General features: G+C 69.8%; 213 protein-coding genes, 5 tRNA genes and 1 riboswitch (1 of these 219 only partly in view). Of the genes, 77 read left to right on the top strand and 141 right to left on the bottom strand.

Annotated features, from left to right (window positions below; genetic code table 11):
* The 4 genes from ACIA8X_RS21625 to ACIA8X_RS21610 form a co-directional block, all read left to right on the top strand.
* Positions 1-835, top strand: the final stretch of a protein-coding gene (locus ACIA8X_RS21625) for a PQQ-binding-like beta-propeller repeat protein (RefSeq protein ID WP_399458892.1). 839 nt of this gene lie to the left of the window's left edge; only the last 835 of its 1674 coding nucleotides appear in the window; its start codon lies off the left edge, out of view; its stop codon occupies positions 833-835.
* A gap of 125 nt (positions 836-960) precedes the next feature.
* Positions 961-1275 (top strand): hypothetical protein, encoded by a 315-nt coding sequence (locus tag ACIA8X_RS21620; RefSeq protein ID WP_399458891.1) that lies wholly within the window; start codon positions 961-963, stop codon positions 1273-1275.
* Between the two features lie 527 nt (positions 1276-1802).
* Positions 1803-2540, top strand: a complete 738-nt coding sequence (locus ACIA8X_RS21615; RefSeq protein ID WP_399458890.1) for a hypothetical protein — start codon at positions 1803-1805, stop codon at positions 2538-2540.
* An 8-nt stretch (positions 2541-2548) separates the two neighbouring features.
* Positions 2549-3766, top strand: coding sequence for a S8 family serine peptidase (locus ACIA8X_RS21610; protein ID WP_393450150.1), 1218 nt, complete (start codon positions 2549-2551; stop codon positions 3764-3766).
* A gap of 130 nt (positions 3767-3896) precedes the next feature.
* Here the strand turns inward: ACIA8X_RS21610 and ACIA8X_RS21605 are convergent, their stop codons facing one another.
* The 3 genes from ACIA8X_RS21605 to ACIA8X_RS21595 form a co-directional block, all read right to left on the bottom strand.
* Positions 3897-4346 (bottom strand): hypothetical protein, encoded by a 450-nt coding sequence (locus ACIA8X_RS21605; protein ID WP_393450153.1) that lies wholly within the window; start codon positions 4344-4346, stop codon positions 3897-3899.
* Complete coding sequence (locus tag ACIA8X_RS21600) at positions 4346-5050, bottom strand: amidase domain-containing protein (protein WP_393450156.1); 705 nt, start codon at positions 5048-5050, stop codon at positions 4346-4348. Before ACIA8X_RS21600 ends, ACIA8X_RS21605 begins: the two co-directional genes overlap by 1 nt.
* A 275-nt stretch (positions 5051-5325) precedes the next feature.
* Positions 5326-5787, bottom strand: coding sequence for a hypothetical protein (locus ACIA8X_RS21595; RefSeq protein WP_393450159.1), 462 nt, complete (start codon positions 5785-5787; stop codon positions 5326-5328).
* 299 nt (positions 5788-6086) lie between these two features.
* On the opposite strand from ACIA8X_RS21595, the gene ACIA8X_RS21590 reads away from it, so the two are divergent.
* Entirely contained in the window at positions 6087-6566 is a 480-nt protein-coding gene (locus tag ACIA8X_RS21590; RefSeq protein ID WP_393450162.1) for a hypothetical protein, read from the top strand.
* 147 nt (positions 6567-6713) lie between these two features.
* Here the strand turns inward: ACIA8X_RS21590 and ACIA8X_RS21585 are convergent, their stop codons facing one another.
* The 5 genes from ACIA8X_RS21585 to ACIA8X_RS21565 form a co-directional block, all read right to left on the bottom strand.
* A complete protein-coding gene (locus ACIA8X_RS21585; RefSeq protein WP_393450165.1) occupies positions 6714-7322 on the bottom strand; it encodes a hypothetical protein in 609 nt (202 codons plus the stop codon).
* A gap of 43 nt (positions 7323-7365) precedes the next feature.
* Entirely contained in the window at positions 7366-8076 is a 711-nt protein-coding gene (locus tag ACIA8X_RS21580; RefSeq protein ID WP_393450168.1) for a hypothetical protein, read from the bottom strand.
* Positions 8073-9359: a putative T7SS-secreted protein gene (locus tag ACIA8X_RS21575; RefSeq protein WP_399458888.1), complete on the bottom strand. Its 1287-nt coding sequence runs from the start codon at positions 9357-9359 to the stop codon at positions 8073-8075. Before ACIA8X_RS21575 ends, ACIA8X_RS21580 begins: the two co-directional genes overlap by 4 nt.
* Positions 9359-9631, bottom strand: a complete 273-nt coding sequence (locus ACIA8X_RS21570; RefSeq protein WP_393450174.1) for a hypothetical protein — start codon at positions 9629-9631, stop codon at positions 9359-9361. The genes ACIA8X_RS21575 and ACIA8X_RS21570 overlap by 1 nt, the downstream gene beginning before the upstream one ends.
* Positions 9632-9952: 321 nt before the next feature.
* Complete coding sequence (locus tag ACIA8X_RS21565; protein ID WP_393450175.1) at positions 9953-10237, bottom strand: hypothetical protein; 285 nt, start codon at positions 10235-10237, stop codon at positions 9953-9955.
* 509 nt (positions 10238-10746) lie between these two features.
* Between ACIA8X_RS21565 and ACIA8X_RS21560 the strand changes: the two genes are divergently transcribed.
* A complete protein-coding gene (locus ACIA8X_RS21560) occupies positions 10747-11391 on the top strand; it encodes a hypothetical protein (RefSeq protein ID WP_393450178.1) in 645 nt (214 codons plus the stop codon).
* Between the two features lie 325 nt (positions 11392-11716).
* Positions 11717-11989, top strand: a complete 273-nt coding sequence (locus tag ACIA8X_RS21555; protein ID WP_393450181.1) for a hypothetical protein — start codon at positions 11717-11719, stop codon at positions 11987-11989.
* A 97-nt stretch (positions 11990-12086) separates the two neighbouring features.
* Here the strand turns inward: ACIA8X_RS21555 and ACIA8X_RS21550 are convergent, their stop codons facing one another.
* Positions 12087-12845 carry a hypothetical protein gene (locus ACIA8X_RS21550; RefSeq protein WP_393450184.1) on the bottom strand — a complete coding sequence of 253 codons (759 nt, stop codon included), beginning with the start codon at positions 12843-12845 and terminating at the stop codon, positions 12087-12089.
* A gap of 820 nt (positions 12846-13665) precedes the next feature.
* Between ACIA8X_RS21550 and ACIA8X_RS21545 the strand changes: the two genes are divergently transcribed.
* The gene (locus ACIA8X_RS21545) at positions 13666-14055 is read left to right on the top strand and encodes a hypothetical protein (RefSeq protein WP_399458886.1); all 390 of its coding nucleotides are present in this window, start codon (positions 13666-13668) and stop codon (positions 14053-14055) included.
* A 115-nt stretch (positions 14056-14170) separates the two neighbouring features.
* Here ACIA8X_RS21545 and ACIA8X_RS21540 read toward each other — a convergent pair whose 3' ends face one another.
* From ACIA8X_RS21540 to ACIA8X_RS21505, 8 genes are all read right to left on the bottom strand, one after another.
* Complete coding sequence (locus tag ACIA8X_RS21540; protein ID WP_393450190.1) at positions 14171-14542, bottom strand: hypothetical protein; 372 nt, start codon at positions 14540-14542, stop codon at positions 14171-14173.
* A complete protein-coding gene (locus ACIA8X_RS21535) occupies positions 14539-14802 on the bottom strand; it encodes a hypothetical protein (RefSeq protein WP_393450193.1) in 264 nt (87 codons plus the stop codon). Before ACIA8X_RS21535 ends, ACIA8X_RS21540 begins: the two co-directional genes overlap by 4 nt.
* Before the next feature lie 119 nt (positions 14803-14921).
* A complete protein-coding gene (locus tag ACIA8X_RS21530; RefSeq protein ID WP_393450196.1) occupies positions 14922-15830 on the bottom strand; it encodes a hypothetical protein in 909 nt (302 codons plus the stop codon).
* Positions 15831-16416: 586 nt separating this feature from the next.
* A complete protein-coding gene (locus tag ACIA8X_RS21525) occupies positions 16417-16884 on the bottom strand; it encodes a hypothetical protein (protein WP_393450199.1) in 468 nt (155 codons plus the stop codon).
* Positions 16885-17097: 213 nt separating this feature from the next.
* Positions 17098-19362, bottom strand: a complete 2265-nt coding sequence (locus ACIA8X_RS21520) for a hypothetical protein (RefSeq protein WP_393450202.1) — start codon at positions 19360-19362, stop codon at positions 17098-17100.
* Positions 19363-19459: 97 nt separating this feature from the next.
* Positions 19460-19855, bottom strand: a complete 396-nt coding sequence (locus ACIA8X_RS21515; RefSeq protein WP_393450205.1) for a hypothetical protein — start codon at positions 19853-19855, stop codon at positions 19460-19462.
* Positions 19856-20326: 471 nt separating this feature from the next.
* Positions 20327-20548: a DUF397 domain-containing protein gene (locus tag ACIA8X_RS21510; RefSeq protein ID WP_399458904.1), complete on the bottom strand. Its 222-nt coding sequence runs from the start codon at positions 20546-20548 to the stop codon at positions 20327-20329.
* On the bottom strand, positions 20548-21417 hold the full coding sequence (locus ACIA8X_RS21505) for a helix-turn-helix domain-containing protein (RefSeq protein ID WP_393450211.1): 870 nt from the start codon (positions 21415-21417) through the stop codon (positions 20548-20550). Before ACIA8X_RS21505 ends, ACIA8X_RS21510 begins: the two co-directional genes overlap by 1 nt.
* Before the next feature lie 211 nt (positions 21418-21628).
* On the opposite strand from ACIA8X_RS21505, the gene ACIA8X_RS21500 reads away from it, so the two are divergent.
* Genes ACIA8X_RS21500 through ACIA8X_RS21490 form a run of 3 tightly spaced genes read left to right on the top strand, consistent with a single transcriptional unit; the run spans position 21629 to position 22566 of the window.
* The gene (locus tag ACIA8X_RS21500) at positions 21629-21868 is read left to right on the top strand and encodes a hypothetical protein (RefSeq protein ID WP_393450214.1); all 240 of its coding nucleotides are present in this window, start codon (positions 21629-21631) and stop codon (positions 21866-21868) included.
* Between the two features lie 3 nt (positions 21869-21871).
* Complete coding sequence (locus ACIA8X_RS21495) at positions 21872-22162, top strand: hypothetical protein (protein WP_393450217.1); 291 nt, start codon at positions 21872-21874, stop codon at positions 22160-22162.
* The gene (locus tag ACIA8X_RS21490) at positions 22162-22566 is read left to right on the top strand and encodes a hypothetical protein (protein WP_399458885.1); all 405 of its coding nucleotides are present in this window, start codon (positions 22162-22164) and stop codon (positions 22564-22566) included. The genes ACIA8X_RS21495 and ACIA8X_RS21490 overlap by 1 nt, the downstream gene beginning before the upstream one ends.
* 172 nt (positions 22567-22738) lie before the next feature.
* Here the strand turns inward: ACIA8X_RS21490 and mycP (ACIA8X_RS21485) are convergent, their stop codons facing one another.
* The 7 genes from mycP (ACIA8X_RS21485) to eccB all read right to left on the bottom strand — a co-directional run bounded on the left by mycP (ACIA8X_RS21485) (position 22739) and on the right by eccB (position 29956).
* Positions 22739-24079 carry a type VII secretion-associated serine protease mycosin gene (mycP, locus tag ACIA8X_RS21485; protein ID WP_393450223.1) on the bottom strand — a complete coding sequence of 447 codons (1341 nt, stop codon included), beginning with the start codon at positions 24077-24079 and terminating at the stop codon, positions 22739-22741.
* Between the two features lie 86 nt (positions 24080-24165).
* Complete coding sequence (locus tag ACIA8X_RS21480; protein WP_393450226.1) at positions 24166-25602, bottom strand: WXG100 family type VII secretion target; 1437 nt, start codon at positions 25600-25602, stop codon at positions 24166-24168.
* Between the two features lie 38 nt (positions 25603-25640).
* The gene (locus ACIA8X_RS21475) at positions 25641-25955 is read right to left on the bottom strand and encodes a WXG100 family type VII secretion target (protein ID WP_393450229.1); all 315 of its coding nucleotides are present in this window, start codon (positions 25953-25955) and stop codon (positions 25641-25643) included.
* A 2-nt stretch (positions 25956-25957) separates the two neighbouring features.
* The gene (gene mycP, locus ACIA8X_RS21470) at positions 25958-27202 is read right to left on the bottom strand and encodes a type VII secretion-associated serine protease mycosin (protein ID WP_393450232.1); all 1245 of its coding nucleotides are present in this window, start codon (positions 27200-27202) and stop codon (positions 25958-25960) included.
* Positions 27203-27406: 204 nt separating this feature from the next.
* Complete coding sequence (locus tag ACIA8X_RS21465; protein WP_393450235.1) at positions 27407-27700, bottom strand: WXG100 family type VII secretion target; 294 nt, start codon at positions 27698-27700, stop codon at positions 27407-27409.
* Between the two features lie 65 nt (positions 27701-27765).
* On the bottom strand, positions 27766-28086 hold the full coding sequence (locus ACIA8X_RS21460; protein ID WP_093911577.1) for a WXG100 family type VII secretion target: 321 nt from the start codon (positions 28084-28086) through the stop codon (positions 27766-27768).
* A gap of 310 nt (positions 28087-28396) precedes the next feature.
* On the bottom strand, positions 28397-29956 hold the full coding sequence (gene eccB, locus ACIA8X_RS21455; protein ID WP_393450238.1) for a type VII secretion protein EccB: 1560 nt from the start codon (positions 29954-29956) through the stop codon (positions 28397-28399).
* A 195-nt stretch (positions 29957-30151) separates the two neighbouring features.
* Between eccB and eccE the strand changes: the two genes are divergently transcribed.
* From eccE to ACIA8X_RS21435, 4 genes are all read left to right on the top strand, one after another.
* A complete protein-coding gene (gene eccE / locus ACIA8X_RS21450; protein WP_393450241.1) occupies positions 30152-31480 on the top strand; it encodes a type VII secretion protein EccE in 1329 nt (442 codons plus the stop codon).
* Positions 31480-32307 carry a hypothetical protein gene (locus tag ACIA8X_RS21445; protein ID WP_399458884.1) on the top strand — a complete coding sequence of 276 codons (828 nt, stop codon included), beginning with the start codon at positions 31480-31482 and terminating at the stop codon, positions 32305-32307. The genes eccE and ACIA8X_RS21445 overlap by 1 nt, the downstream gene beginning before the upstream one ends.
* Positions 32308-32737: 430 nt before the next feature.
* A complete protein-coding gene (locus ACIA8X_RS21440) occupies positions 32738-33055 on the top strand; it encodes a DUF397 domain-containing protein (RefSeq protein ID WP_393450247.1) in 318 nt (105 codons plus the stop codon).
* Between the two features lie 223 nt (positions 33056-33278).
* Positions 33279-36335: an SCO5717 family growth-regulating ATPase gene (locus tag ACIA8X_RS21435; protein WP_399458883.1), complete on the top strand. Its 3057-nt coding sequence runs from the start codon at positions 33279-33281 to the stop codon at positions 36333-36335.
* Positions 36336-36470: 135 nt separating this feature from the next.
* Here ACIA8X_RS21435 and ACIA8X_RS21430 read toward each other — a convergent pair whose 3' ends face one another.
* The 9 genes from ACIA8X_RS21430 to rimP all read right to left on the bottom strand — a co-directional run bounded on the left by ACIA8X_RS21430 (position 36471) and on the right by rimP (position 48707).
* Complete coding sequence (locus tag ACIA8X_RS21430) at positions 36471-37427, bottom strand: bifunctional riboflavin kinase/FAD synthetase (protein ID WP_393450253.1); 957 nt, start codon at positions 37425-37427, stop codon at positions 36471-36473.
* 144 nt (positions 37428-37571) lie between these two features.
* Entirely contained in the window at positions 37572-41339 is a 3768-nt protein-coding gene (locus ACIA8X_RS21425; RefSeq protein ID WP_399458882.1) for a trypsin-like peptidase domain-containing protein, read from the bottom strand.
* Between the two features lie 285 nt (positions 41340-41624).
* Positions 41625-42530, bottom strand: coding sequence for a tRNA pseudouridine(55) synthase TruB (gene truB / locus ACIA8X_RS21420; protein ID WP_393450259.1), 906 nt, complete (start codon positions 42528-42530; stop codon positions 41625-41627).
* Positions 42527-42982, bottom strand: coding sequence for a 30S ribosome-binding factor RbfA (gene rbfA, locus ACIA8X_RS21415; protein ID WP_393450262.1), 456 nt, complete (start codon positions 42980-42982; stop codon positions 42527-42529). Before rbfA ends, truB begins: the two co-directional genes overlap by 4 nt.
* Positions 42983-43027: 45 nt before the next feature.
* The gene (locus tag ACIA8X_RS21410; RefSeq protein WP_393451087.1) at positions 43028-43324 is read right to left on the bottom strand and encodes a DUF503 domain-containing protein; all 297 of its coding nucleotides are present in this window, start codon (positions 43322-43324) and stop codon (positions 43028-43030) included.
* A gap of 210 nt (positions 43325-43534) precedes the next feature.
* Complete coding sequence (infB, locus tag ACIA8X_RS21405) at positions 43535-46675, bottom strand: translation initiation factor IF-2 (RefSeq protein WP_399458881.1); 3141 nt, start codon at positions 46673-46675, stop codon at positions 43535-43537.
* A gap of 146 nt (positions 46676-46821) precedes the next feature.
* A complete protein-coding gene (locus ACIA8X_RS21400; protein ID WP_393450268.1) occupies positions 46822-47118 on the bottom strand; it encodes a YlxR family protein in 297 nt (98 codons plus the stop codon).
* A 102-nt stretch (positions 47119-47220) separates the two neighbouring features.
* Complete coding sequence (nusA, locus tag ACIA8X_RS21395) at positions 47221-48207, bottom strand: transcription termination factor NusA (protein WP_062702002.1); 987 nt, start codon at positions 48205-48207, stop codon at positions 47221-47223.
* A gap of 2 nt (positions 48208-48209) precedes the next feature.
* Positions 48210-48707: a ribosome maturation factor RimP gene (rimP, locus tag ACIA8X_RS21390; protein WP_393450271.1), complete on the bottom strand. Its 498-nt coding sequence runs from the start codon at positions 48705-48707 to the stop codon at positions 48210-48212.
* A gap of 231 nt (positions 48708-48938) precedes the next feature.
* On the opposite strand from rimP, the gene ACIA8X_RS21385 reads away from it, so the two are divergent.
* From ACIA8X_RS21385 to ACIA8X_RS21375, 3 genes are read left to right on the top strand one after another with little or no spacing between them, the layout of a single operon-like run.
* Positions 48939-49523, top strand: a complete 585-nt coding sequence (locus tag ACIA8X_RS21385) for a hypothetical protein (RefSeq protein ID WP_399458880.1) — start codon at positions 48939-48941, stop codon at positions 49521-49523.
* The gene (locus tag ACIA8X_RS21380) at positions 49520-49987 is read left to right on the top strand and encodes a ferritin-like domain-containing protein (protein ID WP_393450277.1); all 468 of its coding nucleotides are present in this window, start codon (positions 49520-49522) and stop codon (positions 49985-49987) included. Before ACIA8X_RS21385 ends, ACIA8X_RS21380 begins: the two co-directional genes overlap by 4 nt.
* A gap of 52 nt (positions 49988-50039) precedes the next feature.
* On the top strand, positions 50040-50939 hold the full coding sequence (locus ACIA8X_RS21375) for an aminoglycoside phosphotransferase family protein (RefSeq protein ID WP_399458879.1): 900 nt from the start codon (positions 50040-50042) through the stop codon (positions 50937-50939).
* A 57-nt stretch (positions 50940-50996) separates the two neighbouring features.
* Here the strand turns inward: ACIA8X_RS21375 and ACIA8X_RS21370 are convergent, their stop codons facing one another.
* From ACIA8X_RS21370 to ACIA8X_RS21355, 4 genes are read right to left on the bottom strand one after another with little or no spacing between them, the layout of a single operon-like run.
* A complete protein-coding gene (locus ACIA8X_RS21370; protein ID WP_393450281.1) occupies positions 50997-51206 on the bottom strand; it encodes a ferredoxin in 210 nt (69 codons plus the stop codon).
* A gap of 1 nt (position 51207) precedes the next feature.
* Complete coding sequence (locus ACIA8X_RS21365) at positions 51208-52422, bottom strand: NADH-ubiquinone oxidoreductase-F iron-sulfur binding region domain-containing protein (RefSeq protein ID WP_399458878.1); 1215 nt, start codon at positions 52420-52422, stop codon at positions 51208-51210.
* Positions 52419-53000, bottom strand: coding sequence for a ferric reductase-like transmembrane domain-containing protein (locus tag ACIA8X_RS21360; protein ID WP_393450285.1), 582 nt, complete (start codon positions 52998-53000; stop codon positions 52419-52421). The genes ACIA8X_RS21365 and ACIA8X_RS21360 overlap by 4 nt, the downstream gene beginning before the upstream one ends.
* Positions 52997-53965 (bottom strand): FAD:protein FMN transferase, encoded by a 969-nt coding sequence (locus ACIA8X_RS21355; protein ID WP_393450288.1) that lies wholly within the window; start codon positions 53963-53965, stop codon positions 52997-52999. The genes ACIA8X_RS21360 and ACIA8X_RS21355 overlap by 4 nt, the downstream gene beginning before the upstream one ends.
* Positions 53966-54010: 45 nt before the next feature.
* On the opposite strand from ACIA8X_RS21355, the gene ACIA8X_RS21350 reads away from it, so the two are divergent.
* Positions 54011-54376 carry a hypothetical protein gene (locus ACIA8X_RS21350; RefSeq protein WP_393450291.1) on the top strand — a complete coding sequence of 122 codons (366 nt, stop codon included), beginning with the start codon at positions 54011-54013 and terminating at the stop codon, positions 54374-54376.
* 72 nt (positions 54377-54448) lie between these two features.
* Here ACIA8X_RS21350 and ACIA8X_RS21345 read toward each other — a convergent pair whose 3' ends face one another.
* The 9 genes from ACIA8X_RS21345 to ACIA8X_RS21305 all read right to left on the bottom strand — a co-directional run bounded on the left by ACIA8X_RS21345 (position 54449) and on the right by ACIA8X_RS21305 (position 64606).
* Positions 54449-56152, bottom strand: coding sequence for a proline--tRNA ligase (locus ACIA8X_RS21345; protein WP_393450294.1), 1704 nt, complete (start codon positions 56150-56152; stop codon positions 54449-54451).
* Between the two features lie 89 nt (positions 56153-56241).
* Positions 56242-56811: a GNAT family N-acetyltransferase gene (locus ACIA8X_RS21340; RefSeq protein WP_393450297.1), complete on the bottom strand. Its 570-nt coding sequence runs from the start codon at positions 56809-56811 to the stop codon at positions 56242-56244.
* Positions 56812-56936: 125 nt separating this feature from the next.
* Positions 56937-57785: a GNAT family N-acetyltransferase gene (locus ACIA8X_RS21335; protein ID WP_393450300.1), complete on the bottom strand. Its 849-nt coding sequence runs from the start codon at positions 57783-57785 to the stop codon at positions 56937-56939.
* Positions 57786-58074: 289 nt separating this feature from the next.
* Positions 58075-59232: a flavodoxin-dependent (E)-4-hydroxy-3-methylbut-2-enyl-diphosphate synthase gene (gene ispG, locus ACIA8X_RS21330; RefSeq protein ID WP_393450303.1), complete on the bottom strand. Its 1158-nt coding sequence runs from the start codon at positions 59230-59232 to the stop codon at positions 58075-58077.
* A gap of 169 nt (positions 59233-59401) precedes the next feature.
* The gene (locus ACIA8X_RS21325) at positions 59402-60694 is read right to left on the bottom strand and encodes a M50 family metallopeptidase (protein WP_399458903.1); all 1293 of its coding nucleotides are present in this window, start codon (positions 60692-60694) and stop codon (positions 59402-59404) included.
* An 8-nt stretch (positions 60695-60702) separates the two neighbouring features.
* A complete protein-coding gene (gene dxr, locus ACIA8X_RS21320; RefSeq protein WP_399458877.1) occupies positions 60703-61959 on the bottom strand; it encodes a 1-deoxy-D-xylulose-5-phosphate reductoisomerase in 1257 nt (418 codons plus the stop codon).
* A 106-nt stretch (positions 61960-62065) separates the two neighbouring features.
* Positions 62066-64000 carry an acyl-CoA dehydrogenase family protein gene (locus tag ACIA8X_RS21315; RefSeq protein ID WP_393450309.1) on the bottom strand — a complete coding sequence of 645 codons (1935 nt, stop codon included), beginning with the start codon at positions 63998-64000 and terminating at the stop codon, positions 62066-62068.
* 110 nt (positions 64001-64110) lie between these two features.
* Positions 64111-64395: a hypothetical protein gene (locus ACIA8X_RS21310; protein WP_393451093.1), complete on the bottom strand. Its 285-nt coding sequence runs from the start codon at positions 64393-64395 to the stop codon at positions 64111-64113.
* An 85-nt stretch (positions 64396-64480) separates the two neighbouring features.
* Positions 64481-64606: a hypothetical protein gene (locus ACIA8X_RS21305; RefSeq protein WP_393450312.1), complete on the bottom strand. Its 126-nt coding sequence runs from the start codon at positions 64604-64606 to the stop codon at positions 64481-64483.
* A gap of 238 nt (positions 64607-64844) precedes the next feature.
* On the opposite strand from ACIA8X_RS21305, the gene ACIA8X_RS21300 reads away from it, so the two are divergent.
* The 3 genes from ACIA8X_RS21300 (at position 64845) to ACIA8X_RS21290 (ending at position 69294) form a co-directional block, all read left to right on the top strand.
* Complete coding sequence (locus tag ACIA8X_RS21300) at positions 64845-65861, top strand: LacI family DNA-binding transcriptional regulator (RefSeq protein WP_399458876.1); 1017 nt, start codon at positions 64845-64847, stop codon at positions 65859-65861.
* A gap of 71 nt (positions 65862-65932) precedes the next feature.
* Entirely contained in the window at positions 65933-67984 is a 2052-nt protein-coding gene (locus tag ACIA8X_RS21295; protein ID WP_399458875.1) for a TIM-barrel domain-containing protein, read from the top strand.
* 128 nt (positions 67985-68112) lie between these two features.
* Positions 68113-69294 (top strand): sulfotransferase family protein, encoded by a 1182-nt coding sequence (locus tag ACIA8X_RS21290; protein WP_399458874.1) that lies wholly within the window; start codon positions 68113-68115, stop codon positions 69292-69294.
* Between the two features lie 38 nt (positions 69295-69332).
* On the opposite strand, the gene ACIA8X_RS21285 is transcribed toward ACIA8X_RS21290, so the two are convergent.
* The 7 genes from ACIA8X_RS21285 to ACIA8X_RS21255 all read right to left on the bottom strand — a co-directional run bounded on the left by ACIA8X_RS21285 (position 69333) and on the right by ACIA8X_RS21255 (position 80383).
* The gene (locus ACIA8X_RS21285; protein ID WP_393450324.1) at positions 69333-70046 is read right to left on the bottom strand and encodes a hypothetical protein; all 714 of its coding nucleotides are present in this window, start codon (positions 70044-70046) and stop codon (positions 69333-69335) included.
* 50 nt (positions 70047-70096) lie between these two features.
* Positions 70097-72328, bottom strand: coding sequence for a glycosyl hydrolase family 95 catalytic domain-containing protein (locus ACIA8X_RS21280; protein WP_399458873.1), 2232 nt, complete (start codon positions 72326-72328; stop codon positions 70097-70099).
* A complete protein-coding gene (locus ACIA8X_RS21275) occupies positions 72325-74319 on the bottom strand; it encodes a beta-galactosidase (RefSeq protein WP_399458872.1) in 1995 nt (664 codons plus the stop codon). Before ACIA8X_RS21275 ends, ACIA8X_RS21280 begins: the two co-directional genes overlap by 4 nt.
* Positions 74319-76550, bottom strand: coding sequence for a WD40/YVTN/BNR-like repeat-containing protein (locus tag ACIA8X_RS21270; protein ID WP_399458871.1), 2232 nt, complete (start codon positions 76548-76550; stop codon positions 74319-74321). Before ACIA8X_RS21270 ends, ACIA8X_RS21275 begins: the two co-directional genes overlap by 1 nt.
* Before the next feature lie 156 nt (positions 76551-76706).
* Complete coding sequence (locus ACIA8X_RS21265; RefSeq protein WP_399458870.1) at positions 76707-77636, bottom strand: carbohydrate ABC transporter permease; 930 nt, start codon at positions 77634-77636, stop codon at positions 76707-76709.
* Positions 77633-78667 (bottom strand): ABC transporter permease, encoded by a 1035-nt coding sequence (locus ACIA8X_RS21260; protein ID WP_393450338.1) that lies wholly within the window; start codon positions 78665-78667, stop codon positions 77633-77635. The genes ACIA8X_RS21265 and ACIA8X_RS21260 overlap by 4 nt, the downstream gene beginning before the upstream one ends.
* Positions 78668-78694: 27 nt before the next feature.
* Complete coding sequence (locus ACIA8X_RS21255; protein WP_393450341.1) at positions 78695-80383, bottom strand: extracellular solute-binding protein; 1689 nt, start codon at positions 80381-80383, stop codon at positions 78695-78697.
* Between the two features lie 371 nt (positions 80384-80754).
* Between ACIA8X_RS21255 and ACIA8X_RS21250 the strand changes: the two genes are divergently transcribed.
* Positions 80755-83592 carry a glycoside hydrolase family 3 C-terminal domain-containing protein gene (locus ACIA8X_RS21250; RefSeq protein ID WP_399458869.1) on the top strand — a complete coding sequence of 946 codons (2838 nt, stop codon included), beginning with the start codon at positions 80755-80757 and terminating at the stop codon, positions 83590-83592.
* A gap of 123 nt (positions 83593-83715) precedes the next feature.
* Here the strand turns inward: ACIA8X_RS21250 and ACIA8X_RS21245 are convergent, their stop codons facing one another.
* The 3 genes from ACIA8X_RS21245 to ACIA8X_RS21235 all read right to left on the bottom strand — a co-directional run bounded on the left by ACIA8X_RS21245 (position 83716) and on the right by ACIA8X_RS21235 (position 89270).
* Complete coding sequence (locus ACIA8X_RS21245) at positions 83716-85161, bottom strand: aldehyde dehydrogenase family protein (protein ID WP_393450347.1); 1446 nt, start codon at positions 85159-85161, stop codon at positions 83716-83718.
* Between the two features lie 187 nt (positions 85162-85348).
* Positions 85349-87025, bottom strand: a complete 1677-nt coding sequence (locus ACIA8X_RS21240) for a PucR family transcriptional regulator (protein WP_399458868.1) — start codon at positions 87023-87025, stop codon at positions 85349-85351.
* A gap of 124 nt (positions 87026-87149) precedes the next feature.
* Positions 87150-89270 carry an ATP-binding protein gene (locus tag ACIA8X_RS21235; RefSeq protein WP_393450353.1) on the bottom strand — a complete coding sequence of 707 codons (2121 nt, stop codon included), beginning with the start codon at positions 89268-89270 and terminating at the stop codon, positions 87150-87152.
* Between the two features lie 164 nt (positions 89271-89434).
* Here ACIA8X_RS21235 and ACIA8X_RS21230 point away from each other — a divergent pair, with 164 nt between their 5' ends.
* The 3 genes from ACIA8X_RS21230 to ACIA8X_RS21220 all read left to right on the top strand — a co-directional run bounded on the left by ACIA8X_RS21230 (position 89435) and on the right by ACIA8X_RS21220 (position 93015).
* Positions 89435-90565 carry an ABC transporter substrate-binding protein gene (locus tag ACIA8X_RS21230; RefSeq protein ID WP_399458867.1) on the top strand — a complete coding sequence of 377 codons (1131 nt, stop codon included), beginning with the start codon at positions 89435-89437 and terminating at the stop codon, positions 90563-90565.
* 93 nt (positions 90566-90658) lie between these two features.
* Positions 90659-91993, top strand: a complete 1335-nt coding sequence (gene gabT, locus ACIA8X_RS21225; protein ID WP_399458866.1) for a 4-aminobutyrate--2-oxoglutarate transaminase — start codon at positions 90659-90661, stop codon at positions 91991-91993.
* 221 nt (positions 91994-92214) lie between these two features.
* Entirely contained in the window at positions 92215-93015 is an 801-nt protein-coding gene (locus ACIA8X_RS21220) for a phosphatase PAP2 family protein (RefSeq protein ID WP_393451096.1), read from the top strand.
* Here ACIA8X_RS21220 and ACIA8X_RS21215 read toward each other — a convergent pair.
* From ACIA8X_RS21215 to ACIA8X_RS21180, 8 genes are all read right to left on the bottom strand, one after another.
* Positions 93003-94793: a chitinase gene (locus tag ACIA8X_RS21215; RefSeq protein ID WP_399458865.1), complete on the bottom strand. Its 1791-nt coding sequence runs from the start codon at positions 94791-94793 to the stop codon at positions 93003-93005. The genes ACIA8X_RS21220 and ACIA8X_RS21215 overlap by 13 nt on opposite strands.
* An 87-nt stretch (positions 94794-94880) precedes the next feature.
* Positions 94881-95333, bottom strand: coding sequence for a hypothetical protein (locus ACIA8X_RS21210; RefSeq protein WP_393450365.1), 453 nt, complete (start codon positions 95331-95333; stop codon positions 94881-94883).
* A 113-nt stretch (positions 95334-95446) separates the two neighbouring features.
* Entirely contained in the window at positions 95447-96874 is a 1428-nt protein-coding gene (locus ACIA8X_RS21205) for an NAD(P)/FAD-dependent oxidoreductase (protein WP_393450367.1), read from the bottom strand.
* 22 nt (positions 96875-96896) lie between these two features.
* Positions 96897-97697 (bottom strand): ABC transporter permease, encoded by an 801-nt coding sequence (locus tag ACIA8X_RS21200; protein ID WP_393450370.1) that lies wholly within the window; start codon positions 97695-97697, stop codon positions 96897-96899.
* Complete coding sequence (locus tag ACIA8X_RS21195; protein ID WP_393450373.1) at positions 97698-98627, bottom strand: ABC transporter permease; 930 nt, start codon at positions 98625-98627, stop codon at positions 97698-97700.
* Positions 98627-99784: an ABC transporter ATP-binding protein gene (locus ACIA8X_RS21190; protein ID WP_393450376.1), complete on the bottom strand. Its 1158-nt coding sequence runs from the start codon at positions 99782-99784 to the stop codon at positions 98627-98629. The genes ACIA8X_RS21195 and ACIA8X_RS21190 overlap by 1 nt, the downstream gene beginning before the upstream one ends.
* 5 nt (positions 99785-99789) lie before the next feature.
* Positions 99790-101037 carry a spermidine/putrescine ABC transporter substrate-binding protein gene (locus ACIA8X_RS21185; RefSeq protein WP_393450379.1) on the bottom strand — a complete coding sequence of 416 codons (1248 nt, stop codon included), beginning with the start codon at positions 101035-101037 and terminating at the stop codon, positions 99790-99792.
* A 73-nt stretch (positions 101038-101110) separates the two neighbouring features.
* Entirely contained in the window at positions 101111-102676 is a 1566-nt protein-coding gene (locus tag ACIA8X_RS21180; protein ID WP_393450382.1) for a gamma-aminobutyraldehyde dehydrogenase, read from the bottom strand.
* A gap of 170 nt (positions 102677-102846) precedes the next feature.
* Here ACIA8X_RS21180 and ACIA8X_RS21175 point away from each other — a divergent pair, with 170 nt between their 5' ends.
* Positions 102847-103431 carry an NADAR family protein gene (locus ACIA8X_RS21175; RefSeq protein ID WP_399458864.1) on the top strand — a complete coding sequence of 195 codons (585 nt, stop codon included), beginning with the start codon at positions 102847-102849 and terminating at the stop codon, positions 103429-103431.
* Positions 103432-103674: 243 nt separating this feature from the next.
* Here ACIA8X_RS21175 and ACIA8X_RS21170 read toward each other — a convergent pair whose 3' ends face one another.
* Entirely contained in the window at positions 103675-104679 is a 1005-nt protein-coding gene (locus tag ACIA8X_RS21170; RefSeq protein ID WP_399458863.1) for a hypothetical protein, read from the bottom strand.
* Positions 104680-104839: 160 nt separating this feature from the next.
* On the opposite strand from ACIA8X_RS21170, the gene ACIA8X_RS21165 reads away from it, so the two are divergent.
* Both ACIA8X_RS21165 and ACIA8X_RS21160 read left to right on the top strand, forming a co-directional pair.
* Positions 104840-105901 (top strand): adenosine deaminase, encoded by a 1062-nt coding sequence (locus tag ACIA8X_RS21165; RefSeq protein WP_399458862.1) that lies wholly within the window; start codon positions 104840-104842, stop codon positions 105899-105901.
* Positions 105902-105956: 55 nt separating this feature from the next.
* On the top strand, positions 105957-106634 hold the full coding sequence (locus ACIA8X_RS21160) for a glycerophosphodiester phosphodiesterase (RefSeq protein WP_399458861.1): 678 nt from the start codon (positions 105957-105959) through the stop codon (positions 106632-106634).
* A 144-nt stretch (positions 106635-106778) separates the two neighbouring features.
* Here ACIA8X_RS21160 and ACIA8X_RS21155 read toward each other — a convergent pair whose 3' ends face one another.
* Positions 106779-108479, bottom strand: coding sequence for a sigma-70 family RNA polymerase sigma factor (locus tag ACIA8X_RS21155; protein ID WP_399458860.1), 1701 nt, complete (start codon positions 108477-108479; stop codon positions 106779-106781).
* Between the two features lie 409 nt (positions 108480-108888).
* Here ACIA8X_RS21155 and ACIA8X_RS21150 point away from each other — a divergent pair, with 409 nt between their 5' ends.
* The gene (locus tag ACIA8X_RS21150) at positions 108889-110052 is read left to right on the top strand and encodes a serine hydrolase domain-containing protein (protein WP_393450400.1); all 1164 of its coding nucleotides are present in this window, start codon (positions 108889-108891) and stop codon (positions 110050-110052) included.
* A 97-nt stretch (positions 110053-110149) separates the two neighbouring features.
* The gene (locus ACIA8X_RS21145; RefSeq protein ID WP_393451099.1) at positions 110150-111502 is read left to right on the top strand and encodes a diacylglycerol/lipid kinase family protein; all 1353 of its coding nucleotides are present in this window, start codon (positions 110150-110152) and stop codon (positions 111500-111502) included.
* Positions 111503-111544: 42 nt separating this feature from the next.
* Here the strand turns inward: ACIA8X_RS21145 and ACIA8X_RS21140 are convergent, their stop codons facing one another.
* The 3 genes from ACIA8X_RS21140 to ACIA8X_RS21130 form a co-directional block, all read right to left on the bottom strand.
* Positions 111545-112585: a glycoside hydrolase family 5 protein gene (locus tag ACIA8X_RS21140; RefSeq protein WP_399458859.1), complete on the bottom strand. Its 1041-nt coding sequence runs from the start codon at positions 112583-112585 to the stop codon at positions 111545-111547.
* Positions 112586-112784: 199 nt separating this feature from the next.
* Positions 112785-113975 carry a spermidine/putrescine ABC transporter substrate-binding protein gene (locus ACIA8X_RS21135; protein ID WP_399458858.1) on the bottom strand — a complete coding sequence of 397 codons (1191 nt, stop codon included), beginning with the start codon at positions 113973-113975 and terminating at the stop codon, positions 112785-112787.
* A 145-nt stretch (positions 113976-114120) separates the two neighbouring features.
* On the bottom strand, positions 114121-115560 hold the full coding sequence (locus tag ACIA8X_RS21130; protein ID WP_393450409.1) for a gamma-aminobutyraldehyde dehydrogenase: 1440 nt from the start codon (positions 115558-115560) through the stop codon (positions 114121-114123).
* 179 nt (positions 115561-115739) lie between these two features.
* Between ACIA8X_RS21130 and ACIA8X_RS21125 the strand changes: the two genes are divergently transcribed.
* From ACIA8X_RS21125 to ACIA8X_RS21095, 7 genes are all read left to right on the top strand, one after another.
* Complete coding sequence (locus ACIA8X_RS21125; RefSeq protein WP_393450412.1) at positions 115740-116255, top strand: Lrp/AsnC family transcriptional regulator; 516 nt, start codon at positions 115740-115742, stop codon at positions 116253-116255.
* Between the two features lie 19 nt (positions 116256-116274).
* Positions 116275-117648, top strand: coding sequence for an aspartate aminotransferase family protein (locus ACIA8X_RS21120; RefSeq protein WP_399458857.1), 1374 nt, complete (start codon positions 116275-116277; stop codon positions 117646-117648).
* A gap of 228 nt (positions 117649-117876) precedes the next feature.
* Positions 117877-118617: an ABC transporter ATP-binding protein gene (locus ACIA8X_RS21115; RefSeq protein ID WP_393450418.1), complete on the top strand. Its 741-nt coding sequence runs from the start codon at positions 117877-117879 to the stop codon at positions 118615-118617.
* Complete coding sequence (locus ACIA8X_RS21110) at positions 118599-119957, top strand: hypothetical protein (RefSeq protein WP_399458856.1); 1359 nt, start codon at positions 118599-118601, stop codon at positions 119955-119957. The genes ACIA8X_RS21115 and ACIA8X_RS21110 overlap by 19 nt, the downstream gene beginning before the upstream one ends.
* 161 nt (positions 119958-120118) lie before the next feature.
* Positions 120119-120538: a VOC family protein gene (locus ACIA8X_RS21105; protein WP_393450424.1), complete on the top strand. Its 420-nt coding sequence runs from the start codon at positions 120119-120121 to the stop codon at positions 120536-120538.
* Positions 120539-120575: 37 nt separating this feature from the next.
* Positions 120576-121697: an LOG family protein gene (locus ACIA8X_RS21100; RefSeq protein ID WP_393450427.1), complete on the top strand. Its 1122-nt coding sequence runs from the start codon at positions 120576-120578 to the stop codon at positions 121695-121697.
* A 126-nt stretch (positions 121698-121823) separates the two neighbouring features.
* Entirely contained in the window at positions 121824-122540 is a 717-nt protein-coding gene (locus tag ACIA8X_RS21095; RefSeq protein ID WP_393451102.1) for an LAETG motif-containing sortase-dependent surface protein, read from the top strand.
* Positions 122541-122607: 67 nt separating this feature from the next.
* Here ACIA8X_RS21095 and ACIA8X_RS21090 read toward each other — a convergent pair whose 3' ends face one another.
* The 6 genes from ACIA8X_RS21090 to ACIA8X_RS21065 all read right to left on the bottom strand — a co-directional run bounded on the left by ACIA8X_RS21090 (position 122608) and on the right by ACIA8X_RS21065 (position 130055).
* Positions 122608-123441, bottom strand: a complete 834-nt coding sequence (locus ACIA8X_RS21090) for a maleylpyruvate isomerase family mycothiol-dependent enzyme (RefSeq protein WP_393450430.1) — start codon at positions 123439-123441, stop codon at positions 122608-122610.
* A gap of 25 nt (positions 123442-123466) precedes the next feature.
* The gene (locus ACIA8X_RS21085; RefSeq protein WP_399458855.1) at positions 123467-124489 is read right to left on the bottom strand and encodes an ABC transporter ATP-binding protein; all 1023 of its coding nucleotides are present in this window, start codon (positions 124487-124489) and stop codon (positions 123467-123469) included.
* On the bottom strand, positions 124490-126172 hold the full coding sequence (locus ACIA8X_RS21080; protein ID WP_393450436.1) for an ABC transporter permease: 1683 nt from the start codon (positions 126170-126172) through the stop codon (positions 124490-124492).
* On the bottom strand, positions 126148-127230 hold the full coding sequence (locus tag ACIA8X_RS21075; protein WP_393450440.1) for a thiamine ABC transporter substrate binding subunit: 1083 nt from the start codon (positions 127228-127230) through the stop codon (positions 126148-126150). Before ACIA8X_RS21075 ends, ACIA8X_RS21080 begins: the two co-directional genes overlap by 25 nt.
* An 80-nt stretch (positions 127231-127310) precedes the next feature.
* Positions 127311-127419, bottom strand: a riboswitch (TPP riboswitch).
* 31 nt (positions 127420-127450) lie between these two features.
* A complete protein-coding gene (gene rlmN / locus ACIA8X_RS21070; RefSeq protein WP_393450443.1) occupies positions 127451-128557 on the bottom strand; it encodes a 23S rRNA (adenine(2503)-C(2))-methyltransferase RlmN in 1107 nt (368 codons plus the stop codon).
* Between the two features lie 211 nt (positions 128558-128768).
* Complete coding sequence (locus tag ACIA8X_RS21065) at positions 128769-130055, bottom strand: pentapeptide repeat-containing protein (protein ID WP_393450446.1); 1287 nt, start codon at positions 130053-130055, stop codon at positions 128769-128771.
* A gap of 111 nt (positions 130056-130166) precedes the next feature.
* On the opposite strand from ACIA8X_RS21065, the gene ACIA8X_RS21060 reads away from it, so the two are divergent.
* The gene (locus ACIA8X_RS21060) at positions 130167-130628 is read left to right on the top strand and encodes a GntR family transcriptional regulator (protein ID WP_393450449.1); all 462 of its coding nucleotides are present in this window, start codon (positions 130167-130169) and stop codon (positions 130626-130628) included.
* A 2-nt stretch (positions 130629-130630) separates the two neighbouring features.
* Positions 130631-131203 carry an HD domain-containing protein gene (locus ACIA8X_RS21055; RefSeq protein WP_393450452.1) on the top strand — a complete coding sequence of 191 codons (573 nt, stop codon included), beginning with the start codon at positions 130631-130633 and terminating at the stop codon, positions 131201-131203.
* Here the strand turns inward: ACIA8X_RS21055 and ACIA8X_RS21050 are convergent.
* Both ACIA8X_RS21050 and ACIA8X_RS21045 read right to left on the bottom strand, forming a co-directional pair.
* Entirely contained in the window at positions 131191-131664 is a 474-nt protein-coding gene (locus ACIA8X_RS21050) for an NUDIX hydrolase (protein ID WP_393450455.1), read from the bottom strand. The genes ACIA8X_RS21055 and ACIA8X_RS21050 overlap by 13 nt on opposite strands.
* Before the next feature lie 2 nt (positions 131665-131666).
* Positions 131667-132425, bottom strand: a complete 759-nt coding sequence (locus ACIA8X_RS21045; protein WP_393450458.1) for a helix-turn-helix domain-containing protein — start codon at positions 132423-132425, stop codon at positions 131667-131669.
* A 680-nt stretch (positions 132426-133105) separates the two neighbouring features.
* Between ACIA8X_RS21045 and ACIA8X_RS21040 the strand changes: the two genes are divergently transcribed.
* The 20 genes from ACIA8X_RS21040 to ACIA8X_RS20945 all read left to right on the top strand — a co-directional run bounded on the left by ACIA8X_RS21040 (position 133106) and on the right by ACIA8X_RS20945 (position 147471).
* Complete coding sequence (locus ACIA8X_RS21040) at positions 133106-133336, top strand: hypothetical protein (protein WP_393450461.1); 231 nt, start codon at positions 133106-133108, stop codon at positions 133334-133336.
* Complete coding sequence (locus tag ACIA8X_RS21035; RefSeq protein WP_393450464.1) at positions 133333-133779, top strand: transcriptional regulator; 447 nt, start codon at positions 133333-133335, stop codon at positions 133777-133779. The genes ACIA8X_RS21040 and ACIA8X_RS21035 overlap by 4 nt, the downstream gene beginning before the upstream one ends.
* 168 nt (positions 133780-133947) lie before the next feature.
* Positions 133948-134235 (top strand): hypothetical protein, encoded by a 288-nt coding sequence (locus tag ACIA8X_RS21030; protein ID WP_393450467.1) that lies wholly within the window; start codon positions 133948-133950, stop codon positions 134233-134235.
* On the top strand, positions 134232-134885 hold the full coding sequence (locus tag ACIA8X_RS21025; RefSeq protein ID WP_393450470.1) for a GGDEF domain-containing protein: 654 nt from the start codon (positions 134232-134234) through the stop codon (positions 134883-134885). Before ACIA8X_RS21030 ends, ACIA8X_RS21025 begins: the two co-directional genes overlap by 4 nt.
* Positions 134882-135865, top strand: coding sequence for a DUF2637 domain-containing protein (locus ACIA8X_RS21020; RefSeq protein ID WP_393450473.1), 984 nt, complete (start codon positions 134882-134884; stop codon positions 135863-135865). Before ACIA8X_RS21025 ends, ACIA8X_RS21020 begins: the two co-directional genes overlap by 4 nt.
* Positions 135865-136272, top strand: coding sequence for an RRQRL motif-containing zinc-binding protein (locus ACIA8X_RS21015; RefSeq protein WP_393450476.1), 408 nt, complete (start codon positions 135865-135867; stop codon positions 136270-136272). Before ACIA8X_RS21020 ends, ACIA8X_RS21015 begins: the two co-directional genes overlap by 1 nt.
* A gap of 2 nt (positions 136273-136274) precedes the next feature.
* Positions 136275-136592, top strand: a complete 318-nt coding sequence (locus ACIA8X_RS21010) for a hypothetical protein (RefSeq protein ID WP_393450479.1) — start codon at positions 136275-136277, stop codon at positions 136590-136592.
* A gap of 2 nt (positions 136593-136594) precedes the next feature.
* Positions 136595-136765 carry a pRL2-8 gene (locus tag ACIA8X_RS21005; RefSeq protein ID WP_393450482.1) on the top strand — a complete coding sequence of 57 codons (171 nt, stop codon included), beginning with the start codon at positions 136595-136597 and terminating at the stop codon, positions 136763-136765.
* Between the two features lie 127 nt (positions 136766-136892).
* The gene (locus tag ACIA8X_RS21000) at positions 136893-139106 is read left to right on the top strand and encodes a cell division protein FtsK (protein WP_393450484.1); all 2214 of its coding nucleotides are present in this window, start codon (positions 136893-136895) and stop codon (positions 139104-139106) included.
* A 141-nt stretch (positions 139107-139247) separates the two neighbouring features.
* Entirely contained in the window at positions 139248-139529 is a 282-nt protein-coding gene (locus tag ACIA8X_RS20995; protein ID WP_393450487.1) for a hypothetical protein, read from the top strand.
* A gap of 3 nt (positions 139530-139532) precedes the next feature.
* Positions 139533-139721, top strand: coding sequence for a hypothetical protein (locus ACIA8X_RS20990; RefSeq protein WP_393450490.1), 189 nt, complete (start codon positions 139533-139535; stop codon positions 139719-139721).
* 10 nt (positions 139722-139731) lie between these two features.
* On the top strand, positions 139732-140325 hold the full coding sequence (locus ACIA8X_RS20985; protein ID WP_393450493.1) for a hypothetical protein: 594 nt from the start codon (positions 139732-139734) through the stop codon (positions 140323-140325).
* On the top strand, positions 140322-141116 hold the full coding sequence (locus ACIA8X_RS20980) for a hypothetical protein (protein WP_393450496.1): 795 nt from the start codon (positions 140322-140324) through the stop codon (positions 141114-141116). Before ACIA8X_RS20985 ends, ACIA8X_RS20980 begins: the two co-directional genes overlap by 4 nt.
* A 12-nt stretch (positions 141117-141128) precedes the next feature.
* Positions 141129-141593 (top strand): hypothetical protein, encoded by a 465-nt coding sequence (locus ACIA8X_RS20975; RefSeq protein ID WP_393450499.1) that lies wholly within the window; start codon positions 141129-141131, stop codon positions 141591-141593.
* A gap of 86 nt (positions 141594-141679) precedes the next feature.
* Entirely contained in the window at positions 141680-142555 is an 876-nt protein-coding gene (locus ACIA8X_RS20970) for a bifunctional DNA primase/polymerase (protein ID WP_393450502.1), read from the top strand.
* A gap of 2 nt (positions 142556-142557) precedes the next feature.
* A complete protein-coding gene (locus ACIA8X_RS20965) occupies positions 142558-144033 on the top strand; it encodes an ATP-binding protein (RefSeq protein WP_393451105.1) in 1476 nt (491 codons plus the stop codon).
* Positions 144034-144468: 435 nt separating this feature from the next.
* Positions 144469-144708 (top strand): helix-turn-helix transcriptional regulator, encoded by a 240-nt coding sequence (locus ACIA8X_RS20960; protein ID WP_393450505.1) that lies wholly within the window; start codon positions 144469-144471, stop codon positions 144706-144708.
* Between the two features lie 78 nt (positions 144709-144786).
* A complete protein-coding gene (locus tag ACIA8X_RS20955; protein WP_393450508.1) occupies positions 144787-146034 on the top strand; it encodes a tyrosine-type recombinase/integrase in 1248 nt (415 codons plus the stop codon).
* A 92-nt stretch (positions 146035-146126) separates the two neighbouring features.
* Positions 146127-146828, top strand: coding sequence for a hypothetical protein (locus tag ACIA8X_RS20950; protein ID WP_399458854.1), 702 nt, complete (start codon positions 146127-146129; stop codon positions 146826-146828).
* 301 nt (positions 146829-147129) lie between these two features.
* Positions 147130-147471, top strand: coding sequence for a hypothetical protein (locus ACIA8X_RS20945; protein WP_399458853.1), 342 nt, complete (start codon positions 147130-147132; stop codon positions 147469-147471).
* Positions 147472-147479: 8 nt separating this feature from the next.
* Here the strand turns inward: ACIA8X_RS20945 and ACIA8X_RS20940 are convergent, their stop codons facing one another.
* The 6 genes from ACIA8X_RS20940 to rpsB form a co-directional block, all read right to left on the bottom strand.
* Positions 147480-147929 carry an SRPBCC family protein gene (locus ACIA8X_RS20940; protein ID WP_399458852.1) on the bottom strand — a complete coding sequence of 150 codons (450 nt, stop codon included), beginning with the start codon at positions 147927-147929 and terminating at the stop codon, positions 147480-147482.
* A gap of 105 nt (positions 147930-148034) precedes the next feature.
* The gene (locus ACIA8X_RS20935) at positions 148035-149222 is read right to left on the bottom strand and encodes a phosphatidate cytidylyltransferase (RefSeq protein WP_399458851.1); all 1188 of its coding nucleotides are present in this window, start codon (positions 149220-149222) and stop codon (positions 148035-148037) included.
* On the bottom strand, positions 149222-149779 hold the full coding sequence (gene frr / locus ACIA8X_RS20930; RefSeq protein WP_126395378.1) for a ribosome recycling factor: 558 nt from the start codon (positions 149777-149779) through the stop codon (positions 149222-149224). Before frr ends, ACIA8X_RS20935 begins: the two co-directional genes overlap by 1 nt.
* Before the next feature lie 169 nt (positions 149780-149948).
* Positions 149949-150707: a UMP kinase gene (gene pyrH, locus ACIA8X_RS20925; RefSeq protein ID WP_393450524.1), complete on the bottom strand. Its 759-nt coding sequence runs from the start codon at positions 150705-150707 to the stop codon at positions 149949-149951.
* A 195-nt stretch (positions 150708-150902) separates the two neighbouring features.
* The gene (gene tsf, locus ACIA8X_RS20920) at positions 150903-151739 is read right to left on the bottom strand and encodes a translation elongation factor Ts (RefSeq protein ID WP_393450527.1); all 837 of its coding nucleotides are present in this window, start codon (positions 151737-151739) and stop codon (positions 150903-150905) included.
* Between the two features lie 185 nt (positions 151740-151924).
* A complete protein-coding gene (gene rpsB / locus ACIA8X_RS20915; RefSeq protein ID WP_393450530.1) occupies positions 151925-152860 on the bottom strand; it encodes a 30S ribosomal protein S2 in 936 nt (311 codons plus the stop codon).
* Between the two features lie 272 nt (positions 152861-153132).
* On the opposite strand from rpsB, the gene ACIA8X_RS20910 reads away from it, so the two are divergent.
* Positions 153133-153765, top strand: coding sequence for a murein hydrolase activator EnvC family protein (locus ACIA8X_RS20910; protein ID WP_393450533.1), 633 nt, complete (start codon positions 153133-153135; stop codon positions 153763-153765).
* A gap of 210 nt (positions 153766-153975) precedes the next feature.
* Here ACIA8X_RS20910 and ACIA8X_RS20905 read toward each other — a convergent pair whose 3' ends face one another.
* The 18 genes from ACIA8X_RS20905 to proS all read right to left on the bottom strand — a co-directional run bounded on the left by ACIA8X_RS20905 (position 153976) and on the right by proS (position 168958).
* A complete protein-coding gene (locus tag ACIA8X_RS20905; protein WP_393451108.1) occupies positions 153976-154533 on the bottom strand; it encodes a TetR/AcrR family transcriptional regulator in 558 nt (185 codons plus the stop codon).
* Positions 154534-154628: 95 nt separating this feature from the next.
* A complete protein-coding gene (whiG, locus tag ACIA8X_RS20900; RefSeq protein ID WP_393450536.1) occupies positions 154629-155471 on the bottom strand; it encodes an RNA polymerase sigma factor WhiG in 843 nt (280 codons plus the stop codon).
* Positions 155472-155767: 296 nt separating this feature from the next.
* A complete protein-coding gene (gene dprA, locus ACIA8X_RS20895) occupies positions 155768-156928 on the bottom strand; it encodes a DNA-processing protein DprA (protein WP_399458850.1) in 1161 nt (386 codons plus the stop codon).
* Entirely contained in the window at positions 156925-158550 is a 1626-nt protein-coding gene (locus ACIA8X_RS20890; RefSeq protein WP_399458849.1) for a YifB family Mg chelatase-like AAA ATPase, read from the bottom strand. The genes dprA and ACIA8X_RS20890 overlap by 4 nt, the downstream gene beginning before the upstream one ends.
* A 1-nt stretch (position 158551) precedes the next feature.
* On the bottom strand, positions 158552-158941 hold the full coding sequence (locus ACIA8X_RS20885) for a YraN family protein (RefSeq protein WP_399458848.1): 390 nt from the start codon (positions 158939-158941) through the stop codon (positions 158552-158554).
* A 119-nt stretch (positions 158942-159060) separates the two neighbouring features.
* Positions 159061-159369, bottom strand: coding sequence for a DUF2469 domain-containing protein (locus ACIA8X_RS20880; protein ID WP_003965949.1), 309 nt, complete (start codon positions 159367-159369; stop codon positions 159061-159063).
* Between the two features lie 56 nt (positions 159370-159425).
* Entirely contained in the window at positions 159426-159965 is a 540-nt protein-coding gene (locus tag ACIA8X_RS20875) for an NUDIX hydrolase (RefSeq protein WP_399458902.1), read from the bottom strand.
* Between the two features lie 10 nt (positions 159966-159975).
* The gene (gene lepB / locus ACIA8X_RS20870) at positions 159976-160752 is read right to left on the bottom strand and encodes a signal peptidase I (protein ID WP_399458847.1); all 777 of its coding nucleotides are present in this window, start codon (positions 160750-160752) and stop codon (positions 159976-159978) included.
* A 189-nt stretch (positions 160753-160941) separates the two neighbouring features.
* Positions 160942-161913 carry a signal peptidase I gene (gene lepB / locus ACIA8X_RS20865; protein ID WP_393450551.1) on the bottom strand — a complete coding sequence of 324 codons (972 nt, stop codon included), beginning with the start codon at positions 161911-161913 and terminating at the stop codon, positions 160942-160944.
* Positions 161801-162892: a signal peptidase I gene (gene lepB, locus ACIA8X_RS20860; RefSeq protein WP_393450554.1), complete on the bottom strand. Its 1092-nt coding sequence runs from the start codon at positions 162890-162892 to the stop codon at positions 161801-161803. Before lepB (ACIA8X_RS20860) ends, lepB (ACIA8X_RS20865) begins: the two co-directional genes overlap by 113 nt.
* Positions 162885-163604 (bottom strand): signal peptidase I, encoded by a 720-nt coding sequence (gene lepB / locus ACIA8X_RS20855; RefSeq protein ID WP_393450557.1) that lies wholly within the window; start codon positions 163602-163604, stop codon positions 162885-162887. Before lepB (ACIA8X_RS20855) ends, lepB (ACIA8X_RS20860) begins: the two co-directional genes overlap by 8 nt.
* Positions 163605-163664: 60 nt before the next feature.
* Entirely contained in the window at positions 163665-164015 is a 351-nt protein-coding gene (gene rplS, locus ACIA8X_RS20850) for a 50S ribosomal protein L19 (RefSeq protein ID WP_190098062.1), read from the bottom strand.
* Positions 164016-164149: 134 nt separating this feature from the next.
* Complete coding sequence (gene trmD, locus ACIA8X_RS20845; RefSeq protein ID WP_393450561.1) at positions 164150-164983, bottom strand: tRNA (guanosine(37)-N1)-methyltransferase TrmD; 834 nt, start codon at positions 164981-164983, stop codon at positions 164150-164152.
* On the bottom strand, positions 164983-165555 hold the full coding sequence (gene rimM, locus ACIA8X_RS20840; RefSeq protein ID WP_393450564.1) for a ribosome maturation factor RimM: 573 nt from the start codon (positions 165553-165555) through the stop codon (positions 164983-164985). Before rimM ends, trmD begins: the two co-directional genes overlap by 1 nt.
* Before the next feature lie 108 nt (positions 165556-165663).
* Complete coding sequence (locus ACIA8X_RS20835) at positions 165664-165903, bottom strand: RNA-binding protein (RefSeq protein WP_003973401.1); 240 nt, start codon at positions 165901-165903, stop codon at positions 165664-165666.
* Between the two features lie 2 nt (positions 165904-165905).
* The gene (rpsP, locus tag ACIA8X_RS20830; RefSeq protein ID WP_393450567.1) at positions 165906-166325 is read right to left on the bottom strand and encodes a 30S ribosomal protein S16; all 420 of its coding nucleotides are present in this window, start codon (positions 166323-166325) and stop codon (positions 165906-165908) included.
* A 359-nt stretch (positions 166326-166684) separates the two neighbouring features.
* Positions 166685-167281, bottom strand: a complete 597-nt coding sequence (locus tag ACIA8X_RS20825; RefSeq protein ID WP_393450570.1) for a hypothetical protein — start codon at positions 167279-167281, stop codon at positions 166685-166687.
* A 261-nt stretch (positions 167282-167542) separates the two neighbouring features.
* Positions 167543-168958 (bottom strand): proline--tRNA ligase, encoded by a 1416-nt coding sequence (proS, locus tag ACIA8X_RS20820; protein ID WP_393450573.1) that lies wholly within the window; start codon positions 168956-168958, stop codon positions 167543-167545.
* A gap of 198 nt (positions 168959-169156) precedes the next feature.
* On the opposite strand from proS, the gene ACIA8X_RS20815 reads away from it, so the two are divergent.
* Positions 169157-170014, top strand: a complete 858-nt coding sequence (locus tag ACIA8X_RS20815; protein WP_393450576.1) for an SAM-dependent methyltransferase — start codon at positions 169157-169159, stop codon at positions 170012-170014.
* A 20-nt stretch (positions 170015-170034) separates the two neighbouring features.
* On the opposite strand, the gene ftsH is transcribed toward ACIA8X_RS20815, so the two are convergent.
* The 6 genes from ftsH to ACIA8X_RS20785 all read right to left on the bottom strand — a co-directional run bounded on the left by ftsH (position 170035) and on the right by ACIA8X_RS20785 (position 179759).
* On the bottom strand, positions 170035-171975 hold the full coding sequence (gene ftsH, locus ACIA8X_RS20810) for an ATP-dependent zinc metalloprotease FtsH (RefSeq protein ID WP_393450579.1): 1941 nt from the start codon (positions 171973-171975) through the stop codon (positions 170035-170037).
* Between the two features lie 135 nt (positions 171976-172110).
* Positions 172111-173664 (bottom strand): signal recognition particle protein, encoded by a 1554-nt coding sequence (ffh, locus tag ACIA8X_RS20805; RefSeq protein ID WP_393450582.1) that lies wholly within the window; start codon positions 173662-173664, stop codon positions 172111-172113.
* A gap of 106 nt (positions 173665-173770) precedes the next feature.
* Complete coding sequence (locus ACIA8X_RS20800) at positions 173771-176218, bottom strand: [protein-PII] uridylyltransferase (RefSeq protein WP_393450585.1); 2448 nt, start codon at positions 176216-176218, stop codon at positions 173771-173773.
* A 24-nt stretch (positions 176219-176242) separates the two neighbouring features.
* Complete coding sequence (locus ACIA8X_RS20795) at positions 176243-176581, bottom strand: P-II family nitrogen regulator (RefSeq protein ID WP_356561985.1); 339 nt, start codon at positions 176579-176581, stop codon at positions 176243-176245.
* Positions 176578-177930, bottom strand: a complete 1353-nt coding sequence (locus ACIA8X_RS20790; RefSeq protein ID WP_393450589.1) for an ammonium transporter — start codon at positions 177928-177930, stop codon at positions 176578-176580. Before ACIA8X_RS20790 ends, ACIA8X_RS20795 begins: the two co-directional genes overlap by 4 nt.
* Positions 177931-178265: 335 nt before the next feature.
* Positions 178266-179759: a hypothetical protein gene (locus ACIA8X_RS20785; RefSeq protein WP_393450592.1), complete on the bottom strand. Its 1494-nt coding sequence runs from the start codon at positions 179757-179759 to the stop codon at positions 178266-178268.
* A gap of 458 nt (positions 179760-180217) precedes the next feature.
* On the opposite strand from ACIA8X_RS20785, the gene ACIA8X_RS20780 reads away from it, so the two are divergent.
* A complete protein-coding gene (locus ACIA8X_RS20780; RefSeq protein ID WP_393450595.1) occupies positions 180218-180874 on the top strand; it encodes a bifunctional DNA primase/polymerase in 657 nt (218 codons plus the stop codon).
* A gap of 110 nt (positions 180875-180984) precedes the next feature.
* Here the strand turns inward: ACIA8X_RS20780 and ftsY are convergent, their stop codons facing one another.
* Entirely contained in the window at positions 180985-182196 is a 1212-nt protein-coding gene (ftsY, locus tag ACIA8X_RS20775; protein ID WP_393451114.1) for a signal recognition particle-docking protein FtsY, read from the bottom strand.
* A 106-nt stretch (positions 182197-182302) separates the two neighbouring features.
* Between ftsY and ACIA8X_RS20770 the strand changes: the two genes are divergently transcribed.
* Complete coding sequence (locus ACIA8X_RS20770; RefSeq protein WP_393450597.1) at positions 182303-183274, top strand: LLM class flavin-dependent oxidoreductase; 972 nt, start codon at positions 182303-182305, stop codon at positions 183272-183274.
* Positions 183275-183421: 147 nt separating this feature from the next.
* On the opposite strand, the gene ACIA8X_RS20765 is transcribed toward ACIA8X_RS20770, so the two are convergent.
* The 4 genes from ACIA8X_RS20765 to ACIA8X_RS20750 form a co-directional block, all read right to left on the bottom strand.
* A complete protein-coding gene (locus ACIA8X_RS20765) occupies positions 183422-184837 on the bottom strand; it encodes a sugar porter family MFS transporter (protein WP_393450600.1) in 1416 nt (471 codons plus the stop codon).
* Positions 184838-185056: 219 nt separating this feature from the next.
* Positions 185057-188674, bottom strand: a complete 3618-nt coding sequence (smc, locus tag ACIA8X_RS20760; RefSeq protein ID WP_393450603.1) for a chromosome segregation protein SMC — start codon at positions 188672-188674, stop codon at positions 185057-185059.
* 262 nt (positions 188675-188936) lie between these two features.
* Positions 188937-189140, bottom strand: coding sequence for a hypothetical protein (locus ACIA8X_RS20755; RefSeq protein WP_030048901.1), 204 nt, complete (start codon positions 189138-189140; stop codon positions 188937-188939).
* A 383-nt stretch (positions 189141-189523) separates the two neighbouring features.
* A complete protein-coding gene (locus tag ACIA8X_RS20750; protein WP_393450606.1) occupies positions 189524-189805 on the bottom strand; it encodes an acylphosphatase in 282 nt (93 codons plus the stop codon).
* Between the two features lie 152 nt (positions 189806-189957).
* Here ACIA8X_RS20750 and ACIA8X_RS20745 point away from each other — a divergent pair, with 152 nt between their 5' ends.
* Positions 189958-191124 carry a CAP domain-containing protein gene (locus tag ACIA8X_RS20745; protein ID WP_393450609.1) on the top strand — a complete coding sequence of 389 codons (1167 nt, stop codon included), beginning with the start codon at positions 189958-189960 and terminating at the stop codon, positions 191122-191124.
* 66 nt (positions 191125-191190) lie between these two features.
* On the opposite strand, the gene ACIA8X_RS20740 is transcribed toward ACIA8X_RS20745, so the two are convergent.
* Positions 191191-191781 carry a flavodoxin family protein gene (locus tag ACIA8X_RS20740; RefSeq protein ID WP_393450612.1) on the bottom strand — a complete coding sequence of 197 codons (591 nt, stop codon included), beginning with the start codon at positions 191779-191781 and terminating at the stop codon, positions 191191-191193.
* Between the two features lie 107 nt (positions 191782-191888).
* Between ACIA8X_RS20740 and ACIA8X_RS20735 the strand changes: the two genes are divergently transcribed.
* A complete protein-coding gene (locus ACIA8X_RS20735) occupies positions 191889-192290 on the top strand; it encodes a winged helix-turn-helix transcriptional regulator (protein WP_393450615.1) in 402 nt (133 codons plus the stop codon).
* On the opposite strand, the gene mutM is transcribed toward ACIA8X_RS20735, so the two are convergent.
* The 8 genes from mutM to recG all read right to left on the bottom strand — a co-directional run bounded on the left by mutM (position 192263) and on the right by recG (position 199568).
* Complete coding sequence (gene mutM, locus ACIA8X_RS20730) at positions 192263-193123, bottom strand: bifunctional DNA-formamidopyrimidine glycosylase/DNA-(apurinic or apyrimidinic site) lyase (protein WP_393450618.1); 861 nt, start codon at positions 193121-193123, stop codon at positions 192263-192265. The genes ACIA8X_RS20735 and mutM overlap by 28 nt on opposite strands.
* 93 nt (positions 193124-193216) lie before the next feature.
* Positions 193217-194044: a ribonuclease III gene (rnc, locus tag ACIA8X_RS20725; RefSeq protein ID WP_393450621.1), complete on the bottom strand. Its 828-nt coding sequence runs from the start codon at positions 194042-194044 to the stop codon at positions 193217-193219.
* A 7-nt stretch (positions 194045-194051) separates the two neighbouring features.
* The gene (rpmF, locus tag ACIA8X_RS20720; protein ID WP_003951102.1) at positions 194052-194225 is read right to left on the bottom strand and encodes a 50S ribosomal protein L32; all 174 of its coding nucleotides are present in this window, start codon (positions 194223-194225) and stop codon (positions 194052-194054) included.
* A 2-nt stretch (positions 194226-194227) separates the two neighbouring features.
* Complete coding sequence (locus ACIA8X_RS20715; RefSeq protein WP_393450624.1) at positions 194228-194869, bottom strand: YceD family protein; 642 nt, start codon at positions 194867-194869, stop codon at positions 194228-194230.
* A gap of 138 nt (positions 194870-195007) precedes the next feature.
* On the bottom strand, positions 195008-196093 hold the full coding sequence (locus ACIA8X_RS20710; RefSeq protein ID WP_393450627.1) for a cell division initiation protein: 1086 nt from the start codon (positions 196091-196093) through the stop codon (positions 195008-195010).
* 57 nt (positions 196094-196150) lie between these two features.
* Positions 196151-196630: a pantetheine-phosphate adenylyltransferase gene (coaD, locus tag ACIA8X_RS20705; protein ID WP_393451117.1), complete on the bottom strand. Its 480-nt coding sequence runs from the start codon at positions 196628-196630 to the stop codon at positions 196151-196153.
* 26 nt (positions 196631-196656) lie between these two features.
* Positions 196657-197244 carry a 16S rRNA (guanine(966)-N(2))-methyltransferase RsmD gene (rsmD, locus tag ACIA8X_RS20700; RefSeq protein WP_399458845.1) on the bottom strand — a complete coding sequence of 196 codons (588 nt, stop codon included), beginning with the start codon at positions 197242-197244 and terminating at the stop codon, positions 196657-196659.
* A 107-nt stretch (positions 197245-197351) separates the two neighbouring features.
* Positions 197352-199568: an ATP-dependent DNA helicase RecG gene (gene recG / locus ACIA8X_RS20695; RefSeq protein ID WP_393450633.1), complete on the bottom strand. Its 2217-nt coding sequence runs from the start codon at positions 199566-199568 to the stop codon at positions 197352-197354.
* 190 nt (positions 199569-199758) lie between these two features.
* Between recG and ACIA8X_RS20690 the strand changes: the two genes are divergently transcribed.
* Entirely contained in the window at positions 199759-201597 is a 1839-nt protein-coding gene (locus ACIA8X_RS20690) for an HSP90 family protein (RefSeq protein ID WP_399458844.1), read from the top strand.
* Positions 201594-204560, top strand: coding sequence for a tetratricopeptide repeat protein (locus ACIA8X_RS20685; RefSeq protein WP_399458843.1), 2967 nt, complete (start codon positions 201594-201596; stop codon positions 204558-204560). The genes ACIA8X_RS20690 and ACIA8X_RS20685 overlap by 4 nt, the downstream gene beginning before the upstream one ends.
* Positions 204561-204658: 98 nt before the next feature.
* Here the strand turns inward: ACIA8X_RS20685 and ACIA8X_RS20680 are convergent, their stop codons facing one another.
* On the bottom strand, positions 204659-206410 hold the full coding sequence (locus ACIA8X_RS20680) for a DAK2 domain-containing protein (protein WP_399458842.1): 1752 nt from the start codon (positions 206408-206410) through the stop codon (positions 204659-204661).
* 462 nt (positions 206411-206872) lie between these two features.
* On the opposite strand from ACIA8X_RS20680, the gene rpmB reads away from it, so the two are divergent.
* Positions 206873-207058 (top strand): 50S ribosomal protein L28, encoded by a 186-nt coding sequence (rpmB, locus tag ACIA8X_RS20675; RefSeq protein WP_266685057.1) that lies wholly within the window; start codon positions 206873-206875, stop codon positions 207056-207058.
* A gap of 94 nt (positions 207059-207152) precedes the next feature.
* Here rpmB and thiD read toward each other — a convergent pair whose 3' ends face one another.
* Both thiD and ACIA8X_RS20665 read right to left on the bottom strand, forming a co-directional pair.
* Positions 207153-207944: a bifunctional hydroxymethylpyrimidine kinase/phosphomethylpyrimidine kinase gene (thiD, locus tag ACIA8X_RS20670; RefSeq protein ID WP_393450645.1), complete on the bottom strand. Its 792-nt coding sequence runs from the start codon at positions 207942-207944 to the stop codon at positions 207153-207155.
* Positions 207941-208909, bottom strand: a complete 969-nt coding sequence (locus ACIA8X_RS20665; protein WP_126395335.1) for a thiamine-phosphate kinase — start codon at positions 208907-208909, stop codon at positions 207941-207943. The genes thiD and ACIA8X_RS20665 overlap by 4 nt, the downstream gene beginning before the upstream one ends.
* Positions 208910-209115: 206 nt before the next feature.
* Here ACIA8X_RS20665 and ACIA8X_RS20660 point away from each other — a divergent pair, with 206 nt between their 5' ends.
* The gene (locus ACIA8X_RS20660; protein ID WP_003997603.1) at positions 209116-209349 is read left to right on the top strand and encodes an Lrp/AsnC family transcriptional regulator; all 234 of its coding nucleotides are present in this window, start codon (positions 209116-209118) and stop codon (positions 209347-209349) included.
* A gap of 19 nt (positions 209350-209368) precedes the next feature.
* The gene (locus ACIA8X_RS20655) at positions 209369-209893 is read left to right on the top strand and encodes a DUF3515 domain-containing protein (protein ID WP_393450650.1); all 525 of its coding nucleotides are present in this window, start codon (positions 209369-209371) and stop codon (positions 209891-209893) included.
* A gap of 42 nt (positions 209894-209935) precedes the next feature.
* Here ACIA8X_RS20655 and ACIA8X_RS20650 read toward each other — a convergent pair whose 3' ends face one another.
* From ACIA8X_RS20650 to ACIA8X_RS20640, 3 genes are read right to left on the bottom strand one after another with little or no spacing between them, the layout of a single operon-like run.
* Positions 209936-211093 carry a D-alanine--D-alanine ligase family protein gene (locus ACIA8X_RS20650; RefSeq protein WP_393450653.1) on the bottom strand — a complete coding sequence of 386 codons (1158 nt, stop codon included), beginning with the start codon at positions 211091-211093 and terminating at the stop codon, positions 209936-209938.
* 59 nt (positions 211094-211152) lie between these two features.
* Complete coding sequence (locus ACIA8X_RS20645; protein ID WP_393450656.1) at positions 211153-212163, bottom strand: NAD(P)H-dependent glycerol-3-phosphate dehydrogenase; 1011 nt, start codon at positions 212161-212163, stop codon at positions 211153-211155.
* The gene (locus ACIA8X_RS20640) at positions 212160-212948 is read right to left on the bottom strand and encodes a lysophospholipid acyltransferase family protein (RefSeq protein ID WP_393450659.1); all 789 of its coding nucleotides are present in this window, start codon (positions 212946-212948) and stop codon (positions 212160-212162) included. Before ACIA8X_RS20640 ends, ACIA8X_RS20645 begins: the two co-directional genes overlap by 4 nt.
* 169 nt (positions 212949-213117) lie before the next feature.
* On the opposite strand from ACIA8X_RS20640, the gene cofC reads away from it, so the two are divergent.
* Positions 213118-213756: a 2-phospho-L-lactate guanylyltransferase gene (gene cofC, locus ACIA8X_RS20635; protein ID WP_399458840.1), complete on the top strand. Its 639-nt coding sequence runs from the start codon at positions 213118-213120 to the stop codon at positions 213754-213756.
* A 136-nt stretch (positions 213757-213892) separates the two neighbouring features.
* Positions 213893-214096 (top strand): hypothetical protein, encoded by a 204-nt coding sequence (locus tag ACIA8X_RS20630; RefSeq protein ID WP_393450665.1) that lies wholly within the window; start codon positions 213893-213895, stop codon positions 214094-214096.
* 76 nt (positions 214097-214172) lie between these two features.
* Here ACIA8X_RS20630 and ACIA8X_RS20625 read toward each other — a convergent pair whose 3' ends face one another.
* From ACIA8X_RS20625 to leuC, 4 genes are all read right to left on the bottom strand, one after another.
* The gene (locus ACIA8X_RS20625) at positions 214173-214817 is read right to left on the bottom strand and encodes an HU family DNA-binding protein (RefSeq protein WP_093910057.1); all 645 of its coding nucleotides are present in this window, start codon (positions 214815-214817) and stop codon (positions 214173-214175) included.
* Between the two features lie 137 nt (positions 214818-214954).
* Entirely contained in the window at positions 214955-215185 is a 231-nt protein-coding gene (locus ACIA8X_RS20620) for a hypothetical protein (RefSeq protein WP_093910159.1), read from the bottom strand.
* Between the two features lie 266 nt (positions 215186-215451).
* Positions 215452-216045 carry a 3-isopropylmalate dehydratase small subunit gene (leuD, locus tag ACIA8X_RS20615; RefSeq protein WP_093910056.1) on the bottom strand — a complete coding sequence of 198 codons (594 nt, stop codon included), beginning with the start codon at positions 216043-216045 and terminating at the stop codon, positions 215452-215454.
* Between the two features lie 5 nt (positions 216046-216050).
* The gene (leuC, locus tag ACIA8X_RS20610) at positions 216051-217475 is read right to left on the bottom strand and encodes a 3-isopropylmalate dehydratase large subunit (RefSeq protein ID WP_393450669.1); all 1425 of its coding nucleotides are present in this window, start codon (positions 217473-217475) and stop codon (positions 216051-216053) included.
* Positions 217476-217677: 202 nt separating this feature from the next.
* Here leuC and ndgR point away from each other — a divergent pair, with 202 nt between their 5' ends.
* Positions 217678-218394 (top strand): IclR family transcriptional regulator NdgR, encoded by a 717-nt coding sequence (ndgR, locus tag ACIA8X_RS20605; RefSeq protein ID WP_093910054.1) that lies wholly within the window; start codon positions 217678-217680, stop codon positions 218392-218394.
* A gap of 158 nt (positions 218395-218552) precedes the next feature.
* On the opposite strand, the gene ACIA8X_RS20600 is transcribed toward ndgR, so the two are convergent.
* Positions 218553-219056: a DUF4188 domain-containing protein gene (locus ACIA8X_RS20600; protein WP_393450672.1), complete on the bottom strand. Its 504-nt coding sequence runs from the start codon at positions 219054-219056 to the stop codon at positions 218553-218555.
* An 89-nt stretch (positions 219057-219145) separates the two neighbouring features.
* Here ACIA8X_RS20600 and ACIA8X_RS20595 point away from each other — a divergent pair, with 89 nt between their 5' ends.
* On the top strand, positions 219146-219793 hold the full coding sequence (locus ACIA8X_RS20595; protein ID WP_393450675.1) for a MerR family transcriptional regulator: 648 nt from the start codon (positions 219146-219148) through the stop codon (positions 219791-219793).
* A 50-nt stretch (positions 219794-219843) separates the two neighbouring features.
* On the opposite strand, the gene ACIA8X_RS20590 is transcribed toward ACIA8X_RS20595, so the two are convergent.
* The 9 genes from ACIA8X_RS20590 to ACIA8X_RS20550 all read right to left on the bottom strand — a co-directional run bounded on the left by ACIA8X_RS20590 (position 219844) and on the right by ACIA8X_RS20550 (position 223850).
* Positions 219844-219919, bottom strand: a tRNA-Glu gene (locus ACIA8X_RS20590).
* A 28-nt stretch (positions 219920-219947) separates the two neighbouring features.
* Positions 219948-220019, bottom strand: a tRNA-Gln gene (locus tag ACIA8X_RS20585).
* A gap of 20 nt (positions 220020-220039) precedes the next feature.
* Positions 220040-220112, bottom strand: a tRNA-Glu gene (locus tag ACIA8X_RS20580).
* 29 nt (positions 220113-220141) lie between these two features.
* A tRNA-Glu gene (locus tag ACIA8X_RS20575) sits at positions 220142-220214 on the bottom strand.
* A 21-nt stretch (positions 220215-220235) separates the two neighbouring features.
* Positions 220236-220307: transfer RNA gene (locus ACIA8X_RS20570), tRNA-Gln, on the bottom strand.
* A gap of 92 nt (positions 220308-220399) precedes the next feature.
* Positions 220400-221131 carry an HAD family hydrolase gene (locus ACIA8X_RS20565; RefSeq protein ID WP_393450678.1) on the bottom strand — a complete coding sequence of 244 codons (732 nt, stop codon included), beginning with the start codon at positions 221129-221131 and terminating at the stop codon, positions 220400-220402.
* Between the two features lie 106 nt (positions 221132-221237).
* Positions 221238-222722 (bottom strand): glutamate--tRNA ligase, encoded by a 1485-nt coding sequence (gltX, locus tag ACIA8X_RS20560; RefSeq protein WP_393450681.1) that lies wholly within the window; start codon positions 222720-222722, stop codon positions 221238-221240.
* Positions 222715-223500: a fumarylacetoacetate hydrolase family protein gene (locus ACIA8X_RS20555; protein WP_393450684.1), complete on the bottom strand. Its 786-nt coding sequence runs from the start codon at positions 223498-223500 to the stop codon at positions 222715-222717. The genes gltX and ACIA8X_RS20555 overlap by 8 nt, the downstream gene beginning before the upstream one ends.
* Positions 223501-223664: 164 nt before the next feature.
* The gene (locus tag ACIA8X_RS20550; RefSeq protein WP_393450687.1) at positions 223665-223850 is read right to left on the bottom strand and encodes a hypothetical protein; all 186 of its coding nucleotides are present in this window, start codon (positions 223848-223850) and stop codon (positions 223665-223667) included.
* 606 nt (positions 223851-224456) lie between these two features.
* On the opposite strand from ACIA8X_RS20550, the gene ACIA8X_RS20545 reads away from it, so the two are divergent.
* Positions 224457-228221 carry a nitrate- and nitrite sensing domain-containing protein gene (locus ACIA8X_RS20545; RefSeq protein ID WP_393450690.1) on the top strand — a complete coding sequence of 1255 codons (3765 nt, stop codon included), beginning with the start codon at positions 224457-224459 and terminating at the stop codon, positions 228219-228221.
* A gap of 9 nt (positions 228222-228230) precedes the next feature.
* Positions 228231-228644: a roadblock/LC7 domain-containing protein gene (locus ACIA8X_RS20540; RefSeq protein ID WP_030051302.1), complete on the top strand. Its 414-nt coding sequence runs from the start codon at positions 228231-228233 to the stop codon at positions 228642-228644.
* Positions 228645-228673 lie beyond the last annotated feature (29 nt).

Below are 228673 nucleotides of genomic sequence, written 5' to 3'. Positions count from 1 at the left end.
CAACGGCGGAAACACGGCGCTTGCCCTGAAGGCGGCCGACGGCACACCGGCCTGGAATCCGAAGCGGTTCGCTACGACTGACTGCCCCAGCGGCGGCTTCAGCGGCGGCGAGGCGCTGCTCAGGGTCCGTCACTGCCAGATCGGCGATCCCGATGACCCGAACTGGGGCGACGGGTGGGACGAGGTCTCATTGGTCGACCCGGCCACCGGGCAGCCCCGCTGGACCTACCGTCACGAGATCCCCGAGGACAGCTTCGGCGAGCTCTCCAGCGGCAACGTTCTGTCGACCTCTCCCATCGTCATGATCCGGGAGGGCGACAACGGAGAAGCGCTCTTCTCCCTTGACGACAAAACAGGGAAGGTACGCAGCGAGTTCTCCCCCGCCAAGCCGGCCGAATACCTCCACACTTCCGGCTCGGACGGCGGTCGCTGGCCGGAGGCCGGCGTCTTCGGTGACACATTCGTCATGGGCGTGTCCGAGGAGAAGAGCAAGGGCCTCATGGTCGCGTACGACCTCGACAGCGGTAAGCAGCTGTGGAAGACGGAGGCGGTCGAGTTCAAGGAGTACTACCCGCTGCCGGCTGCCGGAAGCGATCGCATCCTGGCCTACGTGACCAACAATGACAACGACAAGGGACCCGAGCTGGTCGAATTCGGAGCCGAGGACGGTTCGATGAAGACGATCGTGGAATACCCGATCGAAGTCCGCAAGGCGATGTCCACCAGGGGCACGCCGTTCTGGCACAAGGACCGGCTCTTCATGTCCTTGGCCGACCCCCTCACCGGCCTGGGGGACCAGGCGTACACCCTGGTGGCTCTCCCCACCACCGACTAGCGACGACACAGACAACGGCTGGGTGCCCGACTCCCTCGAGGATCGGGCACCCAGCCGTATGACGGCCCCGACCCCCTGGCCGTATGACGCCCCCGCCCCCTTGCGCCTCGGAGACCACCGGCCTCATGCCACCCGACGCCCCCACCCCACCGACCCCACCCACAACCCCCGAACAGGCCCTCGCCATCGTCCGCAACCGCTACGCACAACCCAAACTGCCGGACGGCACCCCCGCTACCCTGCACGTCCACGAATTCGACATCGGCTACCTGGTGTACGCGACGTTTCCGCCCACAACCGACGCCTCGGGCCGGCCCCTGCCCGCGGCACCGGGCGGCAGCCAGGTCATCGTCGCCAAGGACACCGGCGAGACGGTCGTCGTCCCCAACTACCCGGTGGAGACGGCCATCGCCCACTACCGCGGACAAGCCCGTCAATAAGATCGTTATAGGAGCTCCACGGGACCGGACGCACCTTGCGTCTGCGAAGGTCATAAGGTGTCGGGAGACTCACGGGGGCGCCGAAAGGTGCGCGAGTGGCTCGAGTCGAGCCCCGCGGCGACCTGAGGTACGGGTCGGTGGAGATGCGGGCTCCTTTCGTGTGAGCCCGGACCACGCATCGTGCTCCCTCGCAGAAGGACGTGTGAGAGGGAACCATGACTTACCCCACGCCGCCCGGCGGCGGCAATCCGCATGGGCAGCCGCCCTCGCAGAGTGGTTGGCAACCGCAATGGCAGGGGTCGGGCCAGGGCTCGGTGCAGCCGCCCATGCCGGCGGCGCCCCCGGGGCCTCCTCCGACTGCCGCTCCGGCTCAGCCGGGGCCGTCTCCGTACGGTGGGTACGCCCCGCCCGCGAACCATCCCGGCCACGGAGGTCCCGTCCCCGGAGGTCCCGTCCCTGGCGGGCCCGTCCCTGGCGGCCCTGTTCCGGGGTACGCCGTCCCCGGCGGCCCGGTGCCCGGGGCGCCGGTGCCTCCCTCGGGCGGCGGACGGACCGGCCGTAAGGCCTTCGGCATCGTGCTGACCGTCTTCGGCGTGCTCGGCATGCTCGGCGGCGGCGCGCTGGTGGCTCACGCGTACAGCAACGCGCAGCAGGTGATACCCAACCAGGACTACACGTCGGTGGTGTGGCGCAACGAGACCACCGAAGCGCTCTTCCCGGAGACCATCGGCAACCCTCCCAACTACAAGTACGAGGCATCGGACAAGAAGATCGCGCAGTGGAACCGGATGGGCATCTCCGAGGACACCTCGTGCTCCAAGGGCCTCAGCGGAGAGACCAAGGAGAAGGCGCTGGAGCTCGGCTGCGAGGCCGTGCTGCGCGCCACGTACGTCGATCTCACCGGTGAGATGGTGGCCACGGTCGCGATCGTCGTGATGCCCAAGGACGGAGAAGCCGGGTCGGAACTGGGCCAGTACCTGGAGGATCAGTCGGGTGAGGACCACCCCGACGCCGCGGTGGTCCCGCTGAAGGTTCCCGGGACGCTCGCGGCCAAGTGGCAGGAGAGCAGGCGCAACGGCATGGGCGGGGACCCCGTCGGAACGTACGCCGTCGCCGTCACCACCGGCGCGGTCGACGGGCGCGCTTCGGCCAACCTGCCCGGCGACTTCGCCGACTACAACGAAGAGGACCGAAAGCCGTGGATGGACGAGGCCAGCGACCTCGCCGACACCTTCGGCATCCACATCATGAACCTGGCGAGGTGAACCCCACGGTGAAGTTCCGGACCATACGCACGACCTGCACCGCACTCGCCCTCACCGGCGTGCTGGCCTCCCTGGCCACCACGCCCGCGCAGGCGGCCACGCCGGTCGGCTGGGAAGGGCAGGCGCTCAGTCTGTCCGCGGCGCAGCAGCAGAGCCAGGGCGAGGGAATGACGGTCGCCGTCCTCGATTCGGGTGTGATGGAGGACCATCCCGCCCTCAAGGGCAAGGTGACCACCGGCCCCGACTTCCTCAAGGACGGGCTGGAGCCGGGGGACCCGAAGTGGGGCCAGCACGGCACCGCCATGGCCTCGGACGTCCTGAAGGTGGCCCCGAAAGCCAAGATCCTCTCTGTGCGCGTGATCAATGACGAGGACGACGACGCGCCCGACGCCAAGGACCTGGAAGACCTTCGGAACCAGGGCAAGAGCCCCATCGATCAAGGCATCCATTACGCGGTCGACCACGGGGCCGACGTGATCTCCATGTCGCTCGGCAGCAGCGACTGGTTCAACACCTACAACGCCGAGGAGTCCGCCGCCGTGGACTACGCCCTGGTGGCAGGCGTGCCGGTGCTCGCCTCGGCCGGCAACTCGGGTGACATGCTCAACTCGGTTTCCTACCCGGCCGGTTACGCCGGCGTGATCGCGGTGGCCGCCACCCAGCAGAACGGCACCCGCGCCGAGTTCTCCACGGTGCACACCAACAACGACGTGGCCGCACCGGGCGTCGCGATCAACAGCGCGACGAACACCGGCGGCTACGAGCCGGTCAACGGCACCTCACCGGCCTGCGCGCTGGCCGCCGGCGTCGTGGCGCTCATGAAGGCGAAGAACCCGAAGCTGACCCCCGCCCAGGTCAACGACGTCCTGATCGCCACCGCCAACCGCCCCGCCGGCGGCGGCAGCGCCCTGCTCGGCTACGGCCCGATCAACGCGGCCGCGGCTGTGCAGGCCTCCGCCTCACCGCCCAAGGACGAGACGGCGCCGGTGGCCTACAAGGGCAAGGAGCACCTGGCGACACCGGACGGCACGCCGAAGACCACGCACCCCGAGCTGGAGCAGTCGGTCTTCATGACGGGCGCGGTCGCCGCGGGCGTGGGGCTGGTGTTGCTGATCGGCGGTGTGCTTCTGGTGCGGTCGGGGCGGCGTAGGGTGCCGGCGCCCACGCCCGTGCCGATGGGACCGGCGGGCATGATGCCGCCGCCTCGGGGGCCGTATCCGGGCTGAGTGTCCCGGTTGCCGATGAGTGACACAGTTCCTGGCGGCTGGAAACGCATCCGGATACCGATCCATACCCGTACCTGTGTATGGATCGGTATCCGGTCTTTCAGCCGACAGGAGCTTTCGTTTTCCCCGTTCAGGCAAGTGGTGCGGCGGCAACCCGGTCATGGGCCAGTGCCAGCCCCGAGCAGTCGTGCCCACCCGAGGGATCCGGCTCGTACAGCCAGGCCAAGGCCGCCAGTTGCACCAGCAGCAGTACGGGGACGAGGCACGCGGCCACCATGGCCACGCGTCCCTGCCACGCCGCCCCCGGTCGCAGCCCCCGCCGACGCGCCCCACGGCGCAGGCCCGTCAGGAGCAGCAGGGCTGCCAGTGCACACACCGGGCCGACCCAGGCGGTGACGTACATGCGTGTGGACGGACCCAGATACCGGCAGTTCTGGAAACTGTCGCCCTCGAACGAGAAGTGCGCCGCCACCAGTCCCGCCGAAGCGACGACCAGGGCGGGTACCAGCAGAGACCAGCGGCGCCAGGAGGAGGCGGGGACGCCGGTAACAGGTGTCGGGTGCATGTCTGTGCTGCTCATCAGTACCAGTCCGGGTTGGGGCGGACGATCCGTATGTTCTGCTGTCCCTCGTGCTTCTCGGTCGCGGGGAGCCGGCCCTCCAGGCTGACGTTCTGGTACGAGTCGCTGTGCTGGGTGTACTTGATCTCGCCGTCGGGCATCACCGCCGTGACGATCGCCGCGTGATGCGTGTTGCCCTTCTCGATGGAGTCGTTGGGCCCGGCCTGCTCGTAATAGATGATGTCGCCAGGCTTCACGTCGGAGCGAGGCACCTCGGTGCCCCCATGCCGGAGCATGAAGTTCTGCTGGTTCTCAGCCGCGGCCCACGTGTCGGAGTAGGCGAGCCGCTTGTCGACCGCGTCGGCACCGGTGCGGTTTCCGATCATCCAGGAGTCGTCGTCGGACGTTCCCCAGATACTGGTCTTCTCCTTCATTCCCGCGTGCAGCAGGGCGTTGGAGACGAAGTTGGTGCAGTTGTTGCCGAAGTCGGTCGGGTCTCCCTTGTCCCAGTTGGCGAGGGCGTACTCGACCAGCTTCACGCGGTCGTACTTGCCGTTTCCGCGCAGCTCCCGCCGTACGTCGGCCGGAATGCCGTCGAGGTTGGCGATGGCGACCGGCTGGGCCAGCATCATGTCCTTGCGCTGCTGGGCGGTCAGGCCGTTCCACCACTGACGGACGGTCGTCGGATCCTCGTCGGTCGGGACGTCGGCGGCGAGCATCTGCATCTGGACGTGAGAGGCGTGGGTCTGGAGGTCGCTCAGCGCTTTGGCGGGATCGGTGACACCGGTCTCGTCGCCGAGCTTGGCGAACTCTGCGGCGGCCAGCTTGTCGGCGGTGGTTGCGGATTGACGGTCAAAGGTGCTCCAAGAGTACGGAGCAGGAACGAGGGGGACGCCTGTGGGCCCGTACCTCCCCTTCGAACCTCCACGCAGAGGCCACAAACCGGCAATCCCACCGGGTCGGCCACTGCGCGCGCAACGCCGGTCCGCCGAAGGCGCTCTCAGTCGTAGAAGAACAGCTCAAGATCTTCGATGGACCCCGGCCCGGTCAGAAAGGCCTCGGCCTGGGCGATCTCGCCTTCCGGCGGCGGCCCGCTCTCACGTAGCTGCCTCTGCCACATCTCGCCCTGTTCGCCGATCGCATAGATCCCGGACAGCAGCTCGGCCATACCCGCAGGGCGCTTCGGACTTCGCCCGACAACGGGTTGGAGTTCCCACCCGCCTGCCCGCGCGGCCAACCGGAGCACACCGGCCCAGTTCGCGATACGTCCGATCCGCACATGCCACGAGTCCTCGGTGAACGGCGCCATCCGACCACCGTGCAGGGCGTTGGTGGCAGCCCTGATGTCCGCCATCACCTGCCGTTCCAAGGCATCGCGGACCCAGTGTCCGTCCTGGGTTTCGTCGATGGCGGCGGACCACCATTGCCATGCGGCTTCCAGCCGGGTGGCGAATGCATCCATGCAGAGAATCTTCCGCTCGGGGAGGCATGCGAGCTGGTCAGCAGCGCGCGACGCCCACAGGTGTACACCCTGAATCCGTTGTACTCGGCACGGAACCCGGCGTCAGCCACGAGTAGGGTCGGACGACAACCTCCCCCCCAGCCACATGTCCGGGACCGCGCGCCATTGACGCGCTGGAGCCGCGGAAGGAAGTTATGCGAGAGCCATCCGTTCAGGGACGAGACGCTCAAGTCCCCATGGACAAGGCCGCCTTCGACCACCCAGGGACTCGGACCGCTTGGGCCAGGGCCAAACGCGCGATGATCACACGCCTGTCACTGGCGACCTTCCTCTTCGTGGCATCGTTCATCACGCTCAGGGTGCTCCAGGAGTTCGGCGTCATCACTCTTCCCGGCGGCGACAGGGAAGACGGGGGTCTGCTCGGTCTGATCCTGGCTCTGCTGCTCTTCGTCTACGTCACTTTCCTCTACGTCTACGTCAGCGCCCTGCGCTCCCTGAAGCGGATCCGACGCCTCCTGGAAGCGCACCCGTGGCGACCGATCCCCGGTGCTCACCGACACACCGCCCTCAAGGACATCAGCGGCGTACCCGTCCGGCTCCAGTTGGACGTCGAGGCAGCAAAGTCGGGCTCTTTCATGTCAGCCCGCGGTGCGGTCCACCGCCGCCGCTGGCCTGAAGCCATGGAGTACGGCGCCTGGCACGCGGGGGACGTCGAGGGCCACGGTGTCCTCGCCCTCCCGGGCGGCACCGACCTCATGGAGGTTGAGCCTCGTCGATGAGACGGGGCCAAGCCCGAGGACGGTCAGCGACCATCCACTCGGCCCCATGAACAGCAGCTCGCCAGTGCCCGGCACGATGGCCGCACCCCCGAAGGGATCGCGCAGGCGAAGCCTCAACCTGGCCTGCTTCTCCAGCCGCAAGGCCGACTACCGGTAACGCACAGCCCTCTTGATCCCGGCTTGCTTCGCCTGACCGATACGAACTTCCCCGGCGCTCTCCCGCTCCTTCGCCGACAACGCCCACTCAGTGGGCTGCATGAAGAGCAGCTCGCCACTGCCCGGCACGATGGCCGCGCCCCCGAACGGTTCATCACCGGCGAACCACACGCCGTTGGCGATGCCTTCCGGCCAGCGGGAGCGCCCCAAGGGGTCCTTCGCCAGCAATGTCACCGCCTGCCGGCCGGCCTGCGCGCCCAAGCGCAAGTGGAGCCGTAGGGGCCGCTCCAGCTTGACCTTCTCGACGGGCGCGCGGAATTCCAGAGGGTAGGTACGGAAGGCCCGCGCACATCTCCAGGTCAGGAACAGGCGGCCGTAAAAAAGGAAGAACGCGATCAGGAAGCCGACCATTCCGACGATGGAAAACGGCAAGAAGTATCCGCGGTAGTCCATCGGCCACGCGAACATCTGAACAAACAGAGCCGCACTGGGCAGGCCGAGTTTCGCGAAGCGCGTCAGCGCGGAGCGGTAGTAATAGCTCAGCGCGCCCTTGAAGTCCGTGCCGTCCGTCGCGTAAGGCGCGTGCGCGGTCTCTGACACAGCGGATCCTCCAGTCTTGCCCGTGTTCATCTCTTGCCCGTGCTCATCCGAAGGGACTCTTCTGCGCGGGTCCGGCCCCTGGGGCTCCGAACGGCCCCGATGCGCCGTTCGCTTCGGCCGGCCCTGCCGGGTCGGTGAAGGTCACCGTTCGGGCGACACCCAGCAGCACTCCACGGTAGTCGTCGGCCAGCTGCACGTTCGGGGTCACCAACTGCACGGTGATGACCGACGAGGAGCGCGTGTCCGGAATGACCACCGTGCCCTGCCAGACCGTCTCCTCCAGGGGCTCGTCCTGCCCCTCGGGCGGAGCGCCCGGAGACACGGTGCTCCGTTCCGACTCAAGGAGGAAACCCGTCCCGACGGCCAGTTCCACCGGAACGACGCCGTTGCCCACACCGGTTCCGGCGCCGGCCGCCAGCATCTGGGTGAGCGCGGCCTTGGCGTTCCCATTCGGCGTCGCGAGCGTGGAGACCGTCAGAACGGACATCAGAGGGTCGCCGTTGTCGTCGGGGTGCATTCCGAGTGCGCACCCCTGCACCTGCTGGCTCTGCAGCATGCTCACGACGACGGCATAGAGGCGGAACACCTGGTCGGCGTGATCGCGGGCCTCAGCGGGAAGCGCATTGATCTGCCGAGCCATCTCCAAAAGTCCCTCAGCCGTCGGCTGGAGGTCCAACTTGAGGTAGCCGTACGGGAGTCCGTACCAGTACTCCGGCTTCGGCTCGGGCGGCGCAACATCAAGGAAGCTGTTCACAGTCGGATGCCCCGCATCATTTCACCCATATCCGTCAGGATTCCGATGGCTCCGCCCTTGAGCCCGGTCGAGGCAGCGCCGATCTTCGTCACCTCGGCGGCATCGTGTCCATAGCCGTTCTTCGGAAGGACGCCTGCCGTCTCCAGCGACGAAGCCGTGTTCGCGAGTACGTTCGCGCCCTGGATGGAGTACTGGAGCGCTCCGACCGCCGGATCCGTCGCGGCCTCGAGCGCCTTGAACTTGAAGGCCGGCACGATCTCACTGCCGAAGTTGGCCATCTTCGACCCGAGCGACATGGCGTCCCCGCCCTCCCGGACGACCGCCGCCGCGAGCCCCGCCTCACTGCCGGCCCTGGCGAGCGCTCCGACGCCGGGCACCATGCCGAGCGTGTCACCAACCATCGCGCCCCAGGCGAATGCCCCTTCTTTCCACCCGTACTTGCCCATCAGGGAATCCCTGAAGTCCTCGCTCGAGAGGTTCTTCGTCATGGCGAGCGCGCTGGCACCCACGGCGATCGCCGCGAAGAGCGGCGCGGCCGGCGTCGGGAGGAGTGCGAGGAGACCGGCGATCGCGCCGATGGTTCCGGCGTGCTCATAGATCTGCTTGCCGACCCAGGCGATGCCCTCACCGATAGCCGAGACGGTTCTGCTGAGCCACCCCGGTTCCTTCGGAGCCAGCTTGTCGTCGGCCTCGTCGAGCTTGCCGGCGATGAACTCGGCCCGCCGGGTGTGGTCGCCCTCCAGCTCGCGCGCCTTCTTGATGACGTCGTTGTACGCGGTGGTGGCGTTGTTGAGCTGGGTGGTGGCTTCGTTCAGCGCGCTTTCGGCGGCCCGCAGCTTGGCCGTGGCGGCGTCGGCCTCCGCCTGGGAGGGGTACTCCTTCCCGCCGAGCTTGAGGTCCGGGTGCTTGCTGGCCTCGTCATGACGCGTCTGGGCCGACTCGCGGGCGGACTTCTTCTCCGCTGCGGCGTCGTCGTACTTCTTCGCCAGGTCCCGGTGGGACGCGAGGTCGCCGTCCCACGTACCCAGCCAGCCGGCGGCCTTCCCCAAGGACTGCCCGGCGTTCCTCATGTACTCCTTGAGGTCGCCGTCGAGGGAGTCACGGAATGCGTTCGCCGCGTCCCCCTGCCAGGAGGAGCTGGCCGCGAGCAGTCTGTCGATCTGGCGATGACAGTTCTCCAGCGTGTCCGCTGCGGACTTCACCTTCTTCTGCAGCGTCGAAACCGCCTCCGGCACACCGGGAACGGGATTCCAGCCGAGGTTCGGATACGGGTTGGCAGCCATCAGCGGGACCCCCCTGCGTTCGCGGCCGCCGTGTCGCCCATCTCCTTGAGGGCCTTCGACAGTTCCTCTTCGAACTTCTTGTAGCTCAGCATGGTCGTCTCGACGCCCTCGCCGACGGCCTTGATCAGTTCCTTCAGCTGGTCGGTCCCGTACGCCCACCTGTCCTGGAAGGTGTCACAGGCCTCGTCCAGCCGAGGCGTTCCGATCTGGTCGGCCCGGACATCCGCGAGCGCTTTGCGCGCCCCCTCCAGCTCCTCGACCGATCGCTTCAATGTGTCACCGAACGACTTCAAATGGTCAAGATCGACCTTGAATTCCCCAGCCACTGAGGACCCCCTTGTTGGTTACGACGAAGCGATCAGTTGGAACGCACGCATGGAACGCAGGGGGCGATAAGGCACCCCCGTGGTGATGACGCGGGCACAGACTATCGTCGAGTCTTGGAGATTTTGTGACGACTGAATCGTCACATTGAGTGAGCGGTCGATCATGAAACACGCGAGCGTACGGGGCGTGCTGATGCGCTCGCGCAGACGCGCCCAGATCGGACGCGCTCCGGCATTTCAAGATCGACCAGCGGCGGACCGACCGAGTCAGGCCCCCTCAAGAGACGCCAGCACGAACGTCAACGGCAGTGTGGCCACGGCCAGGACGAGCCCCATCGCCGCCATCCCCGCACGGATCTCCCGCTTGCCCCGGACGCCCAGGTAGGCGGCGATCAACGGGAGTACGCAGCACAGGAGAAGGCTGTAGTGCCAGCCCTCTTCCTTGATGAGGAAGACCATGAGACCGAGGCAGGCCGGTATCGACCCGACGCTCATGATCTGGCAGCGCGAGAGGAAGAGCTCCAGGCTGTCGCCCCCGCCGAGGAATGCCATGTTCCGGGCCGCCTTCTATCTGTGTCTGTACCGCACGGTGGCCCGTCGCCACGGGTGTGCCTGGGGAAACCGTCCGCCGTGCCGAACGTCCCTGGTCACGACTCAGCCGAAGCCGTTCGAGCCGGGGTGGAGCGGACGCTGATGATCTCGCGTCCGTGAGCATAGTGGTGCCGTATGCATCAAGCATCCGATCTCGAACTCCAACTGGAGTCCACGCCAGCGCATTTGCCGGCCAATACCCCATCCAACTCTTCGCGCCTTAACCCCAATCGCCTTTTGCGTCTCAGGGGGGACCGAGCGAAGCAATCGTCAAGGCGTCACGGGAGCAGAACAACCGTGGGCTCTCGCCGAGCGCTCGGCGAACGCCCTGAGCGCGGCGCGTTCGTAAGTTCAGTGGGCTGCTCGACGCAGCGAACCTGGAGAGCGGGCGAGCACGATGTGAATGCGGCTCTTCCGCGGGCTGCAAGCGCCCTCCGGCCGTGTGAAGAACTTCGCTAGGCTCACGCAGCATGTTGCCCCCGCACACCCCCTCCCCCACACCGAACGCCACGGTCATACGCACCGGCCGCTGCGGCGCCATGACCGGGCTCCCCTGTTCCGTCCTCCTCATCGCAATCGGCGCCGTCGGCATCTTCGGCGCTGTCATGATTGCTACCGGGAACCAGAAAGGGGAGTCCACAGTCGCGGGGTTCGCGGGCCTCGTCTTCATGCTGGCGCTCGGTGCGCTCGGCGTCTTCCTCTTCATCGGCCACTGGGCGAACCGCCGCAACAGGGTTCTCATGGACCACACAGGCCTGTGGGTCGACAACGGAAGGCTCCACAACGTCATCCCCTGGCAGGACCTCGCTGGAGTCGCCCTCTACTGGAGCAAGCTCGGTCGAAGCCAGAAGGTCTACTCCCTGGAGCTGCTCCCCGCCAGCCCCATCGACCGGGACGACCCGGTTCTGTGGGGCCTGGTCCGAGACGAGGAGCCGTTGCGTCCCGAACTCCCCCGCCTGCGCTACCGACTCCCCTTCCCGCCCGCTTGCCGGCAACAGATGGTCGCGGCAGTTCAGCAGTACGTCCCGCAGATCTGGCTCGGCGAATCCGAGCGCCCGACGGGCCACATCGGCCGACCCGACATCGAGGGGCACCGGAAGCGGGGACTTCGATGAAGGAGGCGGAGGAAAGGGCGGGGAAGGTCCTGCCGGCCGGTGAGCGGCTCGTTGCAGGCCAGCCGACCTGGCCTGGCGACGCGTTCCCAAGCCCCGCAGGGGCGCCGCCCTCGTGTACTTCGCGGTCTGCGGATGCCCGGCGATTGTTGGGAAGGAGTGAAGGCCCGGTTCTGGTTCTTCCTGGTGGTGACGGATCTCCCCCGGCGCCGCCTTCGAGGCCCTGTTCAACTGGGAACGCAAGAAGGGCAGGCCACTGAAAGGCGATTGGAACATCCTAGCCGGGCAGTTCGCCGCAGCGCTGCACCCCATTTCGAAGACGGCAGGCGTGGTGCAGGTGCTCCTCCTGACCGACCGGCATCTGCGGGTCACCTACGTCCAGCGGGGCCGCCGGAGTGCCAAACTGGGCCAGGCCGAGCCCGGTTGGGCCGTGGACATCCGGCAGGTCACATGGCTGCGCAACCGTGACGACGTATCCAACAAGAACTACGAGATCGGATTCACAGACGGCTCTTGGGCCTGCGTCTACTTCTCGCCGGTGAACCGGGACTTCCTCGACCGCCTTCCGTCCCAGCTCCGGCACGACGCCGCCACGCCGTGAGCGGCGGTGACGGCCGCGCCGTGACGCCGACGGACCCGAGCAAAGATCCGGCCCGGCGGGCAGCAACCCGCCGGGCCCTCGGCTGTGCAACCGGGGATTACTCCTTCGGCGCTTCCTCGACCGAGCCGGACGGGGCCTGTGCGCCCACCGGCTTGCCGAAGTCGGAGAACACCACGTCCTCCATGTCGTCACGCGTGCTGTCCTGCTTGAGGTAGTACGACTTGCCCGTGGTCGCCACGTACCAGGTAACCGATTCGCCCTTCCCGGTGACGACGAGCGGCACCGCCTGCTGCCCGTCCACCGTGGTGATCTTCCCCTTGGTGGGCTTCGTGTCGGCGCCCAGCGTGTCGGAGTCGGTGAACTGCTCGTGGTGGCACCAGCTGACGAAGCCCTTCATCAGCTGGTTGCTCGGCTCCCCGTGGATCCACGTGTCAGGGGAGAGCGACAGGCCGACCTCCGAGTTCAATCCCTTGACGAGCCTCGAGTCCAGCTTGGCCCAGACGTCGTTGTCCTTCCGGATGATTTCGAAAGTGCCCTCCGACATTTCGACGGTGCCGACGCATTCCGTGGCGGAGATCAGGAGATCGCTCTTGGCGTCCCCACGCGTCATCTTCTCCCGGAAGGAGCCGGCATCGGCGTTGGCCTTGCGGCCCGCGTTGTAGATCTCCTTGACGGAGAGCTTCTCAATTCCGTTCGGCTCGGCAGCAGGACTGGCCTCTGCACTCTTCGACGGCGAGGAGTCACCCACGGACTCCGCGTCGTCGGTGCCGTTCTCGCAGGCCGTGAGCGACACCAGTGCGGTGGCGCAGGCGAGCGCCGCGGCAGCGCGGCGGACGGACAGGAAATGCGTCTGCATGAGTACCCCGTGAGTATTCGGTTGCGGTCAAACGTGCTTGATCATTTAATCGGGGATCCGCCCTGCAACGCCAACTGGTGCCCAGGTCAGAGCGCTTGACGACGAAAACCCCGCCGGATCTTCACACCTCGACCCCGATCAGCTGTCGCAGCCGAGGCGGCCTCCGGATGCAGGGTGCCGGGAGATGTGGTTGCCGTCAGGGACAGGGCCCATACGACGCCGGGCAAAAGGTCCTCGACCTTCACCTTCACCGGCACCGGCACCGGGGAGACAAGGGCGGCAGCGCGCACCCGCACCAACCTGCGCCCCGGCCAAGCCACAACGCAGTTCACTCGGGAACGGCTCTCCTCATCGGGCTCCAATACGGTGCCGTAGCCTTGGACGCCGTCGGGCACGAGGCTGCGGAGTTCCTCGTACGGCATAGAATTCACGAGCACAGAACCCACCCGCCTACTTACGGGCCGTCTCGGGACAGTCCCCTTGTCCTCCAATCTGGCACACATCAATGCCTCAAGTTCGTTTCAGCCTCGCGCACAGTAAATCCTCTAGAGAGGCATCGAAGAAACTGCCGTACAGCGTTTGGCACGCGATTCTGCAAGAGCGAGGTCGCAAGCCCGACACGGTCGCGGCATGGGTGGCCCATGGCACCCCTGTTACTCCGTCACGGGCAGATGCCGCTCGGGCCGACACTTTCCCTGCTGATACAGACGGCGATCCTCTGACCCCGACCTTCACCATCTACTCGGAGGCCGAGCCGCTGCGACCGATGTGTGTCATCCAAGCTGACGACTCAGCAGGTGCCGGCGCAGAGTCTTACTCGGTGATCGACGATCGCGGCCAAGTTCTGGCGCGTATCTCCAAGAGCCGATCACCACTCGGCCTGCGGCGGGCGTGGCGGATCGAACCCACGGGCTCGGGGAATCCGCTCGTCGGGTATCGGGGTACCTTGCGTAGCTGGCTGCTGTTCATCGTGTTCTTGCCGCTATGGCTGCCACTGACGCTTGTGACCATCGTGGTCATCAAGCTGGATTTGGACACCGGCGACGAATTCACGTGGGAGCCTCCTCAGCGCACAGTCTGGCGTTCTCGTCCCCGTGACCTCCTGGCGTCGGCCGCCTTGGACAGTCGCCTCTCGGCATACCGTTGGACTCCCACGGAACTCGACGCACGGATCGCGTACGCACAGGCAGTTCTGCATCGGGTTTGCTGAGCGGAGAGGCGGAGCGCCGGATGGATTCCGCAGCAAGATCGCGATGACGTCGATGCACCCGGCCGGTCGCTCACTCCACCTTGATGGCGAGGCTCTCAGTCCGCGAGAACTCCGGTCAGGGCTTACCGATGTCAACGGCCCACACGCCCGTACCGTTGTATGCCTCGGGCGTGGCGGTCAGAATCTGCCCCTCGACCGCACCGGAGACGGCAGCGTGGACAGCGTGGCCGTAAGCCCACTCCAGACCGGCCTCAACCGCCTGTTCGACGGTGGCGGTGCCGGCGAAGTCAAGCGGCAGAAACTCGAGACCGGGCAATGCCCCGACATGTGCCGCCGCTCCGGGGAGTTGAAGACTCGCCGCCACCAGACAGAGCGCTGGAATGTGCGCACGCTGGTCCGGATCGTCGACCTCGACGACGGCCAGACCTGACAGCAATCGGTGACCACGGCACAGAGCAAGCACCGCCGTGTGGTCCAGGATGATCAACGGCGCTCCCCCAACTGCCCGGACGCGATGGCGGCGCGCCATTCCTGCGCTTCCCGCACATCAGCCTCGGTGAAGTCCTTGCGCAGGTTGGCCCGTACGTACGCGATGCCCCGCGCCGTCCGCTCCGCGCGCTCCGCCTCGGTGGGCGTTGTGGCGACCACGCGCTCGACGTAGGCGCGCGTACTCATGCCGCGTTCCTCGGCAAGAGTGCGGAGACGGTCCCTTATCGACTCACTGATCTTGATGGTGGTGTCAGCCATATCGGAAGAATACAACTGAATACCAACATGCGGGAGCCGAAGGCGTGCCACGCCGAGTCGTGCCAGGCACCGCCGGGATGCGCACTGGCCCGTTGGTCTTCCCTGCGCCTCGCGGCGCGCTAGGGAAGTGCGGCCGGACTGTCACATCCGTGGCGGGCTGCCGACTGCTCGGCGAAGAGCTGCAGATCCGCCCGTTCGCTCTTACTGAGGGGGTTCGATGTGAAACTGCGGTCGTTCCCCTCGACCGGTGACGCGTGGTAGTAGCCGATACCCAGGGCGCCCTGGCATGTGGCCGAGGTCCAAGCCGCGGACCTCTCGACTCCCGAGGGGGTGTCGTGGCCGCCGTACTTGCCGTTGACGACGGCGTCGGACGCGTCGCTGAACGGACCGTACTCGGCAAGAAGCCGCAGGCTACCGACGAGTACACACTCTTCCACCGGCGCCTCCCTGGCGGCTGTCTCCCGTACCGTCGGTACGGAGGCCATGCCTTTGCAGGTCCCCGTGGCGGCGTCGGCCGACACCGCCCGGGTAGCGGTTTCAGGAGCGGTGAGCTTACGCGGGTCTCCCGACCGCGTCTCGCAGCCGGTCTTTTCCGCCGCACGCTGTGCCGTCCCAGTAGCGACCTGGGCGAGCTTGAGCCGTATGGACTCAGTGACCTCGGTGTCGTACGGCGAATCGGCCGTCACGAGGATTCCGCTGCCCTCTTTCGGTGACCAGTTCTTGCAGCTGAGGAGCACCGACGCGGTCGACTCGAGGTCATCGGTGACCATGAAGCCCTGCCACCCCGCGTTCAGTGGCACGGCAGGGATCTTCTCGTCCCTTTGGAAGGCGGCGTACGCGCTGTGCGCGCCGGCCGTGGTCTCGATGGCTATCTCGATGCCGTCGACCTCACATCTCGTCGCCAGCCCGGCCGGTTCTGTCACATCGCCAGACACGTCGAACTGCCAACTGGAGACCTCGAATCCCATACCGAGCAGGGAGAGCTTCGACTTCCCCGCAAGGTCCAGTACCGAGTCGACCGGAAGCATCCCACTGCACGCTCGCCCGGTCTTGGCAGCCGGGTACTGCAGCTGAAGTCCGTAGTACCCGGCCCCCAGCACGGCGAGGACAACCGTGGAGCCGATCAGCCGACGTCGCCCTCTTCCTCGGAACAGAGCCCGAGCGTCCCACTTCATCTGCCGCAATCCCTGTCTGCGTGACGATTGACCGAACCTGCATGCACCACGTGTGACCCTCGGACCGCCCAAGGGCTTCCCGGATGCCGCTCTTGTCCTGGCCGTAGCCACCATCCAGGTTGCTCTCAGCCGATTGGAACCCCTGCTCGACCTCGGTGGCCAGGATGTTGTTGTAGTCGGCGACGTCGCCCTTGCCTTGGGCCTCCGCGGAGTTCTGGTAGGCGTCCTGGAGAACGGCCGTGGTGGAGTGCTTCGCGTTCTCCCAGCCCGCACCGCTGGAGTACACCGTGTCCCCCAGGGTGTCCCGTTGGGATCCCTGGTCCATCTGGTTGATGAGATCTCCGGTGACCGTGGTGGCCAGGCCGCCGGCTCCGGCACCGACCGCCGACGTGGCGATGAAGGAGGTGCCGACACCGATGCCGGCCGCCCCGGAGAGCCTTTATGCCCCCTCACAGGCGAGGAGGTCCTGTGCCGCATAACGGGCGGCTGCGATCGTCAAGTCCCGAAATCCAGGCTCTTGTGATCCGTTGAGGTCATCATCGGCATGTACATAACCGACAGTCACCCAGGCAAGCGAGTCACGGTCCCTCTGAGTCGGACAGGGTACGAACAAGGCGCCTCCTCTGTCGCTCACGTACCCCTTGGCCTTGCCCGACGCCAGCGAGGACCGCCCCTTCAACGCAGCCTGCTCTTCGATGTTCTCCTCGCTGAACGTGCCGCCTGCGCTCAGGTCGTATTTGATCTCCACCGAGATACCCCCAGCGCGGAGAAAGCAATACCCGGAGCTGTCACCTGGCTTGTCGAAGGCCCGGGTCTCCTCGGTATACGCCGTGCCCTGTTTGGGCAGCACGGGGGATGCCAGCCCCCCTGAAATCGACCCGTCGCAGACTCGGGACGGCACAGCCACGGCAGGCTCCTCGGTACCACGGAGCGCCCACCAGCCAGCGCCCGCCGCCAGAACCACAGCGCCTGCAACGACCGCTATCCACCGCCCTAGATGACGAGGGCGGGAATTCCCAACGTCGGCGCCCTTATTCGAACCACCCATTGCTACGCACCTCTGTTTTCTCGCCCCTGACGGGATACAACCCTGAGAAGTAGTGGAAGACGAAGCCGGGAACTACAAGCCACGGGCTCGGTCCCGGCCATCGCCATAGTCCAGGTTGGCCTGGTGATACACCGCGTCCCCGAGGTCGGTGATCTGCCTTTCGGTGAGGCCTGCCTCACGGCCGGCGACCGCGGTCGCGTCCTTGATTGCCTGAGCTCCGGTCTCCCGCTTGGATTCCAGCTCGTGCCGCGCTTCGTCGCTGGCTTCACCACTGGAGTCACGGGTGTAGTGCTCGACGACCGACGACCGGACGTCTTCCACCACCCAGCCGACCGCATCCCCCGCGATCGGGATCTTGCTCGTGCCCATTCCAATGACCCGGCCGACCCACTTGTCTCCCGTGGCCAGCCCGTCGTTGAACTCCTTGTCAGTGGCGATCTTCTCGTCGTAGACAGCCTGGGACCGGGATTCCTCCATGATGCCGCTGATGAGGGCCCCCGGAGCGACCAAGTCCTTGATCTTCTCCGTCGGTACGTCGTCACCTGTGCGGCCTTCAAGTGCCCCCGTCACCACTTGGGTAGTAACCGCCTGCTGCGCGTTACCGATCGCACCGTAGGCATCGGGGTCCTTGGACACTGCACCGAGGAAGTCGGACAGCGGACCATTATTGAGATTCCCGAGTCCGGAATCTTCCCCATATGTGGGAAAGTTGTCGCTCCCTCCGGCCATCGCCTTCTGCACGTCCCACATGTACTCGGCCGTCATGTTGCCGAGGCTGTCGGTCATCGGGGTCAGCGCGCCGCCGTCCTTCTCACTGATGAGATCCGTGTTGTTGCCGAACTTCTCGACCACGTCATGCATGAGCGCGGCCTGCTCCCCGGAGTGCTTGACCGATGCCGCGTCAGCGTCGTCGTACGCACGCCCGGAAACCGCGGCCTCAAGTGCGTGACCCAGCGCGTCGGGCCCATGCTGGGTGGCCTTGGCGCTTTCCTCAAGGTCGCGGCTGGCTGTGTCGGGCAGCCAGTCACGCTCGGAGTCGGTGAAGTAGTCCAGATAGGAGGAGACGTCCTTCTCCCCGTCGCCGTAGTCCACCTTGACGGTGCCGTTCCCGTCGACGGTGCCGTCCTCGTTGTAGGCGACCACATCGCCGGTGAAGAAGGCCTCGGCGGCGTCGGGGCTGTGGCCGAGGCCTTCCAGGATGCCTGCCATGGGATCGAAGCCGTCGCCGCCTTTCCCGGAGGGGTTGGACGTGACGTTTTCATTCAGCGAGCCGCGGGGGGAGTTCTCGATCCACATGTCCGGGTTCTTGGCCTCCAGGGAGACCGCGTGCTGGGCAATGGGGGTGAGGAAGCTCGAGTCGTACTCGCCGTACCGGAGGATGCCGCCGAGGACCTGGTACCCGTACGGCTGGTATGGGTAGCCGGTGTTGTCGCTGACCGTGATCTTCTGGGCGCCCTGGGCGCGCAGTTCCTCGTTCCACTTCTCGGACAGGTGCGGGTCCTCGCCAGGGTCGGTGGCGGTGGCCAGGGAGTAGCCCAGGTTCTTCTGCAGCTCCTGGACCTCTTTGAAGCGCCTCGAGTCCGGCTCGTCGCCTGCCTGGGCGGTGAGGTTGGCATAGAAGTCGAGAGTCTTCTTGGGGCCGAGCTTGTCGTAGAACCCGGTGGTGAAGTCGGGGTCCTTGCTGTTGGCGTGAAGGATGCGATTCAGTTTGTCGAGCTCGGCGTCCGACATGTTCTCGCCTTTGTTGGCGAGGTTCACGGCCTGGTCGACTTCGACGGCGTCGAGGCTGGTGTAGACGCTGGTGTTGAAGGAGCGGCTGTCGCCGTTGGCGTCACGCTCCAGAGCAGCGCTGGCGGCTTCGTCGGCGGCGGTGGCCTGTTCGAGGATCCGCGTCAGCCGGGATACGAGCGAGTCCAGCTTCTCCTTGCGTTCGGTGGCGAAGCCCGGGGACGCGGACGCGGTCGGACTGTCCCACCGCGAGTCGACGTCTTCGATCTTGCCGTCGTCGTGGACCTTGTACTTGTCGTTACGTGCCTCGTCGAGGAGGGTGCGGAGCTGCTTTTGGAAGGCCGCGAACTCGGTGTGGGCGTCCTGCAGCAGCTTGCCTATGCGTTCCGCCTCGGTGGCGGCGTTCTCGTACTCCGTACGGGCCTTGGCCATGGTGGCGAAGGCCGCTTCGGCTGCGTCGCCCTCCCAGTGACCCTTGAGGTGATTGATGACTCGTTGCTCGAACTCGCGCTGCAGGCCCTCGTACTTGGCCGGCAATGCCTTCCAGGAAGCGGCGGCGTCGGCCAGCGGGACGAGGTCGGCCTTGTCGAGGTAGGGGATGGACACCATGTGCGACAGCTCCTAATCCCGCCCGGGGACGGGGAATGGGGTTTCGGTCCGGCTTGTGGACTGCCCCGGACAGCGCTCCGGCCGCCCGGTGCCCGGCCTATCCGAAAGGAGAGATCGAGGTCTGGCGGGCCCGCTCCTCCTGCTCGGCACGGGTGTAGTGGCCGGAGGTGGTGTGGAGCTTGTCGCTGATGTCCTGCAGCATGCGCTTGAGGTTGAGGACCTGGTCGCCCCAGCGGACGTCCATGGTCACCAGAGAACCGGCGGTGGCCCAGGAACCCGCCTCGGCCATACCCCCGGCGCTGTGCTTGTTCAGGCCCCTGGAGGCGCTCAGGCAGTCGTCGTCCGCGGCGTTGTCGACGTTCTCGGTGTCACCGCGCAGCTCGACCAGGGCGTTAGCGGCCCCGTCCAAACGCTGGGTGTCGACCTTGGCGGTCCCGCTGGCACTCCCCCCGCCACCACCACCGCCCTCCGCAGGTAGCGAGTTCAACTGCATCCGCGCAGTTCCACTGTGCTGTGGCGCATCGAAAGGGCTACTCATCCCCGTATCCCATCCCCGTTGACAACGACGGCCGACACGCCTGCCTCGCTCACTCGCCTGCGGGTTCACATTCTTCATCCGTACGGCGTGAGTGCTCACGCCGATCAAGCGGCAGACTCGATCACTAAGCAAGGACATGCCAATCAGGCCGAACAGTACCGGATCTTCCTTTGGGCGCCTCACCGCTTGACGGCGGGCCGCTCGACAATCTGACGCGCCCCTGGTGTAACGCAAGCCGAGCAACCCGAATTCGTCACCACCGACCCCGAAAAACTACACAGTGCGGCGAGCCTGCCGTCACGCAGGCTCGCGATCATCGCCGGCCAACGCCGCAACTACACAGACCCCACCCCACGAGGTGGCACCAGTTCGCGGGAAGACCCGGGTGATTCCGCGTGCGCACCCTGCGGACCTGCACGATGCCTATCAGACCGAACAATCCAACCGACCGTGCTGGACTCCGTCGAGGAAGGCAGCGAACGCCTCGCCACTGACGGACAGGAGCGGACCCGGGACCACCTTCGAGTCACGCACGCCGACCGTCCCATCACCTCCGAAGGCCAACTCGACGCAGTCACTGCCGGCCCCACCGCTGTACGAAGACTTGCCCCAGAGACGCCCACGTATATCTCTGCCAGGTGCGGTCATCATGGCTCCCTGCCTGCGCGCTCCGTGAATTCGTTGACCAGAGTTCCGAGTAGCCGCGTGGTGTCGCTGGTGCTCAGAGCCTGCGATCGCAAGTACTCGAACACCACCTTATGCCGCTCCAACTCGACTTCCTTCTCGAGGTACAGGGCACCGCTGAGATTGCTCATGTGCACCACGTCGAGCGACGGTTCCGGCCCGCGGATGATGACGAAGCCCGTACTCTCCGCCGCGTGTGCTCCGGCGTCGAACGGGAGTACCTGCAAGGTCACATGCGGGGAACGGCTGCTCGTGCGCAGATGCTGAAGCTGCTCGGTCATCACAGCGGGTCCGCCGACGCAACGACGCACCACTGCCTCATCGACGATCGCCCAGACATGCGGTGGCGTCTCCCGCTTCAGTACCTCCTGCCGTTTCATTCGTACGTCGACCATCCGCTGAATGACTTCCTCGTCAGCCCTGGCCTCCACGGCCCGGATGACGGCCGCGGCGTACGCACGGGTCTGGAGCAGACCTGGTACGTACGCATTGGCCCAGTGGCACTCCTCCACCGCCTCATCCTCAAGGGTCAGGAACGGTGTGAGCCAGTCGTGGATCGCGTCGCCATAGCCCTTCCACCAGCCTTGCACCTTGGCTGACTTGGCCAGCGCGACGACTGCTTCACGCTCCTCGTCCGCCGCGTCATAGGCACGGCACAGGCCTTCCACCACGATCCACTTCACCGGTCCTTGGTTGGACTCGTACCGGTTCACCGTGGCACGCGAGATGCCGACGGCCTGTCCAGCGGCCTCCAGCGTCATCCCCTTGCGATCGCGCAGCCTGCGAAGCTCAGCTCCCAGTTGGCGGCGGCGAGTTGTAGGCCCCACTGTCATGCCCTTCCCTCCGTGCAGGTCGAGCCATTCTCCCGGTCGCGACGAAGGCCTTCAACGTCAGCAGAACGCGCAAGCAACCTGAGACTTTCGTCGTGAGATTCACATGGCGAGATGAACAATGCCATACTCGACAAGTGCGCTACCCACAGCAATCGCACGATGACACTGCGCGCCTAGACCCGTCCGTGCCCGGTAGCCCCTGGAGTCGAGCATGACGATCTATAAACCCTCCGACCTCCGTACCGGCACCCACGATCCCCTCCGCCTACCCCACGAGTCCTGGCGCCGCCTGTACGGCCTGGCCTGCGTCCGCTGCGGCGGAGGACGAGAGCTCAGGCCCGGCGGACACGCCTACACCCAGCACCCCGACGGAGGCCGGTTCGGCTGGGCAGTACAGATCTGCGCCGACTGCGAGACCCGCCCCAAGGCCCCCAAGAACAAGGAAAGTTGACGAATGACCAACCTGCTCCTCCGAGCCCGTGACGTGCTCACCCTCCTCTTCGCCCCGCGTGGCCGTCACCGCGCCGGACACGCGCCACCCGCTGCCGCATGCCGCCAAGAACCAAAGCCTGCGTACCGCCGAACGCCCGGCACCTACGCCACCGACACACCTCTCGACGGCGCCGCCACCTCCCCTGTGCGCCCCTACGTCCTCACCACCGAGCAACGTGCAAGGCGCCGAACCTTGTGGCTGGCGACGTACGGCATCGGTGCCCGCCACATGCACGGAATGGAGGTCGGCTGATGATCCATATCAAACCGGCAGAAACAGGAGACGGAGACGATCTCCCCGAGGCATCCGAGCCCCGAACCCGTCTCCTCCCTTGGACCGGTTCCCTCGGCCAGCGCTGCTACCTCATCGAGGACGGCACCGGTAACGGGCCTCTCTCCCGGATCGCCGACCGCGTCGAGGCCATACAACTCCGCTTCGCGGAACAGCTCCATCAGCAGGCGTGGGAGTTGCTCGCCACGCCCACCGCTCCGAACACCCAGCTACGGCACCTCGCCAAGCAACTCGCCCAGGCCCTCGGCGACGCCCTACTCATCGCCGAAAGCCGAGGCGCACGACTCCAACACGCCTCGGAACGGCCGCCTGCCTCTACCGCCGGCGCACTCGCCGACCGCGAGGCTCCGACACACTCCCCCTAGCAGCTCGGGCCTCCTGGCCCGAGGCCCTCCGGCTCCGTCGCCTTTGTGATCAACCGCGGGGTACCAGCAACAAGGCCTCCCGACGCTCGATGGATTCGACATCCATGAGCTGTTCGGGAGGCCTTGCATGCCTGCATCCATGTATCACCACATCAGCGTGCTGCTGTACGCGCTACTGCTGGGGCGGCCACTGGCCGTGCGGCGGAGTGGACTGCTGCTGGTAGGGGTTCGGCTGCTGCGGCGCACCCTGCTGCTGGTACGGGTTCTGCTGGGGCGGGAAGGGCTGCTGGCCGTACTGCGGGTAGCCGGCAGGGCCGCCGGGTCCGCCGTTGTTGTTCTTGTTGCGCCGGGACCGCTTCACGATCAGGAGGACGATCAGGCCGATCACGGCCAGGGCGATGACGCCGAGGAGGGCGAAGAACAGCATTTGCTTCTGGTCTGCCTTTTCGGTTTCTGCGGCGTAGTCGGCGTCGGACTTGCCCGTGCTTGGAGCAGCGGAGGGGCTCGCAGACGCGGACGCTGGGGCCTTGAGCGGTCCGTACTTCGAGCCCGCGGGAATGTCCTCCGTCAGTGCGGCGAGCGGGCGAATGGAGCCGTAGCCGTACTTCTCATCCGGGAGGGAAAGCCCCTTGGCGGAGTCCGGCAAGACAGCGGTCTTCACCAGTCGATTAGCGATCTGGCCCGCTGTGAGGTCGGGAAACTTCGAGCGGAGCAAGGCGGCGGCTGCAGACACGAAGGCAGTGGAGTCCGAAGTTCCGTCAGCGATGCTGAGCTTATTGCCGGGCCATGATGCACTCACAATACGCGTCGCCGGCGCGGTCAACAGAACTTCGGGACCGTAGTTAGATTTCCGCCAAACCTCACCGCTTTTGTCGACACCGCCGACTGTCAGGACCCCTGGATACTCGCCTGGGAAATAAATTTCATTGGGCCGCCCGTCATTCCCTGACGCCGCTACAATCAAAACATCGTGTTCTAGTGCGTACGCAACGGCCGCGCGGTCTGCGGGATCATCCTCACCGACGAAGCCCGCAATATTAATTACTGAAGCGCCTCGGTCTACTGCGTAGCGGATCTCATCCGCAAAACTGTAGTCAGTCTGGACGTTATCCCGAATCGGGAGAATCTTGGATTCTGGAGCCAGCCCCATTACGCCATCAGCTGCACCTTGGCCATGCCCATGCCCTGCGATGACTGCCGCAATTCCGGTGCCGTGGCCAGGCTTCTCATCCGATGCTGATGGAGAGGCATTCTCATCGCCATCAGCAAAGTCTTTACCCTGGAGGACACTGTTCTTCAGATCGATGTGATCCGCATTCACACCGGTGTCGATAACGGCAACAGTTACGCCCTTACCCTTCGAAACCTTCCAGACGGACTCGGCCTGCAGCGCATCCAGTGCCCACTGGTCACGTCTGGTCTGGTCGGCGGAGGCAGCAGGAGCCGCCGTCAGGATCAGCGCACCCGTCAGTGCAGTGGCGCCCAGAGCACGCACTGTTCGCGTGAAGGCCATTCCGTCTTCCTCTCCCATACCGAACGTGGGCGTGGCCCAGAGGCCACGCCCACGCATCCTGTCACGTGCCGGTGAGCGCCAATCGACTACTCGATGACGCGAGGCGCCGCATTGGTCTGCGGTGCCCAGGTCTCCTCGTCCTCGACCAGGTAGTCGGGACGCTCGCCCTCGCGCTGTTCCTCGTCGTTGGGGCGACCAGTCCGTGCACCGGGGGCGCCTACCATGCCGCCCCTGCGAACAGCACCTGCGCCCGCTCCTGCGGCACCACGGCTGCGGAGCAGGCCGGAACCACCGGCAGTACCCCTACCCGCGCCCGCACCGCCCTTGGGCGTGCCGCCAACTACGCCACCGCTCTGGCGAGCCATGCCTCCGGTGCGGGCGGCGGCACCGCCCTTGCCGGCACCTGCGCCAGCGGCACCGCCCAGGCCGCCGCCGGCAGCGCGACCCGCCATGCCCGCAGCACCGGCACGACCGGCCATGCCGCCGCGAGCGGCACCCGCTCCAGCCGCGCCACCAGCCACACCGCCGCCGAGGCCAGCGCCGCCATTGACCGTACCTCCGGAGCTGGCAGATCCTCCCGCGACCGGTGCAACGCCACCGCCGGTCGGGGCCACGGTGCGGCCGCCGGAGACACCGTCAATCGCGGTGCCGACTTGGGGCTGCGGCGCGGCCGGCTTGTGAGCGCCGCCCGTGATGCCCGAGGGCGGAGCCACAGGCTTCGACGGACTGATCGTGCCGACCTGGCCGCCGCGAGCAGTACCCGATGTCGCCCCCTGTGGGCTTCGAGGAGCGCTCCCCGTCGGCACCACTACGGCAGCAGGCGGAATACCGCCGGGATCGCCGGGATAGCCGTCTTCATCGTTACGGTGACCATTCGGTGGCTTCGGCTTCGGAACCCACGACCCCATCTCCGCAGCCCGGCTGTTATAAGCCGCCCCCAGAATCTCCATCTGCGCAGCCATCTTGAGCTGGCGCTCTTTCCCCTCCGACAAGCTACCCGCGTTGTCGTCGAGGGCTTGCTGAGAGCTGGCCCCGCCCCGGATGGCGTTGTCCGCAGCCGGACCGCCGTCCCGGTCGCCCAGGTTGCCGACAAAGTCCGCCCCGCTGGCGAGCTTGCTCGGCTTCTCCATCGCCATGATCGTGGGCTTGACATCCTCGAGGACCGCAGCGGCACCCTTGAGGGACTGCGCCGTGTTGGTGGCGTACTTCGCGCTGTCGGTGACCTGCTGGCTGATGAACTGCGCCCGCTGGCGGAACAGGTCCGCACTTTCCCCCTCCCAGTGGGCGAGGACGTGCTGGACAGCGGTGTCGAGGGACTCCTTGATCCCGCCACCCCCGACGAGGTCCTTGTTGAGGGCTTCCCAGGCCTCAGCCACCCTCTTCACGGCCACCGGGTCGGCGTCCTGGACCATGGCTTTCATCTGGTCCATGTCGAAATCCACCCCGAATGGCGTGGAGTGCTTTTCGGCGAAGCACTGCTGCGGGTCGACGTACCCGAAGCTGTCGGTGTCCTTGCCGCCCATGGCTACTGCCCCCTCATCTCCATGTAGCAGAACATTCGTCACTTCCCATTGAAAGCGGCGTAGTTCTGAGCCTCAGCGTCAGCGAACGCGTCATGGGTCTTCTTCGTCTTCTGCCCGAAGTCGTCCAGCACGTCTTCCAGATGCTGGACGATCTCGTAGAGGCGTTCCTTCATTGACTCGTGAGCGCTGTACAGCGCCTCAGCCTCACCAAAGCCCGTCCCAAGCGCGCCCTGCGGCAGGTACGTCTTGCCCATGCAGCTCGACTTGGACGTCGTCATGTCCTTGATGACACGATTGAGCTTCGCAATCGTGCCCTCGATCTCACTCAGATCGACCTTGTACTGCTCAGCCATCCTCAGCTCCCCGTTGACTCCACGTTGTTACCCATGCCCTGTTTGCGTCGCCAGTCACTCAAGACCCGACCACCCCCGAACAGAAGAAGCACCACGGCGAACCCGGCCGCCAGCACGTACAGCGCGTACCGCTCCGTCCGCTCCTGAGGAGACTCCCCAAGAACCAGAGTCGCGGCCTCAACGTCGGCGGAATCGCCCACGGCGCCGACCTGCTCGGGCTTCGGGCCGTCCTCGGAGGGCTCCGTCGTGTCGTCGTTGACCGCGGCAGCCGGGTCGACGACGCCCCAGCCTACGAAGTCGTCGCGGCCCGGCTTCGCGCGGTCCGCGGTCTGCTCGATCTGGGTGATGACCTGCTTGTAGGTCCAGCTGGGGTGCTTCGCGCGGATCAGGGCGGCGACGCCCGCGACGTAGGGGGCCGCGAAGCTCGTGCCCTGGTCGACGCAGTGGCCGCCCACGGGGACCGTCGAGACCATGTCGATGCCGGGTGCCGCGACGCCCACGAACTTGCCGGACTGGGAGAAGGGGGCGCGGGCGTTGTTGCGGTCCGAGGCCGCGACCGCCAAGACGCCGTCGTACGCCGCCGGGTACGTCTCCTTGATCTTGCCGTCCGCGCCGTTGTTGCCGGCCGCGGCGACGATCAGGGCGTCCTTCTCCTGGGCGTACTCGACAGCCGCCCGGAAACCGGCGTCGACCGTGGGGTCCATCTTCGACGCCGTGTCCTGCGAGATGTTGATGATGTCGGCGCCGGCGTCGGCCGCGTACTTGATGGCCTTGATCATCGTGCCGACATTGCCGCTGCCCTGATCGTCGTTCTGCCGGATCGGGATGATCGTCGCTTCCGGGGCCAGGCCGACGAAGCCGGTGTCGTCGATCGGACGGGCGGCGATGATGCCCGCCACCTTGGTCCCGTGGCCCACCTCGTCAGACTTGCCGGTGCCGCCCTTGTGCAAGTAGTCCATGCCGTTGGCGACGGCGCCGCCCTTGAGCTGCGCGTTGACGGTGTTGACGCCCGTGTCGATGACCGCGACCTTGACGCCCTTGCCCTTGGTGTCCTGCCACAGCTGGTCGAGGACGATGCGCTGCAGGGACCAGGGGGTTCCCTTGATGGGGTCCGACGGGAACGAGCAACTGGTGTCGTCGACCTGGAACCGCACGTCGCCGTCGTCGGCCAAGGTGGTCCGCACCTGTTCCGCGGCGGCAGCTGGTGCAGCGCCCGCGAAGGGCAGCCCACAGGCGAGGACCGCCATCGCGGCGGTACCTGCGGCGCTCCGACGCGCCGCGCGCGATGCCCCGGATCCCACTTCTTACGTCCTCCCGTTTTGTTCCTCTACAGGCCACGCAGACCGTACGGGCCGTGCGGATCGGCGACCGGCCGATGACCCCGCGCGACCCGTCAACCGCCAATGGGGGCGAGCACGCTGTCGCGCACTCGCCCCCATCAAGCGATCACGTCAGCCGCCCCAGATCTGGGCGTTCTTCGACTCGGTGGCCTGGTAGTTCTGGGCCGCGCTGTCGAGAGCCTTGGCGATGGCCTCCAGCGTCTGCTGCATGGAAGCGGCGCGCTGGTCCCACTCGGTCTGCTTGGCGCGGTAGGAATCCTGCGCCGCACCTTCCCAGCTGGCAGCGATCCGCTTGACGCCGGCCTCGAGTTCGTCCAGCTGACGGCGGACGTTGTTCGCCGTCGAGCGGACATCCTGAGAGGCCTGGGAGATCGTGGCAAAATTGACGAGGATTTGCCCGGACATGTCTTCTCCTCAGTTGTGTGAATGGTCGGTCACGGACGTGTGCCGCGCGCGGCACACGGGGCCGATCATCCGAACGGCGACGAGGCGGCGATGTTCTGGATGGAAGCGCGCTGCTCCTCTTCCGAAGCCGCGTAGCTCTTGGTGCTCTGGTCGATCGCTTCCTTGATGTCGTTCAAGATCTGATTGATCTTGTTGGCATCCTGGTTCACCTGCGACTGCAGGTTGTTGTACGCGGTTGCCGCCGAGCCCTTCCAGCCGCCCGTGATGGTGTCGATCACGGTCTGCAGCCGGCGAATCTCGCCCTGAATCGAGGAGTTGACCGAGGAGATCTTGCCGCTGAACGCGACCATCTCCTCCTCGGTCATGGTGAACTGCTGTCCAGCCATGTTGTGTCCCCCATGAGACGTAGGAGTTCTTGTCAGACCCGCACACGGACCGCCAACGCCCGACGGCGAGAGGCGTATCCAGTCTGGTCTGGTTCCACTCTAGTCGCATCCGACGACAGAACGAACATCGGATGGGCTCTGTAGCAGGATCGCGATGAAGCCAACTCATCTCTTTCACAAGCCAGTTCGTTGACCGTTTGATGAGTTGACCTTGTGATGGGTGTAAGGGCCCTATGCCTGTTCAGCCAGCTTGCTCAGTCAGGCTGTTCAGCCACACGGCCCCGACACGGGAAACCACGCACTGGCTCCGTTAAGAACCCTGCGCCTGCTGCGCATTGCCGCTGCTCAGTTCCGGGCCCGCGGCGAGCAGGTCCGCCCAGGCCGCAGGCACCGCGACCGGACGGATCTTGCCGTACCCGAGCCGGACCTGCGCGGTGTTGGTCTGCTGTTGGCCGTCGGACTTCTCACCGCCGGTCACCGCGCTGTCGTTACGTGCGGGAACCGAGTAGCGCAGGCCGGTGTCGGTCACCAGGAAGGTGCTGCCACCACCGGCGTCGGTTCCCGTGATCCTCTTGAACAGCAGGCCGCTGCCGGGCGAGACGTGTGTGTTGGAGCCGTTTCCGGCAAGCTCCTTCGGGTACTCCTGGCCGTTCCAGACCGTCATCTGCGGCAGGCCCGTGTACTGGTCTTTCTGGCCATGCCAGATGCTGCACGAGACCCTGTTGCCGCCCCTCTCCCAGTGGTTGGTGTTGGCCGGGATCACCGGCTCCGCGGGCCACTTCGTCTGAGACATCCACTCGCCGTCCGACGGCTGGATGTCATTGAACTTGACCTCGACCGGCGCCGGGTTCTGGCTGCCGTACACAGAGCTGATGAACGGGCTGCGCAACCACATCTGCGCCGCGAAGTCAGACACAGGCAGCACCCTGTCCTTCAACACGATGTACTTCTGCTTCCGGGTACCGGCATCGGCCTCAAGGACGAGGCCCACCTTGGAGTAGTTGGGGAGGAGGCCTTCGACACTCGCCTCCGTGCCCGCGTCCGCGAGAGTGGGGAAATCGAGGGTGCCCACCACGTTGAGCGTCTTGATGAAGTCCGCGCTGACCTTCTGCGGCCGCACGCCGTCACCGAAGATGGCTCGTTCCAGCGTCGTCATCGCCGCCTCAGACCGAAGCTTCCACTCCACGCCACCCATCAGATAGGCCAGCCCGTCACCGGTGACCATGTACCGCGGCCCGTCCGAGCCGGGCTCGGACGGGCCCTCGATGTACAGCGCCTCGCGCTGGTTCAGTTCCTTGTTGCCCTTGTGCAGCAGGCCGTTGTAGTCGCCCTGGTCCAGCACATAGGTGGCCTTGACCGGCTGCCCGTCCTCGCCCGGCGCCTCACACAACGCCCACACCTTGGCCTTCTCCGCGTCATCAGGAGAGGGCAGCCGGTCCGGCGCGAACGGAATCCCGACCGTGGCGCCCATCGAGTACTTGCTCTCGTCGAGCACCGATTCCTTGATCTTGATGACCTGCGGGTTCTCGCCGTTCAGCAGGAGCTTGGCGGACGCGAGGTTGAGGACCGGGTGCAGGCTGGCCTTGTCCTCGCCCTTGGTCTTCACCAGGACGTAACGCGTCGTCGACTCGCTGCCGACGAGGATGTTCTTGCCCTGGTCGTCCCAGCCCTTCGGCGCGGTCGGGCTGAGCATGCCCCACGCCCCGAACCCGACGAGCACCAGCACCGCCACGCCCAGACTCGGCAGGACGGTCTTGAGGGGACGCGGCGCGGCCTCCTCCGAACCGTGCGGCGATGGCTGCAAGAACGCCGCCACCGTGCGCCTGCGCGCGAAGGAGTAGGCGTTCAGCTCATCCCGACGTGTCGCCATCGATGGGTCAACTCCCCGTTTTTTCGCTTTGTTTCCGATTGCGGAATTCCCCAGGGCCGCCCGGTACTCCGTGGCGTTTGCTCCTGCAGGGGCCTCTACTATGCCGTGTGACGATCGCACCGTACGGTACGGGGTACGGTGGTGCGCCGCCAGCTCAAGTAGCGGTCAGAGAATGCAAAGGGGTTGTAGCGGGGGATGAGCACTGCGACCAGGTCCCGGCGCCGTAACGGCAGCCGTCGTACGCAGGAAAACCAAGGGCCGGAACCCGCACAGCGGTCCGCACCCCCTGGTCGTCCGAGCCCGGTTTCCCCGGTGCTCTCCAGGCGACCCGGCAGTATCGGCCCGATCCGGGTCCAGCAGTTGGTCGGCTTCGAGCTGGCCGCCGCGGTGCTGTTGATCGGGTGGCTGCTGCGGCCCATCGGTCTCACCGTGGGCATCGTGCTCGCCGTACCGCTGGTGCTGGCGGGTCTGCTCCGTCGGCGCGGTCTGCCGCTGGCCGAGGGGTTCGCCACCTCTCGTGCGCAGCGGGAGCGCCGCAAGCGCAACGCCGAGCCCGTGCCGCCCGGCACCGACCCCGGCTTCGCTCCGGCCGTCGAGTGCGACCCGGCGCTGCGGACCTATACCTTCCAGGACCGTGAGCAGCGCGAGATCGGCATGGTCGGCGACGGCACCTTCCTCACCGCACTCGTGCAGGTGCAGGCCGCGGACATCCCGCTGCGTCCGACGCAGGGTGCCCGTGACATTCCTCTCGATCTGATCCAGGGTCTGCTCGAGGTGGACGACATCCGGCTCGCCTCCGTCCAGGTCGTCCAGCACACCCAGCCCGCGCCGGCGACGCATCTGCCTCCGCAGGCCATGGCGGTCCGCTCCTACGGTCCGCTGCAGGCGCAGAGCATGACGCCGGGTCTGCGGCTCACCTGGGTTGCGCTCAAGCTCGACCCGGAGCTCTGCCCGGAGGCCGTGGCGGCCCGCGGCGGCGGTATGCAGGGGGCCCGGCGGGCTCTGCTGCGGGTCGCCGACCAGCTGGCCAGCCGCCTCATGGGCGCCGGTCTGCAGGCCAAGGTGCTGACCGAGTCGGAGATCGTCGCGGCCATCGCCACCTCCAGCTGCGTCAACCCTCTGGCCACCACCGGCGGTGCCGCGCTCGACGGCAGCCGCTCCAACCGCCGTACGGCCGAGAGCACCCGTGCCTGGCGCTGTGACGACCGTTGGCACACCACGTACTGGATCTCCAAGTGGCCGCAGCTCGGCGCCGGTACGCCCCCTCTTCCCCAGCTGATCGGCGCGGTGACCTCGTCGCCCGCACTGGCCAGCACCTTCTCGCTCACGATCAGCAAGAGGCGGGGCAACACCCTGGCGCTGTCGGGGCACGTACGGGTCACCGGTCGCGGTGAGAACGAACTGGCGCAGGCGACCCAGCATTTGGAGCGGTCCGCGTCCGCGTTCAAGATCGGTCTGCTGCGGCTCGACCGTGAGCAGCTGCCCGGAGTTCTCGCCACCCTGCCGCTGGGAGGTACTCGCTGATGTCCGCCCCCACAGTTCCCGCCTCCGGCCGTCCGGGCTTCGGATCCTCGGCATCGGGCGTGCCCGGGCAGCGTCCCGGCCATCTGCCCCGCAACGCCGAACCCACCCGGCTCGGGCCGGAGCGACGCCTGCGCTCGGCCTTCGGTCTGCTCGGCCCCCGGCGTGAGCGCCACGTCGTGGACGCCGACCTGCTGGCGCAGCTGGCCATGCCCGTCGGAGACGACGGCCTGATCCTCGGGGTCGACCCCAACAACCAGCCCGCGGTACTGGGGCTGTGCCGGCCCACACGGCTGGACATCCTGATGGTGGGCGGTACCTGGCTGGCCCAGGTCATCGCCCTGCGCGCCGCGGCGATCGGCGCCCGCGTGGCCGTCGAGACGGCGCGTCCCCAGCTGTGGTCGCCGATGGCGCAGGCAGCCGGCGGCGGCCAGCAGTGTGTGACCGTGCACCAGGTGGGGCGGATCGCTCCGCAGGGTCCGTCCCCCGCCAGCCCCGTGCTCATCATCCGCGACCTGGGCATCCGCCCGCCGAGGAGCCGACTCAGCCCGGCGCCCTGGCAGTCGGTGCTGACGCTGGTCCCCTACCTCGGCCCCACCGCGCCGCGTCTGCTGGCCAACGCCGACGTCGTCGGTCTGCAGCGGATCTCGCCGCAGGAGGCCGATGTCGTGGGCAAGGTGATGCGGCTGGGCCGGGACGACACCGCGTCGCTGCCGACCCTTGCCGACAGCGTCGCCCTGTGGTGCACGCAGAAGCACCAGCAGTACGTGATGACACAGCCCACCGACGCGGAGACCGGCCTCCTCGGAGCCGCTCGCCGTATGGACTGAGTTCTCTTGGACTGAGTTCTCTTGGACTCAGTTCTCGTGGACCGAGTCCACGGCGGGGAGAGCCTCGTTCAGGGCATGGCATGGCATGGCACGTGAGGTTCCGGGCTCGTAGGAACCTGCGCGTCATGGTTTCGTAGGAACATGCGTGTCGTGGTGGGGAGTTCGACGTACGGCGCCTCTGGCGGCCGGGGTCTCCACCTCGTCCGCCGGAGGGTGACGTCACCACTCGCCCGTAACGGCACACTCATGGATGAAAGCGACCAAGGCCCACGGGCCGGAGAGCTCGCCTTGGACGCAAACTCGCGTGGTATGTCGAACACCTCGGCACCTGGCTCCATTTCGTGACCAGATCGTTGCACCGTGCGACCCCCCGGAGTCTGAGTAAGGTGATCCTGCACGTCGTTCGCCCATCAGAAAGGGCCCTTTGACCATGGCCGACGCACGCGACAGCGCCGCGGGGACACCGGACGAGGACGTCAAGGCACGGAAGGAGAGGGAGCGGGACGAGCTCTACGCCCTGGACATTTCGGATGTCGAGTGGCATAGCGCACCCGGCACCGAAGAGCACGAGGAGCGTGTCGAGATCGCCTATCTCCCGGCCGGCGCGGTGGCCATGCGGTCCTCCCTGGATCCGGACACCGTGCTGCGCTACACCGAGGCGGAGTGGCAGGCTTTCGTACTCGGCGCACGCGACGGCGAGTTCGACCTGGAGCCCGCACCGCACAACGGAGGGCTCCCAGCGGAGTAGCCCGAAGGGGCCAGCGATGCTGCGGGTGCGAACGCACACAGGACGGGCCTGCCCTGCTGACACCTGTGGCGTTTACGCTTGATGCGGGTGCGACGTCGGAACCCCCGGGTGGGTTGTTCGCGTCCAGGGGAAACCAGCGGATCGGACGACAGGAACGGTCGCCCCCAGCCCGGCACATGAGTGCCCCAGGGCACGAGGGTGCTAGACCACACCAGGAGGAATTGTGCAGAGCGATCGGGACGGGCTGCGGGCGGGCTGGACCACGCCCAGCGATGACCAGTCCGACGCGGAGTCCGCCGTCGAGATGACGGGTGAGTTCACCATCGACTACGCCGCGCCTGCCTGGTACACCCAGGGCGCGGCGCCCACCGGAGAGGCGGCGGCTCCCCCGCCTGCGCCTCCCGCGGCTCCCGCTGCCCCTGCCCCCGCCCCTCCTGCTGCCCCTGTCCCGCCTGCCCCCGCGCCGCATCCTGGTTACGGCGATACGTCCGGTTCCAACGCGGGGACCGGTCACGGCGGACAGTACGACCCGTCGACGGGTGCGGCCGGTGCGACGCCGCCTGCTCCGTGGGCGGCGAACCCCAACGCGGCCCCGAATCAATACCTGGCCCCCAATCAGAACGTGGCGCCGAATCAGAACGTGGCGCCGCACCCACACGTGGCGCCGAACCCGCCCGCACCGAACACCCCCGCGCCGGTGGCCCCCGAGGTTCCGGGGCCGTCCGGTGTCCAGGCCGGCGGTTCCGACGGTGTCGGAGTTGTCGTCAGTGCCGCGGTTTCCGGCAGCGAGGGCACGGAGGGCGGTAACGGCGCTCCGTCTTCCGGCGCAGCCACGACCGGTGACGGCCAGGAGCCCGCCGCCGCGCCGGTCGCCCCGGCGACGAACGAGGCCTCCACCGCACACGACAGCGGCGCCACATCGGCGACTCCCGCCGAGGGCACCCAGGTGCCGACGGGAGCGGCCGCACCGGCGGATGCCTCTGCGCAGGCCGAGCCGGCCCCCAGCAGCGCCGCGCCCTCGGCCGACCCCCGCGAGGGCGGTACAGCCGGGCAGAGCGCGACCGACGGTGCTGGGGCGGCAGACGCCCAGCAAGGGTCGGGTGCCGCCAACGACATAACTGCGGGGGGTTCGGACGGCGCCGGAGGTACGGCCGCCGTCCCGACCGGCGAGGCCGAAGCAGGCCCCGCCGAACCGCAGCCGCAGCCGCAGGGCGCCGCGCCCACCGGAAGCGACTCGACCGCACCGAGCGACGCACAGCAGCAGGCCGCGGCCGCCCAGGCTGCTGCTCAACAGGCCGCAGCTGCCCAGGCTCCTCCGCAGCAGGACCCGTCGGCCGGCTGGACTCCGCCGCCGGCCCCGCAAGGGACCGTCCCTCCGCTCCCGCCCGAGTTCCCGTCGGCGGCCACGGGCGGGGCGCCCGCACCGGCGTCCGGCGCCGCACCGACCGGCGCTCCGGAGTGGTCGGCGGCGCCCGGGCAGCACCAGCAGCAGCCCGGCGTCCAGCCGGCCGCCCCGGCCCAGCCCCAGGCACCGCAGTCCGCGCCGCCCGGCTGGCCGGCCAACGCACAGCAGCCCCCGGCCCAGGCCCCCGCCCAGCCCCCGGCTGCCGCCGCCCAGCAGGGCGGCGAAGGCTTCCCGCCGCACGCCGCTGCCCAGAACCCGCAGGGCGCTTACGGCTACCCCCAGCAGCCCGCACCCCAGAACCCGCAAGGCGGCTACGGCTACCCGCAACAGCCCGCGCCCCAGCCGCCGCAGGGCGCTTACGGCTACCCGCAACAGCCCGCACCCCAGAACCCACAGGGCGGCTACGGCTACCCGCAACAGCCCGCACCTCAGCCGCCGCAGGGCGCTTACGGCTACCCGCAACAGCCCCCCGCCGCCCAGCCCCAACAGCAGCACCCGCAGCAGCCCCACCCGCAGCAGGGCCACCCACAGCAGGGTCAGCCCGTTGCGCCTCCGCCGCAGGCCCCGGCCCAGCCGCAGGCCCAGCCCGGACAGCCGCCGCAGGCCCAGCAGCCCTACGCCCAGGCCCCCGGCCACCCCGGAGTGGACCCCCGCACCGGTGCCGCCTGGCCGCAGCAGGACCAGCGCAGCCAGGTCGGCCCGGGCGCGCCGCTCGGCTACAACGCCGCCGTCGAGCTGACCTCCGACCGGCTGGTCAACAGCCGGAAGCAGAAGGCCAAGAGCAGCCGTCCCACCCCCGGCGCGGGGAAGTTCAAGATCGGCGGGAAGAAGGAGGAGCAGGAGAGGCAGCGCAAGCTCGACCTGATCCGCACTCCGGTGCTCTCCTGCTACCGCATCGCGGTCATCAGCCTCAAGGGCGGCGTGGGCAAGACGACCACGACCACCGCCCTGGGCGCGACGCTCTCCACCGAGCGGCAGGACAAGATCCTCGCCATCGACGCCAACCCGGACGCCGGCACGCTCGGCCGCCGGGTACGGCGGGAGACCGGCGCCACCATCCGCGACCTCGTCCAGGCGATCCCGTACCTCAACTCGTACATGGACATTCGCCGCTTCACGTCGCAGGCGCCGTCGGGCCTCGAAATCCTCGCCAACGACGTGGACCCGGCCGTGTCCACGACGTTCAACGACGAGGACTACCGGCGCGCGATCGACGTGCTGGGTCGGCAGTACCCGATCATCCTCACGGACTCGGGTACGGGTCTGCTCTACAGCGCCATGCGCGGAGTGCTCGACCTCGCCGACCAGTTGATCATCATCTCGACGCCGTCGGTGGACGGGGCGAGCAGCGCCAGCACGACGCTCGACTGGCTGTCGGCGCACGGGTACGCGGCCCTGGTCTCGCGGTCCATCACCGTGATCTCCGGAGTCCGCGAAACCGGCAAGATGATCAAGGTCGAGGACATCGTCAACCACTTCGAGCAGCGCTGCCGGGGTGTGATCGTCGTGCCGTTCGACGAGCATCTGGCGGCGGGTGCCGAGGTCGACCTCGACATGATGCGGCCGAAGGTGCGGGAGGCGTACTTCGAGCTGGCCACGATGGTGGCCGAGGACTTCGTGCGGGCTCAGCAGGAGCAGGGTCTGTGGACGGGGGACGGAAACAACCCGCCGCCGACCATGGCGCCCCCGATGCCCGGCCACCAGACCCAGGGCGGACAGCCGTTCCAGAGCCCTCCCGGGGTCCAGCCCGGCCAGCCCTGGCAGTCCGGCCCGCCTCAGCAGCCCGGGTTCACCCAGCAGCCGTACGACCAGACCGGCGGAGGGCAGCCGCATCCGGGGTTCCCGCCGGGACAGGCGCCGCCCCAGCAGCAGTAGCGGAGCGTCCCGAAACGGCGAAAGGGCCGGCACCTTCACGGTGCCGGCCCTTCGGCGTCAGCTACGACCGTCGCGTACGACAGTCAGGTACTACCGGCGCATACACGACAGTGGCCGCGAACGCGCCGCCCGGCGTCAGCCGCGGGCCTCCGCGGCCTCGATCAGTTCGCGGCAGCGCTTGACGTCCTCGGCCATCTGCTCCAGCAGGGCCTCCAGCGACTCGAACTTCGCCTGGCCGCGGACGTAGGCGAGGAAGTCGACGGCGACGTGCAGGCCGTACAGATCCAGCCCAACCCGGTCGATCGCGTACGCCTCCACCGTCCGCTCCGTGCCGTCGAACTGCGGGTTCGTGCCGACGGAGATCGCGGCCGGCATCGCCTCGCCCTGGGCGTGCAGCCAGCCGGCGTAGACGCCGTCGGCGGGGATGGCGGTGTGCGGCAGGGTCTCGACGTTGGCGGTCGGGAAACCGAGTTCGCGCCCCCGCTGAGCACCTCGTACCACGACGCCCTCCACGCGGTGCGGACGGCCCAGGATCTCGCCGGCGCCCTCGACGTCGCCCTCGGAGACCAGACGCCGGGTCAGGGTCGAGGAGAACGGCTCGCCGCCGCCCGCCTCACCGGTCACGTACAGGTCGACGACCTCGACCTCGAAGTCGTAGACCTTGCCCTGCTCGGCGAGGAACTCGACGTTGCCCGCCGCGCGGTGGCCGAAGCGGAAGTTCGGGCCCTCGACGACCGCCTTGGCATGCAGCTTGTCGACCAGGACCTTGACCACGAAGTCGGCCGGCGACAGCTTCGAGAACTCGGTCGTGAACGGCAGGATCAGCACCGCGTCCACGCCCAGTTCGCCCATCAGCTCGGCGCGACGGTGGTGCGGGGCGAGCAAAGGCGGGTGGCTGCCGGGGCGGACGACCTCGCTGGGGTGCGGGTCGAAGGTGACGACGACGGCGGGAACGCCCAGCTCACGGGCGCGGTCCACGGCATGCCGGATGATCAGCTGGTGTCCGCGGTGGACTCCGTCGTAGGAGCCGATGGTGACGACGCTGCGCCCCCAGTCCTGGGGGATGTCCTCCAAGCCACGCCAGCGCTGCACTGTGCCTGCTCCTTGTCGCAAACTCGTCGAACCGTGTCCGTCTTTGCCTCACACGCTCTTACGCAGGTCTAAGGGTGCCATGCCGGATGCCTCGGGCCCGCATCGGCATGGGGGTGTGACCGGGTGCACGCACGGACGCGCCGGTCAGGCGGGGACTCGTACGCCTGCCAGGTTCTCGATCATCCGGCGGCTGCTCGGCCCGACCACCGCGGACCACTCCTGCGGGGCGTCGGTCAGCCAGCCGGCGACCCGCGCGGCGAAGCCCGGGACGCGGCGGCCCAGATCGACCAGACCCCGGTCGAAGCGTGCCGCGCCGTCCGGGGTGCGGACGAGGAGCAGGCCGGTGTGATGGACCAGGCCGCGAAGGTCCTCGTCCTCGTCCACCCGCTCGTCGCCCCGCTGGACGGTGGCGTGCAGGAAGGCGTCCAGGACGGCGGGGGCGCGTTCGTGGGCGAGGAGGAGGTCGCGGAGTTCTCGGCGCAGCGGGCGGGATTCGGGGGTGCCGGACGTTGCGAGTACGGCGGCGAGGGCGGCCCGCACCTGTTCCGTACCGCCGTCCAGCAGGCCGGTGACCAGCGGGAGGAGTACGACGCGGGCGGCGGGGCCCTGGTCGAGGCGCCGGTCGACGTACGCGGCCACGTCGGCGGCGGACTCGGGGTGCCGATAGACCGCCTCCCGGACGAGGGCGGCGGCGCGTAGGGCGAGGCCGGGTGTGGTGACCTCGGCGAGGGTACGCAGCGCCTGCCCGGGGTCCGGTCGGTTCAGGCGTTCACGGAAGGCGTCCAGGACCGGTTCGGGGTGGGTGGCCAGGGCGGCGACCAGGGCGCTGGGCGGGAACTGCGGGTCGGCGTCCGCGAAGAGCGCCAGCGCCTGCGGGAGGTGACGGGCACGGGTGCGCGGATCCCGGACGAGGAGGGCGACCGCACCGCTGTGCAGGCTGCAGTCGGCGGGGCGGGCGAGCAGGGCGAGGGCGGCGTAGCGGAGCAGCTCGCGGTCGGCCTCGGTGTGGACATGGGGCGCGGCGCGCAGTCCGTACGCCACGGCCGCGACGCGCCGCGCGGGCCGCTCGTCGTGCGCCCAGCGGTCGACGGCCCGGCAGATGGCGGACGGTTCCTCTTCGGCCAGCCCGGCGAGGAGTTCGTCGGCCCTGCGGTGCGCGCTGTCGACAAGGGTCTCGGTGAGGTCGTCGAGGGCGCGGTTGCGGTGGGCGTAGAGCAGGGCCTGGGCGGCGCGGGCGACGGTCGCGTGCGGGGTGGCGGGCAGGGGCCGGTCGTCGTCGAACCAGCGGGTGAGGTGGGCCTGTACGGCGCTCGGGGTGGCGGCGAGGAGATGGGCCACGGCGTCGAGGTAGCGGGGGCTGCGGGAGGGCGTCGCGGTGGCTTCAGGCGAGAAGGGGGTGGAGACGGAGATGGTCGGCTCTTGTGCGCGGTCGCCTGTGGTGGGCGGGAGGGCGTCGCCCGGGGCGGGTTCCGTCTCGTGCGGGGGGCCGTCGGCGCGGACCAGGTCGCGGAGGAGGTCGAAGCGGTCGGTGTCCGGGAGGCGCAGGGCGGTCCAGAAGTCGGGGTGGAAGTCCCGGGGCGCGGGGCGTCCCCGGTGCCGCCAGGTGACGATGTGGTCGGCTAGCAGGCGCAGTACGTCCAGATACGGCGTCGCGTCCGGGACTCGCAGCAGGGTCTCGGCGAGGAGGCGGGCGGCCCACCAGGAGTGCCGGTCGGCGTCGAGGGCGTGCGTCAACTCCTCCAGTCGGCGGACGAGTTGGGCGGTTTCGTGCTGGCGGGCAAGGAGGAGTAGGGCCTGTACGACGGGGCCGATGCGGTGGTGCGGTACGGGGAGAGGGTGCTCGGCATCGGGGTGGGTGCGGCGGCGGTGGACCAGTGCCTGGAGGGCCTCGTCCAGGTCGAGGTGCATGCCCTGGATCCAGTCGGCGAGTTCCTCGTGGGCGAAGCGGTAGCCGTTGCCGGCGGGGACGAGGAGGCCCTCGGTGAGGACGGCGGACGCCCAGCCGGTGCCGCCGCCGAGCCGCGCCGGGGCGGGGCCCCACGGGAACACGGCCTCGAAGGACGTACGGTCCAGCTCTCCCTGCCCGGGGCCGAGGCTGCGGCGGGCGGCCTCGTGGACCTGGCCGGAGACCTTGGCGGCGAGGCGGCGCACGGCGGTGCCGCGCAGGCCGTTCTCGGCGGCGAGGCGCACCGCGATGCGCAGGCACATGAGGTCGAGGTGGGCGCAGAGGACGTCGTCGCGGTCGAGTGGGGGGTGCGGGGTGTCGGGGAGGGCGGCGCGGACCTCGGAGAGGAGGCGCAGGGTGAGGGGGTGGCGGGCGTCGAGGGCTGCCAGGGCGGCTTCCGGGATGCCGTAGCGGGCACGGGCCTGCTGGGCCTCGTCGGGGGTGAGGTCGCCGAGCGGTACACAGGGCGGGAGGCCCCGGGAGTCTTCCTCGCCCCCGCTGCCCGTCCCAGGGGCTACCCCCGGACGGGCTGGAATGCCTCCAGCCCCGTACAGCGACTCCTCCGGGAACTCCGCCCCCGCCCCCTCCCAGTACTCCGCCCTGCACGCCACCACCAACCGCGCCCCGGTCTCCCGCAGCCACTCCGCCGTGCCCTGCGTCCAGTCCGTGAGGCGGTGGGCCAGGAGTGGGGGCATCTCCTCGGGGCCGTCGAGGAGGAGCAGGAGGGGGCGGCCGGTGGTGTGGGAGTGGTGGGCCAGGCGTTCGGGGGTCGTGTCGCCCTGCGTGGCGGGGTCGGACGAGGTCGAGGCCGCCACGATGCGGGCGGCCCGGATCAGCGCCCGGCGCACGGCGTCGGCCACGGAGTCGTCGTCGTCCTTCAGATCGGCGCCGCGCAGCCACAGCGTGGGAGCCGGTGCCGGGCCGCGGTGGCGGCGGGCGGCCAGGGCCGCGAGTTCCGTCGTACGGCCGCTGCCCGGGGGCCCGACCAGGCCCAGGACCGCTGCGTCGCTCTCGGCGAAGGCGTCGAACTCCCTTGCCACCGAGGCGCGTTCGACCGGGGCTACTGGCCCTGCCGCTCCCACTCCCCCGGCGTCCACCCGGCCCACACAGCCCGTCAGCGTCCCTGCGGGACCGTCCTGCCCGACCGACGTGGCCGTCAGTTCCAGTACGCCCGCCAGGTTCAGGTCGGCGCCGTAGGCCGGCACCGTCGCCGCGTTCTCGGCGAGCAGCTCGGCGAGCGGCCCGTCGGGCGACTTCAGCAGCGACACCGCGAACCCGGCGTCACGGCCACCGGACCGCAGGGCCGTGCCGAGGACTCCCACCACCGCGCCGGTCCCGGCGTCGAGCACGGGTCCCCCGGCCGCCCCTCCGCCCAGCCGCAACGCGTCCCGGCCGGCCGTGCCGATCGCCAACTCCAGGGCGCCATCGAGGAGATGGCAGCGGTCCGTCGCCGTGTAGGTGACCGACGCCATGCCCAGCACCCGCGCCTCCCGCCACCCGCCGGCCGCGATCCGCACGTACGCCCCGGTCTCGACCCGGTCCCGCGCGGTCACCGGCATCGGGTCCACGCCCAGGCCCTCGGTGCGTACGAGAGCCAGGCCCAGCGCAGGCAACGATGTCACCGCGACCGCGGCGACGACACAGCTCCGGCCGCCGTCGGCGGCGTACAGGACCAGCCAGGGCAGGCCGTCGACGACCTCGTGGCTGGTGACGACCGTGCCGTGGTGGTCGGCCACGAAGCCGAGACCACGTGGCCGCCCGGCCAGGTCGTGGATGCGGACCAGGCCTTCGTCGCGGACGCGGGCCCGGTCGTCGTCGCGAGCGCGGGCCCCGTCGCCGTCGTGGGACTGGGAGCAACGTGAGTGCCGTACGCAGGAGTCCTTCTCGGACCGGCCGACGTCGTCCGGCGTATCCGACGCACCCTGCGTGTTCTCCGCCGTCCCGGGCGTCGGGCCCCGTCCCGCCATCGTCGAACCTCCCCGCCGCACGTCACACGCTCATCCGCCTGCACCCTTTGTTTTTCGACGGTAGGCGTGAAGTGATCAGCGGGACAGATCGCTCGGCGAACGCGCCCCCTTCCGCTCCCTCGGTTCACTCCGAGCGCCTGCACAGACGGGTGAACAGACCGGGGTCGCTGGATACACCCTAGGGGTGGGGGAACCGAGGGGGGACCGTGGAGCGGCGGGCAGAGGACGACCCCGTGACCGCCGCTCCACGGGCAGGCACCGAAAGGGCACCGCGAGCTCGGAGCCTCAGCCGAACACGGCCAGGCTCTTCGCCTTGCCCTTCTGCTGCTCCACGAGCGCGAGGAAGCGGCCCTCGGGGTCGAAGACGGCTACGGGCCCGGCATCGGCGTACTCGTCGGGCATGTCGAGGCGCACCCCGTTGGTCAGCAGCCGGGCGCGCCTGGCGTCCACGTCCCAGCGGGGGAACGCGGCCGTGGCGGCGTCGGCGATCGGCATCACCGTCAGCTCCTGCTGGAGCTGGTCCAGCGTCTTGGCGGCGTCCAGCTTGTACGGGCCGACGCGGGTGCGGCGCAGCGCCGTGAGGTGGCCGCCCACGCCGAGGTCGGCGCCCAGGTCACGGGCGAGGGCACGGATGTAGGTGCCGGAGGAGCAGACCACCGAAACGACCAGGTCGAGGACGGCGGTGCCGTCGTCGGCGACGGCCGCCCGGACGTCGTACACCGAGAAGGACGAGACGGTGACCGGCCGCGCCGGGATCTCGAACTCCTCGCCGTCGCGTGCCCGCTTGTAGGAGCGCACGCCGTCGATCTTGATGGCGCTGACCTTGGACGGCACCTGCATGATGTCGCCGCTCAGCTTGGCGATCCCGGCGTCGACGGCCTCCCGGGTGACCTTCGAGGCGTCGGCCGACCCCGTGATCTCGCCCTCGGCGTCATCGGTGAGCGTGGTCTGGCCCAGGCGGATGGTGCCGAGGTACTCCTTCTCGGTCAGGGCCAGATGACCGAGCAGCTTGGTCGCCTTCTCGACGCCGAGGACGAGGACGCCCGTCGCCATCGGGTCGAGGGTGCCGGCGTGCCCGACGCGGCGCGTGCGCGCGATGCCGCGCATCTTGGCGACCACGTCGTGCGAAGTGAAGCCCGACGGCTTGTCGACGATGACAAGGCCGTCGGGCGTGGTGTGCTTCTGCGTCATTCCGCGGTGTCGCCGTCCGTCTCGTCCTCGGACTCCGGCTTGCGGTACGGGTCCGCCTCACCGGCGTACTTCGCGCCCGCGGACACCTCACGCACCTTCTCGTCGGACTGGCGCGCCTTGTCGAGGAGGTCCTCGATGGTGCGAGCGGTGTCCGGGAGGGCGTCGGCGACGAAGGTGAGGGTCGGCGTGAACTTCACGCCCGCGGCCGCACCGACGGCCGACCGGAGCACGCCCTTGGCGCTCTCCAGACCGGCGGCCGCGGCCGCCCGCTCCTCGTCGTCCCCGTACACCGTGTAGAAGACGGTCGCCTCCCGCAGGTCACCCGTGACGCGGGTGTCCGTGATCGTGACGTGTGAGCCGAGCCGCGGGTCCTTGATCCCGCGCTGCAGCTTCTGGGCCACCACCTCTCGGATGAGGTCCGCCAGCCTTTTCGCCCGCGCGTTGTCGGCCACTGGTCCGTCTCCCGTTCTTTCTTCTTCGTTCTTGGCTGTTGATCGTCAGTCGTCATGATCACCGTGGAGGCGCCGCCGTACCGACAGCAGTTCCACTTCGGGACGGCCGGCGACCAGCCGTTCGCACCGGTCCAGTACGTCGGTGAGGTGACCGGTGTCGCCGGACACCACGGCGATGCCGATCTCGGCCCGCCGGTAGAGGTCCATGTGGTCCACCTCGGCCGCGCTCACCGCGCATTTGCGCTGGAGCTCGGCGACGATCGGGCGGACGACGGAGCGCTTCTCCTTCAGCGACCGTACGTCGCCGAGGAGGAGGTCGAAGGACAGCGTCCCCACGTACATGTATGTAGCCGGTTCACCCGCCGGTACGGGATCGATGGCCTCGCCGACCGTATGGGGCGGGGACATCAGAACCGTACAACGAAGGGGCCGAGGCGATCGACGGATATTACGCTCCGTGGACCCGGCCGCGGGGCCCGCGTGAACCGGCGGGCAAACGGCGCGCTGGCCGACAGGACCGAAGTCCCGCCGGCCAGCACGAACCGTCGGCTGTTAGCCCCGCGGCTTCTCACGCATCTCGTACGTCGCGATGACGTCGTCGACCTTGATGTCGTTGAAGTTGCCGAGGTTGATACCGCCCTCGAACCCTTCGCGGATCTCGGTGACGTCGTCCTTGAAGCGACGCAGACCCTCGATGTTGAGGCTCTCCGCGACCACCTTGCCGTCGCGGATGAGGCGCGCCTTGGTGTTGCGCTTGACCTCGCCGGAGCGGATGAGAACACCCGCGATGTTGCCCAGCTTGGACGACTTGAAGACCTCGCGGATCTCCGCCGTACCGAGCTCGACCTCTTCGTACTCCGGCTTGAGCATGCCCTTGAGGGCCGCCTCGATCTCCTCGATCGCCTGGTAGATGACCGAGTAGTACCGGACGTCCACACCCTCGCGCTCGGCCATCTGCTGCGCACGCCCGGCGGCGCGCACGTTGAAGCCGATCACGATGGCGTCGGAGCCCATAGCCAGGTCGATGTCGGACTCCGTGACCGCACCGACGCCGCGGTGCAGGACGCGGATGTCGACCTCTTCGCCGACGTCCAGCTGGAGCAGGGAGGACTCCAGGGCCTCGACGGAACCAGAAGCGTCACCCTTGATGATGAGGTTGAGCTGCTGGACCTCGCCGGCCTTGAGCACCTTGTCCAGGTCCTCGAGCGAGACGCGGCGCGTGCGCTTGGCGAACGCGGCGTTGCGCTCACGGGCGGCACGCTTCTCGGCGATCTGACGGGCCGTACGGTCCTCGTCCACCACCAGGAAGTTGTCGCCCGCACCCGGGACGTTGGTCAGACCCAGGACCTGGACCGGCGTGGACGGGCCGGCCTCGGCGACGTTGTTGCCGTTGTCGTCGAGCATGGCGCGCACGCGGCCGTAGGCGTCGCCCACGACCATCGTGTCGCCGACCCGCAGCGTGCCTCGCTGGACGAGGACCGTCGCCACGGCACCGCGGCCGCGGTCGAGGCGGGACTCGATGGAAATACCCTGCGCGTCCTGGTTCGGGTTGGCCCGCAGGTCGAGCGAGGCGTCCGCGGTGAGGACCACGGCCTCCAGCAGGGAGTCGATGTGCAGACCCTGCTTGGCGGAGATGTCGACGAACATCGTGTCGCCGCCGTACTCCTCGGCCACCAGGCCGTACTCGGTCAGCTGACCGCGCACCTTGGTCGGGTCCGCGCCCTCGACGTCGATCTTGTTGACCGCGACGACGATCGGCACGTCGGCCGCCTTGGCGTGGTTGAGCGCCTCGACCGTCTGCGGCATGACGCCGTCGTTGGCCGCGACGACCAGGATCGCGATGTCCGTCGACCGGGCACCACGGGCACGCATGGCGGTGAACGCCTCGTGACCCGGGGTGTCGATGAAGGTGATCGCGCGGTCCTCGTCGTTGACCTGGGTCGAGACCTGGTAGGCACCGATGTGCTGGGTGATGCCGCCGGCCTCGCCCGCGATGACGTTCGTCTTGCGGATGGCGTCGAGCAGTCGGGTCTTACCGTGGTCGACGTGACCCATGACGGTGACGACCGGCGGACGGACCACCAGGTCCTCCTCGTCGCCCTCGTCCTCGCCGAACTCGATGTCGAAGGACTCGAGCAGCTCGCGGTCCTCCTCCTCGGGGCTGACGATCTGAACCGTGTAGTTCATCTCGCCGGCGAGGAGCTGCAGCGTCTCGTCGGAGACGGACTGCGTGGCCGTGACCATCTCGCCGAGGTTCATCATGACCGCGACGAGCGACGCCGGGTTGGCGTTGATCTTCTCCGCGAAGTCGGTGAGCGACGCACCGCGCGACAGGCGAATGGACTCGCCGTTGCCGCGAGGCAGCATCACGCCGCCGACCGACGGGGCCTGCATGGCCTCGTACTCCTGGCGCCTCTGCCGCTTCGACTTGCGACCACGACGCGCGGGACCACCGGGACGACCGAAGGCACCCTGCGTGCCACCACGGCCACCGGGACCGCCGGGACGACCGCCGAAGCCGGGACGGCCACCGCCGCCACCGCCGGGACCACCCGGACGACCGGCGAAGCCGCCGCCACCGCCGCCACCCGGACCGCCGGGACGGCCGGCGAAGCCGCCGCCACCGCCACCACCGGGACGACCGGCGAAGCCGCCGCCGCCACCGGGGCGACCGCCGCCACCGGGACCACGGCCACCGCCACCGCCACCGGGACCACGGCCACCGGGGCCACCGCCGCCGGGACGCGGGCCGGCAGCGGGACGCTGCGGCATCATGCCGGGGTTCGGACGCGGACCACCGGGGCCGCCGCCGGGACGCGGGCCGCCACCCTGCGGGCGGGGCATGCCGCCCGGGGAGGGACGCGCGCCGCCCGGAGCCTGCGGACGGGGACCGCCCGCGCCGCCCTGGGGACGGGGACCGCCCTGGCCCTGCGGACGCGGAGCGCCGCCGGGAGCGCCGGGGGCACCGGGGCCGCCGGGACGCGGGGCACCGCCCGGACGGGGCGCCTGCGGGCGCGCCATGCCGGTGGAGCCACCAGAGGTGAACGGGTTGTTACCCGGACGGGGACCGGCCGGACGACCACCGGGACGCGCGGCGCCGCCACCCGGACGCGGAGCGCCCGAACGGTCGCCGCGCTCACCGCGGTCACTGCGCTCGCCACGACCCTGGCCGCCCTGGCCGGGGCCACCCGGACGCGGGGCGCCGGGACGCGGGGCCTGGCCGGCCGGACGCGGGGCGCCCGGACGTGCGCCGGAGCCCTGGGAGGCGGCCGGTGCGGCGGGAGCCGACGGGGGCGCCGTGAACTCGGGCGTGGTCGGAGCCGGGGACGCCGGGGCGGGCCGCGGCGCGGGCTTCGGGCCCGGGGTCGGACGGGGGCCGGGAGTCACCGGGGCGGCAGCCGCGGGCTTCTCGGCAGCGGCCGGCTTGGGGGCCGGCGGGCGCGGGGCGGCCGGACGGGCAGCCTGCGCCGGAGAGGGGGCCGCCGGCTTCGCCGGGGCAGCCTTGCGTGCGGGGGCGGGCTTGCCGCCTCCGTTGCCCTGCTGGAGGGCGTCCGTCAACTTACGGACGACGGGCGCTTCGATGGTCGAAGACGCCGAACGGACGAATTCACCGAGTTCTTGGAGCTTGGCCATGACGACCTTGCTCTCAACCCCGAACTCCTTGGCGAGTTCGTATACCCGGACCTTAGCCACTTCGCTCCTTTTAGGTCCGGGTGTGTCCGGACCGTCGCTACTTCATGGGCGTACTCATCGCGTGCTCATCGAGTGCTCATCGCAATCTCGACCTACTTCCAACTCGCGGGGTACCAGGGCCGCGCGGGGGTTCCGCACGACGCTTCTTACGGTGTTGCCTGCTCAGCAACTGTTCTCTGCTCGACGTGCCGGCGCAACGCCTTTGTGTCGAGCGCTCCCGGGGCGCGCAACGCCCGCGTGAACGCCCGGCGGCGTACCGCCTGGTCGAGACAGACCAGGGCGGGGTGTACGTACGCACCCCGGCCGGGCAGCGTACCGCGATGATCAGGGACGCATTCGTCCTCGATCGCCACGATGCGCAGCAGATCAGCCTTGGCCGCTCGCTCCCGGCACCCCACACAGGTGCGCTCAGGGCATGCGCGGACGCGTGTCCGGCCAGACACAGCTAAGTCTACCTCCCCGTACCGACCTCACCCCTTTGGGGCAGGCTTCGAACAGTTGCCGGGCGATAACCTGACGTGATCTAAGCGACCCGCGGCTTGGATCTATTCCCCGGCCTGCTCGGTGTCCGGACGGATGTCGATCCGCCAGCCGGTCAGCCGGGCCGCGAGTCGGGCGTTCTGCCCTTCCTTGCCGATCGCCAGTGACAGCTGGTAGTCGGGCACGGTCACGCGCGCGGAGCGGGCCGCCATGTCCACGACCTCCACCTTGGAGACCCGGGCCGGCGACAGCGCGTTCGCCACCATCTCGGCCGGGTCGTCCGACCAGTCGACGATGTCGATCTTCTCGCCGTTCAGCTCGCCCATGACATTGCGCACCCGGCCGCCCATGGGGCCGATGCAGGCGCCCTTGGCGTTCAGACCGGATCGGGTGGACCGTACGGCGATCTTCGTACGGTGACCTGCCTCACGCGCGATGGCGGCGATCTCCACCGACCCGTCGGCGATCTCCGGCACCTCCAGGGCGAAGAGCTTCTTCACCAGGTTGGGGTGCGTGCGCGACAGGGTGACGGACGGCCCGCGTACGCCCTTCGCCACCCGAACGACGTACGACCGGATCCGCATGCCGTGCGGGTACGTCTCGCCCGGGACCTGCTCCTGCACCGGCAGGATGGCCTCCAGCTTGCCGATGTCCACGAGGACGTTCTTCGGGTCGCGGCCCTGCTGGACCACGCCGGTGACGATGTCGCCCTCGCGGCCGGCGTACTCGCCGAGCGTCGCGTCGTCCTCGGCGTCGCGCAGCCGCTGCAGGATGACCTGCTTGGCGGTGGTGGCGGCGATACGGCCGAAGCCGGACGGGGTGTCGTCGAACTCGCGGGCCTCCTGGCCCTCCTCCAGATCCTCGGGATCCTCCTTCGCCCACACCGTCACGTGGCCGGTCTCCCGGTTGAGCTCCACGCGCGCGTGGCGGCGGCTTCCCTCGGTGCGGTGGTAGGCGATGAGGAGGGCCGACTCGATCGCCTCGACCAGCAGGGGGAAGGAGATCTCCTTCTCCCGAACCAAGCCCCGCAGGGCACTCATGTCGATGTCCACGGCTACGCCTCCTCTTCCTTCTTGTCCTTGCGGCTGAACTCGACCTGCACGCGCGCCTTGTCGATCTCCGGGAAGCCGAGTCTGCGGCTGGTGGCCTTGCGGCCCTTCACTCCGGGCACTTCGAGGTCGAGGCCTTCGTCGTCGACCTTGATGATGCGGGCCACCAGCTCGCCGTCGTCGGCCAGTTGGAACTTCACCAGCCGGTCGAGCGCACGTACGTAGTGCCGGTGCTCCTTGAGGAGGCGTTCGGCGCCCGGGGTGCCGACCTCGAGGGTGTACTCGCCCTCACCCATCGCGTCCGTCTCGTCGAGCTTCGCCGAGAGCGCACGGCTCACATCGGCGACCTCGTCCAGGTCCGCTCCGGTGTCGGAGTCGACAACGACACGCAGCACCCGCTTGCGTCCGACGGAGTCCACTTCGATCTCTTCGAGATCCAGGCCCTGAGAGCTGACGAGCGGTTCCAGTAGTTCTCGCAGCCTCTCGCTCTGGGTGGTGCTCATCCGGGTGACTCCTCGGCCGCGTGTGCTGTTGTGGGATGGGTCGGTGTCTGGTCAAAGGGTATCCGGTCGCAGGGAGTGTTGCCGTCCACCTGCACACGAACGGTGCCGATGAGTGGTGCCGTCCGGTTGCGCGGGTACCGTGATCACGGGCCTGCGGCCCGCTGGTTCCGCAGCCGCTGTCGTAACTGCTTTCGTAACTGGTTTCGTACGAGTTCCCCGAGGACGTCTGCCGTGCCGTACCCCTCGCCACCGCGCTCCCCCTCGGGGCCGCGCAGAAGAACCCTGCTCGCCTCTGCCGCGACCGGGGCCGGCCTCCTGCTGGTGGGCTGCTCCTCCGGGTCCGAGGACTCGGACGGCACCACGAGCGGCAGCCCGTCGCTCACCGAACGGGCACGCGCGCGTGCGGCCCGGGACAGCGAGGGCCTGGTCGCGCGGTACGACGCGGTACTCGCCGCCCATCCGGTGCTGGCGGCGCTGGTGGGGCCGTTGCGGGCGCAGGCCGTACGGCATGCGGAGGCGTTCGGCGGCGGCACTTCCGGGGCCGCCGGAACCTCCGGACCGTCCGCGGACTCTTCTACGGCGTCCAAGGCGCCGCAGGCCGAAAAGGCATCGCCGTCGTCCTCCCCTTCGCCTTCGGCCACCGCGCCCGCGACGGAACAGGACGCCTTGGCCGAACTGGCCACGGCCGAGCGTGAACTCGCGAACCGACGCGCGAAGGAGCTGCTCGATGTGCCGGGTGAGCTGGCACGGCTGCTGGCCTCCGTGGCGGCGGCCGGAGCGGTGCACGCGTATCTGCTGACGGAGGGGGTCAAGTGAGCGAGACCGGTAAGAAGGAGCAGCTGACGGCTCTGCAGGCGGCGCTCACCGCCGAGCATGCGGCCGTGTACGGGTACGGCGTCGTCGGCGGCCGCATCGCCGAGGGGCAGCGCTCGGAGGCACGCGCTGCCTATCACGCGCACCGGGCGCGGCGGGACGCGCTGGCGCGCGAGGTGCGCGACCTGGGCGCCGAGCCGGCCGCGGCGAGCGCCGCGTACGCGCTGCCGTTCCCGGTGTCGGACCCGGCCGCCGCCGTCCGGCTCGCCGCCGAGCTGGAGGACCGGGTGGCCGGGGTGTACTCCGACCTGGTGCGGGCGGCCGAGGGCGCGCTGCGGGGCACCGCTGCCGAGGCGCTGCGGGAGGCGGCGGTGCGGGCGGTGCGCTGGCGGGGCGAGAGCGTAGCCTTCCCTGGGCTCGCCGAGCGGGCGGGCACCACGTCGGCATCGGCGGCGCCCAGCGTGTGACGCGGGCCGCAGAGCACGTACGCAGGTAGTACGGGAAGGGAACGACTCGCGCATGGCTTTCGAACCGCCGCAGCGTCTGGTCAGGGCGCTCGGTGAGACGGCACCGGACGGTGACGACTGGTTGGAGAAGCTGCCGGAGGCGGCCCGCCAGGCCGTCGCGCTACGCGAGTTGACCGTTGAACGGGTGCAGATGCCCGGGGGCCGCAGCAGCCTGGTGGTGCTGGTCCGGCGTGCGGACGGAACCCCCGCCGTGCTCAAGCTGGCCCCGCCCCGGTTCCGCCCGGAGAGCGAGCGGGCCGCGCTCGCGCACTGGGGCGGCCTGGGCGCCGTACAGCTGCTCGAACCCTTCGTGACCGAGGGTGTGCTGGTGCTGGAGCGGCTGCATCCGGAGATGTCGGTGCGGTCGTTGCCGGAGGCGAAGGCGTTGCTGGAGGCGGCGGGGACGTTGCGGCGGCTGTGGGTCGAGCCGCCGGCCGAGTATGCCTTTGAGACCGTGGCCGAGCGGACGGGGCGGCAGGCCGAGGCGATGCGGGCGACTGCGTCGGGCGAGGCGGGGGTTTCGGCGCTGGTGGAGGCCGCGCTCGGGGCGCGCGAGGAGTTGTTGGGCGCGCCGCCTGAGCGGCGGTTGCTGCATGGGACGTTTCGGCAGAGCAAGGTGTTGGCCGGGGAGCGGATGCCGTGGTTGGCGGTGGGGCCGGATCCGGTGGTCGGGGAGTGTGCGTTCGATCTGGCGCGGTTGGTGCGGGATCGGGTGGAGGATCTGATCGCCTCGCCGTCGGGGGCGGCGATTACGCGGCGGCGGGTGAAGCGGCTTGCGGAGTCGTTGGATGTGGATCAGGAGCGGTTGCGGGGGTGGACGTTGTTCCGGGCGGTTGAGTCCGGAGTGCGTGCAGTGAGGGTGGGACGACCCAAGGATGCGGAGTTGTTGCTGGAGTTTGCCGGATGGCTTTGAGGGTTGTGTGTTGTCTGCCGGCCGGTGGGGGCTGGTCGCGCAGTTCCCCGCGCCCCTTCAGGGAACTGCCCTCGCCGCCAGCTTGAAGGCCAACGCGGGACAGTCAGCCGCTGCTCTGCGGGCTCGTTTGACCGTGCGGGCGGGGACCGGGGCGCTGTCCACCAGGGGATAGCCCCACTCGTCCAGCGTGACGTGGTCGGGGAGCAGTTCGGCGCACAGGCCGTGGCCCTCGCAGGACGTCCAGTCGATGGCTATGTGCTGGTCCATGTCAGGCCTCCTGGGGTATCGGCAGCAGGGGTGTGCGGTCCGTCGCCGTGCAGAATCCGCTTGCGTGGGCGTCGAGTTCAGCCGCGAACGTCGTCAGGGCGCTGCGTACCAGGCGGACCGTGCCGTCGGGGTGGTGGCAGGCGCCGCGGCCTTCGACCAGGCCGGACCAGCGGGTCACGTCGGCTCGGGTGCCGCCCTGGGGGCCGGGGGTGGACAGGGTGGCGAAGGCGGCGGCGATGCGGGGCAGGCCGTTGAGGCAGGGGCCGCACCGGCCTGCCGACTGGAGGGCCAAGTAGCGCAGTACGCGGGCGGTTTCCACCACGCCGCAGCGGTCGGCGGGGAGGGGCGCCAGGACTCCCGCGCCCAAGTTCGATGAGTCCAGGGTGAGTTGTGCCGCCTCGACGGCCGGGATCCACGTGCCGTGGTAGCCGCCCAGCAGGAGGGCGGACATGCCGTCCAGGGGGAGCAGTCGGTGCAGGGGCATGCCGAACGGGGCCTCCACGACCCGGGGTTCGCGTCCTGGCACATGCACCGTGCACAGGGCGCTGCCGGGCTGGGCAGGGGTGCCGGCGGAGCGGAACCAGTCGGGGCCGTAGCGGGCGATCAGGGCGAGGTGGGCCAGGGTCTCGACGTTCTGGACGAGGGTGGGGGCGCGGTGGACGCCGCGTTCGCGGACCGGCGGGTGCTGGTACGTGGGCAGGGCGGCGCCTCCCGAGACGTACTGGACGAGGGCCGAGGACTCGCCGGACAGGAACCGCTTGGGGAGCCGTACGACCCGGACGGGCACGGGGTCGTGGCGCTGGGCGAGGGCCGACTCCAGGTAGGACGCGCCGTCCTCCACCGCCAGGTGGGCCTCCCCCGCGCCGACCGCCACTGCGGCCAACTGCAGTCCGTCCAGGACGAGATGGGGCGCGAGGCGGAGGAGGGTCTTGTCCTTGCTGCTCGCCGGCTCGCCCTCAGCGCCGTTGGCCACCACGACCGGCGTACGGCCCGTGCGCCGGGCGGACTCGGCCACCGACAGCAGCTTGCGGTACATCGGGAAGGCCGCTCCCCCGCGACCGGTGAGGCCCGATTCGGCGACGGACCGGAGGAGGGCGGCGGGATCGCCGTACGTCAGGGGGCCATACCGCTGCTCGTGGGTGCGGAAGTCGGCCGGCGTGCCGCCCGGGGCGAGCAGTCGGGGGGACATGTGGACGTCGGTGAAGGTCAGGGTCACGGTCGGGCTCCTTCGGCCGTGCGGAGCAGGGCGGCGGGGGTGCGGCGGGCGGCTCGGGCGGAGTGGGCGAGGCGGATGCCGCCGGCGGTGAGGACGGCGGCCACGCAGGTGATCGTCAGCCAGGTCATCCAGTCGGTTCCGGTGTCCGTGCCGATGCCGATGCCGTGGATCAGGGCGACGGGCCAGGAGGCGTACGCCAGCCAGTGCACGGCCCGCCAGGTGCGGTGGCCCAAGCGTTCCCGCAGGAGGCTGGTGACCAGGACCGCGAGCATCAGGTCGAGGGCGACCGTGCCGAGGCCGAGCCACAGGGGCCGGTAGTCGGAGACGAAGGGGACGAGGACGTCGAGGACGGTGATGTCGACGTAGCTGTCGATCACCGCGAACGCGATGTGCAGGGCGAGGAAGGCGGTCGCCGAGAGGGAGAGGGCACGGTGGAGGGAGACGGTGCCGAAACGGGGCAGGCCGGGGATGCGTGCGCGAAGTCGTACGGCGATGCCGAGCAGGACGACGACCGTGAAGAGGACCAGGCAGACGGCGCCGGTGGCGCGATTGGCGTACCAGAGGGTCTCGGAGGTCATGCGGCTGCCTCCAGGTCGGCGGCGACCGGGGCCGGCCAGGCCGGAGTCGTGACCACCAGGCCGTCCTGGCTCACGAGCCGTGCGGGCAGCCCCAGCCCGGTCAGCCAGCGCTCCGCGCCGGCGCCCTTCACCAGCGCCGCCGTACTCGCGGCGTTGGCGTCGGCGCAGGTCCGTGCCGCCACCGAGACCGTGCGCCAGGGTGAGTGGACGGGCAGGCCGGTGCGGGGGTCGACGATGTGGTGGAGGGTGTGGCCGTCGCGGCGCCAGGTGCGGGCCGCCGTGCCGGAGGTCGCGAGGCCTCCGCTGTGCAGGCCCACCGTGGCGTACGGCCCCTGCGCGGGCGTCTCGTCGGCCGGGCCCGTGACGTCCTGGACGCGGATCCGCCAGCCGCCCGCCGGGGGTTCGCCCGCGACGGCCGTGTCGCCGCCGAGGCTCACCAGGACGCCGCAACCGGCCGCCTCCGCCAGCATCGTGGCCGCCCGGTCGGCGGCCCAGGCCTTGGCCGTGGCGCCCAGGTCCAGGCGGACGCCGTCCGGGACGGTGACCGTGCCACGCTCGCGGTCCAGCTGGACCTGACGCCAGCCGGGAGCGCGGCGGACCATCAGCCGTACGGGGCGGTCGTCCTCGCGGACCAGGGTGAAGTCACGGTCGTAGCCGATCGCCTCCATCGCCGAGCCGACCGTCGGGTCGACGGCGCCGTCCGTCGCTTCGGCCGCGCGCAGGGCGACCGCGAGGGCCTCGGCGAGCAGCGGGCTGACCCGGACCGGGCGACCCGACGCGGCGTTGAGGGCGGCGAGTTCGGAGTCCGTGCGGAAGCGGCTGCAGGTCGCGTCGACCTCGGCCAGGTAGCGGGCGAGGAGCAGGTTGCAGGAGTCCAGCAGGGCCGGATCGGTGACGACCAGTCGGACGCCGGTGCCGAGGGCACGCCAGTCGGCGGCGGCGGTCGTGCGCGGGAGCCTGCTCATCACGACGCCCCCGACGTGGAGTCGGCGGAGCCGCCGGAGGAAGACGTGAGGCCGTCGGACGAGGACTGCGCGGAGGAGTCGGTGCCGGTGCTGTCCGTGCTGCTCGATGACGTGCTGTCGGAGGTCGAGCTGCCCGAGGATTCGGACGCCGAGCTGCCGGAAGTTGTGGAACTGCTTGTCTGCGTGCCACTGCTCGCCGTCGTGTCGGCGTCCGCCTGCATCGTGCCGATCAGGGCGAACACCCCGGCGGCGGCCGCGAGCGTGATCGCCGCCGTGGCGGCCGCCGTGCGCCGCGCTCCTCTTCGGACCGCTGCCGCGGCACCCCGTTCCCTGGTACGCAAGACCGTTCCCCTCCCGAGTGACGCTGTGTCACGTCCTACGGTCGGGGAACGGCCTGAGGGAAAGCTGTGAGGTGCCTTTAGCAACCCGGAGAGGTTTCTGAGGATTTCCTTTGGGTCGTGGCTTGCGCGGTCGGATCGTGGCTTACGCGGTCAGGCACGCGATCGCCTCGTCCACCGTCAGCTCCTCGCGCTCACCGGTCCTGCGGTCCTTGAGCTCGACGACGCCTTCGGCCGCGCGCCGTCCGGCCACCAGGATCTGCGGTACGCCGATCAGCTCCGAGTCGGTGAACTTCACGCCCGGCGAGACGCCCGCCCGGTCGTCGCACAGGACGCGCAGGCCGGCCGTGGCCAGCTTCTCGGAGACGTCGAGGGCGAGTTCGGTCTGCAGGGCCTTGCCCGCGGCGACCACGTGGACGTCGGCCGGGGCGACCTCGGCGGGCCAGCACAGGCCCTTGTCGTCGGCGGTCTGCTCGGCGAGGGCGGCGACGGCGCGGGAGACGCCGATGCCGTAGGAGCCCATGGTCACGCGGACCGGCTTGCCGTTCTGGCCGAGGACGTCGAGCTTCAGGGCGTCCGCGTACTTGCGGCCCAGCTGGAAGATGTGGCCGATCTCGATGGCGCGGTCGAGCTTGAGGCCGGTGCCGCACTTCGGGCAGGGGTCACCCTCCTGGACGACCACGACGTCGACGTACTCGCCGACCTCGAAGTCACGGCCCGCGACGACGTTCTTGGCGTGCGTGGCGTCCTTGTTGGCGCCGGTGATCCAGGAGGTGCCGGGGGCCACGCGCGGGTCGGCGATGTACTTGACCTTCTCGCCGAGGCCCTGCGGGCCGACGTAGCCGCGCACCAGGTCCGGGCGGCCGGCGAAGTCCGCCTCGGTGACCATCTCGACGACGGCCGGCGCGAAGTGGGCCTCGACCTTGCCCATGTCGACCTCACGGTCGCCGGGGACTCCGACGGCGACGATCTCGCCGTCGACCTTGACGAGGAGGTTCTTGAGAGTGGCGGAGGCCGGGACACCGAGGTGGGCGGCGAGGGTCTCGATGGTCGGGGTGTCGGGGGTCGGGATCTCTTCGAGGGCGGCCACGCCGTCCGCGTCCACCGGCTTCAGCTCGTACGAGATCGCCTCGGTGTTGGCCGCGAAGTCGCAGTTCGGACAGTCCGCGAAGGTGTCCTCGCCGGCGCCGGCCGGGGCGAGGAACTCCTCCGACTTGGAGCCGCCCATCGCGCCGGCGGTGGCGGCGCAGATGCGGTAGTCGAGGCCGAGGCGCTCGAAGACACGCTGGTAGGCCTGGCGGTGCAGGGCGTACGACTGGGCCAGGCCCTCGTCCTCCGTGTCGAAGGAGTACGAGTCCTTCATCAGGAACTCACGGCCGCGCAGGATGCCGGCCCGCGGGCGGGCCTCGTCACGGTACTTGTGCTGGATCTGGTAGAGGATGACCGGCAGGTCCTTGTAGGAGGACGCCTGGTCCTTCACCAGCAGGGTGAAGATCTCCTCGTGGGTCGGGCCGAGCAGGTAGTCGCCGCCCTTGCGGTCCTGGAGGCGGAACAGCTCGGGGCCGTACTCGTCCCAGCGGCCGGTCGCGTCGTACGGCTCACGCGGCAGCAGCGCGGGGAGCAGCACCTCCTGGGCGCCGATGGCGTCCATCTCCTCGCGGACGATGCGCTCCACGTTGGCGAGGACCCGCTTGCCGAGGGGCAGCCACGACCAGATACCGGCCGCCGTGCGGCGGACGTAGCCGGCCCGGACGAGCAGCTTGTGGCTGAGTACCTCGGCGTCCGCCGGGTCGTCGCGCAGCGTCTTCGCCATCAACTGGGACATGCGCTGGACCGGTGCGTTCGCCATGGTTCTCGTACTCCTGCTGGTTTGGGTTATGGCAGGAGGTTAGCCGGGGGGTACGGGGCGGTGGAAATCGATTGGCGGCGGGGCGGTGGCTACCGGCGGCGCAGCGGGAGCGGGGCGCCCATGACGGCGTACGGCTTCGGGGCGCTGGGGAAGAGGACCTGGCGGGCGAGGTCCGTGTAGCCGAGGGAGTGGTAGAGGCCGCGGGCGGGGCTGTCCGTGTCGATCGCCGAGAGGATCGAGCGGGGTTCGGCGGCGCCGTCCGTGATCGTGGTGATCAGGGAGCGGCCGACGCCTCGGTTCTGGAAGCGGGGGTGGACGTGGAGTTCCGTGATGACGAAGGAGTCGTCGAGCCAGGCGTCGTGGCCCTGGGCTCGGAGGTAGGGCTGTACGACGGTGGACCACCAGTGGGTGCGGTCGTTGGGCATGCCGTACACGAAACCCGCGAGTCGTCCGTCCGCGGTCGTCGCCCCGAGGGCCTTTGCTCCCGGGTAGGACATGTGGCGCAGGACGATCTGGCGGCGTACGGCCACTTCGTCCGGGCCGAGGCCGAAGGCGACGGCCTGGACTGCGAGGGCCTCGTCCACGTGGGCCGCTAGGTCCAGGGGGCCGATCACGATGTCGTCGGGTCGGCGGCGGTGTCCGTGACCGGGAAGACGCATGTGGGGAGCGTACCGGTGCGCTTCGCTGGATTGCGCCGGGGACTTCGGGTTGTCCGTCCACTGCGGGTTGTGGGGGCTGGTCGCGCAGTTCCCCGCGCCCCTAGGTCCGCTGCCCTTGGCGTTCCTCAGAAAAGAACGCTCATGAAGGCGCCGACCTCCTGGAAGCCGACCCTCTGATACGTCCGCCTCGCCGCCGTGTTGAAGTCGTTCACGTACAGGCTGACCACCGGGGCCACGTCCGCCAGGGCGTAGCGGAGGACCGCTGCCATGCCGGGGACCGCGAGGCCCTGCCCGCGGTACTCGGGGGCCACCCACACGCCCTGGATCTGGCACGCCCGGTCCGTCGCCGCGCCGATCTCCGCCTTGAAGGCCACCTTGCCGTTCTGGTCGAGGCGGGCGAAGGAGCGGCCGGAGCCGACGAGTTCGGCAACCCGGGCCTGGTAGAGGAGTCCGCCGTCGCCGGCCATCGGCGATACCCCGACCTCCTCGGTGAACATCGCCACGCACGCCGGCATGATCGTCTCCATCTCGTCCTTGCGGATGCGGCGGACGTACGGATCCGGGGTGATGTCGGTCGGCATGCGGTCGGTGAGCATGAGCGGCTGGTGGGCGCGGACCTCGCGGGCCGGGCCCCAGCCGGGTTCCAGCAGACGCCACAGCTGGCCGGTGGAATCGGCGGGGCCGACGATGGAGGAGCAGCGGCGGCCCGCGCGCCGGGCGCGGTCGGCGAAGGCCCGTACCGCTCGGGAGGTCGCGCAGATCGGGACGAGGTTGGCGCCCGCGTAGCACAGGGACGTCAGCATGCCGTCCTCGTACCAGCCCCACATCTCGCCGCCGAGGCGCCAGGGGTCGAGGCCTGCGACCTGGACGCGGGACGTCACGAAGGCGTTCACGACCGGCTCGCGGTCGAGGACGGCGAGCGCGGCGTCCAGGTCACTCGGTTCGAGCACCCGTGAGGTGGTCTGGGTCAACACGTGCGGGGGCCCTCCGGGGAACTGCAGGTCTCCGCACTGTACCTGTGGAAGCTGAGCCACGCTGCCTGTAGAGGTTGGCGGCCCTTGAGGGTGTCCGTCTGCTGTGGTCCCGTCCCTGGGGGCTGCCGCCCCCAGACCCCCGCTGTCGGCCCCGAAAGGGCCTCGTCCTCAAACGCCGGACGGGCTGAGATTGCCTGGACCGGCGCCGAGAAGCAGCCCCCGGCAGAACGCCGGCCTCTGTCAGAACATCGGTCCCGTCAGACACCGGTCCCGTCAGACACCGGTCCCGTCAGCCCGCCACCGCGACCGACGGCTCGCCCGACTCCACCCCGTCCGCCTCCATCTGCTCGGCCAGCTTCATGGCCTCCTCGATGAGGGTCTCTACGATCTTGGACTCGGGGACCGTCTTGATGACCTCGCCCTTGACGAAGATCTGGCCCTTGCCGTTGCCGGAGGCGACGCCGAGGTCGGCCTCGCGGGCCTCGCCGGGGCCGTTCACCACGCAGCCCATGACGGCGACGCGGAGGGGGACGTCCATGCCGGTCAGGCCCGCCGTGACTTCCTCGGCCAGCTTGTAGACGTCGACCTGGGCGCGACCGCAGGACGGGCAGGAGACGATCTCCAGGCCGCGCTGCTTGAGGTTCAGGGACTCCAGGATCTGGTTGCCGACCTTGACCTCCTCGACCGGAGGGGCCGACAGGGAGACGCGGATGGTGTCGCCGATGCCCTGCGCCAGCAGCGCCCCGAAGGCGACCGCCGACTTGATCGTGCCCTGGAAGGCCGGGCCCGCCTCCGTCACGCCGAGGTGGAGGGGGTAGTCGCACTGGGCGGCCAGCTGCTTGTACGCCTCGATCATCACGACCGGGTCGTTGTGCTTCACCGAGATCTTGATGTCCCGGAAGTCGTGCTCCTCGAAGAGCGACGCCTCCCACAGGGCCGACTCGACCAGCGCCTCGGGCGTCGCCTTGCCGTACTTCTGCAGCAGGCGCCGGTCCAGCGAACCGGCGTTGACGCCGATCCGGATCGGGGTGCCGTGCTCCTTGGCGGCCCGCGCGATCTCCTTGACCTTGTCGTCGAACTGCTTGATGTTCCCGGGGTTCACCCGCACCGCGGCACAGCCGGCCTCGATCGCCGCGAACACGTACTTCGGCTGGAAGTGGATGTCCGCGATCACCGGGATCTGCGACTTGCGGGCGATCGTCGACAGCGCGTCCGCGTCGTCCTGCGTCGGACAGGCCACCCGCACGATCTGGCAGCCGGACGCCGTCAGCTCCGCGATCTGCTGCAGCGTGGCGCCGATGTCCGACGTACGCGTCGTCGTCATCGACTGGACCGAGACCGGCGCGTCCCCGCCGACGGCCACGGAGCCGACCTGGATCTGCCTGCTCTGGCGGCGCTCGGCAACCCTGGTCGGAACGGACGGCATGCCGAGAGAAATCGCAGTCATCTGCTGTGCAACCCCAAGTCGTGGATCAAGGTCCGGTCCCGTCAGCAGCGGGCTCCAGGCTTCGAGATTACGGCACCGGGCCTCACCCCAGCACATCACGGCCTGTAAACCCACTCATTCGAAGGCGGCCCGGGACATACGATCCCGGGCCGCCTCGAACACCGTATGACTAGGAGATTCTGACTGGGTTAACCACGTCCGCGACGAGTACGAGCAGTGTGAAGCAGATGAAGATCCCGGCGACGACGTAAGCGACCGGCATGAGCTTCGCCACGTCGAAGGGGCCAGGGTCCGGGCGGCGCAGCACCTTCGCCGTGTTGCGGCGCAGCGACTCCCACAGGGCTCCCGCGATATGGCCGCCGTCGAGCGGCAGCAGCGGGAGCATGTTGAAGAGGAACAGGGAGAGGTTGAAGCCGGCCAGGAGGAACACGAAGGTGGCCAGCTGTTGTGAGGCGGGGATGTCGAGCGTCGCGATCTCGCCGCTCACCCTCGCCGCTCCGACGATGCCCATCGGGGAGTCCGGTTCGCGCGGGCCGTCGCCGAAGGCGGCGTCCCACAGGGCGGGGATCTTGGAGGGCAGGGCCACGAGGGAGTCGACGGCGTCGCCGACCCGGTCGGACATCCAGACCACCGAGTCGCCGAAGTCCTGTTTGACGACGCCGGTGGCCGAGCTGAAGCCGAGGAAGCCGGCCTGGACGTACTTGTCCTCGACGTACGCCCCGCTGGCGTCCTTCTTCACGACCCAGTTGGTGGCGATCTTCGCGTGCAGGGTCAGTTCCTGGCCCTTGCGGTCGACGACGATCGGGACGTCCTTGCCGGCGCTCTCGCGGATGAGGTCGGAGAGGGTGTTCCAGTCCTCGGTGCGTACCCCGCCGAAGGAGACGATCTTGTCGCCGGCCTTCATGCCCGCGGCGGCGGCCGGGGACTTCGCGTCGGACGCCTTGCAGTCGTCGCGGTTCTCCTTCTGGTCGATGACGCACTGGGAGACCGAGCTGACGGTGGTGGTCTGCTGCTGGATGCCGAAGCCCATCAGCACGGTGAGGAACAGGGCCACCGCGAGGACGAGGTTCATGAAGGGGCCGGCGAACATCACGATGACGCGCTTCCACGGCTTGCGCGTGTAGAAGAGGCGGGTCTCGTCACCCGGCTTGAGCTCCTCGAACGCGGCCGAGCGGGCGTCCTCGATCATGCCGCGCCAGGGGGATGTGGAGCGTGCCTCCAGGCGGCCGTCCGGTCCCGGCGGGAACATGCCGATCATGCGGATGTAGCCGCCGAACGGGATCGCCTTGACGCCGTACTCGGTATCGCCCTTCTTCCGCGACCAGAGGGTCGGGCCGAAGCCGACCATGTACTGCGGCACGCGGATGCCGAACAGCTTGGCCGTCGACAGGTGGCCCAGCTCGTGCCATGCGATCGAGAACAGCAGCCCGACCGCGAACAGCACTATGCCGAGGATGAACATCAGGGTCGTCATGCACGGGCCTCCGCCGTGTGTGCCGCCAGTTCCCGGGCCCGCGTGCGTGCCCAGGTTTCCGCTTCGAGGACGTCCGCGACGGTGAGAGAAGTTCCCGCGTGCGGGGTTCCGTGCTCCTCCACCACCCTTGTCACAGTCTCCATGATCCCGTTGAACGGCAGCGCGCCGGCCCGGAAGGCCTCCACGCACTCCTCGTTGGCCGCATTGAACACCGCGGGTGCCGTGCCCGCGAGCTCTCCGACGTGGCGCGCCAGGTTGACCGACGGGAAGGCGTCGTTGTCGAGCGGGAAGAACTCCCAGGTCGACGCCTTGCTCCAGTCGAAGGTGGGCGCGGCGTCGGGCACCCGCTCCGGCCAGCCGAGGCCGATGGCGATCGGCCCGCGCATGTCGGGGGGTGTCGCCTGGGCGATCGTGGATCCGTCCGTGAACTCAACCATCGAGTGAACATACGACTGGGGATGCACGACCACCTCAATGCGGTCGAAGGAAATGTCGTAGAGCAGGTGCGCCTCGATGACCTCCAGACCCTTGTTGACGAGGGTCGCGGAGTTGATCGTGATGACCGGGCCCATCGCCCAGGTGGGGTGCGCGAGGGCGTCCTCGACGGTCACCTGGGCCAGGTCCGCCTTCGAGCGGCCCCGGAACGGCCCCCCGGACGCCGTGACGACCAGCTTCCGTACGTCTGCCCTCGTCCCGGACGCCAGCGCCTGGAACAGGGCCGCGTGCTCGGAGTCGACCGGGATGATCTGCCCCGGCTTGGCGAGCGCCTTGACCAGGGGGCCGCCGACGATCAGGGACTCCTTGTTGGCGAGCGCGAGGGTGCGGCCCGCCTCCAGGGCGGCGAGGGTGGGGGCCAGGCCGATGGAGCCGGTGATGCCGTTCAGGACGGTGTGGCAGTCGGAGGCGGCGACCTGCGTGGCCGCCTCCGGGCCGGCCAGGATCTCGGGGAGCGGCTCGCCCGTGCCGTACTGGGCCGTCAGAGCTTCCCGCAGCGCCGGTACGACGTCCTCGCGGGCGACCGCGACGGTCCGCGCCTTCAGCCGGTACGCCTGCTCGGCGAGGAGGGCGACCCGGCCGCCGTTGGCGGACAGGGCGGTGACCCGGAACCGGTCGGGGTTGCGCAGCACGAGGTCGATGGCCTGGGTGCCGATCGAGCCGGTGGAGCCGAGGATCACCACGTCCTTGGGGCCGTCGCCCGCTACGGGGTCGTAGACGAGGTGTGGGTCGGCGAGGGGGGCTGGACTGTCGCTCATCCCCCCATTGTGGCCGGAAGGACTGACAGGGAGGACAGGGCATCCCCCTCCGGTGGGTAACAGGATGGTGAGGGGTCGCTGCGGGCAGTGACCCCTCACCAGGACGTCACCTGATGGGGCGGTGTACGTTCTCCCGCTCGCTCGGGCCCGGCGTCGCGTCCGCGATCCACACGCCGCCGTCGTCCGACGGGTCGACGATGCCCTGCTCCAGCCACTCGTACGTGCCCGACATCACGCCCTTGACCACCTTGCGGTCGAGGTCGTCGGTGTTGGACCACAGCCGCCCGAAGAGCTCCTCGACGCGCAGCCGGGACTGGCGGCAGAAGGCGTCGGCGAGCTGGTAGGCCTCCCGGCCGTGCTCACCCTGGGCGCGCAGGTGCTCGGCGCGCACGCAGGCCGCGCTCATGGCGAACAGCTCGGCGCCGATGTCGACGACACGGCCCAGGAAGCCCTGCTTGCTCTCCATGCGGCCCTGCCAGCGGGACATGCCGTAGAAGGTGGAGCGGGCGAGTTTGCGGGACGTGCGTTCGACGTAGCGCAGGTGCGCGGAGAGGTCGACGCCCTGCTTGAACTCGCCGTATGTGTACGGCAGTTGTCCCTGGCCGGCAACCAGCTTCGGCAGCCACTTGGCGTAGAAGACGCCGGCGTTCGCGCCCGCCTTCGCCTTGTCCTGGAGGGACTTGTCGGGGTCGATGAGGTCGCCGGCGACCGACAGGTGGGCGTCGACGGCCTCGCGGGCGATCAGGAGGTGCATGATCTCCGTCGAGCCCTCGAAGATGCGGTTGATGCGCAGGTCGCGCAGGACCTGCTCGGCGGGGACGCCGCGTTCGCCGCGCGCCCGGAGCGAGTCGGCCGTCTCGAAGCCGCGGCCGCCGCGGATCTGGATGAGTTCGTCGGCGATGAGCCAAGCCATCTCGGAGGCGTACAGCTTGGCGAGGGCGCCTTCGATGCGGATGTCGTTGCGGTCCTCGTCGGCCATCTGCGAGGCCAGGTCGGTGACGGCCTCCAGGGCGAAGGTGGTGGCCGCGATGAAGGAGATCTTCGAGCCGACGGCCTCGTGGGCGGCGAGCGGCTTGCCCCACTGCTCGCGGGCCGCCGACCACTCGCGGGCGATCTTCAGGCACCACTTGCCGGCCGCGACGCAGGACGCGGGCAGGGACAGCCGTCCGGTGTTCAGCGTGGTGAGCGCGATCTTCAGGCCGGCGCCCTCGGGGCCGATGCGGTTGGCGGCGGGGACTCGGACCTGGTGGAAGCGGGTGACGCCGTTCTCGATGCCGCGCAGGCCCATGAAGGCGTTGCGGTTCTCGACCGTGATGCCGGGCGAGTTGGTCTCGACGACGAAGGCGGTGATGCCGCCCTTGTGGCCCTCGGACTTCGGTACCCGTGCCATGACGACGAGGAGGTCGGCGACCACGCCGTTGGTCGTCCACAGCTTGACCCCGTCGAGGACGTAGTCGTCCCCGTCCGGTACCGCGGAGGTGGCCAGGCGCGCCGGGTCGGAGCCGACATCGGGCTCGGTCAGCAGGAAGGCGCTGATGTCGGTGCGGGCGCAGCGCGGCAGGAACTGCTCCTTCTGCTCGGGGGTGCCGAACAGCTTGAGCGGCTGCGGTACGCCGATCGACTGATGGGCGGAGAGCAGGACGCCGATCGCGGGGCTGGCCGAACCGGCCAGGGTCAGGGCCTTGTTGTAGTAGACCTGGGTGAGGCCAAGACCGCCGTACTTGGTGTCGATCTTCATGCCGAAGGCGCCGAGTTCCTTGAGCCCGTCGATCACGTCGTCGGGGATCCGGGCCTCGCGTTCGATCAGGGCGCCGTCGACCTTCGTCTCGACGAAGTCACGCAGCTTGGCGAGGAACTCCTCGCCACGCTGGGCGGCCTCGTCGGTGGGCATCGGGTGGGGGTGGATGAGGTCGAGGCGGAAGCGGCCGAGGAACAGTTCCTTGGCGAAGCTGGGCTTGCGCCACTCCTGCTGCCGGGCCGCCTCCGCCACCTGGCGTGCCTCACGCTCAGTGACAGTAGGCTTCGTGGGTGCTGCGGACATGAGGCTCACCTCGCCGCGAATCGGGATCTTGGGCCGTTTGGTTACCGACGGGTGCTACCCGATCGTATGTACCCGATTACGGACGACCCCACCACCCCGCGCGCAGCCGTTCAGCCGATGTTGACGGAGTACGACTTCGTGTCCAGACGGCCCGTGCCCTTGAAGACCTCGGTGCCGGACTCGATGCCGGAGACGTACTTGTCGTTGCTCAGCAGGTTGCGCCGGACGAGTGCCTGGGTGAAGTCGTCCAGGTTGAGCGTGGCCTTGGTGGTGTTGGCGCGGCGGACGAAGGAGTGGACCTTCCAGCCGATGTCGCCCTCGTAGATGTCCCACATCGCGCCGCCGTGGCCCCCACTAAAGGGGTGGGCGCCACGGCGGTGGCGGTTGAGCCAGATCTTGACTTCTCCCCCAACAGAAGCCGCGGGATTCCCCCCTCGCGGGGCGAGCTTTCTGCTTCATCGACAGCCGCCGACCCGAGCGTCAGCCCGCCCACCCGCTCGACTCGTCCGCCTGGGCGACCGTGACCCCGGCGGCGGCCGCGAGGGCGACCGTGGAGGCGAGCAGGGTCTTGCGCTTCTTGGACAGGCGCGGTCTGCGGTGTTGCATCGGGGGGTCCTTCCGGGGGACGGTTCCTGTACGCCCTCTCAGTGGCCGCAGACCCGGCCGGAGGTTGCCCCACGGCGCCGACAGCCTCGTACGAGAAAAGCCGTCGAGAAAAGCTGTCGAAGCGCTTCGACAACCTATGGACACCCACGCGCGCCAGAGCTAGTGTCGAACCACCCTCACACCCGCCCCTGGACGCTCCGCGCACTGTCGAAGCGCTTCACAAAGCTTGGAGAGCTGGATGGTCACCCTCGCCGAGGTCGCCCAGCACGCCGGAGTCTCGGCGAGCACGGTGAGCTATGTCCTCAGTGGCAAGCGGTCCATCTCCACGACCACCCGGCACCGGGTCGAGCAGAGCATCCGCGAACTCGGCTACCACCCGAACGCGGGTGCCCGCGCCCTGGCCAGCAGCAGGTCGAACATCATCGCGCTGATGATCCCGCTGCGCACCGACATGTATGTGCCGGTGATGATGGAGATCGCCATAGCGGTGGCCACCACGGCCCGCACGCACGGCTACGACGTCCTGCTGCTGACCGGCGAGGAGGGCCCCGACGCCGTACGCCGCGTCACCGGCAGCGGACTGGCCGACGCGATGATCCTGATGGACGTCCAGCTGGACGACGAGCGGCTGCCGCTGCTGCGCGGCACCGACCAGCCGTCCGTGCTGATCGGGCTGCCCGCCGACACCAGCGGGCTGACCTGCGTCGACCTGGACTTCAAGGCGACCGGCGCGCTGTGTGTGGAGCATCTGGCGATGCTGGGGCACCGCGACATCGCTGTCATAGGCGAGGCCCCGGCCGTTTACGAACGGCACACGGGCTTCGCCGAGCGCACGCTCGACGGACTGCGGCTGCGTGCCCAGGAGCTCGGGATGCGGCTGCTGCACCGGCCGTGCGAGGGCGGGTACGACGCGATGGCCGTCACCCTCGCCCGCATCCTCGACGAGCGGCCCAGCACCACCGGGTTCGTCGTGCAGAACGAGTCGGCGGTCGAGCCGCTGCTCGCGCTGCTGCGCCAACAGGGCCGTGCGGTGCCCGAGGACGTGTCGGTGGTCGGCATCTGCCCCGACCAGGTCGCCACCCAGGCCTCGGTGCGGCTGACGTCGGTGTCCATCCCCGCGCAGGAGATGGGCCGGCATGCCGTGGCGCAGCTGGTCGCCAAGCTCGACGGGCGCGGGAGCGACGAAGTCCTGCTGATCGCACCCGAGTTGACGGTCCGGTCGAGCACGGGTCCGGCACCGTCCACCATCCACTGACCGCTTCACCGCCGTGCCCTCGCCGGGCACCCCCATGTCTGCATTCGCTGCCCTCCTGAGGAGCACACCCCGTGAATCAGTCTGCCGAAAACCAGCCCCTGCCGGGCACGGTCAGCCTCGCGCAGTCGTCCCCGACCGTCGGCACGTTCCGTGAGCGGGGCGGCGCGCTGGAGTGGAGTGGCCGCCAGGAGACCGTACGCGTCGAGCCGTGGGGTCCGGACGCGGTGCGGGTGCGTGCCCGGCTCGGCGGGCCGATCCTCGACGGACTGCCCGGCGCGCTGCTGGAGTCCGCCCCGGCGACCGAGTCGACCGTCAAGATCGAGGACGGGCTGGGCCTGCTGACCGTCGGTGCGCTGACCGTCCAGGTCGACGCCGAGGGCCTGATCCGCTTCCTGCGCACCGAGGACGGCACGGAGGTGCTCGCCGAGGAGCGCGCCCACTTCTGGTGGCCGGGCCCGCGCCTGTACACGGCCGTGGGCAACGGCTACCACCGCCTGGAGCAGCGGTTCGCCGCCTACGACGACGAGAAGCTGTACGGCCTCGGCCAGCACCAGCACGGCCGGTTCGACCAGAAGGGCCTGGTCCTCGATCTGGTCCAGCGCAACGCCGAGGTCGGCATCCCGGTGCTGTCCTCCAGCCGCGGCTACACCCTGCTGTGGAACAACCCCGCGATCGGCCGCGTGGAGCTCGCGCACAACGGCACCCGGTGGGTCGCCGACTCCGCCCGACAGATCGACTACTGGATCACCGCGGGCGCCCCGGCCGACGGCCAGCGCCGCTACAGCGCGGTGACGGGCCGTACGCCGATGCTGCCGGAGTGGGCGGCGGGTTTCTGGCAGTGCAAGCTGCGCTACCGCACCCAGGACGAACTCCTCGCCGTGGCCCGGGAGTACAAGCGCCGTGGCCTGCCGATCTCCGCGATCGTCTGCGACTTCTTCCACTGGACGCACCTCGGCGAGTGGAAGTTCGACCCGAAGGAGTGGCCGGACCCGGCGGCGATGGTGCGTGAGCTGGACGAGCTCGGCATCAAGCTCGTCGTCTCCGTCTGGCCCTCGGTGTCTCCCCTCTCCGAGAACCACCCGGTCATGGAGCAGCGCGGCTACTTCATCGGCACCCAGTACGGACCGATGGCGCACGCCGACTGGCCCGACAAGGAGGTGACCTCGACCGTCCAGGTGGCCTTCTACGACGCCACCAACCCGGACGCCCGCGCGTTCCTGTGGTCGAAGGTCAAGCAGAACTACCTCGACCCGTACGGCATCACCGCCTTCTGGCTGGACGCCTGCGAGCCCGAGCTGAAGCCCGGCTTCCAGGAGAACCTGCGCTACTGGACGGGCCCCGGCCTTGAGGTCGGCAACAGCTACCCCGCCGAGAACTCCCGCACCTTCTACGAGGGCCTCCAGTCGTCCGGCGAGGACGAGGTGATCACCCTCAACCGCTCGGCGTGGGCGGGCAGCCAGCGCTACGGCGCCGCCCTGTGGTCCGGCGACATCGGCACCGACTTCCCGACCCTGCGCCGCCAGATCGCGGCCGGCCTCAACACCGCGTTGTCCGGCATCCCCTGGTGGAACACCGACATCGGCGGCTTCCACGGCGGCGACCCGAACGACCCCGCGTACCGCGAGGTGATGGTCCGCTGGTTCCAGTTCGGCGCCCTGTCCCCGCTGATGCGCCTGCACGGCTTCCGCGACCCGGGCATGCCGCTCGGCCCGGAGATGACCGGCGGCCCGAACGAGGTGTGGTCGTACGGCGAGGAGGCCGGCGCGATCCTGGAGAAGTACCTGCGGCTGCGCGAGCGCCTGAAGCCGTACGTGCTCCAGGTGATGCGCGAGGCCCACGAGGAGGGCCTGCCGGTGCTGCGGCCGCTGTTCCTGGAGTTCCCCGAGGACCAGGCGGCCTGGTCGGTCGACGACGCCTACCTCTTCGGCCGCGATCTGCTGGTCGCGCCGGTGCTGACGGCGGGCGCGACTGCCCGCACGACCTACCTTCCGGCGGGCGCGGGCTGGACGGACGCGTGGACCGGGGAGACGTACGAGGGCGGTACGACCGTGACGGTCGACGCCCCGCTGGACCGCATCCCGCTGTTTCTGCGGGACGGGGCGCGGCTGCCTGTAGCGGAGTAGCCGTGTCGAGGGCCTGTCTGTCAGGCAGGTCATGAGAGGGCGGCCGGGCGATGGAGGTCATCCGGTCGCCCTCTCGCATGTCCAACTTGCGTTCCTTGAAGGCCAGTTGAGCGCGATAGGGTCCCTGCGTGTCCACGCCTCCCCTCGCCCTCGCCAACCAGCTGCTGCGGCCGGCCTTCGCCTCCCGCCGCAGCCCCGACCGCGTCTTCGACCGGATCGCCGTGGAAGCGGGCGAGGCGCACGGCGACCGGCAGTTCGTCGACGACTTCCGGGCGCTGCTGGGCTGGTGGGCCAAGGCCGAGAACCTCACGCCGGTGGGCTGGCAGTCGGCGCAGGTCTTCGTGCGCAGGCACCTCGCCAACCGGGCCCGGGTGCGGGGGCTGATCGCCGCGCATCCCGAGATCGAGCGGGAGCCGATCGAGCGGCCGGTGTTCGTGGTGGGCCTGCCGCGCACGGCGACGACGGTCACCCACGCCGTGCTGTCGCTGTCGGACGGGCACCGCGGCCCCCTGCTGTGGGAACTGCTCACGCCCGGCCTGGAGTTGCCGCCCCGCGAGCGCCGCAAGGCGGTCACCGCGGGCCGCCGCATGGTCCAGGGCACCAACCTCTTCGCGCCGCGCTTCCGCGACATCCACCCGATGGCCGCCGAGGGCCCGGAGGAGTGCACCTTCGCCCTCCCCCACGCCCTGATGCCGCTGTCACAGGCGCGGATCCCCGAGTACGAGCAGTGGTACCGCGAGCGGGACTTCACCGACGACTACCGGTATCTCAGGCAGGTGTTCCAGGTCCTTCAGTACGGCCGCCCGCGCCGCCGCTGGATCCTCAAGTCCCCGCTGCATCTGGGCAACCTGGACGCTCTGCGCACGGCGTTCCCGGACGCCACGATCGTGTGGTGCCACCGCGATCCCGTCACCGCCGTGGCCTCCTTCTGCAGCCTGATCGAGCACGGCATGGCCGTCAGCTCCCGGCCCCTCGACCTGCCCGGCATCGGGGCCACCTGGTTCGGTCTGCTGAGCCGTGCGATGGAACGCGGCCTGCGGGCCCGCGCCGCCATCCCCCGGGAGGCGCTGGTGGACGCGCCCTACTCCTGGCTCGCCGAGGAGCCGGCCACGGGCGCTCCGAAGCTCTACGACGCCATCGGCGCCCGCTGGACCGACGCAGAGGCGGCCCGACTCCCGGAGGCGGTCGCCCGCCCGAAGGGCACCCGGCCCCACCGGTACGACCTGGCCCGCTACGGCCTGACCCGCTCCGAGGTCGAGTCGGCGTTCGCGGACTACAACGCGCTGCGGGCCGAGGTCGACCGTGCCTGACGAGCAGACGACGGACCGACCGCGGCCCTGATGACACGTCAGCTGCTGCTGACGGTCAGGTTGTTGGTGTTGAAGTCCAGCCCGCCGGACGACGAGGTGATCTCGTAGCCGAACTGGACGTCACCTATGGTCTCGCTGCTGGACATCCAGCCCTTGCCGGCGATCCAGTTGAGAATCGGCTTCATGTCCACGGTGCCGGAGTTGGAGTCGGAGGTCCGCAGGAACGAGTACACCTCGTTGGCGCCGTTGGTGCCCTTGTAGACGTTCCAGCTGTGGCCGCCGAGACTGACGGTGCCCTGCGAGGTGCCGATCGGACCGACGGCTCCGTTGTAGTTGACCCAGAGCATGATCTCGTGGTCGTAGTCGGTGTCCCAGATGTCGTACGACGTGTTGTACGCGCCGGACGACGGGACGGTGACGTTGTAGCTGCTGGTGAGCGAGCCGAGGGAGGCGATCGTCTTGTTGATCACCTTCTTGGAGTTCGGGTAGGACTTGATGCCGCCGGTGTTGGGGTGGTTGGCCCAGACACCCCAGTTGGTGCCGGAGTTGGCCCAGATGCACTGGCTGCCGGCGCCGGAGCCCCAGATGTTGTTGTAGAGCGTGTAACCGTTGAGGCTGGTGTTGCCCCACTGGTCGCAGGAGTTCCAGACCGCGGCCGAGGCGGGGGCGGAGGCGAGGCCGACGGTGGCGCCGATGGCCATCGCCGGGGCCAGCACCGCCATGGTGATCTTGCGCAGAGCGCTCTTTGCCATGGTGTCCCTTTCCATGGGTGGGGGGAAATGCGGGGGGAAATGCGGGGGTGCTACCACGCCCCGAGGCTGAGGACGTGGTCTTCTCCGGCGACGAGGTCGAGCGGTTGGGCGTCGCCGGCGGAAGTCCGGAGTTCGATGCGGTGGGAGCGGGTCGGCTTCAGGACGGCCGTGGCTCCCTCGGGCGTCCAGGTCAGGTCGACCTCCGCGCCGAACCGGGTGCGCACGCCCCGGAGCCGGCCCCGCGGGAGGGCGGGCGGCAGCGCGGGCAGCAGGACCAGTCGGTGCGGGGTCGACTGCACGAGCATCTCGATCAGTACGGCGGGCAGGGTGTGCGCGGCGTCCGCGTTGTAGACGTCGCGGTTCGGGTAGTGGGCGCTCATCAGCGAGGCGTGGAAGAAGTCGCCGCCCAGGACCTGGTCGAGGGCGTGCGCGACCCGGGCGCCGTCTCTGAGGCGGGCCGCGATCAGGGCGTGGTGGAGGTGGCCGTGCGCGGAGTCGTTCTCGGCGCCCCGCAGTTCGAGGGCGCGGTGGGCGGCCGCCGCGAGGTCGGGGGTGTCGTACGGGGTGATCTCGTCGAGCGGCCAGACACCGTAGAGGTGGCTGAGGTGGCGGTGGTCGTAGGAGTCCTGGAGGCCGGGCCAGGCCCATTCGGCGAGGGCGCCGTCGTCGTTGATCCGGTGCGGGGGGAGGCGGTCGGCGAGGGCGCGCCAGCGGTCGGCGTGCTCCTGGTGGTACTCGGCGGCCGTGAGCAGGGCGTGCCGGGCCGCGGAGAGGTCCATGGCGGCGTTGATCGTGCCCCAGCTCGCGTTCGCCGGGCGGTTCTCGGGCGAGTAGGAGGGGACGACGACGAGGTTGCCCTCGGCGTCGGTTCGGGTGAGGAAGTCCTCGTAGAAGCGGGCGACTTCGGCGAGGGCGGCGGCGGTGCGGGGGTCGTGGCCGCCGTGTGTCTCGTCGTGGTCGACGAGGGGCTTGAGCAGCCAGTCGGCGCCGGCGGTCCACAGGTGCAGCGGGTACTCGCGGCTGAAGTGGTAGATGTGCCCGGACTCGCCGTCGGTGTGGGCGGGCGCCACCACGCCACGGGCGCCGAAGATCGCGCGGGCGTTGTCGCGCCAGTGGTCCAGCTGGCCGTGGATCAGGGCGGCGTGCGCCTCGGTGACCTCCGGCAGCGCGGCGGCCGCTGCCGATGCGGTCTGGAGGTTGAGGTTGGCGTCGGTGGTGAAGGCACCCGACCATGCGGTGTTCCAGTCGCCGGTCCACAGGCCGGTGAGGCGGGGCGGCAGCAGGCCGGAGGCGGAGAGCAGGTGGTAGCGGCCGGCCGCGAAGAGGCGTTCCAGGAGGGCGGGGCTCTTCGGGCGGCTCACCAACTCGGAGCCGGGCAGGGCGCGTTCGGCTTCCTCGGCCCCGAGGTCGAGGCCGGCGCGGAGGTAGGCCGGGCGGTGCAGGGCGGTGTGGCGGGCGAGGAGGCGGTCGTACGGGTCACCGTAGTCGCTGTCGCTGTCGCCGTCGGCGTCGCCGTCGGGGAGCAGGGCGCGCAGGGCGGCGGCCTCGGCGAGGGCGTCCACCTCGCCGGTGTGGCGCCGGACGCGGGTGAGCAGGAGCAGGGAGCGGGCGCCCTCGACGCGGATGCCGGGCAGGGCGGAGCGGACGCTGCCGCCGGTGACGACGGCGAGCGTGACGCCCGTGTACGCGCGGTCGCTACCGGGGTAGCGGACGCGGAGGGTGATGAGCGCGCCCTCGGGGGTGAGGACGGCACTGTGGCCGACCGCCAGGCCGTGGGGAGCGCCCGGCAGTTGGGGGTCCAGGGTCACGTCGGTGGTGAGGCCGGGTTCGGTGACGTACTGGACGATGACGTCGTCGGCGCGGGAGACGAAGACCTCGCTGCGCCGGCCGGCGCGGCGGGCGGTGACCACGCCGGTGGTGAAATCGACCTCACGCCGGTAGTCGCCGCGCTCCTCGGCGGTGGGGCGGCGCAGCCGGATCCGGAAGGCGGGGTGGAAGGGCTGCACCCATTGCAGCCCTCGCCCGTCGGTGAAGCCCTCCGCCGCGGTGACGTCTCCGTCGAGCAACCGGTCCTGCAGTCGCGGGAGTTCGGCGGCGAGGGCGGGCGGACGGGCGTGTTCGGTGCCGTTGGGGCGGACCAGGGTGTGGTGGTTGACGATGACCCGCTCGTCGTTCGGGTCACCGAACACCATGACGCCGTGTCGGCCGTTCCCGCTCAGGAAGGCGTCCTCCCAGCGGGCGGCGGGTGCGGGTTCCCAGGTGCCGTGCACCGGACCGGTCATGGCGCCGCCTCCAGCACGGCCACCCCGTACCGCCCCAGCTCCACCCCGTCGGTGACGTGCGCGCCGGTCAGCAGGTCGCGGTGGCGGCCGGGCAGCGGCACGGTGACGCCGTCGCGCCCGTGGTTGAGCAGGAACAGCAGCTCGCCCCGGCGTACGGCCTCCACGCCGGCCGGGAGACCGGCGAGGGTCGGTCGTACGCCCGCGTCGGCGGCGATGTCGGCGAGCAGTGTGCGCAGGGCGTGCGGTTCGGGGAGGGTGGAGACGTACCAGGCCTGGCCCTTGCGCAGGACGGCCGGGAGTCCGTCCAACTCGCCGCCCTTGTAGGGGATTACGGCGTCCACGTCATCGGCGGCCTCGATCTCCTCGGACCACAGGGTGCCCTGGAAGCCCTCGGCGTCGGCCTTCTCGCCCGCGTCGAGCGGCCACCACTCGTGCAGGACACGGATGCCGAACAGGTCGCGCAGACGGGCGTCCATGCCGCCCTCGCGCACCCGGTCGTCCTCGTCGGCGACGCCGGTCTGGAAGCCGGAGACCAGGGTGCCGCCCTGGTTCACGTAGGCGACGAGGTTGTCGATGGCCGCGTCCGTCATCAGGTACAGCTGCGGGACGACGACCAGCTTGTAGGCGGACAGGTCCTGCTCGGGGCGGGCGAAGTCGGCGACGGTGTGCGCCTCCCACAGCGCGCGGTGCCAGGCGCGGACGACCTGCGGATAGTCGACCTCGCCGGACAGCCGCCCGTCCTGCTGGCTGGCCCACCAGGCGTCCCAGTCGAGGAGTACGGCGACCTCGCCGGCCTCGACCCGGGTGTCCGCCACTTTCCCGCTCAGCAGGGCGAGTTCGGCACCGATCCGCTTGACCTCCTGGAAGGTGCGGCCCCGCTCCCCCGCGTGGCTGACCATCCCGGAGTGGAACTTCTCCGAGCCCTGCCGGGACTGCCGCCACTGGAAGTAGCAGACGGCGTCGGCGCCGCGGGCCACGGCCTGGAGGGACCACAGGCGGTTGAGGCCGGCGGGCTTGGGGTGGTTGACCCCGCGCCAGTTGACCGGGCCCGCCGCCTGCTCCATGACCATCCACGGACCGCCGCGGGCCTGCGACCGCGTCATGTCATGAATCAGCGCGCTGTACTGCCCGCCGAACGGATCACGAGGATCCGGATAGATGTCGATCGAGACGACGTCTTCCTGCTCGACCCAGACCCAGGCGTCCTGCCCCTGCCAGAACGGCATGAAGTTGGTCGTCACCGGGATGTCCGGGCTGTGCCGGGCGACGATGTCACGCTCGGCGAGATAGCAGTCCAGCAGCGCGTCGGACGTGAACCGCTTGAAGTCCAGCACCTGCGTGGGGTTCTTCATGTAGTGCGCCCGGCGCGGCGGCAGGACCTCGTACCAGTCGCCGTAGCCCTGACTCCAGAAGGCCGTCCCCCAGGCCTCGTTGAGGGTGTCGAGCGTGCCGTACTTGGCCTGGAGCCAGCCGCGGAAGGCGTCCTCGGCCTCGTCGCCCCAGTCGTAGGTGCAGTACTCGTTGTTGATGTGCCACATCCGCAGGGCGGGGTGAGCGCCGTAGCGGGCGGCGAGGTCCTCGGTGATGGCGGCGGCGTAGCGGCGGTAGGTGGCGCTGGAGTGCGAGAAGTGCTGCCGGGAGCCCCACCACTCGGTCCGGCCGTCCTCGTCGCGCGGGAGCGTCTCGGGGTGCAGCCGGCCCATCCACGGCGGCGGCGAGGAGGTCGGGGTGGCGAGGACGACGCCGATGCCGTTCTCGTGCATCAGGTCCATCAGCCGGTCCAGCCAGCCGAACTCCCGCACCCCCGGCTGAGGTTCGAGCCTGGCCCAGGAGAAGACACCGAGGGTGACCGAGTTGACCCCGGCGTCCTTCATCAGCCGGACGTCCTCGTGCCAGGTCTCCTCGGGCCACTGCTCGGGGTTGTAGTCGCCGCCGAAGAGGAGGCGGCCGCGGGTGGCGTCGCTCAGGTCGGGCCCGTTTCGCTCCGGCATCAGACGGGCTCCCCGTACTGCACGCCCCGCCCGTTGGTGGCGAGGAAGACCCGGCCGTACACGCGTGGGTCACCGGTGATCGTCTCGCCGGTCCAGCCCCACTGGTGCTGGTCGTCGTTGATCCGCACCCAGGTCCTGGCCTCGTCGTCGGAGCGGTAGACGGCGGTGATGGACTCGGTGGAGCCGACCTGGTAGATCGCCGGATAGTCGGCCCCGTCGGCCGCCTTGCCGAACCCGAGGGTGTGCGAGGCCCAGCAGCTCGCGACCTTCGTGAAGGCGGCACCACTGTCGGTGGACCGGTAGAGCCCGTTCCCCTTGGTGGAGAGCCACAGGTCACCGGACCTGCCGGGCGCGGCGACCAGCTTGAACTGGCTGTCCCCCTTGGGCAGTCCGGTCGCACGGGCGGTGAAGGTACGGCCACTGTCAGTGCTGGCGAGTAGCGTTCCCGTGTCGGTGTCGTACGCATAGAAGAGCGTCGGGTCGGCCGGGTCGGCGACCGGCGTGGCGCCCTTCGGGAAGGAGGCGACCTCGGACCAGGTGGTGCCGTTGTCCGCCGAGCGGTAGGCGGGGTACTTCGTGCCGTCCCAGTGCACGAAGACCCAGAGCAGCACGCTGCCGTCGGCGTTGGTGGCGATCGGCCCCGGTGCGTCCTTGGCGATGGAGGGCTGGGCCTCGAAGGGCGCCCAGGTCTGCCCGCCGTCGCTGGAGTAGGCGCCGTTTCCGTTGTCGCCCCAGCCGGTGCGGACGACGTACGCCGGCTTTGCCGCGGCCTGGGCGAGCCCCGTCGCCGACCCGAACACGGGGTTCGTGGCCATGCCTCGCTTCGGCGACGCCGTGAGCGTGTCGTGATACAGGGTGCCCACGTCCCTGGACCCGCTGATCAGATGCGCCTCCCCGACCGGAGGCGAGACCAGCTGGACCACGGACGCCTCCTCCAGGCCGCGGATCTGCGGGGCCCAGTTCTTCAGGTCCCGGGTGCCGTAGAGGGTCGCGCCGGTGCCGTAGACGAGGTGCCCCGAGTCGTACGGGTCGATGCCGACCGCCTGGATCCACCAGCCGAACTTGGGCTTGTCGGCGCCCCACTTGAGGTAGGGGGTCTCGGACACGTCGAGGACGGCGGAGTCCTTCAGGGACGTCCAGGTGCGACCGCCGTCGGTGGTGCGGTACAGGGTGTCGACCGCCGCCCACCGGTTGTTGGTGGAGACGACGACGGTGCCGGGGCGGCGGGCGTCGACGGCGACGCCGCCGTAGCCGAAGGCGTCGGCGGACCCGTCGGCCGTGGTGCCGCCCGGCTTCACCGGCGTGACGTCCTTCCAGGTGGCGGTCGTGGTGCACAGCTTGTGCACGCTGCCGTCGGACTGCCCGTTGGGGCCGGGCGCGTTGGCGTACGTCACGTACAGCTCGCGGGTGTGGCGGTCGTACGCGGCGCGGATCGGGACCTTGGCGGCGGTGCCGGTGGGCTGCCCCGGGACGGCCTCCCACTTACTGCCGTCGGCGGTCCGGTACAGGTTCCTGGTCCCGGTGGTGCCGTCACCGTCACCCCAGCCGGCGTACAGGGTGCGCCCGACGGCGACGAGCAGGGTGACGCCCTGCCCGGTGGCGCTCGGGGAACCGGGGAAGCCGGTCGCGGCCGCCCAAGTGGCGCCCCGGTCGGTCGACTTGAGCAATCCGTCGTGCCGGGTCCCCAGCCACAGCGTGTCACTGTCCCGCGGATCGACGAGCAGCCGCTCCCCCATGCCCCGCCCGTCCTCGTTGGCCCCGAGCTTCACGGCGAGGTCGCTGCGGCTCCAGGTGGCACCGCGGTCGTCGGAGCGCAGGACGGCACCGTTGGAGGCCCAGGACTGGGCGTAGGTGCCGAGGGCGAGGTAGACGCGGTCGGGGTGGGCGGGGTCGACGGCGATGGCCTCGACACCGAGGAGGTTCCAGTCGTCCCAGCCGAGGTGGTCGGTCAGCGGGGTCCAGCGGGCGGCGCGCTCGTCCCAGCGGTAGGCGCCGCCGATGTCGGTACGGGCGTAGGCGAGACCGCGCACGGAGGGGTGGAAGAGCACACCGGTGACGAATCCGGTGCCGCCCATGACGGCGTTGCGCCAGCGGTATGCCTGGCCGGCGGCGGACGCGGCAGCGGGCTCTGCGGCGGAGGCGTGCCCGGTGAGGGACGGGAGGGCGGTGAGCGCGGCGGCGGCCGCGGTGCCGGCGAGAACGGCTCGTCTGCTGGGCTGGGACGTGCGCATGACATACCTCGTTCTTACAAAGGGGGTGCGGATACCTGCCTAGGGGCGCGGGGCTGCATCGATATGCGGCTCCGCCGCGTGGGCGCGACCAGCCACAACGCAGCCGCAGACAGCAAGAAACCATCGGTCCTACGGCGCTGATCTCAGAATTGACCGTCAGCCCTTGACGGCCCCCGTGAGCATGCCCTTCTTGAAATGCTTCTGGACAAAGGGAGAAAGCACGGCCACCGGCAGCAAAGCCATCACCATGACCGCCATCTGCACGGCCAGCCCCGACAGCTGCCCGGTCTTGATGGCCTGCCCGAGCCCCACCGGCGCTTCCTGCTTCTGCACCAGCTGGATCATGACGTTCTGCAACGGCATCATGTCCTGGTCGTTCAAGTACAACGACGCGTTGAACCACGCGCTCCAGTACCCGACCGCGTAGAACAGCGTGATCACCGCGATGACGGCCCGCGACAGCGGCATGACGATCTGCCAGAGAATCCGGAAGTCGCCGGCGCCGTCGATCCGCGCACTGTCGATGAGTTCCTGCGAGATCCCCATGAAGAATCCGCGCAGCACCAGGATGTTGAAGACACTGATCGCGCTCGGCAGGATCAGGGCGAGATAGCTGTCCGTCAGCCCGAGCGTCTGCACCAGCAGATACGTCGGGATGAGACCGGCGCTGAAGAACATGGTCGCCAGCAGCGTCATCAGGATCCACCGGTGCCCCAGCGACCCGGTCCGCGAGAGCCCGTAGGCGCACAGCACGGACACGGTCATGGAGAATGCCGTACCGACCAGGGTGACCAGGACACTGATGATCGCCGCGCGGGTGACCTGGCCGCCACTGAGCAGTTCCTGGTAGGCGATGAAGGTGATGTCCTTCGGCACCATCACCAGACCGCCGGACTCGTCGATGGTCTTGCGCGTGGAGAGGCTGGTGACGATGACGATCCACAGCGGGAACAGGATCGCCAGGACGGCCAGGCCCAGGACGAGGCTCTTGCTCGCCAGCCCCACCTTGGTGGGCTGCTCCTCCCAGGCCGACCGAGGCGGCGCGGCCCACGGCTTGAGTTTCGGCTTGTCGATCACGGCGGTCACTTCTTGTACACCCCCTGCTCGCCCATCAGATGGGCCACCTTGTTCGCGGCCAGGACGAGACCGATGCTGATGACGCCCTTGACGAGTCCGGCGGCGGCCGCGTAGCCGAAGTCCTGGTTGCGGACGCCGTTCCACCACACGAAGGTGTCGAGCACTTCCGCCGCGCCCGGTCCTACAGCATCTCGTTGAAGGAGGATCTGTTCGAAGCCGACGGTCAGGGCGTCGCCGACCCGCAGTACCAGAAGCAGTGCGATCACCGGCCGGAGCGCCGGCAGGGTGACGTGCCACATCCGTCGCCAGCGTCCGGCGCCGTCCATCGCGGCGGCCTCGTACAGGTCGGGGCTGACGGAGGCCAGGGCGGCGAGGAAGACGATGATCCCCCAGCCGGCGTCCTTCCACACCGCCTGCGCGGTGACCAGGAACTTGAAGGTGCTCGGGTCGGTCATGATGTCGAGGCCGTCGTACCCGTGGTCGCGCAACAGCGTCGAGAGCAGCCCTGCGCCGCCGAGCAGTTGCTGGAAGACCGCGATCACCAGCACCCACGAGAAGAAGTGCGGAAGATAGAGAACGGCCTGCGCGATGGCCCGCACCCGGGGCCTGACCACGCTGTTGATGAGCAGCGCGAGCAGGATGGGGATCGGGAAGAACAGCACGAGCTGGAGGAAGAACAGCACCAGCGTGTTCTGGACCGCCTGCCAGAACGCGGAGTCCTCGAAGATCCGCTGGAAGTTCTCCAGCCCCACCCACGGGCTGTTCAGCATGGACACGACGCCGTTGTCGCTGATGTAGGGGTCGTAGTCCTGGAACGCCACCACATTGCCGAGAATCGGCACGTAGTTGAAGAGCAGGACCAGGGCGACGGCCGGCAGCGTCATCAGGAGCAGGACGCGGTCGCGCCTGAGCCTGAGCCGCAGACTCAGCTTTCCCGAGGGTGGCTTCCTACCGGATCCGGTGACGCCGTCGGGCGCCGCCGGGGTCTTCGCCGTCGTGTCGGCCTCGGTCCTGCTCCGAGGCACCGTGCTGTGGGACACGGCCGTTCTCCTTGCCTCGGTACCGGGTCAGCTGGCCGCGGAGCCGTTCTCGTCGAGGATCTGCTTGTACCAGTCCCGCAGCTTGTCGCCGCCCTTGCTCTTCCAGTCGGAGACGGCCTGCTGCATGTCGCTGATCTTCTTGCGGCCGCGGACGATGTCGTCCTCCAGCTGCTCGAAGTCGTTGGAGAGGTTGGTGTAGCGGTTCGGCTCGGTGATCTGCATGCCCCAGAAGGTGGACTTCTTGGTGAAGGCGCCCATCCGCTGCTGCCACTCGACCTGGCCCCTGGCTACGTCGGGGAAGTCGGGGTGCGCGATGGTCGAGGCGGGGCCGTCCACCATGACGTAGGCGTTCATCACCTCCAGGTTGCCCTGGTCGGTCTTGGCGGGGACGCCGTCCTTGACGGTGTAGTGGGTGCCCTCCACGCCGTAGTTGGTCAACATGTACTCCTTGGTGCCGTACGGCGCCGCGGTGACGTTCGCGACGGCCAGCACGTCACGGATGACCGACTCGGAGGCCTTCTTGTTGACGAAGGCGAAGATGCCGGCGGGCTGCTCGGCATAGATGGTGGGGTTGCCGCCGTCGTGGCCCCAGACATCCATGCCCCAGATCTTGAAGTCCGGGTTCTGGGTGGCCTGTTCGGCGGTTCGGCCCCACCACTGGGAGATGTTGTTGGGGTAGATCAGGAACTCACCGGCCGCGAACTTGGGTCCCGCGTCGGGGGCGTTCTTGCCCATCTTGGAGTCGGGGTGGACGACCCCGGCGGCGAAGAGCTTGCGGGACCACTCGATCGCTTCGAGGTACTCGTCGGTCTCGATGCGGTAGAGCAGCTTGCCGTCGACCATGTTCCAGCCGAGCGGCTTCTCGCTGCCAGAGAAGACACCGAAGGCCTGCCAGGCGGTCCACTTCATGTCCAGGCAGGCCCAGCGCTTGGCCTTGGCGTTGGTGATGTCCTTGGCCAGGGCCATGAACTCGTCGCAGGACTTGGGTATTTCGTACCCTTCCTTCTCGAAGATGTCCTGCCGGTACAAGGGCACGATGCTGGGCGCCCACGGCGCCGGCTGCGGCAGGCCGCGCAGCTCGCCGCCGAAGATGGAACGCTGCCAGGCGTCCGTGGGGATCGCGGCGAGGTTCGGGTACTCCTTGACCGCGTCGCCGGACAGGTAGGGGCCGAGGTCCGCGAACTTGCTGATGATGGCGGTGGGTATCTTGCCGTTCATGTTCCAGCCGGGGACGACCACCACGTCCGGAACGTCGCTGGAGGCCAGCACCGCGCCGAGCTTCTGCTCGTAGGTGTTGCCGTCCTGGTTCTGCCAGACGACGTCGACGCCGATCACGTCGTTCATCGCCTTGTAGTAGGCGTTGTCGCTCTTCGGCGGGGAGCCCCAGAACGGCGACATGATGGTGACCTTGCCGCCCTTGCCGAGCTTCTTCGGGACGGAGGTCTTGAGGGTGGCCAGGTCCAGCTTGCTGGTGAAGCCGACCGCCGAGCCGTTCTTCGCCGGGATGTCCGGCGTCACCACGTTGCTGGCCACGAACGCCGGAAGGATCTTCTTCGCGTCCTTGCCCGACGTGGTCCCGTCCCGCGAGCCGCTGTCCGACCCACCGCAGGCGGCGAGCAACGGCATTCCCCCCGCCACCGCGGCAGTGGCGACCGCCGTCGAGGCGAGGAAGCTTCTCCGGCTGGGTCCGGAGGCGGAGGCGGCGTTCGGCGTCATTGCGTCAACCCTTCATGGCGCACCTGGACACCCGGCGGTGGGCCGTCGGCTGCGGTGTCTGAGTGGAACTGGCTGAGCTGAAGCGGTCCTCCGACCATTGCCGAGAGCCGCGCACCCTTGAAGTGGGCGGAACTCGTAGTCGAAGCGCTTCGATGTTGCTGCGAGGTTAAGTGAAGGCATGGGGGTACACAAGGGTCATGTCCAGGATTCCTCCGAGGTATGGAGGAACCGACCGCTCTCATGTGCCGCTTGAAATAACGGTCAGGAGTCGGAGTTGTTGCGCCGGGGCGTCTTGACACCCACCCCTGAGTCGAATGAGCATCGAAGCGCTTCGAAAGCGCCTCGCCGCTCCATCGCAAGGGGATCCCCACGTGACCGCACAAACGCCGCCTACGCCGCCTTTCCGCGATCAGCGACTGCCGTTCGCGAAGCGCATCGACGACCTTCTGTCGCGGCTCACGCTCGACGAGAAGATCGGATTCCTGCACCAGTTCGCGCCCGCCGTGGAGCGGCTCGGCGTCGCCGAATTCCGCACCGGCCAGGAGGCGTTGCACGGTGTGGCCTGGATGGGCCCGGCCACCGTCTTCCCTCAGGCGGTCGGCCTCGGCGCGACCTGGAACACGGACCTCGTACGACGCGTCGGCGAGGCCGTCTCCAAGGAGACCCGCGCGATGCGCGCCCGCGACGAACGCGTGGGCCTGAATGTCTGGTCCCCGACCGTCAACCTCCTGCGCCACCCCCTGTGGGGCCGTAACGAGGAGGGCTACTCGGAGGACCCGAAGCTCACCTCGGCCATCGCGGTGGCGTACACCCGAGGCCTGCGCGGCGACCACCCGACGTACTGGCGTACCGCGCCCGTCCTCAAGCACTGGCTGGCCCACAACAACGAGACGGGCCGCGACGTCACGTCGTCCTCGGTGCGCCCTCGCGTCCTCAACGAGTACGACCTGCGCGCCTTCCGCGAGACGGTCGAGGCGGGCGCCACGGCCGGGGTGATGCCGGCGTACAACCTGGTCAACGGCCGCCCCAACCATGTCTCGCCGTATCTGCGCGAGCACCTGCGCACCTGGACCGACGACGATCTGCTGGTCTGCTCGGACGCGGGCGCGCCGTCGAACCTGGTCGACTCCGAGCACTACTTCGACACCCACGAGGAGGCCACGGCCGCAGCGATCCTCGCCGGCGTCGACAGCTTCACCGACCACGGCACCGACGGCTCGAAGATCACCGCACGGGTGCGCGGGGCGCTGGAACAGGGCCTGCTGACCGAGTCGGACCTCGACACGGCGGTCCGCCGCCAGCTCTCGGTGCGCTTCCGCCTCGGCGAGTTCGACCCGGAGTACGACCCGCACGCGCTCACCAAGGACTTCGACACCCCGGCCCATCGCGCCCTCGCCCAGGAGGCCGCGGAGCAGTCGGTCGTCCTGCTCAAGAACAGCGGCGGCCTGCTGCCGCTCGCGCCCGACACCCGGCTCGCGGTGGTCGGCCTGCTCGCCGACGAGTGCAAGCTCGACTGGTACAGCGGCACGCTCATCCACCGCTCCACCCCGCTGGAGGGCCTGTACGAGCGGTTCGGCGCGGAGCGCGTGGAGTTCGCGGAGGGCGTGGACCGCGTCCTGCTGAAGACCTCGGCCGGAACCTTCCTGCACGTCCCCGAGGCGGACGCCGACGACGAGGTGCGCGGCGCCGAGGGCGCCCTCGACCCGGCGCTGCTGGCGGGCCGCACGGACCTGCCCCCGCTGACCACCGACCCGACCGGCACCGAGCTCGCCCTCGTCGACTGGGGCGAGGGCGTACTGACCCTGCGCGCCCCCGACGGGCGCTACCTCTCGGTCGCCGAGGACGGCCGTGTCCGTGCCTCCGCCGACCAGCCCGGAGGCTGGGTCGTCCAGGAGACGTTCCGCCTGGAACCGCATGAGAACGGACACCTCCTCCGGCACATCGGTACGGGTCGCCACGTCTCAGTCGCCGCCGAGGGCGTCAGGGTTGCCGAAGCGAATCCGGAAATCTTCCAGGTCATAGTCGTCGAAAGCGGAGAAGACGCAGTAACCCGGGTCACGTCGCAGGCCGACGTGGTCCTGGTGGTCGCGGGCAACGACCCGCACATCAACGGCCGCGAGACCGAGGACCGCCCGACGCTGGCCCTCCCCGCCCACCAGGAGCGCCTGCTGCGCGCGGCCCGCGCGGCCAACCCGCACACGGTGCTGGCGCTGGTGTCGGCGTACCCGTACGCGGTCGACCCGGCCGCCCTCCCGGCGATCCTGTGGACGTCCCACGGCGGCCAGGCGGCCGGCACCGCCCTGGCCCGCGTCCTGTCCGGCGACGTCTCCCCCGCCGGCCGCCTCCCGCAGACCTGGTACTCCGACGACGCCGACCTGCCCGACCTCCTCGACTACGACGTGATCGGCAGCCGCCAGACGTACCTGTACTTCGAGGGCACCCCACTCTTCCCGTTCGGCCACGGCCTGTCGTACGCGACCTTCTCGTACGCCGACCTGAGGACGGCGGTGGACGACGACGCGGTGGAGGTCTCCTTCACGGTCACCAACACCGGCGACGTGACGGCCGACGAGGTGGCCCAGCTCTACACACGCGCCGTGGACCCGACCGTGCCGCGCCCGCGCCGCGAGCTGGTGGCGCACGACCGGGTGCGCCTGGAGCCCGGCGAGCAGCGGGAGCTGACCTTCCAGGTCCCCTTGTCGGCCTTCGACTTCTGGGACGTGGCGCGCGGCGGATGGCGCCGTGAGGCGGGCCCGTACGAGCTGCTGGCCGGCGCCTCCAGCGAGGACATCCGCCTGCGCACGACCGTGCTCCTGGACGGCGAGGCCCCGGCACCGCGCCCGGTCCTCCAACTCGGCCTGAGCGCGGCCGACTTCGACGACCAGAGCGGTGTCGCGATCGTCGACCGTACGAAGACGTCGGGCGACGCCGTGACGGCGGCGCAGGGCAGGTCGGCCGAACTGGTCTACCGGGACTGCGACTTCGGGGACGGCGTCGCGGAGGTGACGGCGTCGGTCGCGGGCGACGGAGTGGTCGAGATCTCGCTGGACGGGGGCCCGGCGCTGGCCGTACTGACGTCGCGGGCGCCTGATGCGAGCCCGTACGACTACGCGACGCTGAGCGCCGAGATCATCGCCGAGGGCGTCCGTGACGTCCACGTCAGGCTGCGCGGCCCACTGCGGCTCGCGCACGTCGGCTTCTCCGGTTGAGGGTCCGGACGAGGCCGACACCAAGAAGGGGCCCGGCACCGGAAGGCATCGGTGCCGGGCCCCTTCGGGGATCCTATGTGAAAATGGTTCCCATTAGCTAGAGGTGGGTGGTCGGAGTCTCGCTCAGAGAGCGATTCCGGTGAGGACCATCACGCGCTCGTAGGTGTAGTCGTCCATCGCGAACTTCACGCCCTCACGCCCCACACCGGACTGCTTGACACCGCCGTACGGCATCTGGTCGGCACGGTAGGAGGGAACGTCGCCGATGACGACGCCACCGACTTCCAGGGCCCGGTGGGCACGGAAGGCGACCTGGAGGTCATGCGTGAACACACCTGCCTGGAGGCCGTACTTGGACTCGTTGGCGGCGGCGAAGGCGGCGGCCTCCCCGTCGACCTTCTGCACGGTGAGGACGGGCCCGAAGACCTCCTCGCAGGCGAGGGTGACGTCGGACGGTACGTCGGTGAGGACGGTCGGCGCGTAGGAGGCGCCGTCGCGCTTGCCGCCGGCGTGCAGACGGGCGCCCGCGGCGACGGCCTCGTCGACCCAGGTCTCGACGCGCTTGGCGGCGTCCTCGCTGACCAGCGGCCCGACGTCGGTCGCGTCGTCACTCGGGTCACCGGTGACCTGGGCCTCGACGGCGGCGACGATGCGCGGCAGCAGGCGGTCGTACACGGACGCGTCCGCGATCACCCGCTGCACGGAGATGCAGGACTGGCCGCCCTGGTAGTTGGAGAAGGTGGCGATGCGGGTGGCGGCCCAGTCGAGGTCCTGGTCGCTCGCGAAGTCGCCGAGCACGATGGCCGCGCCGTTGCCGCCCAGCTCCAGGGTGCAGTGCTTGCGCGGCACCGAGTCCATGATCGCGTAGCCGACCGTCTCGGAGCCGGTGAAGGAGATCACGGGCAGGCGCGGGTCCTGGACGAGCGCGGGCATCCGGTCGTTGGCGACCGGCAGGATGCTCCAGGCGCCGGCGGGGAGCTCGGTCTCGGCGAGCAGTTCGCCGATGATCAGCCCGGACAGCGGGGTGGCCGGAGCGGGCTTCAGGATGATCGGCGCACCGGCTGCGATGGCCGGGGCGATCTTGTGGGCGCACAGGTTCAGCGGGAAGTTGAACGGCGCGATGCCGAGGACGACGCCCTTGGGGAAGCGCCGCGTGAAGGCGAGCCGCCCCTGACCGCCGAGGTCGGTGTCGAGCCGCTGGGCCTCGCCGCCGTTGAACCGCCGGGCCTCCTCGGCCGCGAACCGGAACACCGACACGGCACGGCCTACCTCGCCGCGGGCCCACTTCATGGGCTTGCCGTTCTCGGCGGAGATCAGCCGGGCGATCTCCTCGGTCCGCTCGACGAGCCGCCTGCTGACGTGGTCCAGGGCGGCGGCACGCACATGGGCCGGCGTCGCGGCGAACTCGTCCCGCACGGCGTACGCGGCGGCCACAGCCTCCTCGACCTGCGCGTCCGTCGGCACACTCACCGTGCCGACGACCCGCCCGTCCCACGGGGAGGTGACATCGAGGCTGTCCTCGCCACTTGCCTGGCGACCGGCGAGCCAGAAGGCGTGGGTGGAAGTCATATCGAGTCCCGGCCCTTCCGCGTTGGGGGTGTTCATGGGGTTCGGGGTCCACGGTAGGGGTGCGGGGGCGGACGGGCGTTTGTCCGAGGTGTAGTGGTGCGGGTGAGGGGTGCGCCGGTTTGGCGGGGTGGGTGGGCCCCCAGGCTCACTCGCCCCTGTCTGCTCCGCCCCGTCCACCCCGCCCCGTCTACTCCGCCGACGTCGCCTTCAACGCCAGCCAAAGCTCCATCCGCACATCCGCGTCATCCAGCGACCGCCCCAAGATCTCCTCCACCCGCCGCATCCGGTAGCGCAACGTATGCCGATGCACGCCCAGGTCCGCGGCCGCCGCATCCCACTGCCCGTGGCGTGACAGCCACGCCCGCAGTGAGGCCACCAGATCCCCCCGCCCGGTCGCGTCGTGCTCGTGCAGCGCCCTCAGCAACCCGTCCGCGAACGCCTTCACCGCGTCGTCAGCGAGCAGCGGCAGCACGGACCCGGCGGCCAGCTGCTCGTGCTCCACGCACACCCGGCCCCGGCGCCGGGCCACCGACACGGCCTGCTCCGCCTGCTTGTACGCCGCCGCCGCCGCGATCGGCCCGGCCGGTGCCGAGAGCCCCACGACCAGCTCGTCCTCGTCGGCGCCGGGCCCCTCGGGCGCGCCCCCCGCCCGAGCCACCTCCAACGCCGCCGCGTACTCCGCGCACGCCGCGACCGACGCGCCCCCGTCCGCGGCGAGCACCACCACCCGCGCCGCCTCGCCCTCCCCCTCCGGCACCACGAGCACCGCCTCACCGGCCCGCGCCGCCGCGGACTCCACCACCTCGGTGAGCACGGCCAGCGGATCACCGTTCGCCTCGGACGCGGCGACCAGCAGCGCGGCGGCTGTCTTGGGGAGCGCCACCCGCGTGCCCGAGTCCACGACCCGCGCCGCCGACACCGACGCCGCCTCGGCGACGATCACCCGGAACGGCGCGTCCAGCAGTTCGCCGTACAGGTCCCCCGCCACGGCCCGCGCGTGATCCGGCTCCCCGGCGAGCAGCATGCGCAGCACCGCCGCCCCCACCCGCTGCTCGGCCGCGTGCAGCGACCGCGACCGCTCCGTCGTCAGCGTCAGCAACGCGATCGCCGAGTGCACGGCGTACCGCTCCGCCGTGCCCAGCGCCGCCGCCGTACCGACCGCCAGAGCGGCGCGGGGCCGCCGCCCGGTCCCCAGCGTGTGCAGCTCGACCCGGTCCTCGTGCTCCGGGCCGCCCACCACGGACGACGCCGGCGCGGGCCGCTCCCGCAGCCGCTCCACGTCCGCCGTGAGCCGTGCCGCCCGCCGCCCCGCCCACTCGGGCGCCGTGGCGACGACCGCACCGGACGCGTCGTACAGCGCCGCCCAGCCGTTGACCTGCGACGCCAGCGCGGTCAGCAGCCCGTCCGGCCCGCCGGTCAGCGCCTGCTTCGTCAGCTCGCGTTGCGCCGCGAACCCGGCCGTCACCGCCCGGTACTGGTCCGCCGCGATCGCCGCCGACACGGCCTTGCTGATGGCGAGGAAGGGCGTGCGGCGCGGCACCGCCAGCAGCGGCAGGTCCTCTTCCGCCGCCGCGTCGACCAGCGCCTCGGGGATGTCCTCGTAGTTGACGCCGACCGCGAAGCCGAGCCCGACCACGCCGGCGCCCACCAGGCGCCGTACATAGCGCCGCATCGCCTCGGGGTTCTCCGCGTCCAGCTTGAGCGCGGTGATCAGCAGCAGTTCCCCGCCCTCCATATAGGGGACGGGGTCGGTGAGCTCGCTGGCGTGTGCCCAGCGCACGGGTACGTCCAGGCGGTCCTCGCCCGCACGCACGGTCAGCTTAAGCGCGGAGTGGTGGACGAGCGAGGCGAGCGTGGGGGGCATGAGGCCTTCAAATCGACGTGATCCGTGTGATCGCTGTGATCTTTTGGCCGCAGTGTATGAACGGCCTGTGTCGATTCTGCCTCACCGTAAGGTCGGCTCGCGGCCGCACGCCCGGACGCCGAGGTCACCCCCGCAGATCCACCAGCAACGGTGGCGCGTGCTCGCCCTGCACGCTGGTGAGCGACAGCACCGCGTGCCCCGGCGGTACCCCGTGCGCCAGCTCGGACGCCGACCAGCGCTCGCGCTCGACCTGCCGTACGGTCACCGCCCGCGCGGTCGGCGCCTTGCCGGTGATCACCCGCCGCAGCGCGTGCACCGCCTTCCCGGCCGGCGTCTCGGCGATGATCTGCCGGTCGGTGACGTCCCGCGCCTCGGTCCACTCCTTGCCCCAGACCTCGGCGAAGTCCTGCCCGTCCCACGGCGTGACCCCGGCCAGCGCCATCCGGCACCCTGTGGCCCCGAGCAGCGGCCCGCGCAGCGGCCTCGGTGCGTCGTCCAGGCTGCGCAGCGTGAGCACGGCGCCCGCGTTGCCCGACCGCAGCCGCTGGATGCCCCGCACGGCCTCGGGCGTCACGACGCCTGTCGCGTCGTCCAGCACCAGACAAGCGAACAGCGACCGGTCCTCCCGTACCGCGATACTCGCCGTGAACTGGGCCAGCACCAGCCGCGCCAGCATCCGCGAGGCCTCGGCGTGCCCGCGCGCGGGCAGGTCGATGCGGACCCGGACGGGGTGGTCGAGGGCCTTGAGGGAGAAGGGCCGCGACTGTCCGGACGTGTCGAAGAATCCGGCGAACGCCGGCCGGTCGAGCAGCGCCACCCGGTCCGCGAGCACGCCCGACACATCGCCGGGCTGCCCCAACTGCCGCTCCCGCGCGTCCAGTTCCCGGATGAGCGACTCCTGCCCGGATCCCTCCAGCGCCGTGCGCAGCGCACCGAGCGCCCCGGGAGCGCCGTCCAGCAGCTGCCGCAGCTCCGGCACGGACGGGAAGCGGTCGTGCACCGCGCGGAACGGACCGAGAAGCTGGGCCAGCACGGTCGTGGAGCGGCGGCTGTCGCTGCCCGGATGCGGGTCGGCGAGGTCACCGACGAGCGCCTCGGCGAGCACGGCCGCGGCCTCGTCCGGGTCGCCGCTGCCGCCGTACAGGTCCAGGTCGTAGACGGACTCCGGATTTCCGATCCGTACGACGACGTCGTACGCGTCCTCCGGTCCGAGCCCGGCGCCCGCCGCGCCGACCACGACGACGGCGGCCCGCCCGGCCAGCGCGTGCAGGCACAGCGACTCGGCGAGCGGCCGCACCACGGTCCCGGTCTTGCCGGAGCCGGCCGGGCCGACGGCGAGGAAGGAGGTGCCGAGCAGGTCGGGTCCGAGGCCGAGGCCGGTGCCGCGATAGGCGTAGGGGTTGCGCGGGTCGTCGGCGGTCGTGCCGAGCCGGACCTGACCGCTGACCAGGTCGTGCCGGGCGGTCCGGGCGGGCAGGTCACGCGCGCCCGACGGGTGCAGACAGGCGGCGGCGCCGTCCCGGAGCACGGCGCCCGAGAAGGCGGAGAGGTCATGGCTCCCGCTGCGCACGCCCTGCCAGGCGCGGGTGATCCGGGCGTAGTCGACGTCGCGCATCAGCCCGGAGCGGGCGTCGGTGGCGAGCCGCTCGGCTGCGTCGGAGGCCCCGGCGGCGCGCAGCGCGGGCCAGGACGCCGGGTCCTGCTCGGGGGCCGGCGGACGCTCGGGCGCCGGGGCGGAACGGCGCCAGGCGGGCGGGCCGTAGCGGCGCCAGACCTCGCCCCAGCGGCCCAGGCGGCCGACCGCGAGCATGATGGCGAGGGCGATGAGCGTGTAGTAGCTGTACCAGAGGACGGCGTTGCCGACGCGGTCGTTGTTCTCCCGCCAGGAGTCCGGGGTGAACAGCTCCAGGGGCAGCACCCACCAGCCGCCGAGATAACCGTTCCACAGCAGCGACCAGACCAGCCAGCCGACCAGGAAGGCGATCACCGCCCCGCTCAGCAGCTGCCGCGCCGGGATCTGTTCGGGCTCCTCGTCCGGCCGCGGCACATGCCCGAACCGCCACACGCCGGGCTGCGCCTGCGGTCGTGGCGCCCGCAGCCACGCCAGAAACGATCCCTCCGGCCCCGAGACACCGGGTGCCCGCGTGGGCCGTGGCGGCACCGCAGGGACCTCCGGCGGCATCGCCGGACGCGGCACCGGCGTCGCGTGCGTGCCCCGCGCGTCCTGCGTCCCGTCGCTGTCCATCGCCCTTGCCCCCTGACCAGCCGTTCCATCGGTTGCATCCACCATCAGCGAGTCAATCTAACGCCCCAGCCTGGGGAGTTCACCGCTTACACGGCCGACGGAACGGACAGTGGCGGCAGACGGGGCGGATAATCGGTTGCCCGTCGGCGACGGTGGTGGATGCAATGTCCGGCATGGTCACCCAGATACCCGGATCATCCGTCCGGATCGGCGCCCTCGTTCCGCTGAGTCGACCTGGCTGGATCGAGGCAGGCCAACACCTGCTCGCCGGCCTCGAACTGGCCGTTCGCGAAGTCAACGACGCCGGCGGGATCGTCGGGAGACCACTTGAGCTGGTGGTCCGAGACACCGCGGCCGATCCGCAGAGGGCCGCGGCGGCCGTGGACGAACTGGCTCGCCTGGGCGTGGCCGCCCTGGCCGGGGAGTATCACAGCGTCGTCGCTCGCGCCGCCGCCACCAGGGCCGACGCCCTCGGCCTGCCGTACCTCTGCTCGTCGGCGGTTCTCGACGCGCTCACCGAACAGCCGACGGAATGGGTCGCGCGCCTCTCCCCGCCGCAGTCCCGCGGCTGGCAGGTCTACGCGGACTTCCTGCTCGGCGCGGGCCACAGCCGTATCGCCGTGGCAGCCCAGCCGAGTGTCTACTGGGCGACCGGGACCCGCATTCTGCGGGACTACGTCACTGCACGCGGCGGCTCCGTCATCGAACTCGACATGAGCGCGCTCACCCCTTCGGCCGTGTGCGACGAACTCGTGGACCGTCGCGCGACAGCCCTCCTTCTTCTGGTCGGCCACCCGGATCCGGCCGTGCCGATCGTCAGGGCCGTCCGCGGCGACCAGCGCCTCGCCGAGATCATGATCGGTGCTCCGGCCGGGCAACCGGAGTTCGCCGAATGGGCGACGTCGCTGGGCCACGACGGCGCCGCGATCCCGTTCCTGCGCTACCTGCCCGAGCGCCTCAGCCCACTCGGCGCACGAGTCGAGACGACCCTGCGCGAGCAGCTGGCCGAGGCGCCCTCCTTCGTCGCCTTCGAGGGCTACGACACGGTCGCCGTCCTCGCCGAGGTGCTCCGTTCCCATGGCGTGGACCGGAGGCACATTGCCGAGTCCTGGCCGCGCGTCGCGGTCGAAGGCACCCGCGGGCAGATCCGGTTCTCCCGCACGCCGGGCATCAGCGTGTGGCAGTGGGCCGGGACGCCCATCCAAGTCGTTGACCGGGATCCGGCGGAACCCGATCGCTTCCGGATCCTTCACGCCGACGCCGCTATGTCCACGACGGACAACCGCAGCCGCTGACAACGCCCACATGGAGCATGCCCACCCCCCGCTCACGGCCCTAGCCTGCGAGAAAAGAGAAGACAAACGTCCGTAAAACCCCGGGAGCCCCTTATGAGCGCACTTCCTCAGGAGCGCCGCGTCGTCACCGCCATCCCCGGCCCGAAGTCGCAGGAACTGCAGGCCCGCCGTACCGCCGCGGTCGCGCAGGGAGTGGGCTCCGTGCTGCCCGTGTTCACCGCGCGTGCGGGCGGCGGCATCATCGAGGACGTCGACGGGAACCGGCTCATCGACTTCGGTTCGGGCATCGCCGTGACGTCCGTCGGCGCGTCCGCCGAGGCCGTCGTGCGCCGGGCCACCGCGCAGCTCGCCGACTTCACCCACACCTGTTTCATGGTCACGCCGTACGAGGGCTACGTCGCCGTCGCCGAGGCGCTGGCGGAGCTGACGCCGGGTGACCACGCCAAGAAGTCGGCGCTGTTCAACTCCGGCGCCGAGGCCGTCGAGAACGCCGTCAAGATCGCGCGGTCGTACACCAAGCGCCAGGCGGTCGTCGTCTTCGACCACGGCTACCACGGCCGCACCAACCTCACGATGGCGCTGACCGCGAAGAACATGCCGTACAAGCACGGCTTCGGTCCGTTCGCGCCCGAGGTCTACCGGGTGCCGGTGGCGTACGGCTACCGCTGGCCGACCGGCCCGGAGAACGCGGGTCCCGAGGCCGCCGCGCAGGCCATCGACCAGATCAGCAAGCAGGTCGGCGCCGAGAACGTCGCCGCGATCATCATCGAGCCGGTCCTCGGCGAGGGCGGCTTCATCGAGCCGGCCAAGGGCTTCCTCCCGGCGATCCGCAAGTTCGCCTCCGACAACGGCATCGTCTTCGTCGCCGACGAGATCCAGTCCGGGTTCTGCCGTACGGGTCAGTGGTTCGCGTGCGAGGACGAGGGCATCGTCCCGGACCTGATCACCACCGCCAAGGGCATCGCGGGCGGTCTCCCGCTCGCCGCCGTGACCGGCCGCGCCGAGATCATGGACGCGGCGCACGCAGGCGGCCTGGGCGGCACCTACGGCGGCAACCCGGTGGCGTGTGCCGGTGCGCTGGGCTCCATCGAGACGATGAAGGAGCTCGGCCTCAACGCCAGGGCGAAGGCGATCGAGGCCACCATGAAGGCCCGCCTCACCGCAATGGCCGAGAAGTTCGACATCATCGGCGACATCCGTGGCCGTGGCGCGATGATCGCCATCGAGCTGGTCAAGGACCGCTCGACGAAGGAGCCGAACGCGGAGGCGACCGCCGCGCTCGCCAAGGCCTGCCACCAGGAGGGCCTGCTGGTCCTGACCTGTGGCACCTACGGCAACGTGCTGCGCTTCCTGCCGCCGCTGGTCATCGGCGAGGACCTCCTGAACGAGGGTCTCGACATCATCGAGCAGGCCTTCGCCCGCATCTGAGGTCACAGCAAAACCACTGGTGAGCGACAGGTCCCCGCCTCGGGAGTCTCATCCGCCCCAGCCCTGACACCGCTCGCGGTTCCGGGGCTGGGGCGGCTACCGTCAGAGCGTGTGAAGAAGGTGTGCGAGGTGGATGTCAGGACGCGATTCCGCCTGTCTTACGCCCTCGCCCTGTCGTAGGTTCTAACCAGATGAGAGATACACCCCGCCCAGAGGGGACTCTGGGTGACATCGGGTCGAGGCCTCCCCAGCTTCGACCTGGTCGTGCCCTCGCGCACACAACCGGAGCCTCCGGCTCCGGATCTCCTCACCGATCGGACAGTCGCCCGCCCCAAACCCCCCGGGGCGCGCGACCATCCGATCCGGACGGCCGCCTCGGAACCACCCCCCCTGTTCCGGGGCGGCCGACCTCCCTCTTCCTCCTTCTCGGCACTCCGGCCCTCCTCTTCGTCCTGTTCACCTGGCAGGTCGTAGCGGACGGGCCGCTTGTGCGTGTGGACGAGCGAGTCAGCCGGGCCCTGGTCCATCCGGACCGCTTCTCCGAACTCCTCGCCGACCTGGGCAACATCCAGGTGGCGGTCCCGGTCCTCGCCGCGGTCCTCCTCTACGTCGCCCGGCGTGCCCGCTTCACTGGTACAGACCGCTGGTGGCTGCCGGCCACCGCGGCGACCGTCCTGATGGCGCTGGTCCCTGCCCTGGTCGTGCCCCTCAAGGAACTCACCGACCGCCCGGGCACCCCTGCCGTACCCCCGGGGACCGGCTACTACCCCTCCGGGCACACCGCCACGGCCGCCGTCGCCTACGGCGCCGCGACCCTGCTCCTCCTCCCGTGGCTGCGCAGCGCCTACGCCCGCCGCGAGCTGGTCATCGCCTGCGCCGTCGTCAACGCGGCCGTCGGTTTCGGGCTGGTCCGGCGCGGCTACCACTGGCCACTGGATGTCGTGGCCAGTTGGTGCCTGTGCGCGGTGCTCCTGGTCTCGTTGTGGCTCTTCCTCAGCCGAGGCAGCCCTCAGCCGAAGTAGCCGTCGAACGTCCGCTGAAACTCCCAGCCGCCGTACCGGTCCCAGTTGATCGACCACGTCATCAGCCCCCGCAGCGCGGGCCAGGTGCCGTGCGTCGCGTACGAGCCGCAGTTGGTCTTCTTGGTCAGGCAGTCGAGGGTCTTGGTGACCTCGGCGGGCGGGACGTGGCCGTTGCCCGCGTTGGTCGAGGCGGGCATGCCGATCGCCACCTGGTCGGGGCGCAGGGGCGGGAAGACGTTGTTCGCGTTGCCCGCGACCGGGAAGCCGGTCAGCAGCATGTCGGTCATGGCGATGTGGAAGTCGGCGCCGCCCATGGAGTGGTACTGGTTGTCGAGGCCCATGATCGGGCCCGAGTTGTAGTCCTGGACGTGCAGGAGCGTCAGGTCGTCGCGCAGGGCGTGGATGACCGGCAGGTACGCCCCAGCTCTCGGGTCCTGGCCGCCCCACGGGCCGGTGCCGTAGTACTGGTAGCCGAGCTGGACGAAGAAGGTCTCCGGGGCCATGGTCAGCACGAAGTCGTCGCCGTACTTGGCCTTCAGGGTCTTCAGGGCCGAGATGAGATTGACGATCACCGGGGTCTTCGGGTTCTTGAAGTCGGTGTCGTCGGCGTTCAGGGAGAGCGAGTGGCCCTCGAAGTCGATGTCCAGGCCGTCGAGGCCGTACTCGTCGATGATCTTCGAGACCGACGTCACGAAGGTGTCCCGTGCCGCCGTGGTGGTCAGCTGGACCTGGCCGTTCTGGCCGCCGATGGAGATCAGCACCTTCTTGCCGGCCGCCTGTTTGGCCTTGATCGCCGCCTTGAAGTCGGCGTCGGACTCGACGTTCGGGCACTCGGCGACGGGGCAGCGGTCGAAGCGGATGTCGCCTGAAGTGACCGAGGTCGGTTCGCCGAAGGCCAGGTCGATGACGTCCCAGCTGTCCGGGACGTCGGCCATGCGGGTGTAGCCGGAGCCGTTGGCGAAGCTGGCGTGGAGGTAGCCGACCAGGGCGTGGGCCGGGAGGTTCACGGGGCCGCCGGTGCCCGCGGTCGTCGTCGCGGTCGCCGTGGCCGACTTCGCCGACTCGCCGGCGTCGTTCACGGCGGCGACCTGGAAGCCGTACGCCGTCGAGGGCGACAGTCCGCTGATCGTCGCGGACGTGCCGGTCACCGTCTGGGCCTTTGCGCCGTCGCGGTAGACCGCGTAGCTCGTCGCGCCCGGGACCGGGGACCAGGTCAGGGCGACGCTGGAGGAGGTGACCGCGCCCGCCTTCAGGCCGGTCGGCGCCGCGGGCGGCTGTCCCGCGTCCACGCCCGGGCCGACCAGGGAGATGTCGTCGGCGTGGTAGGCGCCGGTGCCGTACCAGCCGTGGGTGTAGAGGGTGACGCGGGTGGTGGAGGGGCCGGTGCGGAAGGTCGTCGTGAGCTGCTGCCAGGTGGGGGCCGACTGGGTCCACGTGGAGACATCTGTGGTGCCGGTGCCGCTCGCGCCCAGGTAGACGTACGAGCCGCGGACATGGCCGGACAGCGTGTACTGGGAGTCCGGTTTCACGGTCACCGTCTGCGCGCACCGGGCGTTGTCACCACCGGCCGGGGTCGCCTGCAGCGCCGAACTGCCGCTGCGCACGGGTGAGTTGACGGTCGTACCGGCCGTGCAGGTCCAGCCGTCGAGGCCCGCCTCGAAACCGCCGTTGCGGGCCAGGTCGGTGTCGGCCGCACGGGCGGCCGACGAGAGCGCGGTGACGCCGGGCAGGGCCAGGGCCGCGGCGGTCAGGAGAGCGAGCGGTCTGAAGCGATCCACAAGTGCCTCCAGGCATGGGGGAATTGGAGGGTGGAGCCGCACACAATTTGGTCCAGACCAATCCGGCCTGTCAAGGGTTCACGCAGGTTAGCCCTCCCCGTCCGCGGCCAGCCTCGCCGCCGCCTCGTGCATGGCCAGTTCGAGGAGGGCCGGGTCGGTGAGGGTGCCGGTGCCGTCCGGTGGGACCAGCCAGCGGACGGCGCCGGCGGCGCGGCCCGGGTACGGGACGACGATCCAGGTACCGTCTCCGGCCGTACGGATGCCGGTGCCCAGCCAGCGGGCGGCCGTGCCGGGCGGCACGAAGAAGCCCATCCGGGAGTCGCCGAAGTCGACCAGGACCGGGCCGAGTTGGTCGATGATGCGGGTGAGGACGTCGAGGGTCGGGTAGCCGAGCTCGCCCGGCAGGATGAGTACGTCCCAGGCCTTGCCGGCGGGCAGCAGCGCGACCCCGAGGGGGTTGCGCTCCCACTCCCAGCGGCAGGCCTGGGGATTCGGAGCTACGGATGCCAGCCAGTCGACCGCCGACTTCGCCCCTGTCATGACGGTGACCTCCCTTTCCTTCGTGGACGCCGGTCGCGTCACGGAGGGAGAGGGAGGTCACCGGCGGGCATTACGCGGGTTCTCCCGATCGATCCAAGGTGATCTGAGTCACATCAGCTGTCGAAGCCGAGGCCCAGCCTGTCCATCGTCCTCAGCCACAGGTTGCGCCGCCCGCCGTGCGCGTCGGCGCGGGCCAGCGACCACTTGGTGAGCGCGATGCCGGTCCAGGCGAAGGGCTCCGGCGGGAACGGCAGCGGCTTCTTGCGGACCATCTCGAGCCGCGTCCGCTCCGTACTCTCCCCCGCCAGCAGGTCCAGCATCACGTCCGCGCCGAACCGGGTCGCACCGACGCCGAGCCCCGTGAAGCCCGCCGCGTACGCCACGTTGCCTTGATGAGCCGTGCCATAGAACGCCGAGAAGCGCGAGCAGGTGTCGATCGCGCCGCCCCACGCGTGCGTGAAGCGGACCCCCTCCAGCTGCGGGAAGCAGGTGAAGAAGTGCCCGGCGAGCTTGGCGTACGTCTCCGGGCGGTCGTCGTACTCGGCGCGCACCCGGCCGCCGTACGGGTAGATGGCGTCGTAGCCGCCCCACAGGATGCGGTTGTCGGCGGAGAGGCGGAAGTAGTGGAACTGGTTCGCCGAGTCGCCGAGTCCCTGCCTGTTCTTCCAGCCGATCGAGGCCAGTTGCTCCGCGCTGAGCGGCTCGGTCATCAGGGCGTAGTCGTAGACCGGGACCGTGTAGGCGCGGACCCGCTTGACCAGGCTCGGGAAGATGTTGGTGCCAAGGGCGACCTTGCGGGCGCGGACCTGGCCGTAGGGGGTGCGTACGACCATGCCGGCGCCGTACGGCTTCAGGGTGAGGGCGGGGGTGTGCTCGTGGACGCGGACGCCGAGGTCCAGGCACGCCTGCTTCAGGCCCCACGCCAGCTTGGCCGGGTTGACCATGGCGACGCCCCGGCGGTCGTAGAGGCCCGCCTGGAATGTCGGTGAGTCGACTTGTGCCCGCACCGCGTCGGCGTCGAGGAACTCGATGCCCTCGGCGAGGCCCTTCTCGCTCAACTCCTCGTACCAGTCGCGCAGTTCCCACGCCTGGTACGTCTCGGTGGCGACGTCGATCTCGCCGGTGCGCTCGAAGTCGCAGTCCAGGGAGTAGCGGGCGACCGCCTTCTCGATCTCGTCGAGGTTGCGGGCGCCCAGCTCCTGGAGCCGGTGGATCTCGTCCGGCCAGCGGGCGAGCCCGTTGGGCAGACCATGGGTGAGGGAGGCGGCGCAGAACCCGCCGTTGCGGCCCGAGGCGGCCCAGCCCACCTCGCGGCCTTCGAGCAGCACCACGTCCCGCTGCGGATCGCGCTCTTTGGCGATGAGCGCGGTCCACAGTCCGCTGTAGCCGCCGCCGACGACCAGCAGGTCGCAGGTCTCGGCGGTGGTGAGGGCGGGCTCGGGGTGGGGCTTGCCCGGGTCTTCCAGCCAGTACGGGACCGGCTGGGCTTCAGAGAGTGCCTTCGTCCAGTGATTGCCAGAACTCATGGCGCTTGGGGCCATGATTTCAACTCCCTACGGGGGCTTATGCCTTTTGCTTGTTACGGCGGTTTCCGATGGCCATGGAGGCCAGGACGAACAGTACGGCGACGACGAACATGGCCGTACCGATGACGTTGATCTGAACGGGCGTTCCGCGCTGGGCCGAGCCCCAGACGAACATCGGGAAGGTGACGGTGGAGCCCGCGTTGAAATTGGTGATGATGAAATCGTCGAAGGAGAGCGCGAAGGCGAGCAGCGCGCCCGCCGCGATTCCCGGGGCGGCGATCGGCAGGGTGACGCGGACGAACGTCTGGAACGGTCCGGCGTACAGATCCTGCGCCGCCTGCTCCAGCCTCGGATCCATCGACATCACGCGCGCCTTCACCGCCGTCACGACGAAACTGAGGCAGAACATGATGTGGGCGATCAGGATCGTCCAGAAGCCGAGCGGGGCACCCATGTTGAGGAACAGGGTGAGCAGCGAGGCCGCCATCACGACCTCGGGCATCGCCATCGGCAGGAAGATCAGCGAGTTCACGGCGCCCCGCGCGCGGAAGCGGTAGCGGACCAGCGCGAAGGCGATCATCGTGCCCAGCAGCGTGGCCCCGAGGGTCGCCCAGAACGCGATCTGGAGGCTGACCGACAGCGAGCCGCAAAGGTCGGCGACGCCGCACGGGTCCTTCCAGGCGTCCGTGGAGAACTGCTGCCATTCGTAGTTGAAGCGCCCCTTCGGTTTGTTGAAGGAGAAGATCGTCACGATGACGTTGGGCAGGAGGAGATAAGCGAGCGTCAGCAGTCCCGCGATGACGACGAGATTGCGCTTGAGCCAGTTGACGACGGTCATTTAAACCAGATCCTCCGTCCCGGACCTGCGAATGTAGACCGTCACCATGACGAGGATGGCGGCCATGAGGATGAAGGAAAGAGCCGCGGCCGTCGGATAGTCCAGGATTCTCAGGAATTGCGTCTGGATGACGTTGCCGACCATGCGGGTGTCCGTGGAGCCGAGCAGATCCGCGTTGACGTAGTCGCCGGCCGCCGGAATGAAGGTCAGCAGCGTGCCGGAGACGACGCCGGGCATCGACAGCGGGAAGGTGACCTTGCGGAAGGTGGTGATCGGCTTGGCGTACAGGTCGTGCGCCGCCTCGTGCAGCCGTGGGTCGATGCGCTCCAGCGAGGAGTAGAGCGGCAGGACCATGAACGGCAGGAAGTTGTACGTCAGACCGCACACGACCGCGAGCGGCGTGGCCAGCACGCGGTCGCCCTCGGTCATGCCGAGCCAGCTGGTGACGTCCAGGACGTGCAGCGTGTTGAGGGCGCCGACGACCGGGCCGCCGTCCGCGAGGATCGTCTTCCAGGCGAGGGTGCGGATCAGGAAGCTGGTGAAGAACGGCGCGATCACCAGGATCATGATCAGGTTCCGCCAGCGGCCCGCGCGGAAGGCGATGAGGTAGGCGAGCGGGTAGCCGAGGATCAGGCACAGGATCGTCGCCGAGCCGGCGTAGAGCACCGAGCGCAGGAACTGCGGGTAGTACTCGGACAGGGCGTCCCAGTAGGTGGCGAAGTGCCAGGTGACCTTGTAGCCCTCCTCCAGGGAGCCCGTCTGCACGGACGTGGAGGCCTGGTAGATCATCGGCAGCGCGAAGAAGACGACCAGCCAGAGGATGCCGGGGAGCAGGAGCCAGTACGGGACGAGGCGGCCGCGTTTGCGCGGGGGCTTCTTCTCGGGGGCCGTCGGGGAGAGAGGCGGAGGCGCCTCGGTGAGTGTCGCCATCAGACCGCCGCCTCTTCCTGGATGCCCGCGTCGATGTCCTGAGCGGCGTCGAGCCCGAAGGTGTGCGCCGGGTTCCAGTGCAGGACGACCTCGGCGCCGGGTACGAGCCGGTCGTCGCGGTCGATGTTCTGGGCGTAGACCTCGAACTCGGGGCAGACCGGGCTGTCGATGACGTACTGCGTGGAGACGCCGATGAAGGAGGAGTCCGCGATCCTGCCGGTGATGCGGTTGCGGCCCTCGGGTATCTCGCCCGCCTCGTCGGCATGCGTGAGGGAGATCTTCTCGGGGCGGACGCCGACCAGTACCTTGCCGCCGGTCGTGGTGGCCGCGCTGCACCGCGCCTCGGGCAGGACGAGCTTGCCGCCGCCCGCCTTCAGCACGATGTCGTCGCCGCTCTTGGAGTCGACCTCGGCCTCGATGAAGTTGGAGGTGCCGAGGAAGTTGGCGACGAAGGTCGTGCGCGGGTTCTCGTAGAGGTCGGTCGGTGAGCCGAGCTGCTCGACGCGGCCCGCGTTCATCACGGCGACCGTGTCGGCCATCGTCATGGCCTCCTCCTGGTCATGCGTGACGTGGACGAAGGTGATGCCGACCTCGGTCTGGATGCGCTTGAGCTCCAGCTGCATCTGACGGCGCAGCTTGAGGTCGAGGGCGCCGAGGGGCTCGTCGAGGAGGAGCACCTTGGGGTGGTTGATCAGCGCGCGGGCCACGGCGACACGCTGCTGCTGACCGCCGGAGAGCTGGTGCGGCTTCTTGCGGGCCTGCTCACCCAGCTGCACGAGGTCGAGCATGTCCCCGACCTGCTTCTTCACCGACTTGATGCCGCGACGGCGCAGGCCAAAGGCGACGTTCTCGAAGATGTCGAGGTGCGGGAAGAGGGCGTAGGACTGGAAGACCGTGTTCACCGGCCGCTTGTACGGCGGCAGCGCGGTCACGTCCTGCTCGCCGAGGTGGACGGTGCCGCCGCTGGGCTCCTCCAGGCCGGCGATCATGCGCAGGGTGGTGGTCTTGCCGCAGCCGGAGGCGCCGAGCAGGGCGAAGAAGGAGCCCTGCGGGACGGTCAGGTCGAGCGGGTGTACGGCGGTGAAGGAGCCGTAGGTCTTGCTGATGCCGGAGAGGCGGACGTCGCCGCCGTGGTCGGCCTTGTTCGTCGTCGTCACGGTGATCACGCCCCAGTCAGCTTCGCGAACTTCTGTTCGAACTCGGTCTCTTCCTTCGAGCTCAGCGAGCGGAAGGCGTGGGATTTCGCGGCCATGGCCTTGTCGGGAATGATCAGCGGGTTGTTCGCCGCATCCTTGTCGATCTTCTCCAGCTCGGCCTGCACACCGTCGACGGGCGTCACGTAGTTGATGTACGCGGCGAGTTCGGCGGCCGGCTTCGGCTCGTAGTAGAAGTCGATGAGCCGCTCGGCGTTCGTCTTGTGACGGGCCTTGTTGGGGATCAGCAGGTTGTCGGTCGACGTGATGTAGCCGCTGTCCGGGATCAGGAAGTCGATGTCCGGGCTGTCCGCCTTCAGCTGGACCACGTCACCGGCCCAGGCGATACAGGCCGCGAAGTCGCCGCTGGTCAGGTCGGAGGTGTAGTCGTTGCCGGTGAAGCGGCGGATCTGGCCCTTGTCGACGGCCTTCTGGACGCGGGCGATCGCCGCGTCGAAGTCGTCGGCGGTGAAGCTCGCCGGGTCCTTGCCCATGTCCAGCAGGGTCATGCCCATGCTGTCCCGCATCTCCGACAGGAAGCCGACCCGCCCCTTGAGCTTGGGGTTGTCGAGCAGGTCGGAGAGCGACTTGACCTCGACGCCGTCGAGCGCCTTCTTGTTGTAGGCGATGACGGTCGAGATGCCCTGCCAGACGTACGAGTAGGCGCGCCCGGGGTCCCAGTCGGGATCGCGGAACTGCGCCGACAGGTTGGCGTAGGCGTGCGGGAGGTTGGACGCGTCCAGTTTCTGGACCCAGCCGAGGCGGATCAGGCGGGCCGCGAGCCAGTCGGTGAGGACGATGATGTCGCGGCCGGTGTCCTGACCTGCCGCGAGCTGCGGCTTGATCTTGCCGAAGAACTCGACGTTGTCGTTGATGTCCTCGGTGTACTTGACCGAGATGCCGGTCCGCTTCTTGAACTGTTCGAGTGTGGGATGGTGCTTCTCGCTGTCGTCCACGTCGATGTACTCGGTCCAGTTGGAGAAGTTCACGACCTTCTCCTTGGCCGAGTGGTCCTCTGCGGAGACACCGCTCTGGGTGTTGCCGGCCGCGGGGATACCGCAGGCGCTCAGCGACCCGAGACCGCCGACCGCGAGCGCGCCGCCCGCGGAGGCGCGCAGCAGGGAACGGCGGGTCATGGCGGCCCGGCCGTTGCGCAAGCTGCGCCGCATGGCGGCCACTTGGGCCGGGGACAGGCGGTCGGGCTCGTACTGCTCCATGCGCGTGGTGCCCTTTCGGGAGGGAGGAGCGGCCGGCGCGGGTCGGGCGGCCGGGCGCACCTGTCTGATCTGGCTATCGGTCCCCGAAGATGGTGCGGTGCCAGTCCTTCCTGGCAATCGCCGTGTTGTCGAACATGACGTGCTTGACCTGGGTGTACTCCTCGAAGGAGTACGTGGACATGTCCTTGCCGAAGCCGGACGCCTTGTAGCCGCCGTGCGGCATCTCGCTGATGATCGGAATGTGGTCGTTGACCCACACACAGCCCGCCTTGATCTCGCGGGTGGCGCGGTTCGCCCGGTAGACGTCCCGGCTCCAGGCGGAGGCGGCGAGGCCGTACGGGGTGTCGTTGGCCAGCCGGATCCCCTCATCGTCACTCTCGAACGGCAGAACGACCAGCACGGGGCCGAAGATCTCGGACTGGACGATCTCGCTGTCCTGCGCGGCATCGGCGATCAAGGTGGGGCGATAGAAGGCGCCGTCCTTGAGCTCCCCCTGCGGAGCCTCGCCGCCGGTCACCACGCGCGCGTAGGCACGCGCACGGTCGACGAACCCCGCGACCCGGTCCCGCTGGACGTGGGAGATCAGCGGCCCGAGATCGGTGCCCGGCGCGAACGGATCACCGAGCCGGACGCTCTCCATCAGGGCCGCCGTCCGCTCGACGAACGCCTCGTACAGCGGTCGCTGCACATACGCGCGCGTGGCGGCCGTGCAGTCCTGCCCGGTGTTGATGAGGGAGCCCGCGACGGCACCGTGGGCGGCGGCTTCGAGATCGGCGTCGTCGAAGACGACGAAGGGCGCCTTGCCACCGAGTTCGAGATGGATCCGCTTGACGGTGGCGGTGGCGATCTCGGCGACGCGCTTGCCGACGGCCGTGGAGCCGGTGAAGGACGTCATGGCGACGTCGGGATGACCGACGAGACGCTCGCCGGCCTCCTTCCCGGTCCCGGTGACGATGTTGATGACCCCGTCGGGGATCCCGGCGTCGGTCGCGGCCTGAGCGAACAGCAGCGAGGTGAGGGGGGTGAGCTCGGCGGGCTTGAGCACGATCGTGTTGCCCGCGGCGATCGCCGGGAGGATCTTCCAGGCGGCCATCTGGAGGGGGTAGTTCCAGGGGGCGATGGAACCGACGACGCCGATGGGTTCGCGGCGGATGTAGGAGGTGTGGTCGCCGGAGTACTCCCCCGCGGACTGGCCGGCGAGGTGGCGGGCGGCCCCCGCGAAGAAGGACGTGTTGTCGATGGTCCCCGGGACGTCGAACTCGCGGGTCAGCTTCAGCGGCTTGCCGCACTGGAGGGACTCCGCGCGGGCGAACTCCTCGGCGCGGTCGGCGAGGACGGCGGCGAAGCGGTGCAGGGCGTCGGAGCGCTCGCCGGGGGTGGTGGCGGCCCAGGCGGGGAAGGCCTCGCGCGCGGCGGCGACGGCGGCGTCGATGTCATCGGTGCCGGCCAGGGCGTAGGTGTACACCTCCTCGCCGGTGGCGGGGTCGACGACGGCGTGCGTACGGCCGGAGGTCCCCTTCGCCGGTCGGCCCGCGATGTACTGCGCGCCGTCCGCGAAGCGGTCCTGGGCGGGAAATCGTTCCGGGGTTGCGGTGTCCTCGGTGGCGGTTTCCGGGGTGGCGTTGCCCGGGTTCTGCATGTCGCTCTCCTCCGTGTCCCCGCAATGGGGCCGGCGTGGCTCGGGCTCGATTTGAGTGCCGATCCTGACAGAGCAGGTGGACTCCAACAAGTGATTCCGTTGTTGCCTTTTGGTTACGCGACGGAATCTGTCGACCAGGTGTCGAGTCAGTCGGATAAACGGGGGACGGAATGTCGGTGGTGCGTGCGATGCTCGGGAGCATGGCGAAGATCGATTCTTGGGATGTCCTGGTCAGGGAGGTCCACGCGGGGGCGAGGGTCAAGTATCTGCACTTCTGGGGACACCGGCCACTGCCCGACGGCCGGGTGGGCGCGAGCTGTCTGAGCCAGTGGTGGCCGTCGCCGTTCACGGTGGACGGCGTGTCGTACGCGACCGCCGAGCACTGGATGATGGCCGAGAAGGCGCGGCTGTTCGGGGACGCGGAGGCGGAGCGGCGGGTGCTGGACGCCGGGCATCCGTCGGTGGCGAAGAACGCCGGGCGGCTGGTGCGGGGGTTCGACGACGGGGTGTGGGAGCGGGAGCGGTTCCGGATCGTCGTCGAGGGGTCGGTCCACAAGTTCGGCGCGGATGCGGACCTGCGGGGGTTTCTGGTGGGTACGGGGGATCGGGTGCTGGTGGAGGCGAGTCCGGTGGATCGGGTGTGGGGGATCGGGCTGGCGGTGGGGGATGCGGGGGCGGGGGATCCGGAGCGGTGGCGGGGGCCTAATTTGTTGGGGTTCGCGTTGATGGAGGCGCGGGAGCGGTTGCGAGGGTAGGCGGTTTTTTCGCCCCCGCCGCCCCTACCCGTCCCATCCTTCTGGGGCTCCGCCCCAGACCCCGCTCCTCAAACGCCGGAGGGGCTGATTTTGCCCGCCTGCGCCCCAAGCGCCGGGCCCGGGCATTTCAGCCCGTCCGGCGTTTGAGGACGAGGCCCTTTCGGGGCCGACGCGGGGGTCTGGGGGCGGCAGCGCCCAGGGACGGGTAGGGGCGGCGGGGGCGAAAAACCCACCCGGCACCGCCTACGCCGTCGAGATCACGAACGCCAGCATCACGAAGCTGAGGACCAGGCCCGCCGCCCCGCAGATGACCCCGGCGAGTGCCTGCCCGCGGTTCGTCGCCTCACCCCGCCGCGCCTTGCCCATACCGATCCCACCGAAGATCACCGCCAGCACACCCACCACGATCGCCACCGGCCACAGGCAGAAGATCACGGCCGAGATGATCCCGAGCACCAGCCCGGCGGTACCCATCCCATTGCTCGGCATGGGATGCATTCCGGGCCACCCGTAGTAGCCCGCCGGACCCGGACCAGGACCCGGCAGATGCGGGTAACCATGACCGCCGGGATAGCCGTACGGCACCCGCCCAGGCCCGTCGGGCGCGATGGGCGGCGGGGGCACGGCCTCGCCATGAGCGGCGTAGGGGCCGCCGGCCCCGGCCGGAGGCGCGAAGGGATTGACCGGCGCGGAGGGCATCGGAGCCGTGGCCCCCGGCGGCGCGAACGGGTTGGCCGCCGAACCACCCGGCGGCGTAGCAGACCCCGCCTCGACCGACGGATTCATCCACGGCGAGGCCGGCGGCACGGCGTCCCGCGGCTCGGACGGCACGTCCATCGGCGGCACCGCCCCAACCGTCTCCCGGTCGTGCACGGACGGAGCGGGCCAGGTAGGCGGCTCGTTCGAGGCGAGGGTGTGCCCGGGCCGCCCCGCGGACGGGGAGCAACCCGCCGCCCGCGCCCCCTCGACCGGAGGCGCCCACGGATCCCGCTCAGGAGGCGTCTGGAACCCACCCGGCACGGCACCACCGTGTCCCGGCACCGCATCACTCAGGCCCGCCACCCTCGGCTTGTCCAAAGACGTCGACGCCCTCTCGTCGCCCTTCCCGAGCGACACCTTCGGCCCCTCCACCGAATCCCCCGAACCCCCTTCAGCCACGTTGCCACCGCCCCGCACCGCCGATCCCCCCGAGGCCGCCGGCGTCTCCGGCGCCCCCGGCCCCTTCCCCGTACCCGCGTCGTCGGACATGCGCGGACCCCCCTCTGTCGTACGTGCCGTCATGCTAAGGCCCCGTCTGCGCCCCCGAGGTCCCGGCCTACGATGATCCCTGAGTCACCGATCAGCCGATCACACGCGTCCGCCCGCCGCCCGCACACCCGGCCGCGGACGCCGTTCCCGGGGAGGAACCTTGACCGACCATCTCGTCGATGCCCGCGCCTCGCGCGACCTGCACGCCTTCATCGCCGGACTGCCCAAGTCCGAACTGCACGTCCACCACGTGGGCTCCGCCTCCCCCCGCATCGTCGCGGCCCTCGCCGCCCGCCACCCCGACTCGAAGGTCCCCACCGACCCGGAGGCGCTGGCCGACTACTTCACGTTCACGGACTTCGCCCACTTCATCGACGTGTACCTGTCCGTCGTGGATCTGATCCGCACCCCGGAGGACGTCCGTCTGCTGACGTTCGAGGTGGCCCGTGACCTGGCCCGGCAGCAGGTGCGCTACGCCGAGCTGACCATCACCCCGTTCTCCTCGACCCGCCGCGGCATCGACGAGGGCGCGTTCATGGCCGCGATCGAGGACGCCCGCAAGGCGGCCGAGGCCGAGTTCGGGACCGTGCTGCGCTGGTGCTTCGACATCCCCGGCGAGGCCGGCCTGGAGTCCGCCGAGGAGACCGTACGGCTCGCCACCGACGACCGGCTGCGCCCGGAGGGCCTGGTCGCCTTCGGGCTCGGCGGGCCCGAGATCGGCGTACCGAGGCCGCAGTTCAAGCCGTACTTCGACCGGGCGATCGCCGCCGGACTGCACTCCGTGCCGCACGCCGGCGAGACCACCGGCCCGGAGACGGTGTGGGACGCCCTCACCCACCTGCGCGCCGAGCGCATCGGGCACGGCACGAGCTCGGCACAGGACCCGAAGCTGCTCGCGCACCTCGCCGAGCACCGGATCCCGCTGGAGGTGTGCCCGACCTCCAACATCGCCACGCGCGCGGTCCGCACGATCGAGGAGCACCCGATCAAGGAGTTCGTGGCGGCCGACATCGTCGTCACCATCAATTCCGACGACCCGCCGATGTTCGGCACCGACCTCAACAACGAGTACGCGGTCGCCGCCCGTCTCCTCGACCTCGACGAGCGCGGCCTGGCCGGCCTCGCCAAGAACGCCGTGGACGCGTCCTTCCTCGACGAGCCCGGCAAGGCGCGGATCGCGGCCGAGATCGACACGTACACGGCGGACTGGCTCGCGCGCTGAGCCCACCGCCCCCGCACACCTCCCCGTCGGCCTCCGCTCCCACCAGAATGTGCCCATGCAGAACGTGACCGCCGTCGCCCACCGCGGCGCCCCCTACCGCGTCCGCGAGAACACGCTCGCCTCGCTGCGCTCCGCGCTCCACCTGGGCGCGGACGCGGTGGAGATCGACGTACGGCTCACCAAGGACGGCGTGCCGGTGCTGTTGCACGACGCGACGCTGAAGCGGCTGTGGGAGCACGACCGCCCGCTGACCGCGCTGTCGGCGGCCGAGGTGCGGGGGCTGACGGCGGGCGGAGTTCCGACGTTGGAGGAGGCGTTGGCGGAGTGCGACGGGAGCCGGGTGATGCTCGACCTGCCGGGCACGCCCGATGTGCGGGCGGCACGCCGGGTGGTGGACGTCGTGCGCGGGTGCGAGGCGCAGGACCGCGTGTACTACTGCGCGGGCGCCCGGGAGATGCTCGCCGTGCGCGCCGCCGACCCGGCCGCCGAGATCGCCCTGACCTGGACGACGCTGGCACCGCCACGCCCCGCACTGCTGGACGCGGTACGCCCGCGCTGGCTGAACTACCGCTTCGGCCTGGTCGACCACGCCCTCGCCGAGCGCGTCCACCACGACGGCTACCTGCTGTCCGTCTGGACCCCGGACACCCGCCGCTCCATGCGCCGCCTGCTGGACATCGGCGCCGACTCGATCACGACGAACCGCGTCGAGGTCCTCCTCGCCCTGCGGTGACGCTCCGCTGGTTGGGCCGCGAGGGGTCGTCGATCGTCTGCGGCTTCGTCGTGGCTGGTCGCGCAGTTCCCCGCGCCCCTTAGGGCGCTGCCAGCGGCGGCACCAGCGCGTGGGCGTCGGCCCTCTCCCCCACCCACTGATCGATCAGGAGCGCCCCACGCGGGACTCCTGAGCCACCGTCGCCGCGTCCGCCGGGCTCCCGCGGGTCACGTACTGCGGAACGGGCGTGTCGTCCTTGCCGGTGTCGCGGACGAGGCCGTAGCGGGTCGCGCCGTCGGGTGGGCCGTGGTTGATGTCCTCGTTCACGGCGTCCCAGCTCGACGGGAACACGCTCAGGCCGTAGTCGGCGCCGCGTTCGTTCTGGATGAGGGTGACGCTGCCGTCGACGTAGAACCACTCGTTCTGCCACATCTGCTGGGTGCCGGACGGCGGGACGGCGTAGCCGGTGGTCGAGTTGCCCATGCCGGTGGCGGAGGTGTCGGTGCTGCTGACGCGGTCGTCCATGCGGCGACCGCCGCCCGAGGCGACGTGGAAGAGCCTGCCCTTCAGGCCGGTCCAGGCCGGCATGACGAGGCTGCCCGCCCGGTACTGCGGCGAGATCTGCCAGCGGACGAGAACATAGCCCTGGCCGGTGAGTGTGACGCTGTCGCCGCGGTGGTTCATCACGGCGTGCGCGCCGCCGGTGCTGGTGATGCCGGACTCGGGGCGGCGCGGCAGGGCGCCCGGCTCGGCGTTCGGGTCGGGGGCCTGGTCGACGGCGTCGACGACCGTGCCGTACAGCTCGACCTTGCGGGTCTGTGACGGCGACGGTGAGGGCGTCGCCGATGGTGACACCGGTGGTGTGGGCGGCGAGGACGACGGGCGGGCCGTGCTGGCCGCCGTGGGGGCGGACGCGCGCGGGGGCGGGGCGTCCGGAGTCTGGGTGACGACGTAGGCGCCGCCCGCGACGAACGTCGCGCCGGCCGTCACCGCCACGGCGGGCTGGGTGAGGGCGGCCATCACCTTGGCGGACCAGCCGACAGAGGTCGCCGTCGCCGCGACCGCCGTCTTGCCGCCGAAGGCGAGGGAGAGCGTGAAGCCGACGGGGATCGGGACGAGGGCGATGCCGACGAGGAGGCGTTCCGCCGGTACGACGGCCTCGCGGGTGTCGCCGCAGTAGCCGCAGCCCCTGATGTGCCGGGCCAGTCGCTTGCGCCAGACCGAGTCGGGGCGGCCGTTCCAGCGGGCGGTCACCTCGCGCAGGCCGGGGCAGGCGCCGTCCAGGGCCCGCACGATGCCGCGCGCGGTCTCCAGCCGTTCCTTCACCCGCTGGACGCGGACCGCGGCGTGCTGCCTGCTGATGCCGGCCGCGGCGGCCAGTTCGCGCCGGGTCAGCTCGCCCGCGACCTCCAGCCACCACAGCGACAGCAGTTGCCGGTCCTCGTCGTCCAGCCAGCGCACCGCCTCCGCGACCTCGCGCCGCTGGCCTTCCAACTGCAGCCGCAGCACGGTGAGTTCGGCGAAGTCGGTGGCCTCGCGCGCGGCCGACTCGTCGAGGGGGGCGGGCTGTCTGCGGCGCGCCCGGTCCCGTATCTGCCGCATGGCGATGGCGACGAGCCAGGAGCGGAAGCTGTCCGGGTCGCGCAGCGAGCCGAGGTTGTCGACGGCGCGCAGCATGGTCTCCTGGACGACGTCGTCGACGTCGGCGTGGCCGTTCAGGGCGCGCCCGACCACGTTGTAGACGAGCGGAAGCCAGCCCTCCACCAGCTCGTCCAGCGCCTGCCGGTCACCGGCCTGCGCCGCCGCGATGGTGGCGCGCCACTGCCGACCGACTGCCTCGTCCACGTACGTCCTCTCCCGGGTCATTTGCTGCCCGTACGCACCTTCTCAGCCTGACCTGCACTGTTGGCTATGTCGGAGGTCACATTCCGCTTCCGGGGCGGGCGGGGCATGGGAGTTCTCCCGGGTGTGGGGGATGACGGGACGCGAGTGGAGACGCAGTGAAGAGGGGATCGATAACACTTTTTCGGCAACCGGTGGCGAGGACTGCCGGGCCCCATGCCGTGGACCGCTCCCCGACCGACGCCCGTAAGGGCGATCCCCGACAACCCCCTTGTTCTTTACGGCACTTGCTCCGGGCTTCCCCAGGGGCACAGCCCCTCCTCACCGACGATCCGGCGGAGACCCGAACGCCCTGAGGATGATCACGGAAACTCCACCGGACATCCCCACTGGACATCCCACCGGACATCCCACCGACCCCCAGGAGCAGCAGATGCCCGTACGCCCGCTTCCCACCCTCCTCACTTCCGCGCTCGTCCTGACCCTGACCGCGCTCCCGCTGGCCGGGACGGCGTCCGCGCGCCCCGCGTCCTCATCGTCGTGCTCCGCGCGGGCGATCGAGGCCGCGCCGAAAACCGGTCCCGACGTCAAGGCCCTGTGCGCGGCGCTCGCCGGGCTGCCCGACCAGGACGCGACGGCCGCGCTGATCCGCGTCAGCGGCAAGGGGAGCTGGGAGGGGTCGGCCGGGGTACGCGATCTGAGAACCGGGGCCCCGGCACTGGAGAACGCCCGCTTCCGGGCCGGTTCGACGACGAAGGTCGTGACCGCGGCGATCGCGCTGCAACTCGCCGCCGAGGGGCGGATCTCCCTCGACGGCACGGTGCAGCAGTACCTGCCGGGCCTGCTCACCAAGGACTTCGCGCCCATCACCGTACGGCAGTTGCTGAACTACACCAGCGGACTGCGGCCCGGGGCCTCGCTCGGCGACACCACCGAGGAGATGTACCCGCACCGCTTCGAGACCCTGACCCCGGCCGAAGTCGTCGCCGCGTCCGTCGCCAAGGGGCCGGACCCCGAGTACGCGCCCGGCGAGCGGCAGGTCTACGGCAACATCCACTACACCGTGCTGGCCATGCTGATCGAGAAGGTCACCGGCGACTCGTACGCCCACCAGGCGGCCGTACGGATCTTCCGCCCGCTCGGCATGCGGCACACGTCGTTCCCCGACGGACCCGACCCGCGCGTCCACGGTCCGCACAACCGCGGCTACGAGTGGATCGACGGCAAGTTGGTGGACGTGACCGACTGGAACATGTCCGACCGATGGGCGGCCGGGGACATGATCTCGACGACCGCGGACCTCGAACGGCTGCTGGTGGGCGTGTTCAAGGGGCGAGTGGTCCCCGAGCCGCAGCTGAAGGAGATGTTCGCGGTGCCGAAGGCGGTGGACGCCACGATGGGCGCGCCGTTCACGCCGTTCGAGCTGAACGGCCGGACGATCTGGGCCAAGACGGGATCCCGCCCCGGCTACCACACGGTCGTCGCGGCGACCGCCGACCTGTCCCGCACCGTCGTCTACTCCGTCAACTCGACCGATGCGAGGGGCGACGGCGAGGCCATCGCCCGGCGCTTCGCCTTCCCGGCGTTCAACCGCTGACCAAGGAACCTTTTGTGCAAGGGCCGTAGAAAGCGAAGGTGAGGACGAGGGCCCGTAGCAGACCAGCCCTACGATGTCCGCGGCGAACGGAGAGATCATGGGCTGGGACTTGAGCGAGCGGGCCTATCGAAGGCAGCGGTGGGCGGCGCGTACGGCGTTGGCCTCGGCGGGTCTCGCGGTGCTCGTGCCGCTCGCCTACGGCGGATTCGGCGGCGTGCTGCTGCTGGTGGCCGGCGCCGCGGGCCTGTGCCTCAGCGCGGTCGCGGTGTGGTGGACGCTGACCCTGCGCGGCCCGGTGCGCTGGGCGGCGGCCGTGCTGGCCGTCGTGGTACCGGCCGCCCTCGTCGCCCTGTTCGCGGCCACCCTCTTCTGGGCGCTGCTGGCATCCGTGGCGCTGTGGACGGTGGCCGTGTGGAGCGGCCGGTACGCGCTGCGGGGCACGGGCAGTACCCGGGTGCGGGTGATGCGGGAGCGGAAGGCGCCGCCACCGAAGCGGCCGTATCTGATCATGAACCCACGCTCGGGCGGCGGCAAGGTGGTCCGCTTCGCGCTCAAGGAGCGGGCCGAACAGCTCGGCGCCCACGTCATCCTCCTCGACGCGGACGAGCACCAGGACGTCACCGCCCTGGCCCGCGAGGCCGTTGCGCAGGGCGCGGATCTGCTGGGGGTCGCGGGCGGGGACGGCACCCAGGCGCTGGTCGCGGCCATCGCCGCCGCGTACGACATCCCGTTCCTGGTGATCAGCGCCGGCACCCGCAACCACTTCGCCATGGACCTCGGGCTCGACCGCGACGACCCCGCCGCCTGCCTCGACGCGCTCACCGACGGGGTGGAGGTCCGTGTCGACCTCGGGTTCGCGAGCGGCCGGCCCTTCGTCAACAACGCGTCCTTCGGGGCGTACGCGGCCATCGTGCAGAGCCCCTCCTACCGCGACGACAAGATCGGCACCACCCTTGAGCTGCTGCCCGACCTGCTCACCCGCCAGCAGGGCGCGCGGCTGACCGCCCGCGCGGGAGGCACGACGCTCGACGCCCCGCACGCCGTGCTGGTCAGCAACAACCCCTACCGCACCGACGATCCCTTCGGGCTCGGCCGCCGCGACCGCCTCGACTCCGGCCTCCTCGGTGTCCTCGGCCTCCGGGTGGACAGCGCGGCCGAGGCCGCCGCGCTGATCATCGACCCCGCGCCGCGCGGCCTCACCATCCTCAGCGCGCCCGACGTGGTCATCGAGGCCGACCGCGCCGAGATCGAGGCGGGCATCGACGGCGAGGCCCTGATCCTGCCCGCCCCGGTCCACTGCCGCATCACCCCCCGCGCCCTACGCGTCCGCGTCCCCCGCAAACGCCCCGGAGTCCCCCAGCGCGGCCCCCGCCTGGACTGGCGCCGGTTGCGCAAGCTGGCGGCGACCGTGGGGCGGACTGCGGTGCATCGGCGGGGGCCGTTCCTCTAAGGGGGCGTCACGTAAGAGGGCGTCACGGCTGTCGCACCGCGGTCACTGCTTCCAGGCCCAGTGCAGGCGGTCGAGCCCGCTCTGGTTGTTCACCGTCAGGCTGAGGCGGGTGCCCGTGCCCTGAAGGGTGGTGAGGGAGTAGGTGTCGCCGTTGCGCAGGCCGGGCCAGTAGACCGAGCCCAGGCCCAACTCCCGGATGGTGTCGGTCGCGGCCTGGATGTAGGCGACCTCGCTGGAGCCGCCCACCGGGCCGTTGTAGTCCAGGCCGGAAGTCATGGTCGCGCCGAACTCGTCGAGGATGGTGCGCGAGGCGCAGGTGCCGATGCGCTCCTTGAAGTCGGCCTTCCACTGGTCGACGCTGGTCCAGTCGGTGTGCCAGAAGCCGTAGTTGTGCAGCGCGAGCCGGGTGCCCTTGAGGCGGGGGTCGGCGCAGACCGGCTTGACGTCCTCGCTGTACTTGTACCCGCCGATCAGGATCCGGTCGCGGGGCACGTCACGGTGGGTGCTCACCCACTGCGCGGCGATGTCGGTCCACTCCTGGGCGGTGTAGCCGAACGGCTCGTTCATCGGCTCGAAGTACACCTTGGAGTTGCGCCCGTAGGCGGAGGTGATCCGCGCCCACATCCGGTCCCAGGACGCCTGGTCGTCTATCTTGCCGTCCTTGGCGTTGTCGGCCTCCCAGTAGCCCAGGATGACCTTGAAGCCCTTGGCGGTGGCGGCGTCGATCGCGCCACGGTACGACTTCCAGAACGGGCCGTTCACGGACGTGGGGTTGACCGGCAGACGCACCGTGTTGGCGCCGAGCTTGCCGAACCCGCCGATGACCGCCCTGGACTTGGCGTAGGTCGTGGCGTAGCTGTCGGAGGTGGACAGGCCCGAGGGTACGACCGCGTCATCGGCGTAGTTGTCGCGCGGGTCAGCCCAGTTGACCCCGCGGAAGTCGCTGACGGGCGGCGGCGAGGCGTGGCGGGAGGCGGCTGCGGGAGCGGCGGACGCGGGGGAGGTGAGAGCTCCGCCGAATGCCGTGGCACCGGCCAGCAGGGCCCCCAGGCAAGCTGTCCGGCGATGGTTCTTTCGTTGCACGACATCCCCTTCTGGGTAGTTCCGTCCGCGCAACCTCACGTGCAGGCCGGCGGCTCTGTGGCTCCCGAAAAGTAGAGGGGACCTCGAACAAGGGTCAACATATCTGCACACCAAATTTCATCAAGAACACAGAACCCGGCCGCGCAAAGCGCCGGACGCCAGGCCGTCCGCCGGAGGAAGCCCCCCTCACAACCCCCCGTCACAACCCCGCGATCACATTCCACCGCTTGGCGAACTCCACCCGCTCCCCCGCCGTGATGTCCCGTGCGATCGCCAGACGCCCCCGCATCGCCGCGTCCGGGAAGATCAGCGGGTCCTCGGCCAGGGCGGCGGTCTCCGCGTCCTTGGCGGAGGCGAGGACGTCCTGGGCGGCCGGGACCGGGCAGACGTAGTTGACCCACGCGGCCAGCTCCGCGGCGACCTCGGGCTCGTAGTAGTAGTCGATCAGCCGCTCGGCGTTGGCCTTGTGGCGGGCCAGGTTGGGGATCATCAGGGACTCCGACCAGAGCTCGGCGCCCTCCTCGGGGACGACGAAGCGGATGTCGGGGTCGTCGGCCTGGAGTTGGATGACGTCGCCGGAGTACGCCTGGCAGGCCAGCACGTCGCCGCTCGACAGGTCCTTGATGTAGTCGTTGCCGGTGAAGCGGCGGATCTGCCCGCTGCGCACCTGCTTCTCGACCTGGTCGCAGATCGTGTGGAAGTCGTCCGCGGTCCACTTGGTGATGTCGACGCCGTTGCCCTGCATGAGCAGCGCGAAGGCCTCGTCCAGGCCGGACAGCAGCGTGACCCGGCCCTTCAGGTCGCTCGCCCACAGGTCGGAGACATGCCGTATCTCGCGGCCCAGCCTGCGGTGGTTGTACGCGATGCCGGTGATGCCGGACTGCCACGGCACCGTGTACGCGCGTCCGGGATCGAACGCCGGTGACCGCAACTGCGGGTCCAGGTACTTCGTCACGTTCGGCTGCCGCGCCCGGTCCATCTCCTGCACCCAGCCCAGCCGTACGAACCGGGCGCACATCCAGTCGCTGATGACGATGAGATCGCGGCCGGTGCGCTGATGGTTCATCAGGGCGGGACTGATCTTGCCGAAGAACTCGTCGTTGTCGTTGATCTCCTCGACGTACTCGACCGCGATGCCGGTGCGCTTCTCGAAGGCCTCCAGCGTCGGCCGCCGGTTCTCGTCCGCATCGTCCGTGTCGATGTAGAGCGGCCAGTTCGCCCAGGTCAGCCGCTTGTCGGTGGCGGAGACGTCCGTGGCGGCCCGGTCGCCGGGCGACACGTACGCGGGCCGCACACCACATCCGGCAAGCCCACCGACCAGCACGCCCCCACCGAGGGCGCGCAACAGGGTCCGACGGGAGAAAGCGGAGTTCATCGAGGGGAGGGCCATTGCGGAAGCATGCCGCCGTGGCCCCGGGCCAGGCAATGGACGCCGCGTCGAGCAGAACGGCCCCCACCAGACACCCTGTCGATCACGCCGCTGAAGGGGCGCGGGGAACTGCGCGACCAGCCCCCACGCACCCGCAGCCGAAGAACTACGCGTCCAGGGACGTCATGACGTGCTTGATCCGCGTGTAGTCATCGAACCCGTACGCCGAAAGGTCCTTGCCATAGCCCGACTTCTTGAACCCGCCATGCGGCATCTCCGCAACCAACGGAATGTGCGTGTTGATCCACACGCACCCGAAGTCCAGCGCCTTGGACATCCGCATCGCCCGCCCGTGGTCCTTGGTCCACACGGACGACGCGAGCGCGTACTCCACACCGTTCGCCCACTCGACGGCCTGCGCCTCGTCCGAGAAGGACTGCACGGTGATGACCGGCCCGAAGACCTCCTTCTGGATGATCTCGTCGTCCTGCTTGACGCCGGAGACGACGGTCGGCGCGAAGAAGTAGCCCTTCTCACCGACCCGCTTGCCACCGGCCTCCACGCGCGCGTGCGCCGGCAGCCGCTCGATGAAGCCCTCGACCTGCTTGAGCTGGTTGGGGTTGTTGAGCGGGCCGAACAGCACGTCCTCGTCGTCCGGCTGGCCGGTCTTGGTGTCGGCGGCGGCCTTGGCGAGCGCGGCGACGAACTCGTCGTGGATGGCCTCGTGGACGAGGACGCGACAGGCGGCCGTACAGTCCTGACCGGCGTTGAAGAAGCCCGCGACCGAGATGTCCTCGACCGCCTTGGCGATGTCGGTGTCCTCGAAGACGACGACCGGCGCCTTGCCGCCCAGCTCCAGGTGAACCCGCTTGAGGTCCTTGGACGCGGACTCGGCGACCGACATGCCGGCCCGCACGGAGCCGGTGATGGAGGCCATCGCCGGGGTCGGGTGCTCGACCATCAGGCGGCCGGTGTCACGGTCGCCGGTGATGACGTTGAAGACGCCCTTGGGCAGGACCGAGCCGATGATGTCGGCGATCAGGACGGTCGACGCGGGCGTCGTGTCCGACGGCTTCAACACGACCGTGTTGCCCGCGGCGAGGGCCGGCGCGAACTTCCACACGGCCATCATCATCGGGTAGTTCCAGGGCGCGACCTGCGCGCAGACGCCGATCGGCTCACGGCGGATGATGGAGGTCAGCCCCTCCATGTACTCACCGGCCGACCGGCCCTCCAGCATCCGCGCCGCGCCCGCGAAGAAGCGGATCTGGTCGACCATCGGCGGGATCTCCTCCGACCGGGTGAGCCCGATCGGCTTGCCGGTGTTCTCCACCTCGGCGGCGATCAGTTCCTCGGCGCGCTCCTCGAAGGCGTCCGCGATCTTCAGCAGCGCCTTCTGGCGCTCGGAGGGGGTCGCGTCACGCCACGCGGGGAAGGCCCTGGCGGCGGCCTCCATCGCGGCGTCGACGTCCGCCTGTCCGGACAGCGGCGCGGTCGCGTACGCCTCGCCCGTCGCGGGGTTGACCACCTCGGTGGTCCGTCCGTCGGCGGCGTCCCGGAACTCACCATCGATGTAGTTGCGCAGACGACGCAGCTCGGTGCTCACTGCCGGCCTCCTGTCAGGTTTTCACTGCTAGTGACTGTCCACTCTCTGAGACACCCACCCTAATCGGCTGCCCCACGTTTTCAACACCCCCACTCCCTCCACTTCTGCGAAATCCGCAGGTCTCAGTCACGTAAACAACGAATTTCATCGCCTCGGCCTTGCGGAACTGTCGAGACGTCGTGCACAGTGACGGCGTGGCCAGTCGAAGCGCAGAGCACAGGGACTCCCGCGAGTCCAAAGGTGGCGGTCCCCAGCTGGACGCCGTCTCCCTCGCCATCATCGAACAGCTTCAGGAGGACGGCCGCCGGCCGTACGCCGCCATCGGCAAGGCCGTGGGCCTGTCCGAGGCGGCCGTGCGCCAGCGCGTCCAGAAGCTGCTCGACCAGGGCGTGATGCAGATCGTCGCCGTCACGGACCCGCTCACCGTGGGCTTCCGCCGGCAGGCGATGGTCGGTGTGCACGTCGAGGGCGATGTGGAATCCGTCGCCGACGCGCTGACGGCCATGTCCGAATGCGAGTACGTGGTGATGACAGCCGGGTCCTTCGACCTGATGGTGGAGGTCGTCTGCGAGGACGACGACCACCTCCTGGACGTCATCAACAAACGCATCCGGGCCCTCCCTGGAGTGCGCTCGACGGAGAGCTTCGTCTACCTCAAGCTCAAGAAGCAGACCTACATGTGGGGAACCCGATAACCGTGAGGATCCGATAACCGTGAGCACCAACAGCCCTCAGGACCTCAGCAGGACCGCGTACGACCACCTGTGGATGCACTTCACGCGTATGTCCTCGTACGAGAAGTCCCCCGTCCCGACCATCGTCCGGGGCGAGGGCACCTCCATCTACGACGACAAGGGCAAGCGCTACCTCGACGGTCTCGCCGGCCTGTTCGTGGTCCAGGCCGGGCACGGCCGTGTCGAGCTGGCCGAGACCGCCTTCAAGCAGGCGCAGGAGCTGGCGTTCTTCCCGATCTGGTCCTACGCCCACCCGAAGGCCGTGGAGCTCGCCGAGCGCATAGCGGACCACGCGCCGGGCGACCTCAACAAGGTCTTCTTCACCACGGGCGGCGGTGAGGCGGTGGAGACCGCCTGGAAGCTCGCCAAGCAGTACTTCAAGCTGGTCGGCAAGCCCACCAAGCACAAGGTGATCTCGCGTGCCGTCGCCTACCACGGCACCCCGCAGGGCGCCCTGTCCATCACGGGCCTGCCCGCCCTGAAGGCGCCGTTCGAGCCCCTCGTCCCGGGCGCGCACAAGGTCCCGAACACCAACTTCTACCGCGCCCCGATCCACGGCGACGACCCGGAGGCCTTCGGCCGCTGGGCCGCCGACCAGATCGAGCAGCAGATCCTCTTCGAGGGCCCGGACACGGTCGCCGCGGTCTTCCTGGAGCCGGTGCAGAACGCGGGCGGCTGCTTCCCGCCCCCGCCCGGCTACTTCCAGCGGGTGCGCGAGATCTGCGACCAGTACGACGTCCTGCTGGTGTCGGACGAGGTCATCTGCGCCTTCGGCCGCCTCGGCACGATGTTCGCCTGCGACAAGTTCGGCTACGTCCCGGACATGATCACCTGCGCCAAGGGCATGACCTCGGGCTACTCCCCGATCGGCGCCTGCATCATCTCCGACCGCCTGGCCGAGCCGTTCTACAAGGGCGACAACACCTTCCTGCACGGCTACACCTTCGGCGGCCACCCGGTGTCGGCCGCGGTGGGCATCGCCAACCTCGACCTGTTCGAGCGCGAGGGCCTCAACCAGCACGTGCTCGACAACGAGGGCGCGTTCCGCTCGACGCTGGAGAAGCTGTACGACCTGCCGATCGTCGGCGACGTCCGCGGCAACGGCTTCTTCTACGGCATCGAGCTGGTGAAGGACAAGGCCACCAAGGAGTCCTTCAACGACGAGGAGACCGAGCGCGTCCTGTACGGCTTCCTCTCCAAGAAGCTGTTCGAGAACGGCCTGTACTGCCGTGCCGACGACCGCGGTGACCCGGTCGTCCAGCTGGCCCCGCCGCTGATCTCCAACCAGGAGACGTTCGACGAGATCGAGCAGATCCTGCGGGCGACGCTGGCGGAGGCGTGGACCAAGCTCTGACGCCCCCGCCGACCGGCGGAAGCCGACATGCGGAAGTTGATCTTCCGTATGGATGATCAACACCGGCCCCGGAGCCGCCCGTTCGAGTGAGAAACGGCGGTCCGGGGCCGTGTGCTGTCCGGGGTCCGGGGGACGGCTGCCTAGCGTGCCTGTGACCGATCGGCCGAGCCTTCGTTCCCCCGCACGGGGGATCGGGTACGGAAACGGATCAGAAGCGAGGTGTACGTCATGGTGGCCCCGCCGGACAACGACGTGCTCTGGGCGCGCGCCCTGCACTTCACCTACAACGACGGCTCACCCGCGCTGGGCGGCGTCTCGCTCGGCGTCCAGGAGGGTGAGGTCCTCGCCGTCATCGGTCCGCGCGGCAGCGGCAAGACGTCCCTCCTGCAATGCCTGTCCGGCCTGCTCCCGGTGCGCCGCGGCGAGGTCTGGTTCAACAGCGTGCCGGTGCACAAGATGGGCCCGACGGACCGCGAACGGCTCCGTCGCGACCGCTTCAGCTGGATCGACCCGGTCCCCTCACTCGTCCCCGAGCTGAACGTCTGGGAGAACGCCGCCCTCCCCCTGATGCTGCGCGGCACCAGCCGCCGGCGCGCCAAGACGGCCGCGCTGGAGTGGCTGGAGCGCCTGGACGTCGGCGAGGTGGCCCGCAAGCGCCCGCACCAGCTCGTCCAGGCCGAACGCCAGCGCGTCTGCATCGCCCGGGCTCTGGCCCCCTCGCCCACGGTCCTGTTCGCCGACGAGCCGGGGGCGCCCCTGCACCGCAGCGACCGCACCCAAGTCCTGCGCACCCTGACGACGGCGGCCCGCTCACACGGCATCACGGTCGTCCTGAGCACTTACGACGCGGACGCGGCGCCCCTCGCCGACCGCAGGGTCACCCTCCTGGACGGGCGGCGCGTGAACACGGTGCACCTGCCCCCGCCCGGGGAGACGGAAGGCCGGGCCGCGTGCTCGCTCTCCGTCTGACCCGCGGCGCCCAACCCGCCGTACAACTGCGCCGCCTGCTGGTGGCGTCGGCCTCGGCGGGCACGGGCTTCCTGCTGCTGTGCGCCCTGGGCTACGCCCTGTCCCACCCCGACTCCCCCGGCTCGTCGCTGCTCCGGCTGGCCTGGTGCCTGCCGCCGCTGGCCGCGACGATCCACTTCGCGGTGGCGGTGGCCCGCACCGACCCCGGCACCAAACCGCGCCCCGGCCTCTCCGCGATCGGCCTGGGCCCGGCCCGCCTGATGGCCGTCTCGGCGACGACCACGGCCCTGTCCTGCACGCTCGGCTCGATGGTCGCCCTGCTGTTCTTCCTCCATCTGCGAGGCGACCTCACCGGCATGCCCTTCGACGGCGCGGCCGCCGAGTTCCTGGCCGCGGACACCCCGCTCCCCCTCCCGGCCACCCTGACCCTCCTCACCCCGGTACCGGCGATCGCCTCCCTGGCGGTGGCGTTCACCCTGCGCCCGAAGGAAAAGCACCCCGACACACCGAGCCCGGCACGGCCGAACGGCAGCAGGCTCGCGGCCCAGTTGAGGAGGAGCGGACGGAGCGGCGCGGCTGCGCACGGCACCCCGGAGGACGGCGAAGGCAGTCTCGCCGCGCCGTCCGCGGACGGTCGTGCCGCTGTGGCGGGGCTCGTCCCACAGAAAGACGGCACCCCACACACGCCGGACCCGGCGCCCCACTTCCCGGCCCCCCGCAAACCCCCCGCCGGCCTCCCCTGGGGCATCGCGGTGATCGCCGCGGGCCTGACCGTGGAGGCCTACGCGGTCCACGCGGCAACCGGCAAGGGCGCCGGCACCACCCTCGCCATGCCCGCCGCCCTCCCCACCGGCCCCGCCGGCGTCCTGCTCGGCTGGCTTCTCACCGCCGTCGGCCTCACCCTGGCCGCCCCCGGCCTCACCCACCTCTGCGGCCGCCTTCTCCAGGCCGTGCGCCCCGGCGCTCTGCGCCTCCTGGCCGGCCGGGTGCTCATGGCGGAAGCCGTCCGCATCGGCCGCCCCCTCGGCATCGTCTGCGCCGCGGCCTCGGGCGCGTACGCCATGGCCAGCCTCTCCGACCCCGAGGCCGCCTCGGCCTTCGGCCCCCTCACCGCCGTCGGCGTCACCCTGGTCACCGGCTGCACCGTGGCCACCCTCCTGACGGCCGCCGTGGAGGCCAAGCAGGCCCGCGCCTTCACCACGACCGCACTGCTCCGCCTCGGCGCCCCCACCTCGTTGCTGCGCAGCGCGGCCGCCCTGCGCGTCGGCGTCCTGCTGGCCTGCTTCGGCCCGCTCACCCTGATCGTGGCGGAGCTGGCGGCACTGCCCCTGGCACGCTGAGGCCATCGAGCGCCCCTCGCCAAGCCGCCTTCACCGAGCCGCCTTCACCAAGCACCCGTCGCCGAAAAACTCGTAGGAAAAAATCTCCCGCCCGGCGATGAGTTCCGCGCGACCCCCCGGTCTACCCCACCGAACAGCAGCCACCCCGATGGGAGACCCCGATGACCGCGCCCGCGTACCAGCAGATGATCTTCGTGAACCTGCCCGTGAACGACCTCGACGCCTCGAAGAAGTTCTTCACGGAACTCGGTTATTCGATCAACCCGCAGTTCAGCGACGACAACGCCGCCTCCGTCGTGATCAGCGACACCATCGTCGCGATGCTGCTCACCCGGCCGTTCTACGCGACCTTCACCGACAAGGAGATCGCGGACGCCACGAAGACCAGCGAGGTGCTGGTCTGTCTGAGCGCCGAGAGCCGTGACAAGGTCGACGACCTGGTCGAGAAGGCCGTCGCCGCCGGCGGCACCGCCTCGGAGAAGATCCAGGACATGGGCTTCATGTACGGCCGCGCCTTCGACGACCTCGACGGCCACACCTGGGAGGTCGTGTGGATGGACCCGTCGGCCATCGAGGGCTGACGCCCGCGCTCCCTCGGACGGTGCCTAGCATGGGCGCGTGCAGACGATGCCCGCCCATGCGGCCCACCACAACGACCGTGAGATCGAGACGCTTGAGGAGTTCGACGCGACCGTCTCGGCGCGCGGCAGCCTCGCCGGATTCCGGGTCCAGGCCGTCGATCTGACGGACCGTACGCGCGAACTGCTCACCGCGGACACGGCGGGCGCCGTCTTCCTCGGCTGCCCGATGCGCGAGGAAGCCGCCGCGAAGATCGGCAAGGACGGCGCCCTGGTCTTCCCGCCCGTCCCGGGTCTGCCCTTCGACCCGTACCGCGGCCTTGTCTACTCCCCCGACGAGCTCTTCGCGTCCCTGGCGGACGGTTACGAGGCCACGCCCGACGCCCGCGCGTACGCGTGGTTCCAGCAGACCAAGGCGGACGGCGACATATACGCCTCCATGCTCCGCGCGGTCCACGACGACTCCGTCTCCGACGCCCTCGACGAACTCCTCACCGGCGCCCGGGTGATCGGCGTCATGGGCGGCCACGCGATGCGCCGCGGCACGGAGGCGTACGAGGGTGCCGCGCGGCTCGGCCGGGAGCTGGCCCGCGCCGGTTTCACGGTCGCCACCGGCGGCGGCCCGGGCGCGATGGAGGCGGCGAACCTCGGCGCGTACGCCGCCCCGTACGACGACGAGATGCTCGCCGACACCCTCCAACTCCTGGCGAAGACGCCGGGGTTCACGCCCTCCATCACCGACTGGGCGGCCGCGGCCTTCGAGGTGCGCGCCCGCTGGCCCAAGGGCGGCCGTTCCGTGGGCATCCCGACCTGGTTCTACGGCCACGAGCCGCCGAACCCCTTCGCCTCCCACATCGCCAAGTACTTCGCCAACGCCACCCGCGAGGACGGCCTCCTGGCCCGCTCGAACGCGGGCGTCGTCTTCCTGCCGGGCGCCGCCGGCACCGTACAGGAGATCTTCGACAACGCGACGCCGAACTACTACGAGTCACGCGGTGAGCCGACCCCGATGGTCCTGGTCGACCGCACGCACTGGACGGAGAGGCTGCCGACCTGGCCGCTGCTCCAGTCGCTCGCGCGGGACCGCTCGATGGAGTCCCGTATCGCCCTGGTTGACCGGATCGAGGAGGTACCGGAGGCGTTGAAACGTCTCGCTGGTTAATAAGCGGGCAAAGCCAACGGCTGTGGGCTGCATACACGTTGACACTGCTTATGTCACGCTTATAAACCTGTGAGACTCCTGGGGACGGTGATGACACATCACCAACCTCTTCAACCCCCCTCTGTGATGCAACTCGTAAGGACAAACGTGTCCATAAACCGCCGTACTGTCGCACGTTCCGTGCGTGCTCTGGGTGTCGCCTCCGCCTCGGCGGCGCTCGCACTCGGCTTCGCGGGCAACGCGCTCGCGTGCAACATCAGTGAATTCTCCGCCGAAGCCAAGTGCGACGGCAACAAGGGCGTCATCACGGTCACCGACGTGGACCCCAGCGGGATCCCGGCGACCATCAGCGTGTACCTGCAGAACAACGGCGCCGACCTGAAGAAGATCGGCGAGCAGGAGGTCAAGGGCTCGCGCGAGGGTGTCACCATCACCTTCACCGAGAACTGGAAGCCGGACGCGGAATACCGCGTCCACGTCAAGGCCGCCGGCTACGTCGACGAGGACATCAAGCCGAACCTGACGACGCCGTCCACCGCCTGCAAGAAGGAAGAGGAGGAGCCGCCGGCTCCGTCCGACACCCCGACCCCGTCGGACTCCCCCTCGACCCCGGCCGAGGAGACCGACACCCCGACCCCGACTCCGTCGGAGAGCGAGAGCACCGCCCCCGCGGACACGGAGAGCAACGCCCCGTCCCCGGCGACCGATGACTCCAACCTCGCCGAGACCGGCGCGAACTCCAACACCGGCCTGATCGCCGGCATCGCGATCGGTCTGGTCGCGCTCGGCGGAGGCGCGGTCTTCTTCGGCATGCGCCGCCGCGGCGCGAGCAGCGACCGCTGACGCAGCCGTACGCCCGCATGGCCCGTCCCCGGTTCCGGGGGCGGGCCTTCGCCTTCCCCGGCCGGCGTCAGCCGAAGGTGGCCCGCTCCAGCCAGAACTCCAGCAGCTCCCGCTCGCCGAGCACCTCCAACTCCGGGCCGTCCAGCGGCAGTCGACGGTAGAAGGCGAGCAGTACGGCGGTGAGGGGGCCGCGCAGGGCGACCGTCGCCTTCTCGTGGCCGCGACGCCAGGCGATGGCGTCACCGGTGAGGTCGATGAACCTCCCCCACCCTTCGGGCGGGGGGACCCCCATCTCGCTTCGCTCGGCGTTCACCTCCGGCGTGTTGTCGGTGGCGTGCAGATGGATGCTCCCCGAGCGCCGCAGCTCCCTCGACGGGTCGTCCGGCAGTGTCCGCTGCGCCCACTCGACGATCTCCAGCCACTCGTCGATCGCGTCGGCGGCGATGTCCGGCGCCACGTCGTAGGGCAGTTTGGCGGCGAGCGTCGCGTCCGCCCGGTGGATGGTGATCTCGTGGGTCATACGGCGGGCCCAGAACCCCGCGTTGAGCACCCCGGCCCAGCCCCACACCTTGGCGTCCGGCCCGGCCTCCCGCAGCGCGCCGACGAGCATCTCGCCGGTCTGAGCGAGCCAGGCGTCCAGGGCGGCGGGGTCGCCCTCGCCCTCGGGGCCCTCGGCCCCCGGCACCCGCTCCTCCGGGATCTCCTCCTGCGCCCGCGTCCGCACCATCAGCTCCACCCAGCGCAGGGCGCCGCCCGTGTGCCGTACGAGCTGTTCCAGCGTCCAGTCCGGGCAGGTCGGCACGGTGGCCGACAGGTCGGCACCGGAGGTCACCACGGCCCTCAACAGGCCGACCTGGTGGGCGATTTCGTCGCAGTAGCGATCATGTGCGAGCAGCGTCATGGCTCGCACCCTATGGGCCGGGCGATCAGCCGAGCACGACAATTTCCGCCGCGTCGAACTCCACCCCGACCGTGTCCCCGACCTCCGGCGCGTCCCTCAGCGCACACGCCGCCTCCAGGCGCGGCGCGTCCTCCGGCTGGAGGCGCACGGCGACATGCGTGCCCTTGAACGTCCGCGCCACGACCGTGCAGCGCAGCCCGGCGTCGGGGGCCACCAGCCGCACGCCGGCCGGCCGGACGAGGAGCGTCCGGGTTCCCTGCACGGCGCCCTCGCCCACCGGCAGCTTGCCCCAGGGCGTATCGGCGGCCTCCCCGGCGACCGTGCCCTCGACCACGTTGTCGAACCCGAGGAAGCGCGCCACGAACTCGTCCACGGGCCGCTGCCACACGTCCAGCGGCGTTCCGGTCTGGGCGATCCGCCCGTCCCGCATCACCACGACCCGGTCGGCGAGCGCGAACGCCTCGCCCTGGTCGTGCGTCACGGCCAGCACGGTGGTGCCCAACCGCCCGAACAGTTCCCGGAGTTCGACTACGAGCCGCTCCCTCAGTGAACGGTCGAGCTGGCCCAGCGGCTCGTCCAGCATCAGCAGCCGCGGCCGGGGCGCGAGCGCGCGGGCCAGCGCCACCCGCTGCTGCTCCCCGCCGGAGAGCGAGGCGACGGCACGGCGGGCGGCGCCCGGCAGTCCGACGAGGTCGAGCAACTCCCGTACCCGCTCGCTCTGTTCGCCCTTCGAGGCGCCGTGCATCCGCGCCCCGAAGGCCACGTTGCCGCCGACGTCGCGCTGCGGGAACAGCTGATGGTCCTGGAACATCAGGCCGACGCCCCGCTTGTGCGCGGGCACCCCTGCCTGGTCCCGTCCGTCGAGCGACACCGTCCCCGCATCGAGGGGTTGCAGCCCGGCCACCGCCCGCAGCAGCGTCGACTTGCCGCTGCCGCTCGGCCCGAGCACGCACACGATCTCGCGCTCGGCGACATCGAGGTCGACGCCGTCGAGCACGGCGCGGCCACCGAACCTTACGGTCGCACCGCCGAGGCTCAGCAAACTCATCTAGAACTCCCCCGTCCGATCCGTACGAAGCCGCTCCAGCACCAGCAGCGCCACCGCGCACACCACCATCAGTACCGTCGAAAGGGCCATCGCCTGGCCGTAGTTGAGCTCGCCGGCCCGCCCCAGCAACCGGGCCACGGCGACCGGCAGCGTCGGATTGTCGGGCCGCGCGATGAACACCGTCGCCCCGAACTCCCCGAGCGACACCGCGAAGGCGAACCCGGCCGCGATCAGCAGAGCCCGCCGCACCATCGGCAGATCCACCTCACGCCAGACCCGCCAGGGCGAGGCCCCCAGCACCGAGGCCGCCTCGCGCAGCCGCCGGTCCACGGCCCGCAGCACGGGCAGCATGGTCCGTACGACGAAGGGCACCCCGACCAGCGCCTGGGCCAGCGGCACCAGGATCCAGGTGCTGCGCAGGTCCAGCGGCGGCTCGTCCAGGGCGATCAGGAACCCGAAGCCGACGGTCACCGCGGACACCCCGAGCGGCAGCATCAGCAGCGCGTCGAAGCCCCGTACGAACCGGCCCGCGTCACGTCGGGTCAGCGCCGCCGCGGCCAGACCGCCGATCAGCACGGCGATGAGGGTGGCGACGACGGCGTACTGCAGCGAATTGCCGATCGCCTCGATCGGCGCGACGAGGAAGACGCCGCCGTCTGCGCTGGTCAGCGCCCGGTAGTAGCCGAAGTCGGGGGCGTCGAGCGACCGCTGCACCAGCACGGCCAGCGGCAGCAGCAGGAGTACGACGATGACGGCCAGGACACCGGCCAGCAGCGCCCACTGACCCGCACCGCGCGGCCGCCTCGCGGTCACCGACGCGTCCACCAGGCGCAGGGCGCTCTCCCGGCGCCGTACCGTCCAGGCGTGCACGGCGAGGATGCCGGCCACCGCCAGGAACTGGATGATCGTCAGGACGGCGGCCGTGGACAGGTCGAAGATCTCGGACGTCTGCCGGTAGATCTCCACTTCGAGGGTCGAGAAGGTCGGGCCGCCGAGGATCTGCACCACACCGAAGGAGGTGAAGGTGAACAGGAAGACCATGAGCGCGGCGGCGGCCACGGCAGGCGCGAGGGCAGGGAGGGTGACCTGCCGCCAGGCCTTCAGCGGCGACGCCCCCAGCATCCGCGCGGCCTCCTCCTGCCGCGGGTCGAGCTGGGACCACAGCCCACCGACCGTCCGCACGACGACGGCGTAGTTGAAGAAGACGTGCGCGAGCAGGATGGCCCACACGGTGGTGTCGAGGCGTACGCCCCACAGCTCGTCGAGGAGTCCGCCCCGGCCGACGAGCGCGAGGAACGCCGTACCGACGACGACGGTCGGCAGCACGAACGGGACGGTCACCACGGCCCGCAGGATCTGCTTGCCGGGGAAATCGAAGCGGGCGAAGACATAGGCGCCCGGCAGCGCGATCAGCAGGGTCAGCGCGGTGGAGGCGAGCGCCTGCCAGGTGGTGAACCACAGGACGTGCCGGATGTCGGACTGCCCCAGCACGTCCGCGATACGCCCGAACTGCCATACCCCGTCGACCTTCAGACCGCGCGCGACGATCGCGGCGACGGGGTAGGCGAAGAAGACCGCGAAGAACGCGACGGGCACGGCGACGAGGCCGAGCCGCGCCGCTCCGCCCTTGAAAGCCTTCCGACGGCCCTCGCTCGGGGCTACTTCAGTACGAGCGAGGTCCACGACTTGACCCAGTCGTCACGGTTGGCGGCGATCTTCGCCGGGTCCATGGTCTCGGGGTCCTTGGCCTGCGGACCGTACTTCACGAACTCCTCGGGCACCTGCGCATCCTCGCGCACCGGGTAGACGAACATGTTGAGCGGCATGTCGTCCTGGAACGTCTTGGTGAGCAGGAAGTCGAGGAGCGCCTTGCCGCCCTCGGTGTTCTCGGCGTCGGCGAGCAGCCCGGCGTACTCGACCTGCCGGAAGCACGTACCGGTCGCGACACCCGTCGGCGCGGTGGTCGGCTTCGGATCGGCGTAGATCACCTCGGCGGGCGGCGAGGAGGCGTACGACACGACGAGCGGCCGGTCGGCCTTGGCCTTCTTACCGCCGGCCGAGCCGGAGAACTCCTCGTTGTAGGCCTGCTCCCAGCCGTCGACGACCTTGACGCCGTTGGCCTTCAGCTTCTTCCAGTAGTCCTGCCATCCGTCGTCGCCGTACTGGGCGGCGGTGCCGAGCAGGAAGCCGAGCCCGGGCGAGGAGGTGGAGGCGTTCTCGGTGACGAGGAGGTCCTTGTAGGCAGGCTTGATCAGATCGTCGAACGAGTTGGGCGGGGTCAGCTTGTGCTCGCTGAAGTACGCCTTGTCGTAGTTGACGCAGATGTCGCCGGTGTCGACGGGAGTGACCCGGTGCTTGTCCTGGTCGACCCGGTACTCGGGCAGGATCAGGTCGGAGCCCTTGGGCTCGTACGACTGGAACAGTCCGTTGTCGAGCGCCCGCGAGAGCAGGGTGTTGTCGACGCCGAAGAAGACATCGCCCTGCGGGTTGTCCTTGGTGAGGATGGCCTTGTTGACGGCCTGCCCGGCGTCGCCGTCCTCCAGGACCTTGACCTGGTAGCCGGACTGCTTCTCGAACGCGGCGAGGACGTTCTTCGAGACGGCGAACGAGTCGTGACTGACGAGCGTCACGGTCTTGGACCCGCCGGCGGAGCCCTCGTCGCCGGACGACGATCCACACGCGGACAGCGTGACAAGGCCGAGCCCGGCGGCCACGGCCGCCCACTTCTTGGTGGTGCTCACTGAATTCCTCCTGGGGTTGACCAGGAAGAGACGCGGCCCCGCCCAGGAGTCCCTTTCGGCTCCTGGGCAGGGCGCAACAGCTTGAGTGATGACCGAACTTCCTACCCAGAATGACCTGGGCGAGGTTCAGAGGGTCTGCGGGCCTGATTGCCGCACTCTCAGCGCTGTGGCGCTCCCCTGTCGGAATATGCAGATGTACGTACGGGTGTACGCGCCCAGATTACCGCTCGGTGGCCGCGAGCTGACCGCAGGCCCCGTCGATCTCCTGACCACGGGTGTCCCGGATCGTCACCGGCACACCGTGCGCGGCGATGGCCTCGACGAACGCTTTCTCGTCCTCGGGCCGGGAGGCGGTCCACTTCGACCCGGGAGTCGGGTTCAGCGGAATGAGATTGACGTGCACGGGCTTGCCCTTGAGCAGCCGCCCGAGCCGGTCACCACGCCAGGCCTGGTCGTTGATGTCCCGGATGAGCGCGTACTCGATGGACAGCCGACGGCCCGACTTCTCGACGTACTCGAATCCGGCCTCGAGGACTTCCCGCACCTTCCACCGCGTGTTGACGGGCACGAGGGTGTCACGCAGCTCGTCGTCGGGGGCGTGCAGAGAGATGGCGAGCCGGCACTTGAAGCCCTCGTCGGCGAACCGGTGGATGGCCGGGACGAGGCCGACGGTCGAGACGGTGATCCCGCGCTGGGACAGCCCGAGCCCGTCCGGCTCCGGATCGGTGAGCCGCCGAATGGAGCCCACGACCCGGTTGTAGTTGGCGAGCGGCTCACCCATGCCCATGAAGACGATGTTGGACAGCCGAGCGGGCCCACCGGGCACGTCCCCATCCCTCAGCGCCCGCATCCCGTCCACGATCTGGTGGACGATCTCGGCGGTCGACAGATTCCGGTCGAGCCCCGCCTGCCCGGTCGCACAGAACGGGCAGTTCATCCCGCACCCCGCCTGCGAGCTGATGCACATGGTCACCCGGTCCGGATACCGCATCAGCACCGACTCGACGAGCGTCCCGTCGAACAGCCGCCACAGCGTCTTGCGCGTGTCGCCCTGGTCGGTCGACAGATGCCGTACGACGGTCATGAGCTCCGGGAAGAGCTCCTCCCGCAGCTTGGCACGCGACCCGGCAGGGATGTCGGTCCACTGCTCCGGGTCGTGCGTATACCGCGCGAAGTAGTGCTGCGAGAGCTGCTTGGCACGAAACGGCTTCTCGCCGATCGCGGCGACGACGTCCTTACGCTCACCAGGCGTGAGATCGGCAAGGTGCCGCGGCGGCTTCTTGGCTCCGCGGGGGGCGACGAATGTGAGTTCTCCGGGCTTAGGCATGGCCGTACCAGTGTCGCAGATCGAATCGGGTGACCTGCGGCCGTCGACTTCGGGGGTGGTCGTTGACGGTCGTTGTTGGTCGTCGCTGATCGCCCTCGGACGGCCCACAGACGGCCCGGCTGTCTTGGGCTTCTTTGAAGGTCATCACAGGTCAACACGCTCGTGCTTCCCCCTGGGCGGCCGCCCAGAGCGATCATTTTCGGAGAGCGCCTCATGGTCCGGCTGGCTGTTGCTCGGGAGGGAGGATCGTCTCCTCATCAGTTTGCGCTTCAATCAGTCGCTCAGTGAGAACTCGAACGTGCGATAGGTCGGCCCCGCGCAGGTCTGCCCGAGTGAGCGTTGCTCCCGACAGGTCCGCCCGGCTGAGCATCGCCTCGGACAGGTCGGCTTCGATCAGGTTCGCGTCAGACAAGTTGGCCCCGCTGAGCATGGCCCTATGCAGCTTTGCCCAGGTGAGTTCCGCCCCGGACAGGTTGGCGTCAGATAGGTTGGCACCTTCAAGCATCGCCCCGGACAGATTGGCCCCGCTCAGGTTCGCGTCGGCCGCGTTGACCTCATTGATCGACGCGTCGGACAGGTCGACTTCGTTGAGCTTTGCCCCAAAGAGGTCGGCTCCACTGAGCTTCGCTCTGTGCAGGTCTGCCCGGGTGAGCGTTGCCTCGGGCAGGTACGCCCTGACGAGATCCGCCTCGCGCAGGTTGGCCCTTGCAAGCGTCGCCCCGACAAGGTTGGCCCCTGCGAGCGTCGCCCCGGACAGGTTGGCCTCCGTGAGGTCTGCTTGGTTGAGTGTTGCGCCGGCGAGATGGAGGTCATGCAGGTCGAGGACTTCTCGAGGGTCGACGTGGGTGCGCGATTCCGCTCGAGTGAGGGCCGTAAGGGCTACCTGCACGTCCGCCGCCAATTCGTGCGGCAGCGTCGACGTAGGTCTGTTCTCTTCGCCGAGGAGTTCCTGGGCGGCGGCCGCCATTGGGGCACGGTCGCGAATGAAGTGACCCAGGACACGGGCGGCGTCGGTAGCGGCCTGCTCGGGTGCGTCCCGGACGATCTGTTCAAGGCCGAGGATGCCGCCGATGCGTACGTATTGCTGATCCGAGCCGAGCCGCTCCAAGGCTTTGGTGAAGCGTTCCGTGATCTGGCCCCGCCGGGTGAGACGGTAAGTGCGGGCCGTATAGAGCAGGGCGATACCGGCACCGAGGGCAGCCACGACCGCTACCACTGCGGTGCGCAGGCCCGTGACCAAGGCGGCCGATCCATCGGCCAGACCCTTGCGGTCGAGGTACATCGCGTCGATCACATAGGGCCCTCGCCACACCAGCCATGGCAGACCGGCGAGCAAGGCCAGCGCCCCGACCGCGATGAGCGCGGCTGTGCCCCATCGGCTAACCCATGCTCTCTGCCGGACCTTAGCCCGGCGCCGTTCAAGGGGCATCAGCCGCCGTGCGACCCGGCGGCGCGCCCGCACGGAGCGAATTCGATGGATCAGGCGCGGAGTCTTCATGCCCGATACATGCCTGTACCGGGGTACGCGGTTGCACGCTCTTGCCTTCCGTGCGTAGTCAGCGTGGGAGGCTTAACCCTGACGAAGGCTAGGCGGAGAGAGGGAGAGTGAGTGTCACAGCAGGCGAGCCCTCGGGGAACCTTCCTGAAGATCGCGGATGCGGTTCGAGTCAAGATCGAGTCGGACCCCGAGATGACGGAGCTACCGTCGGCCGCAGAGCTCATGCGTGATCACGGAATCTCGCGGGGCGTCGCGCTTCGGACATTCGGTGCTCTCCAGGAGCAGGGCATCGCAGAGCCGGTGCCCGGTGGCCGGTGGAGGGTGATCAGGTCGGACCGGCGAGCGGACCGCCGCCCCCTGGCAGATCGGATCGCTGAAGTGATCACGACTGACGGGCTTGAGGTCGGAGCGCTGTTCCCCAGCGCTTCCGCACTGGCCGTGCGGTTCGACAGCTCGCGGCCCACAGTGAGCAAGGCCCTGGACAAGCTGGAAGCCGCCGGACTGCTTTCTGCGAGCCATCAAGGGAAACCACGGACGGTGCTGGCTCTGCCAGACCGAGAGGAGCGTTCCTAACCTTGAGCACCACGGGACTGGCCGAGTGGGCATACCCCCTCGCCGAATCGCTGCTCGCTGACCCACTGCCTCGCAGGTGGAAGCACTCGGTGGGGGTGGCGGAGCGGGCACGGACCATCGCGCCCATCCTCGGTGCCGACGCCGAGCTGCTGGAGGCAGCCGCGGTGCTCCATGACATCGGCTACTCGCCCGATCTCGCCAAGACCGGCTTCCACCCGCTGGACGGGGCCCGGTACCTCCGGGACGTGGCTCACGCCGACGAGCGGGTTGTGCACCTGGTGGCGCACCACTCGTGCGCATGGATGGAAGCGGAGGCGCGAGGACTCCGCGAAGAGCTGGAGAGCGAGTTCCCGCGTGGGAGCGCCGACCTCAATGACGCTCTCTGCTACTGCGACATGAACACCACGCCAGACGGCACGCCCACGAACCCCGTGGACCGAGTGAACGAGATCGCGGGACGCTACGGGCCGGACAGCCTCATCGGCACGTTCATCCGCCGCGCTGAGCCGGAGATCCTGGCCAGCGCGGCGCGCGTACTTGAGCGGATGGCTAGCGCCAAGCGTCAGCCGATGTAAGGCGCAGACCGCGTCCGGTCCATTGCGTGCTCAATCCTGAGCCGCATGGTGGGGTGGATGTCGAGTTCCGACAGGTCCGCTGGGGCGACCCAGCGGACCTGCGTCGTCTCATTGCTCGTACGGACATCCCCACCGATCGGCCGTGCACGGAAGCAGATGCTGAACTGCTGCCGCGCCTCGCCGTCGTCGTAGAGCATCACGTGCCCGGGGTCGGTGTAGATCCCGGACATGTCGATGACCTCGGCCTTGATGCCGGTCTCTTCCCACACCTCACGTACGACGGTGTCACTGATGGACTCGCCGACATCGTGTCCGCCGCCGGGCAGTGCCCACCGGCCGTTGTCGGAGCGCTGGATCATGAGCACTTGCCCGGCGTCGTTCTGGACGAACGCCACGACGGATGGCACGACCGAGTTGGCCGGCGGGGCATCGGGATCGTGAAGGTAGTCGATGCGGCCCATGCTCAAGCTCCCGTGATGTCGCGTTCTGCCACCTGGCGCGCGCCTCCCCAGGTCTGTTCGATGCTATTCGCATAGGTGTCGAAGAGCCCGCCCCCGGGCAGTCGCCGCAGATGCAGGACGGGGGCCATGTACGCGCCGATGCCGTAGACGTGGGTGTTCACCAACATCTCGTCGTCCGCCCGGAAGAGCGAGTTGTAGAGGGTCGCGTCATGCAACCGGAACCCGATCTCGGGATGACTCGCGAAGAGCGGGCGGTAGTTCGTCAGGGCATTGCGGATCTTGCCGTCCATGATCCGATGGCCTTCGTCTATGCCTCGCTGTTGAACGGCTGCACAGTCGGGGTCCCCGAGCAGGATCCGCACTTGGGTGTGCCCTCGAACCTTCTCCTTGAGGAGATCAAGGAACTTGGGATCCTCCGACAGCCATAGCCCCGCGTAGACCAGGACGTCGATGCGCCCCGTCGCGCGGCCGTACATCTCACGCCACAGATCGGGCGGCACCATATGCCGGTGCGGGTAGACCGTGACGATCTCGGCTTTGCTGAGATCCGCGGCGCTCTCAACCGCGCGGGAGTCGTCCCACAGGGTCGTCACGTCGACCTTGAGCAGTGACGCCGTGGCGTACTGGTGGCGCCGGTACGGAACCTTCCCCTGCGTGATCCAGCGTTCGACTGTCTTCGCGTTGATGCCGAGGGCGTCGGCCAATTGCTGCACCGACATGCCCTGAGCCAAGAGGGCTGACCGCAACCGCTCGTTGGACATCTGCACTCCCCGTGGGATGTCTTGGGACCTCTCTGGCGCTCGTGGGACCTCTTGAAGGTAACGAGATCAACCAAAGCTGTCCACGGGTGGGGTAACCAACACCCCTGACCTGCAGCGATTCTGATGGTGCGCCAAGAAGTCCCGGCGCGAAGCCAAGAAGCTCCAGCTCCACACTTGACGAACCCCTATGCAGTACCTGTAAAACAGGTACTGCATCAGCAGAGGGCGGGGACGCTGCAATCCCGCTAAAGGCCAGGCAGAACAGGGTTTCGGCCCGTACTGGCGAGGTGGCCCGGCGACCGCGAGCAACGGCCGGAGAGTGGGGACAAGTTCCCCCTTGCAGTGCATATCCCCTGATCAGCGGCCTGAAGGAGTGGCAGTGAATCGACGAAAGCGATGGGCGCGGCCGTGATCGACCGGCACGGCGGCGCCGCTCCATCCCACCGCCCGTGAGCACCTCGGAGTGCTGCGGGCAACCGGTCACCTTCTACCGAATCGCGGCGGCTAGCGCCGCGCCGGTTGCTCGCCCCGCCCGTCCGGGAGCTCTGCGGAGCGTCTCGTACGGGCGGGGTTGAGGGGAGCCGGAGTTCGCCGGTGTCCACAGTCCGGAGCAGTCGCCGTCTCACCGCACATGCCTGCGGCTGCTCCGGGTTCGTATCCCTCCGTCTGAGGAGCCAGTAGTGAACCAGAACGACCTGAACGACATCGGTCAGCGCATTGCGTCGGCCGCGATGGAGTTCGCCCCTAGCCACCGTCCGACCGCCGGCCAGAAGGCCGACGCGGCCTCGGTCCTGCGGGACATGGTCCAGGCGGCCGAGATCCACGGCGTGACGTTCGCGGACTTCGACGGTGTCGCGCACTTCGCGCGGCTGACCATTCAGCTCGTTCAGTCCCGCGACGAGAACCGGTGACCGCCGTGACCGCTGCCACCTTCCCCGCCGTGTTCATCGCCCACAGCGTGGGTGATCACTGGGTGCAGACCTCCCACCAGTCCGCGCACAAGGGCCGTCCCGGCTGGGTCGGCCGCCTCGCGGACGCCCGGCACGTCGCCACCCTGACGCTCACCAAGGTTGCCATCCTGCTGCCGGTCGCCTGGCTGCTGAACCTCCACCTGTCCCTGCTCGGCATCCTCGCCGGGCTCGGCGTCGACGCGGTCACGCACTGGTGGGCGGATCGCCGCAGCACGCTGGCGTGGCTGGCGAAGGTGACCGGCAAGGCCGAGTTCTACCGGCTCGGGGCCCCGCGCGCCGGCCGGGACGACAACCCGCACATCGGTACCGGCACCTACGCGCTTGACCAGTCATTCCACCACCTGTGGCTGCTGGTCGCCGCGCTCATCGTCGCCACCGTCTGACCCTGCATCACCGCCCCGGCATCTCGCCGTGAGGGCGCCGGATCGAATCCGGCCCGGGGCACTTCCCCCTGCCGCGCTCGCGGCTCGGGTTCCTCCGGATCAGTCGCCGTCTCACCAACACGCCTGCGACTGCTCCGGCCTCCAGTCCCTCCCACTTCAGGAGCTTTCATGCGTGCGTACATCGGCCGCCAACAGGCCGTCTCTGTCGAGGACTTCGCGGAACTGGCGCTCGGCACCCCGGTTGAGCTGTGGCTCGGGGTGGACGGCGAGACGGACGAAGAGCGCGCGGCCCGCGAGGACGCGGCGCGCGACATCCTCGCCGACAACCCCGAGATGCCCGACGACCTGGTCCGCATGGCCGCGCAGGTCATCGAGGAGAACCCGGACCTGTTCGACGTCATCCCCCTGGTCCGCCCCGCTCGCCGTCGCACGGCACGCAAGGGGGTTGCGGCATGAGTGAGCTGCTGTTTGCCGCTGCGGCCGGTCTGCCGTTACTGGCCGGATGGTCGCTGCACGCGCTGCGCCTGCGCCGCCGTGTCGAGGCTGCCCGTCGTGACCCGCTCACCGGGCTGTGGACCCGCGACGCGTTCGAGGAGCGGGCCCGCAAGCGCCTGTCGACGCCCCGCAGCGCGGTCTACCTGCTGGACCTCAACAGGTTCAAGGAGGTCAACGACGACCACGGGCACGCCGCCGGGGACGTGGTCCTTCGCGCGACCGGCCGGCGGCTTGCCGAGTGGGCGTGCATCAACGATGCCACCGTCGGACGCCTGGGTGGGGACGAGTTCGCTGCTGTCGCCTCTCACCGGTCTCGCGCCGAACTGGAGTGGGCGCTGACGGAGTTGACCCACGCGCTGACTCAGCCGATCGATATCGGCGGTCTGCGCGTTGCGGTGGGTGCCTCCATCGGCGCGGTCGACGTCGACCCGCGTGCCGGGGTGGTGGACCTGTCCCAGGTGCTGCGGCGGGCGGATGAGCAGATGTACGCCGCCAAGCGCGCCGGGATCCCCTGGCAGATCACCAACGACCTGACCCCCCAGTGTGCGACGGTCACCGGCCGCCGCGCCGGACGACTCGGCAGCACCGGCGGAACGGAGGCCGCGGTATGAACCCCGAAACCCCGATCCCTGCGGCTAAGGTGCCGCCGCTGACCCGCCCGGAGATGGGGCTCGCCGGAGTCGGCGCGCTCGCCGCGGCCGGAGTCGGCGCGCTCGGCCTGATCGCCTCCTTCGACGCCGTGTCCGCTGCTGCGGCTCGCTGGGGGTTCGGTGAGCCGTGGATGCTGCCGGTCGGGATCGACGTGGCCATTCCCGTGTTCACAGTCGCCAACCTGCTGCTGATCCGTATGGATATGGCGCTGGCGTGGGTGCGGTTCGTGCCCTGGGTGCTCACCCTGGTCACCTGCGGGCTGAACGTCGCCGCCGGACACGGCGTGTGGGCCAAGGTCGCGCACGGCACCATGCCGCTGCTGTGGGTGGTGTTCTCCGAGATCGGCGCGCACATCTACGCCGTCCGCATCGGCGCCGCCACCGGCCGCCGCATGGAGAAGATCCGCTGGTCCCGCTGGCTGCTCGCCCCGCTGTCGACGTTCGCGCTGTGGCGGCGCATGACGCTGTGGGAGGTCACCTCCTACGGCGTGGCGCTCGCCTGCGAGCGCGAGCGGCTGTTGGCCCGTGCGGACCTGCACGAGCGCTACGGCTGGACGTGGCGCTGGAAGACCCCGCGGCGCGAGCGCGTGATGCTGCGCATGGGCGACCTCGCCCCCGCCACCGAAGAGACCACCCCCGCCCCGGCAAAGCCGCCGGCACCACCGGCCGACTCCAAGCCGCGCCCCCGCCGGCAGCCCACCAACAAGGCCAAGCCGAAGGCACAGCGCACCTTCGAGGAGCTGCTGACCGAGGCGCGCACGGCCACCGCGCAGTGGACCGAGGCGGAGTTGACCGCGGACCGCATCCGCACCGCAGTGCACTGCTCGGCAACCAACGCCCGTGCACTGCGCGAAGCGTTGAAGGCCGAGCGCGCCGACGGCCGCCCGCTGCACTCCGTGGACGGCGCGGAAGGCGAGGCGACCGAGGCTGAGGCCGCCTGATGCCCGCGGCATTCACCAAGTGCTACGACCCCGCAGGCAGCCAGTTCGGCATCCCCACCTACCCGTGGCGCTATGCCCCCGACGGGCTTGCCACGCGCCGCCAACTGCGTGCCCGCGGATTGCGTCCGGGCGGTCAGCCGATCGCGGCTCAGGTGCTGCGCCCGCGCTACCGGCGCGGCCCGCTGGTCGCCTACCTCTACCGCGTCGACCGCGCCAAGCCCGTGCGGCCGATGACGCCCGGCAAGCGGGCTGCGCTCGCCAAGGCGATGTGCGCCCGCCGCACCTGCCCGACCTGCCGCACCGACGCGGGATACGTCATCCCGACCTCGCTCGGTATGTGCGTGCCCTGCGCCTTCCCCGACACCTCCACCCCCGCTCCCGTCCACGACACCCCGAGGAAAGGTTGACCATGGCCAAGCCCAACACCAGCCGCCTGGACCGCGAGATCCGGCAGACGGAACGCAAGCTCGAAGCGGTCCGCAAGCAAGAGATGTGGCCGCTGACCGGACAGGAGCGGCGGGCGGTGCTCAGGGCTCTGGCCGGTGGCTCGTACAAGGTCGTGCGGGGCAAGAGCACCGGCCGCGCCGACCGCAAGTTGGAGACGCTGTGGGCTTCGGTCCAGACCCGACTGAAGTCGGAACTCACCGCCCTGCAGACCGAGCGGCAGCGGGTCGTGAACGAGGCCGCCTCCGCCAAGGCGGCCAAGAAGTCCTCGGGGTGGTGGTGACCATGCCCGTCAAGGACACGCCTCCTGGCGAGTGCCCGCAGTGCTGGCAGCACGCCCACGATCGGCGCGCACACCGCCACCTCCGCCCCCGACAGGACTGCCCGCAGTGCGTGGACCACATGGTCAACGGCTGCCCCTACATCGTGCCCAAGAAGCCGTCCCGCTGGTGGTGACCGCGCGGACGACACGCGCCCACACCACCCCCTGACATCCCCCTCACGATCCGGCGGGGCCCGTCCGCTCACCTCCTACAGCGACGGCCGGACCCCGCCTTTCCTCCCATGGGAAGGAACTGCTCAAGTGAACCAGCCCGACGACAACGAACTGTTCAACCGGCTCGAAGCCGAGATGGCCGACTCCGGCGCCGAGGTAGTCGACCTCGACAAGGCCCGATCCGCCCGCACCGGGTCGGCCGCCCCGACTCCCGACCCGGTGCCCGACTCCCGCCCGACTGAGTCGGGTTCCGAGTCGGCCGACCCGGAGGATGAGGAGTCGGCCGACTCGGTCGCCCGACCGGTCGACCGGCCCGACCTTCCGGCGCCGGGTATCACCACCTACAAGCGTCGGCCGATCCTGCCGACGTGGCTGACCTCCAAGCCGGGGTTCGTCTCGACTGCCCAGCGGGCGACCGGCAACGCCTTCTATGCCACCGCCTTCCACGGCATCCGCACCCCCTGGTACGTCTTCCAGCTCACGTTGAACGCGCCGCGCGGTGCGGCCCGCTTTGTGCGGGACACCAACCAGTGGGTGTGGGACGCCGAGGGTGCTCCGCTGCGCGAGTACGAGGTGCGCCGGGAGAACACCGCTGAGTACCTGAAGCTGTCGCGGCAGCGTGACGGGCGGGTGCGGCTGCGCGTGCTGGTGTCGACCGTGGCGCTCGTCTTCGGTGCTGCGTTCGCGCTGACCCTGTACGTGATGGCCCCGGCCTGGCTGGGGGTGATGGCCTCGGCCGCGGTGCTGGCCTGCGGGTTCTGGGGCTCCCCGCAGGACCATCCCGTGATCGGGCCCGCGGTGCTGAAGACCGAGATCCAGAAGCTCACCGGTCCGATCGTGCTGCGCGCGCTGGACAACATCGGCAACCCGAAGCTGACGGCCGCCATCAAGAAGGGCGGCGACATGAACGGGATGCGCTTCACCTCCGAGATCACCCGGGACGGTCCCGGCTACCGCGCCGACCTTGACCTTCCCTGGGGTGTGACCCCGGAGGACATCATGGAGGCCCGTAAGCCGCTGGCGTCCGGGCTGCGCCGCAAGGTCGGCTGTGTGTGGCCCTCGGCCGACCCGACGGAGCACGAAGGGCGGCTGATCCTGTGGGTGGGCGACAAGCCCATGAACGAGACCACCAAGCCCGCTTGGCCGCTGCTGAAGTCGGGACAGGTGGACCTGTTCAAGCCGGTGGTGTTCGGCAACGACCAGCGCATGGCCGACGTCGCCGTGACCTTGATGTTCGCGAGCGTGGTGGTCGGCTCCATTCCGCGTATGGGCAAGACGTTCCTGATGCGGCTGTTCCTGCTCATCGCCGCGCTGGATCCGCGCTCGGAGCTGTACGCGTTCGACTTCAAGGGCACCGGCGACTTCGGCGCCCTGGAGCCGGTCTGCCACCGCTACCGGGCCGGAGACGAGGACGAGGACATCCTCTACGTCCTCGAATCGCTGCGGGAGCTGCGGGCAGAGCTGCGCCGGCGGGCGAAGGTCATCAAGTCCCTGCCTCGCTCGCGCTGCCCGGAGTCCAAGGTCACGCCCGAGCTGGCCAACGACAAGTCCCTTGGGCTGCACCCGATCGTCGCCGGATTCGATGAGTGCCAGGTCCCCTTCGAGCACGAGAAGTACGGCGCCGAGATCGAAGAGATCGCCACTGACCTGGGCAAGCGCGGTCCGGCGCTGGGCATGGTGACGCTGTTCGGCACGCAGCGCCCGGACGCCAAGTCGCTGCCCACCGGCATCTCAGCCAACGCCGTGCTGCGGTTCTGCCTGAAGGTCATGGGCCAGCCCGCCAACGACATGGTGCTCGGCACGTCGATGTACAAGGCCGGATACCGGGCCACCATGTTCTCCCGCTCCGACCGCGGGATTTGCTGGATGGCCGGTGAGGGCGACGACCCGCGCATCGTCGCGAGCGCGTTCGTCGACGCGGTCGGCGCCGAACAGGTGGTAGCCCGTGCCCGCACGATGCGCGAGGCGTACGGCAACATCACCGGCCACGCCATCGGCGAGTCGCCCGAGAGCGGCGAGCCCGCGTTCGACCTGCTCGCCGACATTCTCAAGGTGGTGGCCGCGGACGAGGAGAAGGTGTGGAACGAGAAGGTCGCCGCCCGCCTCGCCACGCTGCGCCCGGAGGTCTACGGCGGCTGGAAGGCCGAGACGGTGACCACGAACCTGCGCCCGCACGGCATCACGGCGCAGGACGTGTGGGGCACCACCGACAAGGGCAAGGGCACCACCCGCCGCGGTATCGCCCGCGCCGACATCACCACTGCCATCACTCTGCGTGATGGAAAGCGGTCCGGAGACTGACCGCGCACGGGTGCTAGGTCTAGCAGCCTGAGCTGCTAGACCTAGCACCCCTACTAGCACCCGAAACCGGCTCTGATCAGCAACCTCGCACCTAGCATGCGACCTGCGAGAACGCCGGAAATCCCGCCTGGAAGGCACCCCATGACCCTGGTTCTCCTCGCTAGCGGCTGCCTGCTCTTCGTCGCTCTCGGTTACGTGAGTCTGTGTAGGGCGAGCCCGTACGGCGACTGCCGCAAGTGCCGCGGCCTCGGCTTCGCGATGAAGACCGACCGCAAGGGCCACATCAAGCGCGGCAAGAACTGCCGCCGCTGCAAGGGCCACGGCAAGCGCATACGCGTCGGCCGCCACCTCTACAACCTCTGGCTGCACGTCTACCGCGACGGCAGCGACACCCCCGCCAAAACACCTGCCCCGAAGGGATAACCGATGGCCATCACCGTCTCCATGGTCGCCCTGTTCGGCCTGGTCCTGTTCTTCCTGCTGCGCTCCAACACCCTCGGCTACGGCTCCGCGTTCGTCGCCGTGATGTTCGGCTTCTACCTCGCTTCCACCGGCGCCTCCGAGCCGGTGACCGAGCTGACCACCGCCGTCGTCAACGCCCTCGGCAAGATCTAGGAGACCAGCCATGAACGAACAAATCGTGGCCCGCCACTGGGTCGCCGCCGCGCTGCCCAAGGCAGCCCCCGCACTGGCCACCACGACCGTGCTCGCGCTGGCCCGGATCTGGAACGCCAACGGCGCCGAACACTCCGTCGGCAACGCCGTACTGATGACCGCGCTCTCCCTCGGTGCCGCCGCCGCTGGCGTCTGCGCGAGCGTCCACACCGCAGACAGCGTCCTCGCCGGGACCGCGTTCGCCGCTTCCGGTGCCCTCGCCTTCGCCGGGGTGGCCGGATACTCCGACGGTCTCTCGCTGCCGCTGCTGCTGTGGTCGCTCGCCACCGCTGGCGCCTACGCCCTCGCCGCACGCTACTGGCGCACCGACCGCCGCGAGACCGTGGCGTTCGAGCGGCAGACGAGCGAGCGGCGCGAGGAGTACGCCCACATCGAGCGCGTCGAAACCCTCCGCTCCACGACACAGATCGAAGTGGCCCGCACCGGCGCCGCCTACGCCGAACAGCTCGCGCAGGCTCTCGTCACCCGCGCCACGATGCCCGGCTTCGACCCCAAGGCGCTGGAAGCCGCGGGACTGCCGGAGCTCCCGAAGGGGGATCGGTGAGGTTCTACCTGACCACCCACAAGCGCCACTGGGTCCGGCTGACCGATGTGCCGCTGTTCTTGAAGTCCGAGCACTTCATCAGCGCGGTCAAGCTGGATCCGGCGCGCGGTCCGTACGCGGTGGACTCCGGCGGATTCTCGGAGCTCCAGCGCCACGGCCGCTGGACGCGCACCCCGCGCCAGTACATCGATGACCTGCGCCGGATATGGGAGTGCGTCGGCCCCTACGACTGGGCCGCTCCGCAGGACTGGATGTGCGAGGACCTCATCATCCACGGCGGCACGGCCGGTCCGAACGTCTTCGTTGGCACCCATCTCAGCGTGTCGGAGCACATCCGCCGCACCGTCGCCAACTTCCTGGAACTGCGCTCTCTCGCCCCGGAGTTGCGAATAGCTCCCGTGCTTCAGGGGCGGAAGGTCTCGGACTACGAGTGGTGCGCGGAGTTGTACGAGCGGGCTGGGGTCGATCTGACTCGCGAACCCACGGTCGGGCTCGGCTCAGTCTGCCGTTTGCAGTCCACCCGCGAGGGGGCCGCGATCGTGACCGCGATGGCCGCGCGCGGGCTGAAGCTGCACGGCTTCGGCTTTAAGACGCTGGGACTGGAACGGGTCGGCCACCTGCTCGCATCGGCCGATTCCGCCGCGTGGAGCTACCACGCGCGCAAGCGGCCCCCGCTGCCCGGCCACACGCACAAGAACTGCGCCAACTGCATCGACTACGCCATGCGCTGGCGTACCCGCGTCCTGGCCAGCCTGCCGCCCTGGCAACAGCCCTTCCTCGACGCAGCCTGACGAAAGGAAGCCATGTTCGAGATCCGCATCATCTGCGACCCGGCCGACACCGACCGCGTCAACGACGCCCTGTCGCAGGCCTTCACGGTCGGCCCCGTACGTCAGCACCCCACCCGCAACGGCAAGCGGCTGCGCCTGTATGTCACGGCCGACCACCACAGCAACACCGGGCCGTGGCCCAAGCCGGAAGAGGCGTACGCGCTCGCCCCGAGCATCGTCAGCGAGATCGGATGGACCGCCCAGGCGGCTACCGACAAGCCGTTCGGCACCCGGCTGCCGAGTGACTTCTGGCTCCGCAAAGCGGCGTTGCTGGACCGCATGGCGCTGCGCGACGAAGCCGACCACATCCCCGGCGACGCGGCCGAGGTGGCAAACGAGGCGGCCGAGCGGCTGATGAGCCTGGACGACACGGCCGTCATCTGCGACCCGCGCCACTACGTCCGGCAGCAGTACGCCCACTGGATCGCCAACCAGTAGCTACGCCCGAGGCGGGCGCCGTCTCACCACAAGCCTGCGCCCGCCCCGGTTCTCCAGTCCCTCCAAGAGAGCAGGAGACCTCCAGCATGCCCCAACTGCACGTTGTCGGCGAGAGCCGAACGGCCCGCACTCACCTTCGCATCGCCCTCGAACTCGCGGCGGCCGGTGTGCCACCGCTGCCGCTGCGGCAAGGCAAGGTCCCATTCGGGAACTGCCGCACGTGCGCGGACGGTGCCTGCGGCGGGCGGCCGAACATGAAGACCGCAGGCCCCTGCCAGTGCCCCGCCCCATGCCACGCGTGGGCCGCCGCCACCACCGACCCGAGCGTCCTCACCTCGCCAGCATGGGCCACGGCATGGAGGCAGGCCGCGGCCGTCGCCTACCACCCTGGCGGCGCCGCGCTGACCGTGGTCGACCTCGACAACGAGGCGGCCGTCGCATGGGCCCGCGAGACCCTGCCCGCCACCCGGACCGTGGCCACCACGCGGGGCCAGCACTGGACCTACCGAGGCACCATGCGCTCCGTGAACGCCGTCCGCGACGGCGTCGACATCAAGTCAACGATGGCCTACGCCCGCTGGCTCGGTCCCGGCAGCGGCACGATGACCGCCCTGCCGGACGCCGTGCGCGTCCTGGCTGTCAGGGAGCCTTCCACGGTCCGGCCGGCACCGCAGGCCATCGCCGTGCCCGCACCGGTGGGGGAGCGGGAGTGCCGCCACCGCACTCCCACCTACCTGGACCGTGGCATCACCATGGCCGAGCAGCGCATCACGCAGGCCTCCAGTGCCGTGCACACCACCGTCTACCGGACGTTCCTGGCCGTGCTTTCCACGCACGGCCGGTGCGGCTGCCTCACCGAAACCCATGTCGCGCGGCTGTTCACCGCCGCTCAGGCCAAGGGTGAATCGGCCCGGCACTGCACCGACGCGTGGACCAACGCCCGTATCAGGTTGGGGCTGTGACCATGTCCGATGACGAGAAGAACCCCGCCCGCGAGGTCATCACCGACTACGCACAGGCGCACTTCCGGTACTTCCGCACCGCCGATGGGACCGTGTACGCGCAGAAGAACGGCCACCCTGTGGCCCGTCCGATCCGCTCGCAGGGCACGACGGGCAGTCACCGCCAGGAACTCATGGTCGGCCTCTTCCGCGACGGGTGCGGTGTGTTCAACGGGACCGCGCTCAAGGAGGCGTTGGATTTGATCGAAGCACTCGCGTTGACCGAGGACGTGCAGCCTGTCCACATCCGCGTTGCTCCCGGTTTCGACGGGGCGACGTGGCTGGACCTGGGCCGCAATGATGGGCAGTCGGTACGTATCCACCCCACCGGCTGGGACGTGCTTACTCCCGACCCGCGCGAGGTGTGCTGGCGGCGCACCCAGCTCACCGGGGAACTGCCCCTGCCGGCCAAGGACACCGACGGCAAGGGCATCGACCTCCTGCTCCGGCTGTGCAACTTCGCCAACGCCGAGACCGAATGCCTGGCAATCGCCTGGCTGATCGGCTGCCTCGGTCCGTCCGTACCCGTCCCCGCGCCATTCCTCACCGGCCCCCAGGGCGCGGGCAAGTCCACCGGGGGCCGCATGCTCGTGCGCATCATCGAGGGCATGAGCGGCGACTTGCGCCGGGCCCCGAAGGATGAGGAGAACCTCATCGCGGCGGTTGCGGCCGGGTGGGTCACCGCCCTGGACAACCTCTCCCACATGACCCCGGACCTGTCCGACGCCATGTGCTGCATCGTGACCGGAGCCGAGAACGTCAAGCGTGCCCTGTTCACCGACGGGGACGTGTTCCGCGCGCGCTACCGCCGCCCCCTGCTCCTGACCGGTATCGACGTGGGAGTCATCCGGCCCGACCTCGCAGAACGGCTCCTGCCACTGCGTTTGGAGCGGCCCCGCGTCCGGCGCACCGAGGCCGAACTGTGGGCGGAGTACGCGGAGGTTCTGCCCGTCGTCCTCGGCTCCCTCCTCGACCTCACGGTCAAGGTCCGCGCGGTTGAAGCGGAGACCCCCACCGACCTGCGGATGGCCGACTTCGCGCACCTGTGCGCGCAGCTCGACGCGGCAACCGGCCTCGGAGCGCTCACCGCATACCGGGCCAGTCTGGACGACCTCAATGACGACGTCATCGAGGGCGACCTCCTCGCGCAAACCGTCCTCCGGCACGCCGACACCATCGAGCCGGGCGGCGAGCAGCGGATGACCTCCACCGAGTGGCTGCACTGCCTCAGTCGCCTCTACAGCGGCGACGAGCTGCGTCCCCTGCCCAAGGGGTGGCCGACCACCGGCAAAGTCCTCTCCGACCGCCTCAAGCGCCTCCAGCCGACGCTTGCCGCTCGCGGTGTCCTCATCGACACGGGCCGCACCAGCGAGGGCCGCTACCTCGAAATGACGCGCCTGGCCACCCCGCCCCCACACCAGCAAGAGCGGATGCTCTGACCCGCGCCGTGCGCTCGCCAGGACAAGCAAGAAGAGCACCATCCCCGTGGCGTGCTCCTCTTGCTGTTCGGCGGAACGCCGCCCCGAGGTCGCGCCGCGCAGCGGCTCCTTCTTCACGCTGTGAGGGGCACCGCACCACAACAGACACCCCCTCTTTTGTCCTAAGAGGGAAGACGCTGCGTCATCTGCGTCATGGAGGCCGAAAAATGGCCCCTGACCTGCGACTACAGGCATGACGCAGACGGCGACCTCTGCGTCATCCTGCGTCATCTGCGTCACCCGATGACGCAGCCCATGACGCGCCAATGACGCACCCCCTAACCGCCGCGTCACACAAAACCGCAGGTCAGAAACCCGAATGACGCAGATGACGCAATGACGCAGAAATCCGAACCTCGGACACACGCGGCCAGGCCCTCCCCGCTTGGAGTCCCTATGGCACAGCCGACAGACCCCGACCCCCGCGCCACCCTCCGGGGCGGGCTCCCGGACCGGTACCTCAACGCCGACGACATCGCCGAGATCTTCGAGGTGCCCAAAGAGACCGTCTACCAGTGGCGCAAGAAACGCATCGGCCCGCCCGGCTTCCGCATCGGCAAGTACATCCGCTACGACCCGGCGGACGTACGCGACTACGTCACCAGCCGCAAGAACGCTGACCGCGACGCGGCCTAGCCGAACACCCAACAGAGACAGCAGGGAGAGCCGCTATCAGCGGCTCTCCCTGCTGTATGTCGAGAGGACCGCCGCCACATGGCAGGCCACATCCAAGACCGCTGGTACAAGACCGAACCTGACCCCACCGGCAAGCCGCGCCGTGTACGAACCAACCGCCACGGCACCGGCATGCGCTACCGCGCCCGGTACATCGGCCCCGACGGCACCGAGAAGTCCAAGAGCTTTCAGGACCGACAGAAGCGCCTCGCCGAGGACTGGCTCAACAACATCGCGTCAGACATGTCACGCGGGCAGTACTTCGACCCACGCGCTGCCCGGATCACCTTCAAGGCCTATGCCGAGAAGTGGCTCAAGGCCCACACCGCCGACGTGTCCAGCCAAATCGTGGCCGAGCAGCGGTTGCGCCTGCACGCGTTCCCCGTCCTCGGCACCCGCCCGCTCGACTCGTTCCGTCCCGAGCACATCCGCGAACTCGTCAGCGCCCTGGAGGCAAACCCCGCAGTGAGCGGTGCGTACGCGCGCAACATCTACGGCGACGTTCGAGCCGTGCTGAGCGCAGCCGTGGACGATGCCCTGTTGCCCCGGAACCCATGCTCGGCAAAGTCCGTCCGCCCGCCGACGGTTGAGCGCCGGCGCGTCGTGCCATGGCTGCCCACTCAGGTTCACACAGTTCGCGCAGCACTCCCCGAGCGGTACCGGACCATGGTGGACACGGGTGCAGGGTGCGGACTCCGACAGGGCGAGATCGTGGGACTCGCTGAGGACGCGCTCGACTTCGAGGGCGGCATCCTGCGCGTGATCCGACAGGTGAAGCTCATCCGAGGGAAAGCCGTGTTCGCCCCACCGAAGTGCAACAAAGAGCGAGACGTACCCCTGCCGTCATCGGTGGCTGAGGCCCTGCGTGTCCACATGGACGCCTTCAAGCCGGTTGAGATCACGCTGCCGTGGCGGAAGCCGGACGGCCCAAAGGCGTCGGCCCGTCTCCTGTTCACGAACACCGCGGGCGGGGTCGTGTGGCGCAGCAACTTCAACATCCAGGAGTGGAAGCCCGCACTCGCGGTGGCTGGCCTTATCCCGGCCCCAGGGGAGCACGGCAAGTACGAGTCCGCGCGCGAGCACGGCATGCACGCGCTGAGGCACTTCTACGCATCCGTTCTGCTGGACGCCGGGGAGAGCATCAAGGCCGTCAGCCAGTACCTGGGGCACACCGACCCGGCGCTGACACTGCGGGTGTACGCACATTTGATGCCGTCGAGTCAGGAGAGGACCAGGACAGCCGTCAATCGCGTGCTACTTCGCGGGGTGGCAGATCACCACCGATGATCGTGTGCCCTATCGCCCCTGCGTGAACATGGGGCGCGCGATATGAAACCGCCCCCGCTTGTACTCACACCAGCTAGCATCGCCGAGACTGGGTGAAGGGCGGGGGCACGATCTTGTCGATTAGCTGGGACCTCATCAACATCATCTTGGCCAACGGGTTCACACTGGGCATTCTCGCAGTCTCCATTGCAACCTGGCGAACCTCCGCCAACCAGTTCAAAGGCGAGGTGCAGGAGGAACGGCAACGCCTCCGGGCAGTCCTGACAGACGGGGAAGCTCAGACTGAGAAGCCGACGGCGGCTGCCGAGCAGAGAATCGATGATGATCGGTTTGCTGAACTGCTGATCGAGTACTACGCCTATGGGTTGACCCAGGCTCGCAGTAGCTTTCTGACGAGCCAGAGATTCGCCAAGATCGGTGCCGCGATCCTCTTGGGCGGCGTGGCCCTCGCAGTCTGGTACGCGGAAACTTCGGGAGATCTGTACCTAGGCATCGTGATTAGCTCCGTGGGAGCCGTGGTGACTTTGATTGGTCAGCTCTTTCATCGCCGCGCCGATATTGCCCTCGGTCACATGACCCGACAGACCGAGTCACTGCGAGACGACATGCGTCTCGAACGATCAACCGAACAAGCCATCTTGCTCTTGTCCGAGGTTGAAGATCCGGAAGTGAAAACGCGCCTACAAGCGGGACTGATCACCAAGTTGTCCGGGGCGTCGCTACCGCAGCTCGGCCCATCGTCACCTGTTCCTGCACCGCGAGCGGAAGCCGATGGCTCAGCTCTCCAGCCATAACGCTGGAACCTAACGCGCCAGCACACGCAGCCGTGCTCAAGCCGTCCCTACGCCCAGACGGCCCAGGGACGGCCCGGCATCCCTCAAGAAAACCCGTGCGCGAGACAAACGCGCAGGTCAAAAGGTCTACACGCGCCGAATCACGCCAGTTCTCCGGGCTTAGGCATGGCCGTACCAGTGTCGCAGATCCAAATGGTGTAGCCCGCTCCCCTTTGGACAGGGGAGATCGCTCCCTCGTGATAGTCGCCCGTTCGACGGGATCGTTGGCGCCAACCACAGCCCTCCGGGAAGGAATCGTTCCATGGCCGCCGATCACCGACGCCGTACCGCCGTCCTCGCCACCGCCCTGGTCACCGTCGCACTCACCGCCGGGCTCCTCACCGGCTGCGACTCCGCCGACAAGTCTCTGAACTGCCTGCATCAGGCCGACGCGATGGCCGATGTGATCGCCGACGGCCTCACGGGCAAGCGCCTCGACGAGATCGACGTCACGACGGACGACGACAGGGTGGGCAAGGCCGTCGACGACCTGAACCGGGCGATCGAGGACTACAACAAGGCCGTCCTGAACGGCGACACCGACCCGGACGCCGGCCGGATCGACGCCGCGGCCGAGGAGCTCAGGGATGTCTGTGCGTCGTAGGTGCGGGACTAGTCGGTCGTACGCTCCAGCCGGTCCTTGAGGAGTTGCTCGTCGCGTGGCAGCTCCTTGCGGACCTGTGGGCGCACGACGAGGGGCAGCAGGACCTTGCCGAGGCCGTGCCCTTCGAAGTCGATGTCGATCGTCACGCGGGAGCGGCGTCCGTCGTCGAGCGGCTCGATCTCGCCGTGGGTGCGTGGCCTGACGGGACCGTCGATGCCGTGCAGATCCCAGCTGTGCGGTGGGTCGAGCTCGTCGAACTGCACGGTCATCGGAATCTGGCGGTTTCCGATGCGACGGGTGACCCGCACCCGGGAGCCGGCGTGGAGGGGCCCCTCGTCGAGTTGCTCCGCGGAGATCGCGCTCAGCTGCCATTCCGGCAGGTGGGACGGGTCGGTGACATACGCGTAGACCTCATCCGGCGTGCAGTCGACGTCGATGACTTCTCGGATGGCGGTCATGACGACCCCCTTTGAGTGCCTTCGATGGCGTACACGGAAATCGTCCCACACACCAGGCAGCCCCCGCTCTACGAGAACGGAGGCTCCCTGGCGCTGATCGATCCGTCAGCCCGACCCCACGAAGAGCACCAACAGCAGCCACACCACGGGCGCCGTCGGCAACAGCGAGTCCAGTCGGTCCATGATCCCACCGTGACCCGGCAGCAAGGTGCCCATGTCCTTGATGCCCAGGTCCCGCTTGATCATCGACTCGCCGAGGTCGCCCAGCGTGGCGCTGGCCGCGACCGCGAGGCCCAGCAGCAGGCCCTGCCACCAGGTGCCGTCGTCGATCAGGAAGTGCATGCACAGCGCGCCCGCCACCATCGCGAAGCTCACCGCGCCGAGCAGGCCCTCGCGGGTCTTGCCGGGGCTGATGCGCGGGGCGAGCTTGTGCTTGCCGAAGCGCCAGCCGACGGCATACGCGCCGGTGTCGCTGACGACCGTCAGGAGCAGGAAGGTCAGGACGCGGAACGCCCCGTCCTCGGCGGTGAGCATCATCGCGACGAACGTCGCCAGGAACGGCACGTAGAACGCCGCGAAGACGCCCGCGGTGACGTCCTTGAGGTAGCCCTCCGGCGGTTCCGTCATCCGCCAGACCAGTACGGCCAGCGCGGTCAGCGCCATCGACACCCAGGCGCCCTCGGCGCCCCGGACGTACCCGGCGACCACCATGGCCGCACCGCCGAGCGCGAGCGGGACGAGGGGCGCCTTGATGCCCTTGCGCTCCTCCAGCCGCTTGGTCAGCTCCCACAGGCCCACGACGACGGCGACCGCGACCACGCCGACGAACACGGCCTTGACGACGAACAGCGAAGCGACGATCACCACACCGAGCCCGACACCGACCCCTATGGCCGCACCCAGGTCGCGCCCCGCGCTCTTCTTCTGCGGCTGGGGCGCCGGCTGCGGGGCGTCGGGCATGGGCTCCGGATTCTGCGGCGCCGCCTCGTAGGGCCGCGCCTGCGGCGTGTCGTACTGCCGCGCATGCGGCTGCTGTTCGCGGAACAAGGGGCCGCTCAGCCGAGCGGCCCCCCGGTCGTCATCCTGGTCGTCGCCGTATCGAGGTACAGCGGGTCCGTCGGGCACGATGGGCATGGGGCGAGTCTGGTGCGCCTCAGGCGCATCGTACGCGGGACCCGCCGGGGCAGCCCCCTGGGCAGGTCCACGCTCGGCGGCGGTCCCCCAGTACCCGGCTTGCCCGGTGTGTCCGGCATGCCCGGTGTGTGGCGGCGCCCCCCAGGAAGAGTCGTTCATCAGACCTCGAGCAGCTCCGCTTCCTTGTGCTTCAGGAGCTCGTCCACCTGGGCGACGTACTTGTGCGTGGTGTCGTCGAGCTCCTTCTCCGCACGGCGGCCCTCGTCCTCACCGATCTCGCCGTCCTTGATCAGCTTGTCGATGGCGTCCTTGGCCTTGCGGCGGACGGAGCGGATGGACACTCGCGAGTCCTCGGCCTTGCCCTTGGCGACCTTGATGTAGTCGCGGCGGCGCTCCTCGGTGAGCTCGGGGAACACCACTCGGATGATGTTGCCGTCGTTGCTCGGGTTGACGCCCAGGTCCGAGTCCCGGATCGCCTGCTCGATGTTGCGCAGCGCGGTCTTGTCGAACGGGGTCACGACCGCCATGCGCGGCTCCGGCACGGAGAACGAAGCCAGCTGGTTGATCGGCGTCGGCGCGCCGTAGTAGTCGGCCACGATCTTGTTGAACATCGCCGGGTGCGCACGACCGGTGCGAATCGCGGCGAAGTCCTCCTTGGCGACCACGACGGCCTTCTCCATCTTCTCCTCGGCCTCGAGGAGGGTCTCTTCGATCACCACTTGCTCCTGCGTGTCTTGAGTAAAGGCCCGGCTGCGGTTCCAGGGTGGGGGCGGCGGCCGGCTGCGTCGCGTCTTCTTCCTGCACGGTTCCCGACCGGCAGGACATTGTCCATCCCCCGGTCAGGGTCCGTCCCGTCCGTCCCCCGGACGGGGTTGTTCTCGGGCGTCAGCCCTGGCTGCCCTGCTCACCCACAAGCGTGCCGATCTTCTCACCATTGACGGCGCGGGCGATATTGCCCTCCGCCAGAAGCTCGAAGACGAGGATCGGGAGCTTGTTGTCGCGGCACAGGGTGACCGCCGTGGCGTCGGCGACCTTGAGGTCCCGGGTGATGACCTCGCCGTAGCCGAGGGAGTCGAACTTGACCGCGTCCGGGTTGGTCTTCGGGTCGGAGTCGTAGACCCCGTCGACACCGTTCTTGCCCATCAGCAGCGCCTCGGCGTCGATCTCCAGGGCGCGCTGCGCGGCGGTGGTGTCGGTGGAGAAGTACGGCATGCCCATACCGGCGCCGAAGATGACCACGCGGCCCTTCTCCAGGTGCCGTACGGCCCGCAGCGGGATGTAGGGCTCGGCGACCTGGCCCATGGTGATGGCCGTCTGGACCCGGCTGTCGATGCCCTCCTTCTCCAGGAAGTCCTGGAGGGCGAGGCAGTTCATCACGGTGCCGAGCATGCCCATGTAGTCGGAGCGGGCCCGGTCCATGCCGCGCTGCTGGAGCTCGGCACCGCGGAAGAAGTTGCCGCCGCCGATGACGACCGCGACCTGTGCGCCGTCGCGCACGACGGCCGCGATCTCGCGGGCGATCTTGTGCACCACGTCGGGGTCGACGCCGAGGCCCCCGCCGCCGGAGAAGGCCTCTCCGGACAGCTTCAGCAGGTACCGGCCGCGTACTTTGCCGTCGTCGCTCTTCTGGGGCTTGGTGGTCATCGAGATCCCGCCTTTGTTACGTGGTGCACATACGAAGAAGGCCATTGCCGGTTGGGGTGTGTTTCGCATCCCATGCGCGGCAATGGCCTCCTCGTCAGATCTGTTGTCGTCCGTCACGCGCGCGTGCGCGGTGACGGCGTCCGCCAACGACTGCCCTCGACCTTATAGGGGCGGGGCGCCGATCGCGGCACGGACTCAGATGCCGACCTTGATGCGCGTGAAGCGCTTCAGGGTGACACCGGCCTCGTCCAGGATCTTCTGGACGGACTTCTTGTTGTCGAGCGCGTACGGCTGACCGAGCAGCGTGGCGTCCTTGAAGAAGCCGTTGAGGCGACCCTCGACGATCTTCGGCAGGGCGGCCTCGGGCTTGCCCTCGGCGCGGGTGGTCTCCTCGGCGACGCGGCGCTCGGACTCGACGACCTCGGCCGGCACGTCCTCCTTGGCGAGGTACTTCGGCGCGAAGGCGGCGATGTGCTGGGCGATGCCCTTGGCGACCTCGGCGTTCGGCTTGTCGAGCTCGACGAGGACACCGATCTGCGGGGGCAGGTCGGGCATCGTGCGGTGCATGTACGCGAGCACGAAGCCGTCGCCGTACTGCGCGAAGCGGTCCAGGACGATCTTCTCGCCCAGGTTGGCGTTGGCCTCGTCCACGAACGCCTGGACGGTCTTGCCGGCCTCGATCTCGGAGGCGAGCAGGGCCTCGAGGTCGGCCGGGGAGGTCTTGGCGACGTGCTCGGCGATCGCGGTGGCGACGGCCTGGAACTTGTCACCCTTGGCGACGAAGTCCGTCTCGCACTTCAGCTCGACGAGGACACCGGAGGAGTTGTCGTCGGCGATGATCGAGACCACGGCGCCGTTCTCGGCGGAGCGGCCCTCGCGCTTGGCGACGCCCTTCTGGCCCTTGATGCGGAGCGCCTCGACGGCCTTCTCGACGTTGCCCTCGGCCTCGTCCAGCGCCTTCTTGCAGTCCATCATGCCGGCGCCGGTGAGCTCACGGAGCTTCTTGACGTCAGCGGCGGTGTAGTTCGCCATGAGTCTGTGAATCTTTCTCGAAGTCTGGAAGATCGAAGATCTACGGGGTCTGCGGCCCCCATGGATTAGCGGGGGCCACTGACCTTCCGTTGACCTACAGGTGAACGGCGAGAGCGGACTTCACCGCGCCGGAGGCGCTGTGGGATGCAGTACCGCTCCCGCCGTCAACCCTGACGCTGACGGTGTCAGGCCTGCTCGCCCTCGGCGGCCGGAGCCTCAGCAGCCGGAGCCTCGGCAGCGGCCTCGGCGGGGGCCTCCTCGGCAGCCGGAGCCTCGGCAGCGGGCGCCTCAGCGGCGGGGGCCTCAGCGGCGGGGGCCTCGGCGGCGGCAGGAGCCTCGTCGGCCTTCTTCTCGCCCTCGAGCAGGTCGCGCTCCCACTCGGCGAGCGGCTCGCCCGCGGCCTTCTCGCCCTTGTCACCGGTGGCGACGCGGGAACGGGAGATGAGGCCCTCGGCGACCGCGTCGGCGATCACACGGGTGAGCAGGGTGACGGAGCGGATCGCGTCGTCGTTGCCCGGGATCTTGTAGTCGACCTCGTCGGGGTCACAGTTCGTGTCGAGGATCGCGACGACCGGGATGTTGAGCTTCCGGGCCTCACCGACCGCGATGTGCTCCTTCTTGGTGTCCACGATCCAGACGGCGCTGGGCACCTTCTGCATCTCGCGGATACCACCGAGGGTCTTCTCCAGCTTGGCCTTCTCGCGCGAGAGCACGAGAAGCTCCTTCTTGGTCAGACCGGAAGCGGCGACGTCCTCGAAGTCGATCTGCTCGAGCTCCTTGAGGCGCTGCAGACGCTTGTAGACGGTCGAGAAGTTGGTGAGCATGCCGCCCAGCCAGCGCTGGTTGACGTAGGGCATGCCGACGCGGGTGGCCTGCTCGGCGATGGCCTCCTGCGCCTGCTTCTTCGTGCCGACGAACATGACCGTGCCGCCGTGGGCGACGGTCTCCTTGACGAACTCGTAGGCGCGGTCGATGTACGACAGCGACTGGAGCAGGTCGATGATGTAGATGCCGTTGCGCTCCGTGAAGATGAAGCGCTTCATCTTCGGGTTCCAACGACGGGTCTGGTGACCGAAGTGGACGCCGCTTTCCAGCAGCTCCCGCATCGTGACGACGGCCATGGCCGTTCTCCTTGAATTTCTCGGTTGTGCCGCGGAAGCCGGACGGCTCCCGCGCCTGACGCCCACATGCGCCGTGCCACGAAGGACCGAGGGGCGCTGACACGGGCCGTTGCCGGTGGCCGTGTCGGGGCGTGCGAAGTCGACCCGGTGACCCGGATCGCCAAAAGAAGTGTACGGGACCCGCGAGGCACCGGATGACGTCGCTGTCCACAACCCGGGAGTTATCCACAGGTCCCGGCCATGATCGGCGGGGATGCGGGACGGTTGCCGGCATGCGAGAGATGCGATGCGTACGAGTTGCCCTGGCGTTGCTGCTGGGTCTGACGCTCTCGGTACTGGCTCCACTGACCTGGGCCGACGCCGCGGCCGAGGCGTTCCCGACGGCTGACTCTTCGGCCGCTCCCGGCCCTGCCTCCCCGACCGCCCCTACCGGGACGGACAGACCGGTTCCGGCCGTGGGCCGCGCCTGGCCCGTCGGTGTGCACCCCCCGGTCCTACGCGGCTGGGAACCCCCGGCGACGCCGTACGGCCGCGGTCACCGCGGCGTGGACCTGGCGGCCCCGGGCGGGGCGCCGGTACGGGCGGTGGCGGCGGGGCGGGTGTCCTTCGCGGGCCGGGTCGCGGGCAAGGGCGTCGTGTCGGTGGAGCTGACGGGGACGGGGGATCCGCCGCTGCGGACGACGTATGAGCCGGTGCGGGCGGTGGTGGAGAAGGGTGACGAGGTGGAGGCAGGGGAGGTTCTGGGCACGGTCGAGGTGCAGGGCTCGCATTGCGCCGGCACGTGTGTGCACTGGGGCTTGCTGAGAGGCGGGACGTACCTGGATCCGCTGTCCCTCCTGCCGCCGTCACTGCTGCGGAGGGGGCCGTCGAGGTTGTTGCCGGTGCTGGGGGTGCCGTTGCCCTAGTGACGGGCAGCCGCCTCGGCCGACTGCGCACAGCCGGATGCCCGCAACCGGGTACCCCCGGCCGGATGGGTCGCCCCTCCGGCGTGGCTCGCGTAGCTGCGGGCAGTCGTGCCACCGGGGCGGCTCCCGCCCTCAGGAAGCGGCACCCTGCAAGCGCGGGCAAACGACACCCGCCCCGACGCCGGCCCACCCACGGCCCCCGAACGGCCTTCAGCCCCGAACGCCCCTCAGCGCCATCGAAACAGCCGCCTCGGTGATAGCCGTCGGCTCCTCCGCCGCCCCCAACTCGATCCGCCGCACAGCCGCATCCACGACCCCCTGCAGCAACATCGCCGCCAGCCGGGGCTCCGCGTGCCCCATCTCTGCCAGCGCCTCGACGATCATCGCGACGAGCCCACCGTGCGCCGCCCGGATCTTCTCCCGAGCCCCGGCATCCAGCTCACTCGCGGAGATCGCCACCACGGCGCGATGCCGCCGGTCCCCCACGAGCGCGAGCTGCTGGCGCACATACGCCTCGACCTTGCCCTCGGCCGTCGACTCGCGCTCCATCGCCGCCGAGACGTCGGCGGCCCACACAGGAAAGTCGACCTCGCACAGCTCCTCGACCACGGCGGCCCGCGACCGGAAGTACTCGTACACGGACGACCGTGCGAGCCCCGTCCGCTCGGCGAGAGCCGGGAAGGTCAGCGCGTCCGTCCCGCCCTCGGACAACAGGGATCGAGCCGCGTCCAGCAGGGCGGCTCGCTGCATCGACCGGTGCTCGGCCACGGAGGCCGCTCGAATCCTTGGCACATCAACCACTCTACGGACGCGCCACCGCCGACGGGAGTCTCTCCACGGATCCCAACACACGTCCCGCCAGGTCAACGACCGAAGCCGGCCAGCTTCGCCCGCAACTGCAGCACCGACTTGGTGTGGATCTGGCTGACCCGGCTCTCGGTCACACCCAGCACGTTCCCGATCTCGGCGAGCGTGAGCCCCTCGTAGTAGTACAGCGTCACCACGGTCTTCTCCCGCTCGGGCAAGGTGTTGATCGCCCGCGCCAGGAACCTCCGCAGCTCCCGGTCCTCGGCGACCTCGACCGGATTGTCCGCGGCGGTGTCCTCCAGCGTGTCCATGACGCTGAGCCCGTCGCCGCCCTCACCGCCGGCATGCAGCAGCTCCTCCAGCGCCACCACGTTCGCCAGCGACAACTGGCTGAAGACCGCGTGGAGTTCGTCCACCGCGATCCCCATCTCGACGGCCACCTCGGCCTCCGTCGGCGTCCGCCGCAACCGTGCCTCCAGCGTGGCGTACGCACGCTCCACGTTCCGCGCCTTCTGCCGCACCGAGCGCGGAATCCAGTCCAGCGCCCGCAGCTCGTCGATCATCGCGCCCCGGATCCGCGTGATCGCGTACGTCTCGAACTTGATCTCCCGGTCGATGTCGAACTTCTCGATCGCGTCGATCAGCCCGAACACCCCCGACGACACGAAGTCCGCCTGCTCCACATTGGGCGGCAGACCGACGCTCACCCGGCCCGCCACGTACTTGACGAGCGGCGAGTAGTGCAGGATCAGCTGCTCGCGCAATCGCTCGTCCCCCGTCGCCTTGTACGACCGCCACAGCTCGTCGAGTGTCGAGGGTGCGGGCGGCCGCACGCTGCCACCGTCACGGGCGGCTGGGGGGATCGCCGCCCGGTCGGACCCGGAGGTGTGCTGGGGCATTCGTTGCCTTGTGCCGTTCTGCCGTGAAGTGGGGGGGTGCCTGGGGGGAGGTGTCGGTCTGATGTCGTTCTGGTGCTGTTGCGGGGTCGAGGTGCCGGTCTGTGCCGGAATCCCCGTGAGCGTAGCGTGACTGCGCTGTCGCGGTGCGCGAAGGGCGGAGTACGAGCCGTACGCAGATACGTTCCGCTGGACGCCCCACCGGGGCATGGTGATCGCTCTACGTGATCACCCGAACACCCCAACTGGGGGAATTCACAAGGGCGTCCGTGTTCCCCCGTACGGCCGAACACGCTCGGTCAGCATCGACTCCGACCGGCCCGAACGGACATCATCGCCTGGCGTGTCAACTTCCAGCCGTCGCCGTGTCGTTCGACGTAGCCAAGTGAGCGGAGTTCGTACAGTCTCGCGATCGCGTCGTCCTCGGTGGTCTGCGCACCGCGCGCGACCTCGTCCGCCCGCGCCGCGCGGCGACCCGGCAGTGCGGCCAGGACTCTGCGCGCCCGCGGCTCCAGCAGATCGCGGGGGAGGACCGGGCCGCGCCGCTCGGGCGCCAGCTCTCCCATGTCGCCCACGAGTTCGACGACCTCCGCAGCGTCGGTGACCAGCACGGCGTCCCCGCGCAGAAGCTCGTGCACGCCCGCGGAGAGCCCACTCGTGGCCGGGCCGGGCACCCCCATCGTGTGACGCCCCAGCCGCTGTGCCGCCCGCGCGGTGACGAGCGAGCCGCTGCGATGGGCGGCCTCGACGACGACCGTGCCGCGTGTGAGCGCCGCGATCACCCGGTTCCGCACGATGAATCTGCTGGGCGTCGGATGATCGCCCGGTGGCAGCTCCCCGATCACGAGTCCCTGTTCCCCGATCCGGTTGATCAGCTGGGTGTGCCCGCGCGGATAGGGCCGGTCGACCCCGCAGGCGAGCACGGCGACGGTGGCCCCACCGGCCCCCAGGGCACCCCGGTGAGCGGCTCCGTCGACCCCGTAGGCGCCGCCGGACACGACCACCCACCCCCGCTCGGCGAGCCCGCCGGCGAGGGTGGCAGCCATATGCGCCCCGTATTCGGTGCAGGCGCGCGCCCCGACGACGGCCACGGACCGCAGCGCCCACATCCGCAGACTGGCCTGCCCTCGCACCCACAACCCGATGGGCCGGGCGTCCCCCAGATCATCGAGCTGCTGCGGCCACTCGACGTCCCCCGGGCACAGAAACCGCACCCCGGCCTCCCGGGCATCGGCAAGGTCCCGACCGGGCTCGGCCCGCGAAGCCCGGGCCCGCAACCCGTCCCACCGCTTGTAACTCACCCCCGGCAGGGCCTCCGCCCCCTCCCGCAACCGCCGCACGACATCCGGCACCCCGTACTCCCGCACCCACCGCCCGGCGACCTCGTCCCCGGGCTCGACGACCCGACTGAGAAAGACCCGGTCGAGCCGCGCGTCGTCCGGATCCTGCGTCCCGTTCACGTGAGCGCCCCGATGGCCATGGGCACTCCTCGCGGCACACCGGTGCGCAGTTGCAGTGCCAGGGTGACGTCCGTCGCGTCGGGCCGGTCGTGGCCGACGAGGTCGGCGACGGTCCAGGCGACGCGCAGGACGCGGTCGAGTCCGCGGGCGGTCAGTACGCCGCGCTCAAGGTTCCGCTCGGCCTCGTCCATGGCCCCGACGGCGGCGTACCAGCGGCTGCGCAGCTCACGTCCGGGGATCTCGCTGTTGGACCGCCACGGGGTGCCGGCGAGCCGGGCCATCGCGCGCTCCCGGGCGTCCCGCACCCGATCGGCGACCGTCGCGGTGGACTCGCCCCGCGCCCCACGCTCCGTCAGCTGGGCGCGGGTGACACGGTCCACCTCGACCCGCAGGTCGACTCGGTCGAGCAGCGGCCCCGAAAGCCGGGCCTGATAGCGACGGATCGCCGAGGGCGGGCACTCGCACAGATCGTTGGTCTGGGAGAAGCGGCCGCAGGGGCAGGGGTTGGCCGCGAGCACCATCAGAAACTTCGCCGGGAAGCGCACCACACCCGCGCTGCGCGCGATCACGACGTGGCCGGCCTCCAAAGGCTGCCTCAGGGCGTCGAGGGCATGGCTGTTGAACTCCGGCGTCTCGTCCAGGAAGAGGACGCCACGGTGAGAGAGCGACACCGCGCCGGGCCGTGCGATGCCGGCTCCCCCGCCGACCAGCGCCTGCATCGTCGCCGAGTGATGCGGGGCGCAGTAGGGGGCCATGTCGATCAGGGGCTTGCCTGGAGGCAGCAGCCCCGCCACGGAGTGCACCGCCGTGACCTCCAGCGACTCCTCCCTGCCGAGCCGGGGCAGGATGGCCGGCAGCCGCTCGGCGAGCATCGTCTTGCCGGCGCCGGGCGGCCCTTCCAGGAACAGGTGATGCCCACCCGCCGCGGCGACCTCCACGGCCGTACGCGCCGAGATCTGGCCGACCACATCGGCGAGGTCGTGCCCGTGGTCGGGCTGGGCGGCGCCCATGCTGTGCATCCCCGTGGCCGCACCGGTTCCCGGCACCCGCAGACCCGCGAGCAGCGGATCCGGGCGGCCCTGCTCGTCGGGTTCCTCGTCGGGTACGGGTTCGTCGGTGAGGACGGCGATCAGCTGGCGCAGACTGCGCACTCCCAGCACGGACACGCCCGGCACCAGCGAGGCCTCGGCTGCGGCGCACTCCGGGACGACCACCTGCTCGTAGCCGGCGTCCGCCGCGGCCAGCACCGCGGGCAGGATGCCCCGGACGGGCCGTACCCGGCCGTCGAGCCCTAGCTCGCCGATCATCACGATATCGGCGAGCACGCGCGGATCGATCCGCTCGGCGGCGCCGAGGACGGCGCACGCGACGGCCAGGTCGAAGCCGCTGCCCGCCTTGGGCACCGATGCCGGGCTGAGCCCGACGGTGAGCTTCTTCTGCGGCCATTCACCGCCCGAGTTCACCACGGCGGCCCGCACCCGGTCCCGACTCTCCGACAGGCTCTTGTCCGGCAGTCCCACCAGGGTGAACGCCGCAACCCCCGGCTCCAGATCCGCCTGAACCTCGACCACAACCCCCTCGACGCCCACCAGGGCCACCGAGCACGTACGAGCGAACCCCATGTCAGGCCACCCCCCGCGCGTGCTCGACGACGGGGGCGCCGCGCTGCGGCAGGACGACACCCACCAGGTCGATGCGCACGCCTCCCGGTGGGGCGCCGCCATAGGCGTGCAGCCAGTGCTCCGCCAGGCCCCGCAGGCGTTCCGCCTTCTCCGGGGTCACCGCGGCCATGGGATGCTCGAAGGCACCCGTCCTGCGTGTCTTGACCTCGCAGACGACCAGGACGTCGCCGTCCCGCGCCACGATGTCGATCTCGCCCGTCCTGCCGCAGCGCCAGTTGCGCTCCAGGACCGTCATTCCGGCCTCGACCAGCCGCCGCGCGGCCAGCGACTCTCCATACCTGCCCAGTGCGCTGCGCGCGTTTCCGCCGCGCGTGCCCCTGCTCGTGCTCATGTCGGCACCACCTCCGGCGCCAACATTGAGGGCAGCTCAGCGAGCTATTGGATCTTGGTGGACAAGTCCGCGGTTGTGGATAACTTCCTCACCCCTGCGGGTGAAGATCATTGCGAAGGTCACCCACCCGGAAGCTCCAGATCGCTCTTGTTCAGCTCCTCGATGTTCACGTCCTTGAACGTGAGCACCCGGACCTGCTTCACGAACCGCGCCGGCCGGTACATGTCCCACACCCAGGCATCCGCCATGGACACCTCGAAGAACACCTCACCCTGAACCGAGTGCACCTGCATCTCATAGTCGTTGGTCAGGTAGAAGCGCCGCTCAGTCTCGATCACATACTTGAACAGACCGACGACATCGCGGTACTCCCGATAGAGCTTGAGCTCCATCTCGGTCTCGTACTTCTCGAGGTCCTCGGCGCTCATGGCATGTTCCCCTTCAGCCGTGCGATCCCACCATTGTGCGCCAGTCCCGTCAGCACCTAGACAATTTCGGGGTCAAGGGTCACGGGCCCGGCGGGGGGACCTTCGTCGAGCAGTGTGCGCAGCAGCTCGGCGAGTCTGGTCGGATACACCGTCTCATGTGCCTGGGCAAGTTCCCGACACGTCCACCAGCGCGCTCCGGCGACACTGCGCCGCTCCAGCTCGGTGAGGGCCACGGCCCGGGTCGCCGTCTGCGTCGTACGGGCCAGGTAGTACCACTCGTCCTGGTCCCAGCGACGGCCCGCGAAGGGGAAGGAGCACATCCGCCGCCACAGCACGGGACCGAGTTCGACCTCCGTGATACCGGTCTCCTCGGCGAGTTCCCGCAGTGCGGCTTCCGCGCGGCTTTCGTCGCCCTCGACGCCACCGCCCGGGGTGAACCACCAGTCGTCGGCCGGGTCCTCCGGCTCGTGGCCGTGCAGCAGCAGAATGCGGTCCTGCGGGTCGAGCAGCACCACACGCGCGACCTTGCGCAGTCCACCGTCGTACGAGTCACCGCGGGAGACCTCTCCCCCACCTGCCTCGCCGTACGACCCCACGCCCACCGACTCAGCGGGCACCCGCGGGCTCCGTCCGGGGCGTCGGGCGCTTGGCCAGCCTGTTGGCGATCGGACCGTACGCCCCGCCGCCCATGACCAGCACACCGCCCACGACGATCAGCACGACGATCGTCCGCAGAGGCCCCGCAGACGACAGAGCACCAAGTTCCTCGAATCCGGTGGGGCGCTGCAGCATGCCGTCCATGGGCCATACGACGGCGTCCACCCGGGCCGAAACGGCACTGCGTGCGACGGTTCCGCTCGCGGCGTCGGTGAGGTGGGCCGTGGAGTCCAGGGAGCCGCTGCGCTCGTCACCGAGCAGGAAGAGGCGGTCCTTCGGCACCGTCACCGTCGGGAAGTTCCGGATCTCGGCCGGACCGTCCCCGGCCAGGTACGGTTCGTCGATCTGCTTGCCGTTGACGGTCAGCTTGCCGTCGGTGCAGCAGGCGACCGTGTCCCCGCCGACGGCGACCACGCGCTTGACGACGGGTGCGTTGGTCACCCAGGTCTTGTCGGTGAAGACCACGACGTCACCACGGCGCACCTCATCGCCGTCGACCCGCTGGGCCAGTACCCGGTCCCCCGTGCCGATCGTCGGCACCATCGAACTGGTGGGCACGGTGTACGGCCGGTAGATCACCGCTCCCCAGGCGAACCCGCCCAGGAACAGCACCAGGCCCAGCGCCACGGCCAGTCCGGACAACCGCTGTCCGGTCCGGCTGCCCGCCGGGCCCCTGCTCGCGCCACCGCCCTGCGGCGCCGTACGTATCGTGCTCTCGCCACCCATGGGTCCGCACCCTACCCGGCGGTACCGACACCGGGCAGCCCCTCCCGAGCGCCCGAGGTCACACGCTCGGCAAAGCTTTCCCCAGCCGTTGGCCGAAGCCCCGTCCGAGCTGCTTCCCGAGCCTTCCCGGAGGGGAACTCCTCGCCACCCCTGGGACGGCGCCTCGGGCGGTCACCCCACCTCGCACGGTCAGCGGGTCTGCGCCGCCTTGATCCGCTGCCGGCGCCACAGCACCAGCGGCACCGCGCCCACGAGGGCGAGCCCCTGCGGTGCGACCGTCAGCGCGGCGGAGCGGGCGCTCAGGTCCTGCTCGAAGGCGTCCGGGACCGGCAGGTTGTCCCAGCGGTTGACCGGCCAGGCGATCACGATGGCGCGACCGACGACCTCCTTGACGGGAACCATGCCGTGGTTCTTGTCGGACTGGTTGTAGCGCGAGTCGCGGGAGTTCTGCCGGTGGTCGCCCATGACCCAGATGTAGCCCTCGGGGACCTTCACCTTGAACTTGCCGCCCTGGTCGTCCTGGCTGCACGGCGTGTTGCCGGCGTAGACGTAGGCCGACTCGCTCAGCGCCTTGCCGTTGACCTTCAGCGGGCCGGTGCCTTCGCACTCGACCGTGTCACCGCCGACGCCGATCACGCGCTTGATGAGGTCCTTCTCCTCCGCGGACGGCATCAGGCCGATCCAGCTGAGGAAGGTCTGCAGCGCGTTCGGGTCGGGGGTGGGCTCTCCCGCCAGCCAGTTGGCGGGGTCGTGGAAGACGACGACCTCGCCGCGCTCGGGCTCGGAGCCGAACCAGGGCGTGAGCTTGTCGACCAGGACGCGGTCACCCTGCTGGAGGGTGTTCTGCATCGAGTCGGAAGGGATCGAGAACGCCTGCACCAGGAACGTCTTGATCAGCAGCGCGAGGACGAGCGCGATACCGATCAGGATGGGCAGCTCCTTCCAGAAGGAGCGCTGCTTCTTCGGCTTGGGGGAAGCCCCGCCCGACTCCTGGGGGTCGGTCGGGGGCCGTCCGCCCGAAGCTCCGCCGTCGCCGGCCGCTCCGGGGTCACTCTCTGAGGTCACGGCGCTGTCCGCGGCCGGTTCGGGCGCGTCCACGGGGCGTCCGCGGTGCTCCTCGCCGTCGTGCCCGGACCGTGCGCCAACCGCCACATCCCCCACGCCAACTCCTTACTCTGTGCCGCTGCCTGCCCCATGCGCGGTGCAGGCCCACCACTCCCATAACGAGCGGGAGTTCCGCAGGGCTCGGGAGCTGGATCGTTCCGTTCGAATCGTCGGGAGCAACCCTATGCGACAGCTGGGCGGAGGCGGTCGACCCGGTCGCCGAGTCGGACACGGAGGCGTACGTTTTCGGTTCGTCCAAGGAGGTCCAGTGGCCGAGGGGCCAGGCGATCCACATGGCCCGTCCGACGACCTCGTCCTCGGAGACCGTGCCGCCGTAGCCCTGGTCCTGGTGCGCGCGGGAGTCCGCGGAGTCGGCCCTGTGGTCACCCATCACCCACAGCCGTCCCTGCGGGACGGTGATGTCGAACCGCGCGTTGGAGGGGGCGTTGCCGGGATAGAGGTAGTCCTCGTTCAGGGGAACGCCGTTGACGGTGACTCGCCCTTGCGTGTCACAGCACTTGACGCGGTCGCCGCCGACACCGACGACACGCTTGATGAGGTCCTTCTCGTCGTCGGACGGCAGCAGGCCGATGAACGTGAGCGCCTGCTTGACCTGCTTGACGACGACGGGGTCCTCCTTCTTCACCGTCGTCTGCTCGTCCCGGAGCCAGCCGCCGGGGTCCTTGAAGACGACGACGTCCCCGCGCTGCGGCTTGGAGCCGAACCAGGGGGTCAGCTTGTCGACCAGGACGCGGTCTCCGACCTGGATCGTCTGCTCCATGGAGCCGGACGGGATCACGAAGGCCTGGACGAGGAAGGTCTTCAGGACGAGTGCTATGAGGACCGCGACGCCGACGAGGAGGGGTATCTCCTTCATCGCCGAGCGCCTGCGGCGCCGTTTGACCTTGCGCTGGAGCTGGCGCCGCTCCGCGCGCGTACGACCGCCGGCGGGGCTGGCGGCGCGCCGGGCGCCGGTGGGCAGCAGATTGTCGGCAGGGCTGCTGGGCACGCCGCGGGGCTTGCCACGGTTACCCATGCGCGCCCTCCTCGGCTGCGGGCACACGCGCGTAGGCGTCCGAAGGGTGCAGGCGGGTCCAGTGCGCGGTCGGCCATACGATCCAGTCGGCGCGGCCGATGACATCGTCGACCGGGATCATGCCGCCGCCGGGCGAGCCCAGACGGTCACGGGAGTCGCTGGATTCGCTGCGGTGGTCGCCGAGGACGAACAGGGTGCCGTCGGGCACGACGATGTCGAAGCGCACCGTGGACGGACTGTCGCCGGGGTACAGAAACGTCGACTCGTCGACCGACCGGCCGTTCACCTGGATCCTCCCCTCCTTGTCACAGCAGACCACGTGGTCTCCCCCCACACCCACAACGCGTTTGATGTAGTCCGCATCCCCGAAATACCCAGTTCCGTCGAACACGACAACATCGCCGCGCTGCGGCTCGGCACCGAAACGGTACGCCAACTTATTTACGAGAACGCGGTCGCCGATCCTCAATCCGGACTCCATGGATCCGCTGGGAATCTGGAACGGCTGCAGGACGAGCGTGTTGAGCAGCAGCAGGAACACCAGGAAGACCAGCAGCGTCAGGCTGATCCGCCCGCCCGGGAGCCACTGCGAGATCCACGACACCAACGCGAAGCGCGACCGTTCCTCCGGCCCCTTCGTGTCCGAGGTCTCCTCGGAGTCGTCAGGGCGGGAGGAGCGGTCGCGCTCCGTCGGCTGTGCTTCGGTGTCCATCGAGGCCAGATGTTATCCGGCCCCGCTCTGGACCCCGCGGGGGCTGGCCCCCTGAAGCGCTCAGTTCTCGCGCTTCTCCTTGATCTTCGCCGCCTTGCCGCGCAGCTCGCGCAGGTAGTACAACTTGGCGCGGCGGACGTCACCCTTGGTGACGAGCTCGATCTTCTCGACGATCGGGGTGTGCACCGGGAAGGTGCGCTCGACGCCGACGGAGAAGGAGACCTTGCGGACCGTGAAGGTCTCGCGCACGCCGGCACCCTGGCGGCGGATCACAACGCCCTTGAACTGCTGCACACGGGAGCGGTTGCCCTCGATGACGCGGACGTGGACGTTGACCGTGTCGCCCGGGCGGAAGGCCGGAACGTCGCTGCGCAGCGACGCGGAGTCGACGGAGTCGAGCAGGTGAGACATTTCGTCTGCTTTCTTCGCCCATGCCACAGGTCATAAGCGGGAGATAGGTTCTTCGTGAGGTTGCTGTTCGCGTCGGGGCGGGCGTCGTGTCCCCCTGTGGCAGGGGCGCACGCCGGACGGCGCACAACAGCGGCCTATTCTTCCACGCCCTCGGTCCTGCGCCAAAATCGGCCGAACCGCTCTCCCTCCGGGTCGGGCATCCAGCCCAGGATGGAGAGCATCTCGCGGTCCTTCTTGTCGAAGGCCTTGGGGTCGCAGCGCTCGATGAGGTCGGGCCGGTTGGCCGTCGTCCGCCGCAGCGCCTCGTCGCGGCGCCAGCGGGCGATCTTGCCGTGGTGGCCGCTGAGCAGCACGTCCGGGATGCCCCGGCCGCGCCACTCGGGCGGCTTGGTGTAGACGGGGCCCTCCAGGAGGTTGGCCATGGCGCCGGGCGCGAAGGAGTCGTCCCGGTGCGACTCGGCGTTGCCCAGGACGCCGGGCAGCAGGCGTGCCACGGCCTCCGTGATGACCAGTACGGCCGCTTCACCGCCGGCGAGGACGTAGTCGCCGATGGACACCTCGTGGACCGGCATACGGGTCGCGTACTCGTCGATGACGCGGCGGTCGATGCCCTCGTAGCGGGCCGGCGTGAAGATCAGCCAGGGCCGCTCGGAGAGCTCGACGGCGAGTTCCTGGGTGAAGGGGCGGCCGCTGGGCGTGGGGACGATCAGCGTGGGCGCGCGCGAGCCGGTCTCGTAGCCGTCCGCCAGGGCGGAGTCCAGCGCGTCCGCCCAGGGCTCGGTCTTCATGACCATGCCGGGGCCGCCGCCGTACGGGGTGTCGTCGACCGTGTTGTGGCGGTCGTACGTCCAGTCCCGCAGGTCGTGCACATGCACGTTCAGCTGTCCACGCGCGCGTGCCTTGCCGACGAGGGAGACGTTCAAGGGCTCCAGGTACTCGGGGAAGATCGTGACGACGTCGAGCCGCATCAGCTCTCGGCCTCCGCGTCGCGGGAAGAAGCCTCCGTGTCGCGGGAGGAAGCGATCTCCGCCCGGTCGTCGATCAGACCCGGCGGGGGGGTGATGACCGCCCGCTGCTCCTCCAGGTCGATCTCGGCGACGATCTCCTCGACGAACGGGATCATGACCTCGCTGCCGTCGGGCCGCTCGACGATGAAGAGGTCCTGGGAGGGCAGGTGCGAGATCTCGGTGATACGGCCGACCTCCACGCCATCGGCGGTGACCACGTCCAGATCCATCAGCTGGTGGTCGTAGTACTCGTCCTCCTCCTCGGGCAGCTCCTCCGGGTCGACCTCGGCGATCAGGAGGATGTTGCGCAGGGCCTCGGCGGCGGTGCGATCGCGCACGCCCTCGAAGCGCAGGAGGAGACGGCCGCTGTGGACGCGGCCGGTCTCGATGGTGAGCGGCCCGGTGGCGGCCGGGTCGGTGGCCAGGACGGCGCCGGGGGCGAGCCGCAGTTCCGGCTCGTCGGTACGCACCTCGACGGTGACCTCGCCCTTGATGCCGTGGGCGCGGCCGATCCGTGCGACTACCAGCTGCACTGTGCTTGCTCTCCTGTCAGACGACTCGCCGTACGGGACGGCCATACGACTACGGGCCGGGGACGGCCCAGTGGCCCTCCCCGGCCCGAGCCGGTGCTGCGTTAGGCGTCAGCGGACGTGGTCCACGTCGACGAGGTCGACGCGGACACCGCGACCGCCGATGGCGCCCACGACGGTGCGCAGAGCGCGTGCGGTGCGGCCGTTGCGGCCGATCACCTTGCCGAGGTCGTCGGGGTGGACCCGGACCTCCAGCACACGCCCGCGACGCAGGTTGCGGGATGCGACCTGCACATCGTCGGGGTTGTCGACGATGCCCTTCACGAGGTGCTCGAGAGCCTCCTCGAGCATGCTCAGGCCTCGGCCGACTCGGACTCGGCCGCAGCCTCGTCCTTCTTCTCCGCCTTCTTCTTCTGGGTGATCGCCTCACCCTTGCCCTCGTCCTCGCCGCTGAGGGCCTCGAACGACGGGCGCGCCTTCTTCGGCTCGGCGACGAGCAGCGGAGCCGGGGCGGGCTCGCCCTTGAACTTCTGCCAGTCGCCGGTCTTCTTCAGAATGGCGAGCACGGGCTCGGTCGGCTGCGCGCCGACACCCAGCCAGTACGCCACACGGTCGGCGTCCACCTCGATGACCGACGGGTTGTAGGTCGGGTGGTACTTGCCGATCTCCTCGATCGCACGGCCGTCACGGCGGGTGCGGGAGTCGGCGACGACGATGCGGTAGTGAGGCGAACGGATCTTGCCCAGACGCTTCAGCTTGATCTTGACTGCCACGGGAGTGGGTTCTCCTGGATTTGACGTGGTTGGGCACGGCGAGATGGCCGCGTGGGGTTGCGGTACCCGAGTGCCCGATGGACGCGTCAGCCGGAGGAGAGAGGGGTCCTGTGCGGCTGTCGAGTACAGCTAGCCATTGTGCCACACCCTGCCGATCGCTTTTGGCCGAGGGGGCGGCGAGGGTGCCCGGGCATGACTGAGCGGCACCCGGCGGCAGGGGGTGCCATGAGGGGCGGTCGCGCAACCCGGTGCCCCGGGGTGCCGCCGACTACAGCGGCACCCCGACGCCACACGTAACCAAGTAGGCGATGCGTTCCCGACCGGCAGCCACGAGATGCCGGTACCGGACGCCCCCGCCGTTACGCAGCTCCGGCCACCTCAGGAATCCGGAACGGCTTGCCGCAGCCGCCGCAGACGATCGGCGCCTGGGCCAGGACCGACGGGACGACCCGGACGTTACGCCCGCAGTCGCACACCGCCTTGACGCGGACACCGCCACCGGAGGAGCCGTGCCGGGCGGCCGGACCCCGGAAGGTCCTGCTCGTGTCGGCGGAGGTCGCCGCGGTGTGGGCCTTGAGGGCGCGCTGGAGGCGTTCGATGGTCGGGCGGTAGCGGCGCTTGGCCTCGGGGTTGAGCGTGACCAGGGAGAAGCCGCTGCTCGGGTGCGGCTCCTCGGGATGGTCCAGGCCCATCTCCTCGGCGATGGCGAGGAATCTGCGGTTGTGGTAGCGGCCGGCCCGGGAGGTGTCGCGGATGCCGCGCGAGGCGGCGATGCCATGGACTGCCTCGTGAAGCAGTCGTTCAAAGGAGAGCTCGTGACCGCAGGCGGACGACGACTCCCCGATCAGGGACTCTGGCGCGGCGAGATCCGGCAGTTCGGGGTGGTACCGCTGAATATCGGCCCACGCCTCTGCCAGCTCTGCGGCGAGAACAGGTGGTGTCTGTGTCGTGCTCACGTAATGACAACGAGCCGGAGTGCCGCTGTGTTCCGATTCCGGGGCATCCCAAATAATTTGCACGTACCCGTCAGTTGCGAATGATGCGCCACGACGAGGGCGGGTGCGCCGATCTGCGGAGAAGCCTCACAGCTCGTACCAAGCCGGTGCGTAGTCTGACGTACGCACCCCCGCGTACGCCCCGTCCACGCGCCGGTGCGGCTGTGGTCCGCGGATGCGCAAGAGGCGTTTCGGTCGCTCTCGTTCCGCACGGGCGTCATCTCAGTAAGCGCGCGCGACGACGGCGACGTTACCGGGTGCGTCGTCGGCGTCCGGCACCGACCCGTCCTCGGCGACCAGACACCGTACGGTCACGGCGTGCTCGGCCAGCCTGGCCTCGCCTTCTTCGCCGAGCGTCGCCCACGGCAGGCGCGCCCAGCCCCCGGCGACGGCGGCCTCGACGGCATCCTCGATCGTCGACACCTCGGTGGTGCGGGACTCGCGGCGCTCGCGGGACTGGGCCAGCAGCAGCGCCTGGTCCTCCTCCAGGACCGCGGGGAGAAGGCGTACGAGCGACTCGACGGCCACCGGCTCCTTGCCGCCGGGGATGCGGCGCGCCAGCATCGCCGTGCCGTTCTCCAGGTCACGGGGCCCGACCTCGATGCGGACCGGTACGCCCTTGAGCTCCCAGTCGACGGCGCGGCGGCCGAAGGGGGTGTCGGTGCGGTCGTCGACATGGACGCGGAGGCCGGCCGCCTTCAGCCGGTCCCCGATGTCGCGGACCTTGGCCAGAACCGTCTCGTCGCCCTTGATGGCGAGGACGACGACCTGGATCTGGGCCAGCCGCGGCGGCACCCGCAAGCCGTTGTCATCGCCGTGAGTCATCACCAGGGCGCCGATCATGCGGGTGGTGGAGCCCCAGGAGGTCTGCCAGACGAGTTCCTGCTTGCCTTCCTGCGACAGGTACCGCGTGTTGAAGGCCTTGGCGAAGTTCTGGCCCAGCTCATGGCTGGTGGCCATCTGCAACGCCTTGCCGTCGCCCATCATGCCTTCGAGCGTGAGGGTGTTGATGGCGCCGGCGAAGCGCTCCTTGACGGTCTTGCGGCCGGGGACGACGTCCATCGCGAGGACGTTCACCATGAAGTCCTCGTAGACCTCGCGGTGGATGTGTGCGGCGAAGTCGCGGGCGTCCTCGTGGGTGGCGTGCGCGGTGTGGCCCTCCTGCCACAGGAACTCGCTCGTACGCAGGAAGAGGCGCGGCCTGAGTTCCCAACGGACCACGTTCGCCCACTGGTTGATCAGCAGGGGCAGGTCGCGGTAGCTCTGCACCCACTTCGAGAAGTAGTCGTTGATGATCATCTCGGAGGTGGGGCGGACGACCGCCGGCTCCTCCAGTTCCTTGCCGCCGCCATGGGTGACGACCGCGAGTTCCGGCGCGAACCCCTCGACGTGGTCCGCCTCGCGCGCGAGATACGACTCGGGGATCAGCAGCGGGAAGTACGCGTTCTGCGTGCCCGTCTCCTTGATCCGGGCGTCCATCTCGGCCTGCATCCGCTCCCACAGCCCGTACCCGTACGGTCGGATGACCATGGTGCCGCGCACCGGACCGTTGTCGGCCAGCTCGGCCTTGTTGATCAGATCCTGGTACCAGCGCGGGAAGTCGTCCGCCCGCGGCGTGAGTACGGGTGCCTTGGCCATGGCGAGATGGTACGGGCCCACGTTGCCGGAATGTGAATTCTGGCCACGGACACAGCGAACCCACAAGCCGGGCTCCGCGACCCCTGGACGCGGCGTCGAGCGCGGAGTTTCCTGGCATACGGGGGGAGCGCGAGCGCATGTCACGGGGGCTACTGAATCCGGCACATCGTCAACTCTCGGTTGATTGGGGCGCTTTACATGACACCTACGCTCGTGCGGCAGCACCTACCTCACGCGGGGGCGGCACCCCGCGTGGACCTGTGTGCACGCGCGCGTGACTGGTCCGAGATCCAGGAGCGGATGCTGGTCCCGCTCCACGAGGCCGTCTACGAGCGACTGGAAGTGGGCCTCGGCACCCGGCTGCTGGGCCTCGGCTGCGGCAGCGGGCTCGCCCTTCTGACGGCCGCGTCCAGAGGCGCGGCCGTCACCGGTGTCGAGTCCTCCTCCCCCGAACGACTGGCCCTCGCACGGCAGCGTTTGCTGCCCGAGACGTGGGGCACGCGCGCGCGTGCCGACACCCGCCTCGTCGACGGCTCACCTCGCGACGCGGCCTACGAGGCGACGTCGCCGTACACCGTGGTGACCGCGTTCGAGCCCATCGGGTGCCTCGCGGGCGACTCCGAGGGGCTCGGTGAGACGCTCGCTGCCGCGACGCCGCTCGCCGAGCGCGGGGCGGCCGTGGTACTCGCTGGCTGGGGTCCGCCCGAGCGCTGCGCCACCTCGTCCGTGCTGAAGGTCGCCACGAAGTTGGCCGATCCCCTGCGCAGTACGGGCAGTTGGCGCCCCGCCCTGCGCGATGACCTGGAGGAGGTCGCCCAGCGGGCGGGTCTGAAGCCCGACGGTTCGGGGCGGGTGGCCTGCCCCTTCGGGTACGCGGACGTCGACAGCGCCGTACGGGGACTGCTGTCGACCGGGCTCTTCGACGCGGCGATCGCCGCGACCGACCAGGCCCAGGTGGACAAGGAGGTGACGGAGGCGCTGCATCCGCACCAGCGGCAGGACGGGACGGTGTGGATGCCGAACGTCTTCCGGTACCTGATCGCCCGCGTGCACTGAGCGTGCCCTGAGCGTCTCCGCTACGCGTCCGCGCCCTTGGTCAGCCGGGTGATCCCGGCGATCCGGTACGCGTCGGCCTCCTCCAGCGTCTCGTTCTCCAGCAGCGCCTCGGCCAGGGCGTTCAACTGCCCCCGGTGGTCCCGGAGTTTGCGGCACGCCTCCTCGTAGCAGTCGTCGGCGATCCGGCGCATCTCGGCGTCGATCACGTCGAGGGTCTGCGGGGCGGCCGAGAGCCCGTACGCCTGCTGGGCATCGCTCGGCAGGGCGGACAGCCGGCCCAGCCGCTCGCTCATGCCCCAGCGGGCGACCATGCCACGCGCGATGTTGGTGACCTGTTCGAGGTCGTTCTCGGCGCCCGTGGTGACGACTCCGTAGACGACCTCCTCGGCCGCCATGCCGCCCAGGGCACCGATGATGCGGCCGCGCAGGTAACCCTCCGAGTGTGCGTACCGCTCCACCTCAGGGGTCGACATCGTCACCCCGAGGGCCCGGCCGCGCGGCACGATGGTGATCTTGCGTACGGGGTCGGCGCCCGGCTGCAGCATGCCGAGGAGGGCGTGTCCGCTCTCGTGGTACGCGGTGCGCCGACGGTCCTCCTCGGGCATCACGAGGGTGCGCTCGGCGCCCAGTTGGACCTTCTCCAGGGCCTCGGACAGATCCGATGCGGTCACCTGCCCCTGGCCCCGCTTGACCGCGAGCAGGGCGGCCTCGTTGGCGAGATTGGCCAGATCCGCACCTGTCATGCCCGGGGTCGTGCGGGCCAGCTGGGTCAGGTCCACGTCTTCGGCGAGCGGGATCTCGCGGGTGTGGATGCGCAGGATCGCCTCACGTCCGCCGCGGTCCGGCGGGGCGACGTTGACCACCCGGTCGAAGCGGCCGGGGCGGGTCAGCGCCGGGTCCAGGATGTCGGCGCGGTTCGTCGCCGCGATGACGATCACGCCCTCCGAGCCGGAGAAGCCGTCCATCTCGGTGAGGATCTGGTTCAGCGTCTGCTCGCGCTCGTCGTGGCCGCTCACCGAGGCGCCGCCGCCGCGCATCCGTCCGATGGTGTCGATCTCGTCGATGAAGATGATCGACGGTGCCACCTTGCGGGCCTCGGCGAACAGCTCCCGGACGCGGGACGCGCCGACGCCGACGATCATCTCGATGAACTCGGACGCGGAGGCGGAGAAGAACGGCACGCCCGCCTCGCCCGCCACGGCACGCGCCAGCAGGGTCTTGCCGGTGCCGGGAGAGCCCGCGAGCAGTACGCCGCGCGGCATCTTCGCGCCCATCTTGCGGTAGGCGTCCGGGTGCTCCAGGAAGTCGACTACGTCGTCCAGCTCGCCCTTGACCTCGTCGATACCGGCCACGTCGGCGAACGTCGTGCGCTCCTTGCCCGGCTGCAGCTCCACCGGCTTGGGCGGCGCCCTGCGGCCGAGCATGCCGCCCGCACCGCCCATGCCGCCCCCGCCCATCCGCCGGGCGAAGAAGACCCAGACCGCCACCAGGAACGCGATCGGGATCAGGGAGAACAGCAGGTTGGACAGGACACCGCGCTCCTGCACGACCGGCTCCGCGGTCACCGTCACCTCGCGGCTGCTCAGTTCCCGCCAGAGGTCGTCGTCCGCGAAGGCCGGGCGCTGTGTCTTGAACTTCTTGTACTCGCCGTCGCCTTCGGGCTTGTCCCGGGCGCTCTTGAGCTCGCCCTGGATCGCGTCGCCCTTGGAGTAGATCTTGGAGACGTTGCCGGCCTCGACCTGCCTGCTGAACTCCGTGTAGGAGATCGTCGGCTCGTTGCCCCGGTCGAGGTAGGTCAGCCCCACGTAGGCGAGCAGGAACACGATCACCCCGGTGAGGAGCAGCCCCCACCACCGGCCGCGAGGCCACCGGCCACGGGGCCGCTCGGGCGGCTCGTCGGGTGTGCCCTCGGTGCGCCACGGCTGGTCAGGGGCCTTGCGTGGTGGCGCCGCATTGCTCATATCTGGACGTTACGGCAGACAGCGGGCGACGGCATGCGCAGAGGGCGCCCCTCCTGGAGAAGGGCGCCCTCTGCGACGTACGGGAAGTGGCTCAGCGCAAGAGCTGCCTGAAGCTCACCCGGAACTTCCTGAACCTCAGCCCATGAACTTCTTGAACTCGTCCGGCAGCTCGAAGTCCTGCCCGGCCTGCTGGCCCGGCAGCCCGAAGGCGCCGCCACCCTGAGCGGCGGCGGCCCGGCGCTCGGCCTCCTCCAGCTCCTGCTGCTTGCGCTTCATCGGGTTGCCCGAGCGCTGCTTGCCCTTGGCCTTCTTGGGCTGCTTCTTCGCCCGGCCCGGACCGCCACCCATGCCCGGCATCCCCGGCATACCGGGCATGCCGCCACCCTGGGCCATGCGGGACATCATCTTGCGGGCCTCGAAGAACCGCTCGACCAGGTTCTTCACCGCGCTGACCTCGACACCGGAACCCTTGGCGATACGGGCGCGGCGCGAGCCGTTGATGATCGTCGGCTCCTGGCGCTCGCCCGGCGTCATCGACTTGATGATCGCGGCCGTGCGGTCGACGTCGCGCTCGTCGAGGTTGTTGATCTGGTCCTTGATCTGGCCCATGCCCGGGAGCATGCCGAGCAGCTTGGAGATGGAGCCCATCTTCCTGACCTGCTCCATCTGGGCCAGGAAGTCGTCGAGGGTGAAGTCCTGGCCCTTCTTGGAGGCCAGCTTCTCGGCCATCTTCTGGGCTTCGGCCTGGTCGAACGTCTTCTCCGCCTGCTCGATCAGGGTGAGCAGGTCACCCATGTCGAGGATGCGGGAGGCCATCCGGTCCGGGTGGAAGGCGTCGAACTCGTCGAGCTTCTCGCCGTTCGACGCGAACATGATCGGCTTGCCGGTGATCTGCCGGATCGACAGGGCCGCACCACCGCGGGCGTCACCGTCGAGCTTGGAGAGCACCACGCCGTCGAAGCCGACGCCGTCGCGGAAGGCCTCCGCGGTGTTGACCGCGTCCTGACCGATCATCGCGTCGACGACGAAGAGGATCTCGTCCGGCGAGACCGCGTCCCGGATGTCGGCGGCCTGCTGCATCATCTCCTGGTCGATGCCCAGGCGGCCGGCGGTGTCCACGATCACGATGTCGTGGACCTTGGCCTTGGCGTGCTCGATGGAGTCCTTGGCGACCTTGACCGGGTCACCGACGCCGTTGCCCGGCTCCGGCGCGAAGACGGCCACACCGGCCCGCTCGGCGACGACGCTGAGCTGGTTGACGGCGTTCGGGCGCTGGAGGTCGGCGGCGACCAGCAGCGGCGAGTGCCCCTGCTCCTTCAGCCAGCGGCCGAGCTTGCCCGCGAGGGTGGTCTTACCGGCACCCTGCAGACCCGCCAGCATGATCACGGTCGGCGGCGTCTTGGCGAACCGCAGGCGCCGGGTCTCGCCACCGAGGATCGTGACGAGCTCGTCGTTGACGATCTTCAGGACCTGCTGGGCCGGGTTCAGCGCCTTGGAGACGTCGGCGCCGAGGGCACGCTCCTTGACGTTCTTGATGAACGTCCGGACGACAGGCAGGGCCACGTCCGCTTCGAGAAGCGCGATACGGATCTCGCGCGCTGTCGCGTCGATGTCCGCCTCGGAGAGCCGTCCCTTGCCGCGCAGGTTCTTGAAAGTCGCTGAGAGGCGATCGGAGAGAGTATCGAACACGGCGCTCGCGGTCCTCGGGGTCGGTGGCAGCTGGGAATCGCCCTCCAGGGTATCCCGGCGGCACAGGTTGCCGGGATCCCTGGGTTCAGAGCCTGTGAACAGGGTCTCAGCCCCGCAACGTCTCCTCCAGCTTGCGCGCCACGGAGGCCGCCTCTTCGCCGGGCAGCGGGACGCCCTCGGGCCCTGTGACATAGAACGCGTCGACGGCGTTCGCGCCCAGCGTGCTGACATGCGCACTACGCATCCGCACGCCCGCGTCCTCCAGCGCCCGGCCGATCCGGAACAGCAGCCCCGGCGCGTCCTGGGCGCGGACCTCGAACACCGTGGCCAGCCGGGAGGCGGCCGGGTGGACCGACACCCTCGGCGGCGGCGCGACGACGCCCCGGCGGCGCGGATACGCCGCGTCGCGCTCGGCGAGACGGCCCGCGATGTCCAGCGAGCCGTCCAGGGCCCGTACGAGGTCGGCGCGCAGCCGGGCGGCCTGCGGCAGGGAGCCGTACTCGGCGGCGACCCGCCAGTTCAGCAGCAGGACGGAGCCGTCGACGCCGTCGGGCAGGTCCAGGGCGCGCAGCTCGGCGGTGCGGACGGTCAGACGGTGCATCGCCAGGACGCCGGCCACCGCGGGCAGCACGCCCGGCTGGTCCGGTACGGCGATGAGGAGCTCCACGCCGAGCGGCTCGGGGTCGCCGCCGGGCTGCTCCTCCGTCGGTGGCTCCGTCTGCGCGCGCAGGGCCAGCACCGGGCTGCCGGTCGCGATCGCCTCGATGGCGAGGCGTTCCTGCTCGGCGGTGGGCGCGGCGGCCTCGGGCTCGTCCGGGTCGTCCCCGGCAAGCACGGCAGCGACCCGTTTGACCAGGTCGGCGACGAGCGAGCCACGCCAGGACGACCAGGCGGCCGGACCGGTGGCCAGGGCGTCCGCCTCGGTCAGGGCGTGCAGCAGCTCCAGCGTGCCCTGCGAGCCGACCGCCTCGGCGACCGAGCGCACGGTGGCCGGGTCCTCCAGGTCGCGCCGGGTGGCCGTGTCGACGAGCAGCAGGTGATGGCGTACGAGAGTGGAGAGCACCGTCACGTCGTCGCGGTCGAAGCCGATGCGCGCGGCCACGTCCTTGACGATGATCTCGCCGGCCACCGAGTGGTCGCCGGGCCAGCCCTTGCCGATGTCGTGCAGCAGCGCGGCGACCAGCAGGAGGTCGGGACGGTGGACCCGGCGGGTGAACTCGGAGGCGCGGACGGCGGTCTCGATGAGGTGCCGGTCGACGGTCCAGATGTGCACGGCGTTGCGCTGCGGGCGGCAGCGCACCCGCTCCCAGTCCGGGAGGAACCGGGTGATCAGCCCCTCGGCCTCCAGGGCCTCCCACACCTCGACCGTGGGCCGCCCGGAGCCCAGCAGGGTCACCAACTGCTCGCGCGCCTCGGCGGGCCAGGGTGTGGGCAGGGGGCGCAGGGTGGCCGCCATGCGCCGGACGGCGTGCAGGGAGAGCGGGAGTCCGGCCTGCGCGGCGGCGGCAGCGGCACGCAGGGGAAGCACGGGGTCGCGTTCGGGGCGCGCGGCGCGGGCGAGCACCACCTCGCCGTCCTGCTCGACCACGCCCTCGGCCAGCGGAGAGCGCTCGGCGGTCGGCTTCCCGCCGCCCAGCATGGCGCGCAGCCGCGGCCGCACGGCGCGCGAGCGCAACACGCGCCCCACTTCGCGCCAGGTGACGTCGCTCGCATACGAGATCACCCGCGCCGCCTCGTACACCTGCCGCAGCAGCGTGTCGGCGTCCAGCAGCCCGAGCTCGGCCGCGACCTGGTCCTGCTCCTGCAGCGCCAGCCGGTCGGTCGCCCGGCCGGTGGTGAGGTGCAGCGCGTCGCGTACGTCGAGCAGTCGGCGCCGGGCGTCGGCGAGGCCCTCGCGCGGGGCGTCGGCCAGCCAGGACGCGGCGACGGCGCGCAGGATCGTGGCGTCCCGCAGACCGCCGCGCGCCTCCTTCAGATCGGGTTCCAGGAGGTACTGCAGCTCGCCCTGGCGCTCGGCGCGTTCGGCGGACAGCTCCTGGAGTTCGGGCAGCCTCTTGGGCGCCTGGTTGCGCCAGTCGGCGAGGACCGCCGTGCGCAGTCCGGCCGTAAGTCCCAGGTCGCCCGCGATGTGCCGGGCGTCCAGCAGGCCCAGCTGGACCTTGAGGTCCTCGCCGGCCGTCTTGCGGGCCTCGGCGGGGGTGCGCACGGAGTGGTCGAGGGCGAGGCCGAGGTCCCACACGGGGTACCAGATGCGGTCGGCCAGGGCGGCCACCGCCTTGCTGTCACCGCCGTCGTGCAGCAGGAGCAGGTCCAGGTCGCTGCGTGGGGACAGCTCACCGCGGCCGTAGCCGCCGACGGCGACCAGGGAGACGCCGCGCAGCCCTTCGGCACCGGCGGCGAACAGGCCGGTCAGCCAGTCGTCGGTGAGTTCCGCGAGGGCGGAACGGCGCGGCGGCCCGGACCGCGCCCCCTCGGTGAGGAGGCGCAGCCGGGCCGCCGCGTAGCCGCTGGGTCCCGAGTCCTCTGCTTCGCTATGCACGTCCGTACTCGACACCCAGCAGCTCCTGTTCTTCTTCTGTCAGAGCGCGTCGGGTCCGCGCTCGCCGGTGCGGACCCTTACGGCCGTCTCGACCGGCAGGGACCAGACCTTGCCGTCACCGATCTTGCCGGTGCGGGCGGCCTTGACGATGACGTCGATCAGCTGCTCGGCGTCGTCGTCCTCGGCCAGGACCTCGATGCGGATCTTCGGGACCAGGTCGACGGTGTACTCGGCACCGCGGTAGACCTCGGTGTGGCCCCGCTGACGACCGTAGCCGCTCGCCTCGGTGACCGTCAGTCCGTGGACTCCGAAGGCCTGGAGGGCCTCCTTGATCTCGTCGAGCCGGTGGGGCTTGACGACAGCGGTGATGATCTTCATGCGTCCACCTTCTTGCTCGCAGCTTCGGCGGCCGGGGCCGCGACGGCGGTCCGGGCGGCGCCGCCACCGGCACCGCTGAAGTCGTATGCGGTCTCGGCGTGCTCGGCCTGGTCGATGCCCGCCACCTCGTCGTCCTCGGAGACCCGCATGCCGATGGTCTTGTCGAGGATGAAGGCGAGGATCGCGGAGACGATCAGGGAGTAGGCGAGGACCACGAAGACACCGGCGCACTGCTTCCAGAACTGGGTCAGGCCGCCGCCGTAGAAGAGGCCCTCGACGTCGGACTGGCCCTTACCGCTGGCGAAGAAGCCGATCAGCAGGGAGCCGACGACACCGCCGACCAGGTGAACACCGACGACGTCGAGCGAGTCGTCGTAGCCGAACTTGTACTTCAGGCCGACCGCCATGGCGCACAGCAGACCGGCGATCGCACCGACGGCGATCGCGCCGACCGGGGAGACCGCACCACCGGACGGGGTGATGGCGACCAGACCGGCGACGGCACCGGAGGCGGCGCCCAGCGTGGTGAACGCACCGTGGCGGATCTTCTCGTAGATGAGCCAGGCCAGCATGGCGGCGGCGGTGGCGACCTGCGTGTTGACGAACATCAGCGAGCCGACGCCGTCGTCGTTGCCGAGCCAGGAGCCGGCGTTGAACCCGAACCAGCCGAACCACAGGAGGCCCGCGCCGAGCATGACCAGCGGGAGGCTGTGCGGACGCATCGGGTCCTTCTTGAAGCCGACGCGCTTGCCGATCACCAGGATCACGCCGAGCGCCGCGGCACCGGCGTTGATGTGAACCGCCGTACCACCGGCGAAGTCGATCACGCCCAGGTCGAAGGCCCAGCCGCCGTCGGCCCAGACCCAGTGGGCGACCGGGAAGTAGACGACCGTGGCCCACAGCGCGATGAACAGCGCCCAGGCCGAGAACTTCACGCGGTCCGCGAGAGCGCCGCTGATCAGAGCGGGCGTGATGATCGCGAACATCAGCTGGAAGACGAAGAAGACCAGCAGCGGGATGTTGTACGTCGTCTCGCCCAGGACCCACAGCTGACCCTTGTCGACGCCGCTGAGGCCGACCCAGTCGGAGGTCCAGCCGATGAGGCCGCCGGAGTCCTTGCCGAAGGCGAGCGAGAAGCCGAACAACACCCACAGGATGGTGACGATCCCAAGACTGATGAAGCTCATCATCAGCATGTTCAGGGTGCTCTTGACGCGGACCATGCCTCCGTAGAAGAAGGCCAGGCCCGGTGTCATGAGCATCACCAGGGCGGAACAGATGAGCATGAAACCTGTGTTGGCGGGCGACAGCTCTACCTTGTCTGCCGCCATCATGATGGCTGGGGCCATCGGCGTCTCCTCGTCATTGGTACGGCCCCGTGCGGGCGAAGCCTGAGCGGATTGAGGGGTGGGCCGGTTATGCGCCATGAGATTGGCGCAGCGCCGTTTCGATGGAAGCCCCTCGTTGTTTCGCCGCCGTGACGAAGGCGCCCTGCGTGTTACGCCTTGATGAACTCCGAGATGTTCGGCTGCACGATCGTTATCGTGGCGCAACCTTTGCGGAGGGAAGAAAGACCGGCCGCGGTCGGCCTTCCGATGACCTGGCACGGGGGAGCCGAGTCGGGCAGTTCGGGAGGGCCGGCCGCGGCCGGAGTTCTGCGGTTTTGAGGGTTCGCCCGGGTCCGTCAGACCGCCTCCGCGGTCTCCGGCAGCTCCACGGCGAGCTTGTCGGTGAGGTCCACGACCTCGGCGAGATCCCCGAAGTCCCGGGCGGCCGTGTCGACCGTCTTTCGAATACGAGTATTGACGCGCTCGGAGCGCACCTTCTTGGCGATCTGCATGGCCTGCTCGGCGTAGACCGCGCTCCGCTCGGGCTCGCGCCGCAGCAGATGGACCGTGGCCATGCCGATGAGGTTCAGCGCATACGACCGCTGGTGCTCGCCGTCGTTCGCGAACAGGTCCACGGCCCGCTGCATCACCGGCTCGGCCAGTGAGGCGTACGTCGGGCTGCGGCCGGCGACATAGGCGAGGTCGCGGTAGGAGTGGGAGTTCTCGCCGTGCAGCTCGGCCTCGGAGAAGAAGCGGATCCAGTCGGGGTCCGGCTCGTCCCAGTCCTCGGCCTCGCCGAAGGTGTCCTCGGCCATCCGGACCGCCCGCTTGCACTTGCCGGGCTGGCCCATGTTGGCGTACGCGCGGGCCTCCATCGCATACAGCATCGACTGGGTGCGCGGGCTCGCGCAGTCCCGGCTGCCGTACTGCGCGAGGTGGATCAGCTCCAGAGCGTCGTCGGGCCGACCGAGGTGGATCATCTGACGGCTCATGCTGGAGAGCACGTACGAGCCGAGCGGCCGGTCACCGGCCTCCTTGGCGGCGTGCAGCGCGAGGACGAAGTACTTCTGCGCGGTGGGCTGGAGCCCGACGTCGTACGACATCCAGCCGGCCAGCTCCGCCAGCTCGGCGGCGACCTTGAACAGCTTGCGGGTGGTCGCCTCGGGCTGGGGCTCCTGCAGCAGGTCGGTCACCTCGTGCAGCTGGCCCACGACCGCCTTGCGGCGCAGCCCGCCGCCGCACTGGGCGTCCCACTGCCGGAACATCACCGTGGTGGACTCCAGAAGGTCCAGCTCGGGCTTCGACAGCCGACCACGCGCGCGTGACGACGGGACGGCCGCGGGCTCCTGGTACGGCGCGGGCGGCGCCGGGACCAGCCAGCGCTGCATCGGCTCGATGAGGGACGGGCCGGCGGACAGGGCCAGCGAGGTTCCGAGGAAGCCGCGCCGCGCCAGCATCAGGTCGCTGCGCGAGAACTCGCCGAGCAGGGCCACCGTCTGCGGGCCCGTCCAGGGCAGGTCGACGCCGGACACGGAGGGTGACTGACGGGCGGCGCGCAGGCCGAGGTCCTCCACGGAGACGACACAGCCGAAACGCTCGGAGAACAGCTCGGACAGGATCCGCGGGATCGGCTCACGCGGGTTCTCGCCGTCCAGCCAGCGGCGCACCCGCGAGGTGTCGGTGGAGATGTGGTTGGCACCCAACTGGCGGGCGCGTCGGTTCACTTGACGGGCGAGTTCGCCCTTCGACCAGCCGCTGCGCACGAACCAGGACGCGAGCAGCTCGTTGGGACGCTTGTCAGCGTGCGATGCGCCACCAGCACTCGTGCCGCTTCCGCTGTTGCCGCTCACTGGAACGCCCCCATCCCTTGGACCACTTGTCACCGAGTGCGCCAAGCCCTATCAGAATGCCGGTAAATACGGTCGCCCGTCCGGCAGTTCTCACCCTTCGAACGGAAAGCCGACTTGCCCCCGGCATACCCACGAGTGCATGTGCCCCGAGGTTCCGTGCACTCACGGTAATCCTACGATCACGCCTCCAGCCATGGCGATCCCGGAATCGCCACCATTCGCCACCCCTTCGAATGAACTAACGGTGGCCTCTCCGCGATTCACTTGACATAGGACGGCCGGAAGTGGGCGGAGCGAAGCACTCAGGGGCGCGCGTCGCCGAGTCCGCAACCCGGGGCACTTCCGAGCGCCACGTGGATCGCGCGGCGTCACCGGGTAGCGGGCCGCCTAAGAACACAGAGGGTCACGTCTCGCATCCGCGTCGTAACCACCGGCGCGCTGGACCCGTTGGAGGGGGCATGGGCTTCACGATCGGCGGCATCCGGGAGATCCGATCCGGCTCGCGTCGACGCGGCCGCTCCTCGGAGTGCACTGCCGTCGCCGAGTTCACCGGACTGTGGGGCTGGGACGTGGTGCCCGGCGCGCGAGCCGCAGCGGGCGCCTGTTCGTGCGGCCGCTCCGACTGCGACGCGCCCGGCGCACACCCTCTCGACTTCGCCCCCGAGGTGCCGGCCGGGGCCACGCTCGACGAGGTGAGCAAGGCGTGGTCGGAGGTTCCGGGCGCCGCGATGATGCTGCCGGTCGGGCGGGCGTTCGACGTGATCGAGGTGGCCGAGCCCGCCGGACGCCGCGCGCTGACCCGGCTCGAACGCATGGGCCTCCCCCTCGGCCCGGTCACCACCACCCCCGAGGGCCGCACCCACTTCTTCGTCGCTCCCGGCGCCGCGGCCGAGCTCCCCGAACTCCTCTACCGCATGGGCTGGGACGACCCGACCCACCTCGACCTGCGCGGCCTCGGCCCCGGTACGCACCTCACCGCCCCGCCGTCCGACCGGGGCGGGCTGGGCCCGGTGCGCTGGCTGCGGCCGCCCGCGCTGGACACGGCGACGAAGCCACCGGCGGCTCGACTGCTGCTGGGGACGCTGGCGTACGTGGCGCATCGGTCGCGGGCGTAGCAAGAGGCATCACCTGTCACAGCCGTACACAGCGAAGCGCCCGTCCCCCAACTGCACCTTGGGAGGCGGGCGCTTCTTCCAGCAGATACGAATTTCGTAGGTGCCGGCTTTCACTCCCCGATAAGGGCGTCAACGAACGCCTCCGGCTCGAACGGTGCCAGGTCATCGGCACCCTCGCCCAGCCCGACCAGCTTCACCGGCACGCCCAGCTCGCGCTGCACCGCGACGACGATGCCGCCCTTGGCCGTGCCGTCCAGCTTGGTGAGCACGATGCCGGTGATGTCGACGACCTCGGCGAAGACACGGGCCTGGACCAGGCCGTTCTGCCCGGTCGTGGCGTCCAGCACCAGCAGCACCTCGTCCAGCGGCGCGTGCTTCTCGACGACCCGCTTGACCTTGCCCAGCTCGTCCATGAGGCCGGTCTTGGTGTGCAGGCGCCCGGCGGTGTCGATGAGGACGACGTCGGAGCCCATCTCCTTGCCCTCCTTCACCGCGTCGAAGGCGACGGAGGCGGGGTCGCCGCCCTCGGGGCCGCGCACGGTGTGGGCGCCGACCCGGTCGCCCCAGGTCTGGAGCTGCTCGGTGGCGGCGGCACGGAAGGTGTCGGCGGCACCGAGGACGACACTGTTGCCGTCGGCGACGAGGACGCGGGCGAGCTTGCCGGTGGTGGTGGTCTTGCCGGTGCCGTTGACGCCGACGACCATCACGATGCCGGGCTTGCGGTCCTCCGGCTCGGTCTTCACGGTGCGGTCCATGTCGGTGCCGACCAGCTTGAGCAGCTCCTCGCGCAGCAGGCCGCGCAGCTCCGCGGGGGTGCGGGTGCCGAGGACCTTGACGCGTTCGCGCAGTGCGTCGACCAGTTCCTGGGTGGGGGCCACGCCCACGTCGGCGGTGAGCAGGGTGTCCTCGATCTCCTCCCAGGTGTCCTCGTCGAGGTGCTCGCGCGACAGGAGCGTGAGCAGCCCCTTGCCGAGGGCGTTCTGCGAGCGGGAGAGCCGGGCGCGCAGGCGGATCAGGCGACCGGCGGTGGGCTCCGGGACCTCGATCTCGGTCGGCGGGAGCTCTTCGACGACGGGCGGTTCCTCGACGGCGGTCGATGCTCCGCCGCCCGGAAGGTCCACCTCCTCTATGGTCCGGCGCGCTTCGTCGCGCGGTGTCTCGGCCTCGTCGCCGACGTGCGGCTCGGCCGGAGGGGCGGTGATGTCGGGGGCGGCCGGGGGCGGCGGAGGCAGCGGCTTCTTGCGCCGGGTGCCGACGATGAGCCCGCCGAGCGCACCGAGCACGACCACGGCGATGACTACAGCAAGGATGACGATGTCCATAACCCGTCCAGTATCGGCCATGGAATATGGGTTGCGCCGACCTGGATGTCTGACACACCGTCAGCTAACGTCCTCCCCCACACCCGCCCGGTGAAGGGGGACCCCCATGCCCGTCACGGTCGTACGCTTCAACCTCGTCGAGCCCGACGCGACCCCCGCCTCCCTCGCGGCCCGCTACCAGGCGGCCGTACAGATGGCCGCGTACGCCGACGAGCACGGCATCACCACCGTGCAGACCGAGGAGCACCACGGCGTCGAGAACAACTGGCTGCCGTCACCGTTCGCCTTCGCGGCGGCGGTCTTCGGCGCCACGCGGCGCGTCGCGGTCACCGTCTCGGCGATCATCGGCCCGCTGCACGACCCGCTCCGGCTCGCCGAGGAGATCGCCGTACTGGATCTGCTGAGCGGCGGGCGGCTGGTGACGGTCGCCGGGATCGGGTACCGGCCCGAGGAGTACGCCCTGTTCGACGTGGACTGGAAGCAGCGCGGCCGGCTGCAGGACGAGCTGCTGGAGACGCTGCTGAAGGCGTGGACCGGCGAGGAGTTCGAGTACCGCGGCCGTACGGTACGGGTCACTCCGCGCCCGTGCACCGACCCGCACCCCCTGCTCCTGGTCGGCGGCTCCTCGAAGGCCGCCGCCCGCCGGGCCGCCCGGCTGGGGCTGCCGTTCTTCCCCAGCGCGCATCTGCCGGAGCTGGAGGCGTACTACAAGGAGCGGCTCGTCGAGTACGGCACCGAGGGCTGGACCATGATGCCGGCCGCCGAGACGCCGCTGCTGCACGTGGCCGAGGATCCCGACCGGGCCTGGGCCGAGCACGGCCGGCACTTCCTGCACGAGGCGCGGACGTACGCCTCCTGGCAGTCCGGTGACATCCGCTCGGCGGTGAAGTCGGCGGCGACGACGGTGGAAGAACTGCGCGCCGAGGGCGTGTACCGGATCGTGACGCCCGAGGAGTGTGTGGCGCTGGGGTTCGACAACTATGTGCTGCATCCGTTGTCGGGCGGGATGCCGGTGGAGGAGGGGTGGCGGAGTCTGCGGTTGTTCGCGCAGGAGGTGCTTCCGGCGTTGGGCGGCTGACCTGCGCGGATACTCGACGCTCACGGCGCCGGGTGGACGTACGACACCGCCGCCCCGGCTCGGGCAGTGGCCGAGCCGGGGCGGCGGCGGTTTACGGGGAGAGGGGCAGCGGGGACTTGGCCCTTCCCCCCGAGTTCGGAGGGCCGGTCAGCCCATCTCCTCCAGCTTCTTGCCCTTCGTCTCGGGCACGAACTTGAGGATGAACGGGATGGAGAGGAAGGCGAACACCGCGTACATGACGTAGGTGAGCGACAGGTTCCAGGCCGACAGGTCCGGGAAGGTGATCGTGATCACCCAGTTGGCGATCCACTGGGCCGAGGCGGCCACGCCCAGGGCGGCGGCGCGGATCTTGTTCGGGAAGACCTCGCCGAGCATGACCCAGACGACCACGCCCCAGGACAGGGCGAAGAAGAGGACGAAGGCGTTGGCGGCGATGAGGGCCACGTAGCCCTGCGCGGTCGGCAGCGGGTCGTTGCCGTTCTGGAAGGAGAAGGCCCAGGCGGCCGCCGCGAGCGAGATGCCCATGCCGACGGAGCCGATGAGGGCGAGCGGCTTACGGCCGATGCGGTCCACGAAGATCATCGCGATCACGGTGCCGATGATGTTGATGATCGAGGTCTCGAACGAGTAGAAGAACGAGCTCGACGGGTCGACGCCGACGGACTGCCACAGCAGGTTCGAGTAGTAGAAGATGACGTTGATGCCGACCAGCTGCTGGAAGACGGAGAGGCCGATACCGATCCACACGATCGGCAGCAGACCGAACCGGCCGCCCAGCAGGTCCTTGAACGTCGACTTGTGGTCGCTCTTCATGGCCTGCTCGATCTCGATGACGCGGCCGTCGAGGTCCACGCCGCCCTCGACGTCGGCGAGCACCTTCTTCGCGTCGGCGATGCGGCCGACGCTGATCAGGAAGCGCGGAGACTCGGGGATCGCGAAGGACAGCAGGCCGTAGACGACGGCGGGCACGAGCATCACACCGAGCATCCACTGCCAGGCCTCCAGGCCCGCGACCGTGCCGCGCTCCTCGCCGTCGGCCATGTTGAGGATGGCCCAGTTGACGAGCTGGGAGACCGCGATGCCGATGACGATGGCCGCTTGCTGGAACGAGGCGAGCCGGCCTCGGTACGCGGGCGGGGCGACCTCGGCGATGTAGGCGGGGCCGATGACCGAGGCCATACCGATGGCGATGCCGCCGAGGACACGCCAGGCGGCGAGGTCCCACGCGGCGAACGGCAGTCCGGAACCGACGGCGCTCACGGCGAACAGCACCGCCGCGATCTGCATGACGCGGATCCGGCCGATGCGGTCGGCTATGCGGCCGGCGATGGCGGCACCGAGGGCGCTGCCGAGCAGGGCGCTGGCGGCGACGGTACCGGTGACGCCGGAGCTGAGGTCGAACCGGGCCTGGATACCGCCGTTGGCTCCGTTGATGACGGAGCTGTCATAGCCGAACAGGAAGCCGCCCATGGCAGCCGCCGCGGTGATGAAGACGACGTGCCCGAGATGTTCGGGGTGCGCCGCCTTGGCTCCTGACGTGGGTGCCTGCGCTGTGCTGGTCACGTGTAACTCCTCGGGCCACCGGCAACGCTGCCGGGTGGGGGTCAGCCGCTCCAAGTAGTGATACCTGAAGGTAAAAGCAACGTTGCCGAGACTATGCCTTCAAGTTTCGAAGTCAATAGGCAAGGTGCTGTGACCTTCGAGACGCGACAGAGGGAGATGTGTTCACTTCTTGAAGTGAAGGTGAAAGTGATTGGAAGGGCTGACCGACCGGCAACGGCGTCAGCGAAGCCTCTGGCTGATGACCTTCGACACCCCGTCGCCCTGCATGGAGACGCCGTACAGCGCGTCGGCGACCTCCATCGTGCGCTTCTGATGGGTGATCACGATCAGCTGCGAGGCTTCCTGCAGCTCCTGCATGATGCGGATCAGCCGCTGCAGGTTGGTGTCGTCGAGGGCGGCCTCGACCTCGTCCATGACATAGAACGGGCTCGGCCGGGCCTTGAAGATCGACACCAGCATCGCGACGGCGGTGAGTGAGCGCTCACCACCCGAGAGCAGCGACAGCCGCTTGACCTTCTTGCCCGGCGGACGCGCCTCGACGTCCACGCCCGTGGTTAGCATGTTGTCGGGATCGGTCAGGATCAGCCGCCCCTCACCCCCGGGGAACAGCCGGCTGAAGACACCCTCGAACTCCCGGGCCGTGTCCCGATACGCCTCGGTGAAGACCTGCTCGACGCGCTCGTCGACCTCCTTGACGACCTGGAGCAGGTCGGCCCGGGTCTTCTTCAGGTCCTCCAGCTGCTCGCTGAGGAACTTGTGCCGTTCCTCCAGCGCGGCGAACTCCTCCAGCGCCAGCGGGTTGACCTTGCCGAGCTGCTGGTAGGCCCGCTCGGTGGCCTTGAGCCGCTTCTCCTGCTCGGACCGGACGAACGGCTTGGGCTGGTTGCGCGGGTGCTCGGGGTCGTCGGGCAGCTGCTCGCCCTCGGCGGGCGGGGAGGGCGGTACGAGCTGATGGGGGCCGTACTCGGAGACGAGCCCCGCCGGCTCGACGCCCAGCTCCTCCAGCGCCTTGGTCTCCAACTGCTCGATCCGCATCCGCTTCTCGGCGCCGAGGACTTCACCACGGTGGACGGAGTCGGTGAGCTTGTCGAGCTCGGCCTTGAGGTCGCGGCCCTGGTTACGGGCGACGGTGAGTTCCTGCTCGCGCCGGGCCTTGGCCGCGTCGGCGGCGGTGCGCTCCTCGTCGGCGCGGGCGAGGGAGACCTCGACGTGTGCGAGGAGTTGGCGGGCACCGGAGGCGACGGCTTCCGCGACGGCCGCCTCGTGCCGCAGCCGGGCCCGCCGCTGTTCGGCACGCGCGCGTGCCTCGCGTTCGGCGCGGGCGGCCCGGTCGAGGGAGTCGGCCCGTCCGGCCAGTCCCTTGACCCGCTCCTCGTGGGTACGGACCTGGAGGCGGGCCTCCATCTCGGTCTGGCGGGCGTTGGCGCCGTCGGCGGCGAGACGGTCCCGTACCGACGTGTCGGGTTCCTCCTCGACCGGCATCTCCTCGGCGACGGCGAGCCGCTCGGCGAGTTCCTCGACCTCCGTCAGGGCCTTGTCGAGGGCGTCCTGTGCCCGCGCCGCCGCGGCGACAGAGCGCTCCGCTTCGCCGGCCGCGCCCCTTGCCTGGCCTGCGAGCCGGCCGAGTTGCTGGGCGACCGTCGACTTCTCCCGGTCGGCCGCCCGGCGCCGCTCCCCCAGCTCTTCGACGAGCCCGGCACACTCCTTGCGCCGCTCGGCCGCCGCCTGCTGCGCCTCGGCCAGCTCCTCGCACCGCACCGCCAGCTCTTCCAGCTCGGCTGCGGCCTCGTCCACGGAGGCCTGTACTTCGAGGAGGCTCGGCGCCCCGGCGGAGCCGCCGTGGGCGAAGTGGGCGCCGAGGAGGTCGCCTTCGGCGGTGACCGCGGTGAGGTGGGGGTGGGTGTAGACGAGGTCTTCGGCGTCTTCGAGCGTGCCGACGATGACGATGCCGTGCAGGAGGCGTCGTACTGCCGGCATGAGGTCGGAAGGGCCGCGGACGAAATCGGCCGCGTGAGGTTGTCGGGCGTCTGCGGGTTCGTCGTGGCTGGTCGCGCCCCGTGGCGGAGCCGCAGATTGATACAGCCCCGCGCCCCTTTGGGGCGCTGTCAGCACCCCCGGCTCCCCCGCCAGCAGCAGCGCCGCTCGACCGCCGTCCTGCTTGCGCAGCAAACGGATAGCCTCCGCCGCGGCGGACGGTGATGTCACCGCGATCGCGTCCGCCGCCGCGCCGAAGGCGGCCGCCAGGGCCACCTCGTAGCCGGGTGTCACCGTCAGCATTTCCGCCGCCGGGCCGAGGAGACCGGTCAGTCGGTCGCGGGCACCGAGCAGTATCCCGGTGCCGTCCTTGCGGCGCAGGCCGAGCGCCAGTGCGTCGCGGCGGGCCTGGGTCGCGGCCCGCTCGCGCTCCGCCGCCGTGGCCGCCTCCCGGGCTGCCGTCAGCGCGGCCTCCGCCTCGGTGAGCTGCCGCTTCGCCGCCTCGTGCTGCTCGCCGAGTTCCGCGTCGCCGGCGTCCAGGCCGTCGACCTCGGCCTTCAGCGCCTCGTACTCCTCCTGGGCGGTGACGGCACGCTCCTGGGCCTCGTCGCGCGCGGCGGCCAGGCGGTCGATCTCGGACTGGGCGGAGGCCGCACGCGAACGGGCCGCGTTGACCTGCCCGTTCAGCCGGGCCAGACCCTCGCGGCGGTCGGCGATTGCACGGGCGACGTCCTTCAGGCGCCGCTCCTCCTGCGCGAGTTCCCGTTCGAGTTCGGCGCGGTGTGCGACCGTGTCCTCGAGGGCGCGCTCGGCCGCCTCCAGGGCCGCTTCGAGCTCGGCCTCCTGCTCGCGGATCCGGGCGGCCTCGCGCTCCATGTCCTCGGGGTCGCGTCCCCGGCGTTCCTCCGGCGGCGCGGACGTCGCGCTCTTCACGCGCGCGTCGGCCAGCGAGATCGTGCCGCGCACCCGCTCGGCGAGCTGGGACAGCTCGTACCAGGTCTGCTGGGCCCGCTGGAGGCGCGGCGTGAGCTGCCGTACCTCGTCCTCCAGGAGCGCCTCGCGCTGCAGGGCCTTCTTCAGCTCCTGCTCGGCGGCCTCCTTGCGGTCCTTCAGCGCGGCCTCGTCGGCGACCTCGGCCTGGAGCGCCTGACGGAGCCGTACGAGATCGTCGGCGAGGAGGCGGAGCCGGGCGTCGCGCAGGTCAGCCTGGATGACGGCGGCCCGGCGAGCGACCGCCGCCTGGCGGCCCAGGGGCTTGAGCTGTCGGCGCAGTTCGTCCGTCAGATCCTGCACGCGCGCGAGGTTGGCCTGCATCGCGTCCAGTTTCCTGAGCGCCTTCTCCTTGCGCTTGCGGTGCTTGAGGACACCGGCCGCCTCTTCGATGAACGCGCGGCGGCCCATGGGGTCGGCGTGCAGGACGGAGTCGAGCTGGCCCTGGCCGACGATGACGTGCATCTCGCGGCCGATGCCGGAGTCGGAGAGGAGTTCCTGGATGTCCAGGAGGCGACAGGTGTCGCCGTTGATCTGGTACTCGCTGCCGCCGTTGCGGAACATGATCCGCGTGATGGTGACCTCGGCGTACTCGATGGGCAGCGCCCCGTCGGAGTTGTCGATGGTCAGCGACACCTCGGCGCGGCCCAGCGGCGGGCGGCCGGTGGTGCCGGCGAAGATGACGTCCTCCATCTTGCCGCCGCGCAGCGACTTGGCGCCCTGTTCGCCCATCACCCAGCTGAGCGCGTCCACGACATTGGACTTGCCCGAGCCGTTCGGTCCGACGACGCACGTGATGCCCGGCTCGAACCGGAGCGTGGTCGCCGAGGCGAACGACTTGAACCCGCGGAGGGTCAGGGCCTTGAGGTGCACGCCGCTGGACTCTACCTTCCGGGGATGTCCCGCTCCATGAACCCACGGTTTCACCGGTGAACGTGCAGGGCACACCAGACGTTAAAGAGGGTGAAAGGATGCGCGGGGCATTAAGTCGGGGGCAAGAAAGAAGGGACGCCGAAGCGTCCCTTGCAACTTCTTTCGGCTGACTGGCCAGCCGTTTGACAACTTAGTGGTTGAACTTAGCGGTTGATACGGGCCGCCCAACCACTGCTGGTGCTGTTGTGGAGCGATGCAGTGATCAGGTGAGCGCAGGCTCCGCCTGGTGTGCGTCGATGCTCTCCATGATCCTGTCGTGAGAAGCGGCAGCCGTCAGCGCGTCGTTCTCCGCCTGGATCCGTCCGAGCTCGGATTCCAGGTCCTGGACACGCTGCTGGAGCCGTCGCATCTCGGCGAGGAGTCGAGGGTCGGAGCCGCCGACGTAACCGAGAAGCGCCTTTGCCATGATGGATGGTCCTCCACACTGAGTGACCGACCGAAGCGGTGTGGGTCGTGAGGGAATCGCACCCGCGGTTGCTTGGCAGGCCTGCAGTTGTGCTGCCGTTCAGCCATGCCAAACAGCTAAGGTGCGCGGGGCTTTCAGCGTCTCACCAAAAAGTTTGACGGTCAACACGATCACGCCCCGTATCGGCGGGAAACCCGGGGGCGCACGGCCGGAAAGCGGCGGGGCGACGACTCCTGCGGGCCCCTCGGGGCGTGGCGATCATCCTTATGTGCGGAGCCTGCCACCGCAAGGGGGTTATTGGCAACCACCTGCTTCTTTCTGCTCGGGGCAGTTGCCGGTGGCAGATCCCTCCGCTTGTGCCAGGCCCGCTTTACAGAATCCGCTCAGCGGATCGCGAAGCCGTCGTAACCCCCGCGAGGTGTGTCCCAGATCTCGGTGACACCGTCCACCCGCCCGGGCGTGTCGTCGCCCTGAAGCCAGTCCAGAAGTCCCTCACAGCCCGTCCGCGCGCCCTCCGCGACCACTTGGACGCGTCCGTCGTCCAAATTGAGAGCAAAACCACTCAGGCCGCCGATCTCGAGGGCCTTGGCCCGCGTGAACCAGCGAAAACCCACACCTTGGACGCGTCCACGCACCCAGGCGACCAGTCGCACATCCTCGCTCATGACTGCAACCTAACGGGCCAATGTCTCTCCGGGCACTTCCTCCCCGGGCGCCATGCGGTACCGTCCCCACCCAATGAATCCCATATGAAACTCACACGATCGAGTGAGTTCTGTGTGGATCTTGAGACCGCACGGACGAGGAAGGCCAGAACATGGGACGCCACCGACGCTCCGCCGCCGGCCGCGCCGCCAGGGGCCGCGCCACGGGGGTCACACACACGGACGGCTCCTATACGGAGAGCCACGACCCCCTGGACTCGTACGCGAGTGACAGACCCACGATGGGCATCGCGCCCTATCTGAACCCGGAGGCGTACGCCGAGGCCTACGCGAAGAGCGACGCCTACCTCTTCGCCTCGGACGACGACTACGACCGGATCACCGGCCCCACGACCTTCCCGAGCGACGCCGCGTCCATGAACGGCTCCGACGGGGGCCCGGCCACCGCGGTCTTCCACAGCGACGGCTTCACGCCGGACGCCGGCTCGCGGCGACCCGGCGGCTCGCACCGTCGCCGTAAGAAGAGGGCCGCGGTGCCGGTGAAGACCGGACTGCTCGGCGTCTCCGCCGCGGTCGCTCTGGGCACCGTCGCGGTCGCCACGGGCGTGGTGCCCGGCATCCAGAACTACCAGCTCGGCGGAGGCAGCGGCTCGGACAAGGTGCAGGCCGCGGACACCCCGACAAACGCCCCCAGCGAGCAGGGCGGCACCTCCGGCAGCGCCGAGAGCCACGAGGACGGCGGCTCGACGAGCCGCGACGTCCGGCGGCCCACCTCGCCGGCCCCGTCGACGTCGTCGGCCGCGCCGACGAAGACCCCGTCGAAGAAGCCGTCGGCGACACCCAGCCAGAAGCCGAAGGAAACCCCTTCCCGTACGGCCACGAAGGCGCCGGAGAAGAAGCCGGAGAAGCAGAAGACCACCGACCCCGTGGCCGTGTCCGCGCAGTCGGCCGCCGCGGCCGAGGTGCTGAGCCTGGTCAACGAGGAGCGCGCGAAGGTGGGCTGCAGCGCGGTCTCCGCCAACAGCGCGCTGGCCGACCTGGCCCAGGACTTCAGCGAGGCCATGGCCGAGCGGGGCTTCTTCGACCACACCGACCCCGACGGGGCCTCCCCGTGGGACCGGGCCGCGCAGGCCGGCATAGTCGACCTCGGCGGCGAGAACATAGCCCGCGGCCAGGGCGACGCGGCGGCGGTGATGGAGGCCTGGATGAACAGCCCGGGCCACAAGGCCAACATCCTGAACTGCGACTTCAAGACGCTGGGGGTCGGCGTGCACTTCGGCTCCGGCGGGCCCTGGTGGACGCAGGACTTCGGGTACTAGCAGCACGTACGGCGAGGGGCTCCCATCCGGTGACCGGGCGGGAGCCCCTCGTCGTACCCCCGTCGCCTACGCGGCGACCGCGGCGCGCCCGTGCGCGAACACCTTCGCCGTCTCGGCCACCCGGCGCCCGAGGTGCTCGGCCGTCGCGATGTCGGCCTTGTGAACGGCCTCCGGGCCCTGGTCGGCGTTGGTCTGGGCGGCGGCGCCGGTGAAGACGCCGAGGCGGTTGAGGTCGTTCTCGGATCCCGCGCTGTTGTTCCAGCCGGGGAGGAGACCAAGGTTGATCCAGTGCATGCCGAGCTGGGCGGCCAGGATCTGGAAGAACTGCAGGGTGTGCAGCTTGTCGCCGCTCTTGGAGGCGGAGTTGGTGAAGCCGGCGGCCAGCTTGTCCGTCCAGGCCTGCTCGGCCCAGCGCTTCGAGGTGGCCTCCGCGAAGACGTGGAAGGCGCCGGACGCGGTGCCCATGTAGGTCGGCGAGCCGAACACGATGGCGTCCGAGCCGTCGAGGGTCGCCCACTGCTCCTCGGTGATCTCGTCGACCTTGATCAGGTGCACCTCGGCACCGGCCTCGACGGCACCGGTGCGCACGGCCTCGGCGATGACAGCGGTGTGGCCGTAGCCGGAGTGGTAGGCGATGGAGACAACAGGGGTGGTCACGTACGTGCTCCTGAAATAGGCAGCTCACTGGCGATGACCAAAGGAAAGCACTAACTTCTGGTTAGTGCAACCTCCCGGTTAGCGCTGCCTGCGAGTACGCTAGCGCCATGGACACCACGCAGGAGCGCACGGAGGCGCAGGACCTCCCGTACGACGTGTTCGCCAAGGCCTGCCCCTCGCGCGGCACGCTGGAGCACGTCACCGGTCGCTGGGGCGGGCTCACGCTCGGCGCCCTGTACGAGGGCTCGCTGCGCTTCAACGAGCTGCGCCGCCGTGTCGACGGCGTCAGCGAGAAGATGCTGTCCCAGACGCTGCACGCCCTGGAGCGGGACGGCCTGGTGCACCGCGAGGCCCAGCCGACCAACCCACCGCGGGTCGACTACGAGCTGACGGCACTGGGGCGTGGGATCGCCGAGCGGCTGCTGGGCCTCATCCACTTCGTGGAGGGGCAGATGGACGACGTGCTCGATGCACGGCGACGCTACGACGAGGCTCGCGGCACCCTCTGACACTTCGGGCAGAAGTAGCTGGACCGGTTCATCCAGGGCCGTCGGCGCATCGGCGTACCGCACCGCTTGCACGGCAGTCCCTCACGGCCGTACGCGTCCAGTGACCGGTCGAAGTAGCCCGACTCGCCGTTGACGTTGACGTAGAGGCTGTCGAAGCTGGTGCCGCCCACCGCGAGGGCGGCGTTCATCACGTCCCTTACGTGGCCCAGGAGTTCGAGGCTGCGCGGGCGGGTGAAGGTCCCGGTCGGGCGGTCGTAGTGGAGGCGGGCGCGCCAAAGGGCCTCGTCCGCGTAGATGTTGCCGACGCCGCTGATCAACGACTGGTCGAGCAGGGCCCGTTTGATGGTCGTGCGCTTGCGGCGCAGGGCCTGGTGGAAGGCCTCGTCGTCGAAGAGCGGGTCTAGCGGGTCGCGGGCGATGTGCGCGATGACGTCGGGCAGTCCCTCGGGGGTGTTGTCGTGCAACGACAGACCGCCGAAGGTGCGTTGGTCGACGAAGCGCAGCTCGGTGTCGAGGGCGTCCGCGAACCTCACCCGGATCCTGAGGTGCTTCTCGTCGGGCGCGGTGTGCGCCTGCACCAGCAGCTGGCCGCTCATACCGAGGTGCGCCAGGATCGACTGGTCCGTGTCCTCCAGAGGCAGCCACAGGTACTTGCCGCGGCGGCTCGGTGTGCCGACGCGGTGGCCCTTGAGGCGGTGCGCGAAGTCGTCGGCGCCAGCGAGGTGACGGCGTACGGCACGCGGGTGCAGCACCTCGGCGTCGGCGACGGTGCGATGGGCGACCCATCGCTCCAGGCCGCGCCTGACGACCTCGACCTCGGGCAATTCGGGCATGGGATCCCCCGTACACACCTGGCGGGTAAGGGCCGAGCGCCCGCCCCATGGCCATGACCTGGCTGGGGCGGGCGCTCGGATCGCGCTGTTCGGTCAGGCGGAGGCCGACGACGCGTCGGCATCGGGCGCCTCGGCATCGGGCTCGGGCTCGGCGGCATCCGCTGCCGCCTTCGCCTTCTTGGCTCGCTCGTCCGCCGCGGCCCGGATGGACCGCCACGCGGATTCCGCGGCCTGCTGCTCCGCCTCCTTCTTGCTGCGGCCGGTGCCGGTGCCGTACGAGACGCCTCCGACGCGGGCGGCAGCAGTGAAGGTCTTCTCGTGGTCGGGGCCGGTCTCCGTGACCAGGTACTCGGGCACGCCGAGCCCTTCGGTCGCGGTGAGCTCCTGGAGACTGGTCTTCCAGTCCAGGCCGGCACCGAGGTTCGAGGACTTCTCGATCAGGGGGTCGAACAGGCGGTGCACCAGCTCCGCCGCCGAGTCCAGTCCCTGGTCGAGATAGACCGCGCCGATCACCGCTTCCAGGGTGTCGGCGAGGATGGACGCCTTGTCCCGGCCGCCCGTGCCCTCTTCACCACGGCCGAGCCGGATGAAGGAGCCGAGTTCGAGGCCACGACCGACCTCCGCCAGCGCACGCGAGTTGACCACCGCGGCCCGCAGCTTGGCCAGCTGGCCTTCGGGCAGATCGGGGTGGGTGCGGTACAGCGTGTCCGTGACCACGAGGCCGAGGACGGAGTCCCCGAGGAACTCCAGGCGCTCGTTGGTCGGCAGACCGCCGTTCTCGTACGCGTAGGAACGGTGGGTCAGCGCACGCACCAGAAGGGCGGACTCGAGCTTGTACCCGAGCCGCCCTTCCAACAGCGTGTGGGACGAGGCCTGGTTGTCCGCTGCGTTCTTCTTAGGCGTGGACACAGTGCCTCTCACCAGCCGCTCAGACCTCGAGGACCTGGCGCTTGTTGTAGGTGCCGCACGAGGGGCACGCGATGTGCTGCTGCTTGGGCTCGTGGCAGCGCTCGCACGCAACCAGGGTGGGGACCGCAGCCTTCCACTGCGACCGGCGGTGGCGCGTGTTGCTGCGCGACATCTTCCGCTTCGGAACAGCCACGGCTACTTCTCCTGCTTCTCGTCGACGCCCGGTTCGGCGCCGCTCATCTCGTCCTTCTCGCCGTCTCCGAGTGAACCGGCGAGTCCCTGCAGTGCCGCCCAACGAATGTCGACGGCGTCATGGTGGTGGTCCGGGTCGTCCGCGAGGCGTACGCCGCACTCGGCGCACAGTCCCGGGCAGTCTTCCTGGCACACCGGCTGCATCGGCAGTGCGAGCACCACCGCATCACGCAGCACGGGTTCGAGGTCGAACATGCCGTCCTCGAGAAAGAGCCTGTCCTCGTCGTCCTCGGCGTCGTCGCCCGGCTCCGCGTGGTGAACGCGGCCCCGGTCGTCGGCGTCAGGGTACGAGAACATCTCCTGGAATTCCGCTTCGACGTCGAGCTGAAGCGGCTCCAGACACCTTACGCACTCCCCCTTGGCCTGTGCACGGGCGGTGCCTGTGACAAGCACCCCTTCCATGACCGACTCAAGCCGGAGTTCGAGCTCCACCGGGGCGCCTTCCGGCACTCCGACGACACCCTGGATACCGAAGTCCTTGGGGGCGTCGATCTCGCGGGTCAGGCGCTGCAGCGCACCGGGCCGCCGGCCCAGCTCGTGTGTGTCGAACACGAGAGGGTTGCGGTGGTCGAGGCGGGCTGTCACGCCATTCCTGCTTTCGATCTGCTGAGCTCAGAGGGTCACTGCCCTGCGGTGTTCCCGGGCAGCTTTGATCGCGGACGTACGCGCGACCGAAGAGCCAGGATACTGGACCTTTCGCTCACGGCCCAATCCGGTGGTGGCCTACTGGCCGCGCCCCTGCTCGTAGGCCCGCAACTGCTCCGCACTGATCATGCTCGTGTCGAAGAGGCTGGTCTCGTCGAGGGCATAGCCCTGGTTGTCCTGCGCGGTCTGCTGCGGGACCTGGTGCTGGGCCTGGTTCGGGTCGTAGGCGGCCTGCTGGGCGTAGCCCTGGTAGGCGTAGGGGTCGGCCTGCTGGTAGCCGTAGGCGTCCTGCTGGCCGCCGTAGCCCTGCTGGTAGCCGCCGTACGGATCCGCGCCCTGCTGCTGGTAGCCGTACGCCGGCTGCGCGACCTGCGGGTCGTACTGCGGCTGCGCCGGTACGGCCGGCTGCTCGGACGGGGCCGCCGGAGCCGCCGGGGTGTCCCGCTCCGCGAGGGCGGCGAGGTCGGCGAGGTAGTCGGCGTCGCTGGAGTGCTGGACGGTGGTGGCGTCGTCGGCGAGGGAGCCGAGGTCGTCGGTGGCGATACGGCCGTGCAGCTTCTGGCGGCCCTTGCCGACGGCCTCCAGGGTCTTGGTGAGGACCGCCTCGAAGGCACCCAGCTTGGTGTCGACGTAGGCGTCCGCGTCGCGGCGCAGCGTCTCGGGGTCGTGGCTGCGCTCGGGGGCGTCCTCGTCCGCGTAGCCCTGTTCGTCCAGGCCGGGACCCGTACCGAGGAGCTTCTCGCGGCCCCGGCCGACCGAGCCGATGGTCTTGGTGAGGACGACCTCGAAGTTGGCGAGCTTGGAGTCGACGTAGTCGTCGGCCTCCGCGCGGATGTCCTCGGCGTCCTTGCGGGCCTCGGCGAGGATGCGTTCGGCCTCGGCCTGGGAGCGGCGGGCCACCTCGGTGTCGGAGATCAGGGAGCCGCGCTCGGCGTGGGCACCCTGGACGATCCGCTCCGCCTCCTGGCGGGCCTGCTCGACCATCTGCTCCCGGCCGCCGATCAGCTCCTGGGCCTGGGCGAGGGAGCCGGGCAGGGCCTCACGGACCTGTTCGAGCATCGCGAGCAGTTCGGCGCGGTTGACCACGCACGAGGCCGACATGGGCATCGACCGGGCGCCGGAGACCGAGGCGACGATCTCGTCGAGCTTCTTCTGCACGTCCACCTGTGCTCGCCACTCTCTACAGCTGTGTTGGAGACGGACGGGACGACTGTAGCCCCATCAGTCCTTGCGCAGACGCTTGTTCAGGGCCTCCAGGACGATCGGCGGCACCAGGTGGGAGACGTCGCCGCCCCAGGTCGCCACTTCCTTGACCAGGGAGGAGGACAGGAAGCTGTAGGTGGGGTTGGTCGGCACGAAGAGCGTCTCCACGCCCGACAGGCCGTTGTTCATCTGGGCCATCTGCAGCTCGTAGTCGAAGTCGCTGACCGCGCGCAGGCCCTTGACGATCGCCGGGATGTCGCGCTGCTTGCAGAAGTCGACGAGGAGGCCGTGGAAGGCCTCGACTCGGACGTTCCCGTACTCGGCGGTGACCTCGCGGATCAGGTCGATCCGCTCGTCGACCTCGAACAGGCCCTTCTTGGCCTTGTTGATCATGACTGCGACGTAGACCTCGTCGTACAGCCTGGAGGCACGAGAAATGATGTCGAGGTGTCCGTTGGTGATCGGGTCGAACGACCCGGGACAGACGGCGCGGCGCACTTGTGATCCCTCGCTCTCCGGTCCGGTCATCGTGCGTCTTCGCACGTAGAGGCGGCGCGACCGTACCAAAACGTTCCCTCGCCGTAGCGACGGGCCCGGATCGCTTCGAAACCGTCCGGCCACCCGAACTCGCCGCCTCTGGTGCTGCGCTCCACGGTGACGAGCGCCTCCGGCGCGAGCCAGCCCCCTGAGCGGAGTGTGAGCAGAATCTCGCGAAGATCGTCGTCCGTGACGGCGTACGGGGGGTCGAGGAAGACGATGTCGTACGGCTCTGTCGGTGCCGGTGTCTGGATGATCTGTGCGGCTTTGCCTGCCCTCACCTCGGCGCCGGGGAGGCCGAGATTCTTCACGTTCTCGCGGACGATGCGGGCGGCTCTGGCGTCGGCCTCGACGAGGAGGGTGTGGCCGGCGCCGCGGGAGAGGGCCTCCAGGCCTACGGCGCCCGAGCCGGCGTAGAGGTCGAGGACGCGTTCGCCGTTCAGGGGGCCGCCGAGGAGGGACTGCCAGGTGGAGAAGAGACCTTCGCGTGCGCGGTCGGAGGTGGGGCGGGTGCCGGTGCCTGGGGGGACTGCCAGGCGACGTCCGCCGGCTGCGCCGGCGATCACGCGGGTCATCTGTGGTCCTTGGTTGTGGGCGGCTTTAGGTATCAGTGTGGCTGGTCGCGCCCGCGCGGCGGTAGCCGCATATGGAGTACAGCCCCGCGCCCCTGGGTTGGCATCCCTCACCCCTTTTCCAAGTACTGCTCCCTCTCCTCGTCCAAAAGGGCGTCCAGGGCCGTCCGTAGGCCTGGGAGGTCGGTCAGCTCCGGGTCCGCCGCGACCACTGCCACCGCCTCCTCCCTCGCCTCCGCGATGATCTCCTCGTCCTCGATGACCGCCAGCATCCGCAGGCTGGTGCGGGCGCCGGACTGGGCCTGGCCCAGGACATCGCCCTCGCGGCGTTGTTCGAGGTCGATGCGGGAGAGTTCGAAGCCGTCGAGGGTGGAGGCGACCGCATTGAGGCGCTGGCGGGCCGCGCTGGCCTCCGGCATCTCGGTGACGAGGAGGCACAGGCCCGCCGCCGAGCCACGGCCGACGCGGCCGCGCAGCTGGTGGAGCTGGGAGACGCCGAAGCGGTCGGCGTCCATGATCACCATGGCGGTGGCGTTCGGGACGTTCACGCCGACCTCGATGACCGTCGTGGCGACCAGGACGTCCGTCTCGCCCGCGGCGAAGCGGCGCATGACCGCGTCCTTGTCATCGGGGTGCATTCGGCCGTGCAGGACCTCGACCTTGAGGCCCTGGAGCGGCCCCTTGGCCAGTTGGTCCGCCACGTCGAGGACGGCGAGCGGCGGGCGCTTCTCGGCCTCGTCCTCGGGGGACTTCTTCTTGCCGGCCTTCTTCGGGTCGTCCTCCTCGTCCCCGATGCGCGGGCAGACGACGTACGCCTGATGGCCGTTGCCGACCTCCTCGCGCACTCGCTCCCAGGCGCGGGCCAGGAAGTGGGGCTTGTCGGCCGCCGGGACGACGTGGCTGGCGATCGGGGAGCGGCCGGCCGGGAGCTGGTCCAGGACCGAGGTCTCCAGGTCGCCGAAGACGGTCATGGCGACCGTGCGCGGGATGGGCGTGGCCGTCATGACGAGCAGGTGGGGTGGCTGCTTGCCCTTGCCGCGCAGGGCGTCTCGCTGTTCGACGCCGAAGCGGTGCTGTTCGTCGACCACGACCAGGCCCAGGTCGTGGAACTGCACCTTGTCCTCGATCAACGCGTGCGTGCCGATCACGATCCCGGCCTCGCCGGTGACGAGATCGAGCAGCGCCTGCCGACGGCCCGCCGCTCCCATGGACCCGGTCAGCAGGACCACCTTCGTGGCCTTCTCGGCCCCGCCCAGCATGCCGCCCTCGGCCAGCTCGCCCATCATCTCGACGATGGAGCGGTGGTGCTGCTGGGCCAGCACTTCGGTGGGCGCGAGCATCGCGGCCTGGCCGCCGGCGTCGACGACGGCGAGCATGGCGCGCAGCGCCACCATCGTCTTACCCGATCCAACCTCTCCCTGCAGCAGCCGGTGCATCGGATGCTCGGTCGCCAGGTCGTCGAAGATCTCCTTCGAGACCTTCTGCTGGCCCTCGGTGAGGGTGAAGGGCAGCCGGTCGTCGAAGGCCGTGAGGAGGCCGTCGGGGCTGGGTTTGCGGGCGACCGCCGGGAGTTGGGCGTCGGCATGGCGGCGGCGGGCGAGGGCGACCTGGAGGACGAAGGCCTCGTCCCACTTGAGTCGGGAGCGGGCGTCCTCGATGTCCGCCTTGGTGTGCGGGCGGTGGATCTTGAGGAGGGCCTCGGGGAGGGTGACCAGGCCGCGGCCCTCGCGCAGGGCGTCCGGGAGGGGGTCGATCGCTTCCTGGGCGCTGGGCAGGACCGTCTGGATCGCCTTGCCGATCTTCCAGGACTCCAGCTTGGCGGTGGCGGGGTAGAGGGGGATCAGGGCGCCTGCCCAGGTCTCGACCGTCTCCGCAGCCTGGTCGTCGGCGCCGCGCAGCAACTCGTATGCCGGATGAGCCAGTTGCAGGCGGCGGTTGAAGACGGAGACCTTGCCCGCGAACATCGCGCGTGTGCCCGGCAGCAGCTCCTTGTGGGGCTTGTGAACGCCGTGGCCGAAGAAGACCAGTTGGAGGCGGCCACTGCCGTCGGTGATCGTGACTTCGAGGCGCTGGCCCTTGCCGCGGGGCGCCTTGGCGGAGGCGAAGGTGTGCAGGCGGGCGTCGGCGACCATGGCGACCACCGTGACGTGTTCGTCCATGGGGAGGTCGGCGAGGTGGGTGAGCTGGCCGCGCTCCTCGTATCTGCGCGGATAGTGGTGCAGCAGGTCGCCGACTGTGTGCAGGCCGAGGTGCTCGGCCATCACCTTCGCGGTGGGAGGGCCGAGCACTTTCTTCAGTGGTTCTTCCAGTGCGGGCACGAGATCCATTCCACACCACGGCACTGACAATGCCGTAGAGGTCGCGGCGGCCGTCCAGGTAAACGTCCCGGAAACCCCTGGTCAGACGGTTCGTTCCGGCTCTAGGATGGCGCGCTCCGGCCATCCTTTCGCGGTCACCGCCTCACCGGGACCGCCCGACCCCGCGCCGTCGCCAAGTCCCCCCAACGGCGCTGCGACGATGGACTCCCAGACCTCACAGTCATCCCAGGCACCTCAGCCGTCCCAGCCACCTCATACGTTCCAGGTCGACCTGCGCGGTCTGGTGGACCTGCTGTCCCATCACCTCTACTCCAGCCCGAAGGTCTATCTGCGCGAGCTGCTGCAGAACGCCGTCGACGCCATCACCGCCAGACGCGCCGAGGAGCCGGGCGCGCCGGCCAAGGTGCGGCTGTACGCCGACGGAGGCGCCCTGCGGGTCGAGGACTCCGGGGTCGGGCTCACCGAGGCCGACGTGCACAACCTGCTGGCGACGATCGGGCGCAGCTCCAAGCGTGCCGAGGGGCTTCAGGAGGCCCGGTCCGACTTCCTGGGGCAGTTCGGTATCGGTCTGCTGGCCTGCTTCGTGGTCGCCGAGCGGATCCGGGTGGTCAGCCGCAGTGCCCGTACGCCGGACGCGCCGCCCGTGGAGTGGACCGCGACGGACGACGGTTCGTACACCGTGCGGACGCTGCCGGACGACGCCCGCGCCGAACCGGGCACCACCGTGCACCTGGTGGCACGGGCCGGGGCCGCCGAGTGGCTGGCCGAGGACCGGGTCCTGGCGCTGGCGCGGGACTTCGGCTCGCTGCTGCCGTACGACGTCCGGGTCGGCGACGAGGCGGTCACCGACCTGCCCGCGCCCTGGGACCGGCCGTACCCCTCCCCCGCCAACCGACGGGTGGCGCTGGCCCGGCACTGCCATGACCTGTTCGGCTTCACCCCGCTGGACTCGATCGCGCTGGACGTGCCGCTCGCGGGGATCCGGGGCGTGGCGTACGTCCTTCCCTCGGCGGTCAGCCCGGCCCAGCGGGCGGGTCATCGCGTCCACCTCAAGGGCATGCTGCTCACCGAGCGGGCCGAACAGCTGCTGCCGGACTGGGCGTTCTTCGTGCGGTGCGTGCTCGACACGGACAGCCTGCGGCCCACGGCCTCGCGCGAGTCGCTGTACGAGGACGAGACGCTGGCGGCCGTACGGGAGGCGCTCGGCGAAAGGATCCGGTCCTGGCTGACGGGGCTGGCCGGCGGCGATCCGGAGCGGCTGGCGGCCTTCCTGTCCGTGCACCACCTGGGCGTGAAGTCCCTCGCACGGCACGACAAGGAGATGCTGCGCACGATGCTGCCGTGGCTGCCCTTCGAGACGACCGACGGCCGGCTGTCCCTGGAGGAGTTCGCGCAGCGGCACCCGGTGGTGCACTTCACGCGGACCGTCGAGGAGTACCGCCAGGTCGCGCCGATCGCGTCCGCGCAGGGCGTCGGGGTGATCAACGGCGGTTACACGTACGACAGCGAGCTCGTCGAGGCGCTGCCCTCGGTGCGCCCGGGAACGGTCGTGGCCGAGCTGGACGCGGACACCGTGACCGCCCATCTGGACGCCGTCGACCCGGCCGAGGAGCTGGCGCTGTCGGGCTTCCTGGCGGCCGCGCGGGCGAAGCTCGACCCCCTGGGCTGTGACGTCGTCCTGCGCGCCTTCCATCCGCTGTCCGTGCCCGCGCTGCACCTCGACGACCGGGCGGCCCGCCACGAGCAGGCGCGCGCGGACGCCGAGGAGCAGGCCGACGACCTGTGGGCGGGCATCCTCGGCTCGCTGCGCGGCAGCACGCCACGCGCGCGTCTCGTGCTCAACCACCTCAACCCACTGGTCCGGCGGATCAGTTCACTGGGCGATCCGGAGCTGATCGGCACCGCCACCGAGTCCCTGTACGGGCAGGCGCTGCTGATGGCGCAGCGCCCGCTCAGGCCGGCGGACTCGGCACTGTTGAACCGGGCCTTCATCGGCCTGCTGGAGTGGGCCACGAACGGCGAGGAGGGCCGCTCATGAGCGGGATCGGCGGGACCGACGGGATCGCGGACTTCGACTCGCTGCGCCGGGCGATGGCGGAGAACTCCGAGGAGCCGGAGGGTCCCGCCCGCAACGCGCGCGCGGAGCAGCTGCTCGCCGAGGCCGAGAAGCTGAGCATCCCGCTGGCCGTGATCGAGGCGCTCGGACACCAGCTGAAGGTCTACAACTACAGCTCCGAGAAGGACAAGATGTTCGTCCCCTTCGCGCGTCTGCTGCGCGTGTGGGACGAGCGGCCCGAGGACTTCGACGCGTACGAGACGCACTCGCTGCACTGGGTCTTCAAGTGGATGTCGTCCGGCATGCTCGACCAGCCGCACGTCCCGCTGGCCTCGATCGAGAAGTGGCTCGGCGAGATGGAGCACCGCTACCGGCTCGCCGGGCACTCCGAACGGGCCGTGCGCAGCGCCGAGTTCAGCGTGGCGGCGCATGTCGGTGACGTCCCGCGCGCGGAGCGTGCGTACACGGCCTGGCTGGCGGCCGACCGGGACGCCATGGCCGACTGCCACGCGTGCGAGCTGCACGGGCAGGGGTGGTGGCAGGTGGCACGGGACCGGGACGCCGAGGCGCTGCGGCTGTGGCGGCCGGTCCTGGAGGGCGAGTTCATGTGCGCCCACGAGCCGCACACGGTCCTCGCGTCCTCCCTGGCGCCGCTGCTGCGCCTGGGCCGCGTCGACGAGGCCCGCGCCAACCATCTGCGCGGCTTCCGGCTCGTACGGGCCATGGAGAGCATGCGCGGGGCGTACGCGGACCACGTGGAGTTCTGCGCGCTGACCGGCAACGAGGCGCGTGGCCTGGAGCTGCTCACGCAGCGGCCGGCGTACTTCACGGACGACGGGCATCCGCGCAGCAAGCTGGAGTTCATGGCGGTGGTGGCCCTGCTCATGGACCGCCTGACCGCACTCGGGCTGGGCGATCAGCAGGTGCCCGGTCCGACGGGCCGTGCCTGGACCGCCCGTGAACTCGCCGCCCACGCGCGCGAGGAGGCCCTCGCGCTGGCCGCGCGCTTCGACGAGCGCAACGGCACGGCGCACGTCAGCGAGCGGGCACGCGCGCGTATGGAGCAGCGACCCCTGGTGGAGCGGCTGCCGTTGGGGGTGCGCACGGCGGCCCGGCCGACGCCCGTGCCCGTGGCGGCCGTCGCCGAGGTGCGGCAGGACGGGGAGTCCGACCTGCCCGCGCTGATCGCCGAGGCACGGCGGCTGTCGGACACCCTGCAGCCGAACGCGATCGAGGCCTGGGCGGCCGTCTCGCGGGCCGCCGAGGGCGTCGAGCTGGACGCCCTCGACCGCGCGGAGATCGCCGACCACCGGGCGATGGACCTGGGCCCCGAGGGCATCGGTCTCTTCGCCGAGGCCGCCGAGCTGTACGCGGAGGCGGGCGACCCCGGGGAGGCCCTGGCGGCACGCGCGCGTGGAGCGTACGTACGCGCACTGACGGGCGAGGTGCCGCAGGCCCTCACGGTGATCACCGGTCTGTACGACCGCGTCCTCGCCCTGTACGCCGAGGACGGCACGGGCGTACGTCAGACCGCGGCCGTGCTGATGAGCCGGGCACGGATTCTGATGCGGCGGGTGCACGAGGCGGCCGAGGGCGGTGCGGGAGAAGCCGTGGTCGCCGACGCCGAGACCGCCGCCCGTGAAGTGCTCGCGCTCGTCGACGGGCAGGGCGAGGACGACGTACGGCTCGCCGCGCGGGCCGCGGAGGCGCAGGCCATGCTCGCGGAGCTGGCGGCGCTCACCGGGGACGTGGAGGGAGCCGCGAAGCTGTTCGCGCGGGCCTCGGCGGCGTTCGTCGGGGCGGGGCTGCCGTGGTTCGCGGTGGAGTACGAGGCACGGCTGGCGGGTCTCGCGCACCATCTCGGCGACATCGCGGAGGCCGAGCGCGCGCTGCGGGCGGCCCTGGAACACGGCGGACCGCATCTGGAGGCCCCGGGGCGGGCCCAGCTGCACCTCCAGCTGGCCGAGGTGCTCGGCGGCCGGGGGCTGTCCGAGGAGGCCGCCGAGCACGCCCTTCAGGCGGCGCACTGGGCCGACGAGGCGGGCGAGAGCCGCACGCTGGGGGCCTGGGCGCGGCAGCAGCTCGGCGGGTTGCTGCTGCGGCAGGGGCGGTTCGCCGAGGCCGCCGAGGTGCTGGAGTCGGCGCTGCCCGATCTGAACGCCGAGACGCACGGCGACGGGGCGGTCGTCCAGACGCAGTGGTGGCTCGGCGACTGTCTGAGCGAGCTCGGGGAGCACCGCGAGGCGGCCGAACGCCGGTTGCAGGCCGCCGAGATCGCCCGGCACTGGCCCGAGCAGCACGACCACGCCACGCTCGCCCACCTCGCCGCCGAGTCGCTCGGCCACGCGGATCTGCTCACCGAGGCGGACCAGGCCTACGCGCGCGCGGGCGCGCTGTGGCGCTCCCTCGGCAACCTGCACGGCCTCGTCCGCTCCCTGCGCGCACGCGCGTGGCTGGCGTTGCGCGTGGAGGAGGCGGAGGTCGGGAAGGGCAAGGCTGCCGAGCTGATGGCGAGCGCGGTCGAGGAGTGCGTGGTGGCGCTCGACGGCGTGGACCACGAGGACGGCCAGGAGGCGCGTCAGCGGCTCACCGCCGAACTCGGCCACACCCACCGCCAGTTCGGCGACCTCCTCGCACGGTCCGCCGCGGAGGACGCCGAGGACGAGTCGATCCGGGCCTCGCTGGAGGCGGCACTGTCCCAAGTGACGCGGGCCATCGCGGTGTTCGCCGCCCTCGGGGACGACGCCCTGCACAGCCGCACGGGCGCCGAACTCGCCGCGGGGTGGCTGGAGGCCGACCTGGGCCGTCCGGCGCGGGCGGCGGCACGCGCGCGTGCGGTGCTGACGGCGTACGACGGTTCCGGCGAGGACGACGAGGCGGCGCGGGAGCGGCGGGCGGAGGCCGAGCAGATGCTTCAGGTGGTGGCGGAGCGCGACACGGAGTAGGCCCGCTCACGGTTCGGCTCCCCGGCGCACACGGCACCGGGCGCTCACCCGCGTCGCTCAGTCAGCCCGCCCACTCCACGCCGCTCGATCCGCCCCGCTCACTCCACGCCGATGAGCAGCAACGCCCCTTGCCGCCCGCCCCGGTACACCACCGTGTCGACGGCGAGATACGACTCACGCACGCGTGCCTCCAGGTGCTCGGCGATCTCCTCGGGCGCCTCGTCGCCGAGGACGAGGGTGACGAGTTCACCGCCCGCGGCGAGCATGCGGTCGAGCACGGTCGCCGCGGTGTCCGTGACGTCCGAGCCGATCACGGCCACGTCGCCGTCGATGAGGCCGAGGACGTCGCCGGCCTGGCAGATGCCGGCCATGGTCCAGGACTGGCGCTCGGCGACGGCGACCTCGGCGTAGCGCGTGGCGCCGGCCGCCGAGGTCATCGACACGACGTCCTCGTCGAAGCGGCGCTCCTGCTCGTGCACGGCGAGCGCCGCGATGCCCTGGACCGCGGAACGGGTCGGGATCAGCGCGACCCGGATGCCCTCGGCGCGGGCCTGCTCGGCCGCCGCCGCGGCGGTGTGGCGCAGCTCGGCGTCGTTGGGCAGCAGCACGACCTCGCGCGCGTGGGCACGCCGTACGGCCTCCACCAGCTCCCCGCTCGCGGGCGGCTCCCCGGGGCGCGCGAGGACGGTGGTCGCACCCGCCTCTCGGTACAGCCCGTCCAGTCCCTCACCGGGCACGACGGCGACCACGGCACGCTGAGCCCGCTCCCGGGGCGGCCGCCCACCGCCGGTGGTGTGCACGTCGCCGACGCCGAAGTGGGTGATCCGGATCCGGTACGGCCGCCCGGCCTCGACGCCGGCTTCCACTGCGGCCCCGGCGTCGTCGACGTGCACATGGACGTTCCACAGCCCGTCACCGCCGACCACGACGAGCGAGTCCCCGAGGGCGTCCAGCCGATCCCGGAGCCGCGCCACGGCCGCGTCGTCGGCCTCCAGGAGGTAGATCACCTCGAAGGCGGGCCCGCCCTGTCCATCACCGCCCTGTCCATGGCGGTCCCGCTCATGGCCACCCTGCTCATGGCCCACGGCCCCGTCGGCACAGTCACCGAGATCACCGGGGTCCGCTGAGCCGCCCGGCGCGTGCGCCACGACGGCGGCCACCACCGCCTCCACGGCAACCGCGCGCGGCGCCTCCCCCGTGAACGTCTCCACCAGCGCCGCGAGCACCGCCACCAGCCCCCGCCCGCCCGCGTCGACGACCCCGGCCCGCTCCAGCACCGCCAGCTGCCCCGGCGTCGCCGCGAGAGCCGCCCGCGCCCCCTCGTACGCCGCCCGCGCGACCGTCCCGCAGTCCCCCTCCGCCCCGGTGGCGGCGTCGGCCGCGGCCGAGGCGACCGAGAGCACCGTGCCCTCGACGGGGTGGGCGACCGCCAGCCGGGCGGCGTCGGCCGCGTGCCGTAGCGCCAGCCGCAGTCCCTGTCCGTCGGTGTGAGCGGACTCACCGTCGGCGGCGAGCACCTGCGCCATGCCCCGCAGCAGCTGGGCGAGGATCGTCCCGGAGTTCCCCCGGGCGCCGATGAGGGCCCCGTGCGCCATCGCGCGCACGGCATCGGCCAGCGGGGGGCCTCCGGGCTGCGCGGCATCCAGCTCGTACCCGGCGAACACCGCCTCGACCGCGGCCACGGCCGACTCCACGGTCAGATAGAGGTTCGTCCCGGTGTCCCCGTCGGCCACCGGATAGACGTTGATCGCGTCGATCTCCTCACGCGCACGACCGAGCGACTCCAACGCGAGGCCGCACCAGGTGCGCACCGCGAGAGCATCGAAGAATGTCTGCGGCACCTGCGCCACCTGCGCCTCCCTAGGGCCTGTCTTCTGGATCAGCTCGGCGTCGCGGCGCCTGGCACGCGCATCTGCGGCGTTGTCGTCGGTCGCCGACGCTCCGCGTCGACTCCCTCCTCCGCCTTGCAGCTGCACGCACCAGCCCCCGCTCGGGTCAGCCAAGATGCACCGCTCGTTGCAGCCGACCTGATCCAGAAGACAGGCCCTGAGCTGCCGAACGTGGCACGCAGCGTAGACCCAAGGCCGGTGTGCACCGGAAGAGGGCCGGTGTGCACCCGAAGAGGGCCGGGAGCGGGGCCCTGAGCAGCCATGGTAGTTTCGTACTGCTGGCGCAGTCGTTGTATGCTGCTCCGGTTGCCCGATACTCATCGGGCCATTCCCCTGGCAACGCCACTCAGATCTCTGATCCTAGATCTCGATCCCGGCAAGCCGGGATTATCCGTAAGTGCATCTGAAGTCTTTGGAGTGACCGTGGCTGCCAACTGCGACGTCTGCGGCAAGGGGCCGGGCTTCGGCAACAACATCTCGTTTTCGCACCGCCGTACGTCCCGCCGCTGGAACCCGAACATCCAGCGTGTGCGTACCGTGGTCGGCGGGACGCCGAAGCGCCTGAACGCTTGCACCTCGTGCATCAAGGCCGGCAAGGTCTCGCGCTGACGCAGAGCTAAGCGCGCGGCCACTGCTGGTTCGCTGCAGTAAGCCGGTCCACCTCGTGTGGACCGGCTTTTTGCTGTGCCCGAAGCCGAGCCGCCTACGCGCCCTCGCGGAACCGCCACCCATGATCCACCGGCCCGATCCCCGCACCCAGCGCGAACCCGGCCTTGATCGCCCCGGTGACGTACTCCTTGGCCGCCGCCACCGCCTCCGGCACGGCCAGCCCCTTCGCGAGCCCCGAGGCGATCGCGGAGGCGAGCGTGCAGCCCGTCCCGTGCGTGTGCCGGTTGTCGTAGCGAGGCGCCCGCAGCCAGTGCTCCTCGGAGCCGTCCGTCAGCAGGTCCACGGCGTCCCCGGGCAGATGACCGCCCTTGATCAGCACCCACCGCGGCCCGTACGCCAGCACGGCCGCCGCGGCCTCGCGTACCTGCTCCTCCGACTCGACAAGCACGCCCGTCAGTTGCGCCACCTCGTCGAGGTTCGGCGTCGCCACGGTCGCGACCGGCAGCAGCTTCGTACGCACCGAGGCGAGCGCGGAAGCCGCCAGCAGCGAGTCCCCGTGCTTGGAGACCCCCACCGGGTCCACCACGGCGGGAGCGTCCGTGCCCCCGATCAACTCGGCCACCGTCTCGACGAGTTCCGCCGACGCGAGCATCCCCGTCTTGATCGCCTGCACGCCGATGTCGTCGACGACACTGCGGTACTGCGCCCGCACGGCCTCCACCGGAAGCGGCCACGCACCCTGCACACCGAGGGAATTCTGGGCCGTGACCGCGGTGATCACGCTCATGCCGTGCACGCCGAGCGCGAGCATCGTCTTCAGGTCGGCCTGGATGCCCGCACCGCCGCCGGAGTCGGAACCCGCCACCGTAAGGACGCGCGGGATCATGACTCGATGTCCCCGCCGAAGTGGTCCCAGCCGCCCTTCTTGGTCCACGGCGCCCCGTCGACCGTGACCTGGGGCAGCGCCGAGGGGTTGAGGACCTCGCCGATGACCTTCCAGCGGGCCGGGAGCTTCACGTCCGGCGGGAAGGTCGCCACGATCGCGTGGTCCTCTCCCCCGGTCAGCACCCACTGCATGGGGTCGACGCCGACGGCCTGCCCGATGTCGTTCATCTGGGTCGGGATGTCGATCGCGCCCGAGCGGATGTCGATCCGGACCTTGCTGGCCTCGGCGATGTGCCCGAGGTCGGCGATCAGGCCATCGCTCACGTCGCACATCGCGGTCGCACCGAGCCCCGCCGCTGCCGGACCCGCGTGATACGGCGGCTCGGGGCGCCGGTGCGCCTCCACGAAGGCGCGCGGCGAGCGGAACCCCCGCGAGAGCACGGCGTATCCGGCCGCGGACCAGCCCAGCCAGCCGGTCACGGCGACGAGGTCGCCGGGCTGCGCGCCCGCCCGTGTCACGGGCTCCTGGTTGCGCAGATCGCCGAGCGCGGTGATCGACACCATGATCGTGTCGCCCCGTACGACGTCCCCGCCGACCACCGAGGCACCCGCGACCTGGCACTCGTCGCGCAGGCCGTCCATCAGCTCGCTCGGCCAGGTCACCGGGAGTTCGGCCGGCACGACGAGGCCGAGCAGCAGCGCGGTCGGTACGGCGCCCATGGCGGCGATGTCCGCGAGGTTCTGCGCGGCGGCCTTGCGGCCGACGTCGTAGGCCGTGGACCAGTCGCGGCGGAAGTGCCGCCCCTCCAGCAGGATGTCGGTGCTGGCGACCACCCTGCGGTCGGGCGCGGCCACCACCGCGGCGTCGTCGCCGGGGCCGACCCGGACCGCCGGGGTGGTGGTGAGACGGGAGGTGAGCTCCCTGATGAGCCCGAACTCGCCGAGCTCACCAACAGTGCCCTTCATTGCCCTTACGCCCCTTCTGTCCCTGTCCGCACCCGGTCGCGCGTCACTTCGGTCCTCGCTACGGTCGAGGTGTACGTCAACTTCTGTCGTGCCTGCACCCCGGCGCGCAAGCCCCGGCCATCGCAGGTCTCCCCGCGGCGAGCGGCGACGCGATACCGTGGCGTTCCTTTTCCCCACATGATCCTCGTGGCCGCCCTGGAGGTTCCGTGGTACAGGCGTACATCCTGATCCAGACGGAGGTCGGCAAGGCGTCGACCGTCGCCGAGACGATCAGCAAGATCCCTGGAGTCATCCAGGCCGAGGACGTGACGGGACCCTACGACGTCATCGTGCGCGCCCAGGCCGACACAGTCGACGACCTGGGTCGCATGGTGGTCGCCAAAGTCCAGCAAGTGGACGGCATCACCCGCACCCTGACCTGCCCGGTCGTCCATCTGTAGCCCCGTCTACTGTTGGCCGGTGAACTCTTTCCGTCACCGGCGCATTTCTGTCCTCGGGCTGCCCGCGCTCGTCCTGCTGATCACCACCGCGGGCTGCTCATCAGCAGACGACAGTGCGTCGGCGGCGGTTCCCAGCCCTGGCGCGACGGCCAGGAAGCTGTGTCAGAACCTCGACAAGGTACTGCCGGCCAAGGTGGACGGTGAGCGCCGTGAGGACCCCTCTCCCGCGTCCGCGCTGACCGCGGGGTGGGGGGACCCGGCGATCATACTGCGGTGCGGTGTCGCGAGGCCGCCGAAGATGGTCGACCCCAAGGTGGCCGAGGGCCGGGACCCGAACGCGGTGGCCGGTGGCGTGGAAGGCGTCAATTGGCTGATGGAGAAGCAGGACGGCGGCGGGTACCGGTTCACGAGCGCGAGCCGTCGCGCGTATGTCGAGGTCAGCGTGGAGCAGGGCCGGGACAGTTCGTCGGTGCTGATCGACCTGGCCCCGGCCATCAAGAAGGCGATCCCCGCAGGGATCGCCGACTTGACGGTGAGCAACTGAGCGGTACGCAGCCGCGCGGTTCGCGTCCGACCGGTACGGCCGTCACCTGAGCCCGGTCGACCGCCGCAGCGCCGCCTGGATCAGCAGGTCCACCAGGTCCGGATAGCTGATCCCGCTCGCCTGCCACATCTGCGGGTACATCGAGATCGGCGTGAAACCGGGCATCGTGTTGATCTCGTTGATCACGAACTCCCCGTCCTCGGTGAGGAAGAAGTCCGCCCGCACCAGGCCCTCGCACGAGGCCGCCTCGAAGGCGTCCACGGCCAGGCTCTGCACGTCGGCCGTCTGCTCCGGCGTGAGCGGCGCCGGCACGATCCCCGGCGTGGAGTCGATGTACTTGGCCTCGAAGTCGTAGTACGCGTGGGCGTCCGGCGGCGGGATCTCGGCCGGTGCGGAGGCACGCGGGCCGTCCTCGAACTCCAGCACCCCGCACTCGATCTCCCGGCCGCGCAGCGCCGCCTCGACAAGGATCTTCGGGTCGTGCCGCCGGGCCTCGGCGATCGCCTCGTCCAGCCCCGCCAGGTCCTCGACCTTGGTGATGCCGATCGACGAACCCGCCCGCGCGGGCTTCACGAACAGCGGCCAGCCGTGGTCACCGGCGAGGTCGATGATCTTCTTGCGGGCGCCGGACTCGTCCTGCTCCCACTCGCGCGGCCGGATCACCACGTACGGGCCCACCTTGAGCCCGAACGAGGTGAACACCCGCTTCATGTACTCCTTGTCCTGGCCGACGGCCGAGGCGAGCACGCCCGAACCGACGTACGGCACCCCGGAGAGCTCCAGCAGGCCCTGGAGGGTGCCGTCCTCGCCGTAGGGCCCGTGCAGCACCGGGAAGACGACGTCGATCTCACCGAGGGCCTTGGGCACCGATCCGGGCTCCGTGTAGACGACTTCGCGGTTCGCCGGGTCGACGGGGAGCACCACGCCGCCCTCGCTCGACTCGGCCAGCTGCTCGACGTTGGGCGTCCGGCGCTCGCTGATCGCCATGCGTTCCGGTTCGTCGGCGGTGAGCACCCAGCGGCCACTCTGCGTGATGCCGATCGGCAGGACGTCGTACTTCGTCCGGTCGATGGCGCGCAGTACGGCGCCGGCGGTGACCATGGAGATCCCGTGCTCGGAGCTGCGACCGCCGAACACGACGGCCACGCGCGGCTTGCGGGGCGGCTGGTCAGGGCTCTGGGGGAGGTTCTCGGTGCTCATATCGCGTTGAGCGTACCCGCCCGTAGGGGCCGAGTCAGCGTCCGGAGGGTGGCGTTCGCTCAGCGTCGCTCGGGCTTCGCGCTGCGCGACATCAGCTCCTTGAGGGCGACCACCGGCGGCTTGCCCTCGTGCACGATGCCGACGACCGTCTCCGTGATCGGCATGTCGACGCCGTGCCTGCGGGCCAGATCCAGCACGGACTCACAGGACTTGACGCCCTCGGCGGTCTGCTTTGTGACCGCGATGGTCTCCTGCAGGGTCATGCCCTTGCCGAGGTTGGTGCCGAAGGTGTGGTTGCGGGACAGCGGCGAGGAGCAGGTCGCCACCAGGTCGCCCAGGCCCGCGAGTCCGGAGAACGTCAGCGGGTCGGCGCCCAGCGCGACCCCGAGCCGGGTCGTCTCGGCGAGGCCGCGCGTGATGAGCGAGCCCTTGGCGTTGTCGCCGAGGCCCATGCCGTCCGCGATGCCGACGGCGAGACCGATGACGTTCTTCACGGCACCGCCGAGTTCGCAACCCACCACGTCCGTATTGGTGTACGGGCGGAAGTACGGCGTGTGGCAGGCGGCCTGGAGCCTCTGGGCGACGGCCTCGTCGGTGCAGGCGACCACCGCGGCGGCCGGCATCCGCGCGGCGATCTCACGCGCGAGGTTGGGTCCGGTGACCACGGCGATGCGGTCGTGGCCGACCTTGGCGACGTCCTCGATGACCTCGCTCATCCGCATGGTGGTGCCGAGTTCGACGCCCTTCATCAGGGACACCAGGACCGTGCCCGGCGCGAGCAGCGGCGTCCACTCGGCGAGGTTGGCGCGCAGGGTCTGGGAGGGGACGGACAGCACCGTGAAGTCGGCGCCCGCCATGGCCTCGGCCGGGTCCGTGGTCGCCCGCACGCCTTGCGGGAGCTCGACGCCGGGGAAGTAGTCGGGGTTCGTCCGGGTCGAGTTGATGGCCTCGGCGATCTCCTCGCGACGGGCCCACAGGGTGACCTCGCACCCCGCGTCGGCGAGGACGATGGCGAAGGCGGTGCCCCACGAACCGGCGCTCAGGACCGCCGCCTTGACGGGCTTGCTCACGTGCCCTGCCCTTCTTCCTGCTCGGCCTTCGGCGCTTGCGTCCGCTGGGTCTGCGCGGCAGTCCTGCGCCGCTGCTCGATGCGCTCCTGGCGCGGGTCGTACGGCGCCTCGGGCGCCTTCTCGCCGCGGATCTCCTCCAGGTGGCGGGTGATGGCGGCCATGATGACCTCCGTCGCCTCCTTCAGCAGCTCCGGGGTCATCTCCTTGTCGTAGAAACGCGCGAGGTCCACGGGCGGGCCCGCGAGCACCCGGTGGGTCTTGCGCGGACGGAGGTTGAGCTTCTTGGCGTACGGCGGCAGCAGTTCGTTGGCGCCCCACTGCGCGACGGGAATCACCGGGCACTTGGTCTGCAGGGCGACGCGTGCGGCACCGGTCTTGCCGGTCATGGGCCACTGGTCGGGGTCGCGGGTGATGGTGCCCTCGGGGTAGAACGCGACGCACTCGCCGCGCTCCACGGCGTCGATCGCGGCACGGAAGGCGCTCAGCGCGTCCGTCGTCTCCCGGTAGACGGGGATCTGCCCGGTGCCGCGCATCGCGGCGCCGACGAATCCCTTCTTGAAAAGCCCGCTCTTCGCCAGGAATCGCGGAACCCGGCCGGTGTTGTACTGAAAGTGCGCGTAAGCGAAGGGATCGATGTGCGAATTGTGGTTCACCGCGGTGATAAATCCACCCTCGGCCGGAATGTGCTCCATTCCACGCCAGTCCCGCTTGATCAGAACCACCAACGGCGGTTTGCAGAGCACCGCGGCGAAGCGGTACCAGAAGCCGATTCTGCGGCGGGGCACGCGCGCACCTTCCTCTAGGGATCAAGGACATCGGGCCGGGGGGCCGCACAAGTGTCGCCCCAGGCCGCCGGTCTGTCGAGAACACGGTACGCCTCGCGACCGCGACCGCCAGATGCCCCTGGTGACGGCTGAGTGACAATGACCGCGACGAGAGAGGGGCGGAACACCGGTGCAGTGGACCTTGGTCGTACCCCTGAAGCCCTTGGCGCGGGCGAAGAGCAGGCTCGCGGACACCGCGGCGGACGGGCTGCGCCTGGGCCTGGCCCTCGCCTTCGCGCAGGACACCGTGGCCGCGGCGCTGGCCTGCCCGGCCGTGAAGGATGTGGCAGTCGTCACGGACGACGCCCTGGCCGGCCGCGAGCTGGGCGCACTTGGCGCGCACATCGTCCCCGACGAGCCGGGCGACGGCCTGAACGCGGCGCTCGCGCACGGGGCGGCGATCGTACGCTCGTCCCGCCCCGAAAGCCCCGTAGCGGCCCTGAACGCCGACCTCCCCGCCCTGCGCCCACTGGAATTGGCCCGCGTCCTGGACTCGGCAGCGGAATTCCCCCGCGCTTTCCTCCCGGACGCGGCGGCAATCGGCACGACTCTGCTGTCCGCCGCCCCCGGATATGAATTGCTGCCGTCATTCGGCACGGATTCACGAGCTCGCCATCGCCGCTCCGGGGCGGTGGAACTGTGCCTCGACGAGGTGGATTCCGTACGCCAGGACGTGGACACCGGCGACGATCTACGGGCAGCGCTGACCTTGGGCGTGGGCCCACGCACGGCGGCGATGGCAGCAAGGCTGCTGATCACGGGCCAATAGCCGTGCCGCCCCGAAGGGGCGCACGGCCAGGGGCGCGGGGAACTGCGCGACCAGCCACGACGCACCCGCACCTGGCAGCCGTTCGCAACCCCCAACGGCGCGCTCCCGCACCACGGCGGACATTAGGCTGGCCGTCATGCAGGCCACCGCATACACCTACGACGCCGAATCCCACTCCGGCAGCGTCCTCCTGGACGACGGCACCCCCGTCCCCTTCGACGCCCCCGCGTTCAACGCCGGAGGCCTCCGCCTGTTGCGCCCCGGCCAGCGGGTACGCATCGAGACCGAGGGCAAGGGCGATTCCCTGCGCATCACACTGATCACCCTGCAGACCTTCTGAGACACCGAACCCCGAAACGCCGCGGGCCGGACTCCCAACGGAGTCCGGCCCGGCGCGTGAGTGCCCTTTCGCGGTCCTACCTGCTGCGCGTGGTCCTCTTCGCAGTGGACTTGCGCGCCGTCGACTTCTTGGCCGGCGCCTTCTTGGCGGTCGCCTTCTTCGCCGGGGCCTTCTTGGCCGTCGCCTTCTTGGCGGTGGCCTTCTTCGCCGCGGTGGTCTTCTTGGCGGCGGCCGTCGTCTTCTTGGCCGTCGTCTTCTTCGCGGTGGTCTTCTTCGCCGCGGCCGTCGTCTTCTTGGCCGTCGTCTTCTTCGCGGTCGTCTTCTTCGCCGCGGCCGCCTTGGTGGTCTTCTTCGCGGCGGCCTTCTTGACCGTCGCCGCGGCACCACCGGTCAGGCTGCCCTTGGGCGCCTTCTTGACGGCGACCTCGCCGCCCCGCGGGAGCTTCTTCGAGCCGCTCACCAGGTCCTTGAAGCCCTGACCCGCACGGAAGCGCGGAACGGAGGTCTTCTTGACCCGAACCCGCTCGCCCGTCTGAGGGTTACGGGCGTAACGGGCCGGGCGGTCGACCTTCTCGAACGAACCGAAGCCGGTGACCGAGACCCGCTCACCCGCGACGACCGCGCGGACGATGGCGTCCAGGACATGGTCGACAGCCTCGGCGGCCTGCTGACGGCCGCCCATCTTGTCGGCAATCGCTTCTACGAGCTGCGCCTTGTTCACGTCTTCCCCTTCGGAGACATCGCCAGAACGAAAGTGTTCAAGCTTTTTCGCACGTTAGGCAGATATATACCGCAAATCAAACACGAAACGGGCTAATCACCCTTGTGCCGCAACAGACTCGACGGTCTCGAAGGTGTTCAGCGTTCCTCTTCGGGGAATCGCCCCGCGTCGAGGTCCGCGATGAACCGCTCCAGACGCCTTGTCGCTTCGGCTACGTCGTGCTTGGCCGCGGCCGTAATGACCAGCAGCTTCCGGGTCAGCGCCATCCGTACGCCCTCCGGGACTTGCAGTGCGCGCACTCTTGTGTGCGCTTCCTTCAGTTGGTCCGCGACTGCCGCATAGAGCTCGAGTTGGCCGTCGTGTTCCATGCACAGATTGTGCCATCTGGGGCGAGTTGTCGCCTGCCAGGGGTGCAACTCCGGCCTCAAATGGCCTTCCGGGCACTTGCGGAAGCCGCGATCACAGTACTCGCGTACCCCGGCAACCCCCTTCGTAACGTGGGGAGTTGAGCTCGGCGCCGGGCACGGCGGGGGCCGTTCGGGTGCAGACATGGCAGTACCCCCGATCGGGGCCGATCGGGGGTACTGGGAGGGTGTTTCGGTGTCCGAAAGTCGCCTTGCGCGGCGGCTTCGGATCAGCCCTGGAGCGTGCGCGGCTTGAACGACGGACGCTTCGCCTCGTAGGCGGCGATGTCGTCCTCGTTCTGCAGGGTGATCGAGATGTCGTCGAGGCCGTTCAGCAGCCGCCAGCGGGAGTTCTCGTCCAGCTCGAAGGCGGCGGTGATGCCCTCGGCGCGCACCTCGCGGGCCTCGAGGTCGACCGTGATCTCGGCCTGCGGGTCCTGCTCGGTGAGCTCCTGCAGCGCGTCCACGATCTTCTGCTCCAGAACCACCGTGAGCAGGCCGTTCTTGAGCGAGTTGCCGCGGAAGATGTCCGCGAAGCGCGAGGAGATGACGGCCTTGAAGCCGTAGTTCTGCAGCGCCCACACCGCGTGCTCACGCGACGAACCCGTACCGAAGTCAGGACCGGCGACCAGCACCGTGGCGCCTTCGCGCTCGGGCCGGTTGAGCACGAACTCGGAGTCCTTGCGCCAGGCCTCGAACAGCCCGTCCTCGAACCCGTCCCGGGTCACCTTCTTGAGCCAGTGAGCAGGGATGATCTGGTCGGTGTCGACGTTGCTGCGGCGCAGCGGGACGGCCCGACCGGTGTGCTTGGTGAATGCTTCCATGACTCTCAGACTCCAGCGGGCACAGGGGCGTCGGACAGATCGGCGGGCGAGGCCAGGTGGCCCAGCACGGCGGTCGCGGCGGCGACCTGCGGCGACACCAGGTGCGTACGACCGCCCTTGCCCTGCCGGCCCTCGAAGTTGCGGTTGGAGGTGGACGCGGAGCGCTCACCCGGGGCCAGCTGGTCGGGGTTCATGCCCAGACACATCGAGCAGCCCGCGTGCCGCCATTCGGCGCCGGCCTCCTTGAAGACGACGTCCAGGCCCTCGGAAACGGCCTGCAGACCCACCCGCGCGGAGCCCGGCACAACCAGCATCCGTACGCCGTCGGCGACTTTGCGGCCCTTGACGAGCTCGGCGGCGGCGCGCAGGTCCTCGATGCGGCCGTTGGTGCACGAGCCTACGAAGACGGTGTCCACCTTGATGGAGCGCAGCGGCTGGCCGGCCTCCAACCCCATGTATTCCAGGGCCTTTTCGGCGGCGAGGCGCTCCGAAGCGTCTTCGTACGAAGCCGGGTCGGGGACGTCCGCCGAAAGCGGCGCGCCCTGGCCCGGGTTGGTGCCCCAGGTGACGAACGGCGACAGTTCGGCGGCCTCGATCACGACCTCGGCGTCGAACTCGGCGTCCTCGTCCGTCTTCAGCGTCTTCCAGTACGCGACTGCCGCGTCCCAGTCCTCGTCCTTGGGCGCGTGCGGACGGCCCTTGAGGTATTCGAAGGTGGTCTCGTCGGGGGCGATCATGCCCGCGCGGGCGCCGGCCTCGATCGACATGTTGCAGATGGTCATGCGGGCCTCCATCGAGAGCTTCTCGATGGCGGAGCCGCGGTACTCCAGGACATAGCCCTGGCCGCCGCCCGTACCGATCTTGGCGATGATCGCCAAGATCAGGTCCTTGGCGGTGACGCCGTCGGGCAGCTCACCGTTGACCGTGATGGCCATGGTCTTCGGGCGGACCAGCGGCAGCGTCTGGGTGGCCAGCACGTGCTCCACCTGGGAGGTGCCGATGCCGAACGCCAGACCGCCGAAGGCGCCGTGCGTGGAGGTGTGGGAGTCACCGCAGACCACGGTCATGCCGGGCTGGGTCAGACCCAGCTGCGGGCCGACGACGTGCACGACGCCCTGCTCGACGTCGCCCAGCGGGTGCAGCCGCACGCCGAACTCGGCGGCGTTCTTGCGCAGCGTCTCCAGCTGGACACGGGAGACCGGGTCCGCGATGGGTTTGTCGATGTCGAGGGTCGGGGTGTTGTGATCCTCGGTGGCGATGGTCAGGTCGAGCCGGCGCACCTGGCGACCGCTCTTACGGAGGCCGTCGAAGGCCTGCGGGCTGGTCACCTCGTGCAGCAGGTGCAGATCGATGAAGAGGAGGTCGGGCTCGCCCTCGGCGCGCCGGACGACGTGGTCGTCCCAGACCTTCTCCGCGAGTGTCCTACCCATCGCTTTCCCTTCGGCCGGTCTACGGTCCACCGGCCCAACTAGAGATCTTGAGAAGGCGGCCACCACCCGCGCCCCTGCTACCGGGCGTCCGCCGCCGGGCCCGCGCTGGTCCGCGGGCCGCTCTGCCTTCGTTCTTCCAGAGTGGCGCGTTCCACGGAAAATTGAACTTGCGTTTCACAGAGTGAGACGCGAGTATCGTTTCATGGACAACAGTAGCGGCGTCGGCGTTCTGGACAAGGCAGCCCTTGTCCTGAGCGCCCTGGAGTCCGGTCCGGCCACCCTCGCAGGGCTCGTCTCGGCCACCGGACTGGCACGACCCACGGCCCACCGGCTGGCCGTGGCTCTGGAACACCACCGCATGGTGGCGCGTGACATGCAGGGCCGTTTCATTCTCGGCCCTCGACTTGCGGAACTGGCCGCGGCGGCCGGTGAGGATCGTCTCCTCGCCACGGCGGGCCCGGTCCTCACCCACCTCCGTGACATCACCGGCGAGAGCGCACAGCTCTACCGCCGCCAAGGCGACATGCGCATCTGCGTCGCCGCGGCGGAACGCCTGTCCGGCCTTCGGGACACGGTCCCGGTCGGCTCGACGCTCACGATGAAGGCGGGCTCCTCGGCGCAGATCCTCATGGCCTGGGAGGAGCCGGAGCGCCTGCACCGGGGCCTGCAGGGCGCCCGCTTCACGGCCACCGCGCTCTCGGGCGTACGACGCCGGGGCTGGGCCCAGTCGATCGGCGAGCGCGAGCCGGGCGTCGCGTCCGTCTCCGCACCCGTCCGCGGCCCGTCGAACCGCGTGGTGGCCGCCGTCTCGGTCTCGGGCCCCATCGAGCGCCTGACCCGCCACCCGGGCCGCATGCACGCCCAGGCGGTCATCGACGCGGCAGCCCGCCTGTCAGAGGCCCTGCGCCGAACCGGCTGACAACGCGAGATCGCCGTAGGGAAAGAGCAGCCTCAACGCCGCGGCAACTCTTTCCCAACGGTGCGGACGACGCCCCTCGGGGGCGCGGGGAACTGCGCGAGCAACCACAGACGAACCCGCAGCCGCCCCAAAAGCGCACCACCCCTCCGCTCAGGCGCTCACATCGCCCCGGACCGATGAGCGAACCGATCCTTCGCGTACCGCCCGCGCGCAGCGACCGGCACCTGCCCATGCGCCGCCGCGAGCCCGAACGCCGGCATGTCCGAGTAGATCGACTCGTACGACCCCTCCGGCACGACGTACGCCTCGTGCCACATCCCCACGTGCTGCCGGACCTTCCCCGCCTTCTCCTTGCGGTTGAAGATCGCCCAGGCCCGGCGGTGAAGCAGACCCGACGCATGCGCGTACGCGTACAGCTTCTCCTTCGACTCCCAGTACTGGACGACGTAGAAGGTCCGCGGCGAGGCCGTCAGCAGGACATGGCCGAGCAGACCGCGCTCGGGCGCCTTCCCCAGCTCGCGCAGCATCCGCGGCATGGCCACAGCCACCGGCAGCCAGTGATGCACGGCCCAGAAGTGGTTGATGCGCATGCCTATGAGCAGGACGACCACATCGCCCTCGGCGTCCGCGGTGGTGCGACCCGGTACCGGCTTGGCGAACATGACGAGCCCTCGATTCCCCTGTCGGATAGCGGCACTATCCTTGCGAGTGGTGCTTGGATAGTGGCACTCACCAAGAAGGGGCGCAACAGATGCGGCTGGCCGAACTGAGCGAGCGCAGCGGGGTGTCCACCGCGACGATCAAGTACTACCTGCGCGAAGGGCTGTTGGCGCCCGGCCGCCAGATCAACACGACGACATCCGAGTACGACGAGGAGCATCTGCGCCGGCTGCGGCTGATCCGCGCGATGATCCAGGTCAGCCGGGTGCCGGTAGCGACGGTCAGGGAGGTGCTGGGGCACGCGGACGACGAGTCCCTGCCCCGCGCGGTCCGCCTCGGCGCCGCGATGTGGGCGCTGCCGCAGGTGCCGGAGCCGGACGAGGAGGACGAGTACGTCCAGGCCGCGCACCAGGAGGTCGCCGCACTCCTGGACCAGCTCGGCTGGGAGAACGCCAAGCAGCTCACGAGCATCTCCCCCGCGTACCGCTCACTGGTGGTGGCGGTGGCCGCGTTCCGCCGGCTCGGCTACGGCTTCGGGGCCGAACTGCTCGCGCCGTACGCCGAGTTGATGCATCGGACGGCCGTACTCGACCTGGACAACATGGAGACGTACCCGACGGAGGCGGAGCGGGTCGAGTTCGCGATCCTGGGGGCGATCCTCAACGAGCCGGTGCTGCAGGCGCTGCACCGGCTGGCCCAGGAAGAGGAGTCGACGCGGCGGTACGGCTTCGAGGAGTAGCCGACGCCGGGCACGACGAAGGCCCTCCGCCGAAGCGAAGGGCCTTCATGTGGTACCCCCGACCGGATTCGAACCGGCGCTACCGCCTTGAGAGGGCGGCGTGCTAGGCCGCTACACAACGGGGGCGTGGACTCTGCGTTTCCGCAGGTCCGAGCTGGTCTACCTGGACTCGAACCAAGACTAACTGAACCAGAATCAGTCGTGCTGCCAATTACACCATAGACCAATGTGGTTTAGACCAGTTCGTACCCCCGACCGGATTCGAACCGGCGCTACCGCCTTGAGAGGGCGGCGTGCTAGGCCGCTACACAACGGGGGCCCTAGCGATCCCGAGAAGATCGGAACCAGTACCCCCGACCGGATTCGAACCGGCGCTACTGCCTTGAGAGGGCAGCGTGCTAGGCCGCTACACAACGGGGGCTTTGCAGATGAGCTCTGCGAGCTGGCCTACCTGGACTCGAACCAAGACTAACTGAACCAGAATCAGTCGTGCTGCCAATTACACCATAGGCCACTGGAACGCAAGCCCCTGAGGGGATCTTGTTCTAGTTTGCTCCTCCAGGTTTCCGGCCTTTCGGCCCGCTCCCCGGCGGCGCAGGAAGAACATTACCTGAAGGTGGACGGGGCTCCAAAACGGGTATCCGCGCCGAGGAGCGCGGGGAGTTCGCCCAGGGAGGCGATCCGGTGCGGCCCGCCGGGGGCATCGGCGCTGGTGTACACGCCGTCACGGTCGATCCACACGGACAGCAGCCCGGCCTCCGCGGCACCGCGCCCGTCGATCTCCGGGTGATCGCCGACATACGCGACCTGGTGCGGGGCGAGCTCCAGAGCGGCGCAGGCTGCGTGGAAGGCGCCGGCCTCCGGCTTGGAGACGCCCAGCTCGGCCGCGCACAGGATCGCCTCGAAGCGGTCGTGCACGCCGAGCACACGCAGCTTGTGGTCCTGGACGTGGATGCTGGAGTTGGACAGCACCGCGTGCCGGTGGCTGGCGGCGAGGGCGTCCAGGACCGGCAGGACGTCCGGGAAGAGGGCCCATACGGTCTCGTAGTGCGCGATGTAGCGCCGGAACCAGGCGTCGGCCTCGGCGTCGCTCAGTTCCTCGCCCAGGAACGCCCGTACGCGGTCCCGGCGCTGCCCCTCGAAGGACACCTCGCCCGCCGAGAACCGCGCCCACTGCACGTCGGTGATCTGCCGCCAGCCCGCGATGGCCTGCTCGACGCTGTCGTACGCGGCCAGCAGCCCCTCGGCCGCCAGATGCAGGCGCATTCCGGCGCGGTCCGCACCGGTGTAATCGAAGAGGGTGTCGTCGACGTCCCAGACCACGGCCCGAATGCTCATGATCCGACGGTAACCCGGAGGGCGGGAGTCCGTCCGTCAGTTGGCCGTCGTCGTGGACACACGAAGGGCGGCGCCCGAACCGGACGCCGCCCTCCATGCGAACGGGCTATGCGGCGAGCTTCGCCAGTGCCGCGTCGATCCGGGCCAGGGTCTTCTCCTTGCCCAGGACCTCCAGGGACTCGAAGAGCGGCAGGCCGACCGTGCGGCCGGTGACGGCGACGCGGACCGGGGCCTGGGCCTTGCCGAGCTTGAGGCCGTGAGCCTCGCCGGCGGCCAGGACGGCCTCCTTCAGGGAGTCCGGAGAGGTCCAGTCGGCCGCGTCCAGCTTCTCGCGGGCGGTGCGCAGGAGGGCGTCCGAGCCCTCCTTCATGGCCTTCGTCCAGGACGGCTCGTCGAAGACCGGCTCGGCGAGGAAGAGGAAGTCGACGTTGTCCGTGATCTCGGAGAGGACCTTCAGGCGCGTCTGGGCGTGCGGGGCGATCGCGTGCCACTTGGCCTCGTCGAAGTCCTCCGGTGCCCAGGGGGCGAACGGGGCCGTCAGCCAGGGGGCGCAGCGCTCGGTGAAGTCCTTCACCTCGAGCAGGCGGATGTGGTCGCCGTTGATCGACTCGCACTTCTTCAGGTCGAAGCGGGCCGGGTTGGGCTGCACGTCGGCGATGTCGAAGGCCGCGACCATCTCGTCCGTCGTGAAGATGTCCTGGTCGGCGGAGAGCGACCAGCCGAGCAGGGAGAGGTAGTTGAGCAGGCCCTCCGGCAGGAAGCCGCGCTCGCGGTAGAGGTTCAGCGACGACTGCGGGTCGCGCTTGGAGAGCTTCTTGTTGCCCTCGCCCATCACGTACGGCAGGTGGCCGAAGGACGGGATCTGCTTGGCGATTCCCAGCTCCATCAGCGCCTTGTACAGGGCGATCTGACGGGGCGTCGAGGAGAGCAGGTCCTCGCCGCGCAGGACGTGGGTGATCTCCATCAGGGCGTCGTCGACCGGGTTGACGAGGGTGTACAGCGGGGCGCCGTTCGCGCGGACGATGCCGTAGTCGGGCACGTTCTCCGGCGTGAACGTCAGCTCGCCGCGGACCAGGTCCGTGAAGGTGATCGTCTCGTCGGGCATGCGGAAGCGGACGATCGGCTCGCGGCCCTGCGCCTTGTACTCCTCGACCTGCGCCTCGGTCAGCTCGCGGCAGTGGCCGTCGTAGCCGGAGGGCTTGCCGGCGGCGCGGGCGGCCTCGCGGCGGGTGTCCAGCTCGTCCTGGGAGCAGTAGCAGTGGTAGGCGTGGCCGCCGTCCAGGAGCTTGGCCGCGACGTCCTTGTAGAGGTCCATGCGCTGCGACTGGCGGTACGGCGCGTGCGGGCCGCCCACCTCGGGGCCCTCGTCCCAGTCGAAGCCCAGCCAGCGCATCGCGTCGAGCAACTGGTTGTACGACTCCTCCGAGTCGCGGGCCGCGTCGGTGTCCTCGATGCGGAAGACCAGAGTGCCCTGGTGGTGCCGGGCGAACGCCCAGTTGAACAGGGCGGTGCGGACCAGGCCCACATGGGGGTTACCGGTGGGCGAGGGACAGAAACGGACGCGAACGGGAGTGCCGGGTGCGCTAGCCACGCTTGACAACCTTGTTGGTGAGAGTGCCGATGCCTTCGATGGTGACGGCGACCTCGTCGCCGACGGTGAGCGGCCCGACGCCTGCCGGGGTGCCCGTGAGGATCACGTCGCCGGGGAGCAGCGTCATGGCCTCGGAGATGTTGACGATCAGGTCCTCGATGGAGTGGATCATCTCGCTGGTGCGGCCGAGCTGACGCTGTTCGCCGTTGACCGTGAGCTGGATCGTCAGGTCGGACGCGGTCTCGACGTCCAGGTCGGTCTCCACCCAGGGGCCCAGCGGGCAGGAGGTGTCGAAGCCCTTGGCCCGGGCCCACTGCTTCTCGCGCTTCTGGACGTCACGGGCGGTGATGTCGTTGGCGCACGTGAAGCCGAAGATCACGTCCTTGACGCGCTCGCGCGGGACCTCGCGGCACATACGGCCGATGACCACGGCCAGTTCGGCCTCGTGGTGGAGGTCCTCGGTGAAGGACGGGTACTGGATCTCGTCGCCGGGGCCGATCACCGCGGTGGACGGCTTGAAGAAGGCGAACGGGGCGTCGGGCACCTCGTTGCCGAGTTCGCGGGCGTGCTCGGCGTAGTTGCGGCCGAAGGCCACGACCTTGTTGGGGAGTACCGGCGGCAGCAGCCTGACCTTGGCCAGCGGGACCTTGGTACCGGAGAGCTCGAAGTCCGCGAACGGGATGCCCTTGATGATGTCGAGGACGAGCTCGTCCGGCTTGTCGCCCTCGACCGCGCCGAAGGCGACGTTCCCGTCGATGGAGAATCTGGCGATGCGCACGGGATCCTGGCGCCCCTCACTTGAGCCGGCTGGAGTCTGACGCTCCAGGCTAACGCGGGGAGGGGTGGGCGCCTCGCGCATTACCGCGGGCGCCCCGGCCGTCGTACTGCCGAGGGCGCCCTGGCAGTCGTACGTGATTGAACAATCGGCACCGCGCCCGCGTACTACTGGGCGGCGGCGGTGGCGGGGATCTCCACGAGGATGGTGCGCCTGGGGTTCGCGGTCTGCGTGGGAAGATCGACGGAGTGCTCCGGCAGCTGCGGGGTCTGCAGTTCGTCGGCGTCGTCGAGGTGCGCCAGCGTCGTGCGCCGCGGGTTGGCTATCGTGCGGAACATCGTCGTCGTCTTCACGGTTCTACTGAGTCCTGTCGTGACGGAGCGCCGGGGCCTGGCTGAGGGCCGCCTGCATCCGGGCGCGGGTTGGCAGAAACTTCCCCTCTGTAAAGCGTCAGGCTAAAACATGCGATTCCCCGGGGAAGTCATCGAGACCCCTTGATCTGTATGTGAGTTTGCTCACGAGTTGACGGATAAACCGGGCAATTCAGTCTCGCAATCCACCCCTACGAAACGGACATTGACCCCCTGAAGCCAACATTCCGCTCCTGATCATGGCGACTGGGACACCTCCCGCGCGCAAGAGGATCGCGGGTATACGTCCGTTATGGGTGGGATAGGTTTCTACGGCAGGTAATCTCGCCCTCACGTGGTGTCACCTAGGTCACGGCTCGACCTACGGGCCTTGTTGGAGATCCTGCACTGTGCTGGAATTCCACGGACCGCCGCAGGATCGAGCCGGCGCACAGGGGGCGCATCGAGCGCCGTGTGGCGGCGAGAAGGGGGAGCCAGCGCCGGTCACTCACGACCATCAGGGAGCGTGTTCAGGACGCTCCCCAATACGCCGACACCGTGTCCGTCCGCTCACGCGGAGGGGCGCCTGGTCCAGAGGTTGCGACGCTAGTGCAGGGACGTTTCAAGAGGGATGGCAGCGCTTCGGCGGAGCCGGAGCACGGCGGGACCGACCGAGGTCCCTCGACCCAGCACGCCCAGAACCCGGGCCCGGCACCGTCGGTCGACGGCGGTGACCGCCCCGGGCGCCCGGCCGTGTCGGCGTCTTCGGGGGCGGCGACTCCCCCCGCGCCACCGGCGAAGAAGCCGCCGAAGGGCTCCACGGGCCCCGGCGCGCGAATAGCCCTGCGCAACTGGCGTATCTCCACGCGTCTGGTGGCGCTGCTGACGCTCCCGGTGGTCGCGGCCACCTCGCTGGGCGCGCTGCGCATCAGCGACAACATGGACGACATCCAGCAGCTCGAGAACATGAAGCTGCTGACGGACATGACCAAGCGGGCCACCGAGCTCGCCGCCGCGCTCCAGGAGGAGCGCGACCAGTCCGCCGGTCCGCTCGCGCACGGCGGCAAGGCGACCGACTACACGGTGAAGGGCTTCCGGGACAAGTCGGACCGGGCCAGGGCCAGCTTCATCGAGGCGTCGGAGGAGATCGACAACAGCAGCAAGGACGGCAACCTCAGGGGCGTCCGCGACAACATCGTCCAGCTCGTCCGCGAACTGGGCACGCTCTCCGAGATCCGCAACGTCGCCTACAAGGCCGAGCGCAACTCCACGCAGACCGTGGAGGCCTACCACCGGATGATCACCCACCTGCTGGATCTCTCGCAGGACATGGCCGAGGCGACCAGCAACCCGGAGATGATCCAGAGCACGCGTGCCCTGGCCGCCTTCTCCTCGGCCAAGGAGTACGCCTCCATCCAGCGCGCGGTCCTCGCCGCGGCGCTCCCGGCGAACAGCACCTCCGACGGCGACCTGTCGGAGAACGACCGGCTCTACGCCGACTCGGCGCTGGAGAGCCAGACGTCCGAGCTGCGCAGCTTCAAGAGCATCTACGGCGCGGAGGGCGCCGAGGAGCTGCTGAAGCCGATCGGCGAGAACAACCCGACGATCAAGGCCAGCGACACCTACGCCAACCGGGCCCTGACCTCCGCGAACGGTCTGCAGTCGCTGGACAAGCGGTCGTACCGGGACTGGGTGGACGACAGCACCACCAAGATCCAGCAGATGCGCGCCATCGAGACGACGCTGCTGGAGGACATGGAGCAGAAGGCCCGCGAGCTGCGCAACGAGTCGGAGCGCGAGGCGATCATCTCCGGTGCGCTGATCCTGCTCGTGCTCGGTGTCTCGCTGGTCGGCGCCTTCGTGGTCGCCCGGTCCATGATCCGCTCGCTGCGCCGCCTGGAGGAGACCGCCACCAAGGTCGCCCAGGACCGGCTGCCCGAGCTGGTCAAGCAGCTCTCCGAGTCGGACCCGCAGGACGTCGACACCTCCGTCGAGTCGGTCGGTGTGCACTCCCGGGACGAGATCGGCCAGGTGGCCGCGGCCTTCGACGACGTGCACCGCGAGGCGGTCCGCCTCGCCGCCGAGCAGGCCCTGCTGCGGGGCAACGTCAACGCGATGTTCACCAACCTCTCGCGCCGCTCCCAGGGCCTCATCCAGCGTCAGCTCTCGCTCATCTCCGAACTGGAGTCCCGCGAGGCCGACCCGGACCAGCTGTCCTCCCTGTTCAAGCTCGACCACCTCGCGACCCGCATGCGCCGTAACGGTGAGAACCTCCTCGTCCTCGCCGGTGAGGAGCCCGGCCGCCGCTGGACCCGCCCGGTCCCGCTGGTCGACGTGCTCCGCGCCGCCGCTTCCGAGGTGGAGCAGTACGAGCGCATCGAGCTGGCCTCCGTGCCGACCACCGAAGTGGCCGGCCGGGTCGTCAACGACCTCGTGCACCTGCTCGCCGAGCTGCTGGAGAACGCCACCTCGTTCTCCTCCCCGCAGACCAAGGTCAAGGTCACCGGTCACGCGCTGCCCGACGGCCGCGTCCTGATCGAGATCCACGACACCGGCATCGGCCTCTCCCCCGAGGACCTCGCCGCGATCAACGAGCGGCTTGCCTCGCCGCCCACCGTGGACGTCTCCGTCTCCCGCCGCATGGGCCTCTTCGTGGTCGGCCGGCTGTCGCAGCGGCACGGCATCCGTATCCAGCTGCGCCCCTCCGACTCCGGTGGTACGACCGCGCTGGTCATGCTCCCCGTCGATGTCGCCCAGGGCGGCAAGAAGCCCGCTCCGGGCAAGCCCGGCCAGGGCGGTCCCGGTGCCTCCGGTGGTCCGGCCGCAGCGCAGGCCGCCGCCGGTGCGGCAGCCGCCCGTCGTCAGGCCCAGGCCGGCGGCGGCTCCCTCGGCGCGGGTGCGCCGGGTGGTGCGCTCGGTGCCGGTGCGTCCGGCGGTGGCCGGCTCGGCGCCGGTCAGGGGCCGCGGGCCGCGCTGCCCGGGCGGGACGGTGGCGGGCTGCCCGGTGGACCGGGTGCCCCGCGCGGACCGCAGGGTCCGGGCGCGCCCTCGCAGGGCCGGCCGCCGGCCGGTGCGGGCGCCGGGTTCGGTGGCCAGGCTCCGGGTGCTCCGCAGGGGCTCCAGGCCGCGGGCACCGGTCAGGATCTGTTCGGCACCGGTCAGGACTCCTTCGGTTCGGGCCAGGACCCGTTCGGTTCGGGTCAGGACCCCTTCGGCGGCTCGCGTGGCGGCTCCGGTCGCGACCAGTCCCGGCCGCAGGGCCCCGCGTCGTCGCCGTCCGCTCCCCCGTCCGCCGGTGCCGAGAAGGGCCGTCGTGGCCGTCGGCCGCAGCTGCCGCCGCGCGGTGGTGCGCGGGCCGAGCTGCCGGGCGGCAATCAGCCGCGCACCCCCAGCTGGAGCGACGAGAACGCCCAGCCGCCGGTGCCGCGCGCCTCGCTCGACACCCCGCGCGGGCACGACGAGGACCCCGCACAGACATCCCGGATGCCGCGCATCGACGACCGTCAGGGCCCTGCCTCGACGGCCGAGCTGCCGGCCGTGCCGCGCCCCGACGGCCGCTCGGGCCCGGGCTCGGTCCCGGACTTCCCCCGCCCCGGTACGACCGGACAGCAGGACTCGGGTCAGTTCGTCCGCCCCGACGTGTTCGGCGCCCCCGGCGGGCAGAACAGCCCCTCGCAGACGGGCCAGTTCGCCGTACCGCAGGCGTACGACAGCAGCTCGACGGGCCAGCACGCCCTGCCCGGCCGCCAGAACCCCGAGTCCACCGGGCAGTACGAGCGGCCCCAGGCCAACGGCACGTACGGCGGCAACTCCGGCTACGGTGCCCCGCAGCCCCCGGCCCCGGCGCGCCCGCAGCAGCGGCCCGCCCGCCAGGAGCCGGAGGCGCTGCCGCCCGCGACGGGTCCCGGCGACGGTCGTACCCCGCTGTACGACACGCTGGAGACCAACTGGTTCCACGGCAGCCAGCAGGGTCAGCAGGGCCAGGGACACCAGCCCGGCGCCAACGGCTCCGCTCCGGCCTCCGCTCCGCAGCAGCCGCAGCAGGCTCCCGCGGCGCCCTCTCAGCCTCCCGCGTCGAACGCCGCATGGCGCAGCTCGCCGAACGACGACCTCGTCCGGCAGGCAGAGCGCGTACGGCAGCCGGCCGCGGGCGGTGTCACCACCTCCGGCCTGCCGCGCCGGGTGCCCAGGGCGAACCTCGTCCCGGGTACGGCTCAGCAGCAACAGCACCAAAGCGGTCCGGCGGTCTCGCGTGCGCCTGATGACGTACGTGGCCGGCTGACCAATCTCCGTCGGGGTATCGCGCAAGGTCGTCAGGCCGGCACCGGCCAGACGGGCAGTTTCCCGAGCCCCACTCACCAGCAGGAGCGTTAGTTGAGCCAGATGAGCCAAGCGGCACAGAACCTCAACTGGTTGATCACCAACTTCGTGGACAACACCCCCGGGGTGTCCCACACCGTCGTCGTGTCCGCCGACGGTCTCCTGTTGGCGATGTCCGAGGGCTTCCCGCGCGACCGTGCCGACCAGTTGGCGGCCGTCGCGTCGGGCCTGACCTCGCTCACCGCGGGGGCTTCCCGGATCTTCGACGGCGGCAGCGTGGCACAGACCGTTGTCGAGATGGAGCGGGGATTCCTCTTCCTCATGTCCGTCTCGGAGGGTTCGTCCATCGCCGTCCTGGCGCACCCCGAATGCGACATCGGCCTCGTCGGCTACGAGATGGCGCTGCTGGTCGACCGCGCGGGCGCCGTGCTCACGCCCGACCTGCGCGCCGAACTCCAAGGCAGTCTGCTCCACTGATCAGCCCCGGATCCACCCGTCTCACCAAA

This window comes from Streptomyces sp. NPDC051738, assembly GCF_044453205.1.
Lineage (GTDB): Bacteria > Actinomycetota > Actinomycetes > Streptomycetales > Streptomycetaceae > Streptomyces.
Note: the sequence above shows the minus strand (reverse complement) of the source record. Positions and strands in the feature narration are given on the sequence as shown.

Coding starts and splice junctions, on each gene's coding strand:
- ACIA8X_RS21505 (WP_393450211.1), bottom strand. CDS start 21,417: ATGACAGTGGGGCCTACAACTCGCCGCCGCCAACTGGGAGCTGAGCTT.
- ACIA8X_RS20960 (WP_393450505.1), top strand. CDS start 144,469: ATGGCACAGCCGACAGACCCCGACCCCCGCGCCACCCTCCGGGGCGGG.
- ACIA8X_RS21105 (WP_393450424.1), top strand. CDS start 120,119: ATGACCGCGCCCGCGTACCAGCAGATGATCTTCGTGAACCTGCCCGTG.
- ACIA8X_RS21015 (WP_393450476.1), top strand. CDS start 135,865: ATGCCCGCGGCATTCACCAAGTGCTACGACCCCGCAGGCAGCCAGTTC.
- ACIA8X_RS21515 (WP_393450205.1), bottom strand. CDS start 19,855: ATGCAGTTGAACTCGCTACCTGCGGAGGGCGGTGGTGGTGGCGGGGGG.
- ftsH (WP_393450579.1), bottom strand. CDS start 171,975: ATGAGCAATGCGGCGCCACCACGCAAGGCCCCTGACCAGCCGTGGCGC.
- mutM (WP_393450618.1), bottom strand. CDS start 193,123: ATGCCCGAATTGCCCGAGGTCGAGGTCGTCAGGCGCGGCCTGGAGCGA.
- ACIA8X_RS20540 (WP_030051302.1), top strand. CDS start 228,231: ATGAGCCAAGCGGCACAGAACCTCAACTGGTTGATCACCAACTTCGTG.
- ACIA8X_RS20995 (WP_393450487.1), top strand. CDS start 139,248: ATGACCCTGGTTCTCCTCGCTAGCGGCTGCCTGCTCTTCGTCGCTCTC.
- ACIA8X_RS21010 (WP_393450479.1), top strand. CDS start 136,275: ATGGCCAAGCCCAACACCAGCCGCCTGGACCGCGAGATCCGGCAGACG.
- ACIA8X_RS21410 (WP_393451087.1), bottom strand. CDS start 43,324: ATGTACGTGGGGACGCTGTCCTTCGACCTCCTCCTCGGCGACGTACGG.
- ACIA8X_RS21425 (WP_399458882.1), bottom strand. CDS start 41,339: ATGGCGGGACGGGGCCCGACGCCCGGGACGGCGGAGAACACGCAGGGT.
- dxr (WP_399458877.1), bottom strand. CDS start 61,959: ATGAGCGACAGTCCAGCCCCCCTCGCCGACCCACACCTCGTCTACGAC.
- ACIA8X_RS21050 (WP_393450455.1), bottom strand. CDS start 131,664: ATGGGCCGCATCGACTACCTTCACGATCCCGATGCCCCGCCGGCCAAC.
- ACIA8X_RS21500 (WP_393450214.1), top strand. CDS start 21,629: ATGACGATCTATAAACCCTCCGACCTCCGTACCGGCACCCACGATCCC.
- leuD (WP_093910056.1), bottom strand. CDS start 216,045: ATGGAAGCATTCACCAAGCACACCGGTCGGGCCGTCCCGCTGCGCCGC.
- ACIA8X_RS21155 (WP_399458860.1), bottom strand. CDS start 108,479: ATGACCCGGGAGAGGACGTACGTGGACGAGGCAGTCGGTCGGCAGTGG.
- ACIA8X_RS21475 (WP_393450229.1), bottom strand. CDS start 25,955: ATGGCTGAGCAGTACAAGGTCGATCTGAGTGAGATCGAGGGCACGATT.
- ACIA8X_RS21240 (WP_399458868.1), bottom strand. CDS start 87,025: ATGCCCCCCACGCTCGCCTCGCTCGTCCACCACTCCGCGCTTAAGCTG.
- ACIA8X_RS20880 (WP_003965949.1), bottom strand. CDS start 159,369: ATGAGCGCCGAGGACCTCGAGAAGTACGAGACCGAGATGGAGCTCAAG.
- ACIA8X_RS21445 (WP_399458884.1), top strand. CDS start 31,480: ATGTCCGCCCCCACAGTTCCCGCCTCCGGCCGTCCGGGCTTCGGATCC.
- ACIA8X_RS21200 (WP_393450370.1), bottom strand. CDS start 97,697: ATGACCGTCGTCAACTGGCTCAAGCGCAATCTCGTCGTCATCGCGGGA.
- ACIA8X_RS20945 (WP_399458853.1), top strand. CDS start 147,130: ATGGCCGCCGATCACCGACGCCGTACCGCCGTCCTCGCCACCGCCCTG.
- truB (WP_393450259.1), bottom strand. CDS start 42,530: ATGACGCAGAAGCACACCACGCCCGACGGCCTTGTCATCGTCGACAAG.
- ACIA8X_RS21495 (WP_393450217.1), top strand. CDS start 21,872: ATGACCAACCTGCTCCTCCGAGCCCGTGACGTGCTCACCCTCCTCTTC.
- ACIA8X_RS20975 (WP_393450499.1), top strand. CDS start 141,129: ATGTTCGAGATCCGCATCATCTGCGACCCGGCCGACACCGACCGCGTC.
- ACIA8X_RS21460 (WP_093911577.1), bottom strand. CDS start 28,086: ATGGCTGGACAGCAGTTCACCATGACCGAGGAGGAGATGGTCGCGTTC.
- ACIA8X_RS21340 (WP_393450297.1), bottom strand. CDS start 56,811: ATGCGTCTTCCCGGTCACGGACACCGCCGCCGACCCGACGACATCGTG.
- ACIA8X_RS21530 (WP_393450196.1), bottom strand. CDS start 15,830: ATGCTTCCGGTCGACTCGGTACTGGACCTTGCGGGGAAGTCGAAGCTC.
- ACIA8X_RS21170 (WP_399458863.1), bottom strand. CDS start 104,679: ATGTCCGACGACGCGGGTACGGGGAAGGGGCCGGGGGCGCCGGAGACG.
- ACIA8X_RS20620 (WP_093910159.1), bottom strand. CDS start 215,185: ATGGAACACGACGGCCAACTCGAGCTCTATGCGGCAGTCGCGGACCAA.
- rlmN (WP_393450443.1), bottom strand. CDS start 128,557: ATGCCTAAGCCCGGAGAACTCACATTCGTCGCCCCCCGCGGAGCCAAG.
- ACIA8X_RS20910 (WP_393450533.1), top strand. CDS start 153,133: ATGCGAGAGATGCGATGCGTACGAGTTGCCCTGGCGTTGCTGCTGGGT.
- ACIA8X_RS21115 (WP_393450418.1), top strand. CDS start 117,877: ATGGTGGCCCCGCCGGACAACGACGTGCTCTGGGCGCGCGCCCTGCAC.
- ACIA8X_RS20690 (WP_399458844.1), top strand. CDS start 199,759: ATGGACTCCCAGACCTCACAGTCATCCCAGGCACCTCAGCCGTCCCAG.
- ACIA8X_RS21520 (WP_393450202.1), bottom strand. CDS start 19,362: ATGGTGTCCATCCCCTACCTCGACAAGGCCGACCTCGTCCCGCTGGCC.
- ACIA8X_RS21245 (WP_393450347.1), bottom strand. CDS start 85,161: ATGACTTCCACCCACGCCTTCTGGCTCGCCGGTCGCCAGGCAAGTGGC.
- ACIA8X_RS20965 (WP_393451105.1), top strand. CDS start 142,558: ATGTCCGATGACGAGAAGAACCCCGCCCGCGAGGTCATCACCGACTAC.
- lepB (WP_393450554.1), bottom strand. CDS start 162,892: ATGGGTAACCGTGGCAAGCCCCGCGGCGTGCCCAGCAGCCCTGCCGAC.
- ispG (WP_393450303.1), bottom strand. CDS start 59,232: ATGACTGCGATTTCTCTCGGCATGCCGTCCGTTCCGACCAGGGTTGCC.
- rsmD (WP_399458845.1), bottom strand. CDS start 197,244: ATGACCCGCGTGATCGCCGGCGCAGCCGGCGGACGTCGCCTGGCAGTC.
- trmD (WP_393450561.1), bottom strand. CDS start 164,983: ATGCGGCTCGACGTCGTCACGATCTTCCCCGAGTACCTGGAGCCCTTG.
- ACIA8X_RS21325 (WP_399458903.1), bottom strand. CDS start 60,694: ATGTTCATCCTCGGCATAGTGCTGTTCGCGGTCGGGCTGCTGTTCTCG.
- ACIA8X_RS21030 (WP_393450467.1), top strand. CDS start 133,948: ATGCGTGCGTACATCGGCCGCCAACAGGCCGTCTCTGTCGAGGACTTC.
- ACIA8X_RS20780 (WP_393450595.1), top strand. CDS start 180,218: ATGGGCTTCACGATCGGCGGCATCCGGGAGATCCGATCCGGCTCGCGT.
- ACIA8X_RS21360 (WP_393450285.1), bottom strand. CDS start 53,000: ATGACCTCCGAGACCCTCTGGTACGCCAATCGCGCCACCGGCGCCGTC.
- ACIA8X_RS20940 (WP_399458852.1), bottom strand. CDS start 147,929: ATGACCGCCATCCGAGAAGTCATCGACGTCGACTGCACGCCGGATGAG.
- ACIA8X_RS20985 (WP_393450493.1), top strand. CDS start 139,732: ATGAACGAACAAATCGTGGCCCGCCACTGGGTCGCCGCCGCGCTGCCC.
- ACIA8X_RS21255 (WP_393450341.1), bottom strand. CDS start 80,383: ATGACGCCGAACGCCGCCTCCGCCTCCGGACCCAGCCGGAGAAGCTTC.
- ACIA8X_RS21560 (WP_393450178.1), top strand. CDS start 10,747: ATGTTGCCCCCGCACACCCCCTCCCCCACACCGAACGCCACGGTCATA.
- ACIA8X_RS21005 (WP_393450482.1), top strand. CDS start 136,595: ATGCCCGTCAAGGACACGCCTCCTGGCGAGTGCCCGCAGTGCTGGCAG.
- ACIA8X_RS21355 (WP_393450288.1), bottom strand. CDS start 53,965: ATGAGCAGGCTCCCGCGCACGACCGCCGCCGCCGACTGGCGTGCCCTC.
- lepB (WP_393450557.1), bottom strand. CDS start 163,604: ATGGACACCGAAGCACAGCCGACGGAGCGCGACCGCTCCTCCCGCCCT.
- ACIA8X_RS21370 (WP_393450281.1), bottom strand. CDS start 51,206: ATGGACCAGCACATAGCCATCGACTGGACGTCCTGCGAGGGCCACGGC.
- thiD (WP_393450645.1), bottom strand. CDS start 207,944: ATGATCCCGCGCGTCCTTACGGTGGCGGGTTCCGACTCCGGCGGCGGT.
- mycP (WP_393450223.1), bottom strand. CDS start 24,079: ATGGCCTTCACGCGAACAGTGCGTGCTCTGGGCGCCACTGCACTGACG.
- ACIA8X_RS20665 (WP_126395335.1), bottom strand. CDS start 208,909: ATGAAGGGCACTGTTGGTGAGCTCGGCGAGTTCGGGCTCATCAGGGAG.
- ACIA8X_RS21175 (WP_399458864.1), top strand. CDS start 102,847: ATGTCGGTGGTGCGTGCGATGCTCGGGAGCATGGCGAAGATCGATTCT.
- ACIA8X_RS21090 (WP_393450430.1), bottom strand. CDS start 123,441: ATGACGCTGCTCGCACATGATCGCTACTGCGACGAAATCGCCCACCAG.
- recG (WP_393450633.1), bottom strand. CDS start 199,568: ATGGATCTCGTGCCCGCACTGGAAGAACCACTGAAGAAAGTGCTCGGC.
- ftsY (WP_393451114.1), bottom strand. CDS start 182,196: ATGGACATCGTCATCCTTGCTGTAGTCATCGCCGTGGTCGTGCTCGGT.
- ACIA8X_RS21235 (WP_393450353.1), bottom strand. CDS start 89,270: ATGGACAGCGACGGGACGCAGGACGCGCGGGGCACGCACGCGACGCCG.
- rimP (WP_393450271.1), bottom strand. CDS start 48,707: ATGAGCACCACCCAGAGCGAGAGGCTGCGAGAACTACTGGAACCGCTC.
- ACIA8X_RS21150 (WP_393450400.1), top strand. CDS start 108,889: ATGCCCGTACGCCCGCTTCCCACCCTCCTCACTTCCGCGCTCGTCCTG.
- ACIA8X_RS21550 (WP_393450184.1), bottom strand. CDS start 12,845: ATGCAGACGCATTTCCTGTCCGTCCGCCGCGCTGCCGCGGCGCTCGCC.
- pyrH (WP_393450524.1), bottom strand. CDS start 150,707: ATGACCACCAAGCCCCAGAAGAGCGACGACGGCAAAGTACGCGGCCGG.
- ACIA8X_RS20600 (WP_393450672.1), bottom strand. CDS start 219,056: ATGTTCGCCAAGCCGGTACCGGGTCGCACCACCGCGGACGCCGAGGGC.
- ACIA8X_RS21595 (WP_393450159.1), bottom strand. CDS start 5,787: ATGGATGCATTCGCCACCCGGCTGGAAGCCGCATGGCAATGGTGGTCC.
- ACIA8X_RS20970 (WP_393450502.1), top strand. CDS start 141,680: ATGCCCCAACTGCACGTTGTCGGCGAGAGCCGAACGGCCCGCACTCAC.
- ACIA8X_RS21045 (WP_393450458.1), bottom strand. CDS start 132,425: ATGTCCAACGAGCGGTTGCGGTCAGCCCTCTTGGCTCAGGGCATGTCG.
- ACIA8X_RS21375 (WP_399458879.1), top strand. CDS start 50,040: ATGGCTTTCGAACCGCCGCAGCGTCTGGTCAGGGCGCTCGGTGAGACG.
- ACIA8X_RS21065 (WP_393450446.1), bottom strand. CDS start 130,055: ATGAAGACTCCGCGCCTGATCCATCGAATTCGCTCCGTGCGGGCGCGC.
- ACIA8X_RS20835 (WP_003973401.1), bottom strand. CDS start 165,903: ATGCTCGAGGAGGCTCTCGAGCACCTCGTGAAGGGCATCGTCGACAAC.
- ACIA8X_RS20630 (WP_393450665.1), top strand. CDS start 213,893: ATGCAGGCCACCGCATACACCTACGACGCCGAATCCCACTCCGGCAGC.
- ACIA8X_RS21490 (WP_399458885.1), top strand. CDS start 22,162: ATGATCCATATCAAACCGGCAGAAACAGGAGACGGAGACGATCTCCCC.
- ACIA8X_RS21210 (WP_393450365.1), bottom strand. CDS start 95,333: ATGACAGGGGCGAAGTCGGCGGTCGACTGGCTGGCATCCGTAGCTCCG.
- ACIA8X_RS20770 (WP_393450597.1), top strand. CDS start 182,303: ATGCCCGTCACGGTCGTACGCTTCAACCTCGTCGAGCCCGACGCGACC.
- ACIA8X_RS20890 (WP_399458849.1), bottom strand. CDS start 158,550: ATGGGGTTCGCTCGTACGTGCTCGGTGGCCCTGGTGGGCGTCGAGGGG.
- ACIA8X_RS21280 (WP_399458873.1), bottom strand. CDS start 72,328: ATGACCGGTCCGGTGCACGGCACCTGGGAACCCGCACCCGCCGCCCGC.
- ACIA8X_RS21535 (WP_393450193.1), bottom strand. CDS start 14,802: ATGGCTGACACCACCATCAAGATCAGTGAGTCGATAAGGGACCGTCTC.
- ACIA8X_RS21345 (WP_393450294.1), bottom strand. CDS start 56,152: ATGGCGAACGCACCGGTCCAGCGCATGTCCCAGTTGATGGCGAAGACG.
- ACIA8X_RS21085 (WP_399458855.1), bottom strand. CDS start 124,489: ATGAGTTTGCTGAGCCTCGGCGGTGCGACCGTAAGGTTCGGTGGCCGC.
- ACIA8X_RS21160 (WP_399458861.1), top strand. CDS start 105,957: ATGCAGAACGTGACCGCCGTCGCCCACCGCGGCGCCCCCTACCGCGTC.
- ACIA8X_RS21180 (WP_393450382.1), bottom strand. CDS start 102,676: ATGCAGAACCCGGGCAACGCCACCCCGGAAACCGCCACCGAGGACACC.
- ACIA8X_RS20790 (WP_393450589.1), bottom strand. CDS start 177,930: ATGGCCCCAGCCATCATGATGGCGGCAGACAAGGTAGAGCTGTCGCCC.
- ACIA8X_RS21600 (WP_393450156.1), bottom strand. CDS start 5,050: ATGCAGATGCTCGCCGCCGACGTCCCGACCGACGAGGATCCGACGACC.
- ACIA8X_RS21620 (WP_399458891.1), top strand. CDS start 961: ATGCCACCCGACGCCCCCACCCCACCGACCCCACCCACAACCCCCGAA.
- ACIA8X_RS20745 (WP_393450609.1), top strand. CDS start 189,958: ATGGGACGCCACCGACGCTCCGCCGCCGGCCGCGCCGCCAGGGGCCGC.
- ACIA8X_RS21565 (WP_393450175.1), bottom strand. CDS start 10,237: ATGGCATTCCTCGGCGGGGGCGACAGCCTGGAGCTCTTCCTCTCGCGC.
- lepB (WP_399458847.1), bottom strand. CDS start 160,752: ATGGGTGGCGAGAGCACGATACGTACGGCGCCGCAGGGCGGTGGCGCG.
- ACIA8X_RS20755 (WP_030048901.1), bottom strand. CDS start 189,140: ATGGCAAAGGCGCTTCTCGGTTACGTCGGCGGCTCCGACCCTCGACTC.
- ndgR (WP_093910054.1), top strand. CDS start 217,678: ATGGACAACAGTAGCGGCGTCGGCGTTCTGGACAAGGCAGCCCTTGTC.
- ACIA8X_RS21270 (WP_399458871.1), bottom strand. CDS start 76,550: ATGCGCACGTCCCAGCCCAGCAGACGAGCCGTTCTCGCCGGCACCGCG.
- ACIA8X_RS21195 (WP_393450373.1), bottom strand. CDS start 98,627: ATGGCGACACTCACCGAGGCGCCTCCGCCTCTCTCCCCGACGGCCCCC.
- ACIA8X_RS20815 (WP_393450576.1), top strand. CDS start 169,157: ATGACACCTACGCTCGTGCGGCAGCACCTACCTCACGCGGGGGCGGCA.
- ACIA8X_RS21300 (WP_399458876.1), top strand. CDS start 64,845: ATGGTCACCCTCGCCGAGGTCGCCCAGCACGCCGGAGTCTCGGCGAGC.
- ACIA8X_RS21285 (WP_393450324.1), bottom strand. CDS start 70,046: ATGGCAAAGAGCGCTCTGCGCAAGATCACCATGGCGGTGCTGGCCCCG.
- ACIA8X_RS21305 (WP_393450312.1), bottom strand. CDS start 64,606: ATGCAACACCGCAGACCGCGCCTGTCCAAGAAGCGCAAGACCCTGCTC.
- ACIA8X_RS21025 (WP_393450470.1), top strand. CDS start 134,232: ATGAGTGAGCTGCTGTTTGCCGCTGCGGCCGGTCTGCCGTTACTGGCC.
- ACIA8X_RS20750 (WP_393450606.1), bottom strand. CDS start 189,805: ATGAGCGAGGATGTGCGACTGGTCGCCTGGGTGCGTGGACGCGTCCAA.
- ACIA8X_RS20595 (WP_393450675.1), top strand. CDS start 219,146: ATGCGGCTGGCCGAACTGAGCGAGCGCAGCGGGGTGTCCACCGCGACG.
- ACIA8X_RS20990 (WP_393450490.1), top strand. CDS start 139,533: ATGGCCATCACCGTCTCCATGGTCGCCCTGTTCGGCCTGGTCCTGTTC.
- tsf (WP_393450527.1), bottom strand. CDS start 151,739: ATGGCGAACTACACCGCCGCTGACGTCAAGAAGCTCCGTGAGCTCACC.
- ACIA8X_RS20955 (WP_393450508.1), top strand. CDS start 144,787: ATGGCAGGCCACATCCAAGACCGCTGGTACAAGACCGAACCTGACCCC.
- proS (WP_393450573.1), bottom strand. CDS start 168,958: ATGGCCAAGGCACCCGTACTCACGCCGCGGGCGGACGACTTCCCGCGC.
- rpsB (WP_393450530.1), bottom strand. CDS start 152,860: ATGGCCGTCGTCACGATGCGGGAGCTGCTGGAAAGCGGCGTCCACTTC.
- ACIA8X_RS21465 (WP_393450235.1), bottom strand. CDS start 27,700: ATGTCCGGGCAAATCCTCGTCAATTTTGCCACGATCTCCCAGGCCTCT.
- eccB (WP_393450238.1), bottom strand. CDS start 29,956: ATGGCGACACGTCGGGATGAGCTGAACGCCTACTCCTTCGCGCGCAGG.
- ACIA8X_RS21185 (WP_393450379.1), bottom strand. CDS start 101,037: ATGGAGCAGTACGAGCCCGACCGCCTGTCCCCGGCCCAAGTGGCCGCC.
- ACIA8X_RS20795 (WP_356561985.1), bottom strand. CDS start 176,581: ATGAAGATCATCACCGCTGTCGTCAAGCCCCACCGGCTCGACGAGATC.
- ACIA8X_RS20685 (WP_399458843.1), top strand. CDS start 201,594: ATGAGCGGGATCGGCGGGACCGACGGGATCGCGGACTTCGACTCGCTG.
- ACIA8X_RS21020 (WP_393450473.1), top strand. CDS start 134,882: ATGAACCCCGAAACCCCGATCCCTGCGGCTAAGGTGCCGCCGCTGACC.
- ACIA8X_RS20650 (WP_393450653.1), bottom strand. CDS start 211,093: ATGAGCACCGAGAACCTCCCCCAGAGCCCTGACCAGCCGCCCCGCAAG.
- ACIA8X_RS21145 (WP_393451099.1), top strand. CDS start 110,150: ATGGGCTGGGACTTGAGCGAGCGGGCCTATCGAAGGCAGCGGTGGGCG.
- ACIA8X_RS21575 (WP_399458888.1), bottom strand. CDS start 9,359: ATGGCTGCCAACCCGTATCCGAACCTCGGCTGGAATCCCGTTCCCGGT.
- eccE (WP_393450241.1), top strand. CDS start 30,152: ATGAGCACTGCGACCAGGTCCCGGCGCCGTAACGGCAGCCGTCGTACG.
- whiG (WP_393450536.1), bottom strand. CDS start 155,471: ATGCCCCAGCACACCTCCGGGTCCGACCGGGCGGCGATCCCCCCAGCC.
- ACIA8X_RS21440 (WP_393450247.1), top strand. CDS start 32,738: ATGGCCGACGCACGCGACAGCGCCGCGGGGACACCGGACGAGGACGTC.
- ACIA8X_RS21315 (WP_393450309.1), bottom strand. CDS start 64,000: ATGTCCGCAGCACCCACGAAGCCTACTGTCACTGAGCGTGAGGCACGC.
- ACIA8X_RS20565 (WP_393450678.1), bottom strand. CDS start 221,131: ATGAGCATTCGGGCCGTGGTCTGGGACGTCGACGACACCCTCTTCGAT.
- rplS (WP_190098062.1), bottom strand. CDS start 164,015: ATGTCTCACCTGCTCGACTCCGTCGACTCCGCGTCGCTGCGCAGCGAC.
- ACIA8X_RS21205 (WP_393450367.1), bottom strand. CDS start 96,874: ATGGCCCCAAGCGCCATGAGTTCTGGCAATCACTGGACGAAGGCACTC.
- ACIA8X_RS21135 (WP_399458858.1), bottom strand. CDS start 113,975: ATGGCCCTCCCCTCGATGAACTCCGCTTTCTCCCGTCGGACCCTGTTG.
- ACIA8X_RS20935 (WP_399458851.1), bottom strand. CDS start 149,222: ATGAACGACTCTTCCTGGGGGGCGCCGCCACACACCGGGCATGCCGGA.
- ACIA8X_RS21230 (WP_399458867.1), top strand. CDS start 89,435: ATGTCCGGCATGGTCACCCAGATACCCGGATCATCCGTCCGGATCGGC.
- ACIA8X_RS21590 (WP_393450162.1), top strand. CDS start 6,087: ATGATCACACGCCTGTCACTGGCGACCTTCCTCTTCGTGGCATCGTTC.
- ACIA8X_RS21510 (WP_399458904.1), bottom strand. CDS start 20,548: ATGACCGCACCTGGCAGAGATATACGTGGGCGTCTCTGGGGCAAGTCT.
- gabT (WP_399458866.1), top strand. CDS start 90,659: ATGAGCGCACTTCCTCAGGAGCGCCGCGTCGTCACCGCCATCCCCGGC.
- leuC (WP_393450669.1), bottom strand. CDS start 217,475: ATGGGTAGGACACTCGCGGAGAAGGTCTGGGACGACCACGTCGTCCGG.
- ACIA8X_RS21095 (WP_393451102.1), top strand. CDS start 121,824: ATGCAACTCGTAAGGACAAACGTGTCCATAAACCGCCGTACTGTCGCA.
- ACIA8X_RS21275 (WP_399458872.1), bottom strand. CDS start 74,319: ATGCCGGAGCGAAACGGGCCCGACCTGAGCGACGCCACCCGCGGCCGC.
- ACIA8X_RS21480 (WP_393450226.1), bottom strand. CDS start 25,602: ATGGGCGGCAAGGACACCGACAGCTTCGGGTACGTCGACCCGCAGCAG.
- ACIA8X_RS20885 (WP_399458848.1), bottom strand. CDS start 158,941: ATGAGCACGAGCAGGGGCACGCGCGGCGGAAACGCGCGCAGCGCACTG.
- mycP (WP_393450232.1), bottom strand. CDS start 27,202: ATGGCGGTCCTCGCCTGTGGGCTGCCCTTCGCGGGCGCTGCACCAGCT.
- ACIA8X_RS21605 (WP_393450153.1), bottom strand. CDS start 4,346: ATGAGCAGCACAGACATGCACCCGACACCTGTTACCGGCGTCCCCGCC.
- ACIA8X_RS20735 (WP_393450615.1), top strand. CDS start 191,889: ATGGACACCACGCAGGAGCGCACGGAGGCGCAGGACCTCCCGTACGAC.